Source organism: Nocardia puris, from assembly GCF_036051655.1.
Classification (GTDB): domain Bacteria; phylum Actinomycetota; class Actinomycetes; order Mycobacteriales; family Mycobacteriaceae; genus Nocardia; species Nocardia puris.
The window spans coordinates 7,666,634-7,897,319 of sequence record NZ_CP107943.1 but is presented as its reverse complement, the minus strand read 5'-3'; the positions used below and the strand labels follow the sequence as shown (position 1 = coordinate 7,897,319).

Below are 230,686 nucleotides of genomic sequence, written 5' to 3'. Positions count from 1 at the left end.
GTGAACGCGCAGACCGCCGCGCTGGACGATCTCGACGTCACCGCGACCACCCTGCGCGGCATGGTGCACGCGGCGTTCGAGCACCTGCTCGCCGCGACCGTCACCGAACCGGGCCGCCAGGCCGTCCTCTACGAACTCATGCTGCTCGACCTGCGCGCCGAGGACGATCCGGGCGCGCTGGGCCGCTGGCAGTACCGCCTCTACACCGAACGCGCGACCGCCCTGCTGGGCGCGCTGACCAGGCGTTTCGGCGTGCGCTGGCGCGTGCCCGTCCCGGCCTTGGCTCGCATGGTCGCCACCTCCATCGACGGGGCGGTGTTGGCGTGGCTCGCGGATCGTGACACGGAGACGGCTGGTGAATCGCTGCGTGCGCTGGCCGAAGCGGTAATCGGGTTGGCGGAGGGTTCGTCCGATGGTCGGGAGTGAGGACCGCCTACTCCGTATCCAGCCGATCCAGTAGTTCGACCGCCGCGCGCGCGTACTCACCGATCCAGCGGTCGTAGATGCGTTTGATCGGCAGCGGGGCCAGGGAGAGGTGGCGCTCGCGGCCGATCTTGCGCCCCGTGACGAGTTCGGCGGATTCGAGCACGCGCAGGTGCTGCAACACGGTGGTGCGGTCGAGGTCGGGGAAGCGCGCGCACAGTTCACCGGTGGTCAGCGGCGATTCCTTCAGTGCGTCGAGCATCCCGCGCCGCGTTGCGGAAGCGAGTGCCTTGAACACCGCGTCATCGTCGGAGGTCTTGTCCGCGCGCTCTGACATGTTGTAAATTTACAACATGACAGCTACCGACGCACTCACCGAGATCTCCTTCACCGTTTCGGGGCGGATCGCGCGCCCCTGCGCCGAGGTGTACGAAGCCGTCGCCGACCCGGCCCAGCTCTCCAAGTACTTCACCACCGGCGGCGCGCGGGGCCGCCTTGAACCCGGCGCCGACATCACCTGGGACTTCCACGATTTCCCCGGCGCGTTTCCCGTCGAAGTGGTGGAGGCGATTCCCCCGCGACGCATCGTGATCCGCTGGGAGGGTGAACACACCGCGGGCGAATCCGGCAAGACCACAACCACTTTCGAATTCGAGCCGCTCGACGGCGACACCCGCACCCTGGTCACCATCACCGAATCCTCCTGGCGCCCCACCCCCGAGGGCGTGAAGAGCGCGACCGGCAACTGCGAAGGCTGGACCGGCATGCTCGCCGCCATGAAGGTCTGGCTCGAGCACGGCATCGTCCTGCGCGAAGGCTTCTACGCCTGACGGGTGGCCGCGCGATTCGCGGAGGTGGCCGATCGCGCGTCGGCACGCCTCGGTGTGCCAGGCGAATCCTCGTGGTGGCCGGCCGGTTCCGGCTAGGAGCTCCCCGCGAGCACCTCGCGCAGCTTGGCGGCGAAAGCTTCCGGCTGGCCCGCGTAGCCGAATTCGCCGTCCATGAAGCCGCCGTGGTGGCTGGGGAAGACCACGGCCTCGGTGCCGAGGAATGCGGCGGTCGCGAGCGCCGTGCGGCCGGTCTCCACGTCGAGGGATTCCTCGCCGACGGCGATCACCAGGCGGGTGGGGGCGGATTTCAGGGCGTCGACGTCGGGGCGGTAGTCGCTGACGGCCCAGGCGAGGTCGGAGAGCAGGGGATTGTCCCGGGTGCCGTCGTCCTCGGTGGGCATGCCGAGCTGGGCGGGATCCGGTGGGGGAGTGGCGAAGTAGTCGTCGGTATAGGGGCCCGGCCACGAGGTCATGGCGATGAAGGCAGCCATGCCGGCCCCGAAACCCTTCGCCCGGTAGGCCTCGGTGACGGCCGCGCGGGCGCGCGCCGCGGGCTCGGCGTCGGGGAGCAAGGTGATCAGCGGCGGCTCGTGCGCGACGAGGGTGAGCACGTCGCCGAAATGGGCCGCGACCAGCGCGAGGCCGACGATCGCGCCGCCGCTGCTGCCGAACAATTCGACCGGCCCCGCGCCGAGCGCCTCGATCAGCGCGTGCACATCGCCCGCCTGCACAGTGGGCGAGTGTGTTTCGACCCCGTCGGACCGCACACTGCGACCGAGTCCGCGCGGGTCGTAGGTCACGACCGTGCGCTCCGGGAACCGGGCCACCAGCGCGCGGAAGCCGCTCGCGTCCATCGGCTGGGCGATCAGCACCAAGGGTGGCCGCCCGTCGGCGGTGGGCAGCGGACCGTGCACGTCATAGGTCAGGTCGACCCCGTCGAGCTCGAGTACGTGAGTCGTCATACGGGTGTAGACGACGCCCGGAACGAAAACTCATCGGTGCGAATTCGCAGGCCGGTCGGACGACCTGACTGCGAGCGGGGGACGGTCGCGACGTGCGGCGTCCTCGCCCGGGAATTTGTGCCACTACTCTCCGGCGGCACAGGCTGGTTCGAGTAGGCGGCCCGGCGACAGTTCGCGCTCCGCGACCGCCGGCTCGGAATCCGTGGCCGGTTCACGTTGAAGTTCGGACGCTACCGATCTCGGGCGGTGCGAAGCCCGGCTTCCATCTCGTCCAGCTCCGCGAGAACCCGCGCCAGACGCTCGCGATCGGTGTCCTCCAGACGCACCGCGCGGGCGCGCGCCAACGCATGCTCGGCGGCCTCGAAATCCTCCGCGCGCAGCGCGAGTTCGGCTCGGTAGGTGAAGGATTCGACGAGTTCGGCCGGGGTGGCGGTGTCTTTGTCGCGCTCCAATGCGGCGTCCAGGATCTCCGCCGCGCGGACGTGTTTGCCGTGGGAGTCACCCATGACGATCGCGCGGCGCAGGGATGTGGTGAGTTTGGTCGCGGCCGGGTCGGCGGGGGTGGGGGACGGGTCGTCGGTCATGAAGCGGACCCAGTTGCCGCCGGGGTCGATGACGGTGAAACCGGTGCGGTTGCCGTCGTTCTTGCGGATGCGGGGACGGGTCATGCGGGGGATGCCGGAGACCAGGAGTTTGCCGTGGACGCGGCGCATGCCCGCCGCGAACGAGTCGAACAGCGCGCCCGTGTCGGACACCAGGACTCCGCAGGTGCCGTAGGAATCCTCGGGGTCGAAACCGGGGATGCCGAAGAAATCGAGCCGGATGTCCTCGCGGCGCAACGACACGTACGGGTTCGGGACCTTCTGGTAGTAGGCGCGAGAGAAGCCGAGCATGGTGTAGAACTCGACGATCTCGTCGATGGAGGGGCAGGGGAGCATCGGCACCATGGTCTCGTTCGCCACGATGTCCTCCTCACTTCGGTGATCGGGTTGCCTTGGGTGCGAAGGTCATTCGCGCTCGCCGGCCATGGTGAACGCGCCGTCCTCCAGGCGGCGGATGAGCCGGCGCGTCCATTCCGCGCCGTTGTCGGCGGTGCGCAGCCACAGCGAGATCACCTCGCCGACCGGCCCCCACGCGTCGAGGTCGGCTTCGCCGGGCAGGTGGGCGGTGATGCTCGCGCGCCACTCGTCCATCGCGCGGGCGCGGGCGCGCAGCATCTCCAGCGCCTGATCGCGGGGGAGGTCTTCGATCAGGCCGACGGCCGCGCCGAGCACGTCGAGACCCGGCGCGTGATCGGTGAGCGCGCGGCCCAGCAACGCGAGGTATTCGCGCTCGCCCGCCTCGGTGAGCTCGTACTCGATCCGCGGCGGCCCGCCCGCCTCCGAGGGCGCCGTCTCGTGCGCGATCAACAGTCCCTGTCGCGTCATGCTCTTGAGCGCGTGATACACCGAACCCGAAGTGGCCGTGGACCATTCGTGCGCGCCCCACGACTCCAGATCCGCGCGGATCTGATACCCGTGCGCCCGCCCCCGCCTGCGCAACGCGCCTGAGACCAACAGCCGTACCGAGTTCACAACCTTCCTTCCGAGCGGTTAGCCAAATTTGGCTAATCGCGAGGCTACACCGGACCGCGCAAGATCACTAGCCTCGGAGGTACGCGCCCGTTGCTCTCGATCGCCGTCGACGCCGCTCTCGCACTCGCCGCGTGCTCCGCCGATTCCGAGCGCGGCGTCCGTGGCGGCCCAGGTGGACGTACCCGGCGCCGCCGCGGTTCAGCCGATTCGCTCGCCCGTCTCCGGGTCGAACAGGTGGACCGTCGCGTCGGACCGCTTGCGCAGCCGGACCGCGTCGGCGAGCTTGGCCGGGATGCGCGGCAGCGACCGGGCGACCAGCTGGGTGCCGGGGGCCGGGTGGCCGTAGATGTAGGCCTCGCTGCCCAGATCCTCGATGAGGTCGATGACGATCTCGATGCCCTCGCCCTCGGACAGCTCCAGCTGTTCGGGGCGGATGCCGACGGTGACCTCGCTCAGCCCGGCCTCGTGCAGCAGGGTCAGCTGGTCGCGCTCGAGTTCCAGCGTGGCCTTCTCGCCGATGCGCACGCCCTCGGCGGTGATCGGCGCGGTCATCAGGTTCATCGCGGGCGAGCCGATGAACCCGGCGACGAACGCGTTGGCCGGACGGTCGTAGAGCTCGGTGGGCGAGGCGAACTGCTGGAGCCTGCCGTCGCGCAGCACCGCCACGCGGTCGCCCATCGTCATCGCCTCGACCTGGTCGTGCGTGACGTAGACGGTGGTGGTGCCGAGCCTGCGCTGCAACGCCGCGATCTGGGTCCTGGTCTGCACGCGCAGCTTCGCGTCCAGGTTGGACAGCGGCTCGTCCATGCAGAACACCTTCGGCTCGCGCACGATCGCGCGGCCCATCGCCACCCGCTGGCGCTGCCCGCCGGACAGCTTGGCGGGCTTGCGATCCAGGTACTGGGTGAGGTCGAGCAGGCGCGCGGCCTCCTCGACCTTGGCCCGGCGCTCGGCCGTGGGAACGCCGCGCAACTTCAGCGCGAAGCCCATGTTCTCGGCGACCGTCTTGTTCGGGTACAGCGCGTAGTTCTGGAACACCATCGCGATGTCGCGGTCCTTCGGCGCGACGCCGACCATGTCCTTGCCGCCGATCTCGATGGTGCCGTCGTCGATGTCCTCGAGCCCGGCCAGCATGCGCAGCGCGGTGCTCTTGCCCGAACCGGAGGGCCCGACCAGCACGACGAATTCGCCGTCGGCGATGTCGAGATCCAGCGAATCCACCGCGAGTCGATCCGAACCCTCGTAGATGCACGAGGCGTTGCGGTAGGTGATCGTTGCCATGAGTGAAATGCCTTCCGGGAACGGGGATTACTTGATTGCGCCGAAGGACAGGCCGCGGACCAGCTTGTTCTGCGCCAGCCAGCCGCACAGCACCACCGGCAGCGCGGCCAGGGTCGCCGCGGCGCACAGCTTGGCCCAGTACAGGCCCTCACCGGCGATGAAACCGACCATGAACACGGGCATGGTCTGGGCGCGCACCGCGGTGAGGCTGACGGCGAAGAAGAATTCGTTCCACGAGAAGATCACGCAGATCAGCGCCGTCGCCGCGATGCCGGGGGAGACCAGCGGCAGGATCACCTCGCGCACCGAGCGCCACAGGCTCGCGCCGTCCAGGCTCGCCGCCTCCAGCAGTTCGCTGGGCACCTCGAGGAAGAACGAGCGCATCATCCAGATCGCGATCGGCAGGTTCATCGCCGTGTAGAGCACGACCAGGGCCCAGATGTTGTCCAGCAGGCCGATATTCGACACGATCACATACAGCGGCACGATCGCCGCGACGATCGGCAGCATCTTGGTGCTGATGAAGAAGAACAGCGCGTCCTGGGTCTTGGCCACCGGCCGCAGCGAGAGCGCGAACGCCGCGGGCACGCCGAGCAGCAGCACCAGCGCCGTCGAAATGCCGGTCGCGAACAGGGAATTCAGGAATCCGGTGCCGACGCCCTGGTCGAAGACCGCGCGGAAACCGTCCAGCGTGGGGCTGAACACCACCTTGGGGGTGGTGGTGTAGGCGTCGACCTCCTGTTTGAAAGCGGTGAGCACCATCCAGAACACCGGGAAGAAGAAGCCCAGCCCGGCGATCCAGGCGATCACGCCCCAGGGTTCGAACTTGCGGCGCTTGACCTTGTTCGCGCGCCCCGCCGTGGTGGTTGCGGTACTCATCACGCTGCCTCTTCCTTGCCGGTGAATGTCTTGAAGATCAACCGCAGTGCGAAGTTGGCGATCACCAGGGTGAAGATCACGACGATCACGCCCATCGCCGCGGCCTGGCCGATGTCGAAGCCCAGGAAGGCGCGCTGGTAGATGTAGAACGGCAGGTTGGAACTGGCCGTGCCCGGCCCGCCCTGGGTGATCATGTAGATCGCGTCGAAGGTGTTGACCAGGTAGATCGCGCCCAGCACGGTGCCGAGTTCGATGAACCGGCGCAGGTGCGGCAGGGTGAGTTCGCGGAACAGCTGGAACGCGCCGCCGCCGTCCACGCGGCCCGCCTCGAGCACGTCGCGCGGCATCGATTGCAGGCCGGCCAGGATCAGCAGCATCATGAACGGCGTCCACTGCCACACCAGGTTGATCATCACCGCGGCGAGCGGGAAGCGGCTCACCCAGTCGACCTCACCCACCCCGAACGGGGAGAGCACGAAGTTGACGATGCCGAACACCGGGTCGAGCATGGCGGTCTTCCACAGCAGCGCGCCCGCCACCGGAGTCACCAGGAACGGTGTGATGAGCAGTGTGCGAACGATGCCGCGGCCCAGGAAGACCCGGTCCAGCAGCAGCGCCAGCAGCAGGCCGAGCACCACCGAGATGAGCACCGTCCCCACGATGAGGATCACGGTGTTGAACGCGACCTGCCAGAACGTGCTGTCGACCACCACGTCGAGGTAGTTGCGCAGCCCCACGAAGTGACGCGAGCCCGGCCGCACCAGATTCCACGACAGCGTGGAGTAGTAGAGGGTGAACAGGAACGGGATCTGGGTCACCACGATCATGAAGATCAGGGCGGGCAGCAGCGGTCCGCGCCTGCGCCACCCTTCGGCGCGAGAGATGGTGGTGTTCTTCGACTTCCGGATCGCGGCGACGCGGTCGGCCTGGGTGCGCGGACTGTGTTCCTGCGGGGTCTCCGGGGCGATGGCGGTCATGACGTCTCCTGATAGGTGCGGCCGACGGACTGCGCGTAGTCCTGGGCTTGCTCGAGCGCGGCGGAGACCGATTTCTGGCCGGCGATCGCGGCGCTGATCTGCTGGCTCACCCGGGTGCCCAGGTCCTGGAACTCCGGGATGGCCACGAATTGGATTCCGGTGTAGGGCACCGGATCCAGCGTCGGCTGGTTCGGGGTGGCGTTGCCCAGGGAGTCGAGGGTCAGCTGACCGTAGGCGGCCGAGGCCTCCTTGTACTCCGGGATCTCGTAGGTGGAGAGCCTGCTGCCCGGCGGTACCCGCTCCCAGCCGAGTTCGGTGCCGACCAGCTGGATGTAGTCCTTGTCGGTCATCCAGGAGATGAATTTCCATGCCGCGTCGGGCTTGTCGCTGCTCACCGGGATGCCCAGCGACCAGGTGTAGAGCCAGCCGGGGCTGGCCTTGTCGACCTTCGGGGCCATCGCGTAGCCGATCTTGCCCGCCACCGTGGAGGAGTTCGGATCCTCCAGCACCGACACCGCCGAGGTGGCGTCGTACCACATCGCGGTGCGGCCCTGGCCGAATTGCGTGGCGCACTCGTTGAATCCGCTCGTCGCGGCGCCGGACTGGCCGTAGTCGCGCAGCAGGTCCACGTAGAACTGCACGGCGCTCTCGGTTTCCGGGCTGGTGAGCTGGGCGTTCCAGTCGTTGTCGAACCAGCGGCCGCCGAAGGTGTTGATCACCGTGTTCACCGGCGCCAGCACCTCACCCCAGCCGGGCTTGCCGCGCAGGCAGATTCCCGACATGTCGGGCGAATCCAGTTGGCGCGCCGCGTCGGCGACCTGCTGCCACGTGGGTTCGCGCGGCATGGTGATGCCCGCCTGGTCGAACAGGTCCTGCCGGTACATCAGGAACGAGGACTCGCCGTAGAACGGCACCGAGTACATATCGCCCTCGTAGGACAGGGATTCGCGTAGCGAGGGGATGAAATCGTCGGCGTCGTAACCGGGCGTCTGGTCGATGTAGTCGGAAAGATTGACCAGCCAACCGTTTTCGGCCCACTGCGGGGTCTCGTAGTTGCTGATCATCACCACGTCGAACTCGCCGCCGCCCATCGCGGTGGAGGCGGTGATCTTGGCCCGCGCCTGATTCTCCGACAGCGTGACGAAACGCAGGTCCACACCGGGGTTCTCGGCTTCGAAGCGGTCCGAGAGCGCGCGGGCGTCGGTCATCTGGGAGTTGGACACCATGGCGATGGTGACGGTCTGATCGGTCGTGCCGAGCGTTCCCGCACCGGCGCAACCCGCCGATGCCAGCAGCGCGACGGCCGCGAGGCAGCCCGCGGTGCGGCGCCGGACACGTCGTTGTGTTTTCACGGTCAACTCATCCTCACTGATCCAACAGATAACGGGCACAGTCGATATCGCAGACGAGCAGCTTGGCCAGGCCGCCGCGCACCGCGCCGAGGACGGCGCGGTGGCGGCCCGCGCCGCCGGCGATCAGGATCGTCTTGGGACAGGCCCGGATGTCCTCCAGCGGCACCGAGAGGGTGCGCTCCTGCAAATCGCTGTCCACCGGTGTGCCCTCGGCGTCGAAGAACCGGCCGCCGATCTCGCCCACGGCGCCGAGATCGAGGAGTTCGTCGAGGGTTTCGGCGTTCAGGAAGCTGCCTTCGAACAGCGTGGTCGCGGTGGAGGCGGGGCCGACGCCGAAGAGCATCGCGTCGGCGGTGCGACCGGCCTCCAGCGTCTGCGAGAGCATCGAATCCGCGCGCAGCGAGGCCACGGTGGCCGCGTCGGCGTAGAGCGGGGCGGGCAGGCGGACGATGTCGGCCTGCAACATCTGGGCGCAGCGGCCCAGGATGAACTCGGTGCCGGTCTGGTAGTCGGCGGTGGTGATCGCGCCGTCGAGCTGCACCACGGCGCGGCAGGTGGCCAGCCCCGAGGTGAGCGCCATCGCGACGGCCGCCTGCTCCGGGCCCCAGGTGATGCCGAGGACATCGTCGGGCGCGAGGCGCCGCAGCAGCAGCGCGGCGGCGGCCCGTCCGATGCCGGTGTAGAGCGACGGGTCGCCGGGCGGCCCGGGGTCGAAGCGCGGCGCGGCGACCACCACGGCCTCGGTGAGGCCGAAGCGGCGTTCCAGCTCGCGTTCCTCGTCGGCGTGCAGGTCGTCGCGCAGGCCGGGCGGGATGACCACCTCGATGCGGACCAGTCCGTTGGCCTTGGCGCGCGCCACCAACCGGCCCGCGGTAGGGCGGGAGACGCCGAGGCGCTTGGCGATCTCGGCCTGGGTGAGGCCGTCGAGGTAGTACATGGTCGCGGCGCGCAGGGCCAGGCGCAGCTCGTCGGGTGCGTTCGCGCCCTGGCCGCCCTCGGCCGCCGGAACCGCCACCTCTGTCACCGTCGACCTCCGGATGCTCCGCGCCTCAGGCCGATTCTCGGTGAGCATGTGCTCAGTAGCCTGAGTAGATGCTCAATACGCTAACATGTGGACTGTGACGTACACAACACCTTCGCCGGGCGCGCGGATGCGGGCGGCGGTCCTGGTCGCGCCGGGACGCATCGAGATCGAGAAGCGGCCGGTGCCCGCGCCCGCGCCGGGTGACGTGCTGGTCCAGGTGACGGCGGTGGGGGTGTGCGGGTCCGACACGCACTACTTCCGGCACGGGCGCGTCGGCGATTTCGTCGTCGCGCAACCGCTGGTGCTCGGGCACGAGGCGGCGGGCCGGATCGTCGGGGTGGGTGCCGGCGTCGACGCGAGCCGGATCGGGCAGCGGGTCTCGATCGAGCCGCAGCGGCCCGACCCGAGCAGCGCCGAGACCCGTCGCGGTGACTATCACCTGTGCCCGCACATGCGGTTCTTCGGGACGCCGCCCGTCGACGGTGCGTTCTGCGATTACGTGACCATCGGCGCCGACTTCGCGCACCCGGTGCCCGACAGCCTGTCCGACGAGGCGGCGGCGCTGTGCGAGCCCCTGTCGGTGGCGCTCGCGGCCGTGCGAAAAGCGTTGATATCCGGTGGTTCTCGCGTGCTGATCACCGGTGCGGGGCCCATCGGCCTGCTCACCGCGCAGGTGGCGCGCGCCTGCGGGGCGGTGGAGATCGTGGTGAGCGATCCGGACGCCGCGCGACGGGAGCGGGCCGTGGCCTCTGGAGCGACCACGGTGTGCGAGCCGGGCGACGACCTCTCCGGCCTGCGGGCGGATGCGTTCATCGACGCCTCCGGTGCCGCCTCGGCCGTCGTGGCGGGCATGGGGGCGGTGCGCCCGGCGGGCACGGTGGTGCTGGTCGGGTCCGGTGCGAGCAGTATGGAACTGCCGACCCAGCTGATCCAGAACCGGGAGCTGACGGTCACCGGCGTGTTCCGCTACGCCCACACCTGGCCCGCGGCGATCGCGCTCACGGTGACGGGCAGGATCGACCTGGACGGGTTGGTGACCGCGCGGTTCCCGCTCGAACGGGTCGCCGAAGCGCTGGACGCCGATCGCGTGCCCGGCAACGTCAAGACGGTGGTGGAGGTGTCATGAGGCTCGACGCGAAAACCTTGCCGGAGATCGGCATTCCCGCACCCGAGTACGACCGCGCCGGAATCGGCGTCGGCATCGTGCATTTCGGTGTCGGCGGCTTCCATCGCGCCCACCAAGCCGTCTATCTGGACCGGTTGATGAACGCGGGAGAGGCGCGGGAGTGGGGCATCTGCGGGGTCGGGGTGCTGCCCGGCGACCGGCGGATGGCCGACGCGCTCACCGTGCAGGACGGGCTGTACACGCTGCTCGTCGAACATCCCGACGGCACCCGGTCGGCCCGCGTGATCGGGTCGCTGGTCGACTACCGGTACGCGCCCGACGATCCCGAGTCGGTCGTCGAACTGCTGGCCGCGCCGTCCACCCGGATCGTGTCGCTCACCATCACCGAGGGCGGGTACGACATCGACGCGGCGGCGGATGCCGAGGTCTCCGTATTCGGTTTGCTCACAGCGGGATTGGCGCGTCGGCGGGAGCGCGGGGTGCCCGCGCCGACCATCGTGTCGTGCGACAACATCGAGGGCAACGGCGTGGTCGCGCGCCGGGCGCTCACCGGGTACGCCGAACGGATCGATCCGGGCCTGGCCGCGTGGATCGCCGCCGAGGTGCGGTTCCCGAGTTCGATGGTCGACCGCATCACCCCCGCCACCACCGAGTCCGTGATCGACGCCGTGGCAACGGAATTCGGCGTGGAAGACCGGTGGCCGGTGGTGGCCGAACCGTACTCGGCATGGGTGCTCGAGGACGACTTCGCCGACGGCAGGCCGCCGCTGGCGGACGCGGGCGTGCTGCTGGTGGACGATGTGACGCCCTACGAATTGATGAAGCTGCGGCTGCTCAACGCCGGGCACCAAAGTCTGTGCTACTTCGCCTATCTTGCTGGATACCGGCTCGTCCACGAGGCGGCGGCCGACCCGCTGTTCGCCGAATTCGTCGGCGCCTACATGGAATACGAGGCCACACCCACTCTGCTGCCGGTGCCCGGAATCGACCTCGCCGACTACCGGCGCACGATCCTGCGCCGCTTCGCCAACCCCGGCATCGCCGACACCGTCGAGCGGCTGTGCGCGTGGTCGTCGGACCGCATACCGCAGTGGTTGCTGCCGGTCGTCCGCGCCAACCTGGCGTCCCGGGGCTCGGTGCGCCTGGCGGCCGCCACGGTCGCGTCGTGGGCGCGGTATGCCGAGGGGGTGGACGAGCACGGCGAGCCGATCCACGTGGTGGACCAGCTGGCCGACCGGCTGGTTCCGCTGGCGCGGTCGCAGCGGGACGATCCGATCGCCTTCCTCACCGACACCGCCGTCTTCGGCGATCTGGCCGAGCAGCCGCGCTTCGTGGACGCGTATGTGCGCGCGCTGGACTCCCTGCACCGTCATGGTGCTCGGGAGACGTTGGCGCACTTGATCTCCGAGGTGACGGTATGAACGGCGCGCTCGTCGTGGGCGAGGCGCTGATCGACGTCGTCGTGCGCGACGGGCGGATTCGCGACGAACACGTCGGCGGCAGCCCGCTCAACGTCGCGGTCGGACTCGCGCGGCTCGGCAGGCCCGTCGACTTCCGCACCCACCTCGGACCGGATCTGCACGGCGACGACGTGGTCGAGTACATCACCGCCTCCGGAGTCCGGCTGCCGCCCGGACGCTCCGCCGCGCGCACCTCCACCGCGATCGCCACCCTGGACGAAAACGGCTCGGCCGACTACGAATTCGACCTCGACTGGGACCTGCCGGTGCCCTCGGACCTCGGCGATCCACGGGTGATCCACACCGGTTCCATCGCCTCGGTCCTCGAACCCGGGTGCCATGCCGTGGCCGAAATGCTGCGCGCAGGAAGGACATCGGCGACGATCACCTACGACCCGAACGTCCGGCCGTCGATCATCGCCGACGAGGACGCGGCCCGCGCGCGCATCGCCGACCTCGTCGCGTTGAGTGATGTGGTCAAGGTCAGCGACGAGGACCTGCACTGGTTCGATCCGGACCGGACCCCGGAGGAGGTCGCCCGCGACTGGTTCGCCTCCGGCCCGGCGCTCGTCGTCGTCACCATGGGCGGCCGCGGCGCCTTCGCGGTGAGCGGTACGGGCCTGGTGACAGTGCCCGCCTACCCGGTCGACGTGATCGACACCGTCGGCGCGGGAGACGCCGCCACTGCGGGCCTGCTCGACGCCCTCTGGTCCGCCGACCTCCTCGGCGCCCACCGCCGCCCCGCCCTGGCGGACATCGACACGACCACCGTCGCCCGCATCCTCCGCACCGCCACCCTCAACTCCGCTCTCACGGTCGCCCGCGCCGGCGCCGACCTCCCCGACCGCGCCACCCATGACGAGGCAGCGGCCCGCTACGCGGGGTCGTCAGGGTGACAACTCCGACAGAATCACGGCCGCGACGCCTTAGTCGAGTGGTCGCTCATGCAAAATATGTTGTCGCAGAATGTAATTCAGGCTTCGGTGCGCCGCGTACCGACCGTACCCTCGAGCCCGCACATCGTTCGGCGGGACGGCGGCGGGTGTGCTCACCGTGGTGGGCCCGGCCGTGCTGGTGTACCGGCGGCGCATCAGGCCTGCGGTCTTCCGCGCCTCCACCGCCGATGTCAGTAGGTCCAGTTGGTGCCGGTGCCCCGGTACTGCTCGACGGAGATGGGTTCGACGCCGGGCTTCATGCGGTCGAGGTAGAGCTGTCCGTGGAGGTGGTCGACTTCGTGAGCGACGAGGCGCGCGAGACCTCGATCGAATTCGGTGATCCGGGTGTTTCCGTCGATGTCGGTGTGTTCGACGTGGATCGTCAGTGGTCGCGGTACCCGGCCGCGTAGGTCGAAGAAGCTCAAGCAGCCTTCGTACTGTTCGTCTTCACCGCTGGTTTCGACGATGCGTGGGTTGAACAGGGTGATGGTGTCCCCGGTTGGGGTGCGCACGATCGCTGCGGCACGGCTGATCCCGATCTGGGGCGCGGCGATCCCCATTCCTTTGCCGAACACGTGGGCCTGGGCTACTCGTTCGGCGGCCGCGGTCAGTTCGGTGACGACACGGCGGGCGTCTTCGGCTTCGGCAGGTAGGTCGAACGGGCGGGCGATCCGGCGCAGGATGTCGTCGCCTTCTTGAGCGATGCCGAGGCCGGCCATGACCTTGCTCGGTGGGGTGTATTCGTAGTCGTTGCGTCCGCGGAAACTCCATTCGAGGCGGTAGCGCGCGTGCAGGGGCGGGTGCTCGGTGGACCAGGCGTAGGTGTGACGTTCCTGGTCGGTCCGGTGGTTGATGGGTGTGCGGAACGGCTGGCCCTCGGCGGCCATCGAGGTTTGCAGGCCCCAGACCGAGGGCTGCAGCGCGGCGGGGAAGTCCAACCGTACCGACAGGCGGTTGGTGGGCAGGCGGACCGCGCGCTGAAACCAGTTGCCCCAGTGGATCGCCGAGACGGTGTACTCGTATTCGATCCAGCAGGCGTGGCTCGGGTAGAGCGGGAAATGGCGGCCGCCGCCGAATTCGCTGAACTCGAGCCACACTTCTTTGAACGCATCGCGGTCGTGGTGGACGGTCCACGCCATGGGCTCCGCGCGGTGGTCGCCGTGCCAGGCGTGCAGCCCGATCTCGTCCCAGGTCAGTGGATGTTCCTGGTAGAGCTGGTTGGATCGTTCGGGGTCGCCGGGGTAGCGGTCGACCGAGATCCTGATCAGGTAGCGGGTGATCGGTTCGGCGCCGCCGTTGATCAGGCGGCGCCGTTGACGGAGCCGGTAGGTGTGGCCGTCGAAGGACAGGCTCGCGTCGTCATGGTCGACCACCAGCGATCCGATCGTGTCGGCGGTGTCGGTGACGGGGATTGCGCGGGCCGTGGTGGAACGTCCGGCGCTGAACTCGGCGAACGCCGCGCGTAGCGCCCCGCCGGCTTGCAGGGTCGACTCGGCGCAGGCGGCGAAGTCCCTCGACGGTCGCTCGGTGCCGGATTCGATCTTGGACACGTAGGGGCGGCTGTAGCCCAGTTTGGCAGCCAGCGCGCGGCGCGACAGGCCGCGCACGTCTCGCCAGCGGCGTAGCTCGAGTGCGAAGACGTTGACCTGCGTCGCGGGATCGTCGGCGGGCGATGTGTCGGCCGGGGTCACTGTCGCGGTGCTCCTGTTCGCCGGGTGTGCGTGTGCGTGAGTATCCCGTGAGTATGCGCCCACACTGTCGAAACATCCTGCATCCGTGGGGAAATGGGACACCAACGGCCCGGAATCCACACTCTGACCTTTGCGGGAGAGCCCGGTGGGCCGACCGAGTTCGGGGAGGTACGTATGAGCAGAGTCCTGGTGACGGGAGGCGCGGGTTTCATCGGCTCGCACTACGTCCGGCATCTACTGGACCACGACGACGTCGAGAAGATCACCGTGCTCGACGCGCTCACTTACGCCGGGCACGCGGGAAACCTCGGCGCCGCGATGCTCTCACCGCGGCTTCGCCTGGTTCCCGGCGATATCGGTGACACCGCCCTGGTAGACGAGTTGGTCGCAGATCACGACGAAATTGTCCACCTGGCCGCGGAATCGCACGTCGATCACTCCTTCACCCAAGCAGCCCGCTTCATCTCCACGAACGTGGCGGGCACGCAGACGGTTCTCGAGGCCGCGCGCCGGCACGGGATTGCCAAGGTGGTGCACGTGTCCACCGACGAGGTGTACGGGCCGGTGCTCGACGGCGCCGCCAGCGAGGACGCGCCGCTGGCGCCGACGGTGCCGTACGCGGCGAGTAAGGCCGCCGGCGACCTGATCGCGTTGTCCTACTTCAGCACTCACGGCGTGCCGGTGTGCGTAACTCGCTCGTCGAACAACTACGGGCCGCATCAGCACCCGGAAAAGATCATCCCCGCCCACATCACCGCGCTGTTGCACGGCGCCGAGATCGTGCTGCACGGCGACGGTCAGCACGTGCGGAACTGGCTGCACGTCGCCGACAACTGTGCGGCCCTGGAACTGGTGCGCCGCCACGGCGTTCCCGGTCAGGTCTACAACGTCGGTGGCGGAGTGGATCTGACCAACGAAGCGCTCACCGGACTGATCCTGGATGAGATGGGTGCGGGCTGGGATCGTGTGATCCGGGTGCCCGATCGCTGCTGCAACGACCGCCGATACGCGATGACGTGGGACAAGATCGCCCGGCTCGGATATCGGCCGCAGCGCGGCATCGCCGACGGGCTGGCCGAGACCATCGCCTGGTACCGCACCAACGCCGACAGGTGGGCACCGATGCTGGCCGCCCGTACCGGCTTCGGAGTCCACCGGTGACCGGGCCACGAGTGTTGGTCACAGGTATCGGTGGCCAGCCCGGATTCGATATCGCCCGGCGTCTGGAGCAACTCGGCGTCACGGTGATCGGCGCCGACGCCGACCCACTGGCCAACGGGCTGCTGCTCGACGGGATCGAACCACGGTTGTGCCCGCACGTCACCGATCCCCGCTACGGGGAAGCCCTGGTGAATCTGTGCGACACCGAGACCGTCGACGCGGTGGCCCCGACCGTGGAATCCGAGTTGCCTACTCTGATCCGTTTGGCAGGTGAGTTGGCCGCGGTGGGCGCACGGACCTGGCTACCGACCCGCCGGGCGGCCGATGCCTGTCGAGACAAGGCAGTATTCGCCCAGACGCTCGTCAGAGCCGCCGTCGCGCACCCGCCGACCTGGCTGCCCGAGCAACTCGACGACGCGCCCGCCGACGGACAGTTCGTCGTCAAACCTCGCACGGGTCAGGGCTCGCGTGGAGTCCTGCAATGCCGAGGCCGGGACCGCGCCCGCGCAGCGTGCTTGCTGATCGAGGACTCGATCGTGCAAGTCCAGCTCACCGGAACTGAATTCACCGCGGACTGCCTCGTCGGCGACGACGGCCGTGCCGGTGTTGTGCTGCGGTGGCGGCTGCTGACCAAAGGGGGGTTGTCGATCGTGACCCGTACTTTCACCGACCCCGAGATCGACGCGCTGGTGCGCGACGCCCTGGCCGCCGTCGGCATCAAGGGGTGGTGTTGCGTACAGGGATTCGCCACCGACACCGGGCCGCAGGTCACCGAGATCAACGCGCGCCCGGCCGGTGCGTTCTTGGCCGCCGAATCTGCGGGCGCCGACCTGACCGGCCAATACCTCGCTGCGCTGCTCGGCGGGCCGATCGACCACGACCGGCTCGCTTACCAATCCGAGGTCACCCTCACCAAATACGTCGCCACCCTCGCCGTCACCACAGGAGACCGAGATGCCCACGCACACTGACACCCCGGCCATCGCTCGCAACGCCGCTCCGTACCTGCACGGTCCCGAAACCGCCGCGCTCACCGACGCGTTGATCGCAGGGCAGTACGGGCACAACACCGAAACCGAGGCATTCGAGCGGGAACTTGCCGACCATCTCGGCGTCGTCGAGGTCGTGACCACCCACCGCGGCACAGCAGCTCTGCACATGGCGTTGATGGCGGCCGGGATCGGGCGCGGCGACGAAGTCGTAGTCCCCTCTCAAACATTCTGTGCCACCATCCACGCCATTCGCGCCGCCGGCGGCGTGCCACGTTTCGCCGATATCGACCCCACCACTCAGTGCGTCACCCCCGACACCGTCGACGCCGCGATCACCGTTCACACCCGCGCGGTGCTGCCGGTCTTCTACGGCGGCCGCGCGGTCGACCTGACCGAACTCCGACTGGCCGACCGGGAGATCGCCATCGTCGAAGACGCCGCCCACGCCTTCGGCTCCCGCCACAGCGACGGCTGCCGCGTCGGCGCGACTGGTCAGCTCACCTGCTTCTCATTCGGCCCGATCAAGAACATCACCTGTCTCGAGGGTGGAGCGATCGTGGCCCGCAACCGCCGCGAAGTCGAACGACTACGCGCCTTGCGCACGTTGGGGATCCGTGCCAACCAGCTGACCCGCATCCGCACCACCGACTATCGCGTCGACGGGCACGGACTGCCCTACCACCTGTCCGCCGTTCACGCCGCCGTCGGCCGCGTGCAGCTGGCCCACTTCGACAAAGTCGCGACACTGCGAACCGCACTGTGGCGCAGCTATGCCGGTGCGCTCGCCGCCCTCGACGGCGTGGAACTTGTCGACGTCGATATAGACAACACGGTGCCGTTCAACCTGGTCGTGCTCGTCGACAATCGCGACGAGGTGTTCGCGCGGATGCGGGCCGCGGGCATCGGCGTCGGAGTTCACTACCCGCCCAACCACACTCAGCCCGCCTTCGAACGTTGGTACCGTCGCCTGCCCGCTACCGAACACAGTGCGCCGCAGTTGTTGTCGCTGCCGTTCCATCCCGCCATGACCGAGGTCGACGTCACCACAGTCGTCGATGCGCTGGCGGCCGCGCTCACCCGGTGCGGCTGACTGACGGTTCGCCCGCGGCGACGGTGCGCACCAGCTCGGCGAGCCGCGCTCCGGCATCGGGGCGCCCCAGCTCGCGGGCGGCCTTGCCCAGCCGGGCGCGAGCGTCCGGATCGGCCAGCAGTCTGCTGACTGCCGCGCTGACGGTCTGCCCGGTCACCGTGCCCGACACCGTGATCGCGGCACCGGCCCGCTCCAACAACCGCGCCGCTCGCGCCTGCTCACCACCGGCCGAGGACGCCAGCGGGATCAGCACCGCGGCCTTACCCAGCGCGGTCAGCTCAGCGATCGTGCCCGCACCGGCCCGGCACACCACGACATCGGCCGACGCCAGCGCATCGGCCATCCCCGCGCCGTCGATGAAGTCGACCACGACGTAGCGCCCGGACACCTCGCCGGGCAACGCCGCTGCCGTCTCCTGCAACGCCGACAGATCCGCAGCACCGGCCTGGTGGATCACGTTGGCCTGGGCCAACAGTGACTCGAGCGTCTCGGCCAGGGCAGTGTTGATCTGGTGGGCGCCCTGGGCGCCGCCGGTGACCAGCACGGTCGGCAAGCCGGGGTCGAACCCGCCGCCGAACCGCTCCAGCGCGGCCGCGGCGCTGCCGGTGAGCACCGACTCGCGAACCGGGTTACCGGTGACCACCGCACGCGCGGCGGCACGCGGCGGCAGCACCGCGACGCTCGCCTCCGACGTCACCGCCACGGCGGTCGCGATCCGCGCCAACACCTTGTTGGCCAAGCCGAGCCCGACAGTCTGCTCGTGAACGACCAGCGGAACACGCACCACACCGGCGGCCACGCCGACGGGTACAGCCACGTATCCACCGGTGGTCAACACGACGTCGGGGGCGAATGCGCGCAGCCGCCGCACGGCTTGGGCCACACCGATCGGCACCCGTGCCATGTCGGTCACATTGGCGCGGTTGAGCATTCGCAATGGGTTCCGGTCCCGGCGCAGTTTCCCGACGGCCACGGTCGCGAACTCGATGCCGTCGGCAGCTGCGGTCTGCTGCTCGAGCGAGTCCGCCTGCCCGAGCCACAGCACTCGCGTCGAGTTGTCTCGAGCGCGCAGTTCCCGCGCTACCGCGAGCGCGGGGAACACATGCCCACCGGTACCGCCTCCGGCGATCGCTATCCGCACGACACTGCCTTTCGTGGTCGACAACGAGCTCGAGTCTGCCAGCCGGATGACTCTTCGGCGCCGACCAGCACGCCGTGGAACTCTACGGCTGCCCCCGCCCCGGGCATCGGGGTATCGAGCATGACCTCGCACCTGTGGAGGTGCGCGTGCTCGGGGTGTGGTTCGGCGGATTGATGAGAAGTGCCCGCTCGGCCGGTGGGCCGGATTCATCGAAAACCCTTGCAAGACAGATCGCTTGCCCACCTCCGACATCGAGGCGGAGTGCCGCGGGGGTGCCGGGCCGACGGGCGCCGAGAGCGCCCCAGGTTGAACCACTGAAACTCTCTGACTAAAGTCAAAGAAATGGGCGACGAGCTGATCGGGCGGGTGCGGCGGTTCAACCGGACGGTCACCGAACGTGTGGGGGTGCTGCATGATCACTACCTCGGTCGTGATCGGCCGATCGGTGAGGCCCGATTGCTGTGGGAGGTGGGGGAGGGCGGGTGTGACGTGCGGTGGTTGCGGCAGCGGCTCGGCTTGGACTCGGGTTATGTCAGCCGGTTGCTGCGCTCCCTCGAGGCCGACGGCTTGGTGACGGTGGCGCCGCACCCCGGCGATCGGCGGTTGCGCACCGTCCACCTCACCGACGCGGGCCGCGCCGAGCGGGCCGAACTCGACCGTCGCAGTGACGAACTGGCGGCCTCGTTGCTCGGCCCGCTCAACGGGGCTCAGCGCGAGCGGTTGGTGGCGGCGATGGCCGAGGTCGACCGGCTGCTCACCGCGTCCACCGTCACCGTCGACGTCGTCGCGCCCGATCACCCCGACGCCGCACACTGCCTGCGGTCCTACTACGCCGAACTCCACGAGAACTTCGACACCGGATTCGACCCCGGCCGGAGCCTGCTGCCCGACGCCGGGGAGCTGAGCCCGCCGCGCGGCCTGCTGCTGGTCGCCCGCCTCTACGGCGAACCGGTCGGCTGCGCGGGGTTGAAACTGCCCGTGCACGGCGTCGCCGAGATCAAGCGGATGTGGGTCTCCCCGGACGTGCGCGGCCTCGGCCTCGCCCGCAGGCTGCTCACCGAACTGGAAGCACACGCCGCCCGACACGGCCACGACCGCGTCCGCCTCGACACCAACAAGACGCTCACCGCCGCGATCGCCCTCTACCGCGCGCACGGCTTCGAGGAGATCGCGCCGTTCAACGACGAGCCCTACGCCGACCACTGGTTCGAGAAGCGGATCGGCTCGTAGCGGAGCTTTTTGGGAGCGATCACAGCGAAACCGGCCTGATCCTCGTCACGGTGGACAGGATCCGGCGCACCCGGAGCAACCCGGCCCCGAACCGCGACCTGTGCCGTAAGTTCGCGCGTACCGCTTCGTCTCGGAGGGATGTGAGGCATGGTCGCCGGTCGGTTGCCCAAGGGACGGCTCGCGCGCAGCGGCCGGATCGGACGTCTGGCCGCCGGGCAGGCGGTGCGCGGCGTCGGGACGCGGTTGTCGATGATCGGCAAACCCGAGCAGGCCAGGCAGTTGCTGGCCGAGCGGTCCGCGTTGCAGGCCGCCCAGCAGGTCGTCACCGTGCTCGGCGGCATGAAGGGCGCGTCGATGAAGCTCGGGCAGATGCTGTCGGTCCTCGACATCGACCTGGTGCCCGAATCGCATCGGGAACTGTTCCGCACCAAGCTGTCCGAGCTCACCGACCGCGCGCCGACGGTGCCGTTCGACACCATGCGCGCGGTGATCGAACAGGATCTCGGACCGCTGGCGCGGGCATTCGCCGACTTCGACGAGACGCCGGTCGCCGCCGCTTCGATCGGCCAGGTGTACCGGGCCAGGACCCACGACGGTCGCGACGTCGCGGTCAAGGTGAAGTACCCGGGCGTCGACGAAGCCGTCGAGTCGGACATGCGCAACCTCGACCTGTTCAGCAAGCTGTGGAAGTCGATGTTGCCCAGCGCGGCCGACGCCGGTGTGCTGGACGAGATCAGCCGCAATATCGCCGGTGAGCTGGACTATCCGCGCGAGGCGCTGGCCCAGCACCGGGTGTCGGAGCGCTACCGCGGGCACCCGTACATCACCGTTCCCGACACCGTGCCCGAGCTCTGTTCGCACCACGTGCTCGTCAGCGAATTCGTGGCCGGGCATCCGTTCCAGCGCCTGCAGGAACTGCCCGACGCGGCGCGCGACGAGTTCGGCGAGCTGATCTACCGCTTCTACATCAGCGCGATGTTCGCCGACCACGAGTTCTGCGGTGACCCGCATCCCGGCAATATCCTGCTGGCCGCCGACGGGCGCCTGGCCTTCGTGGATTTCGGGCTCTACAACCGGATGGACCCCGCGCACCTGGACTTCGAGCGCATGGTGCTGCGCGCGGCGGGCGAATTCCGTCCGAAGGATATCTACACGACGTGGGTGGCGCGCGGCATCGTCGACCCGGAGTCGGCCGTCACGCCGGAGGAGTGCCTGGAGTACGTGTGGGCGGCGGCGGGGTGGCACCTGCTGGACGAGGAGATCACGGTGACCCCCGAGGTCGCCACCAGCGCGATCCTGCTGGCCGTGGACCCGAGGGCCGCCGAGTTCCGCAATATGCGCCACCAGTTGCTGCCGCCCGAGCACGTCTTCTCGCGCCGGGTGGACCTGTGGACCTTCGCCGCGCTCGGGCAGCTCGGCACCACCAACAACTGGCATCGCCTGGCGCGCGAATGGCTCTACGACGAACCGCCCGCCACCGAGATCGGCCGGGCCGTGGCGCGGTGGCGCGCGGACGCCGTTGGGTAGCGGCACAAACATTCGCGCTCCCCGCTGGGACCTGTCGGAATCTCCGCAGACGGACGTCTGACCAGGTTCGGGTGTCGGGCATCCTCGGAGCGGGTCGGTACCGGCCGACCCGGAGGAGAGGTGGGCGATGCGGGAATTCCAGGCCGGAGGCCACAGCCGCGGGGCGCGGATCGTCCGGCTGCTGTGCCGGATCTTCGTGCGGCCGACCCTGACGATCTGGCCGGTGCGCGGCCCGCTGGCGCCGTTCATGGGACTGGTGGATCTGGTGCACCGGCCCGTGCCGCGCCTGGCCGAAACGGAGTTGCGCACTGTGCGGGGCGGGCGGTGGCGCGCCGAGCTGGTCACGCCGGAGCGGCGGCCGGCGCGGCCGGGGGCGATCATCTACTTCCACGGTGGCGCGTTTGTGTTCTGCGGTGTGGCGACCCACCGCCGCATCGTGGAGCGCTTGGCGTTGCGCACCGGGATGCCGGTGCTGTCAGTGGACTACCGGCAGCATCCCGTCGGTCGGCTCGCCGACGCGCTGGACGACGCCGCCGACGCGGCCCGCTGGCTCGGCGACTACACCGGCGGCGAACCCCTGGTGTTCGTGGGCGATTCGGCGGGCGGCTTCCTCGCGTTCCAGCTGGCCTTGCAGGCGGCGGCGCGCGGCGTGGCGAAACCCGTTGGGGTGGTTGGCTTGTCGCCGTGGCTGGACATGGACCCGGCCGCGAAGCAGGCCCATCCCAACGCCCGCACCGATGTGTTCCTGCCCGCCCGCCGTTTCCCGGAGATCGCGCGGCTGATGGCCGGTGACGACGAGGGCGTGGTCGACCCGGCGCTGTCGCCGGTGAACGGGCCGCTGTCGTCGCTGCCGCCGGTGCTGTTGCACTGCGCCGCCGAGGAAGTCATGCGCGTGGACGCCGAACTGATGGCCGACCGGCTCCAGGCGCGCGGCGTGCCGCACCGGCTGAAGGTGTGGGAGGGGCAGGTGCACTGCTTCCCCGTGCTGGGCAACATCCTGCCGGAAAGCCGGGCCGCGCTCGCCGAGATCGCGGACTTCGTCCTGGACGTCGTCGACGGAGCGCAGGCCCAGGCGGGCTGACCGCTCAGATCCCCAGCCCCTCGGCCAGCACCGGCCACGACTTCTTCAGCGCGTCCTGCCAGTACCCCCACGAGTGGCTGCCCGTCGGCTGGAAGTCGAACGTCGCCGGAATGCCCAACTCGCCCAACCGGTTCCGCATGTTGTGCGTGCACCAGTTCACCGCGGCCTCGATGGCGCCGCCCAGGACGAGCTGGTTGAGGAACCCGCGCGGCCCCGGCTGCATGTGGGTGCCGCCGTACACGTCGTACATGCCGGGCACGCCGGTGCCGGTGGACAGGAAAAGCTTTGTGCCGCGCAGTTTCTCGGCGTGGATGTAGGGGTCGTTGGCGGCCCACATCGGATCGTCGGGCGGGCCGTACATGTTGTCGGCGTCGCCGCCGCCCCAGTTCTCCACCGCCAGCCGGATGAAGCGCTGGCCGATCGGGTCGCTGGTCTGCGCGCACCCGCTGTAGGCCGCCACCGCGCGGAACAGTCCGGGCGAGGCGATCGCCAGTTGCAGCACCGAGGTGCCCGAGGTGGACAGTCCCGCAATGGCATTCACGCCGTTCGCGCCGACCTCGGCGTCGACGAGCGGCGGCAGTTCCTCGGTGAGGAAGGTGCGCCACTTGTACCGGCCGAGCCGGGGATCGTCGTCGCGCCAGTCGGTGTAGTAGCTCCATCGGCCGCCGACCGGCTGCACCACGTTGACGTGCTTGTCGGCGAGGAACTCCAGCACGTCGGTGTTGCCCTGCCAGGTGGCGCTGTCCTGGCCGCCGCCCCCGCCGTTGAGCAGGTACAGCGTCGGGGCGGGCGTGGAGCGATCGGTGGGGCGCTGCACCTTCACCATGATGTCGGTCCCCATCGCCGCGGAATGGACGCGCAGTTGCAGCGTGCGGTCGTTCTCCACCCACGAGCCGGTCACGGCGGCCCGGTCGGGCTCGGCGCGCGAGACCGGTGTGGCGGACAACCCCGCCGCGAGGGCGAGGGCGGTGCAGGCGACCAGAAGAATCCGGGCCGGGTGGCGGGATCGGGTGGGCGCACTCATGGCTGTCTTCCTCGTGAAGTAGGCGGATCTCGTTCGCGGCGCGCGGATTTCGGTTCCGAGGCGCCGGGAGGCCCACCGAGCGGCCGTGTCGGGATGCGCTCGGTGGGCCGTTTTCACCGGATGGCGGACCGGCAGGTTCCCGTCAGAGGGAACCACCGCCTCCGATGAGCCACGGGTTGAAGGTGCAGTTCAGGTTCGGGAACCGGACCGGGTCGAGCGCCCGCAGCGCGATGGACAGGGCGCGCGGCGAGTACAGGATGGTCAGGTGATCCGACAGGTCCTGCTCGCAGCCTTCCTGAAGGGTGATGTTGTCCACCTTCACGCCCGGCCCGGCCTGCAGGAAGGTCGAGTCGTACGGCGTGGTGATCTCGTCGTAGCGGGTGCCGACGACGGTGTAGTCCACCCCGGGGATGGTGTCGCCGTTGGCATTGAGCTTCTGCACGAACTCCGAGCCCACGGTCTGCTGGATACCGGCGTGGCCGACGAAGATCTCGATGAATCCGAGGATATCGATACCGAGATTGTTGATCGCCCGCCCCAGCGCGCCGATGCCGATCAGCGTGGTGCCGTGGTGCGTGGCGCCATAGGTGATCAGGTTCTTCACCTTGTCGGCGCCGCCCTCGAACTTGGTGTACCAGTTGGCCATCGAGCCGCCCTGCGAGTGGGCGATGATGTCCACTTCGGAGGCGCCGGTGGCGGCCAGCACCCGGTCCACGAACGTGGCCAGCTGCTTGGCCGAATCCCAGATGTATCCGGTGCCCATCACGCCGGGCAGCACCGACCCGAGCCCACCACCCTCGAGCAGGTTCGAGCGGCCGTAGTTGAACGTGAAGGTGCAGAACCCGGCGTCCTTGATGGGCTGGCCCATGAACGCGTAGCCGTTGTAGGCGTTCATCCAGGTGCCGTGCAGCATCACCACGGGACGCGGGTTCTCGGCGGTCGGCTTGCAGTTCCAGTCGTTGGCGCCGGGGGGCGCCGCGTCCGGATTGGCCAGGCCGTAGCCGAACGCCGCCAGCCACGAGGTCATCTGCGGCCCGTGGCCGATGGTGTCGCTGGCGTACCCGCCGGAGGAGCCGGAGCTGGAACCGGAACCCGCGTAGCAGTCGCCGGACCCGTTGCCGGAACCGGTGCCGCTGCCGGAGTCGCACGAGGAGCCGGCGCCGCTGCCGGAATCGGCCACCGGCCCGGCCTTGCGGCCCTCGGCGATGTACTGCGCGAGATCCTGCTCGGTGGGCGCTTCGGGGGAAGCGTTGGCGGTCACTCCCGTGAGGCTCACGGCGAGCACGGCGACACCCGCCATCACCGCGGCACTGAACAGACCCGCCCACGGGCGGCGGCTGATACTTCGTTTCATTCGGATGCCTTCCTGAAGAACGACGTCGTCCTACTCGGTTTCGGGCGACTGCCGGTAGGCCGCCGGAAACTCGGGCAAACGCTATTCCTTCGAAAGGTGTTGAATCGCACCGTGAGGCGGTCGTCTGGACATTTCACCGACGAATCCCGGACGTGGTGGTCAGGCATAAAAAGGCCGAACAGGCCAGGGTTTCCGAGGAACTCACAAAACTGGGCCGCCAGGGTGTGGACGGCATCCCAAAGCCGATCCGCGGGCGCGGCGATCAGCGTGGCGAAGCCGAATATGCCGCCGATCGCGGCGAATTCACAACGATCGGCCGCCACCGTCTAGGCCCGATCATAAGACCGTCTGTGCGGCAGCCAATTACAGAGTAGCGCGTGCGGTGAGTTGTCCTCGACTCGTGCCGGTGCGGTCCGCAACGGTCGATTCCGAGAAACCATGGAAGGGAATTCCCCACGCCTTCGCCCGCCCGGTGCGGATATCGACGGCCTTTCCCCGGAGTAGTCCCATGCTCGTTTCGATCTCGAAGACGCGATCCCGATTCGGCGCCGTGGTGGCGCTGGCCGGTGTGGTGGCGATCGCGTCCACGCTCCTCGGTGCTTCCTTCGCCGTCGCCGACAGCGGCGGCCCGCCGCCGGCTCCGTCGGTGGCGCCCGCCGCGGGATTGGCGTTCCGCGGCCCGGCCACCGCCATCGTGATCCTCGGGCACGGACTGCTGCCCGACGGCGGGATGCGCGACGAGCTCTACGCGCGGCTGCGCGCCGGCTACGCGCAGGCGTTGCTGGCGCCCGCCTCACCGGTCATCGTGACCGGCGGCAACCCGCGCAACGGGCGCACCGAGGCGCAGGCCATGGCGAATTGGCTGATCGGGCACGGACTCCCGGCGCACCGGGTGGTGGTGGAGGACCGGGCCACCTCCACCGCGGAGAACGCCTTCTACTCGGCGCGGATGCTGCGCGAGGTGGGGGCGGCCGACGCGGTGCTCGTCACGTCGGCCGACCACATCGCGCGGGCCACGCGCCTGTTCCAGCACGCGGGTGTCGCCGTGATCGCCGAGGTGACCCCGGATCAGGTGCCGAACCTGCCCGCCGCGTTCGGTCCCCGGCCGTGACCGTGCCGACCCGGATCCGCCGAATCAGAACGGAATTCGCCTCATGACCGAACAGCAGCCGTCCGTCTCCACCCACCACGCCGATCGCCTCCTCGACAGCGGCACGTCGGTGACCTGGTCGGTCCGGATGGAAGCGATCAAGAAGTTCGCGGCCGCCACCAAGAATCACCACGCCGCGCACTGGGACCCCGACGCCGCGCAGGAACTGGGCTTCGGCGGTGTCGTGGCGCCGCCGGCGTTCTCGCTGGTCCACCTGGACCGCCTGCGCCGCGACGCGGTGGCGCTGCACACCCGCGATGTGCCCGACCTGCGCATCCTGCACACCGATCAGACCGTCGATTTCTACGAACCGCTGATGGCGGGGGACCGGCTGCTGTGCCGGGTGCACGCCGAATCGTTCCGGTATTTCGCCGACTACCGGGTGCTGTGCCTGCGGACCGCGCTCATCGACGAATGGGGCCGCACGCTGCAATGCGATCGCACGACGATGCTGGCCCGCGCCTCGGGTGGACCGGCGGCCGGGTCGCAGCAGTTCCCGGAATCGTCGGGGGCGCAACGCACTCCGACGCGGCCTGCGATTCCCCGGCGTTATCCGAACACGAGCCTCGATTTCGAGAGCCTCGCCGTGGACGCCGAATTGCCCGTGCGCACTTACGATGTCGCCGGAACCTATCCGCTGGTGACCGACCCGGTCGACGCCGCCGCGTTCCGCGCGCTGGATCTCGGCTACCTGACCGGCTACCTCACCGACTGGATCGGTGACCCCGGCGCGCTCACCCGGCTGCGCGTGCAGCGGGCGCCGGGCATCCACCACCCGGGCTGCGCGGCGCGCCGGAACCTGCGGCTCGCGATTCGCGGCCGGATCACGGCGCTGGACACCGAGCGCCGGCGGGCGACGGTGACGATCGATATGCGTGCCGAGGGTCGGCGCGTGTTCGGATATGCCGCCGCCGATATCGATTTCACGGTCTGAGGTCGGCAGGGGACCATTCGCCGGATCGCGGCGGCGAACGCCGCCGCGACATCCGATCGGCTCGGGTCGCCGGACAGTGCGTGCGGTGGCCGCCCGAGGCGTCGGCGGACCGGCGGGGTGCGCCGCTCACCGTAGTCCGGATCGCGGCGGGCGTTCGAGGGGCCGGCCCGGAACCGTGGTCGACGGTTTCCTAGGCGTGCCGGACGACGCGGTCCAGGGCGCGCGGATCGGATTCGTGCCGGCCGGCCTCGTCCTACGGGATGCGATGCGCGCCGGGTGCCGCGCCCACGAGCGATTCGGACCTGGCGTTGTGGAACCGGTAGCGGTGCGCGGTGGGGCGCGGCTCGGCGGGCGGCCGTGACGCCGTATCGCCGGACGATTCCCCGTGTGCCGCCGCGCGATTGGCGCGGGCGATCAACGCCGAGCGCAGGTACCACAATCCGTCGGCCTCGGCCGGGTCCAGACCGGTGAGGGCGCCGACGCGGCGCAGGCGGTAGTCGACGGTGTTCGGGTGCACGTTCAGCAGTCGGGCCGTGCGCCGTCTGCTCAGGTCGTTGTCGATGTAGGTCGCCAAGGTGCGCAACAGATCCGGGTGCCCGTCCAGCGGCGCGAGCCGCGCGTCGAGCAGGTCGCGGCCCATCCCGGGGCGGGTGAGCTGGAAGTGCAGCGCCAGGTCGGCGAACCGGTACAGGCCCGGGGCGCGGCCGAGCTGGTCGACGGTGTCGAGGAGTTCGTGCGCGTCGCGGGCCGCCGTCGAGATCCGGTCGGCCGGTGCGCGAACGACCGTGGCGCGCAACGGCACCCGCGCGGCGGAGCCGAGCCGGCCAACCAGATCCGCCAGACCGGATTCGGCGCACGCGGTGGTGGGCACCAGGATCGTGCCGCCGTCCACCGAGAGCAGCGAGAGCACCTGCTCGCCGAACTGCGTCGCGAGGGCGGCCTGCACGCGGCGCAGCTTGCGGCGCGCGACGACCTGGCGGTCCAGCTCCGCGTTGTGCTCGTCGGGGTGGGTGGGCAACTCGACGGCCAGCACGAAATACTCCGCGGCGATGGCGATTCCGCATTCGCGCGCCATCGCGGAGTCGGCGTGCCCGGCAAGCAACGCCGAGGTGAGGGTGTGGGCGGCGGTGTGGTGCTGGCCCGCGATGGCCTTGTGCTCGCGGACGTAGGACTTGCTGACGGTGGCGGTGACCAGGTTCAGCAATTCCAGCATGGCCGCCGTGCCCGCCACGATGTCGAACTCGGCGGCGGGCCCGACGCGGCCGGGCAGCAGGTCGAGCCCGGCCTTGAACCCCTCGTGCACCGCGTGCATGACCACCTCGATGGGGATGCCCTCGCACGCCCAGTTCGCGGCCGCGGCCTCCAGCCGCTCGGTCCGCGCGGGCAGCGGACCGCCGCGCAGGCGGTCGATCAACCAGCCGAGACAGACGCGCACCACGCCGGTGACGCCGGGGCCGAGCCCGTCGCCCGGCAGGGTCCGGCACGTCGCGACGGACTCCTCCAGGTGGGCGACCACCTCGCGCGCCAGCGCGTGCAGGTCGTGCGGTGCGGGCGACACTGCCCGTCCCGCGGGGTGGGTGGTGGGGCGGGCGATGCTCTCGATCGTCACGGTGACCTCCTTGTCACGTACTGCCGTACGCGCCGCGGCCCGGGGACCGCGAGCGCCGAGCGATCACCGATCGAACACTGTTGCTGTTACCGGCCGTTCGCTCTATAGGAACGGTAATCTGAGCTGGCGCTCACCTTCTACTCCGTTTCATTTCCGTTTCGTACGACGGAAAAGTGGGCGTCTACCAGGGGCGATGGCTGGCTCGGACAGGCCGGATGTGCGTGCGACTCACCAACTGTTCAGGTGAGTGCTCATCTTTTCGGCGCGCGTCCGGGTCACTCGGCCGTGCGCTGCTCAGCGATCGATGACGGTGTGCTCCACCTCGCCGATGCCGTCGAGGGTCAGGGTGAGCGTGTCGCCGGCCCGCAACCAGTGGCCGGTCTCCATGCCGCTCCCGCCGGGCAGGGTGCCGGTGCCGAACAGCTCGCCGGGCAGGAGTCGTTCCGAGCGCGAGGCGTGGGCGAGGACTTCGCCGATGCTCCACCGCATTCCGGCGCTGCTCACCGTGCTCACGGTGCTGCCGTTGATCGCCACCGTCCCGGTGAGCGCCGCGACGCGGGGCGCGATCTCGTCGGCGGTGACCGCGGTGGCCGACATCGAGTTGGCGAAGTGCTTGGACTTCTGCGGCCCGAACCCGCTGGCCATCTCCGCGCGCTGCACGTCGCGGGCGCTGAAATCGTTGAGCAGCACGAACGCGCCGACGGCGGCCAGCGCCTCCTCCGGCGTCGCGTCGAGCAGCGGGGCCGCGAGCACGAAACCGATCTCGAGTTCGTAGTCCAGCGCCGTCGTGTAGGCGGGCGGGCGGATCGGCGTGCCGGTCGGCACGAACGTGAGGTGGTTGGACATGTAGTACATCGGCTGGCGGTGGAACAGCGCGTTGGGCTTGAACAGCGGGAACGGCCGGCCCGTCACCGACTCGTAGGCGCTGGTCACCCGGTGCTGGCCGGGGTGGAACCGCCGCACCAGCCCGCGGCTGGCGTCGACGGTGTGCTTCTCGTAGAGCATGAAGTCCCGGAACGACAGCGGCTGGAACGGCAGCAGGTGGTCCGAATCCGCCAGGTGGCGTTGGGCATTGGCCCACTCCCACTCGGGCGCGAAGGTGCCGCCGCCGAGCGCCGTGCTGTCGGAGGCGCGCCATTCGCCGTCGTCGGTCCTGGCCTGGAGTTCCAGATGGTCGTCGACGCGCACTCGCCGCAACGTGGTCATGGTGTCCTCACCTTGTTTCGGAACGGTTGATCCGACCGTAGCGCGCGGGACGGCTCACCGGCACGGAGCCGGGTCTTGCCCGGTCGTCAGTTCTGGTAGAGGATGCTGCCAGATACGGGGCGCGGGTCGCTCGTGTGCGGCGGACGTGTGCCCCTCCGTTCGACCCTGGCACGCGGACCCGCTGCCGAGTGAGGAACCCATGACCGACGCACTGGTGGCGCGCGAGGACCGCGACGGCGTCACCACGCTGACGCTCAACCGTCCCGACAAGCTCAATGCCCTGCACGAGGGTGTGTTCGCCGATCTGCGCGCGCATCTGGAGGATCTGGCGAAGTCGGTGCCGCGATGCCTGGTGCTCACCGGGGCGGGGCGCTCGTTCTGCGCGGGCCACGATCTGACCGCGCTGGCCTCGGGCGACGCCGAGGGCTCCCGTCATTTCGAGGCGGAGACCGTCGACCTGCTCGAGTCGTTCCCGTGCCCCACCATCGCCAAGATCCGTGGGCACTGCCTGACGGGCGGGCTGGAGCTGGCGCTGGGCTGCGACCTGTTGGTGGCCACGGAATCCGCGAGTCTCGGTGACACCCACGGGAAGTGGGGCCTGGTCCCGGTGTGGGGGATGTCGGTGCGGCTGCCGGAACGGGTCGGAATGTCGCGCGCCAAGGAACTGAGCTGGACCAGCAGGCGTATCGACGGACCCACCGCGCTGCGGTACGGACTGGTGGACCACTGCGTGCCCGACGACGGACTCGACGCCGCGGTCGAGGCGCTGGCGGCGGAGATCGTCGCGAATTCGCCCGGCACCAACGCGATCTACAAGAAGCTCTACGCCGACACCGCCACGTCGGGCCGGCGCGCGGCGCTGGCGGCGGAACGCGAACTGCCGCACGGGCTTCCGGACGACATCGCCGAACGACTCGGCCGGTCGGGCGGGTAAACCCCGGCGGCTCAGTGCTTTTCGCCGGGCAGTTCGCTCGCCTGGCGAATCCACGCTACGAGCTGGGCGTCGTCCACGGCGTCGTCTTCGTGGATGTTGAAGTGCCGCTGCTCGGGGTGTTTCGACGCCTCGGGCGGCATGGGGTTCAGGGACGTGCCGAACTCGGAAAGACGCAGTTCGGGCCGCGAACTAGACTGCCGACGGTGGGCTTGGTGTTCGAGACGCGGGCGTCGGATTCGCCGTGGATCTCCTCGGTGTGGACGTGCCGTAGCGAGCGGATCGCGGAGATGACCTCCGTGGCGACCGAGACCTGGGGGCTGGTGTTCTGGGAGCAGGAGGGCGCCGCGCACGCGGGCGTCACCGGGCCCGAGAGCCGCACCGGCACCGCGCCGGTTCCGGAGGGCGCGGATTTCGTCGGCGTGCAATTCGCGGTCGGGACGTCGCTGCGCGCGGTGGCCGCACCGTCGCTGGTGGACAGCGGGATCATGCTGCCCGACGTGACCGACCGCGGGTTCTGGCTCGATGGCTCCCGCTGGGAGACACCGCGCCCCGACGATGTCGAAGCGCTGGTCGAGCGGTTCGTACGCGGCGGCGTCGTCGCGCGAGACCCGCTGGTCGCCGAGACGTTGCACGGCGCGCCGCCGACGGTCACCGAGCGAACGCTGGAACGCCGCTTCCGCGCGGCGACCGGCCTCACCCGCGGTGCGGTGCGCCAGATCGAGCGGGCCCGCACCGCCGCGATCCTGCTCGCCTCGGGCGAGACGCCCGGCGACGTGGTGAGCAAACTCGACTACTACGACGAGCCGCACCTCGCCCGCGCGCTGCGCCGATTCGTCGGGCGCACGGCGCGCGAACTGCGCGAGGGCGTGGGCGGCGCGATCGCCCTGGACCCGGCTCAGCGCACGACGGCGTAGATCAGTTTCGTGATGCCGTTGGGGTAGGACTCCGATTCCCGCAAGCGCAGCGACTGCTTGTCGCGGTCCTCTCGGCTGAACAAGTGTTTGCCCGCGCCCAGCAGCACCGGAAACACCAGCAGGTTGTACCGGTCGATCAGGTCGGCCTCGCCGAGCCGCCGGGCCAGTTCCGCGCTGCCGTGGATGAAGATGCCCCCGCCCTCGGTCTCCTTGAGCTTCACCACCTCCTCGGTGGATCGCAGGATGGTGGTCGGGCCCCATCCGTCGACCAGGGCGTCGGCGGAAAGGCTCGTGGAGACAACGTATTTGGGCAGCTCCTTGTACGCGGCGTGGTCTTCCGAATCCCGCCAGACCGGGGCGAAGGCCTCATAGCTGCGCCGCCCGAACAGCAACGCCGTGGTGTCCGCCAGCTCCTCGCCCTTGAGCGCGAAGGCCTCCGGCAGGAACTCGGTGTCCAGCACCCACCCGCCGCTGCGGTGCCCCTCCACCGTCCCGCCGGGCGAGTCGACCACCCCGTCGACCGACATGAAACCCGTGTAGACCAATTCGCGTGTCAACGAACCCTCCTGAGACCGAATGTTGTGGCCGAACCCGGCCACTCGCGCCCCCACTCGGCGCGCTGTCGTCCCCCAGCGTAGGGGCGGACGATCCGGCCGTCTTGGACGAAACCGACACCGATAACCTCCCTGCATGGCCGGACCGAGGGACGCACTGAACGAGAGCGCCGAGTCCGCGTTGCGCCGATGTGGGAGCGATCCGGTCGCGCTGGCCGGCGATGCCGCGTTCGCGACGGCGTGGCGGCGGGCGGATCCGTCGATGCGTGCGGCGGTGCTGGTCGACCTGGCCTGGCGCCACCGGCACCGGCACGTTCCCGAGGTCACCGCCGCCGGGGAGATCGGCGGCGTCGACGCGCCGACGTACGCGCGGCTCCTCCGGCTGCACGCGGCCGAGTTCTACGGCTCGGACCGGCCGGACGAGCTATCGCACGGCATGGTCGGCGGATTGGCGCGGATGCTCACGTGGCATCCGGACGATCTCGAGCTGAGTCCGGCGACGGTGCTGCTGGTGCTGAGCGCCCGGCCGGCAGCGGTCGCGTAGGAGCGAGACGCCCGAGCCGGTGAGGTCGTCGCGGTAATCCGCACGCCACGCCATGGTCAAGGCAGTGGTCTTGCCGCGCACCGGATCTCCGGTGCGGGTGGTGAACGGGCCGTCGGCGGCTTCCGGGTGCGGGCCTTCGACAGCCCTGCGGCCGGCGACCGCGAAATCGCGCGTCGGGAGTGTTCTTTCTCCGCGAGGTAGGACTCGGGCGGCGCACCCGGGCTCTTACGGCTCGGTCAGTCCGGTGCCCGGCCCAGGATCGCGTCGAGATCGTGCCCCCGCGCCGTCTCGGTGAGGGCGCGGGCGAGCACCGAGCCGGGCTCGCTCGCCGGGGTGAACAGTGCGACGTCGGCGGAGATCGACGGGTCGTCCAGGTGCAGGACGCGGGTGCCGGGTGGGCGGCGCAGGGCGTGTAGCCAGGTGTCGGGGACGATGGTGCGGATCGCCTCCGACAGCGCGGGCTGGGAGACGTAGCAGGCGGCCGCGGCGCGCGCGAAGTGCCGTTCACGGGCGAGTGCCACGAAGTACCCGAGCTGACGAAACAACATGCTCCACTCCGATCTCGGTACGGACCCCTCGACATCACACACCTCGCGGGCGATCGGTGCCATGCTGGTGGGCATGAGTGACGACGAGACCGCCTGGTACTACAACCTCGAGACGCACCGCGCCGAGCAGGGCAAGCTCGGGTGGGTCGGCAACCGGATGGGGCCCTACCCGGACCGCGCCACCGCCGAGCGGGCGCTCGAGATCGCCCGTGAGCGCAACGCGGCCGCCGACGCCGACGACGAGGACTGAGCGCCCGCGACGGTCGCCTCAGCCACGACCACTCCGCGCCTCGACCCCCGGGGTCGGGGCGCTGACGTCGTCATCCGTGCGCGAAGTGCGGGACCGGCGCACCAGCACCGCCACCGCGATCCCCGCGCTCACGCCGATCAATGTGTCGACGCCGCGTTCGGTCAGCATGGTCATCGGCTCGGCGGGTGCGGCCAGATCGGTCATCAGCATGATCAGCGGGGTGAAGAACCCCAGCGAGAGCGCGTAATTGCGGGTCATGAACAGTTCGGTGGGGGACAGCAGCACCATCACCAGCACCGCGAGCGTGCCCGGCGACGGATTCGGCAGCAGGAGCGCCGCCGTCACCAGCAGTCCGGCGAAAGTGCCCAGGATCCGGTGGATTCCACGGGTGATCCGACCAGCGCACCTTGGCCAGCACCGGATACATCATGATCAGCAGCCCGATCGCGATGGGCAGCGAGATGCCGTCGATCTCCGCCGCGCCCAGCGCCTCGCCGAGGCCGGGGATCAGTCGTCCGAGCAGCAGGCCCGCCACCATCGCGGCTCCGATCCACACCGGCAGGTAGCGGTCGAGCGTCGAGAGTTTGCCGGCCACGGCCGGTGGCGCGGTGTCCACCGTCATGCGCCGGCCACCGTCAGGCGATCGGAGTCACCGGCGAGGACGCCGGAAATCCGTTGCAGCACTTCGTGAACCACGCGGTAATACACCCAGGATGCGCGGCGTTCACTGGTCAGCAGGCCTGTCTCGCGCAGCCTTAGACATACATCGATATTGACAGTTATCGATATCAATGCCAAGCGAACGGCCGGTGAACGTGACCCCGATCGGACTCAGCGCACCGGACTGCGGCGTTCGAGGAAGACCGCGTCCCGCCACGCGTCGCCCACTCGCACCACGCGCTCGCGCACGCCGACTGTGCGGTATCCGGCACTGTGGTGCAGGGCCAGGGCGGCGCGGTTCTCCGGGGAGAGCGAGGTCTGCACGGTCCACAGCCCGGCCTCGTCGGCCGCGACGACCTGCGTGAACAGCAGTGACTTCCCGATACCCCGGCCACGGGCCCGCTCGGTCACATAGATCTCGCTCTCGGCGACGCCGCGATAGGCGGGGCGGTCGGAGACCGGGCTCAACGCCGTCCAGCCGACCACCCGGCCCGCGACCTCGGCGACCCACCGATGGTCCGGAAGCCAGTGCGCGGTCGGGTCGGCGGGGGATACCGCGTCGAATTCGGCTGCCTCGGAACAGATCTCGCGGATCGCCCCGGCGTCGGCGTCGGTGGCGGCGCGCACGCTCACATCGGGCGGCAGCTCGCTCGGACAGCACGGCCGCGGCGCGAGGACGCCCATCACGGCATCGGCGGCGTGCGGCAGGCCGGTGCAGCAGGCCGGGTTGATCGCGACCACTGTCGACGTGCCGTTCTTGTGCAGCGTGACGAAGCCCGTTTCGGCGAGTTTGCGCAGGTGGTGCGACACCGTGGGTTGGCCGATGCCCAGCGCCTCGGCCAACTCGCCCACCGTGATCCCGCCCGCGCGGGTCGCGACCTGGTGCAACAGGCGCACCCGCGTGGGATCGGCCAGCGTCGCGAACCAGCCCGCGTACCTGGTCGCCTCGGCCACCGGCAGCGCGTCGTCCCGGGCCGAGCCGCCGGTGCGGACGGTCGGCATGTCGAGCGCAGTCATGCGCCCAGTATATCGACGAACGTCGATGGTTGCCTTCATCGACGTGTGTCGGCAGAGTCTCGGGAACATTGATCGATGAACATCGATTAAAGAGGTGTGTGATGGCTTCGGAGCTTCCTGTCGTCGTGATCGGCGCCGGTCCGGTCGGGCTGGCCGCCGCGGCGGAACTGCGCGAGCGCGGGGTGCAGGCGGTGGTGCTGGAACGCGGCCCCGGCGCGGGTGCGGCCGTGGCCGAGTGGCATCACGTGGCTGTGCTCCCGGTGGGCCGAGCTCGTCGCCCCGGCCGCCCGCCGGCTGCTCGACGGGGCTGCGTGGACCGCGCCGGACGCCGACGCGTAGCCGACCGGGCGGGAGTGGGTGCGCGACCATCTCGTCCCGCTGGCATCGGCGCTGGGGCCGCGGATCGACCCCAACGTCCACTCCTGTGGCACCGTCTACCCGCACGGCGTGCACGAATTGACCCATCCGGAACCGGGCTTCTACCTGGCCGGCATGAACAGCTACGGCCGCGCCCCCACGTTCCTGGCGATGACCGGTTACGAACAGGTCCGCTCGCTCGCGGCCGCCCTGGCCGGCGACCACGAGTCGGCCGAGCGGGTCGAGCTGGTACTCCCCGAAACCGGAGTATGCGGCGGCGCAGGCGTTTTCGACGACCCGGACGCCTCCGCCGAGAGTTCCTGCTGCCGGCCCGCACCGGCCGCCGAGCTGATCAGCCTGACGCCGCCGGACTCGCGGCCGTCATGATCCGGAGGTTGTTCACCCTTCGAGCGCTGAACCGCCGCCCGCGCGGAACAATCCCGGGTAGTCCACGACGAATCCGTTGGGGTCGACCGTGATTCGGCGGGTGAAGTCGCGGTCGAGGGATTCGTAGAGGTAGGTGTCGGGGGCGAGGCGGGTGTAGCGCTGGGGGTCGGGGAGTACGCGCAGGGAGGGGGATTCGACGTAGGCGGTGACGATTTCGGCGGACGAGCGGGGCGGCAGGTTCAGTCGCCGGATCGGCAGCGTGTTGGTGAACGGGCTGAACGACAGATCGATGTCCACGGCGCCCGCGAGGTCGGGCCGGGGTTCGTCGTCGGCGAACCACGCGCCGTCGGTGTCCCGGCGCAGGAGCAGTCCCCGTCCGTCCCGCGTCCGGATGGTCAGGGCTCGGAACACCCACTCCGAGTCGAGTTCCACCGCGTAGTCGTAGCGCTGGTCGCCGACCTCGACGGTCGACCGGACGTCGATCCGGTCGGCGGCGGTGAGGCGCAGACGTTCGGTGCTCGGCGTCTCGACCCCGTGCCAGATGTAGGACGCGTCCTGTGCCATGGGCTCCCTTTTGTGCGAGATTCACGACCGCCTCAGTACAGCACCCGCCGCGGCGTGGATCGAGCCCGCGCCGGTGCCGACGCGGGTTCGAGGGGCCGAACTCAGCCGGGAAACACCTGCCACGCCGTGAGGAGCAGCAGCACGCCCAGCCCGAAGTCGAGCACGACGCAGAACTCGGTGAGCGACCGGCTGACCACCTTCTCGCGGACGAAATGGATCACGTCCCAGAGCGCGTGGCCGAGCGCCGCGACCGCGGCGAGGTGCGCGGCGATCAGCGGCCCCGACATCATCGCGGTGAGCGCGATCGCGCTGAATCCCGCGAATCCCAGTGTCTGGACGCCCAATTCGCGGCGGTCGATGCGGTCGCCCCGGAGGAATCCGAACACGGCGAACCCGACGCCCATGGCGAGCAACGCCGCGGTCGGGTCCACGCCGACGAGCGGGGCCGGGAACACGACACCGCCGGCGACACCGACCATCACCCAACCGCTGCGGCGCGAGCCGATCGCGGCGGCGGCCAGGTAGCACATCGCGGCTCGCGGCCACCACCGCCATCCACGGGTACGTCAGAATGATTGTGCGCCAGGCCTTCCCGGACGACGACGAGGAGGCCATGGCCACGGCCATGTGGTCGATGGTGCACGGCCTGGCGTTCCTGTTCCTGCACGGCAAGTTCGACGCCACCGCACCGGGCGCGCCCGCCGACACGGTGCGCGCGCCATGCTCGAGGCACGCGCCCGACGGCGGTGACTCGTGGCGTTCGGAGCTGCTGTGTGGGAAGCGGTTTCACCGATCGTGGTGTCGGCATCGGCCGGTGAAGACGGTCGCGATCACCGGCCGCAGCGACGTGTCGACGAGTGTCTCGGCCGCGCCGCCGGGTTCGAGGGCGAGCGAATCCGCGATACCGCGAGCCGTCGCGAGGATCATGGTCGCGGCGGTGTCGCCGGCCACCTCGCCGCGGACCTCGCCGCACTCTTTTCCGTTCTCGACGGCGGTGGCGACGCGGCGGTGGGTGTCGGCGTTCGCGCGCCGGGCGAGTTCGGCGAGGGAGTCGTCATGGAACGCCGAGGTCCACAGGGTGCGTTCGACGCGGAACTCGATGGCCCGTTCGGCGTCGAGCGGTAGCAGCTCGCGCAGGCAGTCCAGCAACATGACCGAGATCGGCTGCTGCGCGGCTTCGCCCGAGGTGATCCGGGCGGCGATGCGTTCGTCGATGCGGTGCAGGCATTCTTCGTACGAAAACCGCAGCAGCGCATCCTTGTTCGCGAAGTAGTGCTGAATGAGTCCCACCGAGATGCCCGCTTCGGCGGCGACGCGGGCGAAGGTCACCCGCGCCGGTCCCTCGGTGGCGAGCAGGCACTGGAAGGCGCGCGCGATCGACTCGCGGCGTTGGTCATGGTCGGCGACGCGGGGCACGTGACAAACAATATACCCATATGGTTATGTGTTCCAATATGGCCGTATTGTTACGTCGTCTGGTGTGGCTCCTGCCGGTGCTGACGCTTCTGGTCGGGTGCGCTGCCGAAAGGCACACCGTGCAATTCGATTCCGCGACAGGCGAATACGCCGAGCTGGACCGCTATGCGCTGTCCCGCATGCAGGCTGTGCGCATTCCCGGAATCGCCTATGCGGTCGTAGAACCGACGGGTGTGGCGCACACCGGCGTCTTCGGTGTCGACGGCGACGGTGACGCGGTGACGGCATCGACACCCTTCCTGTGGGGCTCGGTCGCCAAGCCGGTGGCGGCCACGGTGGTGACGAGCATGGCCGAGCGCGGCGAGGTGCGGCTCGACGCGCCCGTCATCACCTACCTGCCGTCTTTCCGGCTGCGCGACGCCGCCCGCTCGGAGCGGATCACCCTGCGCCACTTGCTCGCTCAGACCAGCGGGTTGCCCACCTCCACCCGGTACACCGACCGCCCCGATGCCGGACGCACGCCGACGAGCGCCGTCGCGGAACTGACGGAGGAGGACCTGGTCAGCGAACCCGGGGCCGAACACCACTACTCGAGTACGAACTATCTGGTGCTCGCGGCGGTCGTCGAAGCGGTCACCGGGAGGTCGTTCATCGACGTGCTCACCGAACGGTTGCTCGTGCCTCTCGGCATGGATTCCGCCGTCATCGACGCGAACCGGGCGAGTGAGGTGCCGAAGGGCCACCGCTTCGTCTTCGGCCGGCCCGTGCCGTTCGACGCGCCTTTCGATCCGGCCGGCGTGGCCTACGGCTATCTCGGCGGAACCCTGCGCGACGCAGCCGCTTTCGCGTCCGGGGCACTGGGTGGCAGCACGGGTGTGATCAGTGACGACCAGCGCGCGAGCATGTTTCGCGGTGAGACCTCGACCGGCACGGGCCGGGAATACGGCCTCGGCTGGCGGCTGTGGTCGCTGCCCGGCACCGAGACGCCGATCGTCTGGCACGGTGGCGCGGCGCCCGGATACTTCGCGCAGGTCATTTTGCTGCCCGAGCAAAAGCGTGCCGTGGTGCTGCTGGCCAATTCCTACAGTCCACTGCACGAATCCCGTTACCTCCACACGGGTTTCGGCCTGGCCCGGCTGCTGGCCACCGGCACGCCCGCTCCTGACGACAGCGCCGGCCGCGTCTACCCGGCGGCCCTGACCGCGCTCGCGCTCTGCCTGGCACTCCTGCTCGCGCTGAACGTCCGTACGCTCCGATTGATCACCCGGCGCCCAGCCGACGGACCGCTGTGGCGGCCGATCGCACTCGGTCTGGCCCGGGTCCTCGTCGCCGCCGGTGTGCTGTACGGCCTCGGCTCCATGCTGCCCGCTTCCCAGGGAACCACGCTGCCTCAGATGGTCCTGTGGACCCCCGATCTCGCCTGGCTGGTCTACGGCATCCTCCTCCTGACCGCCACCCTGCTGCTGGCCCGCACCGTGCTCGCGGTGCGCACGGTGCGCGGCCGGACATCCCTCAGGACGGCAACGCGGGTTTGACTCTGCCCCTGAGTCCCCGCGGCCTGTCCGCCCATCGCGAGGTCGCCGTCCACGTGAGCCCGCCGGCCCGGGCCCCGGGCGTTCACGATGGCTTGGGATCCCGACGTTACCCTGGTCCCGCTCGAGGACGGCGCGGCAGTCGGCCGCCCGATCGCCGACTTCCCGTCGGCAACGAGCGTCGAGCGTCCACCCCGGCGCGATGGCCGGAGCCGCCGAATCGACGTAGTCTCGGCAATGTCGAGTCACGACGTTGATTCCGTCGGCAGGGGAAGTTCATGGCGATCGCACGGCTGGGCGCGGTATCACTCGACAGTGACGACCCGAGCACGCTGGGTCGGTTCTATCGCGAACTGCTCGATCTGAGACTGGTTTACGAGTCGGCGGAGTTGGTGGTGCTCCGCGGCGGCGACGTCACGATCACCGTCGAAAAGGTTGCCGACTACAAGGCTCCGGATTGGCCGGACGACCGGATCCCCAAGCAGATGCATCTCGATCTCTTCGTCTCGGACCTGGACGAATCCGAATCCGCCGCGCTGTCGATCGGCGCGACGAAACCGGACACCCAGCCCGCGCCGGACAAGTGGCGGGTGCTGCTCGATCCCTCGGGCCACCCCTTCTGTCTCACGTTGCCGCCCAACGGATTCACTCTCTGAGAAAGCGCAGCAGTTCCGCCGTGACGAACTCGGGGTTCTCCTCGGCGAGCCAATGGCCCGCGCGCGGCACGTCGACCGCGCGCACGATCGTGGTCATACGCGGGGCGACGGTGGCGCGGATGGCGTCCACTTGGCCTTGGGCCGCCATGAGCAGGGTGGGCACAGTAACCGGCGCCGCTGCCACGGTGTCGCGCACGTCGTCGTCGAGCGCCCGGTAGAGCTCGAAACCGCCGGACAAGACCTCGGGCCGACTGTATGTGCGGGTGTACTCATCGATTTCGGCATCGGTGAAGGGGGAGTGGTCCGAGGTGCCACCGAAAGCTGTTCCGCCGAAAGAGACTTGCGGATAGAACAGCGCCAGGTAGTCGCGCACGTCGTCGCTCATGACCGTCTCGGGGACCTCTCGCTGAGTATGAAACGCGATGTGCCAGCTCAACGTTCGGTACGTGGACGCGTCGATCGCGGGTCCCGGAAGCGGCAGGTCCAGGTAGCCGAGCTTGGCGGTGTCGCCGGGGAACTGGGCGGCGTACTGGAACGCCACCGCCGCGCCGAAGTCGTGTCCGATGATCGCGGCGTCCCGGATCTGGAGCCGATCGGCGATCAGCGTGTGCACGTACCGCGCCAGCGTGGCCTTGTCGTAGCCGGTCGGCGTGCCGGTGCTGTCGCCCAGTCCGGGCAGGTCGACGGCGTAGACGGTGTGGTGTTCGGCGAGGGCGGGCATGATCGACCACCAGCCGTACCACGTCTGCGGCCAGCCGTGCAGCAGCACCACCGGCGACCCGCTGCCACCGGCGACGTAGTGCATCCGGACGCCGTCCACGTCGGCGAACTCGTGCCGGAACGTGCCCTGGAACGCCGGGTCGTCCCGCGTGGCGGAGGTGTGTGCGGCGGTGTCGGCCGCCGGAGTGGCGCAGGCGGCCGTGCCGATCGCGAGCAGCAGGGCGAGCACGAGACTCGCCACCGGTCGCGAGGTTCGGCGTATCGATGACGGGGGCATGGGGTCCTTTCCCGGCAGGGGGAGTCGGCGTGCGTCGACATCGCGGTGGATGTCGGCCGCCGGTCGGGCGGGTGACGTCCGGCCCAGTTTCAGCGCCCCGCAACATTTCTGGCGCGAAAATTTGCCGACTCGGCAATTCGCCGGTGCGGGCCGCCCGCCGCGCACCGGCAGCCCCTCATCCACTGCACACCCTCGGGGGTGCCCTTCGTGTCGGTCGAATCGAAGGCCGCGCCGTCGACCGACGCCGGCCTGTTCCGGGATCGCTTGTCGTAGCGGCTATCTCGGAACAGGGCGGCATCGGCCACGGAACTCGTCGAGCGACCGGGTGCGGAACGGCCGCGCTCTACCGGTCGGCGGTAGCGGGCGTCAGCGCGGCCTGCATCGCGACCCCGTCGACGTAGGAGTGCTTCTCCTTGATCGCGCCGTTCTCGACCAGGACGAAGTCCGCGAGATCCATCCGCAGGGGATTGCCGACGGCGGTCGTGCCGGTGAGTTCGAACTGCGCGACCCAGAAGTCGTCGCCGACGCGCAGCGCGATCTGGTGGAACGTCAGGTCGGGGACGAGAGTCAGGAATCCGGCCGCCGCCTCGCGGATGGCCGCGCGACCGTGCGCGGGCTCCTGGCTCGCGTGCAGGTGGAACAGGGAGTCGGGGGTGTGGAGTTCGGCGATCCGGTCGGGCGCGCGATCCTGCCAGCACGCGTGGTAGCGCTCGAACAGTTCGCGGGTGGCGGTGCTCATGGCGGTGTTCCTATCTCTGTGATCCCGGCGGACAGCCGGGCGTTCGACGGGCTTCGTCACCCGCGCAACGCGGAGCCGAAGAGCTCGGCAGCCGCGGCCAACTCGCCGCCACGTTCGTCAACGCCGCGTACGGGCCGGACAGCCCATTCCTCGCCGTCCCACGATCCGGTCGGCCTGCGCTCGGCGGCGACGGCAGCCCACTCTTCGGCATGCGCGCGGATCGAGGCCTGCGTGCTCGCCGGCAGGTCGGCGCGCTCGGCGATCCCGAGTCGAGACCACCGCTCGGCGCCGGGCCGCCGCTCGGCGACGGCGCGATCCAGTGCGGCGGTCTCGGCATCGCCCAGGATCTCGGGATCGGTCGGGTACGAGGGTTTCGTCAACGGTGTCTCCCTCGGTGCGGATCGGGGAATTCCAGTGTGGCCGGGGACCTTCGGCCCGGGCGACGGGCGCGCGCCGCCACTTCCGCCGCCGCCGTTGTGCCGTCGCACAACGGCGGGCTATCGTCGGAACTGTGACGCAGCACACCCAGATCGCCTCGGTGCACCTGCTGCACGCGCTGCGCAGCGATCTGGACGCGATCTCCGAGCACGTGACCACCCGGATCGAACACGACGGGCAGGACTACGGCGACGCCGTACTCGGCCACGACGAACTGCGCACCCTCGTCACCGACAACACCGCCGCGCTGCTGGACGCGATGGCGGGCACCCCCTACTCGCTCGAACCGGCCCGCCGCACCGGGCGCCTCAAGGCCGAGCGCGGAGTTCCGCTCGACAGCGTGCTGCACGCCTTCCGGGTCGCCGGCTTGGCCATCTGGGAGGTCGCCGTCGCCCGCGCCGGTGGCGAGGATCGCCCGGGACTCCCGCAGCTGTCGACGCTGGTGTGGGCGACCGTCGACAAGTTCTCCCTCGCCGCCGCCGAAGCACACCGGCGCGCCGCCGGAACCGAGGATCGGCGACCGAAGCAACTGCTGTTGCGGGTGCTGCTCGATCCCGATCTGCCCGCCGCTCAACGCGAGGGTCTGCCCGAGAAGATGGGGATGGCGCCCGGCGCGACCTTCGCCCTCCTGGTCGGCGATGTCCGCGTTGCCGCGACGGGGGTCACGACCGTCCGTACGCTGATCGGCGACGACCGCGTGACGCTGGTGGCCGCGGCTTCCTCGGGCCTGCTCGACCACGCCCTGAGCGCGATCACCGCCCGATCCGGTGCCAGCCGTCCCTTCACCGATCTGCGCTGCGCGCCCGTCGCTCTCGACCAGGCCCGCCTCGCCCTCCGGTGCTCGGCGCCGTCGGAGAACCGTGTACACGCCTACGCGTCGTCGCCGGTGCGGGCGCTGCTCGCGGCCCATCCGGACCTCACATCCGACGTGCTCGCCGATCCGCTCGCCGCACTCGCGACCCTCCCGGCGGCCGACGCCGACGCCCTGGTGGAGACGGCCTTGGCCTGGTACGAGCTCGGCGGTTCCACCACGGCGGTCGGCAAGCACCTGCACCTGCACCGCAACACCGTGCTGCACCGCCTCAACCGGATCGAGCGCCTGACCGGGAAGGCGTTCGCCGTCCCGGCCGAGGCCGCCCTGCTGTATCTCGCCTTGCAGGCCCGGCTGTTGTCGGCTCGGAAGGTGGGCGATCCGGATACCTGACCAGTCGGGCGGGTATCCGCACGTCAGCACGCCCCGCCCAATCGGCGAACCGGGGTGGGACCGCGGCTCTGAGCAGGCGGGCGGTTCGTCGAGACGCTTCGTTGTCTCCGGCCCCGCGCACCCCAGCCGGATACATTGCGGTCCGCACACGTCAATGGCCGGCTCTCCCATTCCGTGGACCGGCCACCGGGCACCGTCAACGGGTTCGAGCCGCTCGGCCATGGCTCAACTGTGTGGGATGTCGGCAGCGGTTGATCTACCTGCACACCGCCCGATCCGCCAGGGGGTGAGGACGGCCGTGATTGATGTCAGGGATCCCGGTAGATGGCGTTCTCACACACCGTCCCGCGAAGGGTGAAGCCGACGGTTCAGCTACCGGACATGCCGTGGCGTATCCGACCTGACCGCGTCACCCGCCGGTACCATCGCTGCGTTGATCGTCCAATCTGTACCCCTGGCTCGGTCCATGCCCCGGTAGCGAAGGAGCAGGACTGTCCAAACCTCGTCGATGGTGCATGATGCTCATCGGTGCGGCTCTGGCCGGCGCCAAGGCGTGGGGCGCCGACTCCTCCGAGCCCAGCAAGGCCACCACTGCCCGCAGCGCTACCAGGGGCGAGCGCCCCGGATCGGAGTATCCGTTGAACCAGCCGCTCGTGGTTACCCCGCTGAACTTCGTACGCGCCGAGACCGACCGGCAGTTCGCTGTATTCGTCGACGACCGGGGAGCGTTCGGCAAGCTCTATCACGCGCGGGAAGTCGCTCCGATCGACCGGCAGCCCGTGGTCCGGATGAACCGCGACACGATCTACTCGACCGGGGTGTTCGACCTGGATGCGGGCCCGGTCACGGTCACCCTGCCTGATCCGAGTACCCGGTTCATGTCCATGCAGATCATCAATCAAGACGAGTACGCTCCTGACGCCCTCTATGGCGCGGGCAGCCACACCCTCGACCGCGACACCGTCGGTACTCGATACGCCGCGATCGTCATCCGTACCTTCGTCGATCCCGGCAATCCCGCCGATATGGCCGCCGCGCACGCTCTGCAAGACGCGATCAAGGTCGAACAACCCGGCGGCCCAGGAAAATTCGAGATCCCGCAGTGGGACAAGACCAGCCAGGACAAGGTCCGCGGCGCGCTGCTCACGCTGGCCTCCACCATGTCGAACTTCACCTCCGCGTTCGGCGAGCAGGACGCCGTCGACCCCGTCGCGCATGTGATCGGCGCCGCGGCCGGCTGGGGTGGCAACCCAGCGCGCGACGCGGTGTACGAGTCGATCACCCCGACCGAGAACGACGGCCGGACCACCTACCGTCTGCATGTCGAAGATGTTCCGGTGGACGGATTCTGGTCGATCACCGTCTACAACACCGAGGGCTACATGCAGCCCAACCCGCAGAATGCCTACTCGGTCAACAACGTCACCGCCGCGACCAACCCGGACGGCTCGGTCGATATCCAGTTCGGCGGCTGCGATGAGTCGACACCCAACTGCCTGCCCACCGCACCCGGCTGGAACTACACCGTGCGCCTCTACCGCCCGCACCAGGAAATCATCGACAGCACCTGGACCTTCCCGAACGCGGAACCCCTCCGGTAGCGACCCTCCGGGCAGGTTCGGCTGCTGGTCCCGGTCGCGGCAAGATCGAAGAGCTCGCCTCGCCGAGTACACCAAGGCTTTGACGTCCAGGACGCCGATGCGGCAGAGGGTGCGCGGGGCCTCCTCGCTCGCCTGCCGATCGCGAAGACGATCACCTGGATCTGCCTCATCAGATCATCGCGGTCCCGCATGGACTGCTATCGGCCGCATTCTGACGGCGACCCGACTACCTGCACGTCCCGCTCCACGGAGGGCGCCTCGCCACGTGCTCCGAGCCGCTGAGCGGTCCTGGCTCGTGTGTATCGGCCGGCGGCAATGTAGTCGCCGATGGTTCCGGCTAGGTATCCCTCGGAGGAGACACCGACGATCCAGCCGAGGTCTTCCAGTCCTGATTCTCGCGGTGCACTGCCGACCAGTACGCCGAGTAGCCCGACGAAAAATGAGAGTGGTTCGGGTGGCGACGCCCGCGGCAGGGGGAGTCGGCGTCCGCACAGCCGGAACGAGGCGCCTCCTCCAGGCACATCCTGGCAACACTCGGGTTCACCTCGCGCGCGCAGATCGCGGCCTGGATCGGGGGTTGGCACGGGCGCCTGATCAATCCTGACTGCTCCCGCCCCGCGACATCCTGTCCGGAAAGGACATCGGGTTGTCCGCAGCGGCCATGGCCGATCGCCTGTCGTGCACCCAGGATCGCCGAGGTGACCGAAATCAACTTTGTCCGTGCCGGCCAGGGTGCGACGCTTTCGATTTCAGGATTCCGCTCGGCTGCACACGCTTCCCGTCACCATCGCTTGGGGCACACGTGACCGGTTGCTGGTGTACCGGACGCAGAGTCGCGAGGCGCGAACCCGGTTGCCGCACAGCCGGCACATCGCGATGCCGGTGTGCGGCCACATCCCCTTCTACGACGATCCCCAGCGCTGCGCCGACGCGATCCTCGAGCAGCTCAGAGAATCCGGCGTGTCACCATGCCGGTCATGACCGGCCCGACCCGCACGTCGTCGCCGGTGGTCGGTGCGTGCACCATGGTGCCGTCGCCTAGGGAAGTCGCGACATGACCGGGTCCGTCCGGCCCCAGTTCCCGAAGAGGAGATCGCCGGGTGGTGGAATCCGGACGCCCGAGCCGTCGGGAGCCGTGGGTGGTGTGGACGCGTCGGCGCCGAGGCGGGTCGCCGCCGCGTCGAGCGCGGTATCCACCTCGTTCTGGATCGGCTCGGGCAGGCTCGCCACAGCCTGGTCGACCATCGGTGTGATGACCGGCACGAACATCTGGACGGCGTCGCCGACCGCGGGTGACGGCCGGGCGGAGCCGATCAGGTGTTCGGTTGTCGTTCGCGGCGTCGGAGGTCGCGATCGCGATGACCGCGATGATGGCAGCCGGGTCCGTCATCGGGCACCGGCCTGTCCGGTGGAAGACGAGTGTGGATGCTGTGTGTGGTCGCGGTGAACCGCGCTGTGACCATGGATGACTCGAGACATGACATCTTCGCTCGATCGTGGTTACGGCAGTAGCGTCCAGCGTGGGACCTCCACGCCGTCGCCCACCACGGCCGAACGACCGGGGACATACCTGTTTCCGCCGCGTCACGTCCCCGTGGCCCACCCTCACCGGGTGTCGCGACTGATCCGGTCGTGGTAGCCGCGGCGTTCTTCGTGGTCGGTGTTCAGGGCGTTCTTCCCGCCCATCCGGAGATTGAGCGATTCCGCGGCGCGGCGTGGCAGCAGCCGCTGTCCGGCCAGCAGGACCCCCGCCAGCCGGGGCACGTACACCCGTGCTCGCGCGACATCGCGGGTGACCGTGTCCACCACGGCACGGGCCACCTCCGTCGCCTCGACCGGCTTGACCAGGGGAATACGGAGACTGGTTCCCGGCACCGGGAGGGAGACGGTCCCGTCCAGGCCCGCGACCAGCTCGGTGTTGACCGCGCCCGGAAGGACGGTCGAGATCCGCACTCCGCTGTCCCGGTATTCCAGGCGGGCAGCGTCGCTGAAGGTGATGGCGGCCGCTTTGCTCGCGTTGTAGGTGGCCATGCCGGGCAGCGCGACCTCGCCCATCGTGGAGCAGATGTTCACGATGTGCCCGCGGCCGCGCGGAATCATCAGCTCGAGTGCCTGCTTGGTCCCGACCATCATCCCGAAGGCGTCGATCTCCACGGCGCGCTTGGTCATCGCGTCGTCCTCGTCCAGCAGCGATCCGACAGGCATGATGCCCGCGTTGTTGACCAGCACATCCACCGGTCCCAGTTCGCGTGTGACCCGCGCGAGGAACGCGCGGAACGATTCCGGATCGGAAACATTCACCGAGCAGTAGCACGACAAGCCCAGTTCTCCTGCGGCAGTGTGCAACCGGTCCTCGCGCACGGCGCCGATGGCGACGTGCGCGCCACGCTGGACGAACGCCCTGGCAATGGCGAATCCGATCCCTCGTGAACCTCCGGTGACAGCGACGACGCGCCCGGTCACTGGTGACGACATGAACAACCCCTTTGCCGGGCGGCACGACCTGCCACCCACCCGTTGAATCGGCCTCCGCAATCGTCACAGTGCGACGCCGGCGCCCGAACCCGGGAACCGGTGACTGTCCGCTTATGGCTATTTGTTGCCCGGGCAGGACATGTCCTGCCCGGGCGTCCTGCGGATAACTTCTGGACCATGCGAGCAACGAGGCTCTCGATAGCGATCATCGGCTGCGGATTCGGCGGCCTTGGCGCGGCAATCGAGCTGGAACGTAACGGTATTCGGGACTATGTCGTCTTCGAACGCGGCGACGGCGTCGGTGGCGTCTGGCGCGCGAACACCTATCCCGGTGCGGCGTGTGATGTTCCGTCCCCCACCTACTCCTACTCCTTCGAACTCGAATCGGAATGGTCACAGCGATTCGGGACGCAGGCGGAAATCAAGGCTTACTTGGAGCGGTGCGCCGAGAAGTACGGCGTACTCGGCAACATCCGGTTCAACACCGAGGTGGCCGCGGCAACCTTCGACGAGCGGTCCGGCAGTTGGCTGGTGGAGCTCGCCGATGGGGAGAAACAGTGGTTCGATGTCGTGATCATGGCCCCGGGACAGCTGTCCCGGCCGCAGATTCCGCGTGTCGAGGGCATCGAATCGTTCACCGGTCCGCAATTCCATTCGGCGCAATGGGACCACGGTGTGGATCTCGTCGGCAAGACCGTCGCGGTGATCGGCAGTGGTGCCAGCGCCGTGCAATTGGTTCCCGCGATCGTCGATGGAGTCGCCCGGCTGCACGTGATCCAGCGCTCTCCGAACTGGGTGGGCAACAAGTGGAATCATCGCACGAACGCACGGATGAAATGGCTGTTGCGTACCGTTCCGGGGCTGGCGCGAGCGCAGCACAATATCGAATGGCTGTGGTACGAATCCCGAGTTCCGATAATCTCCCGGGCCTTGACCCCGGAATCTGGACACGGGGTTTGTGTTTACGCGGCGTGAGCCATGCTATCGAGTGCGTGGGCGGTTTCGTAGTCGACGGGGCTGAGGTAGCCGCAGTAGGAATGCCTTCGCAGGGTGTTGTAGCGGGTGATTCACCGGAACACCGCCAACCGCGCCGCTCGCGGTGATTCCCACCGGGCCGCGCCTTGCAGCGTCTCGCGTTTCAGGGTCGCGTTGAACGATTCCGCGAGGGCATTATCCGCGCTTGTGCCCACCGAGCCTGTCGATTGGGTGACACCCAGTTTCGTGCAGAGTGTCGCGAAAGCCTTTGCGGTGTACTGACTTCCGTGATCGGCATGAAAGACGGCTCCAGCGAGACTGCCGCGGGTCGCGGCTGCGGCGGTGAGGGCGTTTTCGACCAGTTCGGTGCGCATGTGCTCAGCGATCGACCAGCCGACCACGCGGCGGGAGAAGCAGTCGATCACCGTGGCCAAGTTGCAAGAACTCGCCGTCTCCGCAGGGCAGGTAGGTGATGTCGCCGACGTATTTGGTGTTCGGTGCCGACGCGGTGAAATCGCGGCGGACCAGGTCTTGGGCTGGGGTATCGGCAGGGTCGGGCAGGGTCGTTCGGTGCCGGCGGCGAAGCCGTAAGCCCTCGATGTTGTTCTCGCGCATGATCCTTGCGATGCGTTTGTGGTTGATCCGTGCTCCGGCAGGTACATCGTGGTTGAGCTCGGCGGTGATCCGGGGCCGCCCGCAGGTGTTGTCGGCGTCGTGGACCGCGCGGATCCGGGTGGCGAGGTCGGCATCGGCAGCAGCGCGGGTTGCTCGTTGGTCGGCGGCACTGATCCAGGCGTAGTACGACGATCGGGCCAGGCCGATGACCTGGCATAACCGCTTCACCTCGAAGGTGTGGCAGTGGTCGGCGACGAACTGGAAGCGGGTCACCAGCGCGTCTCCCCGGCGAAATATTTGGCCGCCGATCGCAGGATGTCACGCTCGGTCTCGAGCTTGGCCTTCTCGGCTTTGACCTGGGCGAGCTCTGCCCGCAGGCGGGCGGCTTCTTGCTCGGGAGTCTCCTGCCTGGTGGGCCCGGGCACCGGATTTGTTCGGGGTTTCCGGATCGGGACACCCGGCTTTCTTGAGCCACGCGGTCAGTGAGCCGTGGGATATGCCGAGGTCGGTGGCGATCCCGGCGATGGTCGCGCCGTCGGTGTCGCGGTAGAGCGCGACCGCGTCGCGGCGGAACTCCTCGGTGTAGTTCTTGTTGGACATCGGGTAGATCTTCTCGCTTTCCCTGGTCTGAGACCAAGCTCAAGCGTGTCCATCACCCGGGGGCAAGGCCCAAGCACTCGTTGCGGCTAACTAACAACCACCGAGCACGAAGTGCCCCAACATGACTGGACCTGGTACTTCTGCCGGTCGACCCGCCGTCAGCCTTGGCGTGAAGGTGCCGTTTGCGCCGAAAGCACCACGTAAGGCAATTGCCCATGGTTGAGCGCTGACGAGATTGTCGGTGGTCGTCTCTATGGTGCCCGGTATGTCTTCGACCGTGACCGAGGTTGATCGCCGCCGCCGCGATCAGGCGATCACTGCCTGCTGCCTGGCTGCCGCTGCCCTTGGAGATCCTGATCTGGCGCCCCGCAGGCAGGGGCGTGCGTTGATGAGTTGCCTGGGGGTTCTGGCCTCGATATATCCGGTGGGGCAAGCTCCGACCATGGCGCAGTTCCGCAGCGGCCTCTCTCGCCCGTTGCGGCAGTTGCTACCCAATGGGGTCGACTCGGGGGGAGTCGGTGATCTGGTGCTGCTCGACGGGATGGGGCAGTTCAGTGACGAGGCCCGCGACCTGTGTGTCGAGCATCTAGTTCCGTCAGCGGCGTTGGACGAGCACTGGCCATGGGCAAAGGTCGCCACGGAACAGGAGGAGCGGCGCATCTACGAGGTGCTGCGACGGTTGCCCGCGAAGGACTACACCCGAGCCCGCGAGCTGCTTGTCGATGAGCCTTCCGGAGACCTGCGCGATTTGCGCCGTACCTGGGACGCGATGTGGGGACGGTTCGAGCACTACGAGCACATCGTGGAATGGGCATGGTGCCAGATTCGCGGATGGTGGTTCGCGTGTCCGACTTGCCGTTGGCCGATGCGCGTGGTCGGCGCAGGTGCGGTTGTGGAGGTGCGTTGTGAGGCACACGCGCGCAACGGCATCACCTACACCTGCCACACCGACGGACCTACCGACCGCGCTCCCGTCCTTCAACCCGCAGGCCCACACGCGAGTGAGGTCAAGGCTCGACCGGCTACCCCAGAGTCGCGCGCGGTGTCACGGGTGATCTGGCGTTATGTGACCCTGCCGGGGATCTTGGAGTGCGACCTGCGTGACCACGCCCGTGCGGCTGGCGCGAAAGTTGATATGTGGCCTCACAAAGATCGCTACGATCTGCGAATCACACTGAAGGGGAAGGTGTGGAGGGTTGATGCCAAGGCGTGGGCGTCCCCAGTCGCACTCGGCGAGGCGCTACGCGAGACGGAACCGGCCGAGCCCGGATTGATCATCGTGATTCCGGACCACCAACGCAGTAGCCGCGACCTCCTGGCCGCCATGTTGCGCGGTACCGGCTACCGGGTCATGACGGCGACCGACCTGAAGAACGATGTCGACAGGTCCGCGGGGGTGCAGCGGTGACCAGTCTGCGCCAGTTGGCCACGCAGATCGCATGTGCGTTCTCTGAGGAGTTCTTCGGGTTCCCTGGCGCCGACGGCCGCACCGTCGTCCCACTGGACCAGGCGGGTCTGATCGCCTCGGGCAGGATGGATCTGTGGTCGGACTGGCCCGACCAGCCCGAGGACACCCAGCGGCTGGTGGGACAGTTCCTGCGACTCCGCCACAACGAGCTCGGCTCGCCCCGGCGGTTCCTCGAAGCAGCCCGCAAGCTGCGCCACGATCAGAACAGCCCTTACCAGGTGCCCGACGAGATTCCCGACAACGCGGTCACCTACGTGATCGCCCGGCACGGCCAACGCCCACTCGAACTCGCGCAGCGTCTGCTCGAGGAGGCCGAAACCAAGTATCTACAGGGCCGGCGTCCGCTACCGGTGGCCGGACCCGGCAAGTACCGCTTCGGCTGGCACGGCGAGTCCACAGTCAAGCTGCCGATCACCGTGCACGGGGCCACGGTCGCCCCCGTTGTGCTGGACACAGCCGGGAAGGTGGATGACGTCAAAGTCAGCCCGGCCGAGCTCAAGGCACTGGCAAACCATCTGGCTCAGGTTTCGGGATCCTCACACTGGCAGAGCGGCATTATCGAGGAGCTGTTCGACAAGCTGCGCGACGTCGATGACTTGCCTGTGACCGAGTTGCTGCTGCGAGCTGGGGGCATCCGGTTGCTCAACGCGCCGACCGGAGTCGGTAAGAGCGTGCTGACCCGGTTGCTGGCAGTCCATTTGGCACGGCAGGGCGTTCCCGTGGCGATCGTGGTGGGCACTATCCACGACGCCCTTAGCACCGCCGAGCAGATCGCTGACGAGGAGAACACCGCGCGGCGCCTGACCACGAGTATCGAGCACGACCTCGCCGTCCTGGGCACCCCCGCTCGGTGTGTAGCTCTCGTGTCTCCGCGGCGGCTGGAGGAAAAGGCCACTCAGGCGGCCGAACGCGGTGAGTGGGATCGCTTCGACCAGCTGGGTTATGGCTGCGTTCTGCCCGCCCTCACCGTCGACGGCCCGCCGCCTGCCGCACCGGACGAGCCTTGCACCTCCCTGCGTGCTCTGCCTGAGCCCGACCAGGAAGAGACCAGCTCTGACAAGAAGGGTAGGCAGGCCAAGTCTGATGCAGACCAGCGGTACGCCTGTCCCATGCTGAGCGCGTGCGGGCGACATCGAGGGTTCCACAATGCCGCCGCGGCCGACATCATCGTTACCAACCACCACAACCTGATCCACGGCACGGTGCCGATACCTGTACGAGTCGACGGCATCGACCACAGCCGTATGCCGGTGCTGGAGTTCTTGATGCGTCGCTGTCCGGTGCTGATCATCGACGAGATCGACCTGTTGCAGAGCAACATGTTCGACGCCGGTGCCCGGCAACTGGTGCTCGCCGCCAGCGGTGGGCGACAAGAGCTGCCCCTGGCCCAGCTCGACACCCAACGCACGATGCTGATGCCCGCTGAGGACCGTGAAGTTTTTCCAGCCCTGTCTCGCACCCGATTCCTGGCTGACCAGTTCCTCAACTACATACTGGAACAGGACCTTTGGTTGGAGGCAGACCTGGACCGCCCAGGCTCCGGCTGGCATGTTCCCGGCGCCAACGACCGCATGCTGCTCCAAGCCCTGTTCGGTGTCGAGGACGATATCGACGGGATCGCACCGGAAATCTACGAGCAGTTCAATGCCTTGTTCCCAGATACTCGCGAGGTCAACGGCGGAACGCCGCCGCGCAAGATGCGCAAGGTCGCCACTCTGCTGCGCTCGGTCGTCAGCAACGACACCGGCCAGGACCGGATTCGTGAGGTCACGCACAGCCTGCACCGCACGCTGGCCCGACGAGTGCGGGATAAGGACCTGCGCCGCGCCGTGGTCAATGCCCTGCTCGTGCGGACATGGCTTGGCGCGCTGCACCAATCGCTGACTCGGCTGACCTTTGCGGTCAGCTCACCAGGCACTGAGCTTCCCGCGGCACGCGTGCTCGCAGACAAGCTCGGCAACTTCGTCCAGCACGCCACGATCCCCTACGGCCCGCTCGGGTACCTGCTGTTCGGATTCCGCGTGGACAAGGTGTCCGACCCCTACCCGCAGGGCAAGCTGTCGGTGCAGGCCATCGCCGGTGACCCGCACACCACCATTGCGCAGCTGGGCGGCACTGTGGCCCTGGCCACCGCGGGTGTGCAACGGATCGTCTTGGGCTTGTCGGCCACGGCGTTTTTCCCCGGCGCCGCCCGTGAGCACATCAAGGCCGAGGTCACCTACGCCATGACCGACGCAGCGCCCGGGGCGTTCACCACCCGAGCGGGCAAGGCGCTCGACGAGGAGTTTCAGGCCATCCACATCGGTGGCCGCTCCGAGTCCCACAAGCCTGACGCGATCCGGGAACTCGGCAAGACCCTGTGGGACCAGCACCTGGACAGGCACCTACGCAAGCTTGCCGAGACCGCGCCCGATCGGGAACTGTGCATGCTGGTCGGCAACTCCTACAAACATGCCGCGCTGCTCGGTGCCGGGATCGCCTCACACATCGGCGACCCGAGCTGGGTTGCCGTTGTCGTGCCGAAAGACCATCGCTCGTCTGCCGTGGCGTTGCCGTCCGGGGTAGTGCGTGTGACGGTGGAGGATCTGGAGGCACTGCCGCGCGAATATCCGAATGTCAAGGTCTGCATCGCGCCGTTGAGTTTGGTGGCGCGTGGTCTCAACATCCTGGTACCCGGTGACCAGCGCTCCGCGCTGGCATCGGTCTGGGTGTGCGTGCGTCCACCGACTCAACTGACCGACTCGGCCGAGATGTTCGCCAGCGTCAACTCCCATGCGCTCGACATCGGCATCCCTGGTCCGGGCCCCGCAGCCGTACTGAACAAGCAACGTCAGGCCGCGTTCTCACGGCTCTACCACATCCTGGCCAGCGATCCCAGATTCAGCAGGCTCAGCCGCGTGCTCAAAGCCGAAGCCGTAGCGGGGATGCTTGTCGACCTAATCCAGCTCGCCGGACGCGCTCGCCGCGGCGGCACTCCGGTCGAGCTCTACCTTGTCGACGGTGCTTTCCACGACGCCAAGTTCGGCAGCGACCTGCCGGGCCTGCTGCGCTTCTACTACGACAACCTCACCCCAGCCAGCCAGCGTGCACTGAGCCGCATCTACGGCTCCACACTGGTGTCCTGGCTCGACTTCGCCGGGATCGACCACACTTCCGAGGACGACAACCGATGACCATGGGCGATGACAAGCTGCACTTGCTGGCCTACCCGCTGACCGCAGAACTGCACGGGGTGGTGCGTGTCTACCGCTTCCCAGAACGAGCCCGCGACGTGTGGAGCGACTTGCTCGATCGCTACCGCGACATCACCGGCTCCCACGGAAACTTGCCCTACGCCGGCCTGGCCACCGCGCTACGCGCCATCGGCCGCACCAGCGTCAACCTGTTTCCGACCAGCCGCAACAATCCACCCCGGCAAATGATCAGTCGCCGCAGCCTGGACAGCCGCGACATCCACGACGCCGTGGTCCTGTGGGAACAGGCTCTGCTCAAGGTGCCCGAGGACGAGATGAGTTTTTCCTACGCCAGCGAACTGGCGGAACTCCTCGCCAGCATCGAGCCCGATGAGGTCATGTTGGGCAACGAGATCAAGCGGGTGGGTGACCAGCCCGATGCGGCCTATTGGGTGTACGACGCGGCCACCTGGGAAGTGGCCCAACAACTGGCCGACCGTACGTGGAAGATCGACGACCGTGAAATCGCCCTGCGGGCCGACACCCAGGGAAACCTGCTGGTCTGGGACAAGGACCTGCTGTGGACCGGCCAGTGGGAGAACGACGAGAACAACCCGTCCTATGCCGCGCTTCGCGTGCAACTAACGATGAAGACGTTGCCCTGGATGCGCGACCCGGTCGTTGTCGTCGACCCCTCGGTGTCCAGGCTCAGTCGCTGGCTCAACTCATCCCGCACTGCCTGGCTGGCCCAGCGCTCGACACAGGATCCACTGCTCACGCTCGCCGTCGAAGGCCGCGGCCGAGCGACCCGGATCGAACGCACCAGCGACATCGCCCTCACAGTGTGGGCACGCCTGGGTGGCGAGACCCTGATCCGGCCAGAAGATCGCGACATGACCGGCGAACCCGGCAGACTGCGTGCGCTGGTCCCGAAGTCCGTACGCTTCCCGATCGGCCGCGGCGTCGGCATGCACACCATCCGTGAACTCAGCAGTCACCTGTCCACGGTCCTGGATACCCCCAACATCATCGCCCGCAACGTAGCTGGCCACAGGTTCCCCAAGGGCACGCGCCGACAAGTGACAGCGGGCCGGGACACCGACCTGCTCGACGAATCCGCCCTGCCCACAATCATCGAAGCATCAGGCTGCCGACGCCTACGGATCCTTGTCCTCTACCGCCACCAGCACACCCGGACCCGGCTCCAGCGCCTGCTGGCCTACCACTTCAACCGCCCCGACCTCGCCGACATCGGCATGCCAGAGGACGAACCGACACTGATCGGCGACCACGTCGAAATCATCTTCCACCGGGCCGCCGCATTGCTGGCCCACGGCGACCACTCCGGCCGAGCTGAGCTCTTGGCTGCGGTGCCTCACCTCGACGTACCCGACGACACACGGATCGTGGCGCTGTGCGAGACCGAGTACGACGCGCGCGCATGGGCCGCGCAACGCAAGCAGTCCCGTCGACCCGACAGTACGGTGGACGACCCTGATCTGACCGACGCCAAGCACCCCCTCAACCGAATGCTTGCCCAGCACCACGTACTTGCCCAGTTCATCACCACCAAGCCCTCGCCCAAATCAGACACCGAACCGGCGACGAAGACGAGCAACGGGAACGCCACCGACGGTACCGAGTCCGGCAACAACGAGACCGCTCCCAGTGAGGAGAATGACCCGCTGACCAAGCTGGGACTCAGCCTGAAGAAAGATCATCCGGGTCACAACGCAGTCGCCGACATGCTCCGAGCCGCTGGTCTGATCCATCCTCGACTCAGCCGAGCGCTGGCCTACGGCCGCTACGGTTTGAAGGAACCCGTCGCGTTCGTCGGCCTTCACATCCGCGAACAGCGCGGGGCGCGTTGGACTTCGGCGGGACCGCGCCTGAGCTGGTCGCTGGTGGCGCTCATCCCCGAGGGCGACCACTGGCACACCAAGGCATATCAACCCAAACGACACCCGCGCGGGGGAACAACTGGGTGGCAGGACTACTTCGCCGCCAACACTGCCTTTCGCTCGCACTCGCTGCCCGAAGGTAAACGCCAAGACCTCTCGCTCGTCGACAGCATTGACACCGCACTCGGCCAACTCCAAGACCACCTCGATACCGCCACCGGCTACGTCCTGCTGGTTTCTGGAGACAGCTCCCGCGCGCTGTGGCCGCTCCTCGCCAACAAGAACCTTGACCTGCGTCCGGACTCAGCAGGCCGGATCAACGACCGGCCTGCGCTCCCAGGGTGCAGCCCCTCCAGTGGTCATCGCCCGCGGGCCATCGTTCGCGTGACCTCCGGCTCCCGTGACCTCCCCCGGCCGGTCGAGTTGCACGTTGGCGTAGACGAGAGACAGACGGAAGGAACCGTCCAGAAGGAGCCTCACATCAAGAAGACCACCGAGGGTCTCTACCAGCTCGACGGAGCCCAGAACACATGGATCCTGTCCAACATCCCGCGCCAGTTCACAGGCGGGCGCCGGTACAGCCGGGCGGGAGAGCACGGCACCCGTTGGACCGCCGACAACGAAGCTGGCCAACACACCTGGTATGCCCACACAACCACCGAGATCGTCGTCGTCGGCGCAGACACAGACCCGATCCGCTACGCCATCGCCGCCGCACGGCTCTGCGACCACGCCGTCTCATGGGATGGCCGCACCAGCTACCCGGCGCCCATCCACCTCGCGGCCAAAATGGATAAAGACCACCCCGACTATCGCCGCACCATCGACCTCGACGACGAGGTAGACCTCGACGAACTCAAAGACGGCGTCGTCTGATCCGACGACGGGTGGCTGGTCCGTCGCCAGCTGACTCGCGTCGCGGAATGTCAGGCGGATTCGACTGCGGGACGGCTCACAATTGGTGGGCGGTCAGAGGGGGCCGGGCTTGCTTGCCCGTCCTTGGCGTGCCTCCGGGAGGTGTCACCCGCCCGGCGTGCAACGCCGCAAACTAGGCCGTGGCTTGGCCAGACGCGGAAGAAACTAGCCATGCGGTACCCCGTTTCGCGTCCCCATTGGCAGCGGGGCGCTGCGGCGTGCCAGGAGTCCATACAGGGTCGCCGCTGACGTGTACGGCTTGGCGGATGAGACGCGATGCATGCCGCGCAAGAACGACACCATGACATTCGACGCATACGTCTCAGCTGGTCACGGACAGAGGGATGAGGCGCCGAGCGAGTCGCGGGAATACCGATTAGTGATACTCGTGTTGAGAATCCTGGGTAAATCGTAGAAAGCAGGGGTGGACCCGAAAAATGACCAGGTCAGCGGTGGTATAGGCTTTGTCGGTCATGAAGTCGGCTTTTTCGGGTCCGGTCACCGGTGCTGCGCCCAGGACGGTCTACCTCGATCACGCGGCCACCACACCGATGCTGCCCGCCGCTGTCGAGGCGATGACGGCTGCCATGACGCGGCCGGGCAACGCGTCGTCGGTGCACGGGTCGGGGCGCGCGGCGCGGCGGTTGCTGGAAGAGGCGCGCGAGTCGATCGCCGAGAGCCTGGGGGCGCGGCCGTCGGAGGTGATCTTCACCTCGGGCGGCACCGAGAGCGACAACCTGGCCGTCAAGGGCATCTACTGGGCGCGCCGCGACGCCGATCCGCGCCGCACCCGCATCATCGCCAGCTCGGTCGAGCACCACGCGGTGATCGACGCCATCGAGTGGCTCGAGCGGCACGAGGGCGCGCGCGCGACCTGGCTGCCGGTCGACGCCGAGGGCATGGTTTCGCCCGCCACCCTGCGCGAGGCGCTGGCCGCGCACTCCGACGAGGTCGCGCTGGTCACCATCATGTGGGCCAATAACGAGGTCGGCGCGATCCAGCCGATCCGCGAACTCGCCACGGTCGCCCAGGAATTCGGCGTGCCGATGCACAGCGACGCGATCCAGGCGGCCGCGCAGCTGCCCATCGACTTCGCCGCCAGCGGCCTGTCGGCGGCGAGCTTCGCCGGGCACAAGGTCGGCGGCCCGCACGGCGCCGGCGTGCTACTGCTCGGCAGGCAGGTCGAGGTGGTGCCGCTGCTGCACGGCGGCGGTCACGAGCGCGACCTGCGGTCGGGCACCTCCGACACGCCCGCCGCGGTCGGCCTGGCCACCGCGCTGCGGATCACGGCGGCCGAGCTGCCGATCCGCACCCCCGAACTCGCCGCGCTGCGCGACGCGCTCGTGGACGGCGTGCTCGCCACGATCCCCGACGCCGTGTTCAACGGCCCGGTCGACGAGCGCCGCCTGCCCGGCAACGCGCATTTCACGTTCCCGGGCTGCGAGGGCGACTCGCTGCTCATGCTGCTGGACGCCGCCGGCATCGAATGCTCCACCGGCTCGGCCTGCAACGCGGGCGTGGCGAGCCCGAGCCACGTGCTGATCGCGATGGGCGTCGAGCCCCGCGTCGCGCGCGGCTCCCTGCGTTTCTCCCTCGGGCACACGTCGACCCGCGCCGACGTGGACGCCCTCCTCGATGTCTTGCCCCAGGTGGTGGAGCGGGCCCGCGTGGCGGGTCTCGCCGGTGCGAAAGGTGGTGTGTGATGCGGGTTCTCGCGGCGATGAGCGGTGGTGTGGACTCGGCCGTTGCGGCGGCGCGCGCCGTCGACGCCGGACACGACGTGGTGGGGGTGCACCTGGCGCTGTCGGCCACACCCGGCACACTGCGCACCGGCTCGCGCGGCTGCTGCTCCAAGGAGGACGCGGGCGACGCGCGCCGCGCCGCCGACGTGCTCGGCATCCCGTTCTACGTCTGGGATTTCGCGGACCGGTTCAAGGAGGACGTGATCGACGATTTCGTCGCCTCCTACGCCGCCGGTGAGACGCCGAATCCGTGCCTGCGCTGCAACGAGAAGATCAAGTTCTCCGCCCTCGCCGACCGGGCGGTGGCGCTGGGCTTCGACGCCGTCGTCACCGGGCACTACGCGCGGCTCGACGGCGGCGTGCTGCGCCGCGCGGTCGACGCCGACAAGGACCAGTCCTACGTGCTCGCCGTGCTCACCGCCGACCAGCTCTCCCGCGCGATGTTCCCGGTGGGGGACACGCCGAAGCCCGACATCCGGGCCGAGGCGGCCGAGCGCGGACTGGCCGTGGCGAACAAGCCCGACAGTCACGACATCTGCTTCATCCCCTCCGGCGACACCCGCGCCTTCCTCGGCGCGAAGATCGGCGTGCGGCCGGGCGCGGTGGTGGACGCCGACGGCCGTGAGCTGGGCAAGCACGACGGCGTGCACGGGTTCACCATCGGACAGCGCAAGGGTCTGGGCCTGCCGGGCCCGGCCGCCGACGGCAAGCCGCGGTACGTCACCGGGATCGATCCCGAGTCCGGGACCGTGCGCGTGGGTTCGGTGGAGGATCTGCACGTGTGGACCGTGCTCGCCGACCGGGCGATCTGGACCTCGGGTGAGGTGCCGGACGGGCCCGTCGAGTGCGTGGCGCAGGTGCGCGCGCACGGCGGCACGGCGCCCGCCGTCGCAGAGCCCTCCGGCGCGGGGCTCGTGGTGCGGTTGCGCGAGCCGTTGACCGGTGTGGCGAAGGGGCAGGCCGTGGTGCTGTACCGGCCCGATCCGGCGGGCGACGAGGTCCTCGGCAGTGGGACGATCTCCGGTACGTCGCGGGAGCTGGCGCCGGTTTCCTGAGCGGTGTGGCTGGTCGATGTCTTTCCGTCAGCAGGCGGGACGGCCCGGGTGTAGCGGAGTGGAATGGGCGACGTGAGCGAAACCGTAACGGAGAGCACGATTTCCGAGGTACTGCGGGGCGGTGTCGCGACCGGTGTCGGGTCCTGGCCCGGCACCGACGCGCGCGAGGCGGCCGCGACCGTCGTCGGTGAGCTCACCGACTTGGCGCATCTGGCGGAACTGCCCGCGCGCGGGGTCGGCGCCGATATGATAGGCCGCTCCTCGGCGCTGCTCGTGGACCTGCGGTTCGATACCAGCACACGCGGTTACCGGCTCGCGGCCCGTCCGGGAGCGGTGTCGCGGCGCGCGCACGACCTGCTGCGCGGTGATCTCGACGCCCTCGAAGAGGTGTGGGAGACAACGGGTTCCGCGGGGACCGGCCGCGTGATCAAACTCCAGGCCACCGGCCCGCTCACCCTCGCCGCCGAAGCGGAGCTGCCCGTCGGGCACCGCGTGCTCACCGATTCCGGTGCGGTGCGCGATCTTTCGGAATCCCTGGCCGAAGGACTGAACCAGCACGTCGCCGAAGTCGCCAAGCGCTTGAACGCGCGGGTGGTGCTGCAACTCGACGAACCCTCGCTCGGCGACGTACTCGAAGGATCATTGCGCGGCGTGAGCGTGCTCGACACCGTGCGCGCCGTACCCGCGCCGGAAGCGCTGGCGATTCTCGATTCGGTGATCGAAGCGCAATCCGTTCCGGTGCTGGTGCACACCTGCGCCGCTCGGCCGCCCGTGCACTTCCTGCGCGGAAGTCAGGCCGCCGCAATAGGTTTCGACCTCTCCACCATCGCCACCCGCGATCTGGACGCCCTCGGCGAATCCCTCGACGCGGGCAAACGCCTCGTCCTCGGACTCGTCCCCACCACCGCCCCCACCACCTCACCCACCTGGCGCGACCTCGCCGAACCCGGCGTCCGCCTGATCGACCGCCTCGGCTTCCCCCGTTCCGCGCTGCGCGACGTACTCGTTTCGCCGGCTTGCGGGTTGGGGGGTGCGCCCCTGGGGTGGGCGCGAAAAGCATTGGAGCTGGCGACCGAGGTCTCCCGCGCCTTCGCCGAGGACCCGGAGTCGTTGGACTTCTGATCACCGTCGCAGGTGCGGGCGACAACCGCTGCCTGTTGGTTCACGGAGGGAGGCTCACGCCGGTATCGTCCGCCCACGGCCGAACCGTCGCCGACGCGGTCAGTAATGGTAGCGAGCTTGGGCGATGAGGATGTTGTCCCCCGAGATGGCGTAGACCAGGCGATGTTCGTCGTTGATGCGGCGTGACCAGTACCCGGACTTGTCACCTTTCAACGGCTCGGGCTTCCCGAGCCCGGTGAACGGATCGCGTTCTATGTCGTTGATCAAGCGGAGGATCCGGAGCGCCAGTTTGCGGTCGGTGGAGATCCGGTGAGCGAGGTCTTCGAATGCGACCTTCGCGAACGTGACCTTCACCCGAGTTCCTGCGCGAGGCGATCCAGGTCGACTTCGACAGTATCGCCGGCTTCCAGTTGCGCGACCCCCTGGGCAAGCCGGGCGGCGTTGGCCGGAGAACGCATCAGGTAGAGGGTTTCGCACAAGGAGTTGTACTCGTCCTCGGAGATGAGGACGGCGTTTCCTTTGCGGCTGGTGATGTGGATGGCGATGGCATCGTCATTGACTCGTTCGATGAGTGGGTAAAGGCTGGCTCGTGCTTCGCTGGCAGACATGCTGGTCATCGCTGTACCTCTCCGGCTACACGGTCGACGGTACCGGAATGTGGTACGAGTTGCCGAGGGTTGGTCGCCGCGATCCGAGCCCTCGGGACCCCCGGCAGAGGCTTCCCGAACCCGCTTCCACCACCCCGCCGACGTGCCGGAATATGTCGGTGGCCTGCGCTAATGTGCTGTTCGTGAGTGAGAGCGAGAGTGTGGCGGTTCCGGCGACGGCGGAGCAGCGGGTGGCGTGGCAGCGGTTGGCGGACGAGGTGCGCGAGCACCAGTTCCGCTACTACGTGCGCGACGCGCCGGTCATCTCCGACGGCGAGTTCGACGAGCTGCTGCGGCGGTTGCAGGCGATGGAGGAGGAGCATCCCGATCTGCTGACGCCCGATTCGCCGACCCAGCTGGTCGGCGGCGGTTTCGCGACCGATTTCTCGCCTGTCGACCACCTCGAGCGGATGCTCTCGCTCGACAACGTCTTCAACTACGACGAGCTGAGCGCCTGGGCGGCGCGTGTGGAGGCCGAGACCGGTTCCGATCTGCACTACCTGTGCGAGGTGAAGATCGACGGTGTCGCGCTGAACCTGGTGTACGAACGCGGCAAGCTGGTGCGCGCCGCCACGCGCGGCGACGGCCGCACGGGTGAGGACGTCACGCTCAACGCCCGCACCGTCGAGGACGTGCCCACCGAGCTCACCGGCACCGACGAGTTCCCGGTGCCCGAGCTGCTCGAGGTGCGCGGTGAGGTCTATATGCGGCTGGAGGATTTCGAAACCCTCAACGCGTCCATCGTCGCGGAAGGCAAACCGCCGTACGCGAATCCGCGCAACACCGCCGCCGGCTCGCTGCGGCAGAAGGACCCGGCGGTCACCGCGCGGCGCAGGCTGCGCATGATCTGTCACGGCGTCGGCCGCACCGAGGGCTACACGCCGTCGTCGCTGCACGAGGCGTACTCGGCGTTGGCGGCGTGGGGGTTGCCGGTGTCGGCGCACACAAAGCGGGTGCAGGGCATCGACGCGGTGATCGAGCGGGTCGAGTACTGGGGTGAGCACCGGCACGACATCGAACACGAGATCGACGGCCAGGTGATCAAGGTCGACGAGGTCGCGCTGCAACGCCGCCTGGGCGCCACCTCCCGCGCACCGCGCTGGGCGATCGCCTACAAGTACCCGCCGGAGGAGGCCACCACCACGCTGCTCGACATCCAGGTCAATGTCGGCCGCACCGGGCGGGTCACGCCGTTCGCGGTGATGGAGCCGGTGTCGATCGCGGGATCGACGGTCGCGATGGCCACACTGCACAACGCCTCCGAGGTCAAGCGCAAGGGTGTGCTGATCGGCGACACCGTCACCATCCGCAAGGCGGGCGACGTGATTCCCGAGGTGCTGGGTCCGGTGGTGGACGCGCGCACCGGGGCGGAACGCGAATTCGTCATGCCCACACACTGTCCCGAGTGCGGCACCGAACTCGCGCCCGAGAAGGAGGGCGACGCCGATATCCGCTGCCCGAATCAGCGGGCGTGCCCGGCGCAATTGCGCGAGCGCGTATTCCACGTCGCCAGCCGCAACGCCTTCGATATCGAAGCGCTCGGCTACGAGGCCGCGATCGACCTGCTGAAGTCCGGCGCGATCGCCGACGAGGGCGACCTGTTCGACCTCGACGAGCCGCGCCTGCTCACCACCACGCTGTTCGTGAACAAGGACGGCAGCCTCTCCGCGAACGGCAAACGCCTGCTGGAGAACCTGAATTCGGCCAAGGACCGCCCGCTGTGGCGGGTGCTTGTCGGCCTGTCGATCCGGCACGTCGGCCCCACCGCGGCGCGTGCGCTGGCCGCCGAGTTCGGGGAGATGGCGCGCATCGAGTCCGCCACCGCCGAGGAACTCGCCGCCACCGACGGCGTCGGCCCCACCATCGCCGCGGCCGTGGTCGAGTGGTTCACCGTCGACTGGCATCGCGCCATCGTGGAGAAGTGGCGTGCCGCCGGTGTGCGGATGCGCGACGAGCGCGACGAGTCCATCGCACGCACCCTCGAAGGGTTGTCCATCGTCGTAACCGGCTCCCTGCAAGGCTTTTCACGCGACGGCGCCAAAGAGGCGATCCTGATGCGCGGCGGGAAGGCGGCGGGTTCGGTGTCGAAGAAGACCGCGTTCGTCGTGATCGGTGACGCGCCCGGTTCGAAGGCGGCGAAGGCCGAAGAACTCGGTGTCCCGATTTTGGATGAGGAAGGGTTCGTGCGGTTGCTGGCGCAAGGACCGGAGGCGGTCACGCCCGCGCCCGCCGACGAAGAGTCCGAGGGCTGAGCGGTAGGGTCCAAGGGCGAAAGTCCGCCCAGGGCTGTGCCCCACGATGCGTCCCAATGCGCCGAAAGCTGAGCGGCTGTGCCCGAAAACCCGGACGCCGGTCCGTGGGAGTGGACCTGGAGCGCCTTGACGTCCGCCGAGAATGAGCAGAACGGGGCGCGCCGGATTCGGGCAGGATGGCGCAGGTGTCGACAGTACGTCCCGTAGAGGACTTGATTCATGTAGACGATCCGGCGTGGCCGGGGCTGCGCAGCGAGATCGCTTCCGCCGCAATCCCGATCACGGTGCTCCCGATCGAGCCGGCGCAGGGCCAGTCGGTGTTGTTCCGGCTCCAGGTGACGGCGTGGTCGACCCTCGGCGCCCTGGCGCTGCACACCGGTGGGATCGTCGCCGAGCACGGGTGGTTGCGCATCCTCGGCGGCGGCTACGACGGGCTGCCGGATCTGGCGACCGCGAACGGGATGGGGGAGCCCGGTGGCGGTGCGCCGGGTGCGCTGACCGTCGCGGTCGACGCACTGGGCGGGCGCTTCGCCGTCAACGGGGGCGCGTTGCCGGGTGAGCCCGGCGAGATCTGCTATTTCGGGCCGGAGACCTTGCGGTGGGAGCCGATCGGCGGCGGCCATTCGGCGTTCCTCTCCTGGGTGCTCTCCGGTGGACATGCTGATTTCTACGAGGGCATGCGGTGGCCGGGGTGGGCCGGGGAGGTGGGCCGGCTGCGGCTCGATCAGGGGTTGTCGGTGGTGCCGCCGCTGTGGAGCGCCGAAGGGCGGGCCGGTATCGCGGCGGCCGATCGCCGCCCGGTGCCGATCGGCGAACTGCTGGCGCTGCACACCGACATCGCCGCGCAACTGGGCTGAGCACACACCCTTGACCTCAACCTACCTTCAGGTATGAAGATCGGTGTCGTACCTGGATGTGAGGAGAGTGTCATGGGATTTCATCGGACAGCGCTGGTCACGGGTGTGTCGGCGGGGCTGGGGGCGGCGTTGGCGCGTGGGTTGGTCGAGCGAGGGTGGCGGGTGGTCGGGACCGGGCGGCGCGCCGAACCGCTGGAGCGGATGCGGGAGGAGTTGGGGGAAGCGTTCGTGCCGGTCGTCGGCGATGTGACCGATGCCGCGCACCGGGCGCGGGTGGCCGAGGTGGCCGGTGGGGCGGGGGATCTGCTGTTGGTGGTGAACAACGCGGGGTGGTTGGGGCCGAGTCCGTTGCCGCGCTTGGCCGCGTTTCCGCTCGACGCGCTCGAGGCGCTGTTCCGGACGAATGTCGTCGCGCCGCTGGGGATCATCCAGATGGTGTTGCCCGTCCTCGCGCCCGGTGCCGCGGTGGTGAGTATCAGTTCGGACGCGAGCGTCGAACCGTATCCCGAGTGGGGCGGGTACGGCGCGACGAAGGCGGCGTTGGATCAGCTCAGCGCGGTGCTGGCCGCCGAGCATCCCGACCTCGACGTCTACACCTTCGACCCCGGCGACATGCGCACCGCCATGCATCAGGACGCGTTCCCGGGTGAGGACATCTCCGACCGTCCCACACCGGAATCCGTGGTGCCCGCACTCCTGCGGCTGGTCGACGAACGACCCAAGAGCGCGCGGTACGCGGTGTCCGACTTCGCGGCGGCGCGATGAAGGTGGAGGGCAGGAGATTTCGCGAGAGTGGACGCGCCGGGAGTCCGGACCGGCACGTCGACAGCGGTCGAATCGGGGGTGCGCGCGAGGGAGGCCCCGGTCGTGTATACCGGCCTTTCGACGCGAATTTCGTCCTGCCGGAGCGGCTCAACGCGACAGCCCCGCCCGAGGCGCGGGGATTGTCGCGCGACGATGTGCGCCTGCTCGTCGCCGACGGCGGCTTGACGCACACTCGATTCCACCGGCTGCCCGAACATCTCGCGCCCGGCGACGTCCTCGTGGTGAACAACTCCGCGATGGTGACGGCCGCCGTCGAGGGCGAGGTCGCCGGCGCGCCGGTGGTCGTGCACTTCTCGACCTGGCTGGACGACGGGACGTGGGTGATCGAGCTGCGCACGAAAGACCGCCTGCCGCTGGCCGATCGGAGCTTCGAGCCGGGCGATGCCGTCGACCTTCCCGGCGATGCCCGGATGACGCTGCGCGCCCCGTGGCTACCGGGCGGGCGGCGACTCTGGATCGCCGAGGTGTCCACGGATGTGCGAGCCCTGCTGTGGCAGTACGGGAATCCGATCACCTACGCGTACGTGCCGGAACGCTGGCTACCCACGTACTACTCCACCGTGTTCGGACGCGAGCGGGGAAGCGCTGAAATGCCCAGCGCCGCAAGACCGTTCACGCACGAACTGGTGCTCGATCTGGTCGCCTCCGGCGTGTGGCTGGCACCGATCACCTTGCACACCGGCGTCTCCTCACCGGAGGCGGGCGAACCGCCGAGCCCCGAGCGATTCGACGTCCCCGCCGCCACCGCGCACCTGGTGAACGACGCGCGGGCGGCGGGCGGCCGGATCGTCGCCGTCGGCACCACCGTCACCAGGGCGCTCGAATCGGCCACGGCCCCCGACGGTTTCGTGCGCGCCGCGTCGGGATGGACCGATCTCGTGCTCGGCCCCGCGCGCCCCGCCCGCGTGGTGGACGGCCTGATCACCGGATGGCACGCGCCCGGGGCCTCGCATCTGGACCTGCTGGTCGCGGTGGCGGGGGAGGACACGGTGCGCCGCGCCTACGCCGAAGCGCTCGACGCCGGCTACCTGTGGCACGAATTCGGCGACAGCGCGCTGCTGTTCGCGCCGGACCGGACGCTCAGGTCGCGCTGACGGCGACGGTCGCGCTCTCCTGACCGCGCGGTTCGAACGCCGCGCAATGGCCGGGGCCGAGTTCGACGGTGCGGTTATTGATCCGCCGCTCGCCCTTGGTCTCGATGACGACCTTGGTGCGGCTCATCGAGCAGACCTTCACCACGGTGGGGTTGGTGTAGGTCTGCGTGCCGCCCTGGCAGTGGTTCGTCGAGGCGTAGAGGAACACCCGCGCCGTCCCGTTCGGACACTTCGCGTCGGCCATCGCCACCTGCGGCACGGCCACCACCGCGCCCGCCGCCAGCGCGCCGATCACCGCGGCCCGAACCGTCAGCCGCGTCAGTTTCGTCGGCACCATCGTCCACCTCATCTTCTTCAGCGTCATCCATCAGGCACGACCCACCTTGCCCCGACCGGCCGCGATTGCCCAGCATGCTAACGCCGATCCCCGCCCCCGTCCGCCCGAGCCGCCCCGCACCCGCTCCGACCGGGGGCGCTCGGTCCTCGGCCCGCGAGACACACGCCGGAAACCCTCCCACCGACGCGCCCACCCGGCGAGCACGTCGGCGGGGTGGGTGTCGCGGCCCCGCGCCCGAACCGGAAGGATTGCGGCATGCTGCGGAGTTTTCAGGTGACCAACCACAGAGCGCTGGCCGACCGGCAGGAGTTGCGGCTCACGAAGGGGAGCGGGCCGGTGGCGGTGCCGGTGACCGCGATCCACGGCGGCACCGCGGCGGGCAAGACGAGCCTGATCGACGCGCTCGGGCGGATGCGCGAGGCCGTGCTGGAGTCGGTCACCGGGTGGGACCCGTACGCGGGCCCGGTGCGCAGTCCGCACCTGGGCGCGCCCGACCAGCCCACCGAGTTCGTGGCGTCGTTCGTCGCGGAGGGCTGCCCCTACACCTACGGATTCCGCATCGACAACGCCGAGGTGGTCGCCGAGTGGTTGCACAGCCATCCGCGCTCGCGCAAGCGCATCGTGTTCGAGCGCACCGGTGAGCAGATCAAGATCGGCCCGATGTTCGAGGCGGCGCTCTACGGCATCGCGGCGCTGGTGCCGCTGGTGCGCCCGAACGCGCTGCTGCTGAGCCTGGCCGGGCAGATGTACGCCGAGGCGTTGGTGCCCGCCTTCCGCTGGTTCTCGGCCATGCTCGAGGTGCAGCGCGGGGAGGCCGAGCCCGACGCGATCGCGCACCGGCTGGGCGCGCACCTGTCGCGCTCCGGGGAGAACGCCGCCCGCCTGCTGCTGCTCCTGCGCGCCGCCGAACTGGGCATCACCGATCTGCTGATCGCCGAGCACGACCCGCTGTACGCCGACTACCTGCGCGAACTCGACGGCGATATCGAGGCGGGCGCCAAACAGCTGGAACTGTGCGCCACCTCGCCCGGCCACGCCGACCAGCTGCTGGAACAGAGCGGACTCACCCCCTTGCTGCTCGAGCGCGAACTCTCCAATCTGCGCGCCGCCCGCGACGCGCTCTACGCCAGGATGGTGGCGCGCCGCGGCGTCGGGCTGAAACTGGTGCACCGGGGCATCGACGCGCCGTTCGACATCGCCGACGAGTCCACCTCGACGCTGGCGCTGCTGCGGCTGCTGCCCACCATGCTGGACGCGCTCGACAACGGACGGGTGCTCGCTGTCGACGACATCGACGCACGCCTGTCGGGCGAGCAGGCCGACCGGCTGATCCAGCTGTTCCAGAACCCGGAGACCAACGCCAACGGCGCGCAACTGGTGTTCACCACCGGCGACCGCAAGCTCATCGACCGCGGCAACGGGCGCTCGCAGCGCACCCGCACCGCGGTGTGGCAGGTGCGGCGGGGCGAGAACGGAGCCGCCGAACTCGCGGCCCTGTGACCACACGGCCCTAGGATCGAGACATGCTCGAATTCGCCATGCTCATCATCATGGTCGCCGTGCTCGTGGCGTTGCTGGTGTCCTTCCGGCGCGGGCGGGGCGGCGGCAGCCCGCTGGCGCAGGCCGAGGCGGGGTCGCTGTACGTGACCGGGGTGAGCCCGCGCCCGGACGCCGAGGGCGAGCAGTACGTGACGATCACCGGCAACCTCACCGGACCGTCGGTCGCGGGCAAGGTGGTGTACGGGCGGTTCGCGTGGGACGTGAACCAGTGGCCGTCGATCGGCGACTACATCGACGTCGTGTACCCGCCCAAGAACCCGGACCGCTGGCGCATCGCGCACCCCGGCGCCCGGCCCGGACTCGGCTCCTGAACCTGTGACCAGGACTATCGCGGCGATGTCGCCGACGATGGCAGGATGCCGGGCATGGGTGCTGATGACGTGATCGTCCGTGCCGCCACGCCGCGCGACTTCGACGCGGTCGGGGCGCTGACGGTGGAGGTGTACGTGGGCGAGGGGTTCGTCCGCGCCGAGAGCCCGTACGCCGCGGAGCTGGCCGACACCGCGCGCCGGGCGGCGGACGCCGATGTGCTCGTCGCCGAACACGAGGGCGTCGTGATCGGATCGCTTACTGTCGCGGCGCCCGGCACGCCCTTCGCGGACGTGGCCCGCCCCGGCGAACTCGAGTTCCGCATGCTGGCCGTCGCCAAGCGGGCGCGCGGCCTCGGCGCGGGAACGGCGTTGGTGCGCACCGTGATCGACCGCGCGGCCGCCGAGGGATACGACGCTGTCGTGCTGACGACCATGCTGCCCATGGTCGACGCGCTGCGCATCTATGAACGACTCGGTTTCGTCGCTGTGCCCGAACGGGATTGGGCGACGCCGATGGGTGCTCCGCTACGGGTGTACCGGCTCGCTCTCGGGGCGTAGTCGTCGGAAATTCGTCGCGAGCAGTGGGTCGGGGCCTACACGCCGCGCAGTGCGACGACTGGCACGCGACGCGCCGCGCGCGCATTCGACACGACGAACACCCGTGGCGAACTCGTCGGAAGGTGCGGGTGGACCGGACTCTCGCGAGAAAGCTTGTGCGGCAGTCGATTCAGCCGAGGACGGTGGCGACGATGCCGGCGAGGTAGCCGAGGCGGGCGACTTCCGAGGGGCGGAAGTCGGGTCCGCCGGGGCGGCCGAGCAGCAGCACCTTGCCGGTGTTGCCCAGGGGCGCGGCGGCGAGCTTGGTGTCCATATCGCGCCAGATCTGCGGCACCCACTCGGCCTCGGGGTCGAGGGTGGAGGGCTTCTCCAGCGGCATCCACGGCGCCGAACCGGCCTGCGTCTGTGGGGCGCTCTGGCTGCCCACCACCCGGTAGGCGCCTTGCGGGCCCATATCGATGATGGTGCTCCAGCCGACTCGCAGCACCCGCGGCACACCGTCCACCAGCACCTGGAGGCGATCGTCGCGGGCACTGGCCACCTGGTCGATCAACTCGAGTTCGCGGTGGGTGTCCAGGACGCCGGAGTACGGGCGGATCGAGTCGACGTGCACGTCGCCGATCGACTCCGCCGCCGTGATGAGCGTGTCGGGCAGTGCGTTGGGTGGAACCTCCACGACGAGATCGTCCACCGCGAAGCCCGCGCCGCGTTCGACCACATCCAGCGAGAGGATGTCGGCGCCCACGGAGCCGAGTGCGACCGCGAGTGCGCCGAGGCTTCCCGGGCGATCCGGAAGTTGCACGCGGAGCAGGTATGACACGCGCGTTCCTTTCCTCTGGCCGGCCGAGCCTGGTGGTCGGATACCCGGGTCTGGCAATACTTACACCCCCCGGCCGCGCTTATCGAGTCGAACTGCGGCCGGTGAGGAATGCCACGCCGGTTTTTCGTCACGATACGGCGTGTCGCGCTAGTTGTGGGGGTGTGTCGTCGGGATGTAACCCGCGCGAGTACGGGTTACCGGGGCGCTCGTAGACTGTCTGCTCGGGTGACATGTGACAACACCGCACCTGTGACAGATCGGCGGTTGTGACGGAACGGCACAGTGCGATTCCGGCGCGGCGCCGATGCGGTCACGCGATTCGGCCGGGAGGCCGCGCATCTCACCCCGGTGCGATCGGACCGAGACCGATCACGTCCGACCACACACCAACGCCGAAAGGGGTCCGCGGTGCCCGCCATCTCCCGCGACGAGGTCGCACACCTCGCCCGGTTGTCCCGGCTCGCGCTGTCCGAGGCCGAACTGGACCAGTTCGCCGGTCAGCTGGATTCGATCCTGAGCCACGTGCGCACCATCTCCGAGGTCGCCGCCGCGGACGTGTCCGCCACCGCTTCGCCGAACCCCGCGGTCAACGTGACCCGGCCCGACGTGATCACCCCGGGGCTCACTCCCGAGCAGGCGCTGGCCGCCGCGCCCGCGGTGGAAGAACAGCGGTTCATGGTTCCGCAGATCCTGGGGGAGGGCGAATGAGTGAGTTGACGAAGGCCACGGCCGCGGAGCTCGCCGCGAAGATCCACGCCCGCGAGGTCTCCTCCGAGGAGGTGACCCGCGCGCACCTGGACCGCATCGCCGAGGTGGACGGCGAGTACAACGCCTTCCTGCACGTCGCCTCCGACGCCGCGCTCACCGCCGCGCGCGCGGTCGACAAGCAGCTCGCCGACGGCACCGTCGCCTCGCCGCTGGCCGGAGTTCCGTTGGCGCTCAAGGACGTGTTCACCACCACGGACATGCCCACCACCTGCGCGTCGAAGATCCTCGAGGGCTGGATCTCGCCCTACGACGCCACGCTCACCACCAAGCTGCGCGAGGCGGGCATCCCGATCCTCGGCAAGACCAATATGGACGAGTTCGCGATGGGCTCCTCCACCGAGAACTCCGCCTACGGCCCTACCCGCAACCCGTGGGACACCACCCGCATCCCGGGTGGGTCCGGCGGCGGTTCGGCGGCGGCGCTGGCCTCGAACCAGGCGCCGCTGGCGATCGGCACCGACACCGGCGGTTCCATCCGCCAGCCCGCCGCCGTCACGGCCACCGTCGGCACCAAGCCGACCTACGGCACGGTGTCGCGGTTCGGTCTGGTGGCGTGCGCGTCGTCGCTGGATCAGGGCGGCCCGTGCGGGCGCACCGTGCTCGACACCGCGCTGCTGCACGAGGTGATCGCGGGCTACGACCCGAAGGACTCCACCTCCCGCGACGTGCCGGTGCCGCCGGTGGTCGCCGCCGCCCGCGAGGGCGCGTCGGGCGATCTGCGCGGCGTGAAGGTCGGCGTGGTGAAGGAACTGCACTCCGACAGCTATCAGTCCGGCGTGCTGGCCTCCTTCGACGCGGCCGTCGCGGTGCTGAAGGAACTGGGCGCGGAGGTGGTCGAGGTGTCGTGCCCGCACTTCGAGTACGGCCTGCCCTCCTACTACCTGGTGATGCCCTCGGAGGTGTCGTCGAACCTGGCGCGCTTCGACGCCATGCGCTACGGCCTGCGCGTCGGCGACGACGGCGGCCACAGCGCCGAGCAGGTCATGGCGCTCACCCGCGCGGCCGGGTTCGGCCCGGAAGTCAAGCGCCGCATCATGATCGGCACCTACGCGCTCTCGGCCGGCTACTACGACGCCTACTACGGCCAGGCGCTCAAGGTCCGCACCCTCATCGCCCGCGACTTCGACGCCGCCTACGAGAAGGTCGACGTGCTGGTCTCGCCGACCAGCCCGTTCACCCCGTGGAAGCTGGGCGAGAAGGTCGACGACCCGCTGGCCATGTACCTGTCCGACCTGTGCACCCTGCCCACCAACCTGGCCGGCCATCCGGCCATGTCGGTGCCGTCGGGGCTCAGCGAGGACGACGGCCTGCCCGTCGGCTTGCAGATCATGGCCCCGGCCCTGGCCGACGACCGCCTGTACCGAGTCGGCGCGGCCTACGAAGCCGCCCGCGGCCCCATCGCCTGAGACGCGCGAAAGCCGGGCCGGGAGTGATCCCGGCCGGCCTCGTCGGGAAAGTCAGGCGGTGCGAAGGGATTCCGCGCGGCGCTGGATGCCCTCGGTCATACCCTCGAACCCTTTGCGCAGGTGCTTGCCCAGCAGCCCCGCGACGACCGGGTGGAACCAGCCGTTGAGCTCGAAATGCGATTCGTACCTGGTGCGTTCGGGACTGACGGCGGTAACGGTGTGGGAGCGCAGGGAATTCAGCGCGCCGAGCGGGACCGGCTTCATCGAGTAGCTGAGTTCGCGGCCCGGGGTGTGGGTGCGGATCCACTCGCGCTGGCGGCGCGGGCGGGGGCCGAGGCGCACCAGCATGTCGATGGGCTCGCCGGGTTCCAGCGTGCTGGTGCACTCGGGGACGAAGGGGTTCCACTCGCCGTAGCGGGGGAGGTCCGTGATCACCTGCCACACCAGCTCGGCCGGTGCGTCGATGTACACGGCCGAGTCGATGACAAAGCCCATGCCAGCAAGTTAGAACAAGTTCTAGTGTGGCGTCAATCCGGTCAGCAGTCGCCGAGCGCGGTGCCCTGGTCGGTGCCGTAGCGGTGGCCGTGGCCGGGCGGCGCGTCCAGCGCGGCGAGCAGGTCGGCGGTGGTCTGCACGAAGCTCACCCCGGGGAGCCACGGCGGCAGCGGGGCGTCGCGCCGCACGCCGGTGAGGTCGGGCGCCCGCCACAGCAGCGCGGGCGACCAGTGCACCACCGGGTCGGAGCTGTTGGACAGGATCGTGGCGCCGGCGCGCGGCGCGTCGTTGGCGGGCGGGCCCGCCCACAGCGCGGCGCAGGTGCGGCGGTCCTGGTCGGCGGCGTCGGCGAACACCGCGCCCCCGCCCGACGCACCGAGGCTCTGCCCGTAGACGAACAGCTTCGGCGGGGCGTCCATGCTCGCGACGCGGCGTTCCACCGCCGTGAACAGGGCCCGCGCGGCCTCGACCGCCTCGTCGCGGCCGAACGCGAAACCCACCCAGCTCGGCGCGTAGGAGTACTGCATGCCGACGACGGCCACGTCACCGGCGAAGCGTTCGGCGAACCCGGTGACGGCGTTCGCGTCGATCCAGCCGGAACCAGTGGGAATCGCGACCACGATGTTAGACCGGGTCAGCCCGCCGGAGCGCTCCAATTCCCGGACCACCAGCGCGACACGGGAATCCAGATCGGGCGCGGAATCCATCCCGACGTAGACCCGCACGGGTCCCTCCGGCCCGCCCGTCACGAAACGCCGCCCTTGTACACCGAGGGAATCCCAGCTCACCTCCGACTCGGCGCTCCCCGACTTCGTGAACGAAACGGGTTGCGCCACACCGTCGTCGAACAGGGCGTTGGACGCCGCGTAGGACTGCTGCCGCCACCCGGCGAGCGCGGGCGCGAGCACGAAGGCCGACATGGCCGCCACCAGCAGTGCCGCCACCACCGACCGCAGCAGGCCCAGTCGGCGTGCTCCCGCGCGCACGGCCGCCGAGAGCCCGACCAGCAGTCCGGCGACGACGGACGCGACGAGCGCGCCGATCAGCCAGTAGTTCGCCGCGATCGGGGCGGCTCCCATGGCGGCACGTAGTTCGTTCTGCCACATGCCCGCCCGCCACGCGGCCGTGAGCACCACGACCGCCGCGGCGAGGGCGAGCGGTTTGCGCCAGTGCCGCACGCGCTGTCCGAGTGCGACGCCGCGCCTGCCGAGCGCTATGCGCACCACCCCGACGACACCGAGCGCGAGCGCCACCAGCAGACCGGCCAGCACGCCCTGCGCGGAGGGGGTGCGGGGCAGCAGTCCGGGTGCCAGCGAAATCAGCACGCCGGCACCGGCTCCCAGGGTGGTGCCGACTCGTGGATAGGTCAGCTTGGACAGCAGGCGTTCGGGGAGCGAGATCCTCGGGGCCGGTTCGCGTTCCGGTTCGGCCGCTCCGGAGTGGGGCCGGGTGAGCGTCGTTGTCATGACGAAACCTCCACGGGATCAGCGGTGTTCACCTTCCGGCGGGTGCGGCCGAGGACCAGCACGAACAGCGAGCCGAGGCCGAGCAGGCCGACCCCGGCGCTGCCCAGCACCCATCCGCTCGCGTCGCGCAGCGATTCGGTGACCGGTGCGCCGTAGTCCTGGCGGCGGGAGTTGAGATCGACCACGGTGTCGGCGATTCCGGCCATGGCGTGGCAGCGTGCGCGGCTGACCGGTTCGGCGCGGGTGTCGCAGGCTTCGCGCATCCGGCGGTCGAGGGTGGCGTCCAGCGCCTGGCGCGCCCAGGGGCCGAGCGGTTCGCCGCGCAGGTCGGCGTAGCGGAGCAGGTCGTAGCCGAGATCGTGGGCCTTGCAGGCGGTGTCGAACTCGGCGGGCAGCGGGACGGGGGACGAGCAGTCGCCGCCGGGATTGGCCAGCAGGCCGTCCACGGCCTCGGGGAGGTAGCCGAAGAGCTCGGCGAAATCGTCCGGAATCCCCGCGGCCGAGACGGATTCGGCGTCGGTCAGGTGGCCGACGGCGAACGCGGCCGCCCGGTTCTCCGTGACGGGCAGCGCGGGCTCGGCGGCGCCGGCGGTGGGCGTGAGGACGACGGCGGCCGCGCAGGCCGCGGCCGTCAACGCCGCCGCCCGGCGTCCCCGCGTGGAGGCGCCCCGGCGGCCGGTAGTGGTCGTGGTGCTCATGCCTGCACCTCGCTGGCGCTCGGCTCCGGCATGCGCACGGCGCGCTGGCACACGATTCGCTCACTGCGTTCGCTCATGATCTTCGACGCTAGAAATCCGGCACCCTCTCGCGCGTCCCGCCGCGGAGCGTTTCCCGGGCACTACCTGCGGCGGATCGCGGCGCCCTCCTCACCCTCAGGTACTGGACGCGAGTTCCCCCGTGGGTATGACGCCGCGCGGGCCGGGGGTTCCTAGTGTCGTGGGTATGAAGGAGAAGAGCCGAGCTCTGACCAAGCGGATGAGCGCGCGGCACTGGTTCGACGCGGGCACGGTGTTCGTGGCGCTGGTGTTCTACGCGGTCGCCTGGCCCACCCTGCACCTCACGCACGAGGTGTCGCCGGCCGTGCAGCCGTTCGTCGCGGCGTTCGCGGCGTTCCCGATCCTGCTGGTGCGTTTCAACCCGCAGCTGGGCTGGGCGATCGCGGCCGGATCGGCGCTGCTCATCGCGCTGGCCATCCCGCACCAGCCGGGCAACGAGATGCCGTTCCAGGTGGTGCACCTGCTGACGCTGCTGGTGCTGCTGTTCGCGGTGGCGCTGCGCGCGCCGATGCAGATCGTCGCGGTGGCGTGGATCGCGAGCTCACTGCTGTTCGGCACCACCATGCCCGGGTCGGCGAACGCCGCGTGGGGCTGGCCGATCGGGTTGGCCGCCGTGGTGCTGTTCGGGCTGATGGTGCGCTGGCTGGTGCTCTCCCGCCGCGAACTGGTGCGCCAGGAGGAGGTGACCGAGCTCGAGCGGGCCCGGCGCGCCATCCTCGAGGAGAAGGCGCGCATCGCCCGCGACCTGCACGACGTGGTGGCCCACCACATGTCCCTGGTGGTGGTGCAGGCGCAGACCGCGCCGTACCGGGTGACGGACGTGAGTCCGGCCGCGCGGGAGGAGTTCGAGTCGATCGGCGCGACCGCGCGCGAGGCGCTCAACGAGATCCGCGGCATGCTCGGCGTGCTGCGCAGCGACGGCCAGCTCCCCGAACACGCCCCGCAGCCCAAGGCCGCCGACGTGCTCGCCCTGTTCGACGGCGCCCGCCGGGCCGGGGTGAGCATCGACTGGACCGTGGCGGGTGATCTCGCGTGGGTCGGAGAGACGACCGGTCTCGCGCTCTACCGCATCGCGCAGGAGTCGCTGTCGAACGCCTCTCGCCACGCTCCCGGCGCGCCCGTGCGGGTCACGGTGACCGTGGGCCCCGAGGTGACCCTCGTGGTGGGCAACGATCCCGGCGTCACCCCGGCCCGCCCGGTCGGCAACGGGGGCCACGGCATCGCGGGCATGTCGGCCCGCGCGCTGGCGGTCGGCGGCGAGGTGACGGCCGGGCCGCGTGCCGACGGCGGCTTCGAGGTGACCGCCCGGCTCCCGCTGAACCAGCCGACCGTCGCACCGGATCCGGCGCAGCTCGCCGAGCACTGAGCATGGAGGGGAGGTGGTGGAGTCCGTGTTCCGGAACGGGTGGCGCCGTGCGCGCGGCGGGCGAACTAGGGTGGGCGCGTGGCTATAACGGTTCTGATCGCCGACGACCAGGCGATGGTGCGCCAAGGGTTCGGCGCACTGCTCGCCGCGCAGGCCGACATCAGCGTGGTCGGCGACGCGCCCGACGGCAAGGTCGCGGTGGCCGAGGCCAAGCGGTTGCGGCCCGACGTGGTGCTGATGGACGTGCGCATGCCCGAGATGAACGGGCTCGACGCGGCGCGCGCCATCCTCTCGGCCGGCTTCGATCCGCCGGTGCGGGTGCTGATGCTCACCACCTTCGATATCGACGACTACGTGTACGAGGCGCTGAGCATCGGCGCGAGCGGCTTCCTGCTCAAGGACGCGCCCGCCGAGGAACTGGTGCGCGCGGTGCGGGTGGTCGCCGACGGACAGGCGCTGCTGGCGCCGACCGTCACGCGCAGGCTCATCGCCGACGTGACCAGCCGCCGCGCCGCCGCGCGCCCCAAACCCGCGCCGCAGCTGTCCACGCTCACGCCGCGCGAGCGCGAGGTGCTCGAGCTGATCGCCAAGGGGATGTCCAACACCGAGATCGCGGAGTCGCTGTTCGTCGCCGAGCAGACCGTCAAAACCCATGTGTCCAAGGTCTTCTCGAAGCTGAACCTGCGCGACCGCGCGCAGGCCGTGGTGCTCGCCTACGAGACCGGCTTGGTGACCCCCGGCTGAGTCAGCAAGTGCCGCCGGGCAATTCGTCCAGGTGGCGGTGGATCAGGGCGGCGAGGTCGTCGAGCAGGGCGACCGCGTCCTCGAAGCCGCCCGAGTCGGCCTCGGCCGCGAAGGCGACGGCGAGCCGGCCGCCCGGCGCGGGCACCACACCGAACTGGCGCACCAGGTACACGCCGGTGCCGTCGTCGGGGCCCCACCCGCCCTTGAACCGCGCGTCCGCGAAAGCGCCCAGGCCCCAGGTGTGTTCGGCGGTGATCTCGCCCATCATGCGCACCACCGGCTCCGCGCCGGGCAGGCACGGCAGGCGCGAGGCGAACCGGATCTGATCGGTCAGCGACCATTCGGTGGCGCCGAACGCGTGATAGTCCAGCTCGGTGCGCGGGCCGGCCACGCCGGTCGTGGGGTTGCCCGCCTCGGCGAGCACGTCTTCGACGGCGCGCGCGGCCGCGAGACCGCCGCCCAGCGAGTTCCACAGCGCGTCGGCGGCGTCGTTGTCCGACACCGTGATCGAGGCTTCCGCGGTGTCGAGCGCGCCCTCCGGATCGGCGCGCAGCGCGGCGAGCGCCAAGGGCACCTTGATCGTCGACCACGCCGCCCCCGAGGACCAGTCGCCGAAGACCGTGATCCTGTTGCCGCCCAACGGCATCACCGCCAGGCCCACCTGACCCGGCGCCGAGGACTGCCAGCGGGTGAAATCCGCCGCCAGCGAGTTCGGCAGGCGCACCGCCGCGTGCGGGGTCCAGCCGCCCGCGGTGCGGACGAGATCGCCCTCCGATTCGGTGAGCCCGCACCCCGCCGTGACCAGTGACGCCGCGACCAGCGCGCCGGCCACCACCCGGCGACAGGCGGCGGCTCGTGACGACCTCACCACGGTGACCCTCCCCGCGCCGCGCTCGCGGCGCCCTTCGAGCTCTGCCCGGCCGCGAACCGCCGGCCGGGACGCACCACCGTCCTCGCTTGGCAATCGGGAGCGGGGATGATGTGCTGTGGACAGTTTCGCCGATCATCCGGCGGATGGGAAACCGGGGACCGGAGGTCGCCGGTAGGCTGTGAGACCTGTGGAAGGGGGTCGCCTTGCTCAGCAGCGGTGAGGTGTTCGCGGGATTCACCGTGGAACGCCTGCTCGGGCAGGGCGGGATGGGGTCGGTGTACCTGGCCCGCCACCCCAGGATGGCGCGGCTCACGGCGCTGAAACTGCTCAACCGGGACCTGTTCCTCGATACCGAGGTGCGCGCGCGCTTCGAGCGGGAAGCCGACCTCGCGGCCCAGCTCGACCATCCCGGGATCGTCACCGTGTACGACCGCGGGTCCGAGGACGGGCAGCTGTGGATCTCGATGCAGTACGTGGACGGTGTCGACGCCGCCGCGGTGAACCCGATGACACTGCCGCCCGAGCGGGCGGTACAGATCATCGAGGGCGTGGCCGACGCGCTGGACTACGCGCACGGCAAAGGTGTGCTGCACCGCGATGTGAAACCGGCCAACATCATGCTGGCCCGGTCGCGCGCGGGGAAGGGGGAGCGGGTCTTCCTCACCGATTTCGGCATCGCCCGCCTGCGGGAGGACTCCACCCACCTCACCCAGACCGGCATGTTCACCGCGACGCTGGCCTACGCGTCGCCGGAACAGATGACCGGCGCGCCGCTGGGCAACCGCTCCGACCAGTACTCGCTCGCGTGCGCGCTGTACTGGCTGCTCGCCGGCATCGGACCGTTCGACGCCGACAACCCCGCCGACATCATCCACGGCCACCTCCAGCTGGCGCCGCCCTCGGTGCGGTTGCGCAGGCCGAAGCTGAATCCGGCGCTGGACCTGGTGATCGCCGCAGGCATGGCGAAGCGGCCGGAGTACCGGTACGCGACGTGCACGGAGTTCGCCGCCGCCGCGCGCAAGGCGTTGACGGCGGTGGGGCCGCCCCCGCTGCCGCCGCCTCCGCCCGTCGTGTACGCGCCGCCGGTATATCCGGGGCCGCCGGGTTACGCGCAACCCGTTCCGCCGCAGCAGGTTCCGAGGCATCCGTCGCAGTTGCCGCCGGGGGGTGGGATGCCGGTGCCGCCGGGGGGCGCGGTGCCGCCGAGTGTGGTGCCCGGTGTGGTGCCACCCGGTGGGGGTGTGGTGCCGCCTGGAGGTGCGGGAGTGCCGCATGCGGTTGCGCCCCACGCCGGGGCGCCTGCACCGCACCCAGGTGCTGTGGTGCCGAGTTCCGGTGCGCCGCAACCCGGTTCGGCTGCGCCGCCGGGGGCCGTTGCACCGCCCGCCGGTTCTCAGGCGCCTTCCGCTGGTGTTCCCCATGCTGGGCCGGGTGGTGTGGTGCCGCACGCGGGTGCGGTCGCGCGGCAGGGAATGCCCGCACCACCGCCCGCGCCGCCCTATGGCGCGGCTGTGCCTGATGCGGTTGCGCCACAATATGATCCGTCTGCACCGCCTGGTCCGCCCGGTGCGCCGTACGCTGATGCTCAGCAACGGGCTGAGGCGCGTGGGGCGCCCGGTGGGTCCGTGCTCCCGGCCGGTGCGCAGGGGTCGCCCGCTGGGCCGGGAGAGCAGGTAACCCGGCGGATCGGGGTTGTCGGTGCGGGCCCGGGCGGTGGCGCCGCGGTAGGCGAGTCCGCTGCTGTCGGCGATCCGTCGTGGCGGGCCGGTGCGGGGGACGAGGCTGCCGGGGGACCCCCTGAGCACGGTGCCTCGACGGGTTCCGATGTACCGCAGCAGGGTCCGGGGCGGATGGACTCGGCCCAGAATGGCGTGGGGGATACCGCAGGGGAGGGGCCGCCGGGTGCCCCTGTGTCGGGGCGAGATTCGCAGCGGCCGGGCGCGGGGTCGCCGGAGGGGGTCGCGTCGCCGGGATCTGCTGTATCGCAGCAGGACGTCAGGGACGGGGACGGCGTGCGTGCTGTCGAGGTGAGCGGGCGAGGTGCTGCCGTTGCGGGGAAGGATTCCGGGCGGCTCGGTGACGCCGATGGGGTGAGCTCGGCGGAGCGGAGCGAATCGCGGGATTCCGCTGTGCCGCAGCGGGGTTCGGCGGAATCCGGCTGGGGCGGACACGGTTCCACGCAGGCGACGGCCGCCGATGATGCGAGCGATGGTACCGCCGACGATGCGAGTGGGGGTGGCGCCGCGAGCGAGCAGGCGACCCGTCGGATCGAGGTTGTCGGTGGGCATGGCGCCGCGGCGCACGACGCGTGGCAGGGTGACGCCGAACCTCACCTCGCCACCGTCGGGGATGCTGCACAGGGTGAGGCCGGACGGGTCAGTCTCGTGAAGGGGCGCGGGGCGGCCGGCTCCAGTGGGCCGGAGGCGCATGCGCCGGATGTGGAGGCGTCGGGACGGGGCTCGGCTCCGCCTGTCGCGCAACCGGTTCCGGGTGCGGGGGCCGCGATCCCGCCGGGTTATCCGCCGTACGGGAATCAGCAGGTGGCGCACCGGTTCCCACGAAAGCCCAGGGGGTCCTGGGTCGTGGTCGTGCTGGCGCTGGCGGCCGTGGGCATCCTGGTGGTGGCGGTCGGGGTGGCCGCCGTGGTGCTGCTCGGGTCGGACTCGGAGGAGCAAGCGGCCGTGAGTGTTCCGACCACCACCGGTGCGCCCGCTCCCGCCGCGCCGGACCCGTTCGAGGCGAGCCGGGATGCGTTCCCGTCGCTCTTGCCGCGGGAATCCGGCGACATCGGTGAGGGGTACGAGGGCGCCACCTGTTACGCGGAGCGGCCCGGTGACCGGCTGCGGGTCGAGGTGGACGCGCTCACCGGCAGCGACTGGGTGCTGGCGTGGGAGTGTCGCCGCGACGTCGACGACTCGCTCAGCATGAACTACACCGTCTTCGAGTACGAAACCCCGACCGCCGCGAGGGCGGTACTGGCCGCGCTACCCATCACCGACGCCACTCCCGGCCGCAAACAGGACGTCCCGTACACGGCTTACACCTGGACCCGCGAGGACCCGCAGGGCCCCGTGCCGTCCTACTTCGCCACCGCCCACCTGATCATCGGATTCCCCACCGACCCCGACCGCTCCACCTACCTGATCCACGTCAGCCACCGAGGCGCCTCCACCCATCCCCTCGCTCCCCGCCCCACCGCCGCCTCCGAACTCGACCGCTGGTGGGCCGAAGCCCCGCTGTGAACGGGTCGGTCCGCACGGAGTCCCGGTCACGCATCCGTGTGAGTCTCCTTGGCGTGGAGACGTTGACGACCCCCCCTCACTCCACCGCCAGCGCCGCGACGATCGGCATGCGGGCCGCGCGGAGGGCGGGTGGGATGGAGCCGAGGAGGGCGAGGCAGAGGGCGGCGAGGCCGTAGACGATCAGCATGGGGCTGGCCTCGTAGACGATGTCGATGGTCATGGCCTGGCCGATGGCGACCGTGGCCAGGTACTGGACGGCCGCGCCGACAGCCAGGCCGATCGCGGCGCCGATGAGGCCGATGCCCGCCGCCTCCGCCAGCACGGACCGGAGCAGGAAGCGGCGGCTGGTGCCCATGGCGCGCAGCACGCCCAGCTCGCGGCGGCGTTCCAGCACCGAGAGCATCAGTGTGTTCAGCAGCGCGACCGTCGCCACCAGGACCACGATCCACAGGATCGCCCGGCTCATCGACGAGCCCTGCCGCACGCTCCCGGACACCGCGGTCAGCGCCTCGTCACCGGAGGAGACCGTCAATTCGGCGGGCACGACCTCCCGGACGGCGGCGCGCACCGCCACGGGGTCGGCGCCCGGTTCGATGTCGATCGCGATGACGGTCTCGCCCGGGCGCTGATACCACTGGCGCAGGAACTCCACGTCCATCATGACCACGCCGGATATTGCCGACATGTACGGAATCACTTGCAGCACAAGCACGGTGTGCGGGCCGGTCGGCGTCTGCAAGGTCAGCTCGGACCCGGTCGACACGCCGAGTGAGCGCGCCACGTCGCGCGACACCACCACGCCCTCACCGGATGCCATGCGCGGCAACAGGTCCCGGTCCACCGAGCCCTCCCGGATATCGCCGCCGGAGGCCGGGAACCCCTGCAACATCACCCGACCGCCACCGAGCGTCGCGAACGCCATCTGCGCGGGTTCGGCGAACTCGACTCCCGGCACGGCGGCCAGCTTTTCCGGCAACCCGGCGGGCAGCAGCGGCCCGGTGGGGAACTGCTCCATGGGCGCCGGGCTGACGTAGAGATCGGTGCGTGCCATATCCGAGAACGAATCCGTGGCCGAATCAACGAGATTGGCCGACGCCCCGCCCATCGCGACCGTCGCCGACACCCCGATCATCACCGTCATCGCGGTCGCCCACACGCGGCGCGGCGCCCGCTCCAGCGTGGTGGCCCCGAGCGCGCCGGGCGGCCCGAACAGCCGCGCGATGGCGGCCGCGCCCCGCACGATCGGCCCGGTCGCCGCGAACGCCAGCAAGAGCGCGGCGGTGAACGCCGTCGTGATCGACGCCAGCGACAACCTGCCGAGATCCGCCCGGGCGATCAGCACGGCGGCGACCGCCAGCCCCACGCCGAGCGCCACCGCCGTCCAGCGCAGCAGCGGTCGCGTGGTGTCGGCCTGCCCCACCCCGACCGGTGCCAGCGCCTCGATCGGCTGCACCTTGTACACCTGCCGCGCGGCGATCCCGGCCGCGATCACACTCGCCAGCACGCACGCGACGATCGCCGCCGGGATCGCGTACACCGGCACCATGTACTCGGTGCGCGCCTCCACCGACTGCACCATCGCCGCCGGAATCCGGTCCAGCGCGGTCGATCCCATCGCCATGCCGAGTAGAGCGCCGAGTCCGCCGCCGAGGAGTCCGAGCAGCGCGGCTTCCACCAGCAGGTCGCGCACGATCGGCCCGCGCCGCCCGCCGATGGCCCGCAGCAGCGAGAGCGCGGGCCTGCGCTGCGCCACCGCCATGCTCATCGCGTTGTAGATCAGGAAGGCCGAGACGATCAGCGCCGCGAACGACGACATCAGCGTCGAGTACCGCATGATCTGGATCGCGCCACTGGCCTGCATCGTCCGCAGATCCGGGTCGGCGACCACGGCTCGCCCGCCCACGGCGTCGGTGAGCGCGGCGCGCAGCGCGCCCACGTCGGCGCCGTCCTCGGCGACGATCTGCACCGAATCCAGCATCCCCGTGCGCCCGGTGAGCAACTGCGCCAACGGAAGTGGCGCGGCGATGAGGTGCCCGCCGTTGAGCCTGCGGGAGACCTCCTCGTCGAGAACCCCGGCGACCGTGACTGTTCCGCTGCCCAGCGGGAAGGTTTCACCTTTCGCGTAGCCCATGGCCGCGCCCACCAGCACCCCGCGCGGCGTGCTGATCAGCGCGGCGGACTGCTCGCCCATCGGACCGGCTAGATCGCTGCCGAGCGCGCCGACGTTCGCGTCCGCGCCGATCAGCAACGCCCGCTCGTCGCCGGCGCCGATCGGGGCCCGCAGCATCGGAACCGCCGTCGCCACACCGGGTGTCGCGGCGATGGGCCCGAGCAGCGACTGCTCGAAACCGCCGTCGGTGATTCCGGTGACCTCCAGGACGGCCGTGCCGCCCAGCGATTCGGTGAGCCGGTCCACCGACCCGGTGACCGAGCCGGTGATGCTGAGCACCGCCACCAGTAGCGCGCCCGACACCGCCATCACCGCCAGCGACATCAGCGTGCGGCCGCGGTGGGTGAGCAGCTCACCGATATTGAACAGCCGCAGGCGATCCCACGCCGCGCGCATCATGCGTGCACCGCGTCACCGTCGAGGTCGGCGCGGCGCACCACGTCGGTGGAGCCGATCCGCCCGTCCCGCAACGTGATCACGCGGTCGCAGTATTCGATCGCGCCCATGTCGTGGGTGACCATGACGACGGAGCTGCCGCCGCCTGCGATCTCGCCGAGCAACGCCAGAATCGCCGCGCCCGTCTTGGAATCCAGGTTGCCGGTGGGCTCGTCGGCCAGGATCAGCGGCGGGTCCATGATCAGCGCGCGCGCCACCGCCACCCGCTGCATCTGCCCGCCGGACAGCTCGGCGGGACGGTGCTCGGCGCGGTCACCGAGGCCCACCCGCTCCAGCAGCTCCAGCGCCCGGGGCTTGGCCTTGCGTAAGCCGGTGCCGTCCAGCAACTTCGGCACCGCGACGTTCTCCCACGCCGAGAGGGTGGGCAGCAGGTTGAAGAACTGGAACACGAAACCGACGCGGTGGCGGCGGAATTCGGACTGCTGCTCGTCGGTGAGCGCGCCGATCTCCTCGCCCTGGAAGCGGATCGAGCCCGCGTCGGGGGAGTCCAGCGCGCCCAGCAGGTGCAGCAACGTGCTCTTCCCGGAACCGGAAGGGCCGATGATCGAGGTGAATTCACCCGCCTCGACCCGCACGCTGACTCCGTCCAGCGCGCGCACCGTCTGCTCTCCGATCCGGTACTGCTTGACGACATCCGACAGTTCCAGCATGGCCGGCTCCGGCATGGTCCGGTCCCCCTCTTCTTTCGTTCGTCTTTTCAGCGCGCCAGCGCGGGCGTGGCGCTGCGCACGCCCCACCGATCGAGCACGGCGCGCAGGGCGGGTTGTTCCGCCGTGAGTTGCAGGTAGACCTCGACCTCGGACATGCCGAGCAGGAGGCCGAGTTCCGAGCGCGCGGCGAGGTGGTTGTGCCACCGGTACTCCAGCGCGAGCAGCAGCCCCTCGGGTCCGCCGAACAGGCGCTCGAGTCCGGGCAGGTCGTCGAACAGATCGGGACGGTCCGGGTCGACCGCCGCCCGGTCCAGCACGGTGTGCACGATCGCGGTCCTAGCGTGTACGTCGTCCCAGGACATGACATCGGCCTTTCGTGATGTGTCCGCCGGCTGCCGATCGGGCGGTCCGGCGAGGGTGCGGTCCACGCTACGGAGCGCCGCGCACCCTGTCCTCGTGCCGCGGCAGCGAATCCTTCTCCTACCGGGGTAGGAGAGCCGGACCGTTTCCGGGACGATGCGGCCACCGGCGTGACGGGGCTAGCCTGACACAATGGGTGTGATGCAGGCCATCCCTTCCGAGGCGGGTGCGCGGCCGGTGCCCTTCCGCGAACGGGGCACCGTCGGCTACCGGCTGCGCGAGTTCGCCCGCGACCCGCTCGGCGTCTTCCTCCGCAATATCGCGGAGTTGCCGTTCGACTATCCGCCGCGGGTGATCCTGTTCGCCGACGTCGCGATCTTCGCGATCGCCCTCGCGGCCACCGCCCAGCGCCACGAGTATTTCCCCACCGCGCTGCCGTTCCTGGCGATCATGCTGCTGCTGGTCTCGATTCCGCTGTTCTGCCTGGTCGGCGTAGTGCCGAACCCGGCGACGCTGGGTTTGTGCGGCATGGTGGCGACCGCGTTGTTCCTGGTGCAACCGGTGGACAACGACATCGCGCCGTTCGTGCTGGTCCTGGTGGTGGGCGAGGTGTCGGCCATCGCTTCGGCGCGGGTCGGCGTCGCCATCGCGGCCGGAGCGATCGGCCAGCTGGTGCTGTTCGACGTGTTCGCGCCCTCGATCGGCGCCCCCGCCGGGCAACTCGACGCCGTGTCCATGTACGCGATCGGCGTCCTGCTGGGCCTCATGTGCGGGCTGATGCTGCAATACCAGCGACGTTTCCTCTACCAGGAGCGCGACTACCAGGAGATCCGCGCGGCCCGCGCCGCCGAGGAGGAGCGCAGGCGCATCGCGCGCGAGGTGCACGACGTGATAGCGCATTCGCTCAGCGTCACCCTGCTGCACCTCACCGCGGCCCGGCGTGCACTGCAGACCGACCGCGATGTGGACGAGGCCGTCGACGCGCTGGTCGACGCCGAACGGCTCGGCCGCCAGGCCATGGCCGATATCCGCCGCACCGTCGGGCTGCTGGATCAGCGGCCCGCCACCACGGCGCCCGAACCCGGCATCGGCGATATCGAGGACCTGGTCGGCGATTTCGTGCGCGCCGGACTCGACGTGCGCTACCGGCCCGACCCGGATGTGAGCCCGGTGTCGGCGGCGGTCGGTCTCGCGCTCTACCGCATCGGGCAGGAATCGCTGGCCAACGTCGTGAAGCACGCGCCGGGCGCCTCGGCCACCGTGCGGCTCTCGGTCGGCACGACCTCGGCGGCCCTCACCGTGGGCAACACGCTGCCCGAGGGGCCACCCGCGCACCCGGGCCACGGCATGGGATTGACCGGTATGCGCCAGCGCGTCGAGCTGCTGGGCGGGCGGTTCAGCGCGGGGCCGCACGACGACGGGTGGCAGGTGCGCGCCGAGTTCCCGCTGTACGCGGCCAAGTCGTGGCCGGCGTGCCCGATCACCGAGAGCGCCCTTCTTCGGCCACGCAACGCGATGCCCGGATTGGAGAGTGCGTGACAGCGATAGCGCCGAACGGCGGCGAGGCGCTGGTCCACGTTCTCGTCGTCGACGATCAGGAACTGGTGCGCGGGGGAGTGCGGCGCATTCTGCGCAGGCGGGACGGCTTCGTGGTGTCGGAGTGCTCCGACGGTGACGAGGTGGTGGCCGCCGTGCGCGCCGACCGTCCCGACGTCGTGCTGATGGACCTGCGCATGAAGCGCGTCGGTGGCATCGACGCCACCCGCATGCTGCGCGGCCTCGACGGCGCGCCCCCCGTGCTGGTGCTCACCACGTTCGACGATGACCAGCTGCTGTCCGGAGCGCTGCGCGCGGGCGCGGCGGGCTTCATCCTCAAGGACTCGCCCGCCGAGGACCTGATCCGCGCCGTGCGCACCGTCGCCTCGGGCGGCGCGTGGCTGGACCCCTCGGTCACCGACCGGGTGCTGTCCACCTACCGCAGCGTGCGGCCGGTGTCCACACGCGCCGACAGCAGGCTGGCCGAGCTCACCGCCCGCGAGTACGAGGTGCTCGAACTCATCGGCCGCGGCCGCGTCAACGCGGAAATCGCCAGGGAACTGGGCATCTCCGAGGTCACCGTGAAAAGTCACGTCGGCCACATTTTCGGCAAACTGGATCTGAGGGATCGCTCGGCGGCGATCGTCTTTGCGTTTGACCACGGAGTGGTCTCCCCCGGAGAATCCACTCCTTGACGGTAGCCCGGCGATCCGGGTCACCACCGGATGTGGAGGTTGCACGGGGTGGACGGACCTGGATGGCGGGTCGGTAGTCGGTTCGGGCCGTACGAGCTGCGCGCGCTGCTGGGCAAAGGCGGCATGGGCGAGGTCTACGAGGCCTACGACACCGTGAAGGACCGCGTGGTGGCGGTCAAACTCCTCTCCGAGGAACTCGCGAAGGACCCGGTGTATCAGGTGCGGTTCCGGCGGGAATCGCAGGCCGCGGCCCGGCTCGCCGAACCGCACGTCATCCCGATCCACGACTGGGGCGTCATCGACGGCGTGCTGTTCATCGACATGCGCCTGGTGCGCGGTCTGGACCTGCGCACCCTGTTGCGCGCCACCGGTCCGCTGGACCCGGAACGCGCTGTCGGCCTCGTCGAGCAGATCGCCGCGGCCCTGGACGCCGCGCACGCGGGCGGGTTGGTGCACCGCGACGTCAAGCCCGCCAACATCCTCGTCACCGACGCCGACTTCGCCTACCTGGTGGACTTCGGCATCGCGCACACCGAGGGCGATTCGGCCGTCACCCAGGTCGGGATGGCGGTCGGTTCCTACATCTATATGGCGCCGGAGCGGTTCGACGTGGGGCCGGTGACGGGTCGCGCCGATATCTACTCGCTGGCCTGCGTGCTGCACGAATGCCTCACGGGGGCTTCGCCGTTCCCGGCGGCCAGCATGAGCGTGCTGATCAAATCGCATCTGGCGGAGCCGCCGCCGCGTGCGAGCGAGCAGGTGCCCGGCATCCCGCCCGCGCTGGACGACGTGATCGCGCGCGGCATGGCGAAGGATCCGGGCGAGCGGTTCGCCACGGCGATGGAACTCGTGCGCGCGGCGCGGGCGGCGTTGTCGGGTGCGGTGCGGCCGAATCCGGGCGCGGGCGGATATGCGCGCGGTGCGCATCCGGTCCCACCGGGCGCCGCCGCGGGTCGGGGTGGACACACGACGGGCGCGCAAGCGGTCCCACCTGGCACCGCGTCGCGTTCGGGTGGGCACGCGACGGGCGCGCATCCGATCCCGCCGGGCGCCGCCGCGCGTTCGGGTGGGCACGCGACTGCTGCGCGAGCGGTCCCGCCGAGTGCTGGTTCGCGTCCGACCGGACACACGACGGGTGCGCAGCCGCTCGCGCCCGGTGCCGCGGTGCGACCACCCGTGGTCCCGGGCCAGACCACCGGCGCGCAGCCGGATCCGGCCGTGTCCGCGCCGACGTTCGTGGTGCGCGTGCCCGCGCGTTTCGCCGATCCCGACGGGACCGGGGCGAATCCCGTGGTGCCGCCGGAGTCGACGGGGGAGATGTCCATCCCGGCCGTCATCCGCCCGTCGGACCCCACCGCCGTGCACCCCACCGAGATCGAGTTCACCCCGCTGCCCACGCAGGAACAGCCCGCGGTGACCCCGCCGCCGCCCTCGGCGACCGGGCCGATCCCGCAGGTGCGTCCGTTCCCCGACGCCCACCTGTACCCGGAGGAACAGCGGTACGCGGATCCCGCCGAGCCCTACGAAGCTCCCGAGACCCGCGTGTATCCGTCGGTGGCGCAACCTGCTCCGGAGACCCGGGCGTACGGCGCGGCGGAAGGTTATGGGAATCCGGACGCCGGGTACGGCGCTCCGGACAGCGGATACGGAAGTCCCGAAGGCGCTTACGGAGCTGCGCAGGGTACCTATGCGAATCCCGATGCGGCGTACGGGAGTTCCGAGGGCGCCTCCGGAAACCAGGGCGCGTTCGGAGCTCCCGACAGCGGATACGGCGGCCCCGGTGTGGATCCGGACGGGCAACTCGCTCCGGAGACCAGGCGTTATCCCGAACCGCCGTTCCCGCCGCCGGCTCAGCCGAGGCACACGGCCGAACCCGCGCCCCGGCCCACGTATCCCGATTACGGCGCTCCCGCGCAGGCGTACAGCGCCGTGAACTACGACGACAGCCCGCAGGGTGGTTACGACTCGCCACGCGGGTATGGAGCTCCGGGCGGTTACGACGGGCCGGGCGGTGGCGACGCGCAGGGCGGTTACGGCGCCGCGGGTGGGTACGGCGCTCAGGGCGGTTACGACCAGCAGAGCGGTTATGACCAGCACGGCTACGACCAACAGAGCGGCTACGACCCGCAATCCGGCTACGGCGCGCCCGACCCGAACCGGCGCGGCTACGACCACGACCGGTCCGACGAGCGCCGCTCGGTCGTGATGCCTGTCCTGGTCTCGCTGCTCGCGATCGTCGCCATCGCGGTGGTCGGCGTGGTCGGCTGGCAGGTGCTGCGCGGCGGCGGCGACGAACCCGCCGCGGCGGGCACCACCGCCGCACCCCGCACGACGCCCCCCGCGGCCGGTCCCGCGACCTCGGACGCGCCCACCACCGCACCCACCACGACCTCGGCCACCCCGGTCCGGCTCCCGGCGGGCGCGACGGCCTGCGGCGCGGATTCGGCACCCGCCGGCCAGTTCTCGCGGGCGGCCATCGGCAACTCGGTGACGAGCTGCCCGTTCGCCGAGGAGGTCCGCCGCGCGTACGCCGCGTCCGAGTCCGCCACGGTGGTGGCGACCAGCCCGGTCACCGGCCGCACCTACACCATGACGTGCACGCCGCAGGGCCAGCTGGTGGCCTGCTCGGGCGGTGAGAACGCCCTGGTGTACGTGTACTGACGACGATCACCCGGTCACGTTAGGTTTTGCTAACCTAACGACATGGCCAAGCGCGTGAAGTACGTCAAGCCCGCGGAGCGGCGGATCCGTTCCGCGCAGACCCTGGCGAACAAGCGGATCAGTCCCAACTTCGTCCGGGTCACCGTGGGCGGCCCGGACCTGCACGATTTCGACGCCATGGGGTTCGACCAGTGGTTCCGGCTGTTCCTGCGCCGCGACGGTCAGACCGACCTGCGCCTGCCCACCGTCGCCAATGACCTCTGGTACGCCCAGTACCTGCTGATGAGCAAGGATTCGCGCCCGCTGGTGCGCAACTACACCGTGCGCGCGTATCGTCCGGCCGGCGAAGGGCAATACGGCGAGCACCCCGAGATCGACATCGATTTCGTCGCGCACGGCGACGACAGCCCCGCCTCGCGCTGGGCGAACAACGTACAGCCCGGCACGCCGATCGGCCTGTTCGACGAGGGCCTGATGTACCAACTGCCCGAGCACGCGACCTGGTCGCTGATCGTCGGCGACGAGAGCGCGTTGCCCGCCGTCGCGGGCATCCTGCGCGACGCGCCCCGCGACCTGCGCGGCGCCGCCTATATCGAGATCCCGCATCCCGACGACGTCCAGGAGCTGGAGGCGCCCGAGGGCGTGCGGGTGCACTGGCTGCCGCGCGCGGACCCGCACGACGAGGTCGGCAAGCTGGCGCTGGACACCGTGCGCGCCGCCGAGGTGCCGTCCTCCGGCGTCTACGCCTTCGTCGCCGGGGAACAGAAGCTCGCTTCCGGCGTGCGCCGCTTCCTCGCCAACGACCGCGGCGTCCCCAAGGCGGACATCACTTTCACCGGCTACTGGCGCTTCGGCAAGGCCTCGCCGAGCTAGGCCGCGACCGCGCTGCCGGCGCGAAATAGGCCGGGAGCTGCGAAGTTACGGTGGTGTAGGTCTGCGGGCGGCCGTGATCGGCGGCGGCCGCTACTATGCCTGCATGGATGCGCGCGGACTCTTGGGGGGCGTGCTGACTTGTAGTCCGGTGAGTACGCAGGGATTCTGATTCGCGATATGGCTAGTGATGAACCGGGGCGTCTGGCGAAGGCGCTGGGGGCGAGTGCGCTCGCCGTGCTGTTGCTGACATCCTGTGGCACGGAGTCCGAGGGGGCGGCGGCACAGGAGACGACCACCACCACCCGCGCCGCGTCGGACACGGGGCAGCAACGCCTCCAGATCACGGTTCCCGGCACGCTGGCCCACGGATTCCAGGAATTGACCGCGCAATTGAGCGGCACCTTCGGGATGGCCGTGATGCCGGTCGGCGGCGAGCGCATGGTCACCTTCGGCGACTGGACCACCGGCCCCGCCTGGTCGACCATGAAGGTGCCGCTGGTGATCGCCGCCCAGCGCGATAACGCGGGCGCGTCCACCTGGTCGATGTCGGCGGCGATCACGTCGTCCGACAACGCCGCCGCCGATGCGCTGTGGCAGGGCCTCGGCACCGGGCAGCAGGCCGCGCAGGCGGTCGAGGCCGTGCTGCGCGAGGGCGGCGATCAAACCACCGTGGTGCCCGCGACCCGCAGCCGCGCCGAGCATTCGGCGTTCGGGCAGGCGGAATGGTCGCTGTCCGAACAGGTCCGGTTCGCCTCGCGGTTGCCCTGCCTGCCGCAGTCGGACACCGCGCTGAACCTCATGGGCCAGATCATCCCCAACCACCGGTGGGGCCTCGGCCAGCTCAGCGCCGCGGAGTTCAAGGGCGGTTGGGGGCCCGACGCCTCGGGCGCGTACCTGGTGCGCCAGTTCGGCGTGATCGACATCCCCACCGGCCGCCTCGCGGTGGCCTTTGCCGCGCAACCCGATTCGGGCGCGTTCGCCGACGGGATGAACGCGCTCAACCGGATGGCGACGCTGCTGTCCCAGCACCTCGGCGAGCTCACCGGAGGCTCCTGCCCGCCCTGAGTCCCGCCGTTACCCAGGGTTCACGGGGGCGGGGATGCCGCGCGCGCCGGGGAGGGGCAAGATAGCGGCCATGCGCATCGGAGTCTTGACCGGAGGCGGGGACTGTCCAGGGCTGAACGCGGTCATCCGTGCCGTCGTTCGCACCGCGAACGGACGCTACGGCGACGCGATCGTCGGTTTCCAGGACGGGTGGCGCGGCCTCTTGGAGGACCGCAAGATCCACATCCACAACGACGACCGCACCGACCGGCTGCTCACCAAGGGCGGCACCATGCTGGGCACCGCCCGCACCAACCCCGACGTGCTACGCGACGGCCTCGGCAAGATCAAACAGACCCTGGACGACAACGGCATCGAAGCGCTCATCCCGATCGGCGGCGAGGGCACCCTCACCGCCGCCAGCTGGCTGTCCGACGAGGGCGTGCCCGTGGTCGGCGTGCCCAAGACCATCGACAACGACATCGACTGCACGGACGTCACTTTCGGCCACGACACCGCGCTCTCCATCGCGACCGAGGCCATCGACCGCCTGCACACCACCGCCGAATCGCACCAGCGCGTGATGCTGGTGGAGGTGATGGGCAGGCACGCGGGCTGGATCGCGATCAACTCGGGCATGGCCGCGGGCGCGCACCTCACGCTGGTGCCGGAGGTCCCGTTCGACGTGGCCGAGGTGTGCTCGATGATCAAGAAGCGATTCCAGCGCGGCGACAAGCACTTCATCTGCGTGGTGGCCGAGGGTTCGCACCCCGCGCCGGACTCCGGGTTCGCGCTGCGCGAGGGCGGGATCGACGAGTTCGGGCACGAGCGGTTCACCGGCGTCGCCCAGCAGCTGGGCGCGGAGATCGAACGCCGCATCGGCAAGGAAGTGCGCACCACCGTGCTCGGCCACGTGCAGCGCGGCGGCAGCCCCACCCCGTACGACCGGGTGCTGGCCACCCGCTTCGGCCTGCACGCCGCCGAGGCCGTGCACGCCGGGCACTTCGGCCAGATGGTGGCGCTGCACGGCACCCAGATCGGCCTGGTGCCGCTGTCGGAGGCCACCAAGCAGCTCAAGCGGGTGCCGCCGGAGCGCTACCGCGAGGCCGAGGCGTTCTTCGGCTGACGCGGTGGCCGGGGCGCGGCCGGCGAACTACGCTGGCCGCCATGGGTCTTGCCATCGAGGATCTGCCCGCCGCCACCGCCACCGTGCTGCGCCGCCGCGCGCGGGCCGCCGGGCTGCCGATCACCGCGTACGTGCGCGCCGAACTGGTCGCGCGGGCGTCGGGGCGCACGCCGGAGGACACGATCGTGGACTTCCTGCGGTCGGCGGGGCGTGACCTCAACCCGGAGATCGACGCCGACGCGTCGGCGCTGGTCACCCTCTACGACCTGCCGTCCGACGCGCTGGCGGTGTTCGGCGCGCGGGCGCGCGCGGCGGGCCTGCCGCTGGGCGAGTTCGCGCGCAAGGAACTGATCGGCTCGGCCCGCCGGGCCACCGTGGCGGACTCGCTGGAGGAGTTCCGCGAGGTGATGGGGGAGGACGCCGACCTGTCGGAGGTGGCTGCGGCCATCGCCTACGCGCGCGGAGCCTGACCACTGCTCGACGCCGAACGCGGAGGCCGGCGAGTCCGCGTCGTCATCGACGGGATCACCGGGACAGCTCAGGTGAAGATCATCCGCCAGAGGTATGGGCCGTAGCCTCTCGGTGGACGCCGAACCAGGTGTGTTTGAGTAGGTTCGTGCCATGCGAAAAGGTCGGTTGATTGCGTTGGCCCTGTTCGTCGTCACCGCGATGGTGGCAGGGTGTGGATCCGACGCGGACCCGCCCGACCCCACCAAGGGCGACTGGCACGGCGCGATCGAGATCCCCGGCCAGGCGGTGAACGTCGGCGTCACCTTCGGCGACGACGGCACCGCGACCATCGACATCCCCGACCAGGGCGCCGAGGATCTGCCCCTGAAGGATGTGCGCTCCGATCGCGAGGCGGTCGAATTCGCCATTCCCGACATCCCGGGCGATCCGGTCTTCAAGGGCAGGTACGACTCCGAAACCGGCAAGATCACCGGCGATTTCACCCAGTCGGGCCAGTCGTTCCCGCTGACGCTCGAGCGCGGCGCGCTGGCACCGCCGGCCCGCCCGCAGGAGCCGAAGCCGCCGTTCCCGTACGAGTCCGAGGACGTGACGTTCACCAGCGGTGACATCACCGTCGGCGGCACCCTCACCACACCGGAAGGCGACGGCCCGTTCCCGGCCGTCGTGCTGATCACGGGCAGCGGACCGCAGGATCGCAACGAAACGCTGTACGCGCACAAGCCTTTCCTGCTCGTCGCCGACACGCTCACCCGCGCGGGGTACGCCGTGCTGCGCACCGACGACCGCGGCGTCGGCGACACCGGCGGCGATCTGAACCAGGCGACCTACGACGATTTGGCGAACGACGTCACCGCGGGGATCGACTTCCTGCGCGCTCGCTCCGAGATCGACCCCACCCGGATCGGACTGTTCGGCCACAGCGAGGGCGGCTACCTCGCACCGATGGTTGCCGCGCGGCCCGACAGCGGGGTCGCGTTCGTCGTCCTCATGGCCGGGCCCGCGGTGTCCGGTGGTGACGTGCTCATCGAACAGTCCGGGGTGATCATGCGGACCGAGGGCGCACCCCCCGAGGTGATCGACCGGCAGATCGCCGACACCACCGAGATGGTGGCGCTGATCCGGGCGGGCGATATCGAGGGCGCCAAGCGAGCGGTCGAGCGCAGCAACGCCGCGCTGCCCGAGGAACTGCGCCTGCCGGAAGACGACGCGAGTGCTCAGATCACCCCGTACTTCGCCGCGCTGATCAACTACGACCCGGCCCCGGCGCTGTCGGCGCTGCGCATTCCGGTGCTCGCCTTCTACGGTGACCGGGACCTGCAAGTGCTGTCGTCCCAGAACGAAGGCCCGGCGCGCGCGGCGCTCGCGCAGAACCCGGACGCCACCGTGCACGTCTTCGGCGGCCTGAATCACCTCATGCAGCCCGCCGAGACCGGCGCGCCGAGCGAGTACCCCACGATCGAGACCACCATCGACCCGCAGGTGCTCACGTTCATCACCGACTGGCTCACCCAGCACGTCCCCATCTCGTAGTGGACGCGGACCGGCCGTATCCGAGTACGGCCGGTCCGCCCGCCCCGTCGCACGTCGGTGGTCACCGTCGGGCGTTCGGGGCATCGTCCGAGCTGCCCGATCCGTCCGCCATACGGTGCCTGCTGAGCGTGTGCCGCATCGCCGAACGGGATCCGCGATTGCGGGTAGAGCGAATGGGCGATCAAGCCCGACCTCGGCTGCCGTCCGGGGCTTCGCGCGTGGTGGTCGCGTCGTGCGGCCTTCCCCACGCCTCGACCGTAGCGCTGGTGCGTGACGGCGACTGCGGGTCCGAGGTGTTCCTGCGGCGACGGGTCGGCCGACGAGTCATCGCGGCCGAGGGGCGCGGCCGAGGGGATCGCGGGCCCCGAAGCCGGTGATCCCCCGCCAGGTCTGGTTCCCGCGCACCAGATCCGGGCGCGGAAGCCGAGGGCGAAGTACATACACTTGTCGCCATGAGTGCACCCACGGTCGAGCTGATGGACTATGCCGATGTCGTCGCCCGCTACGAGCCGGTGCTCGGCATGGAGGTCCACGTCGAGCTGTCCACCGCGACCAAGATGTTCTGCGGCTGCCCCACCGAATTCGGCGCGGAGCCCAACACGCAGGTGTGCCCGGTGTGCCTCGGACTGCCCGGCTCGCTGCCGGTGGTGAACCAGCAGGCGGTGGCCTCGGCCATCCGCATCGGCCTGGCGCTGAACTGTTCGATCACGCCGTGGGGCCGGTTCGCGCGCAAGAACTACTTCTACCCGGACCAGCCGAAGAACTACCAGATCAGCCAGTACGACGAGCCGATCGCCACCGACGGCTACCTCGACGTGGTGCTCGACGACGGCAGCACCTTCCGCGTGGACATCGAACGCGCCCACATGGAGGAGGACACCGGCAAGTCGGTGCACGTCGGCGGCGCGACGGGCCGCATCCACGGCGCCAGCCACTCGCTGCTGGACTACAACCGCGCGGGTGTGCCGCTCATCGAGATCGTCACCAAGCCCATCACCGGCGCGGGCGAGCGCGCCCCCGAGGTGGCCCGCGCTTACGTCACCGCGCTGCGCGATCTGCTCAAGGCGCTCGAGGTGTCCGATGTGCGCATGGAGCAGGGCTCGCTGCGCTGCGACGCGAACGTCTCGCTGATGCCGGTCGGCGCGAGCGAGTTCGGCACCCGCACCGAGACCAAGAACGTCAACTCGCTGCGCAGCGTCGAGACCGCCGTGCGCTACGAGATGCGCCGCCAGGCCGCGGTGCTCACCGGCGGCGGCACCGTCGTGCAGGAGACCAGGCACTTCCACGAGGCCGACGGCTCCACCTCGCCCGGGCGTCGCAAGGAGACCGCCGAGGACTACCGCTACTTCCCCGAGCCCGATCTCGAGCCGGTCGCGCCCGACGCGGCGTGGGTCGAGGAGCTGCGCGCCACCATCCCCGAGTACCCGTGGCTGCGCCGCGCCCGCATCCAGGCCGACTGGGGCTGGTCCGACGAGGTCATGCGCGACGTGGTGAACGCGGGCGCGCTGGACGCCATCATCGCCACCGTCGAAGCCGGCGCCCCCGCCAACGAGGCGCGCTCCTGGTGGGTCAACTACCTCACCGAGAAGGCGAAGGAGCGCGAGGTCGCCCTCGAGGACCTGCCGATCACGCCCGCCCAGGTCGCCGAGGTGGCGGCGCTGGTCGAGGCCAAGGCGGTGAACAGCAAGGTCGCCAAGCAGGTCGTCGATTTCGTGCTCGCCGGCGAAGGTGAGCCCGCCGCCATCGTGGAGGCCAAGGGCCTGGGCATGGTCAGCGACGACAGCGCGTTGCAGGCCGAGGTGGAGAAGGCGCTGGCCGCCAACCCCGATATCGCCGACAAGATCCGCTCCGGCAAGGTGCAGGCCGCGGGCAAGATCGTGGGCGACGTCATGAAGGCCACCAAGGGCCAGGCCGACGCCGCCCGCGTCCGTGAACTCGTGCTGGCCGCCTGCTCCTGAGCATCGGAACCGCCCGCGACCGAATCCGGTCGCGGGCGAGCTTCTTCTAGTCCGGTCCGGTGCCGCCCGCGGAATCCGGCGGGATGCGGACGACGCGGTCGTCGTTGGGGCCGGGCTGTCCGTCGGACTTGTTGACGGTGCCGACCCACACGTTGCCGTCGGGGCCGATGGTGGCGCCGCTGAGGCGGCCGTAGCGGTCCTGGGCGAGCATGCTCGGGGCGGTGGTGATGGTGCGGGTGCCGGGGTCGGCGGTCGCGATGGCGAGCGCGTTGGCGAAGGTCAGCGCGACCGCGACGGTGTCGCCACCCGCCGCGCAGCCCGCGACGCCGGGGCGGTCGGGCCAGGTCCACCCGGTGATCACCGTGCCGTCGTTGCCGAGGCGCTGCAACCGGTCGACGGCCGGGGTGCGGTCGGTGATCCACACGCCGCTGTCGCCGTCGCGGCACAGATCGCCCGCCACGCCGATGCCCGACACCGCGATCTCCGGCGATGCCGAACCGGGCGCGGGGGAGTTCAGCCGCAGCACCTTGCCCGCCAGCGACGACGGCGAGGTGGCCAGGCCGGGATTGCCCGCGTCACCGGTGAGCACCAGCAGCTGGCCGGGGTTGGCCCATTCGATCGCGCCACGATTGCCGGTGGCGCCCTTCGGGATTCCCGTCAGGATGGGCTTCGGCTCGCCCTCCTCCGCGATGCGCACCACCCGGTTGTCCGAGGCGGTGGTGATGTAGGCGAAGAGCAGGCCGTCCTCGCGGTAGCTCGGTGAGAGCGCGATATCGGTGAGGCCGCCGTCGCCGGAGCCGTCCACCTCGACCCGCGCCACCTCGACCGGCGGGGTGTCGGGGTCGACGACCTTCAGGATGCGCCCGGTGCGCCGCTCGGCGACCAGCGCGCCCTCCCCGATGCCGACCAGGCCGCCGGTGGTGTCGAGGCAGGTGGCGACCACGGCCGGGTCCTGATCGATGCACGGACCGCTGGGGCGGGTGGTGGACGGTCCGCTGTCCTCCGGCGGCCTCGGGTTGGCCGGGTTGAACGTGGGCTCGGGCGTGAACGGGCTCGACGCGGAGTCATCGAACCGGGCGCACCCGGACAGCGCGGCGACCCCGAGTGCCACGCTCATGACGAGACGTCCCACGACAACCAATCTCATGCCCCTGACGTTACGGAAATACCCGCAGGCGCGCCGCTCCCGGGTGCGTGTTGACACGCCGTCACCGCCGGACTCCCGCGCACGCCCGCCGCGACATAGGGTGTACACCCATGACCGAGCGTGAGCGATCCATCGGCGCGGGGGAGCCGGAAACCAGTGAGGCGCGCCTGTGACCGACAAGCCGAACGACACCGCGACGGGTGAGCAGCCCTCGGCGACCACCACCGGCCGCGGCGTCACCAGCCCGTTCGATTCGCCGACCGAACAGTTCCCGCAACCGGACCTGACCAAACCGGCGCCGGGCGAACTACCGCGCACCGACGACGAACTCGGCCTGGACCCCGACGTGCCGGGCACGGGCAAGAATCCGGGGGCCGCCGACTTCCCCGCCGACGATTCGCCGACCTACTCCTACGCCAGCATCCCGCCCGCCGCCAACGCGCCGGGCGAGCCGAGCAAGGCGGCGCGGCGGCGCGAGGCCGAGAACCGGCGCGGCACACTGGATCTGGGCCTGCTCCTGCTGCGGGTGGTGGTCGGCGCGACCTTCCTCTACCACGGTTTGCAGAAGCTGACCGGCTGGTTCCACGGCCCCGGCCTGGACGGCACCCGCGACATGATGGCCGAAGGCGGCTGGGACCACCCGACGGTGTCCACCGTGCTGGTCACCGTCGGCGAGGTGGGCGGCGGCATCCTGCTGATCCTCGGCCTGGCCACCCCGCTCGCCGCGGGCTCGGTGCTCGCGGTGATCCTGAACGCGTGGGCCTGGAAGCAGGGCATGATCCCCGGCTTCCAGTACAACAGCGGCACCCCGACCGGCGTGGAACTCGACAGCATCCTGGCCGGCGCGGCCGCCGTCCTCATCCTCACCGGCCCCGGCCGGCTCTCCCTGGACCGCAACCGCGGCTGGGCCACCCGCCCCGCCTGGGGGTCGTTCGCCGTCCTGCTGCTGGCGATCGCCGCCGCCGCGCTCACCTACTGGTACCTGCACGGCGGCAACCCCTTGACGGGGATCGGGCCCTTCGACTGACCAGCGCGCCCGGCACAACCGCGCGAGGCAGCCGTCGCGAGACGGTCTCGGGTTGTGCCGGGGCGTATCCCCGCTGACGACGTGGGGCCGCAGTACTGGCGCGATGTGAGCGGCGATCCTCGCTCGCACGGCAGATACGTCCCGAGAATGCCGAACGGCCCCCGAAACATCGGGGGCCGTTCGGTTTTCGCGGATCAGGGGACGCGGCGGACAGCGCCCTTGTCGGCCGAAGTGGCCAGCGCCGCGTAGGCGCGCAGGGCCGTGGTGACCGGGCGGTCGCGGTGCAGCGGCTGCCAGGGCCGTTCGCGGGCCTCCATCTTGGCGCGGCGCTCGGCCAGCGTGGCGTCGTCGACCAGCACCTCGAGCGTGCGGGTGGCGACGTCGATGCGGATCTGATCACCGTTCTCGACCAGGCCGATCACACCGCCGCTGGCGGCCTCGGGGGAGATGTGGCCGATGGACAGGCCCGACGTGCCGCCGGAGAAGCGGCCGTCGGTGATGAGCGCGCACTGCTTGCCCAGGCCCGCGCCCTTCAGGAACGCGGTGGGGTGCAACATCTCCTGCATACCCGGCCCGCCGGAGGGACCCTCGTAGCGCACGACGACCACGTCGCCGGGCTTGATCTTTTTGCCGAGGATGACCGACACGGCCTCCTCCTGCGACTCCACGACCACCGCCGGGCCCTGGAACGAGAACAGATCCTCGTCGATGCCCGCGGTCTTCAGGATCGCGCCGTCGGGCGCGATATTGCCGCGCAGCACCACCAGTCCGCCCTCGACGGTGTAGGCGTGCTCCTTGTCGCGGATGCAGCCGCCCGCCGCGTCGGTGTCCAGCGAGGACCAGCGGTTCTCGGTGGAGAACGGCTGCGTGGTGCGCACGCCGCCCGGCGCGGCGTGGAACAGCTCGATCGCCTCGTCGGACGCCTTGCCGGATCGGATGTCCCAGGTGTCGAGCCATTCGTCGAAGCTCGCGGTGTGCACGGTGGTCACGTCGGGGTCGAGCAGTCCGGCGCGGCGCAGCTCGCCCAGGATGGCGGGGATGCCGCCGGCGCGGTGCACGTCCTCCATGTGGTAGTCCGAGTTCGGCGACACCTTCGACAGGCACGGCACCCGGCGGCTGATCTCGTCGATGGTCTGCAGATCGAAGTCGATCTCACCCTCCTGCGCGGCGGCCAGGGTGTGCAGCACCGTGTTGGTGGAACCGCCCATCGCCACGTCCAGGGCCATCGCGTTGCGGAAGGCCTTGGCGTTGGCCACGTTTCGCGGCAGCACCGAGGCGTCGTCGTCGCGGTACCAGCGGTTGGCGATGTCGACGATCACCCGGCCCGCCCGCTCGAACAGGGCACGGCGCGCGGCGTGCGTGGCCAGCGTGGAGCCGTTACCCGGCAGCGCCAGACCCAGCGCCTCGGTGAGGCAGTTCATCGAGTTCGCGGTGAACATGCCCGAACAGGAACCGCAGGTGGGGCAGGCGCTGCGCTCGACCTCGCTCAGGCCCTCCTCGGACACCGCGTTATTGGCGCTGGCCGAGATCGCGGTGATCAGGTCGGTGGGCGCCTGCGCGACACCGCCGACCACCACCGCCTTGCCCGCTTCCATGGGGCCGCCGGAGACGAACACGGCCGGGATGTTGAGCCGCATGGCGGCGTTCAGCATGCCGGGGGTGATCTTGTCGCAGTTGGAGATGCACACCAGCGCGTCGGCGGTGTGCGCGTTGGCCATGTACTCGACGGAGTCGGCGATGATCTCGCGCGAGGGCAGCGAGTAGAGCATGCCGCCGTGACCCATGGCGATGCCGTCGTCCACGGCGATGGTGTGGAACTCGCGGGGCACGCCGCCCGCGGCCCGGACCGCTTCGGCCACGATCTCGCCGACGTCCTTCAGGTGCACGTGGCCGGGCACGAACTGGGTGTAGGAGTTCGCGATCGCGACGATCGGCTTGCCGAAATCGGAATCGGTGAGGCCGGTGGCGCGCCACAGCGCGCGAGCGCCTGCGGCATTGCGTCCGGCGGTGGTGGTGCGTGAGCGAAGGGGTGGCATTTGGGGGGTCCTCGGGTGGTCGCGGGGGCTGTGGTGCGACGGCGCCGAACGATTTCGGCGGCCTGTCTACGTTACTCCCCGACTCGGCGCGTCCGGAGCGCCCGTGCGGGCTATCGAGTACGCGTAGCCGGAGATGTCGCCGAGGAGTGGTCCCTCCGCATTCGCTCCGGGCTGCGCATCGGCGGTCCTTCCGCGTTCGCTCCGGGTCCCGCTTCGCGAACTGTGGGTGTCCCGCTTGGCTGGGGAGCTTGTTGCGTGTTGGGCTACCCGGTTGGTTGGGGGTTGGCCTTGCGCTGGTTGCCGGCGAACCCACTTGGTGGCAGGTCAGCCGCGCGTACCTGGGCGCAACCCGCTTGGTCGGGAGATTATTCCGTGAACACCGAAGGTGTGATCCGTTCGTGGTGCCCGCGGAAGGTCGTCGCCGAGTGTCTAGTCCGAGCCGCCGCTCGCGGAGCCGCTGTCGCCCGAGCCGCCACCGGTCGCGCCGCTGTTGTCCGACGAATCGCTGTCCGCGGACCCGCCCGCCGACTCGGCCCGCTTCTGCGCCTCGCGTTCGGCGCGCGCGGCCTCGGCGGCCGCCGCGAACAGGTCCGGGATGCGTCCCTTCGACGCCTCGATGAACTTGCGCAGCTGGTCGTAGCTGACCGCGGGCAGCTTCACCTCGGTGTCGTCGGTGAGGTGCGCGCGCACCCAGCCGCGCGGCGGGATGCTCACGCCGCGGATCCGGTCCCAGTCCAGGTGCCGCGAGCTCGTCACCGTGCGCAGATCCAGCCCCCGGTCGGACACGACGGTGCGGGTGCGCTCGATCCAGTAGATCGCGAACAGCGGCAGGATCGCCGTCCAGCCGAGCAGGGCGGGCCAGCCGACGATGAAGATGAACACGCCGAGGGCGAGCACGACCACGCCCAGGTAGTTGAGCCGGGTGACTCGGATGACCTTCACGTCGCCGCGACCCGTATCCGATCCCGCCGCGGCGGTGTGGGACGATTCAGTAGGTGGCACGGACTGATGCGGTGATGACACACCACCATCCTCGCATCCTGGTAATCGGACACAAGCAACCACTGGCGTCCCACATAATGGGACATACCGGGTCAACTGTTTGACTCTTCGGTTCACGCCCGCTTAACGTCGTGCGCGTGAATCGAAACGAGTTGCTCGTAATCGGCCGGCGCGTCCAGCGTTGAGCCTGACTACCTGAGTCGAATACGTCAGCTCGCGTTGCGACGCGCCACCCTCGAACAGCCTTGTGCTGATCGAGGGCTTTTTTGTGTTCGGGCAGTGCCCGGCGCGGCGGGTCGCCCGACCGGTCGTGTCAGGCACAGCAGTGTTGTCCGGAGTCGAGAACGACAAAAGTAAGGAACGAAGACGGTGAGCGCACCAACCGCACGGCCCGGGCCCTCGGCCCGCAGGTCAGCGCCTTCGGCGAACCAGCAGGCGACGCCTGCTGCCCCGACGACCACGGCGAACCGCCGCCAGGTCCCGCCCGAGCGGGTCACCGGCGCGCAGTCCGTCGTGCGGTCGCTCGAGGAGCTCGGCGTCGACACCGTGTTCGGCATTCCGGGCGGCGCGATCCTCCCGGTCTACGACCCGCTCTTCGACTCCACCAAGGTGCGCCACGTGCTGGTGCGTCACGAGCAGGGCGCGGGTCACGCGGCCACCGGATACGCGCAGGCCACCGGCAAGGTCGGTGTGTGTATGGCCACCTCCGGCCCCGGCGCGACCAACCTGGTGACCCCGATCGCCGACGCGCAGATGGACTCGGTTCCGATCGTCGCCATCACCGGCCAGGTCGGTCGCGGCCTGATCGGCACCGACGCGTTCCAGGAAGCCGACATCTCCGGCATCACCATGCCGATCACCAAGCACAACTTCCTGATCACCGACGGTCACGACATCCCGCGCATCCTCGCCGAGGCGTTCTACCTGGCCGCCTCCGGCCGCCCCGGCGCGGTGCTCGTCGACATCCCCAAGGACGTGCTGCAAGCGCAGACCACGTTCTCCTGGCCGCCGGAGATGCGCCTGCCCGGCTATCGCCCGGTCACCAAGCCGCACGGCAAGCAGGTGCGCGAGGCCGCCAGGATGATCCTGGAGTCCAAGGCCCCCGTGCTCTATGTCGGCGGTGGCGTGATCAAGGCCGAGGCGTCGGCCGAGCTGCTGGAACTGGCCGAGCTGACCGGCATCCCGGTGGTCACCACCCTGATGGCGCGCGGCGCGTTCCCCGACAGCCACACCCTGAACATGGGCATGCCCGGCATGCACGGCACGGTCGGCGCGGTGGCCGCGTTGCAGCGCTCCGACCTGCTGATCACCCTCGGCGCGCGCTTCGACGACCGCGTCACCGGCCAGCTGGACTCGTTCGCGCCCGACGCCTTGGTGATCCACGCCGATATCGACCCGGCCGAGATCGGCAAGAACCGCCACGCCGACGTGCCGATCGTCGGCGACTGCCGCGAGGTCATCGCCGAACTCATCGAGACGCTGAAGTCCGACCCCGCGGTGGGCGACGGGCCGCTGCTGAACCTCACCGAGTGGTGGACCTACCTGTCCGGTGTGCGCGACCAGTACCCGCTGGGCTGGACCGCGCCGTCGGACGGGTCGCTCTCGCCCGAGTACGTCATCGACGCGCTGGGCCGCCTGGCCGGTCCCGACGCCATCTACTGCGCGGGCGTGGGCCAGCACCAGATGTGGGCCGCCCAGTTCATCAAGTACGAGAAGCCGCGCACCTGGCTGAACTCCGGCGGTCTCGGCACCATGGGCTACGCCGTCCCGGCCGCCATGGGCGCCAAGATGGGCGCGCCCGACAAGGAAGTGTGGGCGGTCGACGGTGACGGCTGCTTCCAGATGACCAACCAGGAGCTGGCCACCTGCGCCGTCGAGGGCGTGCCGATCAAGGTCGCGCTGATCAATAACGGCAACCTCGGCATGGTCCGCCAGTGGCAGACCCTGTTCTACGAGGAGCGCTACTCCAACACCGACCTGGGCACGCACACGCTGCGCATCCCCGACTTCGTCAAGCTGGCCGAGGCGCTGGGCTGCCACGGCATCCGCGTGGAGAAGGAGGAGGAGGTCGAGGCCGCCATCCGCGAGGCGCAGTCGATCAACGACCGCCCGGTGGTGATCGATTTCATCGTCGGCAAGGACGCCCAGGTGTGGCCGATGGTCGCCGCGGGCACCAGCAACGACGAGATCATGGCCGCGCGCGGCATCCGCCCGCTGTTCGACGAGGACGAGCAGGCCGCCGAGCCCGCCGTCATCCACGAGGCGATGACGCACGGCAAGACCGAGGGGACCGAAGCAGAATGAGCAGCACCCACACCCTCAGCGTCCTGGTCGAGGACAAGCCAGGCGTGCTCGCGCGCGTCGCCAGCCTGTTCTCCCGCCGCGGATTCAATATCGAATCGCTCGCGGTCGGCGGCACCGAGGTCAAGGACATCTCCCGGATGACCATCGTGGTCACCGTGGAGGACCTGCCGCTCGAGCAGGTCACCAAGCAGCTGAACAAGCTGGTGAACGTCATCAAGATCGTCGAACAGGACGCCGACGCCTCGGTGGCCCGCGAGCTGATCCTGGTGAAGGTCCGCGCCGACGCCAGCGTGCGGACCCAGGTGATCGAGGCGGTCAACCTGTTCCGCGCGAAGGTCATCGACGTCTCGCCGGACGCGCTCACCGTCGAGGCCACCGGGACCCGGTCCAAGCTCGACGCGCTGCTGCGCATGCTGGAGCCGTACGGCATCCGCGAGATCGTGCAGTCCGGTGTGGTGGCGGTGGGCCGCGGTCCGAAGTCCATCACCGCGACGCGCTGACCGACCGACAGATTTTCATAGTCGCCCCTGGTTCTCGTGTGCCCCGCGCACGCGGGGCACACGATGCGAGAACGCTGGGCAAAGTTCCTCACACACGTGAGGAGAAGGGACAACCACTGTGGCAGTCGAGATGTTCTACGACGACGACGCCGACCTGTCGATCATCCAGGGCCGCAAGGTCGCTGTCATCGGCTACGGCAGCCAGGGCCACGCGCACTCGCTGAGCCTGCGCGACTCCGGCGTCGACGTGCGCGTCGGTCTCGCCGAGGGCTCGAAGTCGCGGCCGAAGGCCGAGGAGGCCGGCCTGACCGTCGGCACCCCCGCCGAGGTCTCGGAGTGGGCCGACGTGATCATGGTGCTCGCGCCCGACACCGCGCAGGCCTCGATCTTCACCAACGACATCGAGCCCAACCTGAAGGACGGCGACGCGCTGTTCTTCGGCCACGGCCTCAACATCCACTTCGGCCTGATCAAGGCGCCCGCCAACGTCACCGTCGCGATGGTGGCGCCGAAGGGCCCCGGCCACCTGGTGCGCCGTCAGTTCGTCGACGGCAAGGGCGTTCCGGCGCTCATCGCCGTCGATCAGGACCCCAAGGGCGAGGGCCAGGCGCTGGCGCTGTCCTACGCGGCCGCCATCGGTGGCGCCCGCGCGGGTGTCATCAAGACCACCTTCAAGGAAGAGACCGAGACCGACCTGTTCGGTGAGCAGGCCGTGCTCTGCGGTGGCACCGAGGAACTGGTCAAGACCGGTTTCGAGGTCATGGTCGAGGCCGGCTACGCGCCGGAGATGGCCTACTTCGAGGTGCTGCACGAGCTGAAGCTGATCGTCGACCTCATGTACGAGGGCGGCATCGCGCGCATGAACTACTCGGTGTCCGACACCGCCGAGTTCGGCGGCTACCTGTCCGGTCCGCGCGTCATCGACGCCGACACCAAGGAGCGCATGAAGGCGATCCTGAAGGACATCCAGGACGGCACCTTCGTCAAGCGCCTCGTCGCCAACGTCGAGGGCGGCAACAAGGAGCTCGAGGCCCTGCGCAAGCAGAACGCCGAGCACCCCATCGAGGTCACCGGCGCCAAGCTCCGCGGCCTGATGAGCTGGGTCGACCGCCCCATCACCGAAACCGCCTGAGTTTCGCAGTTCGACCGAGGGGCCTGCTCACCGCGTGTGAGCAGGCCCCTCGGTGTCTGTTGGGTAACCTCGAGGAGTGACGGAAGGAACACCAGCTCAGCGGCTCCGGCTCGCGCTGCAGATGTCGGAGTTCGGCGTGCAGATGTACCGAACTCGCATGCGGCGCATCTTTCCGGCCGCATCGACGGAGGAGATCGAGTCCAAGGTGCACGCCTGGCTGCTGTCCCGTCCGGGCGCGCCTGCCGGCGATGCCACCGGTCGTCCGTCCACCAGATTCGCGTGAACCCGCTCGAAGCGGCGCTGCGTCGTTCGGCCGCCGATATCGACAGACTCGGCTATCGCTGGGCGCTCGTCGGTGGGTTCGCGGTGTCCGCTCGTTCGATCCCCCGGTTCACCCAGGACATCGACCTGGCCGTCGCGGTAGCCGATGACGGCGCCGCGGAAGCCTTGGTACGCAGCATGTTCGACGCGGGATACGTCATGTACGCGTCCGTCGAGCACGACAACGGCCGACTCGCAACGATCCGTTTGCGTCGAGCCTTCGGCGGTGTCCCGGTTCTTGTGGACCTTCTCTTCGCGAGCTCTGGAATCGAGCCGGAGATCGTCGATGCCGCGGAGGAGTTGGCAATCGTGCCCGAATTCACGCTCCCGGTCGCGACAACCGGGCACCTCATCGCGCTGAAGATACTGTCGCGAGACGATTCCGCCAGACCCCAGGACTTGGCGGACCTGCGTGAATTACTCGCCGTGGCGACCGATGACGATGTCCGAAGCGCACGAACGGCGGTCCGCCTGATCACGGAACGAGGATTTCATCGCGATCGCGACCTCGAGGCGAGCCTCGATTCCCTCATCTCGAAACCGACTGGCACATAGGTATTTGCAAAGGCGGCCCGCTCCCTTTCGGGGAGCGGGCCACCATCGTGTCCGGGCTCAGGGGTAGAGGTAGAGGGGGTTGGCGGGGTTGACCGGGTTCATGGGGTTCATGGGGCTGATCGGGTTGTTGGGATCGGCCATGCTCGGCAGTTCGTAGTCGGAGACGTGGCCGCACGCGGCGGTGCCGTGGTGGGCACAGGGTGGGCCGGCGTGGGCCGCGGCCGGGAGGGCGAGTGCGGTCAGGGGTGCGGCGGCGAGCGCGGCCGCCACGGTGAGGCGGGCGAGCAGGCGGCGCTGGGGTGTCATGTGAGTCCTGTCGTGACCGTGAGGGAGGGCACGGGCCGACCCGCGGGCGCGTTTCATCGCCCGATCGGCCCGAGGCCGTCGGCGGGGAAGGTGCTGGGGCTAGCTGCTGCCGAAGGAGCCGGAGGGGAACGGACGCCAGAAGGGCGGGCCCCACGGGTTGTGGCCGGGCCAGCGATCGCACTTGTTCCACGGATCCCAGCTGTTGTGCCAGCCCCACGGGCCGCAATCGCGCCTGTCCCACTTGTCGCGGTCGTGCTTGTCCCACTTGTCGTGGCGGACCTCGGTGACCGACGGCGACGCCGGTTCGGCCGAGGCGGGTGCGGCGGCGAGGGTGAAGGGGATCGCGGCGACGACGCTCGCCATGGCGATGCGGGCCACGGTGCGTTGTGCCGAGGTCTTCGTCGACATCATGAATCCTTTCGATGGACCTGCCACCTGGGCTGGGCGGAAGGTCGGAATGGTGGCTGGTCACCTGCGCTGCCCGACCCGACTCGGCGCGACGACCGCACAACCCCACTGTTGCGCACTCGCTGCGAAAGGTCAGCAAGTCGGACCGGATTCGAGAAGAATTTCAGTCCTTCGGAGGACACGGTGGAAGGGAGGCCCCTCGGGTGTCCTAGGGGATCACCCTGAGAAGCGGCGATTTCCGTTGTCGCCCAGCGGGATCGGGTGCCGCGCGCGGGTAGGTGCGGGTCGCCGAATCCGGTGGTGAGCAGTGGCGAATTCAGGGCAACATTAGTTCTTCCGCGCGCCTCGTCCTCCCGCCGACGTGGCGCCGGCCGCGGCGCGGTGGTGCTTGCTCCCGCCCACCGACCGGATCAGACTGGGATGATGGCGAACCCGACCGTCATCCACGCCGACCGCACGGCCCTCGCAACAGGTCGCGCCATCCGCAAGCAAGTACCCAGATCCTCCCTCGGCTCGTGGCGGCCGGGAACCCACCGCACCGATCCAGTTACCATCCTGGAGCGCCAGGCCGCGACCCGTCTGCCGGACCTGGTCCCCATCCGTTACTCCCGGATGGCCGCCGCGCCGTTCCCCTTCCTGCGCGGAGCGCCGGCCATCATGGCCGGCGACCTGGCGGCTTCCCCCGGCACCGGGCTGTGCGTGCAACTCTGTGGCGACGCGCACCTGTCGAACTTCGGCGTGTTCGCCTCCCCGGAGCGCGCCCTGGTGTTCGACCTCAACGATTTCGACGAGACGCTGCCCGGCCCGTTCGAATGGGACGTCAAACGGCTCGTGGCGAGTTGCGCCGTAGCGGCGAGGGACAACGGGTTCGACGACGAGTCGGCCGCACGCGCCGCGCGGGCCGCCGCGTGCGGGTACCGCGAGTCGATGGCGCGGCTGGCCGCCCTCGACAGCCTGACCGTCTGGTACGAGCGCATCGACGCCGAGGAGGCCGCCGCGCTGGTGCGCAAGCCGCGGCAACGCGATCGCGTGGCGAAACGCCTCGACGCCGCGCGCAACCGCACCAGCTTGCAGGCGCTGACGAAATTGACCGAACCCGGCCCCGACGGTGTGCCGCGCATCAAACACCGGCCACCGCTGCTGGTGCCGGTGGCGGAGTTCGACGAGCGCGCGGTCGCGGACGTGTTCGCCGAATTCCGCGACAGCCTGCCGGAGGAGCGGCGCGTGCTGCTGGACCGGTATCGCTTCCTGGAGACCGCCCGCAAAGTGGTCGGCGTCGGCAGCGTCGGCACCCGCTGCTTCATCGCCTTGCTCGCCGACCGCGATTCCGGCGCGCCGCTGTTCTTGCAGGTCAAACAGGCGGAAACCTCGGTGCTGGCACCACATCTGGCGCCGAGCCGGTTCCGGCACCAAGGGCATCGGGTGGTGCACGGTCAGCGTGTGATGCAGGCCGCCGGCGACATCTTCCTCGGCTGGGCCACCGGGCCCGAAGGCCGGTTCTTCTACTGGCGGCAGCTGCGCGATATGAAGGGGTCGGCGGAGGTGGGGGACATGTCGGCCGGGACGCTGACGCGCTACGCGGAGTTGTGCGGTCGCGTGCTGGCGCGGGCGCACGCGCGGTCCGGGGATCGGGTGGCGATCGCGGCGTATCTGGGGAGCGGGGAAGCGTTCGATCGCGCGATGGAGGAGTTCGCGCTCGCGTACGCCGAGCAGACGGTGGTGGATCGGGCGGCGTTGGTGGAGGCGATCGAGTCGGGGCGGGTGCAGGCGGCCGAGGCTGGGGTGTGAGGTGGTATGAGCCCTCCCGCGTGCTGGGCGGGTGTTGGTGGCTGCGGCTCGAGGGGTACGTGTCTTCCCGCGTGCTGGGGCGGGTGTTGGTGGCTGGGCCGGGGGTTCGGGAGGCGTGTGTCCTTGCGTGCTGGGGCGGGTGCAGGTGGCTGAGGCCGGGGCTCGAGGCGCACGTGTCCTCTCGGGTGCCGGTGGCTGAGGCTGGGGCTCGAGGGGGCATGAGTCCTCCCGCGTGCTGGGCGGGTGTTGGTGGCCTGAGCCGTGGGCTCGAGGGCGCGTGTCCTCCCGGCGTGCTGGGTCGGCGTCGGGCGTGCGGGGACAGTCGGCCGTGGGCACCGGTTGGTGGAGGCCACCCTGTAGCCGGCTCGGGTTGGCGCTTGGGCGCGTGGAGTCCAGCCGGTGCTGCGCTCCCTCTCCACCGCCCTGCCTACACTGGCTACCGATGAGTAAGTTCTTCGATTCGGTGGACGCGGTGACCGAGCGGCTCACCGCGGCGGGCTACCTGCCCTCGCTCGACATCGCGACCGCCGTGTTCCTCGCCGACCACCTCGGCAAACCGCTGCTCATCGAGGGCCCCGCGGGCGTCGGCAAGACCGAGCTGGCCAAGGCGATCGCCACCTGCGCCGACGCCGAGCTGATTCGGTTGCAGTGCTACGAGGGCATCGACGAGGCGCGCGCCCTCTACGAGTGGAACCACGCCAAACAGCTGCTGCGCATCACCGCCACCGACGAGCGTGACTGGGACCGCACCCGCGACCACGTCTTCACCGAGGAGTTCCTGCTCGACCGCCCGCTGCTGGCGGCGCTGCGCAACACGGGCCGCACCGTGCTGCTCATCGACGAACTCGACAAGGCCGAGGTGGAGCTCGAGGGCCTGCTGCTCGAGGTGCTCGGCGACTATCAGGTGAGCATCCCCGAACTCGGCACCGTCACCGCGGTCCGCAAGCCGTTCGTCGTCGTCACCTCCAACGCCGACCGCGATCTGTCCGAAGCGCTCAAACGCCGCTGCCTGTACCTCCACATCGACTATCCGACAGCAGATCTCGAACGCGCGATCGTCCGCGCGAAGGTCCCCGAACTCGACGCCGCACTCGGCGAACCCGTCGTCCGCACGGTGGGCGCACTGCGGGCCCTGCCGCTGCGCAAATCACCGTCGGTGGCCGAAACCGTGGACTGGGCAAGGACTCTCGTCGCGCTCGGCACCCGGACATTGACCGGAACGGTGGTCCGCTCGACACTCGGGGTGTTGTTGAAGCACCAGTCCGATCATCGCGTCGCGATCGAGAAACTCGGTCTGGGGCAGGACGATTCGCGATGAGCGGTAAGCACGCGGCGCAGCGCTCGTCCGAACGGCCTCCGACGCCCACCGATCGTCTCGTGGACTTCGTCGGACTCCTGCGCGAGTACGGCATCAACGCGGGGCCGAGCGAAACCCTCGACGCGGCAGCGGCCATGCTCGCACTCGGCACCGCGGACCCGGCCCGGCTGCGCTCCGGGTTGGCCGCGTGCTTGCTGCGGCGCGGTGGGCAGCGGGCGGTGTTCGACCAGCTCTTCGACCTGTACTTCCTGACCGCCGAGCTCCCGGTCCCCGCCGGCGCCGCCGAAACCGTCGACGATCTGCGTGAACGCCTCACCGCGGCGCTGGTGGCCGACGATCAGAGCGCTCTAACCGAACTCGCCCGCACCACCCTCACCGAACTCGGCGGCTACGGCGGCGTCCAAGCGGCCGGCCAGAGTTCCCGCCCGCTGACCACCGCCTCCGGGGCGGGATGGTCCTCCTACCAGACGATGAAAGCCCTTCGGCCGGAGGAACTTACCGAACGCGTCGTCGCGGGCATGGCGGGAGCAGGCGAACTCGACACCGCCGTGCATTCGATCGAAGCCCGCCGCCGCGTGGAAGCGTTCCGCACCTCCGTGCAGAACGAGGCCCGCCTGCGGTCGGCCCAACTGCGCGGCACCGACTACATAGCCCGCCGCGGCGTCGAATCCGCCGTCGACCGCGTCGACTTCCTAGGCGCACGCGAACGCGACCTCGCCGAGATGCGCCGCCTAGTGAATCCGTTGGCGCGCAAGCTCGCCACGCGCCTCGCGGCCCGCCGCAAGAAGGCCGTGCGCGGGCAGATCGACATGCGCCGCACCCTGCGCCGCTCGATGGCGACCGGCGGCGTCCCCGTCGACCCGGTGCTGCGCGCCCGCAAACACGGCCGCCCCGACCTGGTGGTGCTCGCCGACCTCTCCGGCTCCGTCACCGGATTCGCCGAATTCACCCTGCACCTCGTCCAAGCCCTGCAAGACCAGTTCAGCAAGGTCCGCAGCTTCGGCTTCGTCGACACCTGCGACGAGATCACCGCCTTCTTCGCCCCCGGCGAACCTCCCGAACCCGGCCTCTCCGCCCGAATCATCCGCGAGGCCACCGTCTCCCGCTTCGGCAGCAGCAACTACGGCGAAGCCTTCCGCACCTTCGCCGACCACCACCTCGACGCCCTCGGCCCCCGCACCTCCCTGCTCATCCTCGGCGACGCCCGCACCAACCGCACCGACCCCGGCCTCCCCCACCTCACCCCCATGCTCGCCCGAGCCCGCCACGCCCACTGGCTCAACCCCGAACCCGCCCGCTCCTGGACCACGGGCGACTCGGCGGCCTCTGCGTACGCCGACCTGGTCTCCATGCACGAATGCCGCAACATCCACCAACTGACCACGGTAATCACCCGTTTGCTGCCGGTGTAGGGAGCGGGCGCTACGCCGGTCGGATCGTCACCTCGACATCTCAGATCGAGTTCTGGGCGGCGAGAACAGCAGGCAAGGCCTCGAAGGCCGCGGTCGACAAGTCACCAACGCAGTGTCGTGAGATCGCGAAGAGAGTTCGAGCCGTTTGGCCGTCTGGCGCTCGCACCGTCCAGCGATGACGTCGCTATCCCGTTGTCGGCGAAGGGATATGCTGCCGACGAGAAGCTCCCACGGGCTCCCGGACACGCGGGAGACCTCGGGGAGGACTTCGACGGAAGCGACAGCCCGGTTGGTGGCCTCGACCTCCTACCCAGTCGTAAACTTCCGATACATACGGTATTCCGCCAGCCGGACGGCAACCGCTCGGTGCCAACAGCCGGGACCTTCGACGGGACGTTGCTGAGCGATGATCGACCTTGCGGGAGTGCGTGGGCGCTGCGGTGTGACTCAAGGAGTAACAATCGTTCCCGGGAGGGATATAGAGTTTGCGCCAAGCTGGCGAACCACGTTGCTGGCACACCGTCGGCAGGGGTGCCGACACGCAGGGGTTAGTGCAAGTCCAGGTCTGGCAGCTGTATTGCTGAGTCAGAGTCAGGGGAGGTACCGAAATGACAGCGAGCCAGTGGATGCCGGATCGCGCCCTTGTGGGCGAGCTCGAAGGGCTCTTCGCCCGGGCCATCGAATCGTACAGAGCGAATCCGAACCTGGTGATGGAGCACGCCAACCACGAGGAGTCGATCAGGGTCGGTGGGTACTCGAACCGTACGCTGCTCGAGCTTGTGCAGAATGCGGCCGACGCCATGACCGGTACGCCCAGTACCAGCACCGACGGTCGTGTCGAGATCGTCCTTGACCTGTCAGCCGGCACGCTGTATTGCGCCAACGCGGGGCGCCCGTTCTCCAGCAGTGGCTTGACAGCCCTCGCACACGCTCACCTCAGCGGGAAGCGGGGTGACGAGATCGGACGTTTCGGCCTCGGGTTCAAGTCAGTCCTCTCGGTGACCGACAAGCCACAGGTGTTCAGTCGTTCCGTGTCTTTCGAGTACAACTCCGTTGAGGCGAACCGTGCGCTTCGCGAAGTCGGTGCGCAGGCGCGAAGGTTTCCTGTCCTCCGCACTGCGACACGGATCCGGAACATCGAGAGCGAATTTGCGAACGATCCGATTCTCAATGAGCTCTCGCAATGGGCTGCAACGATCGTCAAACTGCCGGCCCTGCGCAAGATTGCGAATCTGCAGAAAGAGATAAAAGGGTTTCGATCGGAGTTACTGCTGTTCGTCGAGGCTGTCCGCGAGGTGCATCTGCGTGTCGTCGGAGTAGGTGATGAGTTCGCAACCAGCCATATCTCGCATGCGCTCGGTCATGGAAAATTCGAGATCGAACGTCCGGACGGAAAGAACAGTATCTGGTATGTCGAAACGTCCATGCACTCACCGAGTTCCGAGGCGCGTCGAGAGGTAGGTGAGGCGGTCTCGCGCGAGCGGGTCAAGGTGACGGTCGCCATGCCGGAACGATTTTCCGGCCTTCAGACCGGTAGGTTCTGGTCGTACTTCCCACTGCAGGATGAGACGACGGCCTCGGCGCTATTCAACGCACCGTGGAGCGTGAATGATGATCGCACGACATTGCTGCACAACAAGTACAACAGAGAGATTGTGCAGACTTTGTCGTCGATGTTCGTAGACCTTTTACCTCGCGTTGTTCAGGCAGACGACCCCGCGGCACATCTAGACTACATGCCTGCGCGTGGGCGTGAGAGCCTCTCATTCGGTGACGACTTGCTTTCCGCTTACGTGCCGCGGTTGGCTGCCCAGTCTCCGCTTGTCCCGGATGGTCAAGGGAGACTGTGCCTTCCGGAAGAACTGACGCCGTTGAGCTTCTTCGTGCCGGATGCCACCAGTCGCGATCACGAGGCGTGGATCAAGGCGCCGAATACCGGCGATGACGTCCCTCATTGGCGGTGCTACTCGACACCTCGTCGTATCGCACGGCTTCGCCAGATGTATGTCTTCAGTGGGGACGCTGAACAGGTTGATCTGCGGACCCGTGATGAGATAAAGGCGCTTGAGCATGTGCGTACTCGGGGTATTCTGTCGTGGCTCCGAGAGTGGGCCACCGGAGATACGTCGTCGGCTGCGGCTGCGCTATCCTTTGTGCTCCTCCATCCCAAGATAGAAGGGATTCGAGGGGCAAAGGTAATCCCGACTACCGCTGGCCTCAAGTCGCTGAATGACCGACCGCAGGTATTCCTTAAGCGGGTGGATGAGATCGAGCTCGACGGATCAAGCTTCGTGGTTCCCGAGTTCCTCATGATCGGTGGGGTGGAGAAGAATCTCAGGGAACAGGGGTTTCGCGATCTCGACCCTGAATCGATCCTGCGAGCTCGAATCGCCACACTTTCGCAAGCGTCCGGAATTCACGACCAGGAGAAGTTCTGGGATGCGGTTCTGGATATCCGCCCGGACCAAGCCGCGCGTATCGTGCAGGACAAGAATAAGGGCCATCTCATGGTGCCGACCGTCGATGGCGGATGGGCCACGCCAAGAAGCGTACTTGATATCGACGGTCTTGGCGGTGGCTTGGACGGCCGCCGTCTTGACCGCAACAGATGTGTGCCAGAGGTGGCCTGGGCTGCTGGTGTAGTTCACGAGCCGATCGCCAACTATCCTTTTGAGGACGAGCTCTGCGCGGACCGGTACTACGACTTCGTGCTTGCAGAACTGAACGGTCGGCTGGGCCCAGGCGACCGCGGCATCGAGAACGTCGAGTTCGACCAATACTCCGGTGCGGGGCCGTTCTCCGCGTTGCTACTGATGGCAGAATCGGGTGCGTCAGAGGCGACCCGTGCCGACTGGACGCGTAGGCTTCTCGAAATGGATGAGAATCCTCGCTGGACTTGTGAGGATGTTGATACTCAACAGACATGGCAAGTGCTCTCCCCGGTACGGTGGGCGGTCAACACGCAAGGGCTCGTCTCGTCATCCGGAGGATATCGGCCTCCGTCGCAAGTGGTTTCGGCATCGATGCTGGAGTTCCAGGATTTTCTTCCGCTTTACCGCGGGCCTCGAGCGCTCGAGGACGAACTTGCCCTTCCACGGAACCTTGGCGATGTGCCTGCCGACGTTCTTCGGGAAGCGCTCGGCCAGGGCAGCTTCAAATCGCGTATCGGCGATGGGGCTCTCGCTACCTTTGTGCTACAGGCAAGCAAGATTGCCTATGCCGACAGCAATCCGCCGCAAATTCCTGCCAAAGTCGGTCATGCAATCGAGGGGCGCAGGCCGGGTTTAGTTTATCTCGCGAGCAACGACGAACAACAGATGCTGCTCAGTCAGAAGCAGAAGCCTCATCTTCGGGTACCAGAGGCGGAAGTCGATGAGTTCGTGTCTCGTGTCGGATGCAGGCGATTCGAGGACAGTTTTTCTTTTTCAACGATCGTCGAAGGTCGGCAGGAGCCGGATCCTGTCGTGGACCTGTACCCCGGGCTTCAGGAGTCGTGGCTGTTCGACGCCGACAAGCTCTCCCACGCGAAAGTCGCTCGAGCTTTACACATCGCCAAGCGCGTGACAACAGAGGACGGCGTGGAGGATCAGGCGCTGCCATGGTATCTGGATGGGTTGACGCTCGTTGTGCCCAATGATCTAAGCGAGCGCCAGATCCTCGAGATTGTCAACGACGCTTTTGGGCTGCGAATGTCTAATGCTGACCTCGACAACGTCGAAAAGATGGCACTGAATCAGCAGCTGGAAGGATGGCGTCAGCAGGCGCGTGCGGCAAAGAACGATGCGGAGCGGTTGAGCGTATTCTTCGGCGATGACACATTGAGGGAGAATCTGCCCCGCGGCCTATGGCAGGCGCTTGAGGCGCAGGGTTTGGTCGATAGTTCATCTTCGGTTGCCGGACTTTTTCTAACCGTGTATGGAAGTGACTCCGTAAAGCAGCTCGCCGATCAATTCCGTCTCGAGGGCTACACAGACGTGCCCACTGGATGGTCGGGGGGCGGTAAGACTATTGACTGGCTGCGCAAAATGGGATTCGGCACAAAGTACGCCGGCCGACGGGCAGAGCCACAGGCTAATGAGTTCATTGTGCCGGGTGCTGTCAATCTGAATGGTCTGCACACGTACCAGAAGAAGATCAGCGAGAAGCTTCGAACCGTTCTAACCCAGCCCTCGGACAAGGGTCCGGCGCAGAAGTGCATGGTTGAGCTTCCAACCGGTGCTGGAAAGACACGAGTCGCCACGGAGACCGTGTTGAAGCTCTTCAAAGACGATGTCATGAACGGAACGGTTCTGTGGATCGCGCAGTCCACCGAGTTGTGTGAACAGGCCGTGCAAACCTTCGATATAGTCTGGCGACATCTTGCCGATGAGAGGCCGCTGTCGATTGGGCGCCTTTGGGAGAACAACACCGTCCACGAGCCTGACACAGAGTTCAGTGTCGTTGTAGCGACAGATGCCAAGCTGGAAGCAATCCTAGAACAATCACAATATCAATGGCTCCGTCACGCGGCAGCAGTGTTTGTCGACGAGGCGCACCGGGCTGGAAATTCGAAGCGTTATACTCAGATCTTCCGATGGCTGGGTGTAGACGGTCACAATTGGGAGCGCCCGCTCGTCGGGCTGTCGGCGACGCCGTTCAAGGGACGTGCCGAGGACGGCCGACAGACCAGGGAGCTGGCCGCCCGGTTCGGTAACAACAAGCTGGCCGCCTTCGAATCAGATGCCTATCGCCAGCTGCAGAAACTCGAGGTTCTTGCCAAGGTCAAGCACGAGGTTCTTCCTGGTGTGGATGTGGACTTGAGCGATGATGAACTCCGTAGTATCCAGGACAACCGCAAAGTCGACCGCCCCCTGCTGGAGCGTCTCGGCAAGGACCAGGCGCGAATGAAGGTATTGGTCAATCACATTTTATCCCAAAATCCCGATTGGCCGATCTTGGTGTTCACGCCGAGTGTTCTCTCCGCTCAGGTGCTCGCAGCTACCCTGCGATATCGAGGTAGTGAATCCGCGGCAATAAGTGGTCAGACGGGTCGGCAAGAACGCCGTGATGTAATCAAGAAATTCCATGACGGAGAAATTAGGATCCTGGCCAACTGTGACCTCCTCGTCCAGGGATTCGATGCTCCGGGCGTCCGTGCCCTCTACATTGCGCGTCCAACCTTCAGCCCCAGCTCGTACATTCAGATGGCTGGACGTGGCCTGCGAGGCCCTGCGAACGGAGGAAAAGAAGAGTGCCTGATCGTGGACGTTGCAGATAACTTCGGTGCAGTGAACGATTTTCTCGGCTACCGCGAGTATGAGGATCTGTGGAAGGAACAGCACGCATGATCCTGGTTCCGAGCCTTCGGGATATAGAGATATCAACTACGAGCTCCGCGGAAACCCGCGTTGCGCGGCTTCTGCAACAGGTCGACGGGCCGCGGGACGCAGTGGCTTTTCACTCCGTGAAGCTTCGCAGTCACTCTGTGAAGCAGCACGCAGAAGCTGACTTTGTCCTGTTGTGGAATGGCGTAGTAATCGTGATCGAGGTCAAGGGTGGTGGAGTGCGCAAGCACGAAGGCACCTGGTACAGCGTCGACCGTCGAGGCGACTGGCACAAGCTGAGGGAGTCCCCGATGGAGCAGGCGCAGAGCGCGATATATGCTCTGCGAGACATCCTCGATGAGGAAAAGGCCGGTTGGTTTGCGCATGAAGCAGTCGTAATCACTCCGGATATTGAGGCGCCTCCGTCGTCGATGGAATGGAAGAGCAGCCATTGGTGGGCAAAGGAGACGATGAACGTCGCCGACCTGACCGAGGCGCTCAGTGCGGTTGTGAAAGGATCGCGCAAGGCGCCCCCGCGACAGAAGCTGGCGAGTGCGGACCTATTGCGCACTCGTCTCTTTGGGGAGTTCACCAGACTCCCTGCCGTCGACGCTCAGCGTGGCGCTGTGATCGAAGAACAGAACCGTGCGACGGCTGGGCAGGCTGAAGTACTTGCAGCACTTGCGATGAACCCACGCATGTTGGTTTTCGGAGGTGCGGGTACCGGGAAATCTCTCATTCTTGCGGAGGCTGCGAAGCAGGAGGTTGGCGAGGGAAGAGCTGTCCTCATCACATACCGATCGCCCGCGCTTACTCGCTTCTTCGGTCCTCTGGTTGAAGACTGGGACATCGATCTGATGCCTTTCGGTGACCTCGCAGAAGGCAGGCAGTACGACGCCGTCTTCGTGGACGAGGCGCAGGATCTCATGAACGCGGACGGTATGGATGCCCTGGACCAGGTGATTCGCGGGGGTCGAGCTGGCGGACGTTGGAGGATGTTCCTCGACCCGAACAACCAGGCGCACGTTGACGGGGAGTTCGACGGCGAGGTTTGTGATCTGGTGAAGACCGAGGCAACCCAGCTCGAACTACGAAAGAATGTACGAAATACTCGCGCAATTGTCCACGTGGTGCAGGAGTACCTGCGGGCTGACGTTGGAGATCCGGGCATCGTCAACGGCGACAAGGTGTACTGGCACAACGCTGCCGACGAGGCCGGCGTATCGACGGCAGAACGCGTTGCACGCAAGCTGGTCCGAGATGGAGCGCGGCGGGATGAAATCTGGATCATCGACACCTCGTCGACTGCGGCGCCGCAGATTGGCGACGCGAAGTTCGTGGTCACCAGCCCGCGGTACGCGAAGGGGCTCGAAGCCGAGCACGTTGTGGTGTGCGGTTTGCCAGAAAAGCTCGACGACAGCGGTATCGCAGCGTTCTATGTGGCGGTCACTCGGGCCCGCGTCACACTGCACATTGTTGTTACCGCAGGTGACAGGAAGCGGCTACAAGACCTTCTTCGGAAGGTTCGTCAGTGAATCTCACGGTAGCGCAGCAACAAGCCCTCGGCCATCTCCGAGCGTCGTTGGTTGGGCCGGAAGGAGGCCCTACTGAGACCGTTGGTAATCCTCCTTACAGGCAGTATGCAGTTGGCATGCTTTTTCCTCTGGAAGGTGGCGGCGTGAGGCCGGGCGAGGGGAGGGGACCGGAAATCGAGGACGTCGATGCAGATGTCGTCGACGGCGATGTCGAAGAGTCGGGTGCAGCTGTTCCTCTCGCCGAGGACTGGCGGCCGTCTTCGGTGGCGGTATCGTTTGTAACCGGTGCCGAAACGGTGCACGTCGACTTCGCCTGTGGCACATATACACAAGTCGAAGGCGATGGCCCTCCAAGGTGGCAGCGGACCCCGCACTCTTTCACCGATCTCGCCCTCTCAAAAGGGACTGGCCCTCGCCGGCTCATGGCCGATCGCGTACCTCTAGAGATCGGTGCGCGATGGCGAGACTACAAGGGTGCTCAGCTCGTGACCGTGCATGTCCGTGTACAGACACGGTCAACCGGTGACGAGAGGCACGATGTGCCGCTTATGCTCTTTCAGGCAGATCTGGGCGTCCGACCGGTCAACGGACACGTTCTCGAGTACGACATGACTCGGGCGTTCGATGCTGACCCCGAGGCTGCGGAGCTCCGGGTTCGGTACCGGAACCGCAAGGTGTTCGCAGTCGGACATGGTATGGCTGCTGATTGGGAACTCGGTGAGAACGGTTGCTCACGAGTGTTTCTCAGCCCAGTGCCCGCTTTCGTCGTTCCAGCGGTTGAGACAACCGGTTTCGCTGAAGGTTCCGCGGAAGCCCAGGCGTTGGATTTGAAGTACCTCACCACGATTAGTGAGAGTCCTGACACCGTGCTCGCCTCGCTGCAAGCATTTGTCGAAGCTTTCGTGCGTTGGACGATTCAGCAGAGTGCGCGGGTGGACGAATTCGGGAAAGATAGTTCGGTTGCACGCCGGATCGTCAGCCGATCTGAACGAGCGGCGGATCGCATGGTCCAAGGCCTGGACGTACTGCGCGATCCTCATAGAGATCAGCTGCGCATAGCCTTTGGGTTGGGTATGGAAGCCATGAGGCTTCAGATGCTTCAAAGCCAGAAGGTCGACGGGAAGGTGCTACGCGAGCCTAGGTGGCGGCCGTTCCAGCTCGGGTTCTTGCTTATCGCGCTGGCCTCTACCGTCGATCCGGAGCACGACGACAGAGAACTCGTCGACCTGATCTGGTTCCCGACCGGTGGCGGCAAGACCGAGGCGTATCTAGGTCTCGCTGCGATCGAGATATTTCGCAGAAGACTTGCCTACGGTTTGGCAGGAGGAGGAACTGCAGTACTGACGCGGTACACACTTCGGCTGTTGACGTCGCAACAGTTCCAACGTGCAGCAGCACTTATTTGTGCCATGGAACTTATGCGTGTGAAGCACCCGTCCGTCGATGGTATGCCGCCCTTCTCGATCGGGCTGTGGGTGGGAAACGAAGTCACGCCCGGAACTCAGACCGAAGCACTCGAGGCCCGCGACCGACTGATCAAGGCGGCGCGGCCCGAAGAGGCCAATGGTTTCCAAGTCGAAAGCTGTCCGTGGTGTCAGACAGCTCTGGTGCCGGAGAGTAGAAGTAGCAACGCGTCGGACTACGGCGTGCGCCAGGAAGGCAGCGCCACGGTGCTGTACTGCGTCAACACAGCGTGCGAGTTCCATGACCGACTCCCCCTCGAAGTGGTCGACCAGGCCATCTACGAGGAGCCGCCGACAATTCTTCTCGCGACCGTCGACAAGTTCGCTCGTCTCCAGTTCAAGCCCGAGGCGGGACGCTTGCTAGGTATCGGGACGACGTTCAAGCAGCCATCGATGATCATCCAAGATGAGCTGCATCTGTTATCAGGCCCTCTGGGGACGACGGTGGCTGTCTTCGATGCGGTGACCCAAGTGCTCCTGAGTCGTTCAGGCACCACACCGAAGATCGTCGCCTCAACAGCCACAATCAGGGCCTCTGACGATCAGGTCAAAGGACTGTACGGACGGGAGGTCGCTCTCTATCCGCCCTCCGGACTCGATGATGATCGGACGTTCTTCTCCCGCCCTGTCGAGAGTGGAGAGGGGCGCCTGTACGTCGGACTGATGCCCCAGTCAGTGTCGCAGCCATCCGCCGTGATCTCCGCCGTCACCCCGCTCGTCGAATTGCCGGGTGCCCTCTCGCTCAACGGCGTTGATGGTCCGCCCAGAGATGCCTATTGGACCGTGGTCCTATACCACAACAGCCTTCGGGAACTGGGGCGGACCAGTACTCTTGTCGTCGACGATGTCAACGGTCGCCTCGAACCGAGAGCTGAGCGGCTCGGAATTCCGCTCCGACAGATCAGGGCGGGGAAGGTTCTCGAACTTACCAGTAGGCGCGGCGCAGAAGAGTTGCCCAATGACCTTCGGGCGTTGCGAACGCGCGCGGACGCGTCCGATGAGGCAGTGGACGTCGTGCTCTCGTCGAATATGCTGTCCGTCGGAATCGATATTCCGCGGCTCGCGGTGATGCTCATGGTCGGGCAGCCCAAGACCACCGCGGAGTACATCCAAGCCACCAGTCGTGTTGGACGAGGCGATATTCGGGGTGTGGTGGTCACACTGTTCCGCTCCAGCAGAGCGCGGGACCGCTCTCACTTCGAGTCCTTCCGCGGGTACCACGAGGCGCTATACCGCAGCGTAGAACCGACGAGCGTAACTCCGTGGTCATTGGCCTCGCGTGATCGATCGCTCGCCGGGGCCGTCGTAGCTTTGCTACGGCAGTCGATCTCGCCTTTGGCTGCCAACGACGGAGCCATTCGTTTCGACCTCCAGGACGACCGCTTCAGCCATGTTGTAGAGCGGCTGGTGAAGAAGTTTCTCTCCTATGTCGACAAGTCCGAGCCGATCGAGCTTCGCGAGACCGAGGAAGCAGTGTGGAGGTTGCTACGCGATTGGGATCGACGGGCTTCTCAGGCACGGGAAGATAAGAAGGGTTTCGGATATGAGCGTCGTTCCAAGTCCGAGTCCGGCGCATTGCTCAAGAGGTTCGGACAACCGGGCGAGGGTTGGCTCGTGGGTGACTCCATGAGGTCTGTCGAGCCGAACGTGGCCGTCGAAGTCCAGGAACCGCAGGAGGAGGTGCTCCGTGGAAAAGATCAAGCATGATCTCCGACTTTCGGAGACGATCACACCGTTCGGCGTAGGCGCGATCACCGATATCCGCGGGGAGTCACTCATGGCGCCAGACACATCGTGGTGGGACACCAAGACTGCGTCGGAAGTCGTGTGCGAGCGGCTTATGGCCAGACTTGGAGCGGGCGTCCTCAGGCAGCCTCCTACGCACGCTGGTCGCACTGGCAAGACCACGGCATCGCTGCTGTATTGGAGGTTTCCAGCGTGGCGGTTCTGTGAGCGATGTGGGAAGCTCTCAAAGCTCACGGGGCGCAAGAAGGGAAAATGGGACAACCACTGTGAATGCGGTGGATTGCTGGTCCCTATGAGGTTCGTTGCAGTCTGCGAGAAGGGCAGTCACATACAGGACATTCCTTGGTTTCAGTGGGCACACCGCGGACGCGAAGCGGAGCTGAATGAGGCGGTACGCGTATGCCGAGCTTACAAGGAGTTGCGATTTCGCAAGGTTGCTTCACGAGGGGAAGGACTCGGATCACTCGTTGTCACTTGCTATGGGTGCGGAAACTCGCGTTCCTTCGCAGAGCTCGTCGGCAGAGGATCGCTTGGCCGTGACGGTATTCGGTGTGGGAGCCGACAGCCTTGGGAGCATGAGGACACGATCGGCAGGGAGCCGTGTTCCCATCCGCTCGTAGCGGTGCAGCGAGGCGCTACCGGCAACTACATCGCGGAGCGGATCTCCGCACTCGACATCCCGGAGGAGCGCCCGCAATCAGCTCGAGTCGCCGACAAGATTCGAGGACACGTCTACTTTGACAGGCTCGTTGCCGACAACGGTGGACCCCAAGCCGAGATGGTCGCAGGCTGGATCGCCGAGGAGTTCGGCGTAACCGCCGATGCGGTTCTCGCCGTTGCCGCAGGGAAGGACGCTACTGCCGATGAAATGCTGCTCGACCTCAAAGATGGTGAATGGGCGGCATTCGTAGAGAAGCTTTCCTCCCGGCGAGACACCAGTGGAGGAGAGTTCGTGGTCGATGGCCGTTCGCTTCGTGAGGTGGACGGGCCGAAGAGCCTGCTCGAAGTTGTCAACGGGGTCGGGCAGGTCCGCCGAGTCCGAGAGGTTCGAGCGCTGCGAGGTTTTCGCCGTTATGACGCCGACGCTGCGCTGGTTCCGGCGGATATCGGTCCGAATAGGTACCGATACCCGACCTACCCGGCCGTCGAGATGTTCGGAGAGGGGGTATTCCTTCGGTTCGATGAGCAGGTTCTGTCCGAATGGGAGTCTTTGCCGGAGGTTCAAGCCCGTGCGAGTATCCTGGCGCAGCGTCGTGCGGGCGTCGAGTGGGCAAAGAAGCGCATGGATGCCGCCGAACCGCGCTATATCGCGCTGCACACCTTCGCTCATCTTCTCATCCGCAGGCTGGCTTTCGAAAGCGGCTACGCATCTGCCGCGCTCCAGGAACGTATCTATGCGAATTCGGACCGTTCGGACAAGACTGCCGGAATCTTGATATACACCGCGGCAGGCGACGCGCAGGGAACACTCGGTGGCCTCGTCAGACTTGGCGAGCCAAAGAAGCTGGTTTCACTGCTGGTGTCAGCGCTCGAGGATGCCGATTTCTGTTCGAACGACCCGGTTTGTATTGAGAGCGACAGCCAGGGTGCATCGCAACTGAATCTTTCAGCGTGCCACGGGTGCTCGCTTGTCAGCGAGACCTCGTGTGAGACGGCGAACCGCCTACTCGACCGCCAGCTTGTATTGGGGGGAAGCGACGTTCGTGGGCTCCTGGACGGGGTGCTGGACGAAACCAGGCAGGCAACGTCCAGCTATTGAGACGGGCGCCGTTCTGACCGTTCGGCGCGACCTGACTCGGCGGGGCGACTTGGTGCGAATAGCATGCACTCGACCGAATGCGTCCATATGGGGCTGGTTTCAGCTTTGGGCGAGGTCCGGCAACCGTCCAGCGAGTAGAGCCGGCTCGCCCGCAAGTGTGCGCCGCTGTACTTCAGCCCAAGGGACCTCGAGAACCCGCCTAACGTCTTCGCCGTCAATCTGTTTACCTAAGGCAGCCGAGAGGACATGTAGTGCGAAGACTGGAGGTACGGCGTTACCGATTTGTTGTGCGACCGCACCACCTGACCACGGATAGTCCAGCGGGAAGCTCTGTAGACGACCGGCCTCTTCCAGCTTGAACCGGCTCTCTTGGCCACTGGCGATCACGCGATTACGCGAGATCTTCCCCGTCACGGTTGCGGCGGGCTGATATGACGTTCGTCTGCCTCGGAGCTTGGGGTCACCGCCTGTGCCGTAGTTGGACACGACCTCGAACGGGATACGCCTGTGCGGCAGTGCGTCTCCCATCGTCTCCCATGGTTGCCGAGTTGCATCACCTGCTGAGCGATCGCGCCCCTTTCGGTAGCGTCGATGCGTCGGTTTCGGCAGTTTGCGTTCTCCATCAAGGGAAGCTATCAAAACCGCACGTCGGCGTGTCTGAGGTACTCCGAACTCCTCCGTATGGAGCACACCGAAATCAGCCTGGTAACCGATCCGCTCCAGAACTTCTGCCATAGCCTCCCACACCGGTAGTACAGCTGGAACCTGCTCCAGCACGATGGTGCTATAGGCAGAGCCGCTCTGATGCGCTTCGAGTCCCCATCGCAACGGCTCGAGTACCAGTCCGGTCCGTTCGTCGTCGAACTCTGCGATCTCGGGACGGACATCGTCGCCCGCGCCCATGCGCGCGATCAGGGCAAGTACACGATCCAACGCCTTCCGGCCAGCGCCAGTGCCCGCGACAGTGAACGTCTGGCATGGAGGCCCGCCGGTAAGGATGGTTGCTGAACTTACCGACGTGGGGCCGAACGCCCGCACATCGTGCAGTTCGTGGTTGAAGCCCGCCTTGTGGCGTGTCGCACAAGCGTCAGCATCCCACTCGAAGCCGTACACATTCAAACCTAACCAGCGCGCGGCGACATCGAACCCACCTGGCCCGGCAAACAAGTCGACCATGTCCACCTGATCGAGATCCACAGAAGCCACGGGCATAGCACTGGATCGTAGTCGGTCTGAGGGGCCGTTCACACTAGTGCTTGAGCGCGGACATCAGCGCCTGCCCGATCGCTCGAGCGACCGGTGGTGGTGTCGCGTTCCCGACCTGCCGATACTGTGCGGTCTTTCTTCCGCACAGTTGCCAGTAGACCGGGAATCCTTGCAGAATCGCAACCTGGTCGACGGTGAGTCGGACTCGGCCGTTGGCAACATCCGGCTGGAATCTGAAGTCGCAGCTGGGTGGTTCGTCCCACAGCGACTTACCCTCGATACCGAGCCGTGCCCACGCACGTTGGGATCCGCTCGGGCCGAGATCTGCACCGCCTCGGTCCCACGATCCGCCGACTATCGTGGGTGCGAGATCGTCGGCATACGTTGCCCAAACATCTGCTTCTGCCCAGCCACGCGACCCCATTGATGCTCTGAGCACGGAGCCGACGGTGAGATTGGACGACGGCGGCGCCGTCGGGAGATTAATTTCGAACACCTCCATTCCGCGATCACGAAAAGCAACTAGCAGTCCAAGTAGACGGTGTTGCGGTACACCGAAGTTGGAGGCATCGATCACCAGCCATCGGTAGTCATATCCGGCGCGGATCAGGTATTTCTCGACGTAGGAACGACTTTCGGCGTAGTCCGACTTGAGCACAAGGTCCGGGACGTTCTCTACCAGCAAGGCGCGTGGAAGTAGTTCACTCACAAGGCGACCGGTGGTTTCCAACAAGGCCAACTCGGATCCGTCTCCACGTGGGCGTGAGACTGTTGCCGCCGACCGCACTCTTGGCAAACCTGCAGCCAGCAGGTCCACTCCGTCACCGGCATCGAGATGGGTACGAAGATCTAATGTAAGCAAATCAGCCTGCAACACCGACCATTTCGGGCGATTTGTGCGGAGCGTCGTACAGGCGATACCCAGGTTCTCGATCAGGACCAGCGGATCGAACCCTGCCTGCTCGAGGCCGAGCGCCATGCCTCCAGCGCCAGCACAAAGCTCGATCGACTTGAATCGACGCCCGACCCTTGTAGACCGCAGGCTAACACCCCGCTTGTCGCCCATCGACGCCCCTCTTCCAGCGTCCTACGATCGTCACCTAGTCCAGGATAGCCCGGGAGCGCGATTCGAGGCGTTCATACGCAGCAGCGTTCTGCGTCGGGCCTTGACCCCGGAGATTGGACACGGGGTGTGTGATTACGCGGCGTGAGCCACGCCATCGAGTGTGTGGGCGATCTCGTAGTCGACGGGGCTGAGGTAGCCGCAGTAGGAATGCCTTCGCAGGGTGTTGTAGCGGGTGATTCACCGGAACACCGCCAACCGCGCCGCTCGCGGTGATTCCCACCGGGCCGCGCCTTGCAGTGACTCGCGTTTCAGGGTTGCGTTGAACGATTCCGCGAGGGCATTGTCCGCGCTCGTGCCTACTGCGCCTGTCGATTGGGTAACGCCCAGCCTCGTGCACAGGTCGGCGAACGCCTTTGCGGTGTACTGACTTCCGCGATCGGCATGAAAGACGGCTCCAGCGAGACTGCCGCGGGTCGCGGCTGCGGCGGTGAGGGCGTTTTCGACCAGTTCGGTGCGCATGTGCTCAGCGATCGACCAGCCGACCACGCGGCGGGAGAAGCAGTCGATCACCGTGGCCAAGTTGCAAGAACTCGCCGTCTCCGCAGGGCAGGTAGGTGATGTCGCCGACGTATTTGGTGTTCGGTGCCGACGCGGTGAAATCGCGGCGGACCAGGTCTTGGGCTGGGGTATCGGCAGGGTCGGGCAGGGTCGTTCGGTGCCGGCGGCGAAGCCGTAAGCCCTCGATGTTGTTCTCGCGCATGATCCTTGCGATGCGTTTGTGGTTGATCCGTGCTCCGGCAGGTACATCGTGGTTGAGCTCGGCGGTGATCCGGGGCCGCCCGCAGGTGTTGTCGGCGTCGTGGACCGCGCGGATCCGGGTGGCGAGGTCGGCATCGGCAGCAGCGCGGGTTGCTCGTTGGTCGGCGGCACTGATCCAGGCGTAGTACGACGATCGGGCCAGGCCGATGACCTGGCATAACCGCTTCACCTCGAAGGTGTGGCAGTGGTCGGCGACGAACTGGAAGCGGGTCACCAGCGCGTCTCCCCGGCGAAATATTTGGCCGCCGATCGCAGGATGTCACGCTCGGTCTCGAGCTTGGCCTTCTCGGCTTTGACCTGGGCGAGCTCTGCCCGCAGGCGGGCGGCTTCTTGCTCGGGAGTCTCCTGCCTGGTGGGCCCGGGCACCGGATTTGTTCGGGGTTTCCGGATCGGGACACCCGGCTTTCTTGAGCCACGCGGTCAGCGAGCCGTGGGAAATGCCGAGGTCAGCAGCGATCCCGACCACGGTCGCGTCTGCGGTGTCGCGGTAGAGCGCGACCGCGTCGCGGCGGAACTCGTCGGTGTAGTGCTTCTTGGACATCGGGTGAATCTTCTCGCTTTCCCTGGTCTGAGACCAAGCTCAAGCGTGTCCATCACCCGGGGGCAAGGCCCGTCACCCTTTGAGCCCACTCTCGTCGCTCGACATCTGCCGTGTAGTCACTGTGCTGGTGTCGGAATAGCGGATGTTGTGCCAGGAACCAGCACGTACCAACCGGCGAGGCCGCTGGCGGATCGCCCGCGGTGGGTGGCGGGGCGTGCCGGGTTCGGTGAACAGGATGGCGGAGCTGACCGATGGCAAGCTGGCCGCCTCGCTGAGCAAGGGCGGGCGGCTGGAGCAGGGGCGGCGACGTGGGGATGGAAGTCAGCGGCGGACTTCGGTCAGTGGCACCGGCCGCCGCTCCCGGCGCGACACCTCACAAGCCTCCGCAACATAAAATGCTTCCAGCGCATCCGCTGGGGTGCAGGGACTTTCGAGGCTTCCCGCGACCACTGAGAGGAAGGTTTGGAGTTCGGTGGTGTAGGCCTCGCGGAAGCGGTCCATGAAGTTGGGGTATGGGGGGTGGGGGGAGGGGGTGGCTCCGGGTTCGGCGGAGTGGAGGGGGGAGCGGGGGTCGAGGCCGACGATGGTGTTGGTGGTGGAGCCCAGCACTTCGAGGCGGACGTCGTAGCCGGCGCCGTTGTAGCGGGTGAGGGAGACGGTGGCGAGGGTGTCGTCGTCGAGGCGCAGGAGGACGGCGGCGGTGTCGACATCGCCCGCGGCGGTGAAGAATTGGTCACCGCGGTTGGCGCCGGTGGCGTAGACCTCGACGATGTCGCGGCCGGTGACCCAGCGGATGATGTCGAAATCGTGGACGCCGCAGTCGCGGAAGAGGCCGCCGGAGCGGGGGATGTATTCGGCCGGGGGCGGGGCGGGGTCGAGGGTGGTGGCGCGCACCGTGTGGAGGCGGCCGAGTTCGCCTGTGGCGACGGCGTTTCGGGCGGCGCGGTAGCCGGCGTCGAAGCGGCGTTGGAATCCGATCTGGACCGGGACGGTCGAGTCGGCGACGTGCTCGAGGACGGCGAGGGTGCCGTCGATGTCGGCGGCGACCGGCTTCTCGCAGAACACGGGGATGCCGCGGTCGACGGCGGCGGTGATCAGCTCCGGGTGGGAATCGGTCGCTGTGGTGATGACCAGGCCGTCGATCCCGGAGCCGAGCAGGGTCTCGATATCGGCAGCGAAGCGCAGGCCGAGTTTGTCGGCGGCGCCGCGGGCGCGATCGGGGTCGGCGTCGGCGACCACGACGGTGTCGACTTCCTCGAAAGCGGCGAGGGTTTCGGCGTGCGCCACGCCGATGCGGCCGGTGCCGGCGAGGCCGATGAGGCGAGGGGTGACGAGCTCGGACACGATTGTCTCCGTTCGGATTCGGGGGTCAGCGCGGCGGCACGGCGGTCGTCGCGCGGACCACGAGAGTGGGCTCGAGGCGCAGCCGGACCGGGGTGGTCCGCCCGTCGCGGAGCCGTTCGGCCAGCGCCACCACGGCGAGCCGGCCGATCTTGGTGCGGGGCTGGTCGACGGTGGTGAGCGACACGTGCCGCAGCGCGGCCAGTGAGCTGTTGTCGTAGCCGACGATCGAGACATCCTGCGGCACACGCAGTCCCGCTTCTTCCAGCGCCGACATGGCGCCCACGGCGTTGAAGTCGTTGCCGCACACCAGTGCCGTGGGAAAGGCGTTGCGGGAGAAGAGTTTCAGGATCTTGCCGACGGCGGCGATGCCCGCGTCGTCGGTGTGCTCGCTGGGGATGACGAGGGGTTCGAGCCCGTGCCGCTCCATGGCGGCCACGTAGCCGCGGCGGCGGGGCGCTGCGGTGAAGGCCGACCCGCCGTCGAAGTGCACGATGCGGCGGTGGCCGAGCCCGGCCAGGTGGTCGACGGCCAGCGCCGCACCGGCCTCGCCGTCGTCGTTGACCGTGTCGACGGCGGCGATGGACGAATTGCGCGACACCAGCACGATCGGGCACTGCCGGGCCGCCTCGCGGATCGCGGCGGCGGGCAGCACGGGAGAGAGCAGCACGATCCCGCCCGGCCGGAACGACAGTAGCGTTTCGAGCGCCGTGCGTTCGCGGGTGGCGCTGCGCCTGCCGGTGTTGAGGATCAGTTCCAGCCCGGCGTCCTGCGCCGCCGCGTCCATGCCCTCGACCACATCTCCGAAATAGGCGTTGCGCAGGTCGGACACCATGACGCCCACCATGTTCGAGGTGCGGCTGGCCAGCGACCTGGCCAGCATGTGCGGTTGATAGCCGAGGTCCTGCGCGGCGGCCAGGACGGCCCGGCGACGGTGCTCGCTCACCTTGGGCGACCCGCGCATGACCAGGGAGACCAGCGCGCGGGAGACGCCGGCGCGGGCGGCGACGTCCTCCATCGTGGGTCGGGTCACGGGAGCCTCCGAGGGGAGCGGCGAGTGGGGATGTGAGGCACGGTACTGGGTCGGCGCGCCCCGGGCAATAGAGCGCTCCAATACCTCCCCGCCAACCCGCGAGCTACCCGCCGGTAAACAAGTACCGCGAGGTAGATGACGAAAACAGCCTCGTGCGTACCTCTTGACACACTATGACGCAGGTTACATAGTTGGAGCGCTCTAACGATTTCCACGAGCGCCCCCGTGACCGATCATCGACAGGCCGGAGTAGTCCTGATGACCGATTCGACACACCCCCTGCGCCTGGCCGCCGCGCCGATCTCCTGGGGCGTCTGCGAAGTGCCCGGCTGGGGCCACGTGCTGGACGCGCGCACCGTGCTCGCGGAGATGGCCGGGCTCGGGATCACCGCCGCCGAACTCGGTCCGCCGGGCTACCTCCCCACGGAACCGGCCAACCTGCGCGTCCTGTTGGACGAGTACGGCATCGGCGTGGTCGGCGGTTTCTTGGCGGTGCCGTTGCACCGGGAGACCGGCGCCGCGCTCACCGCCGCGCGCGACACTGCTCGCCTGCTCGCCGCCGCGGGCGCCGAAGTGCTGGTGCTGGCCGCCGCCACCGGCGAATCCGGATACGACAGCAGGCCGGTGCTCACCACCCACGAGTGGCGCACCTTGATCGACACCGCCGCCACCATTCGCGACATCGCCGCCGAGCACGAGGTGCGCACGGTCCTGCACCCGCATGTCGGTACCTGTGTGGAGCGCGACAACGAGGTCGAACGGTTCCTCGCCGACTCCGACCTCGACCTGTGCCTGGACACCGGCCACCTGCTGATCGGCGGCACCGATCCGGTCACGCTCGCCGCGCGTCACCCGGACCGGATCGGCCACGTCCACCTCAAGGACGTGCGCGCGGCACTGGCCGAGGAGGTACGCGCCGGCCGTGCGGAATACAGCGCCGCGGTGCGCGACGGCCTCTACGTCCCGCTCGGCGACGGTGACGTGGACATCGCCGCACTCATCCGCCACGTACACGACGCGGGATACCGCGGATGGTATGTGCTGGAACAGGATACGGCCCTCGACCCCTCCGGCACGGCGGCCGGACCGACACACGACACCCGTCGCAGCCTGCGGTACCTGGCGGGCCTCGGCATCGAAACCGCCTGTGCCGGAATCTGATCGGAACGAGCAAGTGAGGACAACGATGTCTGGATCACTTCGACGGCGCCGGTGGCGTGCGCTGCCCTGGCTGGCCGCGGGCGCGGTGCTCGCGGCGTGCAGCGGGCCGGGCGCCGACACCGCGGGCACCACCCAGACCCCGGTCGCGGCGGGCACTCTCGAATCGGTCGCGGTGGTGACCCACGGCACCGCGGGCGACGCGTTCTGGAACGTGGTGAAGAACGGCGCGGAGGCGGCCGGGGAGCGGCTGGGCGTGCGAGTGGACTACACCTCCGACGGTGATCCCGGCGGGCAGTCGAAGCTCATCGACAACGCGATCGCCCAGGGCGTCGACGGCCTGGTGGTGTCGATGGCGAACCCGGAAGCGCTGCGGCCCTCGGTCGAACGGGCGATCGCCTCGGGCATCCCGGTGGTGACGATCAACTCCGGCGAGGCCGACTCGGCGCGGTTCGGCGCGATCGGCCACGTCGGGCAGAGCGAGCGCCTGGCCGGTGAATCGGCCGGACGGCGGCTGGCGGAGGCGGGAAAGACCAAGCTGCTGTGCGTGATCCACGAGGCGGGCAATATCGGCGCCAACGAGCGCTGCGGCGGCGCGACCAACGGATTCGGTGGCAACGCCACCACCTTGCAGGTCGACATCAACAATCCGACCGACGCGCAGGCCAGGATCAAGGGCGCGCTGGAGGCCGACCGGTCGATCGACGCGGTCCTCACGCTGAACTCCCAGATCGCCGCCCGCGCGGTGGACGCGGTCTCGGAGTCCTCCTCGCAGGCGGCGGTGGCGACATTCGATCTGAATACCGATGTGGTGGAGGCGATCCGGTCGGGGCGGCTGCTGTTCGCCGTGGACCAGCAGCAGTACGAACAGGGCTACCTGCCGATCGTGATGCTCCAGCTGTACCGGACGAACCTGAACTCGGTCGGCGGCGGCCTGCCGGTGCAGACGGGGCCGGCGTTCGTCGACGACGGCAACGTCGACGCCATCGCCCCGCTGGTCGGCCAGGGCACCCGGTGACACCCCAGGAGTGATGAAATGACTGTTGCCACAAAGACATCCTCCGCACCGGGGAACCTGCCCGACGCGGGCCCGTCCCTGCTGAACCGGCTGATCGTGCGGCCCGAGCTCGGCGCCGCGCTCGGCGCGGCCGTGGTGTTCGTGTTCTTCTCGGTGATCACCGATCGGTTCCTGAGCCCGCTCGGTGTCGCGACCTGGCTGGACGACGCCTCGACGCTCGGCATCATGGCGGTCGCGGTGGCGCTGCTGATGATCGGCGGCGAATTCGACCTCTCTGCCGGGGTGATGACCGCGTCCACGGCGCTGATCACGGCGATGCTGGCGGTGCACGCCGGCTGGAACGTGTGGTTCGCACTGCTGGTCTCGCTGGCGTTCGCGCTCACGGTGGGCGCGCTCAACGGGTGGGTCGTGATGCGCACCGGCCTACCGAGTTTCATCGTCACGCTGGGCACTTTCCTTGCCCTGCAAGGGCTCAACCTGGGTGTGACGCGGCTGGTCACCGGCACCGTGCAGGTCTCGGGGATCCGCTCGGCCGACGGATACGACTCGGCCGGTTGGGTTTTCGCGGCCACCACCAATATCGGTGACGCCCGCATCCAGGCGTCGGTGGTGTGGTGGATCGTGCTCACCGCGATCGCCGCGCTGGTGCTGGTGCGCACGCGGTTCGGCAACTGGATCTTCGCGGTGGGCGGTTCGCTGGTCAGCGCGCGGGCCGTCGGCGTGCCCGCGGTGCGCACCAAGATCCTGCTGTTCATGACCACGGCGTTCGCGGGCTGGGTCGTCGGCTCCTGCAATATCATGCGATTCGCGAGCGTGCAGGCGAATCAGGGTGTGGGACTGGAGTTCCAGTACATCATCGCCGCGGTGGTCGGCGGTTGCCTGCTCACCGGCGGCTTCGGCTCGGTGATCGGGGCCGCGATCGGCGCGCTCATCTTCGGTATGGCGCGCCAGGGCATCGTGTTCGCCCGCTGGGACAGCGACTGGTTCATGTTGTTCCTCGGCATCCTGCTGCTTTCGGCGGTGCTGGTGAACAACGCCTTCAAGAAGCGCGCGGAAAGGGTGCGACGATGACCGCTCTGATCGAGACCGAGGGGATCGGTAAGCGCTACGGCGGGGTGGTCGCCCTGCGCGATGTGTCCACCGTGGTGAACGCGGGGGAGGTCACGTGCGTGCTCGGCGACAACGGCGCGGGCAAGTCCACGCTCATCAAGATTCTCGCCGGGGTGCATCAGCACGACGCCGGTGAACTGCGGATCGACGGCGCGCCGGTGCGGCTCGCCTCGCCGCGCGAAGCGCTCGATCGCGGGATCGCCACCGTCTACCAGGATTTGGCGGTGGTGCCGCTGATGAGCGTGTGGCGCAACTTCGTACTCGGTTCCGAACCCACCTACGGCTGGGGTCCGATTCGCCTGCTGGACCGCCGCAAAGGACAGGAGATCGCGCGAAACGCCCTGGCTGACATGGGCATCGACATCCGCGACTTGGAGCAGCCGGTCGGCACGCTCTCGGGCGGGCAGCGCCAGTGCATCGCCATCGCGCGCGCCGTACATTACGGCGCGAAGGTCCTGATCCTGGACGAACCCACGGCGGCGCTGGGTGTGAAGCAGGCCGGTGTGGTGCTGCGGTACGTCGTGCAGGCGCGCGATCGCGGCCTCGGCGTCATCCTCATCACGCACAACCCGCACCACGCCTACCCGGTCGGCGACCGGTTCCTGCTGCTCAAGCGCGGCACCATGCTCGGCTCCTACGAGAAGTCCGAGATCGACCTGCCCGAGCTCACCCGGCAGATGGCCGGTGGCGCCGAACTCGATGCGCTCCAGCACGAATTGGAGCGGGTGGTCTCGCCGTGAGCGCGCTCCAACTGCTCACCGTGGGACGCGTCGGCGTGGATCTGTATCCGTTGCAGAGCGATGTCCCGCTGGCCAGGGTCGAGACGTTCGGCAAGTTCCTGGGCGGCACGGCCACCAATGTGGCGGTCGCGGCGGCTCGGCTCGGCAGGCGCTCGGCGGTGCTCACCAAAGTGGGGCCCGACGGGTTCGGCGATTTCGTGCGCGAGGCCCTGACCGGGTTCGGGGTGTCGCCCGCCCATGTGGGCACCGCCGCGAATCTCCAGACGCCCGTGGTGTTCTGCGCACTCGACCCGCCCGCCGACCCGCCGCTGCTGTTCTATCGGGCGCCGATCGCGCCCGATCTCACGCTCACCGAGGACGACGTGCCCTGGGATGTCGTGGAATCCGTTCCGGTGCTGTGGGTTACCGGCACCGGGGTGTCGGCGGAGCCCGCGCGTGGCACCCAGCGCGCGATCCTGATCCGGCGGGCCCGGCGCGGGCACACCGTGCTGGACCTCGACTACCGGCCGATGTTCTGGCCGGATCCGGAGGTGGCGAGCGCCGAAATCGGTTGGATGCTCGACCATGTCGACGTGGTCGTCGGCAACCGCGCCGAAGTGGAGGTGGCCGTCGGCACCGCCGACCCCGATGCCGCCGCCGATCGCCTGCTCGCGCGCGGAGTGCGGCTCGCGGTGGTGAAACGCGGCGCGGAGGGCGTACTGGTGGCGACCGCCGAGGACCGCTGGACGGTGCCGCCGTGCCCCGTCGAGGTGGTCTGCGGACTAGGGGCCGGTGACGGATTCGGCGGCGCGCTGGTGCACGGACTGCTCGCGGGCTGGCCACCGCAGCGGATCGCCGCCTACGCCAACGCCGCCGGTGCGCTGGTCGCCTCGCGCCTGGCCTGCGCCGACGCCATGCCCACCGCGGCGGAGATCGAGGAGATGCTGTGTTCCTGACCGATGGAACCCGCACCCTGTCCGACGAACGCTGGCGCGAACTGCTGCGCGTGCGCGGCACCGATCCGGGCGCCGTGCACCAGGCCTACGCGGGCCGCCGCCGGCGCCCGAACCTGTTGTCCGAGCGGGGAACCCTGTTCCTGGTCGCCGCCGACCACCCCGCGCGGGGCGCGCTCGGCGTCGGGCCGGACCGCACCGCGATGGCCGACCGGCGCACGCTGCTGGAGCGCTTGCTCATCGCGCTGGACAACCCGGCTGTGGACGGCGTGCTCGGTTCGCCCGACATCGTGGAGGAGCTGCTGCTGCTCGGCGCGCTGGACGACAAGGTCGTCATCGGGTCCATGAACCGGGGCGGGCTGGCCGGCGCGGACTGGGAGATCGACGACCGGTTCACCGGCTACGACGCCGAATCGCTGGTGCGCTGCCGCCTCGACGGCGGGAAAATGCTGCTGCGCCTGGTGGATTCCGATCCCGGCACGGCGCCGACCCTGCACGCGTGCGCGCGGGCGGTGACCCAGCTGGCCGAACACGGGTTGATGGCGATGGTGGAACCGCTGCCGTACCGGCGTGACGAGAACGGCGCGCTGGTGATGCAGAAGGACGCACCGGATCTACAACGCGCCATCACGGTCGCGGCTGGTCTGGGCGTCACCTCCGCGCGCACGTGGCTGAAGATCCCCGCGCCCGAAGATCTTTCGGTGCTGGACGCCACGACGCTGCCAGTGCTGGTGCTCGGCGGCGTGCCGTCGGGCAATCCGGCGACCGACCTCGCGTCGTGGGGCGGGGCGCTGCGGCACGACGTGGTGCGCGGATTGGTGGTCGGGCGCACGCTGTTGTATCCGCCCGACGGTGACGTCGCGGGCGCGGTGGCCGCGGCGGCGCGACTGCTGGAGGCGCGGTCATGACGGCATTGCACCGCCCGGCCGGAACCCTGTGCGACGGTGACGATCCGGTCCTGCTCCGCCCCGCCGACGCGGGCTGGACTTACGCGGGATTGCGCGTCCTCCACCTGTCCGCCGGGGTGCCCCGCACCGTCCACACCGGCGAGTTCGAGGCCTTCGTGCTGCCGCTCTCGGGTGGCTGCGCGGTGCGCGTGGACGGACGCGAGTTCACCCTCACCGGAAGGGATTCGGTGTTCACCAGGGTGACCGACTTCGCCTACGTGCCGCGCGACGCCGAGGTGGAGCTGATCGCCGAGCGTGACGCCGAGATCGCCCTGCCCATGGCGAGATGTGATCGGCGGCTGACGGCGGAATACGGCCCCGCCGAAGGGGTTCCGGTCGAGGTACGCGGCGCGGGCCGAGCCACCAGGCAGGTCAACAACTTCGGTACCCCGGGCGTCTGGGAGCATGCCGACAAACTCAACGCGTGCGAGCTGATCACCCCCGACGGCAACTGGTCGTCGTACCCGCCGCACAAGCACGACGAAGCCTCCGAATGCGAGGTGATCAACGAGGAGATCTACTACTTCCGCATCGCCGGGCGCGACGAGATCACGCCGGGGCCAGAGGGATTCGGCCTGCACCGCACCTACACCGCCGACGGTGAGCTGGACGAGAACGTCGCCGTGCGCGACGGTGACGTATTCCTGATCCCGCGCGGCTACCACGGCCCGTGCGTGGCCGCGCCCGGCTACCCCATGTACTACCTCAACGTACTGGCGGGGCCCGCGCCGCAGCGCTCGATGGCGTTCTGCGACGATCCCGCGCACAGCTGGGTCCGCGCGCACTGGGAGGGCGAGACGGCCGATCCGCGCTGTCCGGTCACGACGCACGAAGGACGGGTTCGATGAAACTGACGACGGCCCAGGCCCTGGTGGCATGGCTGATCGCGCAGCGGTCGCAGACGCTGGACGGCCGCGAAGTCCCGTTGTTCCCCGCCGTTTTCGCGATCTTCGGCCACGGCAACGTGCTCGGGCTCGGGACGGCACTGGCCGAGCGCCGCGACGAGGTCCCCGTGTGGCGCGGACATACCGAGGAGGGCATGGCGCTGGCCGCGGTGGGTCTCGCCAAGACGACGCACCGGCGACAGGTCGGCGTGGCCACGTCCTCGATCGGTCCCGGCGCGCTGAACATGGTGACGGCCGCCGGGGTGGCGCACGCGAACCGGCTGCCGCTGTTGCTGCTCCCCGGTGACACCTTCGTCAGCCGCGCGCCCGACCCGGTGCTGCAACAGGTGGAGCACTTCGACGACCCGACCGCCACCGTCAACGACGCGTTCCGCGCGGTCAGCCGGTACTTCGACCGCTTGACCCGGCCCGAACAGCTGATCTCGACACTGCCGCAGATCGCCCGGGTGCTCACGGATCCGGCCGACGCGGGACCGGTGACGCTCGCGCTACCGCAGGACGTCCAAGCCGAGACCTTCGACTTCCCCGATGCGCTGTTCGAGCCTGTGCTGCACCGGATTCCACGTCCGCGCCCCGACATCGACGCTCTCGCCACGGCCGCCACGGCAGTTCGCGCGGCCCGGCGGCCGCTGCTGGTGCTCGGCGGTGGCGTGCGCTATTCGGGTGCCGGGGAGCGGGCGCGGAAACTGGCTGAGCGGCACGGGATTCCGATCGCCGAGACCACGGCCGGGCGAACCCTGGTGCCCCACGATCATCCGCTCTACGCCGGTCCGCTGGGCATCACCGGCTCGGCGTCGGCGAACTCCCTTGCCGCCGAGGCGGATCTGGTGCTGGCTGTCGGCACGCGGCTCCAGGACTTCACCACCGCCTCCTGGACCGTGTTCGACGCGTCCGCGCGATTCGTCACGGTGAACACCGCGCGCTTCGACGCCGTGAAGCACGGCGCGCTGGCGGTGGTGGGTGACGCCGGGGCGACGCTCGCCGAACTCGGCCCGCTCCTGGACACCTGGCGAGCCGACGAGGACTGGTCGGCCCGAGCGGCCGCGGTGCGCGGGGAATGGGACGCCCATATCGACAAGCTGCGCGCCCCCGGGTCGGGTGTGCCCAGCTACGCGCAGGTGGTCGGCATCGTCAACGAGCTGTCCGGGCCGCGTGACTATGTGCTGACCGCGTCGGGCGGCCTGCCCGGCGAGCTGGTCGGCGGCTGGCGGGCGAGCGGCGGCGCGCCGACGATGGACGTCGAGTACGGCTTCTCCTGCATGGGCTACGAGATCGCCGGCGCGTGGGGCGCGGCCATGGCCCACGCCGAGGGGCTGGTGACCACCCTGCTCGGCGACGGCTCGTATCTGATGCTGAACTCCGAGCTGTTCTCCGCCGCGTTCGCCGGGCACCCGTTCGTCGCGGTGGTGTGCGACAACGACGGCTACGCCGTCATCGCCCGGCTGCAAGAGGGCCAGGGCGGCGCGCCCTTCAACAATTTCTACGCCGACTGCCGGACGACCCACGCCGAGCCGCCACGCGTGGATTTCGCCGCCCACGCCCGATCGCTGGGGTGCGCGGTGTTCCCGGCGAATGATGCGGCCGGGTTCGCGGCGGCCTATCGGGACGCGCGCGCGGTCGCGGTCGCGGAGTCGCGCCCGGCGGTGGTGGTGGTCCGCACGCAGCCGTCGTCGTGGACGGAGGCGGGCGCCTGGTGGGAGGTCGGTGTGCCCGAACACCTGTCCGGACGTTCCTCCTACGAATCCGCGAAAGCGGATCAGCTCCGGTATCTCGCGCCGGGCAAAGAGAAACGGAGTTGACCCGAACTCGGCGCTCGGAAGGTGAGGTTTGCCTGACATTTGCGGTCACAGGTACGGCTGATTTCCGCGATGACGGTACGCGGCAGTACCCGCGGGTTCCGGTCCGCGGCCGTTCGGGCGGAATGGCTCCAGCGGCGTGACCGCGCGGCGGATCGATGTCGGTTGACTATGGTAAATCGTTGCGCTGCAACGTCTTACGAAGGAGGTGTGGTGGGGGGCGGGGCGGGCCGGATGAGCCGGGCCCTGGCGGCCCGTGAGCGGGGGAAGTGGGTGGTGCTGCCGGGTGGAAATACCGCCCGGTAGCCGTCGGTGTTCGCTGCCCGGCGTTGTCGCGCCGCACGACACGTGGGGGTCCCGACGTTGAATAGCTCACAGTGCTCGCGCCGAAAAGTGGAATAAATCGTCGGATGATGGCATTGTAGATCTACGAGACCGGGGCATAACGCTAGCGCCCGGCTCGTCAACAAGAAAGTATGAAATGGCTCAAGGCATTGTGAAGTGGTTCAACAGCGAGAAGGGCTTCGGCTTCATCGCTCAGGACGGCGGAGGCCCCGACGTCTTCGTGCACTACTCGGCGGTCAGTGGCGCCGGGTTCCGCTCCCTGGATGAGGGACAGCGCGTGGAGTTCGAGATCGGCCAGGGTCAGAAGGGCCCGCAGGCCCAGGACGTCCGCGTCGTCGCCTGATTCGACGTGACTTTGCGAGGTCCCGCACCGGCAACGGTGCGGGGCCTTTCGCTATGTCCGGGCACGTCGTGACCGGCGGGCCCGTGGACCGGATGGCGCCCGCCGTAGTACCCTTCCCCGGTTCTGCGCGTTCGGAGAAGGTGCGGCGTATGGCTCAGGGCACAGTGATGTGGTTCGACAGTGAAAAGGGTTTCGGGTTCATCGCCCAGGACGGCGGCGGCTCCGACGTGTTCGTGGACTACCTCGAACTCGAGGGTTCCGGCTTCCGGTCCCTCGCCGAGGGGCAGCGGGTGCAGTTCGAGCTGCGCCACAGCAAGTCCGGGCCGGAAGCCGTCGGCGTGCGCGTCATCGGCTGACGGCCAGCGCCTGCGCGCGGAAGAACTCCGCCGTGAGCTCCCGCGCCCGCGACCGGTCCCCTCCCGACGAGGACGGGAATTCCATTGCCGCGCGGTCGAACTCACCCTCGAGGAAGGCCACGATCGGCGCGGGCACCGCACCGTCGCCCATCTCCCTGGTCCGCGACTCGAGCTCGGTGAGCTCGGCGATCGCCGCGACCAGCTCGACGGGCAGCTCGCATTCGGCCAGCAGCGTGGGCAGGTGCATCGGCGCGACCGCCGCGTCGGGATGCTCTCGCAACCAGCGCAGCGCCATCGCCGGGCGCAGCGAGTAGAACACCTTCTTCAGCGAACCGTTGCGGTGGTGCAGCGCCCACTGCTTGCCGCCGAGGTGCAGGTAGTGGCGGGCCACGCGGTCGCGGTCGGTCACCCGCGCGGCGAGTTCCCGTAGCTCCGTGCGGAATTCGGCGTCGCCCCGGTACACGATCGGCGACATCAGCCACTCGATGAGCACGGCGTTGCCCGCCACCAGCAGGCGCAGCGCCTTGGTCAGATCCCAGCCGTTCACGTCCAGCAGACCCACCAGCGGCGTCTCGATCACGTCGCGCGAGGTCCACGGCGACAGGTAGGTATCCAGGTGCGCGACGTAGACGAAACGGCAGTCGTAGTCGGAGTCCGGCGACGGGAAACCCCAAGCGCGGCTGCCGCTTTCGACCGCCAGCCGCACGTTCACGCGATGCTCGCGCGCCACCCGATCCAGCTCGGCGTCGATGGACCCGACCACGGTCGGGTCCATCGAATCGGGCACAGCGCGCAAAGACATGCGCTCGATGCTAAAGGCGCGGCGCGGCCGACTTCATCTCCTTTTCGGCGGGACCCACGACCACGGCGACCACCGCGGCGAGCGCGAGACCCGCGCCCAGCGCCATCGCCGCCGTGCTGCCGAACCCGTCCGCCGTGAACCCGCCCACCAGGGCGCCGCAGCCGATGGCGGCGTTGAACACCGACACGTAGACGGCCGAGACGCTCTCCCGCGCGTCCGGCGCGGCGGTGAGCACCCAGGTCTGGGTGCCGACCGACACGCCGCCGTAGGCCAGCCCCCACACGGCGAGCAGCATGCCGGCCGACAGCGCCGACGTGCCGAGCACGGGCAGGAGCGCGACGCTCACCGCGATCGTCGCACCGAGGACCAGCATCAGGGCTCGCGGCCGGACCGCCGCCACCGATCCGGACACGAAATTGCCCGCCACGCCAACGATTCCGTAGATCAGCAACAGCAGGCCCAGCTGCGCCGCGCCGACGCCCGCGACCTGTTCCAGCACCGGCCGCACGTAGGTGTAGGCGGCGAAGTGACCGGTCACCAGCAGCGCCACGACGATCAGTCCGACCCGCACGCGCGGATCGATGGCCCGGCGCAGCGCGCCGCGCACCGAGACGGCGCCCTCGGCGGGCAGCCGCGGCAGGGTGAGCGCCAGCGCGAGCAACACCGCGACCGACAGCCCCGCGACGGCCACATACGCCGCGCGCCACCCCGCGACCGACCCCAGCACCGTCCCGGCGGGCACGCCGAGCACCGAGGCCACAGCCACGCCACTGAACACCACCGACAGCGCCCGCGCCATCGACCGCGCAGGCGCCAGGCGCACGGTCACGCTCGCCGCCAGCGCCCACACCCCGCCCATGCCGGCGCCGACCAGCACGCGACCCGCCATGAGCATCGCGTAGCCGGGCGCGCAGGCGGCGGCCAGATTGCCCACCGCCACCACCGCGAGCAGGACGCACAACAGGGTGCGGCGGTCGAACCGGCCCAGCCAGGCGGTGAGCGGCGCGGCGGACACCGCGGCCATCAGGCCGGTCACGGTGAGCGCGAAGCCGGCCGCGCCCTCGCTCACGCCGAGGCTCGCGCCCATGGGGGTGAGCAGTCCGACCGGCAGCATCTCGGAGGTGACCACGGTGAACGTGGCGCCGCCGAGCGCGGTGACGCCGAGCCAGGCGCGGCGCGGCGAAAGGTGCTGGGCGGGAGGGTTTTCGAGGCACGGGGTCGTCACGGTCATGTCATCCAGCCAAGAGCGCGACCGGGCCGGAAACAACGGCGAAGGTCTCATCGTTGCATGAGCCGGACTCATGGATCGACGGCGGAGGTGCGGATGAGCGGTGTGGAGCTGCGCGAAGTCGAGGCGTTTCTCGCCCTGGCCGAGGAACTGCACTTCGGGCGCGCCGCCGAACGGCTGTACGTGTCGCAGAGTCGGGTGAGCCAGCTGCTGCGGGCGCTGGAGCGGCGGGTGGGTGCGCGGCTGTTCGACCGGAGCAGTCGCCGGGTGCGGCTCACCCCGCTCGGCGCGGACTTCCTCGAGCGGGTGCGCCCCGCGTACGCGGCGTTGCACGCGTCGGTGGACGCGGCCCGCGCCGCCGCCCGCGACGTGTCGGGCCGGTTGCGCGTCGGATTTCAGGGCGCGATCAACGCCCACATCATGGCGGCGGTCGGCGTGTTCGAGGAGCGGCATCCGGACTGCGCCGTGGATCTGGTCGAGATCCCGCTGGCGGACCCGTTCGGCCCGGTGCGGCGCGGCGACGCCGACGTGGCGGCGGTGTTGTTGCCGATGGCGGAGGACGATCTGGTGCTCGGGCCGTCGTTCTCCGAGCAGCCGATGATGGTGGCCGTGGCCGCCGGGCACCCATTCGCCGGGCGGGCGGCGGTGTCGGCGGAGGAACTGGCGGAGTGCTCGTTGATCGGGATGCGCGGGCCCGCCCCCGACTACTGGCGGCGCGCGCAGGCGCTCGACGTGACGCCGGGCGGGTGCGCGATCCCCGTCGGCCCCGAGGTGGGCACGCTGGAGGAGGGGCTGGCGGTGGTGGCGACCGGGCGCGGCGCGTTACTGCTGTGCCGGCCGACGGCGTCTTATCACGAGCGACCTCCGGTCGTGTTCGTACCCGTGACGGGGCTGCCGGATTCGCGGCTCGGGGTGGTGTGGCGGCGGGGCGCGGAGGACGCGCGGGTGCGGGCGTTCGCGCGCGCGGTGGTCGCCGCGAGGGAGAGTCTCGACGCGGCGTCGGAGGTGGACGTGGAGGCGGCGGTGCGGGTCGGTTGAGGGCGTCTCCCGGATGTTTGCCGGGGGTGGGTGCGCGGCCGTGATCGCGCGGGGTGAGTCCGGGCGTTCACGCAGTCGCCGGGCGCTTTCGATCGTGTTGCCATGTATTCGCTGTCGACAATTCCCTGGGAATTCCCCCAATGGCTCCCGCCCCTGTTACTCGGGGCACGCGCGATGCTGCCGCAGCTGATTTTGAAGTGTCATTCTCGTAGATTTCCACGCGGGATTCTCATGGATTCTCAGCACGTTTCTCAGAGTTCTCACAGAAAAGCGAGGATCATTCGCGCGCGTACGCACTGGACGTGCGACCAGGTTTGGGAGGCTATGAAATCCCAGGTGAGACCCCATTTTCCAGGGCGAGATCGGCGTGTGCGGTGTCGACTGGATCACTCCGAATCGAAAAATGTTGTCTGCGTCACAATCCTGGAGAATTTCGTAACCGAGTCCGCTCGGCCGCCGATGTGCCGTGTGTCAGCCAGCTCGTCTGGATGAATTCGACGAAAGAGGAATTAATTATGATCCCCGTTATCATCGACACCGGTAGTGCTGCCATCGACGGCCTGTTCAACACTCTCGGTGCCGCGCTGCACGGTGTGCTGAACACCCTGTGGACGGGATCGTTCGGCGGCCGCTGATCAGACGTCGCGATCGAGGTTGTCGATCGCCCCGCGTGCGCCGGGACCGGCACGCTGACGAGGCCCCGCACCCCCTCGGTGCGGGGCCTCTGTCGTGCGCGGGGCCGGGGTCGTCCGTGGTGCCCCGGGCTGAGCGCCGCCGCTCGTCACCGGAGCTGTTCGCGGATCGCACCGCCCGCTGCCCACCGCGCCGCAGCAAGCACGCGGCCGAGCCGGAGCGCGGCCGCGCCGGGTCCGCCGTGCCGAGCGCGAGCAGTGTTCGGGCGCTTGCGCCGGGGCGTGGACCGGTGTCCCCAGGTGTAGGGCTGTCGCAGACGGCTGTTCATGCCCCGTCGCTGACCGCTGCCGGGGCTGTTGCGGACCACGTCGGAGCGCCGCGCGGTATGAGAACGCCACTGGACGCGATCGCCATGCGCCCGAACGCGGCTCCAGCGGGCGGTCCGCCCTCTGCCCCGCGCAGCCGGGTTGCGGCAGAACGGCATTCGTTCGGGAGCGCCCGCCGCGACCGGTGTATCGGACGGCCGCGGCCACCCGAACCGTCCGCCCGCCCGACCGGGTGGTACCCGTTCTCGAAACGCCGCCCATTAAGCTGATCGGCGGTAAATGCCGACCCTTTCCTCCAGGAGTACCCCACAGTGAGCCAAGCAGGCCGTCCTGTTGTTCTGATCGCCGACAAGCTCGCCCAGTCGACCGTCGACGCGCTCGGTGACGGCGTCGAGGTTCGCTGGGTCGACGGCCCCGACCGCCCGGCCCTGCTCGCCGCGGTCCCCGAGGCCGACGCGCTGCTCGTGCGCTCGGCCACCACCGTTGACGCCGAGGTGCTCGAGGCGGGCAAGAACCTCAAGATCGTCGCCCGCGCCGGCGTCGGCCTCGACAACGTCGACGTGCCCGCGGCCACCGAGCGCGGCGTCATGGTGGTCAACGCGCCCACCTCCAATATCCACACCGCCGCCGAGCACGCCGTCACGCTGCTGCTCAGCGCGGCCCGCCAGATCCCCGCCGCCGACGCCACCCTGCGCGAGCGCACCTGGCAGCGCAGCAAGTTCAACGGTGTCGAGATCTTCGGCAAGACCGTCGGCGTCGTCGGCCTCGGCCGCATCGGCCAGCTGTTCGCCGCCCGCCTGGCCGCCTTCGAGACCAAGGTCATCGCCTACGACCCCTACGTCTCCCCGGCCCGCGCCGCCCAGCTCGGCATCGAACTGGTCACCCTGGACGAGCTGCTGCAGCGCGCCGACCTGATCTCGGTGCACCTGCCCAAGACCCCCGAGACCAAGGGCCTGCTCAGCAAGGAGAAGCTGGCGCTGACCAAGCCGGGCGTCGTGATCGTCAACGCCGCGCGCGGCGGTCTCATCGACGAGCACGCCCTCGCCGATGCCATCAAGTCCGGCCACGTGCGCGCCGCCGGCCTCGACGTGTTCGAGACCGAGCCCTGCACCGACAGCCCGCTGTTCGACCTGCCGCAGGTCGTGGTCACCCCGCACCTGGGCGCCTCCACCTCCGAGGCGCAGGACCGCGCGGGCACCGACGTCGCCAAGTCGGTGCTGCTGGCCCTGGCCGGCGAGTTCGTGCCCGGCGCGGTGAACGTGACCGGCGGCACGGTCGGCGAAGAGGTCGCTCCGTGGCTCGAGATCGTGCGCAAGCAGGGCGCCCTGGTCGGTGCGCTGTCCGACGAGCTGCCGGTGAGCGTCGAGGTGCAGGTGCGCGGCGAGCTGGCGTCCGAGGACGTGGCCGTGCTCGAACTCGCGGCCCTGCGCGGCATCTTCTCCGCGCTGGTCGAGGCGGGCGCAAACGGGCAGAGCCCGGCGGTCACCTTCGTCAACGCCCCCGCGCTGGCCAAGGACCGCGGCATCACCGCCCAGGTCACCACCGCTTCGGAGAGCCCCAGCCACCGCAGCGTCGTCGACCTGCGCGCCGTGTTCGGCGACGGCCGCACCCTGAACGTGGCGGGCACCCTGACCGAGCCGCAGCAGGTGCAGAAGATCGTCAATATCAACGGCCGCAACTACGACATGCGCGCCGAGGGCCTGAACCTGGCCGTCCTCAACTACGACGACCGTCCTGGCGCGCTCGGCAAGATCGGCACCAAGCTGGGCGAGGCCGAGGTGGACATCCTGGCCGCGCAGCTGAGCCAGGACATCGACAAGGACGGCGCCACCGTCGTCCTGCGCGTGAACAAGGAGGTGCCCGCCGACGTGCAGTCCGCCATCGCCGAAGCGGTCGGCGCCGCCAAGATCGCGCTGGTCGACCTGTCCTGAGGGCTGTTCCCGCACGCACGAGTCGCGCGCCGTCACCGGAAAGGTGGCGGCGCGCGCCGCGTCTCGGGCGGACCGGCGATCCCGCATGGTGGTCACCGGGTCCTACCGGATGGACACGAATGGCCGCCGACCTAGTACCGTGACGGGTGCTCGGCGCTCGCCCGGATCCGCACCGGGGCGGGCCGCCCGGGACGTACCTCGTCCCGCCCGCACGCGCACCATCGCCGGTCACCCGCCGCGCGTCACGGCGATAACGAAACGGAGTTGTCATGAAGCTTGCTGTCATCCCCGGCGACGGGATCGGTCCCGAGGTCATCGCCGAGGCGCTCAAGGTGCTCGACGTGGTGGTCCCCGGCGTCGAGAAGACCCACTACGACCTGGGCGCCAAGCGCTACCACGCGACCGGCGAGATCCTGCCCGACTCGGTGCTGCCGGAGCTGAAGCAGCACGACGCCATCCTGCTCGGCGCGATCGGCGACCCGTCGGTGCCCAGCGGGGTGCTCGAGCGCGGCCTGCTGCTGCGCACCCGCTTCGCGCTGGACCACCACGTGAATCTGCGCCCCTCCAAGCTGTACCCGGGCGTCACCAGCCCGCTCGCGGGCACCCCCGACATCGACTTCGTGGTGGTGCGCGAAGGCACCGAGGGCCCCTACACCGGCACCGGCGGCGCGATCCGCGTCGAGACCCCGCACGAGGTCGCCACCGAGGTCAGCACCAACACCCGCTTCGGCATCGAGCGCGTGGTGCGCTACGCCTTCGCCGCCGCCCAGGCCCGTCGCAAGCACCTGACCCTGGTGCACAAGAACAATGTGCTCACCTTCGCCGGCTCGCTGTGGCAGCGCACCGTCGACGAGGTCGCCACCGAGTTCCCCGACGTCACCACCGCCTACCAGCACATCGACGCGGCGACCATCCACATGGTCAACGATCCGGGCCGCTTCGACGTGATCGTCACCGACAACCTGTTCGGCGACATCATCACCGACCTCGCCGCGGCAGTGAGCGGCGGCATCGGCCTGGCGGCCAGCGGCAATATCGATGCCTCGGGCACCAACCCCAGCATGTTCGAGCCGGTGCACGGCAGCGCGCCCGATATCGCCGGTCAGTCGAAGGCCGACCCGACAGCCGCGATCCTCTCGGTGTCGCTGCTGCTCAACCACCTCGGCGATGCCGAGAACGCCGCCCGCATCGAGGCGGCCGTGGCCAAGGATCTAGCCTCGCGCGGTGGCCCGGCCTCCACCGTGGAGATCGGCGATCGCATCGCCACCTCGGTCTGACCTCGTCGTAAGCGGCCCCGCATCCGCCGGTGCGGGGCCGTTTTTGCGGGTATGCCACTAGCATCGGTGGTTCCACACGCGCGACCGGATGAGAGGGGAGGCGGGTGCGAACAACGAAACGCGGATGCGGGCCGTACACGGTCCGGGACCTGCACACCCTCCCCGAGGACGGGAAGAGCTACGAACTCGAGGACGGCTGGCTCGTCGAACTGGTGCGCGGCGCCCGGCACAATCACGTGACGCAGCGGCTCGCGCGCTTCCTCGACGTGGGCGCCGACCACGCGGTGCACGTGTGCGTGGGCGGCGGCTGGGCGATCACCACGCCCGGCGGTGTGCGCAGACCCGACATCGTGGTGGTGCCGCGCGATGTGGTGCGCGCCGCCGTCGTCGCCGGGCCGCCCCGCGTCATCCCGGGCGAGGCCGTGCACCTGGCCGTCGAGGTGATCGCGCCGGGCACCGGCAGCGAACGCACCGACCGCGTGCGCAAGGTGCGCGAGTACGCCGCGGTCGGCATCCAGCACTACTGGATCGTCGAGCACCACCCCGACGTCCGCATCCACCCGTTCGTGCTCGACGGGGAGATGTACCGGTCCGCGCCCTCCGTCGGCGCCGGCGCCACCCTGGACACGAAAATCGGGCGGGACAACCACTTTCGGGTCACCGTGCACCCGGCCGCGCTGCTCGAGGTGTGAGTGTTCCACCAACGTGGTTCTGTCGCAGCGGGTCTCGTCACGCATCGGGCCGCCCAGCTCGTCGGCGCCACGCTCCGCACCTCTACGCCGTCGCGTCACCGACCGCTGCTTTCCTGGCGACCGCTCGGTCGCTTCAGCGAGGTCGTCCCCTCCGGCAGCGTTGCGAACGTCCGAGCTCGGCTCGGCCTGGGCGGCGAGCGGTCGACGGTTGCGACGCCGGGTTTCGGCCGCGAAGCTGCTGCGGCGAGCGCAGGTTCGGTGCTGTGCGTGATCGGAGGCACCTGATACGGGCGCGGGACTCGCGTTCCTCGGCGGCTTTTCCGCCGCCGCCGGGCGTCACGCACGCGGAGTCGGTCGCCGTCTGCCGGGGAAACCGGCGGGTCACCGAGAACGGCGCTCGGTCGGCACGAGCGGGATCGCCGCCGTCGCGCACAGCGCGGCGGCCAGGTAGGCGGCCTCGAAGCCGGTGACGGTGATCAGTGCGCCGAAAACCGGTGGGATGGCGGCGATCGCGAGGTTCTGGCCGGTGTTCTGAATGCCCAGGCCCCGCCCGCTCCAGTGCGGTCCGGCGTGCTCGGCGACGGCGGTGAACGCCAAACCGTTGTCGGAGACCGTGATCACCGACGCCGCGACCAGCAGGGGGATCGCCGCCCACCACCAGTGCGTCCACGCCGCGAAAGCCAGGGCGCCCGTGGAGATCACGGCCGCCACGGCCACCGTGCGCAGCGGGCCGAGCCTGCTGCCCACGCGGTCCGACCACGCGCCCGCGCCGATCCGGCCGAACGCGCCCAGCACCTGCGTCACCACCACCAGCGCGCTCGCGGCCGGGATCGACCAGCCGGCGTCCAGGTGCAGCCACAGCAGCGCGAACGTCCACAGCGTGCCCTGCGGGATGCACAGCAGGATCGACACCGCGTGAATGCGCCAGAGTGTCGCGTCACCGCGATACGGATTGGCACGGTCGGCGGCGGTGCCTTTCGGACGCGGCGGATCGATGATGCCGAGGAAGCAGGCGCCCGCCGCCACCCCGGCCATCACGGCCGGTACCAGCAGTGCGGCCGAAACCCCGTGCGCCCCAGCGACGGCGGGGATCGCCAGCGCGCCCAGCCCGACGCCGAGCGGTTGCGCGCTCTGGCGGATACCCATCGCCAGACCGCGCCGGTGCGGCGGGAACCAGCCCACGATCACGCGGCCGCTCGCGCCGTTCGTGCTGGCCGCGCCGATGCCGCCGAGGAACAGCAGTGCGCCCAAGGCGATTTCGTTCGTCACTGTCGCGGCCGCGCATCCTGCGACGAACATCACCAAAGGCCCGCCCACCAACACCTTTCGCTCGCCTATGCGATCCACCACATAGCCCCAGGCGATGAGCGTGCACACCAGTCCGACGGTCGGCATGGCTACCAGCAACCCTGCGGCGGGCAGCGACATCCCGCCCGACGTGAGCGCGGGCAGCAGGAACGGAGTGCCGTGGACGAACATCGCGCTGGCCGCCTGCGCGAACACGCCGAGGCCGAGCATGGACCACATCCGGGAGTCGCGGATCTCGGTCACGGTAGCCATCGGCTTCACCTCAATCTCAAATATTGGGACTCTATTCCCATAAGATGAACGCAGGGCTCACGCTACACCCGCGCGGACACCGCTGTCGCGCCGGATGGCGCGCGTGCCGCCTGCCTGGGGTATCCGACCGCGCGGTCGGGCGCGTTCGGGCAGGTCGATAGACTTCCGGCCATGCGTCTAGGTCGAGTTGCCAGTCCCGATGGGGTCGCGTTCGTCAGCATCGAGGGGGAGGGGGGCGGCGGCGCGGGCGGTTCCGCCGTCGCCAAGGAGATCGCCGAACACCCGTTCGGTACGCCGACCTTCACCGGGCGCACCTGGCCGTTGGCCGACGTGCGCCTGCTCGCTCCCATCCTGGCAAGCAAGGTGATCTGCGTCGGCAAGAACTACGCCGCCCACGCCGCCGAAATGGGCGGCCCCGCCCCGGAAACGCCCGTCATCTTCATGAAGCCGAGCACCGCCATCGTCGGCCCGAACGCGCCGATCATCCTGCCGCCCAGCTCGTCTCAGGTCGACTACGAGGGCGAGCTCGCCGTCGTCATCGGCCGCCCGTGCAAGGACGTGCCCGCCGCGCGCGCCAAGGACGTGATCCTCGGCTACACCGTGGCGAACGACGTCACCGCCCGCGACCAGCAGCGCCAGGACGGTCAGTGGACCCGCGCCAAGGGGTACGACACGTTCTGCCCGCTCGGGCCCTGGATCGAGACCGACCTCGATCCGGCCGATCTCGAGATCGTCACCGAGCTCGACGGCGAGGTCCGCCAGCGCAGCCGCACTTCGCTTCTGCTGCACGATATTCCGGCCCTGGTCGAATGGGTGAGCGCGGTCATGACCCTGCTGCCCGGCGACGTGATCCTCACCGGCACACCGGAAGGCGTGGGCCCGATGGTGCACGGGCAACAGGTGTCGGTCACCGTCTCGGGCCTGGGCACGCTCACCAATCCCGTTGCCGCCAAACGCTGAATCGAAAGAGAGCCATGACACAAGTACGGGTCCGATTCTGCCCGTCGCCGACCGGAACGCCGCACGTCGGCCTGATCCGCACGGCGCTGTTCAACTGGGCGTACGCGCGCCACACCGGCGGCACGTTCGTCTTCCGCATCGAGGACACCGACGCGGCACGCGATTCCGAGGAGTCCTACCAGTCGCTGCTCGACGCGCTGCGCTGGCTCGGGCTCACCTGGGACGAAGGCCCCGAGGTCGGCGGCCCCTACGGCCCCTACCGTCAGTCCCAGCGGCGCGACCTCCACCTGGATGTGGTGCGCAAGTTGCTCGAAGCGGGCGAAGCGTACGAATCCTTCTCCACCCCCGAGGAAGTCGAGGCGCGCCACCGGGCCGCGGGCCGCGATCCGAAGCTCGGCTACGACAACTACGACCGCGACCTCACCCTCGAGGCGATCGAGGCGTACCGCGACGCCGGACGGCCCGCCGTCATCCGGTTGCGGATGCCCGACGAAGATCTCACCTGGAACGATCTGGTGCGCGGCGAGACCACCTTCAAGGCGGGCACCGTGCCCGACTTCGCGCTCACCCGCGGCAACGGCGACCCGCTCTACACGCTGGTCAATCCCGTCGACGACGCGCTCATGCGGATCACCCACGTGTTGCGCGGCGAAGACCTGCTCTCCTCGACGCCCCGCCAGCTCGCGCTGTACGCGGCGCTGCGGCGCATCGGGGTCGCCGAGTTCACGCCCGAGTTCGGTCACCTGCCGTTCGTGATGGGCCAGGGCAACAAGAAGTTGTCCAAGCGTGATCCGGAGTCCAATCTGTTCGCGCACCGCGACCGCGGATTCATCCCCGAGGGTTTGCTGAATTACCTCGCGCTACTCGGTTGGAGCATCGCCGACGACCACGACGTGTTCTCCATGGCGGAGATGGTCGAGGCCTTCGACATATCGAAAGTGAATTCGAATCCGGCCCGATTCGACCAGAAGAAGGCCGACGCGCTCAACGCCGAACACATTCGGTTGCTGGAGCCCGGCGATTTCACCCGCAGGCTGCGCGAGTTCCTCACCGCACAGGGCCACATCGGGGCCGAAGTGGACGACAAGGTGTTCGCCGCGGCGGCCGAATTGGTGCAGACCAGGATCGTCGTCCTGGGCGACGCCTGGGGGCTGCTGCGTTTCCTGTTCGTGCCCGAGGACGAGTTCACCGTCGACGAGGCCGCGGCCGCCAAGAATCTCGGCGCCGACGCCACCCCGGTATTGGACGCCGCGATCGCCGCGCTGGAGCCGGTGGCCGAGTGGACCACCCCGGCCCTCGAAGAGGCGCTGAAAACCGCTCTCATCGACGATCTGGGGCTCAAACCGCGCAAGGCGTTCGCACCGGTGCGGGTCGGGGTGACCGGGTCGCACATCAGCCCGCCACTGTACGAATCGCTCGAACTGCTCGGCCGCGACACCACCCTCGCGCGGTTGCGCTCCGCGCGGGAGTGGTCGGCGCAGAGCGCCTGACGGGCCGAACGTCGCGGGGCCTTCGTCCGCCCCGTGTGCCGGCCGGGATCGCCACCCGGTCGGCACACGGCCGCCCGAGCGCTCGAAAAGGTGGGTTTGACCAGGCGATTTGTAGTTTACCGGCAGAGGTTTGGTAGTCTCTTTCTCGGCCGGAACGAGGCCCCGAAGCCAGCCAGGTAGCGGGGTCGAAGAGCCTGGTCATTGGGGTATGGTGTAATTGGCAACACAGCTGATTCTGGTTCAGCCATTCTAGGTTCGAGTCCTGGTACCCCAGCGGAGAATGTTGCATCGCTCTCGGTTCGCGGCCGAAAGTTGTTCAGCATCCGGCGATTTGGTCGCCGAGCTTCGGTGCGCTAAGCTAACCGAGCTTCCACCGGATCGAAAGATCCACACCGGAGGATCACCGAGAAATCGGATGATTCAGTCCTGGCCCCGTCGTCTAGCGGCCTAGGACGCCGCCCTCTCAAGGCGGTAGCGCGGGTTCGAATCCCGTCGGGGCTACGCAAATCGGCGGCCCATGCTCATGGAGAGCATGGGCCGTTTTTGCTACGCAATGCTTTTGCGGGGGCGCAGCCCCCGCGGCCCCGCCCGGCGGGGCGTTGCCCCCCGGACCCCCCTTGTCGTGGTGGGTGCGTTGGGTGGGGTGGCTGCGGGGGTGGGGTGGTTCCGTTGGTGGGGAATCGGTGGGGGCGTCGTTGGTCGTCTTTGGGGACGGTGTTCGCGGGCTTCGCCGCGTCTTGGTGGTGCGTTGGGTGGATGTCGGCGGGTTTGTTGGTGGTTGTCTCGCGTGGACGGTGTTCGCGGGCTTCGCCGCGTGGTGGGCGAGGGTTGGGGGAGTTGTGGGGCGGTCGCTGGGTGTCGGTGGTTGCGTTCGCTGATCTGCCGGTGGGATTCGCGGGCTTCGCCGCGTGGTGGTGGGTGCGCTCGGTGGAGTGCGGCTTTGTGCGTGGTCTTCGGGTGGCCGGCCGGGGTGTGATGCTGCGGGCTGACGGCCGTTGACGCGGAACGGCCCGCCGCTTGCCGGAAGGGCTGGCGGCGGGCCGTTGCGGTGGGGCGGGTTCTATCCGCTCTTGCGGCGGAACTCGCGCTTGTGGCTGGCGGCGTTGTGAGGGCCGTTGGCCTTCGAGTGGCCGTCCAGGTGGGCGCCTCCCGACTGGGCGTGATGGGCGTTCTTGCGTTCCAGTGCCTCGCGGAACTTGCGCTTCACCTCGTCGGCATTGCCGTGTGAATTACCCGATTCCGTCATGGCTGCTGCTCCTGTCGTCGCGGCCGCGCGCCGCTAACGGGCGGCGCTGCCCAGCCGAATCGTGTCGAACGCTCACGACGCTAGTCCGCCCGGCCGACCGTGTCAGCCCAATTTCCCCCGGCACGCGGGCTCGCCCTGTGGGCGTCGCGTTCGGTAGTGGTGGTTGCGTGTGCGTGGGTGTCGTCGGGTCGACGAGTGCGTGGGCGTCGCATTCGGCCGCGGCTGGTGGGCCCACTGTGCTTGGTCGCGGCCGGCAGGGGAGGCCGGCATCGCGCACGAGCGGTGGTCGCTCTGTGTGGCACTCGGCGCGTTCGATGCCGGACCGGAGCTCAGGGCGGCAAGTGCGAAGGTGCGCGGCGATGCCACCTGCGACGTCGGGGCGAGGAGGCGTCACCACCCGGAGGGATCGTGCGCACCGTCGCCGACTCGACCCGCGCTGGTGATGGCGGTGCGGGTGCGGGCCTCGAGCGGTGCTCTCGAACCGACGCCGATCGCACCGCGCTCGGATCGAAAGGTGGGTCGCCCCGCCGTCAGTCCAGCGCCCCCGCCGTCGTGCCGCCGAGCGGCAGTTCGGGCAAACCCAGTTTGCGGTGGTCCCAGCTGCGGACGCGGGTGGGGATCACGCGGACGGCGACGCGCTTGTGGAGCATGTTCTCGACCAGCGGGCGCACCTCCTCGGAGTAGGGGCCCGTGTAGCGCTCCCAGACGCTCACGCCGACGGCGAACAGGCGGTCGGGGTCGTCGACGATCTCGGCGCGGCCCTCGAGGGCGACGCCGCGCAGCTGGTCGTAGGTCTGGCCCGCCTCGACCATGCAGGTGACGCGCGGGTCGCGGCGCAGGTTCACCGCCTTCTGCGATTTGGCCTTGGTCTCGAACCAGATCTCACCGTCGATGAGCGCGTACCACATCGCGGTCAGGTGCGGCGTGCCCTGCGGGCCGAGGGTGGCCAGCGTCGCGATGCGGCTGCGCGCCAAGAAATCCGCCACCTCGGCCTCGGACATCACGATCTGCGCCCGTTGATTGACTCCCATGAGCCAACTCTAGAGAACGAATCTGAAACCTGTTACAGGCGCTTGTGCAATGCGTCGGCCGCGGCCACCAGATCCGCTGCCCACCGCGCCCCCGGCCTGCGGCCCATCCGGTCGATCGGCCCCGACACCGACACCGCCGCCACCACATTGCCCGCCGTATCGCGCACCGGGGCCGAGACGCTCGCCACCCCCGCCGCGCGCTCGGCCGCGCTCTGCGCCCACCCGCGCTTGCGCACTTCGGCCAGCGCCCGCTCACCGAACACGGCGTCCGACAGCACGGTGCGCTGCACCTCGGCGTCGGCCCACGCGACCAACACCTTCGCCGCCGACCCCGCGGTGAGCGGTAGCCGCGCCCCGATCGGTACGGTGTCGCGCAACCCGGAGGGCGGTTCCATCGCGGCCACGCAGACGCGCGCGTTGCCGTCGCGCAGGTACAACTGGACGCTCTCGCCGGTGATCTCGCGCAGGCGGGGCAGAATGAGCGAGGCCGCCTCCTGCAACGGATCGCTCGCGCCCGTCGCCAGCTCCGCCAGCGCGGGGCCGGGCCGCCAGGTCCCGCTGTTGTCGCGGGCCAGCAACCGGTGCACCTCCAGCCCCACGGCCAGCCGGTGCGCGGTGGCGCGGGGCAGGCCGGTGCGCGTGCACAGCTCGTTGAGACCGCAGGGATGCTCCGCGACGGCGTACAGGACCGCCACTGCTTTGTCGAGAACGCCGATGCCGCTATGCTGTCTCATAGAACGATATTAGCGTCTCGGATATTGAGATAGTCAACTCTGTCCGGCATGTCGCCGCAGCCCGGCGGCGCCGGTGGTCGAGGTATCCGCCGACGCGACCACAACGTTGTGCAGCGGGAGCGGCGCGCCCAGCCCGGATCGCGAACCCCCCGCTGCTCGTCCGAAAGGTGATCCGAGAATGGCCGACCGCCCACGCACCCTGGCCGAGAAGGTGTGGGAAGAGCATGTCGTCGTCCGCGGCGAGGGAGAGGGCGCCGCGCGCGAGCCCGATCTGATCTACATCGATCTGCACCTCGTGCACGAGGTCACCAGCCCCCAGGCGTTCGACGGCCTGCGCGCCGCCGGGCGTCCGGTGCGCCGCCTCGACCTCACCATCGCCACCGAGGACCACAACGTCCCCACCATCGATATCGATAAGCCCATCGCCGATCCCGTCTCGCGGACCCAGGTCGAGACGCTGCGCCGCAATTGTGAGGAATTCGGTGTCCGCCTGCACCCCATGGGTGATCTGGATCAGGGCATCGTGCACGTGGTCGGCCCGCAGCTCGGCCTGACCCAGCCCGGGATGACCGTGGTGTGCGGCGACAGCCACACCTCCACGCACGGCGCGTTCGGCGCGCTGGCGATGGGCATCGGCACCAGCGAGGTCGAGCACGTGCTCGCCACCCAGACGCTGTCGCTGCGCCCGTTCAAGACGATGGCCGTCAATATCGACGGCACGCTGGCCGAGGGCGTCACGTCCAAAGACGTGATCCTGGCGGTGATCGCGAAGATCGGGACCGGCGGCGGCCAGGGCTACGTGCTGGAGTACCGCGGCGAGGCCGTGCGCGCCATGTCGATGGAGGCGCGGATGACGATGTGCAACATGTCCATCGAGGCGGGCGCCCGCGCCGGCATGGTGGCCCCCGACGAGATCACCTACGAGTTCCTGAAGGGCCGCCCGCACGCGCCGCAGGGCGCGGACTGGGACGCGGCGGTCGCGGCGTGGGAGGCGCTGAAGACCGACGAGGGCGCGGTTTTCGACGCCGAGGTGCACATCGACGGCAGCGCGCTGACGCCGTTCGTCACCTGGGGCACCAACCCGGGCCAGGGCCTGCCGCTGGGCGAGGCCGTCCCCGATCCGGCCGCCATTGCCGACGAGAACGAGCGCCAGGCCGCGGAGAAAGCGCTGCGGTACATGGATTTGGAGCCGGGAACTCCGCTTCGGCAGATCCCGATCGACACCGTATTCGTCGGATCGTGCACCAACGGGCGCATCGAGGATTTGCGCGCGGTGGCCGGGATTTTGAAGGGACGCCGCGTCGCCGAGGGTGTGCGAATGCTGGTTGTACCGGGCTCGATGCGGGTGCGGGCGCAGGCGGAAAAAGAAGGATTGGGCGAGATTTTCACCGCCGCGGGCGCCGAATGGCGGCAGGCGGGTTGCTCGATGTGCCTGGGAATGAACCCCGATCAGCTTTCCCCGGGCCAGCGCTGCGCCTCCACCTCCAACCGCAACTTCGAGGGCAGGCAGGGCAAAGGTGGCCGCACCCACCTGGTTTCCCCGCTGGTGGCGGCCGCGACAGCCGTGCGGGGCACGCTGTCCGCGCCCGCGGATCTGAACTGACCCGGCCCCCGACGCCTCACTCACCCAGGAGATTCCGATGCAACCGTTCACCGTGCACAAGGGGATCGGCGTGCCGCTGCGCCGCTCCAACGTCGACACCGACCAGATCATCCCCGCCGTCTATCTGAAGCGCGTCACCCGAACCGGATTCGAGGACGGCCTCTTCGCGGGCTGGCGGTCGGACCCGGGCTTCATTTTGAACACCGGGCCCTACGACCGGGGTAGTGTGCTGGTTGCGGGTCCGGATTTCGGTACCGGTTCCTCACGCGAGCATGCCGTTTGGGCGCTGTCCGACTACGGCTTTCGAGTCGTGATCTCGTCCCGGTTCGCCGACATCTTCCGTGGCAATGCGGGCAAGGGGGGCCTGCTGGCGGCCCAGATGTCACAGAACGATGTCGAAATGCTCTGGAAGATGATCGAGGAACAGCCCGGTCTCGAATTGGTTGTAGACCTGCGCGAGCGCACCGTCACGGCGGGAACCGTCGTGTTGCCGTTCGATATTGATGACTACACGCGCTGGCGTCTGTTGGAGGGTTTGGACGACATCGGCTTGACGCTGCGCCGTAGCGACGTCATCGCGGACTACGAAAAGGCAAGGCCGGCTTGGAAGCCCACGACCCTGCCCGCGCGCATTTCACAGGCCTAATCGTTCCCGAGCGATAGCTGGACGCCATGGCGGTCGGTAGCTAGACGTGTGCTAAACCACGATGAATTTTGGCGTGGCACATAGACTCTTGCTCAATGTGGGTTTACCGTGGTACCTAGTCGGTCCGACGACGGGCCATTAGTCTGCGGAGGATTCAATGAACAAGGCGGAACTGATCGACGTTCTGACCGAAAAGTTGGGTACGGACAGGCGCACGGCTACCGCGGCAGTCGAGCATGTTGTGGACACGATCGTGCGCGCGGTGCACAAGGGGCAGAGCGTCACGATCACCGGATTCGGTGTGTTCGAACAGCGTAAGCGTGCCGCCCGTGTTGCCAGGAACCCGCGCACCGGTGAAACCGTCAAGGTGAAGCCGACTTCGGTGCCCGCGTTCCGTCCCGGCGCCCAGTTCAAGGCCGTCATCGCGGGTAAGCAGAAGCTCGCCGCGAGCGGTCCTGCGGTCAAGCGGGGCGCGAATGCCCCTGTGGCGGCGAAGAAGGCGGCCGCGAAGAAGACGGCGGCCAAGAAGACCGCCGCCAAGAAGGCGACCGCCACCAAGGCTCCCGCCAAGACCACGGCGCGCAAGGCGGCGGCCAAGGCTCCCGCCAAGACCACCGCGCGCAAGACGGCGGCCAAGAAGACCACGACCGCCGCCAAGAAGACGACGGCCGCGGCCAAGAAGACCACGGCGGCGAAGAAGACCACCGCCGCCAAGGCCACCGCCGCCAAGAAGACGACGGCCGCCAAGAAGGCGCCCGCCAAGAAGACCGCGGCGAAGAAGGCTCCCGCCCGCCGCGCTCGCTGAGTTCGCGCCGGCGGCCCGGCCGGCACGGACACGTCATACGGACCGGAAACGGCCCCGGGGTTCGCCCCGGGGCCGTTTCGGCTGTGCGCGTCCGGTTTTCACCGACCGGATACCCGCACGATCCCCTAATCGCCCCCTAATCGGCCTTCACGACGCCGGTCGACAGCGACCGGTCCAGGTGGTCGGCGGCCACCATCGCGCCCTGGTGGAACGAGAGCACCCAGACGCTGCCCTTGCGGTTGCGCGCGGGCGGCAGGGTGACGCCGTCGCGCTCGGCCCACCACCGCATCAGATCGGGAATCACCTTGCCCTGGCTGCACACCACCCGCACGGTGCCGTCGGGGATCAGCTCCAGCGCCCGCTCGCGCGCCTTCTTCGGCGCTGCGGCGTAACCGGTTTCGGACAGCAGCGGCTCGCGGTGGATCTCGGCGCCGAGCTTGTCGGCCAGCGGCTCCACCGTCTGCACGCAGCGCAGCGGATCGGCCGAATACACCTCGGCCGCACCGAAAGCGAGCAGATTCGGCACCAGCCCGCGGGCCTGCTCGCGCCCGGCGGGTTCGAGCGGGCGCTGATCGTCGGGGCCGTCGAACCGTTCCCGGCGACCGGCTTTCGCGTGCCGGACCAGCAGCAGGGTGTCGGTGGCCGCGGGCAGCCTGCTGAACGCGCGCACCACCTGGCGGTCCATCGGATAGGACAGTTCGTCCATCACCCGGTCCAGCGGATACCAGCGCAGCAGGTCCACCTCCGAGTTGGCGGCGAACTCGCCCGCGGTGGCCTGCGCCGCCCAGTAGTCCACCCGTTTCAGTTTGCGGTGCCCGGGGATCGGGTATGTGACGTGGCCGAGGTAGCGGCCCAGCCGCGAGTCGATGCCCGTCTCCTCTCGCACCTCGCGCACGGCGGCAAGCACGGGCGTCTCACCGGGGTCCAGCTTGCCTTTCGGCAGTGACCAGTCCTGGTACTTGGGCCGGTGCACGACGGCGATCTCCACGCCGCCGCGCTTCTTCGCCCCGCGCCGCCACAGCAGCGCACCCGCCGCGTGGATGTTGGCTCGTACTCGGGGATCCCAGATCGGTGCGCCGTCCATCGCGTATCCGGTTGTCGCGTTCACTGCTGTCCGGGCCGCCGCAATCGCATCAGGAACTCTTGGTGGTCGCGGACCCGTTCACCGTCGGCGCCGCCCGGTTCCGGTGCGGCGTGCCAACTGCCGTCGGCCTGCAGCACCCAGCACCGGGTGGTCGGATAGAGCGCCGAATCGAAGACACCCCCCAGCTGCTCGGCCAGCTTCGGGTCCTTCACCTGTGCCATCACCTCCACCCGGCGGTCGAGGTTGCGGTGCATCATGTCGGCGCTGCCGATCCAGTACTCGTCCTGCGCCTGGAAGTGCAGCACCCGCGAATGCTCGAGGAAGCGGCCGAGGATCGAGCGCACCTCGATGTTGTCGCTCATGCCGGGAACACCCGGGCGCAGCCCGCAGATGCCGCGCACCACGATCTGCACGGGCACGCCCGCCTGCGAGGCGCGGTAGAGCGCGTCGATCACCTGCTCGTCGACGATCGCGTTGGCCTTCAAGCGGATTCGCGCGTCGTGGCCCTGGGCGGCGAGTTCGATCTCCCGCTGGATGCGTTCGATGATGCCCGCGCGCACACCCTGCGGCGCCACGAGAAGGTTGCGGTAGTTGGCTTTTCGCGAGTATCCGGTGAGTGAGTTGAACAGGTCGGTCAGGTCGGCGCCGATTTCCGGTGCGGCCGTGAGCAATCCGACGTCCTCGTAGAGGCGTGCGGTCTTCGGGTTGTAGTTGCCGGTGCCGATGTGGCAGTAGCGGCGGATGGTGGAGCCCTCACGGCGCACCACCAGGCAGGTCTTGCAGTGCGTCTTGAGGCCGATCAATCCGTACACCACGTGCACGCCGGCCTGTTCGAGCTGGCGCGCCCACTTGATGTTCGCCTGTTCGTCGAAGCGCGCCTTGATCTCGACCAGCGCGACGACCTGCTTGCCCGCCTCGGCGGCGTCGATGAGCGCGTTGACGATCGGCGAATCACCGGAGGTGCGGTACAGCGTCTGCTTGATCGCCAGCACCTGCGGGTCGGCCGCGGCCTGCTCGATGAAGCGCTGCACGCTGGTGGAGAACGAGTCGTAGGGGTGGTGCACCAGCACGTCGCCCTCGCGCAGCGCCTGGAAGACGTTGCGCGGCGTCTCGCGCTCGCCGAACGCGGGCGGGGTGGCCGGAACGTACGGCGCGTCCTTGAGATTGGGCCGGTCCACCCCGTACACCTGCCACAGGCAGGACAGGTCGAGCAGGCCGGGCACCTGCACCACGTCGGCGGGGTCCACGTCGAGTTCGCGCAGCAGCAGATCGAGCATGTGCTCGGTCATGTCATCGGAGACCTCGAGCCGCACCGGCGAACCGAAACGGCGGCGCGCCAGTTCGCGTTCCAGCGCTTGCAGCAAGTCCTCGTCGCGGTCCTCGTCGACCTCGAAGTCGGCGTTGCGGGTGATCCGGAAGGAGTGGTGCTCCACCACTTCCATCCCGGGGAACAGCAGATCCAGGTGCGCGGCGATGAGCTCTTCCATCGGCAGGAAGGCGGCCACCGGCGAGCCGGACGCGGTGCGGCGCACGCGCACGAACCGGTCGACATTGTCGGGCACCTTCACCCTGGCGAAGTGCTCGCCGCCGGTGACCGAATCCTTGACCGTCACCGCGAGGTTGAGACTCAGGCCGCTGATGTAGGGGAAGGGGTGCGCCGGGTCGACGGCCAGCGGCGTCAGGACCGGGAACACCTGATCCTGGAAGTAGGCCGAGAGGCGGGTGCGCTCCTCGTCGTCCAGATGCGCCCAGTCGATGATGGCGATGCCCTCGGCGGTGAGTGCGGGCAGCACCGAGTCCAGGAACACCCCGGCGTGCCGGACGGCGATCTCCTGGCTGCGCGCGGTGATCAACTCCAGTTGTTCGCTGGGCGAACGCCCGTCGGCCGAGCGCACCGACAGACCGGTCTCCGCGCGGCGTTTGAGCCCGGCCACGCGCACCATGTAGAACTCGTCCAGGTTCGAGGCGAAGATCGCCAGGAATTTGGCGCGTTCGAGCAACGGCAGCGACTCGTCCTCGGCGAGGGCGAGCACGCGCGCGTTGAAGTCGAGCCAACTCAGCTCGCGGTTGAGGTAGCGATCACGTGGCAACTGCTGTGTGGCCGTCTCGGCCTCCAGTGGTGTCGCGGCGGGGGGCGGTGTGGGCAGCAGCTGTTGCTTGACGGTTTCCGTATCGCTCACGTCAACGATCATCCCCTACGAGTGGCCGCGTGTGCAGGCCGACACCGGGATTCGCGAGCGGATCACACCGGGTGCGGCGATCCGCTAGCACACGCGGCGAACCGGCGCGTGAACGCGATCGGACCAGCCGATGTCGAGGAGGGCGGCGCGGGTGGCCGGACCGGTGCCGAGTGCGGCCGCGGCGGCGAGATCCTCGGCGGTGTCGACGTCGAGCCGCAGGCCCGGCCAGGCGCCCGCCAGCGCGACGGCGCCGGCCGCGACGTGCCTGCGCGCCGAGCCCGCGCCGAAGCGCGGATCCAGTGGCGCCTGCGGATCGCGGACCAGCAGTGCGGCGGTGCCGGTGCCCGCGTGGTCGATCACGACCGACCGGTGGCCGGGGGGCGCGGTGGCGATCATGTCGGAGAGTTCGGCGGGGCGCAGCGCGGGCAGATCCGCTTGCAGCGCGAGCAGTTCGACCGGTCCGTGGCGCTCGCGCAGCGCGGCGGCGGCGTCGGACAGCGCGGTGTTGAGCCCGTCGGAATCGGCGATGCGCGGTTCGGGGTGCACTTGCGCCCCGAGGTCGCGCGCCAGCTCGGCGACCGCCGGGTCGGGGGTGACCACCGTGACCGACCGGACCTGCGGTGTGGCCGAGGCGGCGGTGACGGTGTCGCCGAGCATGGCCAGCACCAGCCGCGCCCGGTGCTCCGGGCGCAGCCGGTCGGACAGTCGGCTCTTGGCCAGATCGAGGCTCTTGACCGCGATCACGGCGTGCACGGCGTGCGAACGCATGGGTCCAATCCTTCCACGGCGCCGCATATCGCTCGTGGCATAGTGGGCTGATGACGAGGGCTGCGGTACTTGGTGCGGGATCGTGGGGGACGGCGTTCGCGAAGGTGTTGGCCGACGCGGGTACCGACGTGACCATCTGGGCGCGCCGCGCCGAGGTGGCCGAGGCGCTCGCCACCGAGCACCGCAACCCGTTGTATCTGCCCGATGTGCAGCTGCCTCCGGTCGCGGCCACCGACGACCACGAGCGCGCGCTCGAGGGCGCCGAGATCGTGGTGCTCGCCGTGCCGTCCCAGTCTTTGCGCGCGAATCTCGAGGTGTGGAAACCCGCGCTGCGCAACACGATCGAGCGCAATGACGCCACGCTGCTGAGCCTGGCCAAGGGCATCGAGACCGGCACGCTGCTGCGCATGAGCCAGGTGATCGCGGAGGTCACCGGTGCCGAGGAGAGCCGTGTGGCGGTGCTCTCGGGGCCGAACCTGGCCAAGGAGATCGCGGCCGGGCAGCCCGCGGCCACGGTGGTGGCCTGTTCCGACGCCGACCGCGCGGTGGCGGTGCAGCGGGCCAGCTACACCGGGTACTTCCGGCCCTACACCAACACCGATGTGGTGGGCTGCGAGATCGGCGGCGCGTGCAAGAACGTGATCGCGCTGGCGTGCGGCATCGCCTCCGGAATGGGGCTGGGCGACAACTCGATCGCCAGCCTCATCACCCGCGGGCTCGCCGAGATCATCCGCCTAGGGGTGGCGCTCGGCGCGAATCCGGTGACGCTGGCCGGCCTGGCCGGGGTGGGCGATCTGGTCGCCACCTGCACCTCGCCCCTGTCGCGCAACCGGTCGTTCGGGCACGTGCTCGGCGCGGGCGGGTCGATGGAGGCGGCGCAGGAGGCCACCCATGGACAGGTGGCCGAGGGTGTGAAGTCCTGCACATCGGTGCGCGCGCTGGCGGCGGCCAATGACGTCGAGATGCCGCTGACCAACGCCGTGCACCAGGTCTGTCACGAGGGCCTCTCGGTGGCCGACGCGGTGGGCAGCCTGCTCGGCAGGCGCATCAAACCGGAGTGAGCCCTCACGGGGGTGGACGGCACCGCGCGCCCGTGCGGGTACGGTTCGGTGCATGACGAACCGGATCAGGGTCGCCGTGGTGTTCGGTGGGCGCAGCAACGAGCACGCCGTGTCGTGTCTGTCGGCCGGTAGCGTGCTCGCCCACCTGGATCGGGACAAGTACGAGCCGGTGCCGATCGGCATCACCACCGGCGGCGCGTGGGTGCTGGGCAGCACCGACCCGTCCGCGCTGCGCCGCACCGGCGATGAGCTGCCGTCGGTGGACGCCTCCGGCACCGCGCTCACACTCACCACCGATCCGCAGCGCGCGGGCTCGCTGGTGCCGCTGGACGATCCCGCCGCCGCGCTCGGTTCCGTGGACGTGGTGTTCCCGATCCTGCACGGCCCGTTCGGCGAGGACGGCACCCTGCAAGGGATGCTCGAGCTCGCGGGCGTGCCCTATGTCGGGCCGGGCGTGCTCGCCAGCGCGGCGGGCATGGACAAGGAGTTCACGAAGAAGCTGCTCGCCGCCGACGGGCTGCCGGTGGGCACCCAGGTGGTGCTGCGCCCGGGCGTCGCGACGCTGACCGAGGACGAGCGCGACCTGCTCGGGCTGCCGGTATTCGTCAAGCCCGCGCGGGCCGGATCCTCGATCGGCATCACCAAAGTGGACGACTGGACGGCGCTCGACGCCGCGATCGCCGTGGCGCGCGCGCACGATCCGAAGGTGATCGTGGAGGCGGGCATCGTCGGCCGCGAAGTGGAGTGCGGGGTGCTGGAGTTCCCGGACGGCCGGGTGGCGGCCAGCGTGGTCGCCGAGATCCGGATGCCCGACGACGACGCCCCCGAGTTCTACGACTTCGAGACCAAGTACCTCGACGACGTCTGCGAATTCGACGTGCCCGCCAAGCTCGACGACGACGTGTCCGAGCAGATCCGCGAACTCGCCGTGCGCGCCTTCCGCGCCCTGGACTGCCAGGGGCTGGCCCGCGTCGACTTCTTCGTCACCGACCGGGGTCCGATCATCAACGAGATCAACACCATGCCCGGCTTCACGTCGATCTCGCTGTACCCGCGCATGTGGGAGGCCAGCGGGGTCGACTACGCGACGCTGGTGTCGACGCTGGTGGAGACGGCGGTCGCGCGGGGGACCGGGTTGCGCTGAGGGTCGCTTCGCGGCGTGTACGCTCGAATCATGGTGATCGCGGCCACGATTCCGGGGTTGGCGCTGCTGCTCATCGCGCTGTCGTTCGCGGAGGTGATGTGGCGCAGGGCGACCGGCCGTGCCCTGGTGCCGTGGATGCGGGGCGACGGCCGCCCGGTCTCGGCCGTCGGCTTCGAACAGTTCGACGCCGTCTTCAACAGCGCCCGCCACCTGGAACTCGACCAGCGCCGCACCACCTCGCTCCTGCGCGAGGACGAGAGCGCGGGTGCGCCGGGACCGGTTCGGGTGGACCTGGGCTCGGGAAAGGTGACGATCGCCCCGGCTGAAGTTCGCGACTGACAGCCGCTCTGCGGGTCAGTTGGGGAGGGGGCCCGGGTCGATGTCCTTGGCGGGGAGGGTGGCGGCGATGGTGTCGGAGACGACCTGGAGGGGGGTGGGGCCGTAGGCGTCGGGGACGGTGAGGGCGATGTAGGTTTCGCGGTCGACGGCGAACCAGGTGCCGGTGGCGGCGACGTCGTCGCGGACCTGGAACCACTGGACGCCGTTCACGATCTGTAGCGGCGAGGCGCGGTTGAACTCCAGGGGGCGGTCCAGGCCGCAGCGCAGCACGATCGGGTCGCCGCCCTCCTCCGGCTGCCACGCGCGGGTGGCCTGCGGGGCCGGTTCCACCAGGGTCGCTTTGGTGTACTCGCCGAGTTCGGCGGGCAGCGCGGGCAGCAGAGCCAGGCAGGTCTCGCTCTCGGCGGCGGGTGCGGGCACGGGGCCGAGGGCGAGCGGCTCGCGTTCGACCGGCATGTTGCGGGCCAGCACGGCGGCCACCAGGATGCCGACGATCAGCACGACCGGCAGGGCGACGGCGGTCGCGATCAGCGCGGGTGGGTAGGAGGGGGATGCCTTGTCGTCGGACCCGGTGTCCTCGGCGGACGCGGCGCCCTCGGCGGGTCCGCCGCCCTCGCCTTTGCTCATGGAAACCGCTGGGGTGGCGGAGGAATCGTCGGAGGCCCTCAGGGATTCCGATCCCCTGTCCTCTGCCGATCCGCTCTCGGATTCGGCGTGCTCGGACTTCGCGCCGGAGCCCGCGTCGCCCGCCGAATCGGCGGTTCCGGTCTCGGCGTCCTGGCCGCCCGCGCCCACCGCGTCACTCTCCCCGGCGGTGCGCGGCGTCTGCGCGTCCTTCGCGTCACCATCCGTCGGGTCCGACGCCATCGCTGTGCGGTCCTTCCTGTTCACGCCCACCGGGCCGGTGGTTTCGATCGCCCAGCACAGGGTACCGTCGAGCCGATTCCAGGCGGCATCACCTCGGGAAGGGACGGGTCATCGGCGAGAGCGCGGCGCGGCGGACGGTACGCGAGCTGGGGGAGTTCGCGCTGATCGACCGCATCAACGCACACCGGGTGCAAGCGCCGGGCGTGCTGCTCGGCCCCGGCGACGACGCGGCGCTGATCGCGGCGCCGGACGGCCGGTTCGTCGTCACCACCGACATGCTGGTGGAGGGCCGGCACTTCCGCCGCGACTGGTCCGGCCCCCGCGATATCGGGCGGAAGGCGATCGCGCAGAACGCCGCCGATGTGGTGGCGATGGGCGCGGCGCCCTCGGCGTTCGTGGTGGCGCTCGGCTGCCCCGCCGATACCCCCGTCGACGTGATCGACGCCCTCGCCGACGGCATGTGGGCCGAGGCCGGGCGCGCGGGCGCGTCCATCGCGGGCGGTGATCTGGTGCGCAGCCCCGAGCTGGTGATCTCGGTGACGGCGTTCGGCGATCCGCGCGGCCGCGAGCCGGTGCTGCGCTCGGGCGCGCGCCCCGGCGATCGGGTCGCCGTCGCGGGACGCCTCGGCTGGTCGGCGGCCGGACTCGCCGCACTGCGACAGGACCGCACCGGCGACGAATTCGCCGAAATCCTTGCCGCCCATCGTGTTCCGCAGCCCCCCTACGACGCGGTGCTGGGGGAGGGGTGGCGCGGCTGCCGATCCCTCACCGACGTCTCCGACGGCCTGCTCGCCGACCTCGGCCACATCGCCGCCGCGTCCGGTGTCGCGATCGACCTGTCCGCCGGTGCGTTACGCGACCCGGAACTCGAGCGCTTCGCACGCGCCCTGGATGACGATGCGGCGCAATGGATTCTGACCGGCGGCGAGGACCATGCTTTCGCGGGCACCTGGCCCGGTGACGCGGACCTGCCCCCCGGTTGGCGCGCGATCGGCGTCGTCACGGCAGGTGAGGGCGTCACCGTCGACGGGACGCGCAGGCCCGGCGCGGGCGGCTGGGAATCCTTCGGTGGGGTGGACTCGGCATCCGGACCCCGATCACGCTAAGTTGTGCGGTCATGGGCGCGAAACCACTGTCGGAGATCATGGACCCGGGCTGGGCGCAGGCGCTGGAACCGGTCGCGGACCGCATCAGGGAGATGGGCGAGTTCCTGCGCGCGGAGAACGCCGCGGGCCGCGGCTACCTACCCGCCGGTGAGAACGTGCTGCGCGCCTTCCAGCGCCCCTTCGACAAGGTCCGCGTGCTCATCGTCGGCCAGGACCCGTACCCGACGCCCGGCCACGCGATGGGGCTGAGTTTCTCTGTCGCGCCGGATGTTTCGCCGGTGCCGCGCAGTCTCGCCAACATTTTCACCGAGCTGCACAAGGACCTCGGCCACCCCACCCCGTCCTGCGGCGACTTGAGCCCGTGGTCCGACCAGGGTGTGCTGCTGCTGAACAGGGTGCTCACCGTCTCGCCCGGCCAGCCCGCCTCGCATCGCGGCAAGGGCTGGGAGGCGGTCACCGAGCAGGCCATCCGCGCGCTGGTCGCGCGCGACGAGCCGCTGGTCGCGATCCTGTGGGGCCGCGACGCCTCCACCCTCAAGCCACTGCTGAGCGAGGCCGAGGTGCCCTACATCGAGTCGGCCCACCCCTCGCCGCTGTCCGCCTCGCGCGGGTTCTTCGGTTCGCGCCCGTTCTCGCGCGTGAACGAACTGCTCGACGAGCTGGGCTCCGAACCCGTCGACTGGCGCCTGCCCTGACTTCTCCGCCCGATATCCGCACCACCGAGTTACCCCAGATGAGGAGCAATTCCATGCAGCACAACACCGTTCGCGGCGTCACCGCCACCCTGGCCGTCACGGCCGCGCTGGCCGGTGGCATGGCGTCGGCGAGCGCGGCGCCGCTGCCGCTCGAGCCTTACACCGAGCCGGTCGCGAACACGCAGGTAGCCGAGGAGTTCACCTCGTTCGGGTCCTCCACCATCTCCGCGTCGGTGAACGCGAAGGTCGCGTGCCTGTTCCAGCGCACCTTCAGCGCCATGGTGCTGGACTGCTGATTCCGGCGCATCTCCCGTAGACCCGAGCGAGCGCTTGTGCGATGCTCGGATCGTGAGTAAAGCGAACTATCTGCTCGAACCGACCCGCCTCACCCTGCGCGGTTCGGGCGGGCTGGAGCTGGCCGCCGACCGGTTCGGACCGGTTGACGGCCAGCTCGTCGTCTTTCTGCACGGTGGTGGCCAGACCAGGCACTCGTGGAAGGCGACCGGCGCGAAGCTGGCCGCCTCCGGGTTGCAGGTCGTCACCGTCGACGCCCGCGGCCACGGCGACAGCCAGTGGGCGCCCGACCGCGACTACTCCCGCGCCAGGATGGTCGCCGACCTGGGCCTCATCCTCGAACAACTGGGCGCGACGCCGGAGAACGGCGCGGTGGTGGTCGGCGCGAGTATGGGCGGTGTGACCAGCCTGCTCGCCACGCGGTCGCCGGCCGGGCCGCTCATCCGCGCGCTGGTGCTGGTGGACATCGTCACCCGGCCCGAGCGCACGGGCGTGGAGCGCGTCATCGACTTCCTCGGCAAGCACCGCGACGGGTTCGACACCCTCGAGCAGGCCGCCGACGCCGTCGCCGAGTACCTTCCGCACCGCCCGCGCCCGAAGAACACTGACGGCCTGCGCCGCAATCTGCGCGAGCGCGACGGCCGCTGGTACTGGCACTGGGACCCGGACATGCTCCGCGACCGCGTGGAGGACCCCTCCGCGATGATCGAGTCGATGGAGGCCGCCGCGCGCTCCCTCACCATCCCGGTCCTGCTGGTCCGCGGCGTCCAGTCCGATGTGGTGAGCGAGGAGGGCGCGGCCGCCTTCCTGGCACTGGTCCCGCACGCCCGGCTCGCCGAGATCGGCGGCGCCGCCCACACCGCCGCGGGCGACGACAACGACGCCTTCACCGACGCGGTCGCCGAGTTCGTGGTGGAGGCGGTAGCGGACTGACAGATGTTCGTGCGAACGGAGGCTAGGCGTCGGCTCGACCCGGCGGGCCTCTGCTACGTCTCAAGCATCGACATGACGTGTCGACGGTGCTGAATTCGCCTCGACCACACGCACTTCCACCACCAACCCGACCTTGGTCGCGAGATTCACGAGCACATCGATCGAGAACCGGCTCAGTTTGCCGTTCTTCAGTTCCGAGATCCGTGGTTGCGTCACGCCGAGGTTGTCCGCCGCGACCTGCTGCGACCAGCCGAACTCATCGATTCGATCGCGGATCGCGCGCATCAACTGAGACCTGACCTCGAGGTTTTCCGCCTCGGCAGGGGTGTCTGCCAAGGCATCGAAGACCGATGCGTACTCCTGCTGAGTGTTCTCCTGCTGCCTGGTCATGAGATTGCCTCTTGTTCCGGACCGTCCACTATGCGCTGGGGAGCGAGAGATGGTCACGCCGTATAGCTCTTTGTCGTGCCGTTCATCTCGCACGGACCTGGCGGCCGTGCGAGCCCGGTTCCTGTCTTCGTTGCTGGGACTCTTCCACAGCTTGCCGGTACCGCCTGGCACCGACATCAATGGCTGACTTCGGAGTCTGGTTGGACTTCTTCTGGAAGCCGTGAAGGATGCATACTTTCCCGCCGATATCGGCGACGTAGAACACGCGGAACCAGCCGTCGTCTTCAGCTATACAGATCTCCACGCGCCCTTGCCGACACGTGGCATCGGTTTCGCTCCTCTCGGCGTCTCTCCGAGTTTCCTCCTTCACGCTGACTGGTATACACAATTATGTATATCAGCTGGTAATTGGGGGTGATCAGTCATTAACAAAGGGTGTGCGTGCCTGCTCGGGGGCGGGCACGCGGGAGGTTCAGGTGAGGGCGGTGTAGTCGGGCTTGCGCTTGGCGACGAAGGCGTCGACGCCTTCGCGGCCGGTGGGACTGGCGGCGGACGCGGCGATGAAGTCGCGCTCGCGGTCGAGCTGCTCGTCGAGGGTGTTCGTGACCGACTGGGCGAGAAGGGATTTCATCGCCGCGTAGGTGGAACGCGGGCCGCGGGCGAGAGTCGTTGCCAGGGCGAGGGTTTCGGCGCGGACGTCGGCGTCGTCCACCAGGCGGCTGAGGATGCCGAGCCGCACGGCTTCCTCGCCGTCGAGAATCGCGTCGGTGAGCAGGATTTCGCGCGCGCGGCCCGCGCCGACCACACGCGGCAGGGTCCACGACATGCCGCCGTCGGGGCTGAACCCGATGCCGGGGTAGGCGGGGCGCAGCTTGGTGGAGGGTCCGCCGAGGGCGATGTCGGCGGCGAGCACCAGGCTCATACCCGCGCCCGCGGCCCAGCCGTGCACGGCGGCGAGCACCGGGACGCGAGTGGCGTCGAGGGCGCGCACGAAATCGTGCAGTTCGGTGGCGAGCTGGTGCAGGCGGCCCGCGCGGTCCTCGGCGGCGGCGAAATCGCGCACGTTGCCGCCCGCGCAGAAGTTCGCGCCCGCGCCGGTCAGCACGACCGCGCCGATCTCCGGTCCGAGGTCGGCCAGCGCGGCGGTGCCCGCGTTGATCCCGGCGAAGTCCATCGAGGTGCCGTTGGCGGCGGTGGCGATGGTGATCTGGAGGACGCCGTCGGTGGCGGTGATGTACTCGGTCTGCTCGGTGGAGGTCATGGACCGCACCCTATCGTTTGCTCGGTCGGCCTTCGACGGGTCCCGGGGGCCGTACCATCCGCAGCTGCTGGGCGACGGTGAACGCCTCGGTCCGCCGCCCGCCGTCGAGCTCGAAGCCGTACTTGCGATAGAACCGCCGGGCGCGCGGGTTCGCCTCGAAAACCCAGAGGTAGTGGGACTTTTCGGGGACGAGTACGGCACGCATCAGGTCGTGCGCCACACCTTTCCGTACCAGGCGGCCCGCACGTACAGCGCGTACAGGATGCGCTCGGCGGCGGCATCGTCCTCGCCGACCGCGGCCCTCGCGAACCCGATGACCTCGTCCCCGTGCAGGGCGACCACCGTGTCGTGGGGGTGCGCCACCCGGAACCGCTCCAATTGCTCCGCTCGCCGCTCCACATCGAACGCGTCGAGCACGTGGTCGGGCACGATCCCCCGATACGCCTCCCGCCAGCAGGCGATATGGCACTCGGCCAGCCCCCGCACGTGCCGGGCCTCCAACTCCTCGATCCGCCACTCGCTCACGCCGAGGCGCCGTTCGCGGGCGGGGAATCCTCTTGTGCCGGACGGCAACTGGGGTCGTGGGCGAGGAAGAGGCGTTCGAGCGCGGCGTGGAACGACCCGCGCTCGTCCGCGCTGAGCGGCGCGAGGAATTCGTCCTGGGCGGCGGCGAGCAGGGCCAGGGCCTCGCCGAGCGACCGCTGCCCGGACTCGGTGACGGTGACGAGGAAGCGCCTGCGGTCGGTCGCGTCGCGCTCCCGGCGCGCGTAGCCGAGGGATTCCAGCTTGTCGACCACGCCGACCATCGTCGTGCGATCCAGCCCTGCCACCTCGGCCAGTTCCCGCTGCGAGAGCGGCCGCGCGGCGGCGAATCCGAGCACGCGCACGTCCCGGGCGATCAGCTGCCACCGGGTCAGCAGTGATTCGGTGCGTTCCCGCATGACCTCGCCGAGCCGCATCACGAGATACCCGGTCGAGGACGTGACGAGTTCCGGCTGCACCGGGGGAAGGCGACCCATGTGTTCACCCTACCGATCATTGTCAACACCTGTGATGGTCATATAGCCTGATAATCAGTGCTACTGATGAATTGGAGATTCGACATGACCACAGGACGTGGTGAGCGAACGGTTCGAGTGCTGCTGGTGACGACGGGGGTGGTCACCGCGACGCCGGCTTTGGCCCTGCTCGACCCGTACGCGCTGGAATGGACCTACGGCGTGACGAATCCCGACGCGATGACCCTCGCGCTGCTGCAACATCGCGGCATGCTGCAATTCGTGCTGGGCGCGGCTCTGGTGTGGGCGGCGTGGTTCCGGCCCGCCCGCCCGGCCGCGGCGCTGGGGGCGGTCGCGACGAAAACGGTGTTCCTCGCATTGATTCTGCCGAACGCCGCGATCCGCGGTGATCTGGCGCTGTTCAGCGTTATCTTCGACCTGTTCTGCGTCGTGGTGCTGACGGCGATCGCGGTCCGGCAGCTGTACCCTCAATTCGCCGCACGCGCGCTGCCGGCGTAGAACGCAAACGCGGACAACGCTTTCCGGTCATGTGTGGCGAACCTCGCCACCGTGCCGCCGCCGAGCGGGGGCGCCGAAGCGCGAGGGCCGCGCGGTCAGTCCTGGTCGCCCTCGCACCAGTCGTCGAAGGCGTCGAACGCCTGCTGGGCGGGCTCGGGGATAGAGTCCTCGATCGCGTCTTCGATGGGGTCCCACGCGGCGGCGCAGCCCTCGGGGGCGGGCGGCCACGTCTCGATCCACTGGGCGAGCGGGCAGGTCGGCCGCTCCTCGGGCTCCTGCGGTTGGGCGTTCGCGACGCCCGCGACGGCCAGCGTCAAGCCCGCCGCGACACTGGTGGTGGCGATGATCCGGTGCACGATTCCCACGACATCCTCCCGTCCACGCTGACATGAATGCCTGCGATCGTACGCCCGCGGGAACGAGCCCCCGGTCAGCGTGCGCGAGCGCTCCAGCGGCCGTCGTAGCGCACCTCGATCGGGTGCTCGAACGCCGTCGAGACGTGCTCGGTGGTGATCACCTCGGTCGCGGTGCCGGAGGCGACCGTCCGGCCGCCTGCGATGAGCAGCGCGTGCGTGGTGCTGCTCGGCAACTCCTCGAGATGGTGGGTGACCAGCACCGATGCCACGCCGGGGTGGCTGCGGTCGAGGTCGTCGATGGTGGTGAGGAGCTGTTCGCGGGCGGCCAGGTCGAGACCCGTGGCGGGTTCGTCGAGCAGCAGCACGTCGGGGTCGTCGATCAGGGCGCGGGCGCGGACATCGGCGAACCTCTCTACTTGTCTGAGGAGTTCAGTGTAGTTGTGCTGGCCGCGGCGGACATTCAGTTCGCCCCCGGGGAAACATCCTCTGTGACAACGGGAATCAGCGTCTCGAGAGCCGGGTGCAGCTCGGCGAGTTCGGTGAGTGCCTTCGCCCACTCCGGGCGGCGGTGCGGGGACAGGGCGAGGGCTTGGCGCAAGCTGGTGGCGGCGTTGGGGTTTTCGTCGATCGCGGCCGAACAGGCGTCGTAGAAGCCGATGACGGCGAGGGCGTCGTGGTCGCGGGCGGTGGTGAGGGCGACCTCGACCAGCAGTTGGAGAGCCGGGGCGCGGTGGAGGTCGCGAATGGTGGCGTCGAGCAGGGGCGGGAAGCGGGTGGGGTTCTCGACGGCCGCGAAGACCTCGTCCAGCAAGTCCTGATCGCGCTCCTCGACGGCGAGGGCGACCAGGCCCGCGGCGCGCCGGAGCCGGACGTCGGCGGGATCGGCCCGGACCTGCTCCATGATGGCGGCCAAGGTGCCCTCCTCGGCGAGGTCACCGAGATCGCCGCGCAGGGTCTCGCGCTGCGTCGCGGCGGGAGCGGACAGGAAGTCCCTCCACGCGCCCAGGCGCAGGAGGGGTTCGTAGGCGTCCTCGACACCGTGGTCCTTGGCGTGGTCGCGGGTCGCGGCGAGCCGGGCGGCGTGGAACTCGTCGACGATCAGAAACGCTTCCGCCACAGCGACATCCGCGTGCGGTCGCAGCAGTTCGGGATGGTCGAGCAGGACGTCGCGTTCCTGGTCGAAGGTCTCGCACTCCACCCATCGCATGGCCGTCTCGACCAGCCGTGCGTCGACCGTCATCCACGGCGCGGGTTGCGTGCCGGTGCGCTCGGCCCACCACGCGTCCCAGGTGAGCGGATCGTTGCGGCGGTGCCAGCGCACCGCGTGATGGAGAATCGCCAGCAGTCCGCGGTCGGTCACCTCGGACTGCAATTGCGCCAGCCATTCCAGGGCGCGCCTGCTGCCCGGGTGTTTCCCGCGCGCGCGGGCCAGTCGCAGGAACTGCGACGGTTCGGTGTCCAGGTGCGCGATGGCGCGCTGCCACGCGTCCTCGGCCTCGTCGCGCCTGCCCACCTGGGCGAGGGCGAGTTCCAGCGCGTGCAGGGCCTGCGCGAGGCCGGTGACGCAGGACCGGTCCGTAGGGGAGAGGTGGCGGTAGATGTCCACCATCTCCTCGTAGGCGGTGACGGTGTCGTCGAACCGTTCCCCAAGGTCGTAGAGATCGGCCAGCGTGCCGAGTGTGGCGAGCAGATCGGGGAGGTGGTCCGGATCGTCGCCGGCCAGGTGCCGGTAGAGACCGCGTGCCTCCTCGACGGCGGTGATCGCGCCGTCGGTGCGGCCGGCCTGCCCGAGTGCGGCGCCGAGGCTCGTCAACGCCTCCGCCAAGGCGTCCGGGTCGGCGGCGAGCGACCGCTGCCGGGCGACGGCCCGTTCGGCGGCGGTCACTGCGGGGTCGCGCCCGTTCTCGCGGTCGTGGGCGCCGAGCGGATCGAAGGTCAAGGCGAACTCCGAAGGGTAGGCGGTGGTCGGGGTGAAACGGCTCCGGTTTGGTCGAACGTCCGGGATTTCGGCCTGTCAGAGCCGTTCCGGACGCGCCGACACCACCACACCACACCGCCCGCCGATTGCCGAGCGCCGGACGGGCAAGTCGGGGGAAACGCCGGGTGAAAACCCGGGGCGATCAGCCTTTGGCGAGCAGCGCGCCACCGAGTCCGACCAGCGCCACCCCCGACAGCGCGGAGATGCGGCGGCGAACGGTGTTGCGACGCAACAGCTCCTCTGCCTTCCCGAGCAGGGCGACCACCGCGCAGTACCAGGCCAGGGCGAGGACCCGGAAGGTGGCGGCCAGCACCGCGTGCTGGGCCAGCCCGGTGAGCGGGTGCAGATCGAACTGGGGGAACAAGGAGAGGTAGAAGGCGGCGACCTTCGGGTTCAACAGGTTGCTGAACAGTCCCTGCCGGAAGCCCGCCGCGCGGGTGGCGGTGCGGCGCGGCGCCGGTTCCGCCGTCACCGGTTCCCGCCCGCGACGGGACAGCGCGCAGCGCGCCGATCCCCAGGTAGAGCAGGTAGGCCGCGCCCGCCACCCGCAGGGCCAGGTACACCGGTTCGGATGCGGCGAGGATCGCGGTCAGGCCCACCGCCAGCACCGCGTTGCCGGTCATGATCCCCGCCGCGGTCGCCGCCGCGCCGGGCCGCCCGCCGTAGGCCGCGTTGCGCAGCAGGAGCGTGAGGTCGGGCCCCGGCACCACGATGATGATCAGCGAGACGGCGACGAAGCCGAGTAGCTGGGAGAGCGCGGCACCTCCTCCGCGAACGCGGTCAGCGCGCGAACATCACTGTCATCGATACCGAAGCACGCCCGTACGTACGGGCGCAACGGCGCGCGGTCGTGGAACGCGTCACCGGGAATGGTGGCCAGCCCGTAGTCGCTCAGCAGCACCTCCGCGGCGTCCCAGCCGGTGGCCACGCCCATCTCGGTGCAGTCGACGAGCAGGTAGTACGCGCCGTCGGGCGAGTTCGGGCGCAGGCCGAGCGCGGTGAACGCGGCGGCCACCACGTCCTTGCGGCGGCGCAGATCTGCGCGCATCGACTCGTAATAGCCGGAGGGCAGGCGCAGCGCGGCCACCGCCACTTCTTGCAGCGGTGTCGGCGCGCAAACGGTGAGCAGGTCGGCCGCCTTGCCGAGCCCCGCCGCGAGCGGACCGGGGGCCGCGGCGTAGCCGAGTCGCCAGCCGGGCACGCCGTAGGTCTTCGACAGACCCGAGATGGTGACCGTGCGGGCGCGCACCTCCGGAGCCAGCGCGGCCGGCGACAGGTGCGGCGCGGCGTCGAAATAGATGTACTCGTAGATCTCGTCGGACAGGATCAGCAAGTCGTACTGTTCGGCGACCGCCGCCACCGCCTCCAGTTCCGCGCGCGTCAGCCGGTGCCCGGACGGATTCGACGGCGTGCACACCACCACGGCCCGGGTGTCCCGTGAGACGGCGGCGCGGAGCATGCCCTCGGTGAGCCGGTCGGTGAACGGGTCCAGCGGCACGGTCGCGACCTGTAATCCGTGCGCGCGGGCCAGATCTCGGTGATAGCTGTAGAACGGTTCGATGAGCAGCACCTCCGATCCGGGGTCCAGCAGGGCGAGCAGGGCCGCGCTGTAGGCCCCGGTCGCCCCGATGGTCACCACCACCTCGTGTTCGGGGTCGTACTCGATACCGTTGTAGGTCAAGAATTTTCGTGATATCTCACGACGCAACGCCGGCTCGCCCCGCGCGGGGCCGTAGGACTGGTTCGCGCCCGCGGCCCGGTGCGCGAGGGCATCCAGCAGCGCGGGCGGCGGCGGTGTGCGCGACAAGCCCTGGCCGAGGTTGATCGCGCCGCGCGCGATACTGCGCGCGGTGGTGTCGCGGATCACCGAATCGGTCACCGACGAAAGTCGTTGGGAAACCATCGATTTGCCTCCCTGTTCAGTAGCGCTCAGGCGGCGGTCCAGCCGCCGTCGACTTCGACCGTCGCGCCGGTCACGTACCCGGCCACATCGGACAGCAGGAACGCGCTCACGCCGACCAACTCCTCCGGGCGGCCCCATCGCCCCGGCGGAATCCTGGCCAGCAGCGCCGCCGACCGGTCGGGGTCGGCGCGCAGCGCGCCGGTGAGATCGGTGGCGAAGTACCCCGCCGTGATCGCGTTGACCCGCACCCCGGCGCTCGACCACTCGACCGCCAGCGCTCGAGTCAGTTGTGCCACACCGCCTTTGGAGGCGGCGTAGGCGACGACATGGCGTCCCCCGGACTGCTGCAGCACCGACGAGAGATTCACGACACTGCCGCGTCCGGCCGCCAGCATATGCCCTCCGACCGCCCTCGTCACAGCGAAGATTCCCGTGAGATTCGTCGCCAGCGCCGCCTCGAACCGCTCCACCGGAACTTCGGTCGCGGGGGCACGCGAGATGATGCCCGCGCTGTTGACCAGACCGTGCGGCACGCCGTGCGCGGCAACCAGGTCATCGATCGCCGCGGTGATCCGCGCTTCGGGCGCGGTGACGTCCAGCGCGATGCTGGAGGCTTTCGAACCCGAATCACGCAGTGACGCGGCGATATTCGCGGCCGTGCCGGCGTCGCGGCCGCCGATCACGACATGTGCGCCGAGCCGGGCGCGGCCGGTCGCGATCGCCCGCCCCAACCCCCGGGTGGCGCCCGTCACGAGCACCACCCGGTCGGTCAGGTCGAACAACGCGCCGGCCCCGCTCGCCCGCGCGTTCCCGACTCACGAAGCGACCGCCGCCAGTTCGCGGTCGATGGTCGTGCTGTGGTACCAGGGATTGCCCGCCGCCTCGGAGATCAGATTGCGCGAGTCGACCTCGCGATACCTGCCCGATTCCAGCGTGGCGCGCTGGATCACCTCCAGTGCGTGGAAGTACTTGTGCAAGAAGGTGTCTCCGCGCAAGGTCGGCCGGGTGAACCTGATCTCGGCGTTCTCCGGCCGCGGCGCGGTGAGTAGCGATTCCAGGTTCGCCGCCTTGCGGCGGGTGTACTCGTCGTCGTCGGGATCGTCGATGAGCAGCACGCTGTGCCTGCGCTCGGGGTCGGAGAGCGTGGCGACCTCGCTGTGGCAGAACTCGTGGAAGTAGGTGCGGGTGGCGGGCACCATCGCCATCTCGTTCAGGTGCATCTTGGCCAGCTTCAGCAGGCTCTCATGCCATTTGGGCGTGGCGATCATGATGTTGGCGTCGATGCTGCGCTCCGCGAACGCCCGTGCCACCTGGGCGGACGGCACGTCGTACAGGCCGTCGAGATCGGCGGCCAGCGTGGCGAGCTTGTCGTGATGGTCGTCCTCGATCACCCCGAGCCGGGCGAACAGCCGATGAAGCGGGAATAGCGATTCAAACGAGTTTCCACCGAAACCCCCTCGTGGGTATGCCGAACCTGAGAACATGGAATGTCAATCAGTGGAGCGCGCCCGATTCGAGGGTAGGTGCGCGCGTTTCGGCGGGGACACACATTCGATCCCGGGGATCGGAAGTGTTGCCGTCCGTGGTGAGAGGCGCTCCGGTGCAAGGGATTCGCCGATTCGTCCGATCTGCCGCTATTTCGCCGAGGAATGGCGAGGGTGAAATTCTATGGCACGCCATCGAATGGTGCGAGAGTGAATTCTCGCGCCGTTGCGGTGGGAGTCAGCCGGTTTCGCGGGGTTTGTCGGGAATGCCGAGGCGCAGATGCTCGCTGTGGTAGATCGCCTCGTCGAGAAGTTGGGCGACGTGGGTGTCGTAGAGGGTGTACACGATGCTGCGGCCGGTGCGGGTGCCGACGACCAGGCCGAGATTGCGCAGCAGGCGCAGCTGATGGGAGACGGCGGACTGCTCCATGCCGATGGCCTCGGCCAGCTCGGTCACGGCGAGGGGGCCGTGGCGTAGCTGGGTGAGGATCATCAGGCGGCTCGGGGTGGCCAGCGCCTGGAGCGTGGTGGCGACGTGGGCGGCCGCTTCGGCGTCCAGACGCGCGGCGGGGCGGTCCCTGCCTTCGACGCCGTGTCCCATGGGGGCAGGGTACCTCGAGCAGAACATATGAAGACATGTTCAAGTATTCTGATATGGTCGGGTCGTTCCGTTCGTCGTCCTGGAGGTGGCCTGTGGTCGCGCCGACCGTTCCGTCGACCCGTCCCGCGCGGCGCGTGCCAGTGCGTCGGACCAGGTTGTTCGAGCTCGCTGAGATGCGCTGGGCCGCAGCATCTCTGGTGCTGTTCCTGGCGGGATTGGCCGCGCAGCTCGCCGGTGCTCCGGAGTGGTCGTGGTGGGGCTTGTATCTCGCCTGCTATGCGGCGGGCGGCTGGGAGCCGGGACTGTCGGGATTGCGGGCGCTGCGGGAGAGGACGCTCGACGTCGATCTGCTGATGGTGGTCGCCGCGATCGGCGCGGCCGCGATCGGTCAGATCACGGACGGTGCGCTGCTCATCGTCATCTTCGCGACGTCCGGGGCGTTGGAGGCGCTGGCGACCGCCCGGACGGAGGACTCGGTGCGGGGGCTGCTCGACCTCGCGCCCGACACCGCCACCCGGGTGCGTGCCGACGGTGCGGAGGACGTGGTGGAGGCGGCGCGGCTGGCGGTCGGCGACGTGCTGGTCGTGCGCCCCGGAGAACGAATCGCCGCCGACGCCACGGTGATCGACGGGGCGAGCGAAGTCGACCAGGCCACCATTACCGGCGAACCGCTACCGGTCGACAAGGGCGCGGGCGACGACGTGTTCGCCGGAACCCTCAACGGCACAGGCGCTTTGCGGCTGCGCGTCGACCGGCGGGCCGAGGATTCCGTCGTCGCGCGGATCGCGGGGTTGGTCGATCAGGCCGGTCGCACCAAGGCGCGGACCCAGCTGTTCATCGAGAAGGTCGAGCAGCGGTATTCGATCGGGATGGTGATCGCGACGCTGGCGGTGTTCACGGTGCCGTTGCTGGTGGGCGAGGATCTGGAGCGAGCCCTGTTGCGCGCCATGACCTTCATGATCGTGGCGTCGCCGTGCGCGATCGTGCTGGCGACGATGCCGCCGCTGCTGGCCGCCATCGCCAACGCGGGGCGCCACGGTGTGCTGGTGAAGTCGGCGGTGGTGATGGAACAACTCGGGCAGTCGAGTGTGATCGCGTTCGACAAGACCGGCACCCTCACGCGCGGTACGCCGCGACTGGTCGAGATCCGCGTGCTGACAACGGAGTTCGGCGAGCGCGAACTATTGCGGCTGGCGGCATCGGTGGAGCACTTCAGTGAACATCCGCTGGCGGTCGCGGTGGTGCGGGCAGCGCGTGGGCGCGGGATCGAGCCTGCGGCGGTGACCGATTTCGTGGCGTCGCCGGGGCGCGGTGTATCCGGCGTCGTCGGTGGACGGCTCATCGCTGCCGGATCACCCGCGGCGGTGTTGGGTGAATCACTCGGTGAAACAGTGGCTTTCACCGTCGAGGAGTTCCAGTACCGGGGCTGGACGGCCGTCGTCGTGACTTGCGATGGAGAGCCCGTCGGGGTGCTCGCGCTCGCTGACGAGTTGCGACCCGACGCGGTGGACGCGGTCGGCGCGGCGCGCGCCGTCACCGGTGCCGCGCCGATTCTGCTGACCGGTGACAACGCCGCGACCGCGAGCCGGTTGGCCGCGGAGATCGGCATCGCCGACGTTCGCGCGGATCTGCTACCGCACGAGAAGGTAGCTGCGGTGGAGGAATTGCGCTCGGCGGGGCATCAGGTGACCGTCGTCGGCGACGGCATCAACGACGCCCCGGCGCTGGCCGCCGCGCACACGGGCATCGCCATGGGCGGCGCGGGCGCCGACCTCACCTTGCAGACCGCCGACGCCGTCGTCGTCCGCGACGACCTCACCGCCATCCCCGCCGTCATCGCCCTCTCCCGCCGCGCCCGCCGCATCGTCATCGCCAACCTGACCCTCGCCGCCACCGCCATCGCCGTCCTGGTGATCTGGGACCTCGCCGGCCACCTCCCCCTCCCACTCGGCGTGGCGGGCCACGAAGGGTCCACAATCCTGGTGGCCCTCAACGGTTTACGAATGCTCCGCTCGTCGGCGTGGAAGCAGCCGTCTCCGGTGGACTGAGTTGCCGGTAGCGCCATCGGCTGCGGGCGACCCCGTGCCTCCGCACGACCGACGTCGCGAAGCCCCGTGCGGCTACCGGCAGGGTCCGCCGCCGACCAGGGCACGGGACGGCGACCTCATACGTCGCGGCGAGCGAGGGCACTAAGCACTTCATCGCAGGACAGCGAGCATCAGGTGGGGGATTCCTGGTGGGTGTGCGAGCTGGAAGTGGGGGTTTCGCGGGCGGGTACATTCGGGCGGGGGTCGGTCCGCGCTGGAGGGAGGGTGAGGGATTGTTCGAAGTGGAGGGGGTGACGAAGCGGCTCGGGGAGACGGTCGCGAACGACGGGGTGTGTCTGACGGTGGGGGAGGGGGAGTTCTTCGGGTTGCTCGGGAGCAATGGGGCGGGGAAGAGCACGCTGGTGAAGCTGATGCTCGGATTGCTCGAACCGGACGCGGGGTGCGTGCGGTACCGGGGAGTGGACGTGCTGGAGCGGCGGGCGCGGGTGGTGGAGTCGGTGGGGTACATGCCGCAGTCGGCGTTCGCGTTGAACAGCCTCACCGTCGCCGAAGCGCTGCTGTACACGGCGAAGATCAAGGGCCTCGGCCGGGCCGCGGCGCGCGCCGACCGGGACCGGATCGTGGACACCCTCGATCTGGGCGCGCTGACCGGCCGTTCGGCGCAACGACTTTCGGGCGGCCAGCGGCGGCTGTTACAGCTGGGTGTGGCGTTGACAGCCGATCCGCCGGTGCTGGTGCTGGACGAGCCGACCAACGAGATGGACCCGATCCGACGCCGCGAGGTGTGGGAGTTGCTGTGGCGGCTCAACCGCACGGAAGGCAAGACGATCATCATGGTCACGCACAGTCCGGCCGAGGCGGAGCGCGTGCTGAACAAGGTCGCGATCTTCGACTCCGGCCGGCTGGTGCGGCTGGGCAGTCCGGCGGGATTGCGGGCCGAGACCGGCAGTCGGCTGCGGCTGCGGGTCGGAACCGACGAGTTGGCGACCGGTGTCGAGAGCCTGCGGAACGCGGTGGAGCCATGGTGCACCGACCTCACGCTCACCTACGACGCGCTGCTCGCGCACACCGAGCCGGGCGCGGTGGAGGCCGTGGCGCGCGTGCTGGACGAACTGGGCGTCCACGACTACACGATCGGGCCGGTGGGCCTGGAGGACATTTACATCACGGCGCTGTCCGGTGACGGGGAGGGGCGGCGGTGAGGGATGTCGGGCATGTCCTGGACGTGGTGCGCATCCAGCTCACGAACTGGCGCTGGTCGTGGCCCTCGATGGTGCTGACCGGCATGATCACGCCGATCGTCTCGCTGCTCGCGCTGGGCGCCATGTCGTCGGAGACCGCTGCCAAGCCCCACATCTTCGCGGGCGCGCTGACCATCGCCCTGCTGTTCGAGATGCAGAACAAGATCGCCGCGAACTTCTCGCACATGACCGACACCGGCGCATTCGAGTTCTTCGCCTCGCTCCCGCTGCGCCGCGAGTCGCTGATCGCCGGCACCCTGGCCGCGTTTCTGCTGCTCGCATTGCCCGCGCTGGTGGTGACGACGGTGGTCGGCTGGGCGGTCCTGGATCTGCGTTTCACCCCGAACGTGCTCGCCGTGCCGCCGGTGGTGTGCGCGGTGGCGGCCTTCGCCGGGATCGGCGCGATCATCGGTGCGGGCTCGTCCTCCCCGAACCAGGCGTCGGGCCTGAGCCTGGCGGTGACCGTGCTGCTGTCCGGCGCGGGCCCGGTGGTGATCCCGCCGGACCGCCTCCCGTCCTGGCTGCGCGCCGTGGGCCCCTACAACCCGGCCGCCCTCGCCTCGGACTCGCTCCGCGCCCTGTCCACCGGCGCCTCCACCTACGGCCTCCTCTGGAACCTGACCGGCCTGACCCTCTTCGCAGCCCTGGTCCTCCTCCTGGTCCGCCGCGTAATACCCTGGCGCGGCCGCGAACGTCCGTGCCGACCCCTGGTCATCTCCCGACGTGCGCCGCGGCCCCGGCAACTCGGGCGTCGAACAATGTGACGGCCGGTTCGTCGCGATCTGCCTCAGGGCTCATACCCACGACTCCCACAGTGCGACAACTCTCGATCCGTCGTTCGCCAGTGCGGCACCACGCCTACCCGCCGACGAATTGCGCCAGGTGATCCCCGTGCAGCGCATCCGGCGAAGCGCGGTCGGGACACGAGCGGACACGATATGCCGCGGCCCGAGGCCGCGCGGCACCGCAGCGGCGCGATGACCGTCGCGGGACGAGTACCGCGAATAGCCAAGACCGGCAACGAGATCGGCGAACCTCGGCCTCCGGCGCGACCGACGCCGCCCGGACCGCCGCAGTGCGATCCGACCGCTCGAGCACCGCCCACGACGATGCCGCCGAATCGGTTGGCGAGCCGGCGGGCAGACCGTCGCCTGAACGGCCGCTTCCCGGAACCTGAGGTCCGCGTGAATTCGGCGGTGTTTCCGCAGCTCCGCGCAGCGAGTGATTGCGAGTTGTCGGGGTGCGGTGGTAAGGGAAGACTAGGGTGATGGATCATCTGGGTTACGCGGAGTTCCTGTCCTCGAAGTACCGGACCGGCATCGCCATCGAGCCACGTTCCAGCTGGTGGGAGTGGCGCGGGCGCGATGTTCACCTGCTTCGCGCGGTCGTCGATGACGCACCGGTCCGGATGGTGGTCATCCACGGCGCGGGTGGACACGCCGCGATGCTGTGGCCGTTCGCAGCCGCGGTCGCCAGCGAAGGCGTCGACGTCACGGCCCTCGACCTGCCCCTGTACGGGCGGACGGTGGAGCCGAACCCCGCGACGGTCCGCTACGCGGACTGGGTCGACCTGCTGTGTGACTTCGTCCATACGCAGACCGCGATCGACGATCGTCCGCTCGTGCTCTTCGGCGCGAGTATGGGCGGACTGCTGGCCTACGAGGTCGCCGCCCGCACCGACGCGGTGGCCTACGTGGTGGTGACATGCCTGCTGGACCCGGCCGATCCGCAGGCCCGCGCCGCCGCGATGCGCTGCGCCGCCGCCGGGCGTTACGCCCCCCAACTGCTCGGGGTGACCGACACGCTGTTCGGACGCGTACGGGTGCCGATCCGATGGCTGGTGAAGATGGACAAGATGAGCCGGGATCCGAAGCTGTCCAAGCGCTGTGCCGAGGACCCGGTCGGCGGCGGGGTTTCGGTTCCGCTCGGATTCTTGGCGAGTTTCGTCGCCTACCCCACGACGCCTCCGGAGGAATTCGCCACACCGATCACCTTGGTCCACCCAGCCGCGGACGAGTGGACACCACCCGTTCTGAGCGAGCGGTTCCTCGCGCGCATCCCCGGCCGAACCGAGATGATCCTGCTGGAAGGTTGCGGACACTTCCCTGTCGAGGAGCCCGGGGTCGGGCAACTGGCGGACGCACTGCGTGCCGTGCGCGCGCGGGTGATCGAGTCAATCCAGTGACGGCATCCTGCTGTTCTCAGGGGCCAGTCGGCACACCAGTTCCAGCAGGCTGTCGGTCGTGACCGGATGCCAGAGCCGCACACGATGCACTTGGGCGTCGACACCGTGGATGACCGCACGCGCGGTCATCATCGAATCGTCGCCGCCGCGGCCACATCGTTCGAGATGAAAGGCGACCTCCGTGGCCAGGTACTCCTCGAAGGCCTGGACGGCCTCCAGCTCTTCGATGTGCCGGAGCACCAGGCGATGCATCAGAGCGTGCACCGCGGGCGGACTGCTGTGCAGATCCATGACGACGTCCAGGATCGTGCGCATCGTGACCTCGAACGGCGGCAGCGTCCGGCGCAGATCGGACAGGACCGCACCCAGCCGACGGCCGCTCTCGATCAGGTGACGCTCGGCCAGACTGTAGAGCATCGCCTGCTTGTTCGGAAAGTACTGGTAGAGGGTCCCGACCGACATCCCGGCGCGTTCGGCGATGCGATCGGTTGTTGTGGATAGGCCCTCTTTCGAAAACATCTGGGCGGCCGCCTCCAGCAGGACGTCCACCGTATTTCGAGATCGATCCTGGCGCGGTCGTTTTCGCGGTTTGTCGAGCATCGACTAGCCAGAGTACCGGAGCGACCGGCCCGCGACCCGGCCTTCGATGGTCCCGGCCTGGATTCACGCGGCAGAGGACAGGGCTCGCATTCCGCCGCGTGGTGTAGATGTTGATCTTGGGTCACGGTAATCTCCCATCCGTCTGCATGCCCGATTCATGCGGTTCTCTGGGAGGTCTTGCAGCGGCGGCAATGTGGCCCTCGGCGCGGGACCTGTGTGGTGATATGGGGTGGTGCTGTGCAGTTTTCGGTCCTCGGTCCAATCCGCGCTCATAGCGAAGACGGCAGCGATTGCTCGCCACGGACATTGAAGCTCCGGATACTCCTCGCCCTGCTGGTGGAGGGCGCCAATGGGGTTGTCTCGGTCGATGAACTGGTCACCGGATTGTGGGACAAGCCGCCGAAGACCGCCGTGTGCGCGGTACAGGTCTACGTGTCGCAACTGCGAAAGCACTTTGCGTCACTACCCACGCTCATCGAAACCCGCGACCCCGGCTACGTGTTGCACTCGACTGCCCAGCAAAGCGATCTGCACCGCGCGGAACTCCTGCGCGCACAGGTCAATGCCGCCGAATGCCGCGGCAACCGGTCGGAGGCCTCGGCGTTGTTGTCCCAGTACCTGGCCCTCTGGTCCGGACCCGCGTTCGCCGACGTTCGGCGAACGGCCCACATGACCCAATTGGCCGCCTACTTCGACGAGCAGCGAGCCCGCGCTCTGCAACGCAGGATATCGCTGGATCTCGTGCTCGGACGCCACGAGGCACTCGTCCCCGAACTGGTCGATCTCGTTGCGCGTCATACGCATTGGGAAAAGATCGGGGCCTACCTCATGCTGGCTCTCTTCCGGTCCGGGCGCGCGGCCGACGCATTGGCGGTGTTCACCAGGATCAGGAATTCACTGGTGACCTCACACGGCATCGGGCCGAGCCATGAACTGAGAATCCTCCAGCAGATGATCCTGCGCGGCGATCCGGACCTGGCCGACCCCGCACTGCTCGCCGAACCGATCGGCACGGGCGATGGCGTGCTCCGCGCCCGCGCCCGCGTGGTCCTCCCGCACCGGCCGATTTCCAGGCACCACTCCTGACGCCGGCGGCACGGGCGGAGGTTCGTGACCTTGCCGCCGTGCCGTGCCGCCACGGAGTTCGGTCATGCCCGGCCCCGCCACGGTCGCGCCGAGCGACCGGTCGCCGATCCTGGCGCCGGTGGCGTCCTCGGAGATCTGCGCTCGAGCCGGCGGGCCTGCGTTCGCGGACCGGCGTCCGGCTACCGACGCAAGCGCAACCTGCTGAAACATAATATCTCCGAGAATGACCCATAAATGGCGCTTAAGCCTCACTTAAACCTCGCCGATAAGACGCTGAATCGACATGCCTGAAATCGCTTTCCGGCCTTGATTTACCCGCACCGGCGCGTCACTCTGAAGTGACCGGGAAATACTCGTCGCACATTTCGATCCGATCGGAGCGCTGCATGCATACCGAATCCGCAGGCTGGAAGGTGTCGAACAATTCTGCCGGACCGGACCATGGGCGCAATACGACCGACTACGATCCGAATCGATACGATTCCATCCTCACCGCTGTCGGACGCAGCTGGATGAGCGGCAAGCAGCCACACATCCGGCCCGGTCGCACGACGACGCTGGCCATCGAAACGACGTTGCCGCACGATCCGCGCACGGTATTCGATTTCTGCCTCAACGGAATCAACTTCGCTGCGACCATGCCGGATCCGCTCGAGTATTTCTGGGCATCGAAATTGCAGGGCGAACTGGGCGGGCTGTACGTATTCGATTGGTGGTACAAACGCGTCTTCCCGATTCGCTGGGCGGCGCTCGTAGACTATTACGACGACGGCCGCGAATTCTCCGACATCCAAGTGCGCGGAATGTTTCGCTATTTCCATCACACCCACACCTGCCAGCCCACAGACGATGGCGGCACACACTACCGCGACACGATCGTCTTCCGTACCGCGCTGGGGCCGTGGATGGATCGGATCGTGGTCGCACACGAGATGGAACGAGTATTCCGAGTCCGGCACGAACGCATGTCACGCATGCTGCGAGCCGGCGTCTGAGATGTCGAGGACGAGAGGAGCCGGCGATGGAAGTCAAAGCAGTGGGCACCGATCGCAAGCGCGCCCGCGAATGGGTGGATGTGCCGTTCCGACTCTATCGCAACGAGCCGAACTGGGTACCGCAACTGCGCAAGGACTCCTTTCGATACCTGGATCCCGCGCGTAGTCCGTTGCGGGGAGAGGCGATCACCGAGCACTTCGTGCTCTACGACGGCGGCGAGCCCATCGGACGCGTCGCCACGACGATCCAGCAGGCCTACATCGACAAACACCGAGAACAGGTGGGCTTCTTCGGGTTTCTGGACGCGCCCGCGGACCGCGCCGCACTCGGGGCGCTGACCACCGCGGCCGAGCAGTGGATACGCGGGCACGGGCTGCGAACCATGGCCGGTCCGTACAACTATTGGAGCGGCCAGGAAATGGGCCTGCTGGTACACGGTTTCGACGAACCACCGCAGGTGTTCCAGACCTGGAACCCCCGGGGCACGCTGGAGTTGCTGCAAGAACTCGGATTCACGATCCGCGTCGAACTCGCCGGATACCGCTTCACCGTGGCGGACATCACCCGTTTCCGGGACCGGCTGGCCCGCTACGACCGTCGCTTCGCCGACAATGCCGCGTTGACCTGCCGGAGCATGACCAGGCGCACCATGAAGCGCGATCTGGAGTTGGTACGCACCCTGTTCAACCGGTCGTTCGCCGACAACTCCGAAGTGATCGCCTACAGCCGAGAGGTTTTCGAGCGGACGGTGCTGCCGATCCGCGGCTTCCTCGATCCCTCGATGGTGGTGTTCGTGGAGCACGAGGGCAGGCCGGTGGGATTCATGTTCATCGCGCCCGACCTGAACCGGATTCTGCACGCGCTCGGCGGCCGGGCACGGCTGCGCGACTACCCTCGGGTCCGTCGGCTCAGCCGGTCCATCGACTCGGCGATGGTGCTCATCATGGGTGTGGTACCCGACGCTCCAGTCGGCGCGACGAGCAAACTCCTCGTGCACAGCCTCGACGCGCTCCGCGGCAGCCGCTACCGCTCGGTGCAGACCACGTGGGTGCACGAGAGCAACCTGTCGTTCGGCCGGGTGATCGCGCACTATCTCCGCAGTGGCGCCCACAAGAAGTGGGTGCTCGTAGAGAAAGCCGTCGCGACGTGACGGGCCCGGTCTCGGCGGGAAATCCCGTTCCCGAGCGATCGGTTCCGGCGTCGATCGTGGGAATCGGCTGCCGCTTGCCCGGTATCGGTGGCGTGGACCAGTTCTGGCGGGTACTCGTCGACGGGCGCGATTGCACATCGCCGCCGCCGCCCGCGCGGCACATCGGCGAATACCACGGCGGCTACCTGTCCGAGGTGACCGGTTTCGACAACGCGTGGTTCGGTATCTCGGAGCGTGAGGCCGCGGCGATGGACCCGCAGCAGCGCCTTTGTCTCGAGGTCGCCGTCGAGGCGCTCGATGACGCCGCGCTCTCCTTCGATGTTCGCGGCAGCGGCGCAGCGGTACTGGTCGGCGCGTCGTCGTTCGACCACGGCGCCGCCGTGCTCAGCCGTCCCGATCACGTCGGTCCCTACGCCGTGACGGGCTCGGCGCTGAGCATCATCGCCAACCGGATTTCCTACGTCCTGGATCTGCACGGGCCCAGTCTGGTGCTCGACAGCGCTTGTTCGTCCTCGCTGGCCGCCGTCGATCTGGCCTGCCGGTTGCTCGAGTCCGGCGAGGTCCCCTTGGTGTTGGTGGGCGGCGTCAACCTCCAGCTGCTGCCGTTCGTCAGCGCCTCCTTCGCCGCCGGGGGCTTCCTGGCCGCCGACGGACGGTGCAAGACTTTCGACGCCGCCGCCGACGGGTACACGCGTGCCGAAGGGTGCGTGGTGCTGGTCCTGCGGCGCACCGCCGACGCCCGTCGCGACGGTGACCGGGTCTACGCCGAGATTCTCGGGACCGCGGTCAATTCCGACGGCCGGTCCAACGGCATCTACGCCCCCAACGGACGTGCCCAGCAGGCGGTGGTCCGGCGCGCCTGGGCGCGATCGGGCCGGGCGCCTGCGGCGGCGGACTACATCGAATGTCACGGCACCGGCACCGCGCTGGGTGATGCCGTCGAGGTCGCGGCACTCGCGGAAGTGCTCGGCACGTCCGAGCGCGCCGCAGGCCGTCCGTTGCGCCTGGGGTCGGTGAAGTCGAACGTCGGCCATCTCGAAGCCGGCGCGGGACTGGTGGGGCTGGCGAAGGCGGCGTTGTCGATCCATCGCGGGATCATTCCGCCCAACGCGACCTTCGTCACCGAGAATCCGCTGCTGAAGCTGGCGGAGCGAGGCATGGCTGTGGCCGTGACACCCTACCGATGGGACCGGGACCCCGCGGACCGCCTGGCCGGCGTCAGCTCGTTCGGGTTCGGCGGCACGAACGCGCACGCGGTCGTGGGCGGAGTGGAACCCGACGGCGCCACGGTCGCCGACGCACCTGTCCTGATCGGCCTGTCGGAGACCGACTCCGATCGCTTGCGGGCGTCGGCGCGCCGGATCGCCGACTGGGCTGCCGAGGGACCGCAGGAAGTGCATGCGGCGGATATCGCGGCCACTTGCGCCCGGCCGCGCCCCCACCGCGCGCGGCTGGCGGTGATCGCCGACTCGCTGCCCGGGCTGGCGCAGTCGCTGGACCGGGCCGGGCACGGATCGGCCGATCCGGACAGCGTGGCGGGCGACGGGGCGGCGCCGCGCGGCCCGGTGCTGTTGTTTCCCGGTCAGGGCGGACAGCACTCGGCCATGGGCCGTGCGCTGTGCCGACGCTATGGCGCCTTCCGGACAGCCCTCCGGGAGGCCGTCGATGCCATCACCGAGGTGGGCGGTCCCCTGGTCCGAGCCGACGAGGAAAGTTTCGTCAGCGGGGGGACCACCGTCATCCAGTGTTCGCTGTTCGCCTATCAAGTCGCGCTCGCGGCGCTGCTGCGGCAGTGGGGAGTCGAGCCGTCCGGGGTGATCGGGCACAGTCTCGGCGAGATCGCGGCCGCCCACGTCTGCGGCGCGCTCGGACTCGAGGACGCGGCGCGGGTGGTCGTGTCGCGCAGCCGGGCACTCGCGACGTTGGACGGACACGGCGCCATGCTGGTCGCCGAACTCACCGCGCAAGATGCGGCACGGGCGATCGCGGGGCACGCCGAACAGGCCGGCGTCGCCGCGATCAACGGTCCGCGCTCGGTAGTCCTGTCCGGGACGGTGCGGGCGATCGACGCGGTGCGCGCGGAACTCTCGGCGTCCGGCGTCTTCGTGCGGCCGGTCGCGGTCGGCTTCGCCGCGCACAGTCCGCAGGTCGATCCGCTGCGCGACGCTCTCGTTCGCGAGGTCGCCGGAATCCGCCCGCTCGCGCCCGCGGTTCCGCTGTACTCGACCACGCGCCCCGGCCTGCCGGTCACCGCCGAGAACTTCGGCCCGGCGTATTGGGCGGAGAACATGCGCTCGACCGTGCGGTTGCACGACGCGGTGCGCCTCGCCGTCGCCGAAGGACACCGGACGTTCGTAGAGGTGTCCCCGCACCCGGTGTTGTTCCGGTCGATCGCGGAGTCCGGTGACACCGAGGTGTCGGTGCTCCCTGCCGCCGATCGCACCGACGAGACCCGGGCGCTGCTGCGCTGCCTGGCCGAACTGTTCTGCCGCGGAGTCGATCTGAGCTGGGACCAGCAGCCGGGTCGGCTCGTGTCGCTGCCTGCGCGCTCCTGGCGGCACCGTACCTTTCCCCTGCGCACAGACGGGCTCGCGCATCCCACGCCGCCACCGTTCTTCCCGGACGATTTCGACGACCACGTCGTCGGCGACCAGCCGATCGTGCCCGGGGCGGGATGGGTGATCGCCCTCGCCGCGGCGGCGCGGTCCGCGACGGGCGTCCTCAGCGAGGTGCGGCTGCACGAGAGGATCGAGGTCGCGGTCGCACGGGCCGGCGAGTACATCGTGAGCAGACGCACGGTGCCGGCGGGTGTACACCTCGCGGTGCACGCGGCCGACGAGCCGGACCGGGTGATCGCCGCCGCGGTCGCGCCGGAGAGGGACACGGACGTCGAGTGGGCGCGGCGCGTCGAACGAGACATCCGAGATGCCGCCTCGCACGAGATATTCGAGCCTGTTCCCGCGCGGGACCTCTACCGCCGCCTCGCCGCGGCCGGTCTCGCCTATGGCGAGCGGTTCCGGATTCTGGTCGACCCACGGGGCGCCCCCGGCATGGCGACCAGCTCACTGCGCGCCGGAGTCCCCGACGCGGTCGCCGTCGATGGATGCCTGCAAACGATAGCGATTGCCGCCAGTGCCGCTCTCGGTCCCGGGCTGACGCCCCTGCCGGTCCGAATCGACCGGATGTGGCGGTCTCCCGCCGCTACCCCCCTCGTGCGGTGCTTGGCACGCGTCACCCACACCGAACCCGATCTGCTCGTCGCCGACGTCGTGGGCATCGCCGCCGACGGATCCGCCGGCATCGTGCTCGCGGGGGTACACCTGGGCCTGGTCCCCGCGCTCGGGGCACCCGAGGTCCTGCTGCGGGAACACTGGGAGGCGATATCGGAGCCACCGCGCGACCCGGCGACCTCGCGACCGGTGCTGGTCGTCGGCGCCACTTCCGTCGCGCACCAGCTCGCCGACGCACTCGCCGGTCGTGCGCGACATACGGTGACCGGGCTCGCCGACGGGAACGAGGGTGACATCGAGGCGGCCCTCGGCGCCGCCGCCGAGGTGGTCGTCTGCTGTGCGAGCGGTCCGTCGGACCCGGACGAGGTCATCGAGCATTCCGCGGCGGCGCTCGCGCTGCTCCAACGACTCGTCGCACACCCGTCGACCCGGTCGCTGACCGTCATTCTGGAATCGGCGGGCGATGAGGTCGACGACCCGTGCCTGGGCGCGGTCGCCGGGCTCGTCCGAACGCTGATGTTCGAGAGCGGACGTGAGATCGTGCTGGCCCGGATGCCAGGAACCCCGACCGCCGCGGACTTCGCTCGCCTCACCCACGCGCTCGGCGCCGCGACCCTGCCCAGCGAGTGCCTGATCCGGCAGGGCCGGGTATTCACGCGCAAACTGGCCAGGACCGAGCGCGGGGGCCTCACGCACCCGGCCATCTCGGACGGTACGTATCTGGTCACCGGTGGACTGGGCGCGATCGGCGCGGCGATCTGCGCTCACCTGCTCGCCTCCGGTGCGGGTGAGATCGTGATCGGCACCCGGCGCCACCGCGAGCTGCCGCCCGAACTGCGCGCCCATCGTCACCGCGTCACCGTGGTGGAGGCGGACGTGGCGGTCGACGCGGATGTCCGCTCGCTGGTGGACATCGCGAGATCGCGGCCACGGCCCCTGCGCGGTGTCGTCCACGCCGCCGGTCTGCTCGAGGACGCCGAGTTCGCGGCGGTGACGCCGGCCCAACTGGGTCGTATGCACCGACCGAAACTCGTTGCGGCGCACAATCTTCTGGCGCACGCCCCGGAGCTGGACTTCGTCGTGCTGTGCTCCTCGATGGCGGGGACGGTCGGTTCGCCCGGGCAGGCGGCGTACGCTTCGGCGAACGCCGCGCTCGACGCCCTCGCGGCACGGCACCGCCGGGCCGGACAGCGCGTGGTATCGATCGCCTGGGGGCCGTGGGCCGGTCGTGGGCTCGCCGAGGGCGGCGCCGCTCACCTGCCCGGCGCCGGCGTGGGCCCTCTGCGCGCCGAACAGGCACTCGTGCTGCTCGACATCGCGCTGAGCGTCGATCTAGCCCACGTGGCGGCGCTGCGCTACGCGCCCACACGAGCGGCCGACACGCTGAGCAGACGCCTGCGTGAGATGGTCGGACCGGCGGGGGACCACCGGCCCGCGCCCGCGTCCGCGTCCGCCACCCCCATCCGCGAGACGAGATCGCGCCCGCCCGCCGTGCCGGAGCGGATTCGCGCCATCATCGCCACCGCCCTGCACATCGACCCGCACCGCGTACCCCTCGACGCGCCGTTCTCCGAACTCGGCATCGATTCCCTGCTCGCCCTCGAGGTGCGACGGACCGTGGAAGCCGCGTTCGGCGTGCGGGTATCCACCGCCGACGTCTTCGGCCATCCCACCGTGACCGCGCTCGCCGCCTTGGTGGACAGCCGGCTCTCGGCTGCCGACGATCACGACGAGGTCGAGGGTCGCCGCGCCGTGGCCGTGGACGAGGCCGCCGAATCCCCGGCCGGACTCACCGACGAACAGCTCGCCACGCGGTTGTCCGCTGTCCTGCGCGCGGTGGGGCAGGACACGGGCGACCGTTCTCAACAGCCGATTCATCCACAGCCGAACTCAGAAAGCGGGGTCCCACGGTGAGCAAGATCGTCGTCGCCGGAGCGAACGGATACACCGGCAGGCTCGTCGCCGCCGAACTCAGGACCCGCGGCGTGTCCGTGCAACTGGCCGTCCGTCGGCCCGAAGCGGGGCAGTCGCTGCTCACCGATCTCGGGCATCCGCCGATGTTCACCACCACGACATTCGAAGCGCACCGCGGCAGCTCGCCGGTACCGGGGCTCGCGGCGGGCGATGTGGTGATCAACTGCATCGGGCCCTACGCGCTCACCGGACCGGGCATCATCGACAGCGCGATCCGAGGCAAGGCGCACTACCTCGACGCCGCGGGAGAATCGGGATTCCTCCGCGAGGTCTTCGCCGGGAGCCACGCAGCCGCCCGTGCCGCGGGCACGGTGGTCGCGCCGGGATTCGGATTCGAGTCGGTACCAGGCCACCTCGCCGCGGCGCGCGCCGTGCAGGCGGCGGGAGACAGCGCCACAGGCGTGGAGATCTTCTACTCCTGCGATCCACGAGCGGCCAGTCACGGCACCGTCAACTCCGCGGTCCGGGCCACTCAGGAACCCGCGCACCGGCTGACCGGCGGCGTCCTCTTGCCGGAAGAACTCGGTGCGCGCCGACGCGTCTGGCCGATCGCGGGCAGGCGTTATCACGGCGTGTCGATCGGCACCACCGAAGCGCTGGCGCTGCCCCGGGCGTTCCCGCGGCTGCGCGAGGTGAGCTCGTACCTCGGCGCGCCCGGCGGACTCGGGCGCGTCTTCTCCGCCACCGCGCGAGCCGGTGTGTCCGCCGCACGCAACGAGCTGGGGCGGCGACTGATCGACACGCTCGAGGAGCGCACCCGGCACCGCCCGGCCAGTAGGTCGACCCGGCCGGCGCGCACTGTGGTCGCGGCGCGGGCCTCGAACTCCGAAGGCAGGCCGCTCCAAGAGGTCCGTTTCGCCGGCGCCGACCCCTACGCCCTGACCGCGCACCTGCTGGCCTGCGCCGGTGTCGCGCTGCTGAGCAGGCCGCAACTGCCTTCGGGAGTGTTGGGTCCGCTCGAAGTGTTCGACGCCAACGAACTCGAGGGCCTGCTGGCGCAGCGGCGGATGTGCCGCTTGCCGTGCAGCGTCGACGATCTGGCCGAGCCCGTCCTGACCCACGCCAGCAGACTGTGAGGGAGTCGCGATGATCTTGATCACCGGGGCGACGGGCTGCGTCGGACGGCACGTGGCCGACGCGCTGATCCGAACCGGGGAACCGGTCCGCGTGCTCGCCGAGTCGGCCGAGGACTGGCGCCGCAACAACGACGCGCTCGAGGTCGCGCCCGATCAGGTGCACATCGGCGACATCCGGGACCGAGCGGCCGTGGACCGTGCCGTCGCGGGCTGTCGCGCCGTGGTCAACATCGCGGGCGTCGCGGGCATCTCGACCAGACGGCGGGGCCTGATGCACGCGGTCAACACCGCGGGAGCCAGGAACGTCGCCGACGCCGCGCTGGGCCATCGCACGCGGCTCGTGCACACCTCCTCCGCCTCTACCGTGTGGCTTTCCGAAGCCTGCGACGGCCCGGACCGCGTCACCCCGACGAGTACGGCGCCTTCGCGCCATCCGTATCCGTCCACCAAGAGGATGGGGGAGCTGATCGTGCTGCGCCGCGTCGATCGCGGGTTGGACGCGGTCATCCTCAATCCGGGCGCGGTTCTCGCGTCGGGGGGCGATCCTCGCACCACCTGGTCCGGGCTCGTCCCGCAGATCGCGCGCCACCGCGTGATCCCCGTCCCGCCCGGTGGTTTCGGCTTCGTGGGGCGCGACCAAGTCGTGGCCGCGCATCTGGCGGCGCTGTCGCGCGGCGAGGCGGGAATCCGCTATCTGGTCGTCGGCGAGAACCTCACCTACCGCGCCTTGTTCGCCAAAGTCGCGCACGCCCTCGGGGTACGCAGGCACTGGCTCCCGGTGAGCCGACCGGCGCTGCGTATCGCCGCGGCGGCGCTCGGGCCGGCACGGGCGGTGACACCCGCGCGCTGGGACCCACTCGTGGTGCGGGAGAACCTTCCGCTGCTGGTCGAGTTCCCCCGATTCCGAGGTGATCGGACCGCGCTCGACCTCGGGGTACCCAGCCGCCGCGTCGACCCCGCCATCGCCGACATGGTCGCCGCACACCGGGCTCGGCCGGCCGCCGGGGCGCCTTGGCCACCGCATCGAAAGGGGACGCGCAGTGCGTGAGGATGCAGTCACCACCGAACTCGTCGGCCATTTGGCGGGCGTCGTCGCCGACCTGCTCGGCGTCGACGTAGACACGGTGTCGACCACCGCCAGTTTCGCGGACCTGGGCCTGGCGTCCGCGGAGTGCGTGCGGCTGACCGCCCACCTGGAGGACCGCACCGGCACGGCCGTCGCGCCCACCGCCGTTTTCGACCACCCCAGCATCGAGGCGATCGTACGGTTCGTCCTCGGCGCGGACGCGAATCACGCCGCAGCGACGGCGCATTCGGGATCGGAGCCGTGGTGACCACGTCGACGACAGCACAGCGGGCGCTGCTCGAACAAGCCCTGCGCGCGCTCGAGGATCTGCGGGGAGCCCGCAGCGAACGAATCGCCGTCCTCGGCGCCGGAGTGCGCCTGCCACCGGCGATCGACAGGATCGAAGCGGTGGCCGAGTTCGTCGACGCCGGCGGCGATGCCATCGGGCAGGTGCGGCGCCGCGCGCACGTCCGCGAACCCGCCCCCCGCGCCGACGGTGAACCGTCGGGCCTGCTGCTGGACGTGGACGGCTTCGACGCGGACTTCTTCGGGCTCTCCGGCGAGGAGGTCCGGTCGTTGGATCCCCAGCACCGCCTGCTGCTGGAAACGACATGGGACGCTCTGGCGGACGCGGGAATTCCGCCCGCGCGCCTGCGCGGCAGCAGGACCGGGGTGTACGTCGGCACCTACGCCGCCGACTGGCTGCTGCTGCGCGCCGCCGAACCGGATGGTATCGATGCCTACACCGGACCGGGTACCTCGCACGCGATGGCGGCGAACCGCCTGTCGTACCTGCTGGACGTCGACGGGCCGAGTCTGGCGGTGGACACCGCGTGTTCGTCCTCGCTCACCGCGTTGCATCTGGCGGTGCGGGCGCTGCGCGGCGGCGACTGCGAGACCGCGATCGTGGCGGGGGTCCATGTGCTGCTCTCGCCGCATTCCGACACCATCACGTCCCGGACGCTGCCGCTCTCGCCCACCGGTCGCTGCCGATCCTTCGACGCGGCCGCCGACGGCATCGTCCGGGGGGAGGGCTGCGTGGTCCTGGTGCTGCGCGGGCAGCGCGCGCTCGACGGCGGAATCACCCCGAGGGGGTGGGTGCTCGGCACCGCCGTCAACCACGGAGGACGAGCCAACGGGTTGACCGCGCCCAATCCGAAACGCCAGGAGGCGGTGCTGCGACGCGCGCTGTCCGACGCGGGCGTCGAGCCGGACACGGTCGGCTATATCGAGGCGCACGGCACCGGAACCCGGCTCGGCGACCCGATCGAAATGGCCGCTCTGGCCGCGGTATACGGCGTCGGGACGGCGCCGTGCGCGGTCGGGTCGGTGAAGGCCGCGCTGGGGCATCTCGAAGCCACCGCCGGACTGGCCGGAGTCGCGCACGCGCTCGGCGTGCTCAGGCGTGGTCGCGCGCCGGGCCTGCCGCATCTGCGACACCTCAACCCCGAGATCGAGATCGACGGCACCCGGCTGCGCGTCTGCGCCGATCCCGTGCCGCTCGCCGACGGCGCGCGGCACGCCGCGGTGAGTTCCTTCGGATTCGGCGGAGCCAACGCCCACGTCGTGCTCGCCGGGCCTGCGAGCACGGCCGTGCCCGCGACCGACCGCGTTGACGAGCCCCTGGTGCTGCCCGTGGCGGCGTCCTCGGCCGCCGGCGTGGAACGTCTACGGCGGGCGCTGGCCGGCGCGCTGACCACCGATCCGCTGCTCGACGCTCGTGAGCTCGCGCGCGGCGTCGCCGCCCGCGACCTCGGCCTGCCGTACCGCGCGGCGTGGATCGGTGACGATCGCGACGCACTGCTGGCCGATCTCGGCGCGCCGGTGAGCGCGCCGGCCAGCCCCGGCCAGCCACCCGCGATCTTCGTCTTCTCCGGTCACGGCGCCGAGTGGCCGGGCATGGGGCGCGAGCTGACCGGCAGCGACCGCCTCCGTGACCTCTTCGACGAGCTGGAGCGTGAGGTCGCGGACGTGTTCGGGTGGTCGCTGCGGGCCGCGCTGTGTTCCGACCGGCCCGATGCCTACGCCGACACCCAACGGGCCCAGGTAGGCAATTTCGCCATGCACCTGGCCATCGCCTCGCTGCTCGATCAGTGGGGTCTCGAACCCCGCGCGGTGGTCGGGCACAGCATGGGTGAAGTGTCGGCCGCGGTCGCGGCGCGGGTTCTCGACCTTCGCTCGGCGCTGACTGTGCTGGCCGAACGGGCCGCTCTGCTCAATCGCGTCGCCGCGGGAGGCGCGATGGTCGCGGCCCGTCTTTCGCTGGCCGCGGCACTCGATCTGATCGCGGAACGCACCGACGTCACGGTGGCCGCCGAGAACGCCCCGGAGTCCGTGGTGTTCTCCGGTGCCGCACCCCGCATCGCCGCGATGTGCGCCGAATTGGAAGATCGTGGTATCCGGCATCGCCGGTTACCCGTGGCGTACGCCTTTCACGGTCCGCGGCTCGCGGCGGACGCCACCGAGTTCGCCGACCGCCTCGACAGCCGCGTACGCCCCCGGCCCGCCGCCGTCGCGCTCTACTCCTCGGTGACCGGAGCGCGGTTCGACGATCCGATGGACGCACGACACTGGGCGGCCAATGTCTGCGAGCGGGTGCGGTTCCGCGACGCGGTCACCGCGGCGCTGCCCACGCACACGTCGTCGGTGGTCGTCGAGATCGGCGCGCATCCCGTGCTGACGCCCGCGCTTGTGGAAATCGCCTCCGGTGCGGGGCGTCGCGCGGCAGTGGTGGCAGCCATGTCGCGCGGACACGGTGGCGGCCCGCTCGCCGCGTTACCGGCGGCACTGCATCGGGCGGGGTGCGATCTGGACTGGCAAGCGGTGCTCGGCCGACCCACCCGGCGCGTGGGGTTCCCGTTGATTCCATGGCATCACACGGCCACCGAGTCCGGCCGTTTCGGCGCCGGCGAAGACGCGGCGCCACGTCCGCGCGTCGCGTCGCGGGAGCGCATCCTGGAAGCGCTCTGCCGTGAGCTCACCGTGGCCGTCCCGGCGATCGCGGGCGAGACGCATCCGTCCGGCGTGGCGCTCCGGGAGCGCGCCGTCGAATCGCTGCAGCTGGTTCAGGTGCGCAACCGAATGGAACAGGCCCTCGGCATCCCGATTCCACTGTCGGTGCTGCTCAGTGGCGACAGTCCCGAGCAGATGGCCACTGCGCTCGCCGGCGACGAGACGTCGTCGCGCATCGAGGAGATGTCCATCGAGGAACTGGAACAGGCGTTGAGCGCGCTCGACGCCGCCGAGGAGGTCACCGGTGACCAGTGAGACCCACGCCCCGTCCGATCGCCGGGCCCGACTGCAGAGCGAGCTGCGCCGCAGGCTCGCGGCCGCCCATCGCGCGCAGACAACGGGTGCCGGCGACGCCTACCTGCGGCATGTCAATCCGCACCTCGCCCGGCTCCTGGCCGCCCTGGACCTCGACAAACACTACGTGCGCGGGACCGGGACCGAGTTGTACGACGCGGCCGGGACCCGGTACCTCGATTTCGCCGGCGCCTACGGCGCCTTGCCGTTCGGACACGATCCCGGTCCCGTCTGGGCCGCGATCGAGCGGGCGCGGGCGACCGGCCTGCCCGTCTTCGTCCAGCCCTCGATCCTCGACGCCGCCGGCGATCTCGCCGCGCGGCTGGCGGCCGTGGCGCCGGGGCAGCTGTCGCGGGTGACCTTCGTCAACAGCGGCGCCGAGGCCACCGAGATCGCGATCAAGATCGCGCGTGCGGCCACCGGACGGCTGGGCGTGCTGAGCACTCACGACGCTTTTCACGGCAAGACGCTCGGGGCGCTGTCGGCCACCGGACGGCTCGACTACCAGCGAGCGTTCGGCGTGCCGGTGCCCCATTTCGACCGCATCCCGTTCGGCAGCGCCACCGAACTCGAGCGCGCGCTCGGCGAGCGGCCGGGCCACTACGCGATGTTCCTGGTCGAGCCGATCCAGGGTGAGGGCGGGGTCCGCGTCCCTCACGACGGCTACCTCGGCGACATCCGCCGGATCTGTGACCGGCACGGCGTCCTGCTCGCGTTCGACGAGGTACAGACCGGACTCGGCCGCACGGGCCGGATGTTCGCCGCCGAGCACGACGGCGCCGCGCCCGACATCCTCACCGTGGCCAAGGCGCTCGGCGGCGGCGTGCTGCCGATGGGCGCGGTGTTGTGCCGCCCGGAGATGGCCACCGAGGATTTCGCCCTGCGGCACACCTCGACGTTCGCCGGGAACGCGCTCGGCGCGCGCGTCGGCGTTGCGGTCCTGGATGAACTGCTGCGCGATGAGCGAGCGGTCATCCGGTCCGCCGAGCGCGCGGGCCAACTGCTGCTGGACGGTCTGCGCGCGATCGCGGTGCGTCACCCCGGCGTCATCACCGACGTCCGCGGGCGTGGTCTGCTGATCGGAGTCGAGCTGAGCGGCGACATCGGGCTCGGCGGCAGGCAAGGCTTGATCGGGTCCATAGCCGACCAGGCGAATCTCGCCATGGTCTTGACCTCCTATCTGCTCAACGTACAGCGGATCCGGCTCGCCCCCACGCTTTTCGGCACTCGTGTACTTCGGGTGGAGCCGCCCCTGACGGTCGAGGCACAGGAGTGCGAGACTTTCCTGGCGGCGATGGAATCGGCGATCGCCACGGTAGCCGCAGGCGACACCGCGCGACTCGTCGGCCACCTCGTGGGGCGCCCACCCGAATCCGATCCTCCCGCGCGGCGCCCGGTGGCGGCCTCCGCGCGCAATCCACGGCCGCGCGGCGGAGATCGCCGGTTCGGGTTCATCGCCCACCCACTGGATCTGGACAGTCTCCTCGATTTCGATCCGGCGCTGGAGGTCTTCGATCACGGTGAACGGGCCGCGCTGCTCACCCGGATGGCCCAGGCCGCCTCGGTGCTCAACCCCGCGCCCTTCCTCATCGGTACCGGCCGCATCGACAGCGTCGGCGACTGCGCCTACGGCGAGATCTTCGGGCTGCCCTACACCGCCGAGGGTCTCCTGCGGCTGCCGGGCCCCGAGGCGGTGCGACTGGTGCGCGAGGCGGTGGACCTCGCTCTTCACCGGGGCGCCGACATCGTGGGGCTCGGCGCCTACTCCTCCATCGTCACCGCCAACGGCATGGCACTCGGGGGTTACGCCGACCGGATCACCACCGGCAACTCGTTCACCGCGGCGGCCTCCCTGGACGCGATCCGCCGGGTGTGTGAAGAACGCGGGGTGGCTCGCCACGATCTGACCGCGGCGGTGCTGGGCGGCGGCGGCGCCATCGGCAGGACCATCGCCAGGGCGCTGGCCCGTGAGGTCCGGGTGCTGCGGATGGTTGGTCGCGCGGGTGCTACGGATGCCGTGTCGCGGTTGCGGGAGGCGGCTGTCGCGGTCTGCGAGCGGGCGGCCGCCTCCGGCGAAGGGCCGCTCGCGCTCGCGGCGCGGCACAGCGGTCGCACCGGCACGGCATTGGTCGACTTCCTCCTCGAGCACGGCCACCTTTCGCTGGACACCGACCCCGTCGGCGCGGCGCGCGACGCCGAGGTGGTCGTCGCCGCGACATCGGCGCCTCGCACCTTGCTCGCCGCCGCGGATTTCGCGCGGGACGCGGTGGTCTGTGATGTCGCACAGCCACCGAACATCCCCGCCGACATCGCCCGCGCGCGCCCGGACCTGACGGTCTTCGACGGTGGGATCGTCGAACTGCCCGCGGGACACGACTTCGGGGTGCGCTACGGGCTCCCGCCGGGACTGACCTACGCCTGCATGGCGGAAACCATGGTGACCGCCCTGTCAGGTGAGCGTGAATTGTCCAGTCTCGGTACGGATCTCGACGATGCGGCGATCAGCCGCCTGGCCACGCTCGCGGATCGTCACGGCTTCCGGCTCGCGCGGGCCACCACCTGGCGTCCCGATCACCGAACCGACCGGAAGGAACCGCGATGAGTACCGTCGCCGAACGAGACCGGGCCGCGCACGTCTTCGCGACGGGCGCCGCGGCGGCCCTGGTGCACGACCTGATGAAACCGCACCTCCCCCGTTACTACCTCGACTTGACAATCGCGGCCGTCGTCGGGTGGGCCGCCTTCGCCGCGTTCGCCGCGGGTGTGCCGAATGGCTGGTGGCTGGTGGTCTGGTACGTCGTCGCGGTCTTGGCGCTGTACCGGGCGGCGGTGTTCATCCATGAGATCGCCCACTTCGGACACCGGAATGCGTTCCGCCCCTTCACCAGGGTCTGGAACCTGGTGGTGGGGATACCTTTGCTCATCCCGTCTTTCATGTACGAACGCCATTGCGAGCACCACAGCAGGCGCTCGTACGGCACCGAACACGATGCCGAGTACGTGCGCTTCGCGACCATGCCCCGCGGGCATATCGCCGCTGTGCTCGCGGGCTCGGCGCTGGCGCCGTTATTCGGGCCGTGGCGATTCGGTGTGCTCGCGCCGGTCTCGTGGCTCATTCCCCGGACCCGGCCGTTCATCTACGCGCAGATGTCGACGCTCAAGATCGACCTGGACTACCGCGGCGAACCACCGCAGCCCGGGGAGCAGCGGCGCTCCTGGCTGGTACAGGAGGCCACGGCGTGCGCGCTGGTGCTCGTCGTCGCTGTCGCGGTGCTGACCGGGCACCTGAGTTGGCGGGTACCCGTGACCTGGGCCGCCGTACTGGCGGGGATCGCGGTGCTGAATTCGGTCCGGCTGCTCGGCGCGCACCGGTACCTCGGCGATCACGATCGCATGTCGGTGACCGAGCAGATGATGGACACGTTCACCTATGCGCGTCACCCGTTGCTCGGTGAGTTGTGGGGACCACTCGGATTGCGTTTGCACGCACTGCATCACCTACTGCCCGGCCTGCCCTATCACGCATTGCCCGAAGCGCACCGGCGCATGGTCGCGGCACCGGCACTCAACGCCGCCTACCGGCTCACCGAAAGCAACGGGCTGATCCCGTCGATCGCCGAACTCTGGCGCCGGGCTGGTCACGCGCGAGCCGACGATTCACTGCGAAGGGACCCGCGATGAACTCACATACCTCGACCGGCGGACTGCGCGCACGCCCGGCCCGAGCCCGGCGCCCGGTGGCGGACGCGCTGGCGTTCAAACGAGATCCGCTCGGATTCATGTGCAGGCTCGAACGCGACCACGGCCCGGTGGCGCCCTTCGGATTGGCCGGGCGCCGCGCGGTGATGGTCAGCGGCCCGGCGGAGATCAAGGAAGTACTCGTCACCCGCGAGAACGACTTCGACAAGGGCGAACTCCAGCGCAAGGCCCTGGTACCGGCGCTCGGCAAGGGCCTGCTCATCTCCGAGGGGGCGCTGCACGCGCGGCAGCGCCGGATGATCGCCCCCATGTTCGCCGCCCGGCAGCTCGGTCCGTACATCGATCCCATCGCCCGCACGATGCACCGCCACATTCGGCAGTGGCCGGTGGACAGCCCGTTCACAGTGCTGGATCGGCTGAAGGTCATGATGCACGACGTCGTCGGGGAGCTGATGACTCAGCGGCCACTGGGGCACGATGAGCGGCTCATCGCCGGAGTCACGAGGCTTTTCGAATGGGAGATGAAGCAACTGCTCGACCCGCTCGCCGCACCCCTGTGGCTGCCGACCAGAGCCAACCGTCAGATGCGCAGCGACCTCGCCGAGGTGCGCGAGGAGTTCACCAAGGTCATCGGTGAGCGCCGCCTGGACCGGGCGGACGCCGCGTACGACGATCGTGATGTCCTGGACCACCTACTCTCCGCCCGGGATCCCGACGGTGCCGCGATGTCCGACGAGCAACTGATCGACGAGCTCATCAACATCTGGGGCGCGGCGCACGAGACCTCCGCGGATGCCCAGTTCTGGACCGCGTATCTGCTGGCCACCCATCCCGAGATCCGGGACGAGGCTCGCGCCGAGGCCGAGACCGTCCTCGGGGGCCGGCTGCCCTCGGTCGAGGATCTGCCACGATTGCAGTACTGCGGCCAAGTGTTCAAGGAGGCGATGCGGCTGTTCCCGCCCGCGCCGTGCTTCCTGCGGGAGTCCGTGCGAGACACCAGAATCGGCGAGGTGGACGTGGCGGCGGGGACGTTGGTCTTCCTGTCGACCTTCGCCATGCACCGCTCGCCTGCGCACTACCCCGACCCGATGACCTTCGATCCCCGACGCTTCACCCCCCGAGCCGAACGCGCCCGGGACCGCGCCACCTATCTCCCGTTCGGGATCGGGCCTCGGGTCTGCATCGGCGGCACGCTCGCTGTCTACGAGGGACAGATCTTCACCGCGGTCCTGCTCACCAGTGGCGAACTGTCTTTCGCCACAACCCCCGTCGAGCCGACCCTGCTGATCAATCTCCGTCCCCGGGGCGACGTGCCCGCCGAATTCCGCCCGATCGAGGAACGGAGCCGTCAATGAGCGCCGAGCATCCCCTGCCCGCCGCACCGCCGGAGGATCACCCACACGATCTCGTCGCGGCCGTCCGCCACTGGTCACGGCACCGGCCACAGGCGCCGGCGCTGACCCACCTGACCCACCGGGGGCGGTCTCGCGACGACACCGTGGTCACCTACCAAGAGCTCGATCGGGACGCCGCGGCGGTGGCCGATTGGATCACGCGACACACCCGGCAGGACGACCGCGTCGCCATCATGTGCCCGCACGGGCCTGACTATGTCCGCGCGTTTCTCGGCTGCCTGTACGCGGGCAGGATCGCGGTGCCGCTGCACGCGCCGGGTGAGGCTCGCGACCGTCACCGTGTCACCGCGGTGCTGGAGGACTGCGCTCCGGCCCTGATCTTCGCGGCCGCGCCCGAGCCGGTGGCCGCGTTCGGCGCGGGCCCGGTCGCGGTGGTCGAGTCAATCCTGACGACTGCCCCGACGACCGCCGTGCCACCGGACGATGACAACCCCGACCGGATCGCCTACTTGCAGTACACGTCCGGCTCGACCCGCGCACCGGCCGGAGTCGTGGTGACCCGGGCGAACCTGGCGGCCAATCTCCGGCAACTGCGCGATGCCCTGCCCGTCGTCCGCTCCCGGCCGGTCGTGACCTGGCTGCCGATGTTCCACGACATGGGATTGGTCTTCGCGGTCGCGCTCCCGCTCAGCGCGGGCGGTCACTCGGTGTTCATGGCTCCTGGCGAGTTCGTCCAACGACCGGCGCGCTGGCTGCGCGCGATCTCCGATTTCGGCGGCGGCGTCAGCGCCAGCCCGGATTTCGGCCTGGCGACCGCGGCTGCCGACATCTCCGCCGTCGAGCGTGAGGACTTGGACCTGTCCACCCTGACGGCGCTCGTCAACGGCGCCGAACCGATCCGCGCCGGCACGCTCGCCGCGTTCACGCGGGCCTACGCGCCGCACGGCTTCCGGCCCGAGTCGCATAGCCCGGGATACGGATTGGCCGAAGCGACACTGGGCGTATCCCTCACCCCGCAGGGGCGCGGCCCGGTCGTCGGCCACTTCGACCGCCGGGCGCTGGAAGCCGGCCGGGCGGTGCCGGGTCCCGCCCGCGACGACCGTACCGCACCCGTGGTCGGATGCGGCGTCGCGCTCGACCAAGACGTCGCGGTGGTCGACCCGCTCACCCGGAATGCCATGGCGCCGGACACGGTGGGTGAGGTCTGGGTACGCGGACCCAATGTCGGACGCGGCTATTTCGGTCGCGCGGACGACACCGCCGATGTGTTCGGCGCGCGGGTCGAACCGGGCGACGGCACCGGCGGCTGGCTCCGCACCGGCGACCTCGGATTTCTCAGCGGCGGAGAGCTTTACCTCGTCGGGCGGCTCAAAGACCTCATCATCGCCCGCGGACGCAACCACTACCCGGCCGACATCGAATCGACCGCGGCCGCGGCGGCGCCCGAGATCCGCCCGGGGCACGTCGCCGCCTTCTCGATAGCCCACGAGGACGGGGAACGGCTGATCGTGGTCGCCGAAGTGGATCGCAGATACGCTCACTCCGCCTTCGACGCCGCGGAAGCGGCACGACGGATTCGCGGGGCCGTGGCGAAAGTCCACGATGTGGTGCCCCATGAGGTCATGCTGGTACAGGCCGGGCAGCTTCCCAAGACCACCAGCGGAAAGTTGCAACGCAAGGCCACGCGGGTGAAGTACGCCAACCATCGGCTGGCCGAATTCGGCTGCGGCACCGAGACGACGAGCCCGCGACCCGCTCTCGGCGCCGCCACGGAAGGAGCACCGTGACCACCGTTGTCGAGATCGAACGACTGAGAAAGTCCTACGGCGCGACGCGTGCCCTCGACGGGCTCGACCTCTCGGTCCGCGCGGGCGAGGTGCACGGGTTCCTCGGGCCCAACGGCGCGGGCAAGACCACGACGATCCGGATCCTGCTCGGGCTGATTCGCGCGGATGGCGGGACCGCCCGGCTGTTCGGGCGCGACCCGTGGCGCGACGCCGTCGATCTGCACGCTCGGGTGGGCTACGTACCCGGCGACGTGGATCTGTGGCCGTCGCTGACCGGCGGCGAGGTCATCGACATCCTGTCACGCCTGCAAGGCGAGGCCGCCCCGGCCACCATCGCCGATCTGGTCGACCGCTTCGAACTCGACCCGTCCAAGAAGTGCTCGAGCTATTCCAAAGGCAACCGGCAAAAGGTCGCCCTGATAGCGGCTTTCGCCTCCGACCCCGAGCTGCTGATCCTCGACGAGCCGACTTCGGGCCTGGACCCGCTGATGGAGAACGTCTTCACCGAGTGCGTGCGCGAGGCGACCCGGCGGGGACGGACAGTGCTGCTGTCCAGTCACATCCTCAGTGAGGTCGAGAAGTTGTGTCACACCGTGACGATCGTGCGGGCGGGCACGACGGTGACCTCCGGTTCACTGTCGGACCTGCGCCGCGCGACCCGTACACACTTCCGCGTCGAGATGGACGAGCCCGCGGCGTTCGACCTGCGCTGCGCCGAGAACATCCGGCGCAGCGCACACGAGGTCCGATTCGACATCGAACCCGCGCGGCTGAACGAGACCCTGGCCTACCTCGCGGCAAGCGACGTCCGCTCGGTGACCAGCGCCCCGCCCTCCCTCGAGGACCTGTTCCTCCACCACTACGAGCAGGCTGGTGAACTGCGATGACGATCGACCACCTTTCCACCTCTCCCGCCGTCACCGAGCCCGCGCGCACGCCGCCCGCCGAACTCCGCGCGGACGTGTGTGTCGTCGGCGCGGGCATCGTCGGACTGTTCAACGCACTGCAATACGCCAAGCGCGACTTGTCGGTGGTGCTCGTCGACGAGATCACACCCGCGCGGGCGAGCAGCTACAAGGTCGGGGAATCACTGCTGGTCTTCTCCAACGCGCTGCTGCGCTCGATCGCCGAACTCGACGAAGCTCTGTCGGCGTCGTTGCCCAAATCCGGTATCTGGATGACCTACGGTCTGGAAGGCAACCCCCGATTCGACCGTGGCATGTCGGAGTGGGCCTTTCAGTCCGACCTACCCGAGCGCTACGCCGCCGCCATCCGCAGCCCGAAGTTCCGTCGCACGATGTTCGCCGACTGCCAGATCGTCCGGCCCGAGATCGAGGAGCAGCTACGCGAGCGCGTCAGGGCCACCGCGGGCATCACCTTCGTCGAATGCGGCCGGGCCAGGCAGTTCGAGTTGTCCGACGAGGGCGACCACACACTCACGTGGCGATCGCAGCGCAAGGACGGCCCGTCCGGGACGGTGCGCGCCCGCTGGATCATCGACTGCTCGGGCCGATCGCGGCTGCTGGCGAAAACGCTCGGCCACGACATCGATCTGTCCGACGGCTTCGAGACGGCGTCGGTGTGGGCGCAGTTCTCCGGGTGCACCGACGCCGACTTCGGCCCGGCGTGGCAGTTCCACGGCCCCGGACCGGAGGTCATGCAGCGGGATCGTGACACCGTCCACCTGTGGGGTGACGGGTACTGGATCTGGCTCATCCGCCTGGTGGGCGACCGCATCAGCGTGGGCGTCAGCTTCGACAAGAGCCGAGTCGAGGTGGGCACCAAGCTGAAGGAGTACTTCTGGGACGTGCTGGAGCGGTATCCGTTGCTCGACTTCCTCGACCGCGACAACGTGCTCGAGTATCAGATGTACCGCAACGTCCAGCTGATGACCGACACCCATGTTTCCCCGCGCCGGTACGCGATGGCGGGTGACGCCGCCTCCATCATCGACGCCTATTACAGCCAGGGCATCTCCCTGGCACTGCTCGGGTCGTGGCACACCGCCAATATCGTCGACGACGACATCAATCACGGCAGGCTCGACACCGACGAGATCGCCCACGTCGACAACGCGCTGCGCGCCGACTGGCGGATCATGCGCGCGATGATCCGGCACAAGTACCAGGGCAGCCTCGCCGACGGCCGGTTCTTCCTGCTCGAGCATCTGCTGGACTACTCGATCTTCGGCTCGGCACTGCTGGGCAGATTCCAGCTCGCCCGGTGGCTGCACGAGACCGGTGGCCGTACCGCGCACGAATCGGCGGTGTGGCGCAGGCGCAGGCAACGTCTGCAGCGGCAGGTATTCCTGTCCCAGTCACTGCCGTGGCGGTTGTTCGAACCGGACAAGGTGGCGAGCGCGGTCGAGCGGATGCACGAGCGGATGGCCGCACGCGCCGAACGGCGCCTGCGCTACGGTACGCCGCAGCCCCCGGTGCAGGCGATCATGCGGGTGCATTCGCCGGTCCCCGCCCTGTGGCGGCTGTTCGCCGGACGTCGCGCGGCCCCCCGTGACCTGACCATGGGCGAAGTGCGCGAACCGGCGTTCCTCCGGATGAAAGGCACCGAATTCAGCCCGCTCGTCCTGCGCGGCTCCGGAACCGCGATCACCGCGGTATTTCTCGTCGGCTACGTCACCGACGCCGTCGGCACCTGGATCTCCACCCGCGTGCCGCGGCGGCGCGCGGCGCCATCTCGAGCCCGCTCGGATCGGTCCGGGCCGCGACCGGCAGCGGGGCGCGCGTGCTGAGAGGGGTGCGCGATCCCACACGGGTTCGCCCACAAGGCGGCGGCGCCCAGAGCCTGCGTGGCATCTGGACCGCCGCGGCGCTGATCGTTCGGCAGACGCGGGTCCTCCTGCTGCTCTGGTGCGTGGGCGTGCCCGCCATCGCGACGGCGGCCGCGGTGAGCGTCGGCGGGCTCTACCCGCCGGGGCCGCAGCGACAGGCCTACGCCCAGGTGACGGAGGGCCTGCCCGCCGCGCACGCCCTCAACGGCCCCGCGCGCGGACTCGACAGCCACGGAGGCATCTTCGTGTTCGAAGCGGGCTGGTACCTGGCACTGGCGGTCGCCGTCATGGCGATCACCACGATGGGGTACAGCACGCGGGGGCAGGAGCAGTCTGGTCGTCTGGAACTGTTGCGGGCCAGGCGTTTCGGACGCCACGCTGATCTCGGCGCGGCCGTGCTGGTGACCGCCGCGGTCGCCGTCGTGATCGCCGTCGCCGCCGCCGTCGGGGTCGGGCTCGCGGCGGGTGACCTCCGGGGCGGCATGGCCTACGGAGCGGCGCTGCTCGGCACCGGTTTGTTCTTCGCGGCCCTCACCGCGGTCGCCGCCCAGCTCACCGAGCACGCGCGGGGCACCTATACCATCGCCGGTTTCGCCCTCGCGGCGTCGTTCGCGCTGCGGGCGATCGGCGACGGCACGGCCACCGGGGCGATCTCGTGGCTCTCACCGCTGGGTTGGTCGCAAGGCATCCACCCGTTCGCCGAGAACCGGCCGTGGCCGCTGCTGCTGTCGCTGTCGGCGGCCGCGGTCCTGCTCGCCGTCGCCGTGGCCGTGGAGGAGCGCCGCGATCTCGGCTCGGGCGTGTTCGGCGCGCGCGCGGGCCGGACGGGAGCGGTGCCGGGTGCGCAGCGACCGTGGCGACTCGCCGTGCGGCTCGCCCGTGGCACCACCTTGGGCTGGGGGGCGACCGCGGCGGGCTTGGGTGTGGCGTTCGGCGCCGTCACCGTCGAGATGGGTCAGGTGGCGCAGAGCTCGCGGGCGGTCCTGGACCTGATCGGCGGTTTCGGCGGCGCCGACGTCCTGTCGTCCTTTCTTGCCATGGCGGCCCTGATCAGCGCGTTGCTCGCCGCGGGCGCGACCCTCGCGGTCGCTCTCGCCCCCGCCCGTGATGAACAGGCCGGTCGGGCCGATCTGATCCTGGCCCGACGGATGGGGCGCTCGCGGTGGCTGGCCGGGCACGCGGGCGCGGCGGCGACGACGGGGCTACTCGTGCTGGTCGCGGGCGGTACCGGGATCGGCGCCGCCCATGCGTTCCGGACAGGCGACGCGGGCCAGCTGTGGCGTTGCGCGGTCGCGACGATCGCACACCTGCCGGCGCTGCTGACGTTCCTGGGTGTGGCGCTCCTGCTGTACGGCTGGTTTCCCCGCCGGACGACGTGGGTGTGGCTCGGATACGCCGTGACAGCGGTGATCGCACTGCTCGGCCGCACGCTGCGGCTCCCCGGCGCGGCCCTCGACCTCTCGCCGTTCGAGCACTCCCCACGATTGTTCGAGACGGATCCCTCCGCATGGGGAGCCGTGTTCTGTGTGGTCGTCGCGATCGCCGCCGCGATGTCCGGGTTCCTCGGCTTCCGACGACGCGACCTCGTCTGAGCAGGTCGTCTCATCCATCTTCAGTGCTACAGGGAGGACCGCCGTGCCGACGCTCTTGGAGATCTCGACGAAACTGTTCCTGCAGATCGCGGTGATCCTCGCGGCCTACCGGTTGCTCTGGCCGCTGCTGCGGCGCCTGGCACAGGTTCAGGTCATGGCGATCATGGTCGCCGGGTTCCTGCTGGGGCCGTCGGCGCTGGGGTGGATCTGGCCGGGGGCCCAGCAATGGCTCTTCCCGCAGACGCTGGAGATCTCCGGTACGGCGGTTCAGCATCCGAACCTGACCGTCCTGTACATGGTCGGGCAGATCGGGCTGGTGCTGTTCATGTTCATGGTCGGCGCGTCGTTCGACCTCACGATTCTCGGCGCCCACCTGCGCAAGGCCTCCATCACGTCGGCCACCGGCATAGTGGTGCCACTGCTGCTGGGCGGGGCGGCCGGGTGGTGGATGGCAGGATCCCAGCGATGGTTCACCGACGCTGTCGCACCGTGGCAAGCGGCGCTGTTCCTGGCCGCCGCGGTGGCGGTGACCGCCTTCCCCGTACTGGCGTGGATCATCCGGGACGCGGGCCTGGTGCGCACCCGGCTCGGCACCCTGTCGCTGGCCTCGGCCGCGCTGGACGACGCCGTGGCCTGGCTCCTGCTCGCGGTGGTGGTCGCCACCGCGCAGGCGAGTCCCGGCGGCGCGGTGCTCGCCTGCGCGGGTGGCGTCTGCTTCGTCCTGATCATGGCGTTCCTAGCCCGGCCCCTCCTGGCGCGGTTGCGTGACGCGGGGCCCGCGCAGGGTGAACGCACCGGCGGGCTGCCTGTCGGTCCCCTGGTGGTGATTCTGATCGTGGTCCTGCTCTCGGCGAGCTTCACCGATTTCGTCGGCATCCACTCCGTTCTCGGAGCGTTCGTCGCCGGACTGGTCATGCCGCGCGGCACGCTGATCGACCGGATCCGGGATCGCGTCGATCCACTGGTGAGTTATCTGCTGTTGCCGGCGTTCTTCATCTACACCGGCCTCAACACCGAACTCGCCTTGATCTTCGAACCCGTGGTACTCGCGATGGCGCTGCTGGTCCTGCTGCTGTCGTTCGCGGGCAAGTTCGGCGCAATCGGGCTCGCCGCCCGCTGGCAAGGGATGAGCTGGCGCGAAGCGGGCACCATGGGGGCGCTGGCCAACGCCCGCGGCTTGATGGAACTGGTGCTGATCAATATCGGACTGGCCGCGGGCCTGATCACCCCGGAGCTGTTCACCGTCCTGGCCTTGATGACTTTCGTGACCACCGCCGCCGCGACGCCACTGCAACGTCTCTTCGAGCGCAGCGCCTGGAAGCAGGGGCGGGTGTTCGGGCCGGACGGTGAACAGCCCAAGCCAGTGCCGAGACCGCACGAGGTAGGCAGCGAACGCGACCCGACCGACCATGGCCGGGCGCGATCCTGATCCGGATCGGCGGGCCGCGTTCCACAGAAATGCCGGTACTACGAGACAAGTGAAGGGTGGCGCGCCCGTAGGGGCGCGCCACCCTTCACAACTGCCTGCCGACTATGACGGCCAGTGACTGCCCGGTGCGGCACCACCCGCACCGGCGGAACGTGCATAGGACGCACAGCAAAACCCCGATGCCCAAAGGACATCGGGGTAAGCCGACTTCAATTCACTCCACGCACCAACTGATCTCGCAAGAACATGGGTAACTCGCCGGGAACGCCCAGAACGAAACCCACATCCTCACCGCCGGCCCGGCAACAAGACCAACCCGTTACCCACGACCGGCGAAAAACGCGGAGAGGCGGAACAGCGCTAGCCTCGGACGACCTTGCCGGCCTTCAGGCAGGAGGTGCACACGTTCATCCGGCGGGTGTTGCCCGGGGCGACCTGGGCGCGCACGGTCTGGATGTTCGGGTTCCAGCGACGGTTGGTGCGCCGGTGCGAGTGCGAGACCGACTTCCCGAAGCCGGGGCCCTTGGCGCAGACGTCGCAGACGGCAGCCATAGTCGCGAACTCCTTCATGTCATGTGGGGACCGCCGCCTTCGTGTGCGGCATGTCCGGAAACGATGTCGTGATGTGCCCCGCCGACGGGCGGCGGATAGCGACGGCCAGGGCCGGCCGCGTGAGGCAACCCTGCAAGGGTAGCCAACGGGCTGTCGATCCACCAAACCGGGACTCCGGTGGGGCGGGCCGAGGGGCCGCCGGGCACCGCGACAGCATACCGGTCCCATGCCCGGCGGCCGCAGGCGGTGCTGCGGGATAACCTGGCGTTCGTCGGGTGTGGTCCGGGCGAGTGCGGGAGGTGACGGGTGTTCGGGCGGCGGGATGCGATCGACGGCGCGGCGCTGAGGCACTGGGGCCGGCTCTGCCTGGACGGTTTGGCGCAGCGCCGCGCCGAGATCAACGCGCTGAATGTCTTTCCGGTCGCGGATTCGGATACGGGGACGAATCTGCTGGCCACGATGCGCGCGGCCGTGGTGGCCGCCGAACCGCTGCCGGGTGGCGCGGGGGCGGACGAGGTGGCGGCGGCGTTGGCGCGGGGCGCGACGCTGGGGGCGCGGGGGAATTCGGGGATCATCCTGTCGCAGGTGTTGCGCGGGGTGGCGGAGGCGACGGTGCGGGGGCCGTTGACGGGGGATTCGTTGCGGGTGGCGTTGCGCCGGGCGGCGGCGCTGGTGCGGGAGTCCTTGAGCGTGCCGGTGGAGGGCACGATTCTGACGGTGCTGGAGTGCGCGGCCGACTGCGCGGCGGCGTGCGAGCAGGATGCGCTGGCGGAGGTCGCGGTCGCGGCCGCCGACGGTGCGGCGAAGGCGCTGGGCGACACCCCGACGCAGCTGGGTGTGCTGCGGGCGGCCGGTGTGGTGGACGCGGGGGCGCGCGGCTTGGTGGTGCTGCTGGACGCGCTCGTGGCGGTGACTTTGGGAGAGACTCCGGCCCGGCCGGAGTATGTGCGGGGGCAGTGCGGCGGTGTGAGCGAGTCGGCGGGATCTCGCGGGACCACAGGGGCCACCGGCGACAATCGGGCAGGTGGAACCCCCGGCGTTCGGACCGCTCGGGCGGAGGGTGCTGGAGGGGCGGCGGATGTGCGCAATACGGCGGCCGACGATCTCGGTTCCGTTCTCTCTCCCGGTGACGAGTACAGGGCGGGTGCGCACACCGTCCCTGCGCACCAAGACGGGGTACCGTTGGACGTCGCCGCGCCCGAGAAGGGTATGGCCGCATGCGCGGACGCGTTCGACCATGCCCACGCCGCCGCCCCGCATTTCGAAGTCATGTACGTCCTGGACGCCACCGACACCGCGAAGGTCGAGCGCCTACGCACCCGGTTGGACGAGCTGGGCGATTCGGTCGTCATAGTCGGCGACGGCGCGGGCAGCTGGTCCGCGCACGTGCACTGCGCCGACGCGGGGGCGGCCGTGGAAGCCGGGATGGCGGCGGGCACGGTGAGCCGCATCCGGATCGAGAGCTTCGCGGTGACCGCGCCCGTGCTCGAGCCAGTGCGACGGGTAGTCGTCGCGCCCGAGCGAGGGCCCGCCGACCGCGCGGTGCTGGCCGTGGCGACCGGTGCGGGCGCGGCCGCGTTGTTCGAGGCGGCGGGCGCGGTGGTGCTGAACAAGCATCCCGTGACCTCGGCGGGGTTGCTCACCGCGATCCGCAGGCTTCCCCATCGCGAGGTGCTGGTGCTGCCGAACGGCGCGCTGCCCGCCCACGAACTGGTCGCCGTCGGTGTGGCCGCGCGTGACGAGCACCGCGACGTGCTGTTGCTGCCCAGCGGTTGCATGGTGCAGGGCTTGGCGGCGCTGGCCGTGCACGACCGCGGCCGGATCGCCGTCGACGACGCGTTCGCCATGTCGGAAGCGGCGGCGGCGATGCGGTGGGGCTCGGTCCGCGCCGCCACCCAGCGCGCCCTGACGATGGTCGGCACCTGCGAACCCGGCGACGGACTCGGTCTGGTCGGGCACGACGTGGTGGTGATCGACCGCGATGTGCCGGGCGCGGGCCGCACCCTGCTGCACCGGATGCTCGGGCTCGGCGGGGAACTGGTCACGTTGCTGATCGGCGCGGGCGCCCCCGCCGGTCTGGCCGAGGAGCTGTCCGCGTACATCGAGGGCGGTTTCCCCGGCGTGGAGGTCACCGTGTATTCCGGTGGGCAGCACGGGGATCTGGTGCAGATCGGGGTGGAATGATGCGCGGGGCGAGCGGTATGGGAATCGGGGTGCAGGAGCGGCTATGGCGACACTGAGCGATCGGCTCGACCACGTTCTCGGGAAGAAGGCCGCCGACTCACTGGTCGACGCGTTCGATATGCACACCGTGGAGGACCTGCTCCGGCACTACCCGCTGCGCTACGCCACGCAGGGGCAGCCGCTCACCGAGGAGGCGCCGGAGGAGGGCGCGCATATCACGGTCATCGGGCGGATCACCAAGGCCGAGCTCAAGCCGATGCGCAACCGGCGCGGCTCGTTGCTGAAAGTGTTGCTGGACACCGGTTCCGGGCGTCCGGTCGACGTGACCTTCTTCAACGGCGACAAGGTGAAGTACGTCGTCAAGGAAGGCCTGCGGGCGATGATGTCGGGCACCGTGAGCTATTGGCGGCCCGGCACCTGGAATCTCAGCCACCCCGGCTACCTCATCCTGCCCGAGACCGAGGACGAAACCGTCGGGTCGTTCACCAAGGTCCGTGGCGGCGGCGCTCTGCGCGGACTGGCCGAGAGCGCGAAAGGCGCAGGGGGCGTGGACGTCTCGTTCATGGAGCGCGAGTTCATCCCGGTGTATCCGGCCACCGCGAAGGTGCAGAGCTGGGATCTGCTGGCCTGCGTGCGACAGGTGCTCGAGCAACTCGATCCGATCGACGATCCGCTGCCGGAAGACGTGCGCGCGGATCGCGAGCTCATGCCCGTCTCCGACGCGCTGCGCCTGATCCACCTGCCGGAGCGCAGATCCGATATCGACCGCGCCAAGGAGCGGTTGAAGTTCGACGAGGCGCTGGCGCTACAACTGGTGCTGGCCGACCGCCGCCACGAGATCGCGGGCCGCACCGCGCGTCCGTGCCCACCGCGCACGGACGGGATCGCGGCGGAGTTCGACAAGCGGTTGCCCTTCGAGCTGACCGAGGGCCAGCGCACGGTGGTGAATGAGATCTCCGCCGACCTCTCGCTGGCCCACCCCATGCACCGGCTGCTGCAAGGCGAGGTGGGGTCGGGCAAGACGATCGTCGCGCTGCACGCCATGCTCCAGGTGGTGGATGCCGGGCAGCAGTGCGCGCTGCTCGCCCCGACGGAAGTGCTTGCCGCCCAGCACTATCGGTCGCTGCGCGCGATGCTGGGCGACTTGGCGACGGCCGGTGAACTGGGTGCGGCCGACAAGGCCACCCGGGTGAGCCTGGTGACCGGGTCGATGTCGGCCTCGGCGAAGAAGGCCGCGCTGCTGGATGCCGTGACGGGGGAGGCGGGCATCGTCATCGGCACGCACGCGCTGATCCAGGACAACGTCGAGTTCTTCGATCTCGGCATGGTGGTTGTGGACGAACAGCACCGCTTCGGCGTGGAGCAGCGAGATGCGTTGCGCGCCAAGGCGAAAGACGGCGCCAGCCCGCACCTGCTGGTCATGACCGCCACCCCGATCCCGCGCACCATCGCCATGACCACGCTCGGTGACCTGGAGACCTCCACGCTCACCGAACTGCCGCGTGGGCGTTCGCCGATCACGTCGAGAGTCGTCCCGCGCAAACTGCATCCGAACTGGGTGGACCGCGCCTGGGAACGCATCCTCGAAGAGGTGCAGGAGGGGCGGCAGGCCTACGTGGTGTGCTCGCGCATCGGCGACGACGAGGACGCCGCACCCGCGAAAGGCAAAGGCCGGGGCAAGGCGCCGGAGGAGAAGGAGGCGCCGCCCACGCAGGCCGTGGTGGACATGTTCGAGACGCTGCGCTCCGGCCCGCTCGCCGAAGTGCGGGTCGGGCTACTGCACGGCCGGCTGCACGCCGACGAAAAGGACCGTGTGATGCGGGCTTTCAACGACGGCGACGTGGACGTGCTGGTGTGCACGACGGTGGTCGAGGTCGGCGTCGACGTGCCGAACGCGACCGTGATGGTGATCGTGGACGCCGACCGCTTCGGCGTGAGCCAGCTGCATCAGCTGCGCGGCCGCATCGGCCGCGGCAAGCATCCCGGTCTGTGCCTGCTCGTCACCGACGCCGCGCCGGGCGGTTCGGCGATGAGCAGGCTCGAGGCCGTGGCGGCCACCACCGACGGTTTCGAACTCGCGGTTCTCGACCTGCGCCAGCGCCGCGAGGGCGACGTCCTCGGCTCGGCGCAGTCCGGCACCGCGACCTCGCTGCGCCTGCTCTCCCTCATCGATGACCTCGAAGTCATCACCACCGCACAGGATCTCGCCCGCCGCCTGGTCGAAGACGACCCCGGCTTGCGCAACCACCCCGGCCTGGCCGCCCTCATGCGCGCGGCCGTGGACTCCGAGCGCCTGGAGTACCTGGCCAAGTCGTAGGTCAGCGCACCATCTTCGGGTACGGCAGGTCGATGCTGGTGTGCTCGGCCACCGCCAGCGGCGTCCCGATCTGCGGGAACGCGCGCTGCGGGCAGGCGGGCCGCTCGCACACCTTGCAGCCCGCGCCGATCGGCACCGCCGCGGCCGGGTCGTCGAGTTGCAGGCCCGCAGAATACACCAGGCGGTCGGCGTATTCGATATCGCAGCCGAGGCCGATCGCGAAGTTCTTGGTGGCCGTGCCGAATCCCTGCGGCGCCGTCATGGTGGTGCGGGCGATCCACAGGTAGCGCCGTCCGTCGGGCATGGACGCGATCTGGCGCAGGATCAACCCGGGGCGGGCGAACGCCTCGTGCACCACCCACAGCGGGCAGCTGCCGCCCACCCGGGAGAAGTGGAAGGCGGTGGCGGACTGGCGTTTCGAGATATTGCCCGCGCGGTCGGTGCGCACCAGGAAGAACGGCACGCCGCGCTGGCCCTGCCGCTGCAAGGTGCTCAGGCGGTGGCAGATCGTCTCGAACCCCACCTCGAAACGCAGGCCGAGCAGGTCGATGTCGTAGCGCAGTTCCTCCGCCGATCGCAGGAAGCGCCCGTAGGGCAGGATCAGCGCGCCGGCGAAGTAGTTGGCCAGCCCGATCCGCGCCAGCGACCTGGATTCGCCGGTGAGCGAAGGCGCTTCGGCGAGCACGGCGTCGAGTTCCTTGCCGTACAACAGGAATCCGAGCGTGGTCGCGATCTGGAAGGCGCGCTGCCCCGGGCGCAGCCGGCGCGCCAGCGTGAGCGTGCGGCTGTCCGGATCGTAGTGGCGCTTGGGGATGTTCGGGTCGGCGCCGTCGCCGCGCACCAGCACTGTGACGCCCGCGCGTTCCTCGGCGACCCGCGCCAACTGCCGGTCCAGTGAGCCGATGGTGAGCCCGCTCTCCTCGAACAACCGCTCGGCGGCGTGATCCAGCGACGGGATGTGGTTGTGGTGGTCGTAGAAGAAGTCGCGCACGTCCTCGTAGGGCATCGGCACCCCGGGCGCGCCGGTGGGCGCGGCCACCCGCGAGGACAGCAGGTCCAGCTGATCGGTGGCGGCGCGCAGCCGCCGGTGCATGGCGACCAGGATGCGCGCCACCTCGGGCTGGCGGGTGGCCAGTTCCTCGACCTCGGTGAGCGGCGCGGAGTCCCCGCCCGCGGCGTCGACCAGCACGTCGTGCAGGTCCGAGACCAGCCGCGCGTCGGAGTCGGCGGCGAAGAACTGCACATCCAGGTCGAAGGTCGAATTGAGCTTCAACAGCACCGGGATGGTCAGCGGTCGCTGATCGCGTTCGAGCTGGTTGAGATAGCTGGGCGAGAGGTCGAGCGATTTGGCCAGGGCGGCCTGGGTCATCCGCCGCTCCTCACGCAATCGCCGCAACCGGGCGCCCGCGTACATCTTGCGCACGCCAGCATGCTAGCCCAAGATCTTCGCAATCATCGCAACTTCGAGGATTCTTCCCCGCAGAAATCGGCATCTGCGAGGGCTTTTACCGAAATGCACCCGTGCGTAGTGTGCGAAGAGAACCGGCTGGAAATCCTCGAGCCGTCCGAACCGGAGGATGCATGAAGACCCACATCGTACGCGCCCGCGCCGCCGACGAAGCGTTTCCGCGCGAGGAGCACCTCGCGACGAAGATCGCCGAGGTGGCCGTCGACCCGGTGGAGGTGACCGCCGAGGTGCGCGAGATGATCGTGAACCGGATCATCGACAACGCCGCCGTCGCCGCCGCGTCCGTGGTCCGCAAGCCGGTCTCCAGCGCCCGCGCCCAGGCCGCCGCGCAGCCGTACACCCCGCGCGCAGGCCGCTCGGGCGCCACGGTGTTCGGCCTCCCGGCCGCCGCCAAGGTCTCGCCGGAGTGGGCCGCGTGGGCCAACGGTGTCGCCGTGCGCGAACTCGACTTCCACGACACCTTCCTGGCCGCCGAGTACTCACACCCCGGCGACAACATTCCGCCGATCCTGGCCGTCGCCCAGCACACCGGCCGCTCCGGCGCGGACCTGATCCGCGGCCTGGCCACCGGGTACGAGATCCAGATCGACCTGGTGCGCGGCATCTGCCTGCACGAGCACAAGATCGATCACGTCGCCCATCTCGGCCCGTCGGCCGCCGCGGGCATCGGCACGCTGCTCGGCCTGGACGCCGAGACGATCTACCAGGCCGTCGGCCAGGCGCTGCACACCACCACCGCGACCCGCCAGTCGCGCAAGGGCGAGATCTCCAGCTGGAAGGCGCACGCCCCGGCGTTCGCGGGCAAGATGGCCGTGGAGGCCGTGGACCGCGCGCTGCGCGGCGAGGGCGCGCCCGCCCCGATCTGGGAGGGCGCCGATGGCGTCATCGCGTGGCTGCTCGGGGGCACGGGCGTGGAGTACCAGGTACCGCTGCCCGCGCCGGGCGAGGCCAAGCGCGCCATCCTGGACAGCTACACCAAGGAGCATTCGGCCGAATATCAGAGCCAGGCTCCGATCGACCTGGCGCGCCGGATGCGCGAGCGCATCGGCGATCTCGACCAGATCGCCTCGATCGTGCTGCACACCAGCCACCACACGCACGTGGTGATCGGCACCGGCTCGGGCGACCCGCAGAAGTTCGACCCGCACGCCAGCCGCGAGACCCTCGACCACTCCGTGCCGTACATCTTCGCGGTCGCGTTGCAGGACGGCGGCTGGCACCACGAGCGGTCCTACGCGCCCGAACGCGCGCAGCGCCCGGACACCGTGGAGCTGTGGCACAAGATCTCGACGGTCGAGGACCCGGAGTGGACCCGCCGCTACCACTCGACCGATCCGAACGAAAAGGCGTTCGGCGCTAGGGCCGTGGTGACGCTGAAGAGCGGCGAGACCATCGTCGACGAGCTGGCCGTCGCCGACGCGCACCCGCTGGGCGCGCGGCCCTTCGCCCGCGAGCAGTACATCGAGAAGTTCCGCACCCTGGCCGAGGGCATCGTCGAGCCCGCCGAGCAGGACCGGTTCCTCACCGCGGCGCAGCGCACGCCCGAGTTGGCGGCCGGTGAACTCGATCAGCTCACCTTCACCGTGTCCGATGAGGTACTGGGCCGCGCGCCGCGGATTCCCGAGGGGATCTTCTGATGACCGGGCTGATGGCCGCCGCCACCTCCGCCGCCGACAAGCGCGTCGCGCTGCGGAACGGGTTGGCGTCGGGGAAGATTCAGCGTCTACCGGGAGCGTTCAACCCGCTGGTGGCCACGCTGGTCCAGCAGCTGGGGTTCGAGGGTGTGTACGTCTCCGGCGCGGTGGTCTCGGCCGAATTGTCGCTGCCCGACATCGGTCTGACCACGCTGACGGAGGTGACCGAGCGCGGCCGCCAGATCGCGCGGGTCACCGACCTGCCGGTGCTGATCGACGCCGACACCGGCTTCGGCGAGCCGATGAGCGCCGCGCGCACCCTCACCTTCCTCGAGGACGCCGGCCTGGCCGGTTGCCATATCGAGGATCAGGTGAACCCCAAGCGCTGCGGCCATCTCGACGGCAAGGCGGTCGTGCCCGCCGACGACATGGTGCGGCGGCTGCGGGCGGCGGTGTCGGCGCGGCGCGACGAGAACTTCGTGATCTGCGCGCGCACCGACGCGCGCGGCATCGAGGGCTTGGACGCGGCGGTCGACCGGGCCAAGGCCTACGCCGACGCCGGCGCGGACATGATCTTCACCGAGGCGCTGGCCGATGCCTCGGAGTTCGCGAAATTCCGTGCCGCCGTGGACATTCCACTGCTCGCCAATATGACCGAGTTCGGCAAGTCGGAGCTGATCTCGGCCGGGGAGCTGGAGAACCTGGGCTTCAACGCGGTGATCTACCCGGTCACCACGCTGCGGTTGGCGATGTTCGCGGTGGAGCAGGGCCTGGCCGAGATCGCCGCCACCGGAACGCAATCCGGCCTGCTGGACCGGATGCAGCACCGCAAGCGACTGTACGAACTGCTGGATTACCAGCGCTACAACGACTTCGACTCCGGAATATTCAACTTCACGCTGAGCGAGTGAATCATGACCGAGATCAAGAAGGGCCTGGCCGGCGTGGTGGTGGACACCACCGCCGTCTCCAAGGTGGTGCCCGAGACCAATTCGCTGACCTATCGCGGCTACGCGGTGCAGGATCTGGCGCGGCACTGCAGCTTCGAGGAGGTCGCCTACCTGCTCTGGTACGGCGAACTGCCCGATGTGGCGCAGCTGGAACTGTTCTGCCGGCGTGAGCGCGCGCAGCGGCGCATCGACCGCTCGGTGCTCTCGCTGATCGAGAAGATGCCCGACACCTGCCACCCGATGGACGTGGTGCGCACGGTGGTGAGCTACCTCGGCGCGGAGGATCCGGTGCCGGATACCGACGGCGTCGCCGCGCCGAAAGACCTGCTGGCCAAGGCACTTCGGCTGCTCGCGGTGCTGCCGACGGTGGTGGCGGCCGATATGCGGCGCCGCCGCGGGCTCGACCCGATCGCCCCGCACTCGCACCTCGGCTTCGCCGAGAACTTCCTGAACATGTGCTTCGGGGAGGTGCCCGACCAGCGCCTGGTGAAGGCGTTCGAGACGTCGCTGGTGCTCTACGCCGAGCACAGCTTCAACGCCTCGACCTTCGCGGCGCGCGTGGTGACCTCGACGCGCTCGGACCTCTACAGCGCGATCACCGCCGCCATCGGCGCGCTCAAGGGCCCGCTGCACGGCGGCGCGAACGAGGCCGTCATGCACATGATGCTCGAGATCGGCGACCCCGATCTGGCGGCGCAATGGCTGAAGGACAAGCTCGCCGCCAAGCAGAAGGTGATGGGCTTCGGCCACCGCGTGTACAAGAAGGGCGACTCGCGGGTGCCGACCATGAAAGCCGCACTCGACGACGTGGCCGAGGTCACCGGCGGGCAGCGGTGGCTGACGATGTACGACGAGCTGGCCGCGACCATGGAAGCCGCCACCGGGATCCTGCCGAACCTGGACTTCCCGGCGGGCCCGGCGTACTACCTGATGGGCTTCGACATCCCGATGTTCACGCCCATCTTCGTGATCAGCCGCATCACCGGCTGGACGGCGCACATCGCCGAGCAGTCGGCCGACAACGCGCTGATCCGGCCGCTGTCGGAGTACTCGGGCGCACCGCAGCGGGAACTGCTCGTGGCGGGCGGCGCGGCGCTGCGCTGAGCGACTGGGCCGCCCGGCGGACCGAAACCTTGTTCAACCAAGCAATTGTTTGGTTGAATCGGGCGGTCCGCAACCCCGGCCCCGAGGGAGTGACCCATGTCCGGTCCCGACGCACTCGTGCGCGCCATGTGCCGCAGCTGGTCCGACCCCGATCCCGACCGGATCGCCGCGTTCTTCGCCGAAGACGCCGTCTACCACAACATTCCGATGGAGCCGATCGCCGGACGCGCCGCGATCCGCGATTTCATCGCCGGCTTCCTCACCACCTTCGACGCCATCGACTTCGAGATCCACCACCAGGTGGTGGCGGGCGAGATCGTCATGAACGAGCGCACCGACACGCTGCGCGGCAACGGCCGCGACACCCCGCTGCCCGTGATGGGCGTGTTCGAGGTGCGCGACGGCGAGATCGCGGCCTGGCGTGACTACTTCGACATGGCGGCGATCAACCGCGCGTTCGGCCTGTCCGGCTGAGTCCGAGGCGGGCGGATCACGCCTCCCCGTGAAATCCGTTGTGTTCCTGGGGAACTCAGGGGCACTCCCGCACGTCCGAATAGACGAGCGGTGTTCACGGAGGAACGAGGAAAGGTGCCCGATGGACAGGCCGAACTGCTGGGCGGCGTACCGGCGGGGTGTCCGCCCACGCCGGACGCGCGTGCCCGGCCCGCGCCCGGTGTGCGAGAGCTACCCGCGGCGCAAGTGGCACGAACGCCCGGAGTGGCACCGGTGAACCGGGCCGCACGGATGTGTCCGTGCGGCCCGTCACCGGACAGCGGACGACCGGCGCGACCGGCCTACGGGCGCGCCGCCCGCGCCGCCTCGACCAGGTTCGCCAGCGAGGCCTCCACCTCGGCCTGCCCGCGAGTCTTCAGCCCGCAGTCCGGGTTCACCCAGAGCCGTTCGGCGGGAACGGCTTTCAGCGCGGCCCGCAGCGACACGGTGATCTCCTCGACGCTGGGCACGCGCGGGGAGTGGATGTCGTAGACACCCGGGCCCACGCCCAGATCGAAGCCCGCGGCGTTCAGGTCGTCGAGCACCTCCATGTGCGAGCGGGCCGCCTCGATGGAGGTGACGTCGGCGTCCAGGCCCGCGATCGCGTCGATGACCTCGCCGAACTCCGAGTAGCACAGGTGGGTGTGGATCTGGGTGGCATCGGACACGCCCGAAGTGGCCAGGCGGAACGACTCCACCGACCAGTCCAGGTACGCGGGCTGATCCGCCGCGCGCAGCGGCAGCAGCTCGCGCAGGGCGGGCTCGTCCACCTGGATGATCCGGATGCCCGCCGACTGCAGGTCCACCGTCTCGTCCCGGATGGCCAGCGCCACCTGACGCGCCGACTCGCCCAGCGGCTGGTCGTCGCGCACGAACGACCACGCCAGGATGGTGACCGGACCGGTCAGCATGCCCTTGACCGGCTTGTCGGTGAGCGACTGGGCGTAGGTGATCCAGTCCACCGTCATCGGCGCGCGGCGCGCGACGTCGCCGAACAGGATCGGCGGGCGCACGCAGCGGGTGCCGTAGGACTGCACCCAGCCGTTCTCGGTGGCCGCGAAGCCGTCGAGCTGCTCGGCGAAGTACTGCACCATGTCGTTGCGCTCCGGCTCGCCGTGCACCAGCACGTCCAGGCCCAGCTTCTCCTGCAGCGCCACCACGTCGGCGATCTCCGAGCGCATCCTCGCGGTGTACTCGGCCTCGTCGATCTCGCCCTTGCGCAGCGCGGCGCGAGCCAGGCGGATCGCCGAGGTCTGCGGGTAGGAGCCGATGGTGGTGGTCGGCAGCGGCGGCAGGTTCAGGCGGGCCTGCTGCACCGCGCGCCGCTCGTCGGCCGGGGCGCGACGCGCGGCGTCGGGGCCGAGCGCGGCCAGGCGGGCGCGAACCTGCGCGTCCGCCAGGCGCGGGTCCTCGGTGCGCGAGGTCGCCGCCGCACGGGCCGCGGCCAGCTCGTCGGCGATCGCCTCGGTGCCCTGGTGCAGACCGGTGGCCAGCACTCGCACCTCGGCGACCTTCTCCGCGCCGAACGCCAGCCAGGCCCGCAGCCGCGCGTCCAGGCCGGTCTCCGGCTCCAGCGAATAGGGCACGTGCAGCAGCGAGCAGGAGCTCGACACCGCGACGCCGCCCGCGCTGCCCAGCAGGGTGCCCAGCGTGGTGAGCGCGTCGTCGAGGTTCGCCCGCCACACGTTGCGGCCGTCCACCACGCCCGCGACCAGCAACTTGCCCGCCAGCGCGGGCAGCGAGGCCACCGCGGACAGCTCGATCGGCGCGGTGAAGTCGAGCGCGATGCCCTCCACATCGGTGCCGGCCAGCGCGGCCAGGGCCGGGCCGGGGTCGCCGAAGTAGGTGGCGACCAGCACGGCCGGGCGGTCCTCGCCCGCCGTCAGCTCGGTGTAAGTGGAGCGCACCAGGGCGATCTCATCGTCGGTGAGGTCGGTGACCAGCGACGGCTCATCGATCTGCACCCACTCCGCACCGGCGGCCGCCAGCTTGCGCAGCAGCTCGCGATAGAGCGGGACCAGCTCGCCGAGTCGATCCAGTGCCGCGCCTTCGGTGGCCTTGGCCAGCTTCAGGAAGGTGATCGGGCCCACCACCACGGGCCGCGCGGGCACGCCGAACCCCCGCGCCTCGGCCAGCTCGTCGATCAGCTTCTCCGGGTGCAGCGAGAACACGGTGTCGGGACCGATCTCGGGCACCAGGTAGTGGTAGTTGGTGTCGAACCACTTGGTCATCTCCAGCGGTTCCACCGAATCGTTGCCGCGCGCGGCCGCGAAGTAGCGGTCCAGCGGATCGGCGATGCCCGCCACCCGCTCGGGCAGCGCGCCCAGCAGCACGGCGGTGTCGAGCACCTGGTCGTAGTAGGAGAAGGTGCCCACCGGGATCGAGTCGAGCCCGGCCGCGGTGAGCTCGGCGTACTGCGCCTCGCGCAGATCGGCCGCCACCCGGTGCAGCGCCACGGCGTCGATGCGCCCGGCCCAGTAGGACTCGGTGGCGCGCTTCAGCTCGCGCCGCGGCCCCACCCGGGGCAGGCCGAGAACCGTTGCGGTGAAAGGAGTCTGGGAAACAGTCACGGTTGTGCTCCAGTGCCTAGGTCGTGAGCCATCGCCATGCGGGCGGCGTCGACCAGCGGACCTCGCGGGCAGCCGTGTGCAACGGAGCCCGGATGTCGTCACTGGTGGTCCGCGCGCCCAATCCACGAGGCGGTGGCCGCCGGATACGGCGTATCCGGCACAACTGGCAGGTCTTCGGACTCGCGGGCACCGGCGCGGGGGCTCCCGGCCGACCTACTGACCGTCGCTTCCCGGACTCGCGCCCAGTGCTCGATGACGGTGTTCGTTCCTGCATACCGCTGCGGGACAGTCCCGGATTCCCACCGGGTTCCCTCTCACTCGCGCCCGGCTGGCCGGGGCGGGCTTCGACTCCGGCGCGCGACGTAGGGGCTCCATCTCGTCGGCGCACTGGAGAACCAGCTGCGTCGTCCAGCATAAAAGACGCCGCGGTTATTCCGTGCGGGTACCCGTCGCGGGCGCGCACCGCGGTCGCGGGCGGGCGGTGAGATGTGACGGCCGGATGAACGCAACTTCGCACCGTTGCTATGTCTGGTTGTGAAGATCGCTGCGAAGGGTAGTTCCATGTAGGAGCCGATTCCGGGGGCAGGTACGTTGGACCGATGTTCTCGAAAGTCTTGGTTGCCAATCGTGGCGAGATCGCCATCCGCGCCTTCCGCGCGGCCTACGAACTCGGCATCGGGACGGTCGCCGTCTTCCCGTACGAGGACCGCAACTCGGTCCACCGGCTGAAGGCCGCGGAGTCCTACCAGATCGGCGAGGTCGGCCACCCCGTCCGCGCCTATCTCTCCATCGAGGCGATCATCGACGCGGCCAAGACCGCGGGCGCCGACGCCGTCTACCCCGGTTACGGATTCCTTTCCGAGAACCCCGATCTGGCGGCCGCCTGCGCGCGCGCCGGCATCACCTTCATCGGCCCCTCGGCGGAGGTCCTCGAACTCGCGGGCAACAAGGCGCGCGCCATCGAGGCCGCCCGCGCGGCCGGTCTGCCCGTGCTGAAGTCCAGTGCGCCCTCGGCCGACGTGGACGAACTGCTCGCCGCCGCAGCCGAACTCGACTACCCGATCTTCGTCAAGGCGGTCGCGGGCGGCGGCGGGCGCGGCATGCGCCGGGTGGCCGCGCCCGAGCAGTTGCGCGAATCCATCGAGGCCGCCTCGCGCGAGGCCGAGTCCGCGTTCGGCGACCCGACCGTGTTCCTCGAACAGGCCGTGGTGAATCCGCGCCACATCGAGGTGCAGATCCTGGCCGACCAGCACGGCAACGTGATGCACCTGTTCGAGCGGGACTGTTCGGTGCAGCGCCGCCACCAGAAGGTGATCGAGCTGGCGCCCGCGCCGAACCTGGATCCCGCGCTGCGCGAACGTATCTGCGCCGACGCGGTGGCCTTCGCCCGCCAGATCGGCTACAGCTGCGCGGGCACCGTGGAGTTCCTGCTCGACGAGCGCGGCAACCACGTCTTCATCGAGATGAACCCCCGCATCCAGGTCGAGCACACGGTCACCGAGGAGATCACCGACGTCGACCTGGTGCAGTCGCAGCTGCGCATCGCGGCGGGGGAGACCCTGGCCGACCTCGGCCTGAGCCAGGACAGCGTGTCGATCCGCGGCGCGGCCCTGCAATGCCGCATCACCACCGAGGACCCGGCCAACGGGTTCCGCCCCGACACCGGCCGCATCACCGCCTACCGCACGCCGGGCGGCGCGGGCATCCGCCTGGACGGCGGCGCGAACCTGGGCGCCGAGATCGGGGCCTACTTCGACTCCATGCTGGTCAAGCTCACCTGCCGCGGCCGCGATCTGCCCGCGGCGGCGGCGCGCGCGGCGCGGGCGCTGGCCGAGTTCCGCATCCGCGGCGTCACCACGAACATCGGCTTCCTCCAAGCGGTGCTCGAGGATCCCGATTTCAAGGCCGGCCGGGTCACCACCTCGTTCATCGACGAGCGCCCGCAGCTGCTCACCCTGCGCGGCTCCGCCGACCGCGGCACCAAGATCCTGACCTACCTGGCCGACGTCACCGTCAACAAGCCGCACGGCGAGCGGCCCACCACCGTCTACCCGCACGACAAGCTGCCCGCCATCGACCTGAGCGCCCCGCCGCCCGACGGCTCCCGCCAGCGCCTGCTGCGCCTGGGGCCGGAGGGCTTCGCGAAGGCGCTGCGCGAGCAGAAGGCGGTGGGCGTCACCGACACCACCTTCCGCGACGCGCACCAGTCGCTGCTGGCCACCCGCGTGCGCACCACGGGCCTGCTCGGCGTCGCCGGGCACGTCGCGCGGCTCACCCCGGAGCTGCTGTCGATCGAGGCGTGGGGCGGCGCGACTTACGATGTGGCGCTGCGCTTCCTGCACGAGGACCCGTGGGAGCGGCTGGCCGCGCTGCGTGAGGCGATCCCCAACATCTGCCTCCAGATGCTGTTGCGCGGGCGCAACACCGTCGGCTACACGCCCTACCCGGAGGCGGTGACCCGCGCGTTCGTGTCCGAGGCGACGGCCACCGGCATCGACATCTTCCGCATCTTCGACGCGCTCAACAACGTCGACCAGATGCGCCCGGCCATCGACGCCGTGCGCGAAACCGGCACGGCCGTGGCCGAAGTCGCGATGAGCTACACCGGCGACCTGTCGAACCCGAACGAGACGCTCTACACGCTCGACTACTACCTGAAGCTGGCCGAGCAGATCGTCGACGCGGGCGCCCACGTGCTCGCCATCAAGGACATGGCGGGCCTGCTGCGCGCGCCCGCCGCGGCCACCCTGGTCACCGCGCTGCGCAGCAACTTCGACCTGCCGGTGCACGTGCACACCCACGACACCCCGGGCGGTCAGCTGGCCACTTACCTCGCCGCCTGGCAGGCCGGCGCCGACGCGGTGGACGGCGCCAGCGCCGCGATGGCGGGCACCACGAGTCAGCCCGCGCTCTCGGCGATCGTGGCGGCGGCCGCGCACAGCGAGTACGACACGGGGCTGAACCTCCAGAACGTGTGCGACCTCGAGCCGTACTGGGAAGCGCTGCGAAAGGTGTACGCGCCCTTCGAATCCGGGCTGCCCGCCCCCACCGGGCGCGTGTACACCCACGAGATCCCCGGCGGTCAGCTGTCGAATCTGCGCCAGCAGGCCATCGCGCTGGGCCTCGGCGACCGCTTCGAGGAGGTCGAGGCGAAGTACGCCGCCGCCGACCGCCTGCTCGGCCGCCTGGTGAAGGTGACGCCGTCGTCGAAGGTCGTCGGCGATCTGGCCCTGGCGCTGGTCGGCACCGGCGTCGACATCGAGGACTTCGCCGCCGATCCGGGCCGCTACGACATCCCGGACTCGGTGATCGGCTTCCTGCGCGGCGAACTCGGCACCCCGGCCGGCGGCTGGCCCGAACCGTTCCGCAGCAAGGCCCTCGAGGGTCGCGGCGCGGCCAAGCCCGAAACCCCGCTCACGCCCGAGGACGAGGCCGGGCTCGCGGGCGATTCCGCGCTGCGCCGCGCCACCCTGAACCGCCTGCTGTTCCCCGGCCCCACCGCCGAACTCCTCGCGCATCGCGAAAAGTACGGCGACACTTCGGGTCTGAGCGCCAACCAGTTCTTCTACGGGCTGCGCTACGGCGAGGAACACCGCGTGCAGCTGGAGAAGGGCGTCACCCTGCTCATCGGCCTGGAGGCGATCTCCGAACCCGACGAGCGCGGCATGCGCACCGTGATGTGCATCCTCAACGGGCAGCTGCGCCCCGTCGCGGTGCGCGACCGGTCCATCGCCAGCGAGGTCCCGGTGGCGGAGAAGGCCGACAAGACCAACCCCGGCCACCTGGCCGCCCCGTTCGCGGGCGTGGTGACCCTCGCCGTGTCCGAGGGCGACACCGTCGAATCGGGCGACACCATCGGCACCATCGAGGCCATGAAGATGGAGGCCGCCATCACCGCGCCGCGCGGCGGCACCGTCGCGCGGGTGGCGATCGGCAAGGTGCAGCAGGTCGAAGGCGGTGACCTGCTGGTCGAACTGGCCGCGCCGGACTCCTCGGCGCAATGACGCGGATCGTGGCCGGGACGGCCGGCGGGCGGCGGCTGCGGGTGCCGCCCGCCGGCACCCGGCCGACCTCCGACCGTGTCCGCGAGGCGCTGTTCAGCGCGCTCGACGCGCGCCTGGACTTCGACGGCGCGCGGGTGCTCGACCTGTACGCCGGATCGGGCGCGCTGGGACTGGAGGCGCTGTCGCGGGGGGCGGCGTCGGCGTTGCTGGTGGAGTCGGACCGCAAGGCGGCGGCGGTGGTGCGCGGGAATATCGCCGACCTCGCGTTGCCCGGAGCGGAGCTGCGCGTCGGCGCGGTCGCCGCCGTGCTGGCACGGGGTGGAGCGGGGGAGTTCGACCTCGTATTCTCCGATCCGCCTTACGATCTCGCCACCGACGCGGTCACCGCCGACGTGCGCGCGCTGGCCGAGCACGGGTGGTTGCGGCCAGGGGCGGTGGTGGTGGTCGAGCGGTCAGCGCGGTCGGCGGAGATCGACTGGCCCGCGGGTTTCGTCCCCGCCAAGGCCCGCCGCTACGGCGAGACGCGGCTGGAGCTGGCGGAGCACGAGCCGCAGGACTGAGCGCTCTCCGGGCCCGATCAGGTCGCGAGCCCGGCCTGTCAGTCGGGCCGCCCGGCCGAAGGCTCGCGGAGAATGGCGTGCGGCGAAACAGCGCTCGTCGGAACCCGGCGCTCGCGGCATCGTTCGGCCGCACGCCGCCGGTCGAATCCCGGGTATCGACCTGATAGTTTCGGCTCATGGCTGGAGCTATGTGCCCCGGGTCGTTCGACCCGGTGACCAACGGACATCTCGACGTCTTCGCCAGGGCGGCAGCGCAATTCGACGAGGTCGTGGTGACCGTCGTGGTGAACCCCAACAAGCAGGGCATGTTCACCGTGGAGGAGCGCATGGAGCTGATCCGCGAGGTCACGGCCGATCTGCCCAATGTTCGGGTGGCGTCGTGGCGCGGCCTGCTGGTGGACTTCGCCAAGCAGGAAGGACTCACCGCGATGGTCAAGGGGCTGCGCGACTCCACCGACTTCGCCTACGAGATCCAGATGGCGCACATGAACAAGAAGCTCAGCGGCGTGGACACCTTCTTCGTCGCGTCGAACCCGGAGTTCAGCTTCGTGTCCAGCTCCCTGGTCAAGGAGGTCGCGAAGTACGGCGGCGACGTGAGCGATCTGCTGCCCGGCATCGTGCACAAGCGCCTGCTCGACCGCCTCGCCGAGAACAAGTAACCCGAACGCGAAACCGGCGCCCACCACATGGTGGGCGCCGGTTTTCGTGTGTCTACGGGACTCAGAAGACCAGGCCGCGCAGGGCCAGGAAGCGCAGGCCGCCGACCGCGGCGGTGATGGCCAGCACCGCGCCGGCTTGCGCGACGCCGCCGAGTCCGGGCGCCCAGACCTCGAGCCCGGCCAGCGCGGCCGTGGTGATGCCCAGGCCCAGCAGCGCCAGGCCGCCGCCCTCCCACTGCGCCGTGAACCAGCCGACGCGCCCCGCCGCGTGGAAGGTGAGCTGGCGGTGCAGTTCGTTCGCGATGATCGTGCTCACCACCGAGCCGGCGATATTGGCCGCGATCGGGCCGATGCCGTGCATGGCGAAGAACAGCAGCACGTAGGCCACATTGCTGGAACCGCCGACGAGGGCGAAACGGATGAGCTGGGCGAAGGCGCGGTCACCGCGCAGATAGCCGAGCGGGCCGGACCACAGGGCCGGTGCGGTGCGCGCGGTGGGATCAGCGACGACCACCCACGGGGTGTACAGCCCCGCGGGCACCACCGCCGATCGCGGCGCTTCCAGAACCGTCATCGTTCTTTCCGATCGAAACCGTGAGCCCTCGGTAAAGGACAACCGCGGCGGGGGCCGCATCCTTCCCGTCGGACTCGGGAGTGGTTCCACACTCACGGTGTGGCCCTGTGACCGGCTTGCGAAATCCTTGTCGGGGTCCCGCGCGCCGATCTCTCCATAGAAATTTAGCATCAAGTGGAGGGTCAGTCTCCACTTGATTGTGTGGTCTGGCAGACACTGTCACGACACACCGGGCCGGGACTCGGCAGATGCCGTGATCAGGGGCACACTGGGCACCGGCGGAGAGTTTCGCCGGAGATCGGCAGGAAAGCGGGGTAAACGAGCATGTATCGCGTATTCGAGGCACTCGACGAGCTGGTGGCGATCGTCGAGGAGGCGCGCGGCATCCCGCCCACCCGCAGCTGCATCGTGCCCCGCGGCGATGTGCTGGACCTGCTCGACGACGTGCGCGACGCGCTGCCGGGCGAACTCGACGACGCCCAGGACGTCCTGGACCACCGCGACAAGATCGTCACCGACGCCCGCACCGGCGCCGAAGCCACCGTGACCTCGGCCAACGAGCAGGCGGCCCAGACCATCGAGTCCGCGCGCGAGGAGGCCGACCGCATCCTCGCCGACGCCAAGGCCCACGCCGACCGCATGGTCGCCGAGGCGAGCGCGCACGCCGATCACCTGGTCGCCACCGCGCAGGCCGAGGCCGACCGCGTGGTCGCCGACGGCAACGCCGAGTACGAGGCCGTCACCGGCCGGGCGCGCGCGGAATCGGAGCGGATGATCGAGGCGGGCAAGGCGTCCTACGAGCGGTCGGTGGCCGAGGGCCGGGCCGAACAGGAGCGCCTGGTGTCGCAGACCGAGGTGGTGCGCGCCGCGCACGCCGAGTCCGCGCGCCTGGTCGACGCCGCGACCGAGGAGGCCGACCGCACCCGCGACGAGTGCGACCACTACGTGGACTCCACGCTCGCGCAGTTCGAGGAGACGCTGAACAGCACGCTGCGCACCGTGCGCGGTGGTCGGCACCAGCTGCGCACGGGGGCGGGT

Annotated in this window: 195 protein-coding genes, 2 tRNA genes, 8 pseudogenes and 1 riboswitch (2 of these 206 cut by a window edge); of the genes and pseudogenes, 123 read left to right on the top strand and 82 right to left on the bottom strand. The window is 69.3% G+C overall.

Translation table 11 applies throughout. The features are described from left to right. Positions 1 to 426: the 3' portion of a TetR/AcrR family transcriptional regulator gene (locus OHB21_RS36595; protein ID WP_147265737.1), read on the top strand. Its footprint begins 189 nt before the window's first position; only the last 426 of its 615 coding nucleotides appear in the window; the start codon falls outside the window, past its left edge; the stop codon is at positions 424 to 426. Between the two features lie 7 nt (positions 427 to 433). On the opposite strand, the gene OHB21_RS36590 is transcribed toward OHB21_RS36595, so the two are convergent. Further along, complete coding sequence (locus OHB21_RS36590) at positions 434 to 760, bottom strand: ArsR/SmtB family transcription factor (RefSeq protein ID WP_067510335.1); 327 nt, start codon at positions 758 to 760, stop codon at positions 434 to 436. Positions 761 to 776: 16 nt separating this feature from the next. On the opposite strand from OHB21_RS36590, the gene OHB21_RS36585 reads away from it, so the two are divergent. Then, positions 777 to 1,253: an SRPBCC family protein gene (locus tag OHB21_RS36585; RefSeq protein WP_067510338.1), complete on the top strand. Its 477-nt coding sequence runs from the start codon at positions 777 to 779 to the stop codon at positions 1,251 to 1,253. Between the two features lie 92 nt (positions 1,254 to 1,345). Here the strand turns inward: OHB21_RS36585 and OHB21_RS36580 are convergent, their stop codons facing one another. The 8 genes from OHB21_RS36580 to OHB21_RS36545 form a co-directional block, all read right to left on the bottom strand. Next, complete coding sequence (locus OHB21_RS36580) at positions 1,346 to 2,215, bottom strand: alpha/beta fold hydrolase (protein WP_195125930.1); 870 nt, start codon at positions 2,213 to 2,215, stop codon at positions 1,346 to 1,348. Positions 2,216 to 2,445: 230 nt separating this feature from the next. Beyond that, positions 2,446 to 3,177, bottom strand: coding sequence for a hypothetical protein (locus OHB21_RS36575; RefSeq protein WP_067510342.1), 732 nt, complete (start codon positions 3,175 to 3,177; stop codon positions 2,446 to 2,448). 45 nt (positions 3,178 to 3,222) lie between these two features. Then, on the bottom strand, positions 3,223 to 3,789 hold the full coding sequence (locus OHB21_RS36570; protein WP_067510344.1) for a PadR family transcriptional regulator: 567 nt from the start codon (positions 3,787 to 3,789) through the stop codon (positions 3,223 to 3,225). Positions 3,790 to 3,987: 198 nt separating this feature from the next. Next, entirely contained in the window at positions 3,988 to 5,070 is a 1,083-nt protein-coding gene (locus OHB21_RS36565) for an ABC transporter ATP-binding protein (RefSeq protein WP_067510348.1), read from the bottom strand. A gap of 27 nt (positions 5,071 to 5,097) precedes the next feature. Continuing rightward, positions 5,098 to 5,949 carry a carbohydrate ABC transporter permease gene (locus OHB21_RS36560; protein WP_195125929.1) on the bottom strand — a complete coding sequence of 284 codons (852 nt, stop codon included), beginning with the start codon at positions 5,947 to 5,949 and terminating at the stop codon, positions 5,098 to 5,100. After that, a complete protein-coding gene (locus tag OHB21_RS36555; RefSeq protein ID WP_067510350.1) occupies positions 5,949 to 6,926 on the bottom strand; it encodes a carbohydrate ABC transporter permease in 978 nt (325 codons plus the stop codon). Before OHB21_RS36555 ends, OHB21_RS36560 begins: the two co-directional genes overlap by 1 nt. Then, on the bottom strand, positions 6,923 to 8,221 hold the full coding sequence (locus OHB21_RS36550; protein ID WP_439955904.1) for an extracellular solute-binding protein: 1,299 nt from the start codon (positions 8,219 to 8,221) through the stop codon (positions 6,923 to 6,925). Before OHB21_RS36550 ends, OHB21_RS36555 begins: the two co-directional genes overlap by 4 nt. 70 nt (positions 8,222 to 8,291) lie before the next feature. Further along, complete coding sequence (locus tag OHB21_RS36545) at positions 8,292 to 9,293, bottom strand: sugar-binding transcriptional regulator (protein ID WP_407675268.1); 1,002 nt, start codon at positions 9,291 to 9,293, stop codon at positions 8,292 to 8,294. 136 nt (positions 9,294 to 9,429) lie between these two features. Between OHB21_RS36545 and OHB21_RS36540 the strand changes: the two genes are divergently transcribed. From OHB21_RS36540 to OHB21_RS36530, 3 genes are read left to right on the top strand one after another with little or no spacing between them, the layout of a single operon-like run. After that, positions 9,430 to 10,428, top strand: coding sequence for an NAD(P)-dependent alcohol dehydrogenase (locus tag OHB21_RS36540; RefSeq protein WP_195125997.1), 999 nt, complete (start codon positions 9,430 to 9,432; stop codon positions 10,426 to 10,428). Continuing rightward, on the top strand, positions 10,425 to 11,849 hold the full coding sequence (locus OHB21_RS36535; RefSeq protein WP_195125927.1) for a mannitol dehydrogenase family protein: 1,425 nt from the start codon (positions 10,425 to 10,427) through the stop codon (positions 11,847 to 11,849). The genes OHB21_RS36540 and OHB21_RS36535 overlap by 4 nt, the downstream gene beginning before the upstream one ends. Beyond that, entirely contained in the window at positions 11,846 to 12,784 is a 939-nt protein-coding gene (locus OHB21_RS36530) for a carbohydrate kinase family protein (protein ID WP_195125926.1), read from the top strand. Before OHB21_RS36535 ends, OHB21_RS36530 begins: the two co-directional genes overlap by 4 nt. Positions 12,785 to 13,014: 230 nt before the next feature. Here OHB21_RS36530 and OHB21_RS36525 read toward each other — a convergent pair whose 3' ends face one another. Further along, positions 13,015 to 14,514, bottom strand: coding sequence for a peptide deformylase (locus OHB21_RS36525; protein WP_324192236.1), 1,500 nt, complete (start codon positions 14,512 to 14,514; stop codon positions 13,015 to 13,017). A 174-nt stretch (positions 14,515 to 14,688) separates the two neighbouring features. Here OHB21_RS36525 and OHB21_RS36520 point away from each other — a divergent pair, with 174 nt between their 5' ends. Genes OHB21_RS36520 through OHB21_RS36510 form a run of 3 tightly spaced genes read left to right on the top strand, consistent with a single transcriptional unit; the run spans position 14,689 to position 17,757 of the window. After that, positions 14,689 to 15,675: a dTDP-glucose 4,6-dehydratase gene (locus tag OHB21_RS36520; protein ID WP_195125924.1), complete on the top strand. Its 987-nt coding sequence runs from the start codon at positions 14,689 to 14,691 to the stop codon at positions 15,673 to 15,675. Further along, on the top strand, positions 15,672 to 16,646 hold the full coding sequence (locus tag OHB21_RS36515) for an ATP-grasp domain-containing protein (RefSeq protein WP_324192237.1): 975 nt from the start codon (positions 15,672 to 15,674) through the stop codon (positions 16,644 to 16,646). The genes OHB21_RS36520 and OHB21_RS36515 overlap by 4 nt, the downstream gene beginning before the upstream one ends. Further along, positions 16,630 to 17,757: a DegT/DnrJ/EryC1/StrS family aminotransferase gene (locus tag OHB21_RS36510; protein WP_195125922.1), complete on the top strand. Its 1,128-nt coding sequence runs from the start codon at positions 16,630 to 16,632 to the stop codon at positions 17,755 to 17,757. The genes OHB21_RS36515 and OHB21_RS36510 overlap by 17 nt, the downstream gene beginning before the upstream one ends. Here OHB21_RS36510 and murG read toward each other — a convergent pair. Continuing rightward, positions 17,741 to 18,898, bottom strand: a complete 1,158-nt coding sequence (gene murG, locus OHB21_RS36505) for an undecaprenyldiphospho-muramoylpentapeptide beta-N-acetylglucosaminyltransferase (RefSeq protein WP_195125921.1) — start codon at positions 18,896 to 18,898, stop codon at positions 17,741 to 17,743. The genes OHB21_RS36510 and murG overlap by 17 nt on opposite strands. Positions 18,899 to 19,240: 342 nt before the next feature. On the opposite strand from murG, the gene OHB21_RS36500 reads away from it, so the two are divergent. The 3 genes from OHB21_RS36500 to OHB21_RS36490 all read left to right on the top strand — a co-directional run bounded on the left by OHB21_RS36500 (position 19,241) and on the right by OHB21_RS36490 (position 22,736). Then, entirely contained in the window at positions 19,241 to 20,128 is an 888-nt protein-coding gene (locus tag OHB21_RS36500; RefSeq protein WP_067510356.1) for a bifunctional helix-turn-helix transcriptional regulator/GNAT family N-acetyltransferase, read from the top strand. Between the two features lie 147 nt (positions 20,129 to 20,275). Next, entirely contained in the window at positions 20,276 to 21,655 is a 1,380-nt protein-coding gene (locus OHB21_RS36495; protein ID WP_195125920.1) for an ABC1 kinase family protein, read from the top strand. A gap of 127 nt (positions 21,656 to 21,782) precedes the next feature. Further along, positions 21,783 to 22,736 (top strand): alpha/beta hydrolase, encoded by a 954-nt coding sequence (locus tag OHB21_RS36490; protein WP_067510360.1) that lies wholly within the window; start codon positions 21,783 to 21,785, stop codon positions 22,734 to 22,736. A 4-nt stretch (positions 22,737 to 22,740) separates the two neighbouring features. Here the strand turns inward: OHB21_RS36490 and OHB21_RS36485 are convergent, their stop codons facing one another. The 3 genes from OHB21_RS36485 to OHB21_RS36475 all read right to left on the bottom strand — a co-directional run bounded on the left by OHB21_RS36485 (position 22,741) and on the right by OHB21_RS36475 (position 25,437). Continuing rightward, complete coding sequence (locus tag OHB21_RS36485; RefSeq protein ID WP_195125919.1) at positions 22,741 to 23,760, bottom strand: alpha/beta hydrolase; 1,020 nt, start codon at positions 23,758 to 23,760, stop codon at positions 22,741 to 22,743. Between the two features lie 142 nt (positions 23,761 to 23,902). Then, positions 23,903 to 25,114, bottom strand: a complete 1,212-nt coding sequence (locus OHB21_RS36480) for an esterase/lipase family protein (protein WP_084537778.1) — start codon at positions 25,112 to 25,114, stop codon at positions 23,903 to 23,905. Beyond that, entirely contained in the window at positions 25,111 to 25,437 is a 327-nt protein-coding gene (locus tag OHB21_RS36475) for a hypothetical protein (protein ID WP_228791536.1), read from the bottom strand. The genes OHB21_RS36480 and OHB21_RS36475 overlap by 4 nt, the downstream gene beginning before the upstream one ends. A 185-nt stretch (positions 25,438 to 25,622) precedes the next feature. Between OHB21_RS36475 and OHB21_RS36470 the strand changes: the two genes are divergently transcribed. After that, positions 25,623 to 26,225 (top strand): YdcF family protein, encoded by a 603-nt coding sequence (locus OHB21_RS36470; protein WP_067510362.1) that lies wholly within the window; start codon positions 25,623 to 25,625, stop codon positions 26,223 to 26,225. A 43-nt stretch (positions 26,226 to 26,268) separates the two neighbouring features. Then, on the top strand, positions 26,269 to 27,198 hold the full coding sequence (locus OHB21_RS36465) for an FAS1-like dehydratase domain-containing protein (RefSeq protein WP_195125917.1): 930 nt from the start codon (positions 26,269 to 26,271) through the stop codon (positions 27,196 to 27,198). A gap of 253 nt (positions 27,199 to 27,451) precedes the next feature. Here OHB21_RS36465 and OHB21_RS36460 read toward each other — a convergent pair whose 3' ends face one another. Both OHB21_RS36460 and OHB21_RS36455 read right to left on the bottom strand, forming a co-directional pair. Next, complete coding sequence (locus tag OHB21_RS36460) at positions 27,452 to 28,807, bottom strand: PucR family transcriptional regulator (RefSeq protein WP_067510366.1); 1,356 nt, start codon at positions 28,805 to 28,807, stop codon at positions 27,452 to 27,454. Positions 28,808 to 29,101: 294 nt separating this feature from the next. Next, positions 29,102 to 30,013 (bottom strand): fumarylacetoacetate hydrolase family protein, encoded by a 912-nt coding sequence (locus tag OHB21_RS36455; RefSeq protein ID WP_067510368.1) that lies wholly within the window; start codon positions 30,011 to 30,013, stop codon positions 29,102 to 29,104. A gap of 199 nt (positions 30,014 to 30,212) precedes the next feature. Between OHB21_RS36455 and OHB21_RS36450 the strand changes: the two genes are divergently transcribed. Continuing rightward, positions 30,213 to 30,947, top strand: coding sequence for an enoyl-CoA hydratase/isomerase family protein (locus OHB21_RS36450; protein WP_067510372.1), 735 nt, complete (start codon positions 30,213 to 30,215; stop codon positions 30,945 to 30,947). An 11-nt stretch (positions 30,948 to 30,958) separates the two neighbouring features. Here OHB21_RS36450 and OHB21_RS36445 read toward each other — a convergent pair whose 3' ends face one another. Further along, the gene (locus OHB21_RS36445; protein ID WP_267465306.1) at positions 30,959 to 31,087 is read right to left on the bottom strand and encodes a hypothetical protein; all 129 of its coding nucleotides are present in this window, start codon (positions 31,085 to 31,087) and stop codon (positions 30,959 to 30,961) included. Positions 31,088 to 31,150: 63 nt separating this feature from the next. Between OHB21_RS36445 and OHB21_RS36440 the strand changes: the two genes are divergently transcribed. Next, a complete protein-coding gene (locus OHB21_RS36440) occupies positions 31,151 to 31,861 on the top strand; it encodes a helix-turn-helix domain-containing protein (protein ID WP_195125916.1) in 711 nt (236 codons plus the stop codon). Here OHB21_RS36440 and OHB21_RS36435 read toward each other — a convergent pair. Then, entirely contained in the window at positions 31,843 to 32,418 is a 576-nt protein-coding gene (locus OHB21_RS36435; protein ID WP_084537779.1) for a dihydrofolate reductase family protein, read from the bottom strand. The two genes, OHB21_RS36440 and OHB21_RS36435, sit on opposite strands and share 19 nt — an antisense overlap. 133 nt (positions 32,419 to 32,551) lie before the next feature. Here OHB21_RS36435 and OHB21_RS36430 point away from each other — a divergent pair, with 133 nt between their 5' ends. Next, positions 32,552 to 32,959, top strand: coding sequence for a hypothetical protein (locus tag OHB21_RS36430; protein WP_067510376.1), 408 nt, complete (start codon positions 32,552 to 32,554; stop codon positions 32,957 to 32,959). A 440-nt stretch (positions 32,960 to 33,399) separates the two neighbouring features. Here OHB21_RS36430 and OHB21_RS36425 read toward each other — a convergent pair. Beyond that, positions 33,400 to 33,507, bottom strand: a pseudogene (locus OHB21_RS36425) (LysR family transcriptional regulator); the annotation flags it as partial. A 73-nt stretch (positions 33,508 to 33,580) separates the two neighbouring features. Here OHB21_RS36425 and OHB21_RS36420 point away from each other — a divergent pair. Then, positions 33,581 to 33,757, top strand: a complete 177-nt coding sequence (locus OHB21_RS36420) for a hypothetical protein (RefSeq protein ID WP_170160699.1) — start codon at positions 33,581 to 33,583, stop codon at positions 33,755 to 33,757. A gap of 18 nt (positions 33,758 to 33,775) precedes the next feature. On the opposite strand, the gene OHB21_RS36415 is transcribed toward OHB21_RS36420, so the two are convergent. From OHB21_RS36415 to OHB21_RS36405, 3 genes and pseudogenes are all read right to left on the bottom strand, one after another. Next, entirely contained in the window at positions 33,776 to 34,105 is a 330-nt protein-coding gene (locus OHB21_RS36415) for an FUSC family protein (protein ID WP_324195188.1), read from the bottom strand. A 49-nt stretch (positions 34,106 to 34,154) separates the two neighbouring features. Further along, positions 34,155 to 34,379: pseudogene (locus tag OHB21_RS36410) on the bottom strand (arsenic resistance protein); the annotation flags it as partial. Positions 34,380 to 34,588: 209 nt separating this feature from the next. Next, a complete protein-coding gene (locus tag OHB21_RS36405) occupies positions 34,589 to 35,434 on the bottom strand; it encodes a helix-turn-helix domain-containing GNAT family N-acetyltransferase (RefSeq protein WP_067510384.1) in 846 nt (281 codons plus the stop codon). Between the two features lie 101 nt (positions 35,435 to 35,535). Between OHB21_RS36405 and OHB21_RS37715 the strand changes: the two are divergent. Continuing rightward, positions 35,536 to 35,622, top strand: a pseudogene (locus tag OHB21_RS37715) (FAD-dependent monooxygenase); the annotation flags it as partial. Positions 35,623 to 35,824: 202 nt separating this feature from the next. Next, a pseudogene (locus OHB21_RS37710) lies at positions 35,825 to 36,178 on the top strand (flavoprotein); the annotation flags it as partial. Positions 36,179 to 36,190: 12 nt separating this feature from the next. Here OHB21_RS37710 and OHB21_RS36395 read toward each other — a convergent pair. The 3 genes from OHB21_RS36395 to OHB21_RS36385 all read right to left on the bottom strand — a co-directional run bounded on the left by OHB21_RS36395 (position 36,191) and on the right by OHB21_RS36385 (position 38,158). After that, the gene (locus OHB21_RS36395; protein WP_195125913.1) at positions 36,191 to 36,742 is read right to left on the bottom strand and encodes a putative glycolipid-binding domain-containing protein; all 552 of its coding nucleotides are present in this window, start codon (positions 36,740 to 36,742) and stop codon (positions 36,191 to 36,193) included. 101 nt (positions 36,743 to 36,843) lie between these two features. Next, positions 36,844 to 37,272 (bottom strand): hypothetical protein, encoded by a 429-nt coding sequence (locus tag OHB21_RS36390; protein ID WP_195125912.1) that lies wholly within the window; start codon positions 37,270 to 37,272, stop codon positions 36,844 to 36,846. A 256-nt stretch (positions 37,273 to 37,528) separates the two neighbouring features. Next, entirely contained in the window at positions 37,529 to 38,158 is a 630-nt protein-coding gene (locus tag OHB21_RS36385; protein WP_195125911.1) for a TetR/AcrR family transcriptional regulator, read from the bottom strand. Positions 38,159 to 38,277: 119 nt separating this feature from the next. Here OHB21_RS36385 and OHB21_RS36380 point away from each other — a divergent pair, with 119 nt between their 5' ends. Beyond that, the gene (locus tag OHB21_RS36380) at positions 38,278 to 39,693 is read left to right on the top strand and encodes a serine hydrolase domain-containing protein (RefSeq protein WP_195125910.1); all 1,416 of its coding nucleotides are present in this window, start codon (positions 38,278 to 38,280) and stop codon (positions 39,691 to 39,693) included. 275 nt (positions 39,694 to 39,968) lie between these two features. Further along, positions 39,969 to 40,346, top strand: a complete 378-nt coding sequence (locus tag OHB21_RS36375) for a VOC family protein (RefSeq protein ID WP_067510395.1) — start codon at positions 39,969 to 39,971, stop codon at positions 40,344 to 40,346. Here the strand turns inward: OHB21_RS36375 and OHB21_RS36370 are convergent. The 3 genes from OHB21_RS36370 to OHB21_RS36360 all read right to left on the bottom strand — a co-directional run bounded on the left by OHB21_RS36370 (position 40,336) and on the right by OHB21_RS36360 (position 42,462). Beyond that, the gene (locus OHB21_RS36370) at positions 40,336 to 41,307 is read right to left on the bottom strand and encodes an alpha/beta fold hydrolase (protein ID WP_324192239.1); all 972 of its coding nucleotides are present in this window, start codon (positions 41,305 to 41,307) and stop codon (positions 40,336 to 40,338) included. The genes OHB21_RS36375 and OHB21_RS36370 overlap by 11 nt on opposite strands. 379 nt (positions 41,308 to 41,686) lie before the next feature. Then, positions 41,687 to 42,082, bottom strand: a complete 396-nt coding sequence (locus OHB21_RS36365) for a nuclear transport factor 2 family protein (protein WP_067510398.1) — start codon at positions 42,080 to 42,082, stop codon at positions 41,687 to 41,689. 56 nt (positions 42,083 to 42,138) lie between these two features. Further along, entirely contained in the window at positions 42,139 to 42,462 is a 324-nt protein-coding gene (locus tag OHB21_RS36360; protein WP_195125908.1) for a hypothetical protein, read from the bottom strand. 131 nt (positions 42,463 to 42,593) lie between these two features. Here OHB21_RS36360 and OHB21_RS36355 point away from each other — a divergent pair, with 131 nt between their 5' ends. Further along, a complete protein-coding gene (locus OHB21_RS36355; RefSeq protein ID WP_195142344.1) occupies positions 42,594 to 43,724 on the top strand; it encodes a helix-turn-helix domain-containing protein in 1,131 nt (376 codons plus the stop codon). 515 nt (positions 43,725 to 44,239) lie between these two features. After that, a complete protein-coding gene (locus OHB21_RS36350) occupies positions 44,240 to 45,325 on the top strand; it encodes a DUF1214 domain-containing protein (protein ID WP_228791535.1) in 1,086 nt (361 codons plus the stop codon). A gap of 1,038 nt (positions 45,326 to 46,363) precedes the next feature. Here the strand turns inward: OHB21_RS36350 and OHB21_RS37705 are convergent. Then, positions 46,364 to 46,594: a hypothetical protein gene (locus OHB21_RS37705; protein WP_407675097.1), complete on the bottom strand. Its 231-nt coding sequence runs from the start codon at positions 46,592 to 46,594 to the stop codon at positions 46,364 to 46,366. Between the two features lie 336 nt (positions 46,595 to 46,930). After that, on the bottom strand, positions 46,931 to 47,800 hold the full coding sequence (locus tag OHB21_RS36340) for an SDR family oxidoreductase (RefSeq protein WP_067510407.1): 870 nt from the start codon (positions 47,798 to 47,800) through the stop codon (positions 46,931 to 46,933). Positions 47,801 to 47,977: 177 nt separating this feature from the next. On the opposite strand from OHB21_RS36340, the gene OHB21_RS36335 reads away from it, so the two are divergent. Further along, positions 47,978 to 48,775, top strand: a complete 798-nt coding sequence (locus OHB21_RS36335; RefSeq protein WP_067510409.1) for a flavin-containing monooxygenase — start codon at positions 47,978 to 47,980, stop codon at positions 48,773 to 48,775. Here OHB21_RS36335 and OHB21_RS36330 read toward each other — a convergent pair. Further along, a pseudogene (locus tag OHB21_RS36330) lies at positions 48,763 to 49,990 on the bottom strand (IS3 family transposase). The gene OHB21_RS36335 and the pseudogene OHB21_RS36330 overlap by 13 nt on opposite strands. A gap of 265 nt (positions 49,991 to 50,255) precedes the next feature. Here OHB21_RS36330 and OHB21_RS36325 point away from each other — a divergent pair. The 6 genes from OHB21_RS36325 to OHB21_RS36300 all read left to right on the top strand — a co-directional run bounded on the left by OHB21_RS36325 (position 50,256) and on the right by OHB21_RS36300 (position 61,366). Then, positions 50,256 to 51,398: a restriction endonuclease-related protein gene (locus tag OHB21_RS36325; protein ID WP_198161760.1), complete on the top strand. Its 1,143-nt coding sequence runs from the start codon at positions 50,256 to 50,258 to the stop codon at positions 51,396 to 51,398. After that, complete coding sequence (locus OHB21_RS36320; RefSeq protein WP_228801678.1) at positions 51,395 to 54,631, top strand: ATP-dependent DNA helicase; 3,237 nt, start codon at positions 51,395 to 51,397, stop codon at positions 54,629 to 54,631. The genes OHB21_RS36325 and OHB21_RS36320 overlap by 4 nt, the downstream gene beginning before the upstream one ends. Further along, a complete protein-coding gene (locus OHB21_RS36315; RefSeq protein ID WP_195126340.1) occupies positions 54,628 to 57,408 on the top strand; it encodes an RNaseH domain-containing protein in 2,781 nt (926 codons plus the stop codon). The genes OHB21_RS36320 and OHB21_RS36315 overlap by 4 nt, the downstream gene beginning before the upstream one ends. Positions 57,409 to 57,920: 512 nt before the next feature. Further along, the gene (locus OHB21_RS36310) at positions 57,921 to 59,150 is read left to right on the top strand and encodes a cysteine desulfurase family protein (RefSeq protein WP_067510415.1); all 1,230 of its coding nucleotides are present in this window, start codon (positions 57,921 to 57,923) and stop codon (positions 59,148 to 59,150) included. Next, positions 59,150 to 60,244 carry a tRNA 2-thiouridine(34) synthase MnmA gene (mnmA, locus tag OHB21_RS36305; RefSeq protein ID WP_067510417.1) on the top strand — a complete coding sequence of 365 codons (1,095 nt, stop codon included), beginning with the start codon at positions 59,150 to 59,152 and terminating at the stop codon, positions 60,242 to 60,244. Before OHB21_RS36310 ends, mnmA begins: the two co-directional genes overlap by 1 nt. Before the next feature lie 63 nt (positions 60,245 to 60,307). Beyond that, on the top strand, positions 60,308 to 61,366 hold the full coding sequence (locus tag OHB21_RS36300; protein WP_067510419.1) for a methionine synthase: 1,059 nt from the start codon (positions 60,308 to 60,310) through the stop codon (positions 61,364 to 61,366). Between the two features lie 99 nt (positions 61,367 to 61,465). On the opposite strand, the gene OHB21_RS36295 is transcribed toward OHB21_RS36300, so the two are convergent. After that, the gene (locus OHB21_RS36295) at positions 61,466 to 61,720 is read right to left on the bottom strand and encodes a Txe/YoeB family addiction module toxin (protein ID WP_067510421.1); all 255 of its coding nucleotides are present in this window, start codon (positions 61,718 to 61,720) and stop codon (positions 61,466 to 61,468) included. Next, positions 61,717 to 61,983 (bottom strand): type II toxin-antitoxin system Phd/YefM family antitoxin, encoded by a 267-nt coding sequence (locus tag OHB21_RS36290; protein ID WP_067510423.1) that lies wholly within the window; start codon positions 61,981 to 61,983, stop codon positions 61,717 to 61,719. Before OHB21_RS36290 ends, OHB21_RS36295 begins: the two co-directional genes overlap by 4 nt. A gap of 173 nt (positions 61,984 to 62,156) precedes the next feature. Between OHB21_RS36290 and ligA the strand changes: the two genes are divergently transcribed. From ligA to OHB21_RS36270, 4 genes are all read left to right on the top strand, one after another. Continuing rightward, positions 62,157 to 64,265 (top strand): NAD-dependent DNA ligase LigA, encoded by a 2,109-nt coding sequence (ligA, locus tag OHB21_RS36285; RefSeq protein WP_407675096.1) that lies wholly within the window; start codon positions 62,157 to 62,159, stop codon positions 64,263 to 64,265. Positions 64,266 to 64,450: 185 nt separating this feature from the next. After that, entirely contained in the window at positions 64,451 to 65,122 is a 672-nt protein-coding gene (locus OHB21_RS36280) for a DUF2625 family protein (protein ID WP_198161762.1), read from the top strand. Positions 65,123 to 65,194: 72 nt separating this feature from the next. Continuing rightward, entirely contained in the window at positions 65,195 to 65,887 is a 693-nt protein-coding gene (locus OHB21_RS36275; protein WP_195126339.1) for an SDR family NAD(P)-dependent oxidoreductase, read from the top strand. Positions 65,888 to 66,021: 134 nt separating this feature from the next. Then, positions 66,022 to 67,041 (top strand): S-adenosylmethionine:tRNA ribosyltransferase-isomerase, encoded by a 1,020-nt coding sequence (locus tag OHB21_RS36270; protein WP_267465334.1) that lies wholly within the window; start codon positions 66,022 to 66,024, stop codon positions 67,039 to 67,041. On the opposite strand, the gene OHB21_RS36265 is transcribed toward OHB21_RS36270, so the two are convergent. Continuing rightward, a complete protein-coding gene (locus OHB21_RS36265) occupies positions 67,028 to 67,390 on the bottom strand; it encodes a hypothetical protein (protein ID WP_195126337.1) in 363 nt (120 codons plus the stop codon). The genes OHB21_RS36270 and OHB21_RS36265 overlap by 14 nt on opposite strands. A 243-nt stretch (positions 67,391 to 67,633) precedes the next feature. Here OHB21_RS36265 and OHB21_RS36260 point away from each other — a divergent pair, with 243 nt between their 5' ends. Genes OHB21_RS36260 through OHB21_RS36250 form a run of 3 tightly spaced genes read left to right on the top strand, consistent with a single transcriptional unit; the run spans position 67,634 to position 69,807 of the window. Beyond that, entirely contained in the window at positions 67,634 to 68,878 is a 1,245-nt protein-coding gene (locus OHB21_RS36260; RefSeq protein ID WP_195126336.1) for an AAA family ATPase, read from the top strand. Positions 68,879 to 68,901: 23 nt separating this feature from the next. Beyond that, a complete protein-coding gene (locus tag OHB21_RS36255) occupies positions 68,902 to 69,249 on the top strand; it encodes a hypothetical protein (RefSeq protein WP_067510431.1) in 348 nt (115 codons plus the stop codon). 54 nt (positions 69,250 to 69,303) lie between these two features. Further along, positions 69,304 to 69,807: a GNAT family N-acetyltransferase gene (locus OHB21_RS36250; RefSeq protein WP_195126335.1), complete on the top strand. Its 504-nt coding sequence runs from the start codon at positions 69,304 to 69,306 to the stop codon at positions 69,805 to 69,807. 169 nt (positions 69,808 to 69,976) lie between these two features. Here the strand turns inward: OHB21_RS36250 and OHB21_RS36245 are convergent, their stop codons facing one another. Then, on the bottom strand, positions 69,977 to 70,627 hold the full coding sequence (locus OHB21_RS36245) for an ACT domain-containing protein (protein WP_195126334.1): 651 nt from the start codon (positions 70,625 to 70,627) through the stop codon (positions 69,977 to 69,979). 408 nt (positions 70,628 to 71,035) lie between these two features. On the opposite strand from OHB21_RS36245, the gene gatC reads away from it, so the two are divergent. Next, on the top strand, positions 71,036 to 71,335 hold the full coding sequence (gene gatC / locus OHB21_RS36240) for an Asp-tRNA(Asn)/Glu-tRNA(Gln) amidotransferase subunit GatC (RefSeq protein ID WP_195126333.1): 300 nt from the start codon (positions 71,036 to 71,038) through the stop codon (positions 71,333 to 71,335). Then, positions 71,332 to 72,801 (top strand): Asp-tRNA(Asn)/Glu-tRNA(Gln) amidotransferase subunit GatA, encoded by a 1,470-nt coding sequence (gene gatA / locus OHB21_RS36235; protein WP_067510440.1) that lies wholly within the window; start codon positions 71,332 to 71,334, stop codon positions 72,799 to 72,801. The genes gatC and gatA overlap by 4 nt, the downstream gene beginning before the upstream one ends. Positions 72,802 to 72,852: 51 nt before the next feature. Here the strand turns inward: gatA and OHB21_RS36230 are convergent, their stop codons facing one another. The 3 genes from OHB21_RS36230 to OHB21_RS36220 are packed head-to-tail and all read right to left on the bottom strand — an operon-like array spanning position 72,853 to position 75,460. Next, entirely contained in the window at positions 72,853 to 73,296 is a 444-nt protein-coding gene (locus tag OHB21_RS36230) for an SRPBCC domain-containing protein (RefSeq protein ID WP_067510443.1), read from the bottom strand. Positions 73,297 to 73,337: 41 nt separating this feature from the next. Then, positions 73,338 to 74,762: an alpha/beta-hydrolase family protein gene (locus OHB21_RS36225; protein WP_195126332.1), complete on the bottom strand. Its 1,425-nt coding sequence runs from the start codon at positions 74,760 to 74,762 to the stop codon at positions 73,338 to 73,340. Further along, positions 74,759 to 75,460: a hypothetical protein gene (locus tag OHB21_RS36220; RefSeq protein WP_228791814.1), complete on the bottom strand. Its 702-nt coding sequence runs from the start codon at positions 75,458 to 75,460 to the stop codon at positions 74,759 to 74,761. The genes OHB21_RS36225 and OHB21_RS36220 overlap by 4 nt, the downstream gene beginning before the upstream one ends. Positions 75,461 to 75,704: 244 nt before the next feature. Between OHB21_RS36220 and OHB21_RS36215 the strand changes: the two genes are divergently transcribed. Both OHB21_RS36215 and OHB21_RS36210 read left to right on the top strand, forming a co-directional pair. Beyond that, entirely contained in the window at positions 75,705 to 76,904 is a 1,200-nt protein-coding gene (locus OHB21_RS36215) for a sensor histidine kinase (RefSeq protein ID WP_407675095.1), read from the top strand. 78 nt (positions 76,905 to 76,982) lie between these two features. Continuing rightward, complete coding sequence (locus OHB21_RS36210) at positions 76,983 to 77,648, top strand: response regulator (RefSeq protein WP_067508806.1); 666 nt, start codon at positions 76,983 to 76,985, stop codon at positions 77,646 to 77,648. A 1-nt stretch (position 77,649) separates the two neighbouring features. Here the strand turns inward: OHB21_RS36210 and OHB21_RS36205 are convergent, their stop codons facing one another. Then, a complete protein-coding gene (locus OHB21_RS36205; protein WP_084537571.1) occupies positions 77,650 to 78,516 on the bottom strand; it encodes a serine hydrolase in 867 nt (288 codons plus the stop codon). 206 nt (positions 78,517 to 78,722) lie between these two features. Between OHB21_RS36205 and OHB21_RS36200 the strand changes: the two genes are divergently transcribed. Next, positions 78,723 to 81,761 (top strand): serine/threonine-protein kinase, encoded by a 3,039-nt coding sequence (locus OHB21_RS36200; RefSeq protein WP_324192287.1) that lies wholly within the window; start codon positions 78,723 to 78,725, stop codon positions 81,759 to 81,761. 76 nt (positions 81,762 to 81,837) lie between these two features. On the opposite strand, the gene OHB21_RS36195 is transcribed toward OHB21_RS36200, so the two are convergent. The 3 genes from OHB21_RS36195 to OHB21_RS36185 are packed head-to-tail and all read right to left on the bottom strand — an operon-like array spanning position 81,838 to position 85,399. Continuing rightward, entirely contained in the window at positions 81,838 to 84,330 is a 2,493-nt protein-coding gene (locus OHB21_RS36195; protein WP_195126331.1) for an FtsX-like permease family protein, read from the bottom strand. Then, positions 84,327 to 85,052: an ABC transporter ATP-binding protein gene (locus OHB21_RS36190; protein WP_084537568.1), complete on the bottom strand. Its 726-nt coding sequence runs from the start codon at positions 85,050 to 85,052 to the stop codon at positions 84,327 to 84,329. Before OHB21_RS36190 ends, OHB21_RS36195 begins: the two co-directional genes overlap by 4 nt. Positions 85,053 to 85,084: 32 nt before the next feature. Beyond that, positions 85,085 to 85,399 (bottom strand): hypothetical protein, encoded by a 315-nt coding sequence (locus OHB21_RS36185; RefSeq protein WP_067508810.1) that lies wholly within the window; start codon positions 85,397 to 85,399, stop codon positions 85,085 to 85,087. A gap of 190 nt (positions 85,400 to 85,589) precedes the next feature. Between OHB21_RS36185 and OHB21_RS36180 the strand changes: the two genes are divergently transcribed. From OHB21_RS36180 to gatB, 9 genes are all read left to right on the top strand, one after another. Next, a complete protein-coding gene (locus OHB21_RS36180; RefSeq protein WP_195126330.1) occupies positions 85,590 to 86,936 on the top strand; it encodes a sensor histidine kinase in 1,347 nt (448 codons plus the stop codon). Next, positions 86,933 to 87,628 carry a response regulator transcription factor gene (locus OHB21_RS36175; protein WP_067508815.1) on the top strand — a complete coding sequence of 232 codons (696 nt, stop codon included), beginning with the start codon at positions 86,933 to 86,935 and terminating at the stop codon, positions 87,626 to 87,628. Before OHB21_RS36180 ends, OHB21_RS36175 begins: the two co-directional genes overlap by 4 nt. A 48-nt stretch (positions 87,629 to 87,676) precedes the next feature. Continuing rightward, positions 87,677 to 90,289 (top strand): serine/threonine-protein kinase, encoded by a 2,613-nt coding sequence (locus tag OHB21_RS37700; RefSeq protein WP_407675093.1) that lies wholly within the window; start codon positions 87,677 to 87,679, stop codon positions 90,287 to 90,289. Between the two features lie 42 nt (positions 90,290 to 90,331). Further along, complete coding sequence (locus tag OHB21_RS36165; protein WP_195126329.1) at positions 90,332 to 91,162, top strand: siderophore-interacting protein; 831 nt, start codon at positions 90,332 to 90,334, stop codon at positions 91,160 to 91,162. 177 nt (positions 91,163 to 91,339) lie between these two features. Next, the gene (locus OHB21_RS36160; protein ID WP_067508819.1) at positions 91,340 to 92,227 is read left to right on the top strand and encodes a serine hydrolase family protein; all 888 of its coding nucleotides are present in this window, start codon (positions 91,340 to 91,342) and stop codon (positions 92,225 to 92,227) included. Positions 92,228 to 92,297: 70 nt separating this feature from the next. Beyond that, complete coding sequence (locus OHB21_RS36155) at positions 92,298 to 93,332, top strand: ATP-dependent 6-phosphofructokinase (RefSeq protein WP_195126328.1); 1,035 nt, start codon at positions 92,298 to 92,300, stop codon at positions 93,330 to 93,332. Positions 93,333 to 93,373: 41 nt separating this feature from the next. After that, positions 93,374 to 93,802, top strand: a complete 429-nt coding sequence (locus OHB21_RS36150; RefSeq protein ID WP_195126327.1) for a hypothetical protein — start codon at positions 93,374 to 93,376, stop codon at positions 93,800 to 93,802. 151 nt (positions 93,803 to 93,953) lie between these two features. Next, positions 93,954 to 95,333: an alpha/beta hydrolase family protein gene (locus OHB21_RS36145; protein WP_195126326.1), complete on the top strand. Its 1,380-nt coding sequence runs from the start codon at positions 93,954 to 93,956 to the stop codon at positions 95,331 to 95,333. Between the two features lie 452 nt (positions 95,334 to 95,785). Beyond that, on the top strand, positions 95,786 to 97,291 hold the full coding sequence (gene gatB, locus OHB21_RS36140) for an Asp-tRNA(Asn)/Glu-tRNA(Gln) amidotransferase subunit GatB (RefSeq protein WP_067508828.1): 1,506 nt from the start codon (positions 95,786 to 95,788) through the stop codon (positions 97,289 to 97,291). Positions 97,292 to 97,337: 46 nt separating this feature from the next. On the opposite strand, the gene OHB21_RS36135 is transcribed toward gatB, so the two are convergent. Further along, positions 97,338 to 98,438: a PQQ-dependent sugar dehydrogenase gene (locus tag OHB21_RS36135; RefSeq protein ID WP_067508831.1), complete on the bottom strand. Its 1,101-nt coding sequence runs from the start codon at positions 98,436 to 98,438 to the stop codon at positions 97,338 to 97,340. A 169-nt stretch (positions 98,439 to 98,607) separates the two neighbouring features. On the opposite strand from OHB21_RS36135, the gene OHB21_RS36130 reads away from it, so the two are divergent. Beyond that, positions 98,608 to 99,465 (top strand): DoxX family protein, encoded by an 858-nt coding sequence (locus tag OHB21_RS36130; RefSeq protein WP_067508833.1) that lies wholly within the window; start codon positions 98,608 to 98,610, stop codon positions 99,463 to 99,465. Between the two features lie 194 nt (positions 99,466 to 99,659). On the opposite strand, the gene ilvD is transcribed toward OHB21_RS36130, so the two are convergent. Together ilvD and OHB21_RS36120 are read right to left on the bottom strand one after the other, a co-directional pair. Next, positions 99,660 to 101,501: a dihydroxy-acid dehydratase gene (gene ilvD / locus OHB21_RS36125; protein WP_067508835.1), complete on the bottom strand. Its 1,842-nt coding sequence runs from the start codon at positions 101,499 to 101,501 to the stop codon at positions 99,660 to 99,662. 429 nt (positions 101,502 to 101,930) lie between these two features. Next, complete coding sequence (locus OHB21_RS36120; protein WP_084537569.1) at positions 101,931 to 102,524, bottom strand: PH domain-containing protein; 594 nt, start codon at positions 102,522 to 102,524, stop codon at positions 101,931 to 101,933. Between the two features lie 348 nt (positions 102,525 to 102,872). Between OHB21_RS36120 and OHB21_RS36115 the strand changes: the two genes are divergently transcribed. The 5 genes from OHB21_RS36115 to OHB21_RS36095 all read left to right on the top strand — a co-directional run bounded on the left by OHB21_RS36115 (position 102,873) and on the right by OHB21_RS36095 (position 107,315). Then, positions 102,873 to 104,807, top strand: coding sequence for an acetolactate synthase large subunit (locus tag OHB21_RS36115; RefSeq protein ID WP_067508839.1), 1,935 nt, complete (start codon positions 102,873 to 102,875; stop codon positions 104,805 to 104,807). Beyond that, positions 104,804 to 105,307, top strand: a complete 504-nt coding sequence (ilvN, locus tag OHB21_RS36110; protein ID WP_067508841.1) for an acetolactate synthase small subunit — start codon at positions 104,804 to 104,806, stop codon at positions 105,305 to 105,307. Before OHB21_RS36115 ends, ilvN begins: the two co-directional genes overlap by 4 nt. Before the next feature lie 130 nt (positions 105,308 to 105,437). After that, positions 105,438 to 106,439: a ketol-acid reductoisomerase gene (ilvC, locus tag OHB21_RS36105; protein ID WP_195126343.1), complete on the top strand. Its 1,002-nt coding sequence runs from the start codon at positions 105,438 to 105,440 to the stop codon at positions 106,437 to 106,439. A 76-nt stretch (positions 106,440 to 106,515) separates the two neighbouring features. Next, the gene (locus OHB21_RS36100) at positions 106,516 to 106,722 is read left to right on the top strand and encodes a hypothetical protein (RefSeq protein ID WP_147265733.1); all 207 of its coding nucleotides are present in this window, start codon (positions 106,516 to 106,518) and stop codon (positions 106,720 to 106,722) included. Further along, positions 106,719 to 107,315 (top strand): nucleotidyl transferase AbiEii/AbiGii toxin family protein, encoded by a 597-nt coding sequence (locus tag OHB21_RS36095; RefSeq protein WP_067508845.1) that lies wholly within the window; start codon positions 106,719 to 106,721, stop codon positions 107,313 to 107,315. Before OHB21_RS36100 ends, OHB21_RS36095 begins: the two co-directional genes overlap by 4 nt. A 57-nt stretch (positions 107,316 to 107,372) precedes the next feature. Here OHB21_RS36095 and OHB21_RS36090 read toward each other — a convergent pair whose 3' ends face one another. After that, a complete protein-coding gene (locus OHB21_RS36090) occupies positions 107,373 to 107,621 on the bottom strand; it encodes a hypothetical protein (RefSeq protein WP_195126325.1) in 249 nt (82 codons plus the stop codon). Positions 107,622 to 107,720: 99 nt separating this feature from the next. Continuing rightward, entirely contained in the window at positions 107,721 to 108,032 is a 312-nt protein-coding gene (locus tag OHB21_RS36085) for a hypothetical protein (RefSeq protein WP_067508849.1), read from the bottom strand. Positions 108,033 to 108,452: 420 nt separating this feature from the next. Between OHB21_RS36085 and OHB21_RS36080 the strand changes: the two genes are divergently transcribed. The 7 genes from OHB21_RS36080 to drmB all read left to right on the top strand — a co-directional run bounded on the left by OHB21_RS36080 (position 108,453) and on the right by drmB (position 124,353). Continuing rightward, positions 108,453 to 109,817, top strand: a complete 1,365-nt coding sequence (locus tag OHB21_RS36080) for a DUF2252 domain-containing protein (protein WP_067508891.1) — start codon at positions 108,453 to 108,455, stop codon at positions 109,815 to 109,817. A 442-nt stretch (positions 109,818 to 110,259) separates the two neighbouring features. Continuing rightward, complete coding sequence (locus OHB21_RS36075; protein ID WP_195126324.1) at positions 110,260 to 111,135, top strand: AAA family ATPase; 876 nt, start codon at positions 110,260 to 110,262, stop codon at positions 111,133 to 111,135. After that, positions 111,132 to 112,547, top strand: coding sequence for a vWA domain-containing protein (locus OHB21_RS36070; protein ID WP_195126323.1), 1,416 nt, complete (start codon positions 111,132 to 111,134; stop codon positions 112,545 to 112,547). The genes OHB21_RS36075 and OHB21_RS36070 overlap by 4 nt, the downstream gene beginning before the upstream one ends. A 608-nt stretch (positions 112,548 to 113,155) precedes the next feature. Continuing rightward, entirely contained in the window at positions 113,156 to 117,874 is a 4,719-nt protein-coding gene (locus tag OHB21_RS36065) for a sacsin N-terminal ATP-binding-like domain-containing protein (protein ID WP_195126322.1), read from the top strand. Beyond that, complete coding sequence (locus tag OHB21_RS36060; RefSeq protein WP_195126321.1) at positions 117,871 to 119,385, top strand: nuclease-related domain-containing DEAD/DEAH box helicase; 1,515 nt, start codon at positions 117,871 to 117,873, stop codon at positions 119,383 to 119,385. The genes OHB21_RS36065 and OHB21_RS36060 overlap by 4 nt, the downstream gene beginning before the upstream one ends. 116 nt (positions 119,386 to 119,501) lie before the next feature. Further along, positions 119,502 to 122,555, top strand: coding sequence for a helicase-related protein (locus OHB21_RS36055; protein ID WP_228791813.1), 3,054 nt, complete (start codon positions 119,502 to 119,504; stop codon positions 122,553 to 122,555). Further along, the gene (drmB, locus tag OHB21_RS36050) at positions 122,536 to 124,353 is read left to right on the top strand and encodes a DrmB family protein (RefSeq protein WP_195126319.1); all 1,818 of its coding nucleotides are present in this window, start codon (positions 122,536 to 122,538) and stop codon (positions 124,351 to 124,353) included. The genes OHB21_RS36055 and drmB overlap by 20 nt, the downstream gene beginning before the upstream one ends. Before the next feature lie 99 nt (positions 124,354 to 124,452). Here drmB and OHB21_RS36045 read toward each other — a convergent pair whose 3' ends face one another. The 5 genes and pseudogenes from OHB21_RS36045 to OHB21_RS36025 form a co-directional block, all read right to left on the bottom strand. After that, the gene (locus tag OHB21_RS36045) at positions 124,453 to 125,565 is read right to left on the bottom strand and encodes a DNA cytosine methyltransferase (RefSeq protein WP_228791812.1); all 1,113 of its coding nucleotides are present in this window, start codon (positions 125,563 to 125,565) and stop codon (positions 124,453 to 124,455) included. 37 nt (positions 125,566 to 125,602) lie between these two features. Continuing rightward, the gene (locus OHB21_RS36040; RefSeq protein ID WP_195126318.1) at positions 125,603 to 126,625 is read right to left on the bottom strand and encodes a DNA cytosine methyltransferase; all 1,023 of its coding nucleotides are present in this window, start codon (positions 126,623 to 126,625) and stop codon (positions 125,603 to 125,605) included. Positions 126,626 to 126,757: 132 nt separating this feature from the next. Beyond that, a pseudogene (locus OHB21_RS36035) lies at positions 126,758 to 127,985 on the bottom strand (IS3 family transposase). A 321-nt stretch (positions 127,986 to 128,306) separates the two neighbouring features. Beyond that, a complete protein-coding gene (locus OHB21_RS36030) occupies positions 128,307 to 129,329 on the bottom strand; it encodes a Gfo/Idh/MocA family protein (protein WP_324192217.1) in 1,023 nt (340 codons plus the stop codon). A gap of 25 nt (positions 129,330 to 129,354) precedes the next feature. Continuing rightward, positions 129,355 to 130,359, bottom strand: coding sequence for a LacI family DNA-binding transcriptional regulator (locus OHB21_RS36025; RefSeq protein WP_067508857.1), 1,005 nt, complete (start codon positions 130,357 to 130,359; stop codon positions 129,355 to 129,357). Between the two features lie 258 nt (positions 130,360 to 130,617). Here OHB21_RS36025 and OHB21_RS36020 point away from each other — a divergent pair, with 258 nt between their 5' ends. The 10 genes from OHB21_RS36020 (at position 130,618) to OHB21_RS35975 (ending at position 140,009) form a co-directional block, all read left to right on the top strand. Continuing rightward, positions 130,618 to 131,520: a TIM barrel protein gene (locus OHB21_RS36020; RefSeq protein ID WP_195126073.1), complete on the top strand. Its 903-nt coding sequence runs from the start codon at positions 130,618 to 130,620 to the stop codon at positions 131,518 to 131,520. A 25-nt stretch (positions 131,521 to 131,545) separates the two neighbouring features. Beyond that, complete coding sequence (locus OHB21_RS36015; protein WP_195126074.1) at positions 131,546 to 132,535, top strand: sugar ABC transporter substrate-binding protein; 990 nt, start codon at positions 131,546 to 131,548, stop codon at positions 132,533 to 132,535. Between the two features lie 18 nt (positions 132,536 to 132,553). Then, complete coding sequence (locus OHB21_RS36010) at positions 132,554 to 133,606, top strand: ABC transporter permease (RefSeq protein WP_067508862.1); 1,053 nt, start codon at positions 132,554 to 132,556, stop codon at positions 133,604 to 133,606. Further along, complete coding sequence (locus OHB21_RS36005; protein ID WP_067508865.1) at positions 133,603 to 134,385, top strand: ATP-binding cassette domain-containing protein; 783 nt, start codon at positions 133,603 to 133,605, stop codon at positions 134,383 to 134,385. Before OHB21_RS36010 ends, OHB21_RS36005 begins: the two co-directional genes overlap by 4 nt. After that, the gene (iolC, locus tag OHB21_RS36000; RefSeq protein WP_067508867.1) at positions 134,382 to 135,320 is read left to right on the top strand and encodes a 5-dehydro-2-deoxygluconokinase; all 939 of its coding nucleotides are present in this window, start codon (positions 134,382 to 134,384) and stop codon (positions 135,318 to 135,320) included. Before OHB21_RS36005 ends, iolC begins: the two co-directional genes overlap by 4 nt. Further along, the gene (locus OHB21_RS35995; RefSeq protein WP_198161732.1) at positions 135,317 to 136,225 is read left to right on the top strand and encodes a Cgl0159 family (beta/alpha)8-fold protein; all 909 of its coding nucleotides are present in this window, start codon (positions 135,317 to 135,319) and stop codon (positions 136,223 to 136,225) included. Before iolC ends, OHB21_RS35995 begins: the two co-directional genes overlap by 4 nt. Further along, on the top strand, positions 136,222 to 137,112 hold the full coding sequence (gene iolB / locus OHB21_RS35990) for a 5-deoxy-glucuronate isomerase (RefSeq protein WP_067508869.1): 891 nt from the start codon (positions 136,222 to 136,224) through the stop codon (positions 137,110 to 137,112). The genes OHB21_RS35995 and iolB overlap by 4 nt, the downstream gene beginning before the upstream one ends. Then, the gene (gene iolD / locus OHB21_RS35985) at positions 137,109 to 138,968 is read left to right on the top strand and encodes a 3D-(3,5/4)-trihydroxycyclohexane-1,2-dione acylhydrolase (decyclizing) (RefSeq protein WP_195126075.1); all 1,860 of its coding nucleotides are present in this window, start codon (positions 137,109 to 137,111) and stop codon (positions 138,966 to 138,968) included. Before iolB ends, iolD begins: the two co-directional genes overlap by 4 nt. A gap of 478 nt (positions 138,969 to 139,446) precedes the next feature. After that, complete coding sequence (locus tag OHB21_RS35980) at positions 139,447 to 139,653, top strand: cold-shock protein (RefSeq protein ID WP_067508873.1); 207 nt, start codon at positions 139,447 to 139,449, stop codon at positions 139,651 to 139,653. 149 nt (positions 139,654 to 139,802) lie between these two features. After that, entirely contained in the window at positions 139,803 to 140,009 is a 207-nt protein-coding gene (locus tag OHB21_RS35975) for a cold-shock protein (protein ID WP_067508875.1), read from the top strand. Here the strand turns inward: OHB21_RS35975 and OHB21_RS35970 are convergent. Both OHB21_RS35970 and OHB21_RS35965 read right to left on the bottom strand, forming a co-directional pair. Next, positions 139,999 to 140,811: a nucleotidyltransferase domain-containing protein gene (locus OHB21_RS35970; protein ID WP_195126076.1), complete on the bottom strand. Its 813-nt coding sequence runs from the start codon at positions 140,809 to 140,811 to the stop codon at positions 139,999 to 140,001. The two genes, OHB21_RS35975 and OHB21_RS35970, sit on opposite strands and share 11 nt — an antisense overlap. Positions 140,812 to 140,821: 10 nt before the next feature. Further along, positions 140,822 to 142,042, bottom strand: a complete 1,221-nt coding sequence (locus OHB21_RS35965; RefSeq protein ID WP_067508879.1) for an MFS transporter — start codon at positions 142,040 to 142,042, stop codon at positions 140,822 to 140,824. A gap of 57 nt (positions 142,043 to 142,099) precedes the next feature. Here OHB21_RS35965 and OHB21_RS35960 point away from each other — a divergent pair, with 57 nt between their 5' ends. The 4 genes from OHB21_RS35960 (at position 142,100) to OHB21_RS35945 (ending at position 147,936) form a co-directional block, all read left to right on the top strand. Further along, positions 142,100 to 143,077: a LysR family transcriptional regulator gene (locus OHB21_RS35960; protein WP_228791644.1), complete on the top strand. Its 978-nt coding sequence runs from the start codon at positions 142,100 to 142,102 to the stop codon at positions 143,075 to 143,077. 1,270 nt (positions 143,078 to 144,347) lie between these two features. After that, the gene (gene serA / locus OHB21_RS35955) at positions 144,348 to 145,967 is read left to right on the top strand and encodes a phosphoglycerate dehydrogenase (RefSeq protein WP_113974944.1); all 1,620 of its coding nucleotides are present in this window, start codon (positions 144,348 to 144,350) and stop codon (positions 145,965 to 145,967) included. Positions 145,968 to 146,236: 269 nt separating this feature from the next. Next, positions 146,237 to 147,244, top strand: a complete 1,008-nt coding sequence (locus OHB21_RS35950) for a 3-isopropylmalate dehydrogenase (protein ID WP_195126077.1) — start codon at positions 146,237 to 146,239, stop codon at positions 147,242 to 147,244. A 104-nt stretch (positions 147,245 to 147,348) separates the two neighbouring features. Next, on the top strand, positions 147,349 to 147,936 hold the full coding sequence (locus OHB21_RS35945; protein ID WP_067508899.1) for a Uma2 family endonuclease: 588 nt from the start codon (positions 147,349 to 147,351) through the stop codon (positions 147,934 to 147,936). 381 nt (positions 147,937 to 148,317) lie between these two features. On the opposite strand, the gene OHB21_RS35940 is transcribed toward OHB21_RS35945, so the two are convergent. Beyond that, on the bottom strand, positions 148,318 to 149,496 hold the full coding sequence (locus tag OHB21_RS35940) for an MFS transporter (protein WP_067508901.1): 1,179 nt from the start codon (positions 149,494 to 149,496) through the stop codon (positions 148,318 to 148,320). Positions 149,497 to 149,667: 171 nt separating this feature from the next. Here OHB21_RS35940 and OHB21_RS35935 point away from each other — a divergent pair, with 171 nt between their 5' ends. The 4 genes from OHB21_RS35935 to OHB21_RS35920 all read left to right on the top strand — a co-directional run bounded on the left by OHB21_RS35935 (position 149,668) and on the right by OHB21_RS35920 (position 152,447). Beyond that, positions 149,668 to 150,456: a fumarylacetoacetate hydrolase family protein gene (locus OHB21_RS35935; RefSeq protein WP_067508904.1), complete on the top strand. Its 789-nt coding sequence runs from the start codon at positions 149,668 to 149,670 to the stop codon at positions 150,454 to 150,456. A 14-nt stretch (positions 150,457 to 150,470) separates the two neighbouring features. Further along, complete coding sequence (gene gltX / locus OHB21_RS35930; RefSeq protein ID WP_067508906.1) at positions 150,471 to 151,946, top strand: glutamate--tRNA ligase; 1,476 nt, start codon at positions 150,471 to 150,473, stop codon at positions 151,944 to 151,946. A gap of 202 nt (positions 151,947 to 152,148) precedes the next feature. Then, positions 152,149 to 152,220: transfer RNA gene (locus OHB21_RS35925), tRNA-Gln, on the top strand. 154 nt (positions 152,221 to 152,374) lie between these two features. Beyond that, positions 152,375 to 152,447: transfer RNA gene (locus tag OHB21_RS35920), tRNA-Glu, on the top strand. 559 nt (positions 152,448 to 153,006) lie between these two features. On the opposite strand, the gene OHB21_RS35915 is transcribed toward OHB21_RS35920, so the two are convergent. From OHB21_RS35915 to OHB21_RS35905, 3 genes are all read right to left on the bottom strand, one after another. Next, positions 153,007 to 153,192 (bottom strand): DUF5302 domain-containing protein, encoded by a 186-nt coding sequence (locus tag OHB21_RS35915; RefSeq protein WP_067508908.1) that lies wholly within the window; start codon positions 153,190 to 153,192, stop codon positions 153,007 to 153,009. Positions 153,193 to 153,722: 530 nt separating this feature from the next. Then, entirely contained in the window at positions 153,723 to 154,223 is a 501-nt protein-coding gene (locus OHB21_RS35910; RefSeq protein WP_067508910.1) for a pyridoxamine 5'-phosphate oxidase family protein, read from the bottom strand. A 32-nt stretch (positions 154,224 to 154,255) separates the two neighbouring features. Further along, positions 154,256 to 154,957, bottom strand: a complete 702-nt coding sequence (locus OHB21_RS35905) for an IclR family transcriptional regulator (RefSeq protein ID WP_067508912.1) — start codon at positions 154,955 to 154,957, stop codon at positions 154,256 to 154,258. Positions 154,958 to 155,135: 178 nt separating this feature from the next. On the opposite strand from OHB21_RS35905, the gene leuC reads away from it, so the two are divergent. The 3 genes from leuC (at position 155,136) to OHB21_RS35890 (ending at position 158,011) form a co-directional block, all read left to right on the top strand. Then, a complete protein-coding gene (gene leuC, locus OHB21_RS35900; protein ID WP_067508914.1) occupies positions 155,136 to 156,560 on the top strand; it encodes a 3-isopropylmalate dehydratase large subunit in 1,425 nt (474 codons plus the stop codon). A gap of 37 nt (positions 156,561 to 156,597) precedes the next feature. Next, positions 156,598 to 157,206, top strand: a complete 609-nt coding sequence (gene leuD, locus OHB21_RS35895) for a 3-isopropylmalate dehydratase small subunit (protein ID WP_067508915.1) — start codon at positions 156,598 to 156,600, stop codon at positions 157,204 to 157,206. A 157-nt stretch (positions 157,207 to 157,363) separates the two neighbouring features. Next, positions 157,364 to 158,011, top strand: a complete 648-nt coding sequence (locus OHB21_RS35890) for an HU family DNA-binding protein (protein ID WP_067508917.1) — start codon at positions 157,364 to 157,366, stop codon at positions 158,009 to 158,011. A 136-nt stretch (positions 158,012 to 158,147) separates the two neighbouring features. Here OHB21_RS35890 and OHB21_RS35885 read toward each other — a convergent pair whose 3' ends face one another. The 3 genes from OHB21_RS35885 to cofC form a co-directional block, all read right to left on the bottom strand. Then, positions 158,148 to 159,095, bottom strand: coding sequence for an NUDIX hydrolase (locus OHB21_RS35885; RefSeq protein WP_067508919.1), 948 nt, complete (start codon positions 159,093 to 159,095; stop codon positions 158,148 to 158,150). Positions 159,096 to 159,115: 20 nt separating this feature from the next. Further along, positions 159,116 to 161,287: an RNA degradosome polyphosphate kinase gene (locus OHB21_RS35880; RefSeq protein WP_195126078.1), complete on the bottom strand. Its 2,172-nt coding sequence runs from the start codon at positions 161,285 to 161,287 to the stop codon at positions 159,116 to 159,118. 72 nt (positions 161,288 to 161,359) lie between these two features. Further along, complete coding sequence (gene cofC / locus OHB21_RS35875; protein ID WP_084537573.1) at positions 161,360 to 162,043, bottom strand: 2-phospho-L-lactate guanylyltransferase; 684 nt, start codon at positions 162,041 to 162,043, stop codon at positions 161,360 to 161,362. A gap of 50 nt (positions 162,044 to 162,093) precedes the next feature. Here cofC and OHB21_RS35870 point away from each other — a divergent pair, with 50 nt between their 5' ends. The 3 genes from OHB21_RS35870 to OHB21_RS35860 are packed head-to-tail and all read left to right on the top strand — an operon-like array spanning position 162,094 to position 164,587. Then, positions 162,094 to 163,104 (top strand): NAD(P)H-dependent glycerol-3-phosphate dehydrogenase, encoded by a 1,011-nt coding sequence (locus OHB21_RS35870; protein WP_067508926.1) that lies wholly within the window; start codon positions 162,094 to 162,096, stop codon positions 163,102 to 163,104. Between the two features lie 52 nt (positions 163,105 to 163,156). Next, positions 163,157 to 164,248 carry a D-alanine--D-alanine ligase family protein gene (locus OHB21_RS35865; protein ID WP_067508928.1) on the top strand — a complete coding sequence of 364 codons (1,092 nt, stop codon included), beginning with the start codon at positions 163,157 to 163,159 and terminating at the stop codon, positions 164,246 to 164,248. A 30-nt stretch (positions 164,249 to 164,278) separates the two neighbouring features. Then, a complete protein-coding gene (locus OHB21_RS35860) occupies positions 164,279 to 164,587 on the top strand; it encodes a DUF6191 domain-containing protein (RefSeq protein WP_067508929.1) in 309 nt (102 codons plus the stop codon). A gap of 15 nt (positions 164,588 to 164,602) precedes the next feature. Here OHB21_RS35860 and OHB21_RS35855 read toward each other — a convergent pair whose 3' ends face one another. Further along, entirely contained in the window at positions 164,603 to 165,214 is a 612-nt protein-coding gene (locus tag OHB21_RS35855) for a DUF3515 domain-containing protein (protein WP_113974969.1), read from the bottom strand. Positions 165,215 to 165,564: 350 nt separating this feature from the next. Here OHB21_RS35855 and OHB21_RS35850 point away from each other — a divergent pair, with 350 nt between their 5' ends. From OHB21_RS35850 to OHB21_RS35835, 4 genes are read left to right on the top strand one after another with little or no spacing between them, the layout of a single operon-like run. After that, a complete protein-coding gene (locus OHB21_RS35850) occupies positions 165,565 to 166,560 on the top strand; it encodes a thiamine-phosphate kinase (protein WP_084537586.1) in 996 nt (331 codons plus the stop codon). Between the two features lie 11 nt (positions 166,561 to 166,571). Further along, the gene (locus OHB21_RS35845) at positions 166,572 to 167,255 is read left to right on the top strand and encodes a uracil-DNA glycosylase (protein WP_195126079.1); all 684 of its coding nucleotides are present in this window, start codon (positions 166,572 to 166,574) and stop codon (positions 167,253 to 167,255) included. A gap of 53 nt (positions 167,256 to 167,308) precedes the next feature. After that, entirely contained in the window at positions 167,309 to 167,551 is a 243-nt protein-coding gene (locus tag OHB21_RS35840) for a hypothetical protein (RefSeq protein ID WP_067508935.1), read from the top strand. Between the two features lie 52 nt (positions 167,552 to 167,603). Further along, the gene (locus tag OHB21_RS35835) at positions 167,604 to 168,482 is read left to right on the top strand and encodes an alpha/beta fold hydrolase (RefSeq protein ID WP_195126080.1); all 879 of its coding nucleotides are present in this window, start codon (positions 167,604 to 167,606) and stop codon (positions 168,480 to 168,482) included. 60 nt (positions 168,483 to 168,542) lie between these two features. Here OHB21_RS35835 and OHB21_RS35830 read toward each other — a convergent pair whose 3' ends face one another. The 6 genes from OHB21_RS35830 to OHB21_RS35805 all read right to left on the bottom strand — a co-directional run bounded on the left by OHB21_RS35830 (position 168,543) and on the right by OHB21_RS35805 (position 171,152). Next, a complete protein-coding gene (locus OHB21_RS35830; protein WP_067508939.1) occupies positions 168,543 to 168,872 on the bottom strand; it encodes a helix-turn-helix domain-containing protein in 330 nt (109 codons plus the stop codon). Between the two features lie 82 nt (positions 168,873 to 168,954). After that, on the bottom strand, positions 168,955 to 169,137 hold the full coding sequence (locus tag OHB21_RS37695; RefSeq protein ID WP_232331742.1) for a type II toxin-antitoxin system RelE/ParE family toxin: 183 nt from the start codon (positions 169,135 to 169,137) through the stop codon (positions 168,955 to 168,957). A 207-nt stretch (positions 169,138 to 169,344) separates the two neighbouring features. Further along, the gene (locus OHB21_RS35820; RefSeq protein WP_195126081.1) at positions 169,345 to 170,133 is read right to left on the bottom strand and encodes an enoyl-CoA hydratase/isomerase family protein; all 789 of its coding nucleotides are present in this window, start codon (positions 170,131 to 170,133) and stop codon (positions 169,345 to 169,347) included. A gap of 10 nt (positions 170,134 to 170,143) precedes the next feature. Beyond that, positions 170,144 to 170,338 carry an N-acetyltransferase gene (locus OHB21_RS35815; RefSeq protein ID WP_228791647.1) on the bottom strand — a complete coding sequence of 65 codons (195 nt, stop codon included), beginning with the start codon at positions 170,336 to 170,338 and terminating at the stop codon, positions 170,144 to 170,146. After that, positions 170,338 to 170,658: a hypothetical protein gene (locus tag OHB21_RS35810; protein ID WP_228791648.1), complete on the bottom strand. Its 321-nt coding sequence runs from the start codon at positions 170,656 to 170,658 to the stop codon at positions 170,338 to 170,340. Before OHB21_RS35810 ends, OHB21_RS35815 begins: the two co-directional genes overlap by 1 nt. Next, entirely contained in the window at positions 170,655 to 171,152 is a 498-nt protein-coding gene (locus OHB21_RS35805) for a MarR family winged helix-turn-helix transcriptional regulator (RefSeq protein WP_195126082.1), read from the bottom strand. Before OHB21_RS35805 ends, OHB21_RS35810 begins: the two co-directional genes overlap by 4 nt. Before the next feature lie 117 nt (positions 171,153 to 171,269). Here OHB21_RS35805 and OHB21_RS35800 point away from each other — a divergent pair, with 117 nt between their 5' ends. Beyond that, on the top strand, positions 171,270 to 171,650 hold the full coding sequence (locus OHB21_RS35800; RefSeq protein WP_232331739.1) for a hypothetical protein: 381 nt from the start codon (positions 171,270 to 171,272) through the stop codon (positions 171,648 to 171,650). Between the two features lie 95 nt (positions 171,651 to 171,745). Here the strand turns inward: OHB21_RS35800 and OHB21_RS35795 are convergent, their stop codons facing one another. The 9 genes and pseudogenes from OHB21_RS35795 to OHB21_RS35760 all read right to left on the bottom strand — a co-directional run bounded on the left by OHB21_RS35795 (position 171,746) and on the right by OHB21_RS35760 (position 177,972). Then, the gene (locus OHB21_RS35795; RefSeq protein ID WP_067508948.1) at positions 171,746 to 172,015 is read right to left on the bottom strand and encodes a hypothetical protein; all 270 of its coding nucleotides are present in this window, start codon (positions 172,013 to 172,015) and stop codon (positions 171,746 to 171,748) included. Between the two features lie 65 nt (positions 172,016 to 172,080). Then, a pseudogene (locus tag OHB21_RS35790) lies at positions 172,081 to 172,431 on the bottom strand (ABC transporter ATP-binding protein); the annotation flags it as partial. Positions 172,432 to 172,466: 35 nt separating this feature from the next. Beyond that, positions 172,467 to 173,945: a tetratricopeptide repeat protein gene (locus OHB21_RS35785; protein WP_195126083.1), complete on the bottom strand. Its 1,479-nt coding sequence runs from the start codon at positions 173,943 to 173,945 to the stop codon at positions 172,467 to 172,469. A 181-nt stretch (positions 173,946 to 174,126) separates the two neighbouring features. Next, positions 174,127 to 174,456, bottom strand: a complete 330-nt coding sequence (locus OHB21_RS35780) for a LysE family translocator (RefSeq protein ID WP_195126084.1) — start codon at positions 174,454 to 174,456, stop codon at positions 174,127 to 174,129. 79 nt (positions 174,457 to 174,535) lie between these two features. Continuing rightward, positions 174,536 to 174,691: pseudogene (locus tag OHB21_RS37690) on the bottom strand (LysE family translocator); the annotation flags it as partial. Between the two features lie 11 nt (positions 174,692 to 174,702). After that, positions 174,703 to 175,887: a pyridoxal phosphate-dependent aminotransferase gene (locus tag OHB21_RS35775; RefSeq protein ID WP_195126085.1), complete on the bottom strand. Its 1,185-nt coding sequence runs from the start codon at positions 175,885 to 175,887 to the stop codon at positions 174,703 to 174,705. A gap of 26 nt (positions 175,888 to 175,913) precedes the next feature. After that, positions 175,914 to 176,669 (bottom strand): SDR family NAD(P)-dependent oxidoreductase, encoded by a 756-nt coding sequence (locus OHB21_RS35770; RefSeq protein ID WP_195126086.1) that lies wholly within the window; start codon positions 176,667 to 176,669, stop codon positions 175,914 to 175,916. A gap of 33 nt (positions 176,670 to 176,702) precedes the next feature. After that, complete coding sequence (locus OHB21_RS35765) at positions 176,703 to 177,278, bottom strand: SIS domain-containing protein (RefSeq protein WP_067508957.1); 576 nt, start codon at positions 177,276 to 177,278, stop codon at positions 176,703 to 176,705. Positions 177,279 to 177,609: 331 nt separating this feature from the next. Beyond that, positions 177,610 to 177,972, bottom strand: coding sequence for an ArsR/SmtB family transcription factor (locus OHB21_RS35760; protein WP_067508959.1), 363 nt, complete (start codon positions 177,970 to 177,972; stop codon positions 177,610 to 177,612). A gap of 173 nt (positions 177,973 to 178,145) precedes the next feature. Here OHB21_RS35760 and OHB21_RS35755 point away from each other — a divergent pair, with 173 nt between their 5' ends. From OHB21_RS35755 to OHB21_RS35740, 4 genes are all read left to right on the top strand, one after another. Then, positions 178,146 to 180,020: a heavy metal translocating P-type ATPase gene (locus tag OHB21_RS35755; RefSeq protein WP_324192219.1), complete on the top strand. Its 1,875-nt coding sequence runs from the start codon at positions 178,146 to 178,148 to the stop codon at positions 180,018 to 180,020. 290 nt (positions 180,021 to 180,310) lie between these two features. Further along, positions 180,311 to 181,222: an ABC transporter ATP-binding protein gene (locus OHB21_RS35750; protein ID WP_195126087.1), complete on the top strand. Its 912-nt coding sequence runs from the start codon at positions 180,311 to 180,313 to the stop codon at positions 181,220 to 181,222. Continuing rightward, the gene (locus tag OHB21_RS35745) at positions 181,219 to 182,025 is read left to right on the top strand and encodes an ABC transporter permease (RefSeq protein WP_324192214.1); all 807 of its coding nucleotides are present in this window, start codon (positions 181,219 to 181,221) and stop codon (positions 182,023 to 182,025) included. The genes OHB21_RS35750 and OHB21_RS35745 overlap by 4 nt, the downstream gene beginning before the upstream one ends. Positions 182,026 to 182,528: 503 nt before the next feature. Further along, on the top strand, positions 182,529 to 183,446 hold the full coding sequence (locus OHB21_RS35740; protein ID WP_067508967.1) for an alpha/beta hydrolase: 918 nt from the start codon (positions 182,529 to 182,531) through the stop codon (positions 183,444 to 183,446). Here the strand turns inward: OHB21_RS35740 and OHB21_RS35735 are convergent. Beyond that, positions 183,435 to 184,046 (bottom strand): TetR/AcrR family transcriptional regulator, encoded by a 612-nt coding sequence (locus OHB21_RS35735; protein WP_067508970.1) that lies wholly within the window; start codon positions 184,044 to 184,046, stop codon positions 183,435 to 183,437. The two genes, OHB21_RS35740 and OHB21_RS35735, sit on opposite strands and share 12 nt — an antisense overlap. A 237-nt stretch (positions 184,047 to 184,283) precedes the next feature. Between OHB21_RS35735 and OHB21_RS35730 the strand changes: the two genes are divergently transcribed. From OHB21_RS35730 to OHB21_RS35655, 16 genes are all read left to right on the top strand, one after another. After that, complete coding sequence (locus tag OHB21_RS35730; RefSeq protein WP_147265731.1) at positions 184,284 to 185,132, top strand: AfsR/SARP family transcriptional regulator; 849 nt, start codon at positions 184,284 to 184,286, stop codon at positions 185,130 to 185,132. A 386-nt stretch (positions 185,133 to 185,518) separates the two neighbouring features. Continuing rightward, positions 185,519 to 186,127: an SRPBCC family protein gene (locus tag OHB21_RS35725; protein ID WP_067508974.1), complete on the top strand. Its 609-nt coding sequence runs from the start codon at positions 185,519 to 185,521 to the stop codon at positions 186,125 to 186,127. Between the two features lie 26 nt (positions 186,128 to 186,153). After that, the gene (locus OHB21_RS35720) at positions 186,154 to 187,278 is read left to right on the top strand and encodes a hypothetical protein (RefSeq protein WP_067508976.1); all 1,125 of its coding nucleotides are present in this window, start codon (positions 186,154 to 186,156) and stop codon (positions 187,276 to 187,278) included. Then, entirely contained in the window at positions 187,173 to 192,422 is a 5,250-nt protein-coding gene (locus OHB21_RS35715) for an SDR family NAD(P)-dependent oxidoreductase (RefSeq protein ID WP_324192212.1), read from the top strand. The genes OHB21_RS35720 and OHB21_RS35715 overlap by 106 nt, the downstream gene beginning before the upstream one ends. Beyond that, entirely contained in the window at positions 192,419 to 193,558 is a 1,140-nt protein-coding gene (locus OHB21_RS35710) for a saccharopine dehydrogenase NADP-binding domain-containing protein (RefSeq protein WP_195126089.1), read from the top strand. Before OHB21_RS35715 ends, OHB21_RS35710 begins: the two co-directional genes overlap by 4 nt. Before the next feature lie 10 nt (positions 193,559 to 193,568). After that, positions 193,569 to 194,606, top strand: coding sequence for an NAD-dependent epimerase/dehydratase family protein (locus tag OHB21_RS35705; RefSeq protein ID WP_067508982.1), 1,038 nt, complete (start codon positions 193,569 to 193,571; stop codon positions 194,604 to 194,606). Beyond that, positions 194,599 to 194,892: an acyl carrier protein gene (locus OHB21_RS35700; RefSeq protein WP_232331740.1), complete on the top strand. Its 294-nt coding sequence runs from the start codon at positions 194,599 to 194,601 to the stop codon at positions 194,890 to 194,892. Before OHB21_RS35705 ends, OHB21_RS35700 begins: the two co-directional genes overlap by 8 nt. Further along, on the top strand, positions 194,889 to 197,891 hold the full coding sequence (locus tag OHB21_RS35695) for a type I polyketide synthase (protein ID WP_195126090.1): 3,003 nt from the start codon (positions 194,889 to 194,891) through the stop codon (positions 197,889 to 197,891). The genes OHB21_RS35700 and OHB21_RS35695 overlap by 4 nt, the downstream gene beginning before the upstream one ends. Then, positions 197,881 to 200,532, top strand: a complete 2,652-nt coding sequence (locus tag OHB21_RS35690) for an aminotransferase class III-fold pyridoxal phosphate-dependent enzyme (protein ID WP_195126091.1) — start codon at positions 197,881 to 197,883, stop codon at positions 200,530 to 200,532. The genes OHB21_RS35695 and OHB21_RS35690 overlap by 11 nt, the downstream gene beginning before the upstream one ends. Next, positions 200,529 to 201,611: a fatty acid desaturase gene (locus tag OHB21_RS35685; protein WP_067508986.1), complete on the top strand. Its 1,083-nt coding sequence runs from the start codon at positions 200,529 to 200,531 to the stop codon at positions 201,609 to 201,611. The genes OHB21_RS35690 and OHB21_RS35685 overlap by 4 nt, the downstream gene beginning before the upstream one ends. Further along, entirely contained in the window at positions 201,608 to 202,984 is a 1,377-nt protein-coding gene (locus OHB21_RS35680) for a cytochrome P450 (protein WP_195126092.1), read from the top strand. The genes OHB21_RS35685 and OHB21_RS35680 overlap by 4 nt, the downstream gene beginning before the upstream one ends. Beyond that, positions 202,981 to 204,771, top strand: coding sequence for a fatty acyl-AMP ligase (locus tag OHB21_RS35675; protein WP_195126093.1), 1,791 nt, complete (start codon positions 202,981 to 202,983; stop codon positions 204,769 to 204,771). The genes OHB21_RS35680 and OHB21_RS35675 overlap by 4 nt, the downstream gene beginning before the upstream one ends. Then, complete coding sequence (locus OHB21_RS35670) at positions 204,768 to 205,658, top strand: ABC transporter ATP-binding protein (protein ID WP_067508993.1); 891 nt, start codon at positions 204,768 to 204,770, stop codon at positions 205,656 to 205,658. Before OHB21_RS35675 ends, OHB21_RS35670 begins: the two co-directional genes overlap by 4 nt. Further along, a complete protein-coding gene (locus tag OHB21_RS35665) occupies positions 205,655 to 207,520 on the top strand; it encodes an NAD(P)/FAD-dependent oxidoreductase (RefSeq protein WP_195126094.1) in 1,866 nt (621 codons plus the stop codon). Before OHB21_RS35670 ends, OHB21_RS35665 begins: the two co-directional genes overlap by 4 nt. 5 nt (positions 207,521 to 207,525) lie before the next feature. Further along, the gene (locus OHB21_RS35660; protein WP_113974940.1) at positions 207,526 to 209,151 is read left to right on the top strand and encodes an ABC transporter permease; all 1,626 of its coding nucleotides are present in this window, start codon (positions 207,526 to 207,528) and stop codon (positions 209,149 to 209,151) included. Positions 209,152 to 209,194: 43 nt separating this feature from the next. After that, positions 209,195 to 210,580, top strand: coding sequence for a cation:proton antiporter (locus OHB21_RS35655; RefSeq protein ID WP_067508999.1), 1,386 nt, complete (start codon positions 209,195 to 209,197; stop codon positions 210,578 to 210,580). A 360-nt stretch (positions 210,581 to 210,940) separates the two neighbouring features. Here OHB21_RS35655 and rpmB read toward each other — a convergent pair whose 3' ends face one another. Further along, positions 210,941 to 211,132 carry a 50S ribosomal protein L28 gene (gene rpmB / locus OHB21_RS35650; RefSeq protein ID WP_011210730.1) on the bottom strand — a complete coding sequence of 64 codons (192 nt, stop codon included), beginning with the start codon at positions 211,130 to 211,132 and terminating at the stop codon, positions 210,941 to 210,943. A gap of 306 nt (positions 211,133 to 211,438) precedes the next feature. Between rpmB and OHB21_RS35645 the strand changes: the two genes are divergently transcribed. Then, positions 211,439 to 213,316, top strand: a complete 1,878-nt coding sequence (locus OHB21_RS35645; protein ID WP_067509001.1) for a DAK2 domain-containing protein — start codon at positions 211,439 to 211,441, stop codon at positions 213,314 to 213,316. Between the two features lie 43 nt (positions 213,317 to 213,359). Continuing rightward, positions 213,360 to 215,633, top strand: coding sequence for an ATP-dependent DNA helicase RecG (recG, locus tag OHB21_RS35640; protein ID WP_067509003.1), 2,274 nt, complete (start codon positions 213,360 to 213,362; stop codon positions 215,631 to 215,633). A gap of 1 nt (position 215,634) precedes the next feature. Here the strand turns inward: recG and OHB21_RS35635 are convergent, their stop codons facing one another. Further along, positions 215,635 to 217,056, bottom strand: coding sequence for a short-chain fatty acyl-CoA regulator family protein (locus OHB21_RS35635; RefSeq protein WP_195126095.1), 1,422 nt, complete (start codon positions 217,054 to 217,056; stop codon positions 215,635 to 215,637). Between the two features lie 158 nt (positions 217,057 to 217,214). Here OHB21_RS35635 and prpD point away from each other — a divergent pair, with 158 nt between their 5' ends. From prpD to OHB21_RS35615, 4 genes are all read left to right on the top strand, one after another. Next, positions 217,215 to 218,738, top strand: coding sequence for a 2-methylcitrate dehydratase PrpD (gene prpD / locus OHB21_RS35630; protein WP_195126096.1), 1,524 nt, complete (start codon positions 217,215 to 217,217; stop codon positions 218,736 to 218,738). Then, complete coding sequence (gene prpB, locus OHB21_RS35625; RefSeq protein WP_067509006.1) at positions 218,738 to 219,646, top strand: methylisocitrate lyase; 909 nt, start codon at positions 218,738 to 218,740, stop codon at positions 219,644 to 219,646. The genes prpD and prpB overlap by 1 nt, the downstream gene beginning before the upstream one ends. Before the next feature lie 3 nt (positions 219,647 to 219,649). Continuing rightward, positions 219,650 to 220,789: a bifunctional 2-methylcitrate synthase/citrate synthase gene (locus tag OHB21_RS35620; RefSeq protein WP_067509009.1), complete on the top strand. Its 1,140-nt coding sequence runs from the start codon at positions 219,650 to 219,652 to the stop codon at positions 220,787 to 220,789. Positions 220,790 to 220,885: 96 nt separating this feature from the next. Then, positions 220,886 to 221,263 (top strand): nuclear transport factor 2 family protein, encoded by a 378-nt coding sequence (locus OHB21_RS35615; RefSeq protein ID WP_067509011.1) that lies wholly within the window; start codon positions 220,886 to 220,888, stop codon positions 221,261 to 221,263. A gap of 320 nt (positions 221,264 to 221,583) precedes the next feature. On the opposite strand, the gene metE is transcribed toward OHB21_RS35615, so the two are convergent. Next, positions 221,584 to 223,851 carry a 5-methyltetrahydropteroyltriglutamate--homocysteine S-methyltransferase gene (gene metE / locus OHB21_RS35610; RefSeq protein WP_195126097.1) on the bottom strand — a complete coding sequence of 756 codons (2,268 nt, stop codon included), beginning with the start codon at positions 223,849 to 223,851 and terminating at the stop codon, positions 221,584 to 221,586. Positions 223,852 to 224,019: 168 nt separating this feature from the next. Then, positions 224,020 to 224,164: riboswitch (cobalamin riboswitch) on the bottom strand. Positions 224,165 to 224,450: 286 nt separating this feature from the next. On the opposite strand from metE, the gene OHB21_RS35605 reads away from it, so the two are divergent. From OHB21_RS35605 to coaD, 3 genes are all read left to right on the top strand, one after another. Further along, on the top strand, positions 224,451 to 227,855 hold the full coding sequence (locus OHB21_RS35605; protein ID WP_195126098.1) for a pyruvate carboxylase: 3,405 nt from the start codon (positions 224,451 to 224,453) through the stop codon (positions 227,853 to 227,855). Further along, positions 227,852 to 228,415 (top strand): 16S rRNA (guanine(966)-N(2))-methyltransferase RsmD, encoded by a 564-nt coding sequence (gene rsmD / locus OHB21_RS35600; protein WP_195126099.1) that lies wholly within the window; start codon positions 227,852 to 227,854, stop codon positions 228,413 to 228,415. Before OHB21_RS35605 ends, rsmD begins: the two co-directional genes overlap by 4 nt. Positions 228,416 to 228,591: 176 nt before the next feature. After that, positions 228,592 to 229,074 carry a pantetheine-phosphate adenylyltransferase gene (coaD, locus tag OHB21_RS35595; RefSeq protein WP_067509029.1) on the top strand — a complete coding sequence of 161 codons (483 nt, stop codon included), beginning with the start codon at positions 228,592 to 228,594 and terminating at the stop codon, positions 229,072 to 229,074. A 61-nt stretch (positions 229,075 to 229,135) separates the two neighbouring features. Here coaD and OHB21_RS35590 read toward each other — a convergent pair whose 3' ends face one another. Next, positions 229,136 to 229,648 carry a GtrA family protein gene (locus OHB21_RS35590; RefSeq protein ID WP_067509031.1) on the bottom strand — a complete coding sequence of 171 codons (513 nt, stop codon included), beginning with the start codon at positions 229,646 to 229,648 and terminating at the stop codon, positions 229,136 to 229,138. Between the two features lie 324 nt (positions 229,649 to 229,972). On the opposite strand from OHB21_RS35590, the gene OHB21_RS35585 reads away from it, so the two are divergent. Next, on the top strand, positions 229,973 to 230,686 hold the 5' portion of the coding sequence (locus tag OHB21_RS35585; RefSeq protein ID WP_067509033.1) for a DivIVA domain-containing protein. It continues 33 nt past the right edge of the window; 714 of the gene's 747 nt are visible here — the first part of the coding sequence; it begins with the start codon at positions 229,973 to 229,975; its stop codon lies off the right edge, out of view.

What these genes read in the sequence shown, in the direction of transcription:
- OHB21_RS36590 (WP_067510335.1), bottom strand. Translation starts at nt 760, where the DNA reads ATGTCAGAGCGCGCGGACAAGACCTCCGACGATGACGCGGTGTTCAAG.
- OHB21_RS36310 (WP_067510415.1), top strand. Translation starts at nt 57,921, where the DNA reads ATGAAGTCGGCTTTTTCGGGTCCGGTCACCGGTGCTGCGCCCAGGACG.
- OHB21_RS36255 (WP_067510431.1), top strand. Translation starts at nt 68,902, where the DNA reads ATGCTCGAATTCGCCATGCTCATCATCATGGTCGCCGTGCTCGTGGCG.
- OHB21_RS36065 (WP_195126322.1), top strand. Translation starts at nt 113,156, where the DNA reads ATGACAGCGAGCCAGTGGATGCCGGATCGCGCCCTTGTGGGCGAGCTC.
- OHB21_RS36045 (WP_228791812.1), bottom strand. Translation starts at nt 125,565, where the DNA reads ATGCCCGTGGCTTCTGTGGATCTCGATCAGGTGGACATGGTCGACTTG.
- OHB21_RS35755 (WP_324192219.1), top strand. Translation starts at nt 178,146, where the DNA reads ATGCGCTGGGCCGCAGCATCTCTGGTGCTGTTCCTGGCGGGATTGGCC.
- OHB21_RS36510 (WP_195125922.1), top strand. Translation starts at nt 16,630, where the DNA reads ATGCCCACGCACACTGACACCCCGGCCATCGCTCGCAACGCCGCTCCG.
- OHB21_RS36535 (WP_195125927.1), top strand. Translation starts at nt 10,425, where the DNA reads ATGAGGCTCGACGCGAAAACCTTGCCGGAGATCGGCATTCCCGCACCC.
- OHB21_RS36315 (WP_195126340.1), top strand. Translation starts at nt 54,628, where the DNA reads ATGACCATGGGCGATGACAAGCTGCACTTGCTGGCCTACCCGCTGACC.
- OHB21_RS36020 (WP_195126073.1), top strand. Translation starts at nt 130,618, where the DNA reads ATGACCGATTCGACACACCCCCTGCGCCTGGCCGCCGCGCCGATCTCC.
- leuC (WP_067508914.1), top strand. Translation starts at nt 155,136, where the DNA reads ATGGCCGACCGCCCACGCACCCTGGCCGAGAAGGTGTGGGAAGAGCAT.
- OHB21_RS35775 (WP_195126085.1), bottom strand. Translation starts at nt 175,887, where the DNA reads ATGGTTTCCCAACGACTTTCGTCGGTGACCGATTCGGTGATCCGCGAC.
- rsmD (WP_195126099.1), top strand. Translation starts at nt 227,852, where the DNA reads ATGACGCGGATCGTGGCCGGGACGGCCGGCGGGCGGCGGCTGCGGGTG.
- ilvN (WP_067508841.1), top strand. Translation starts at nt 104,804, where the DNA reads ATGAGCAGCACCCACACCCTCAGCGTCCTGGTCGAGGACAAGCCAGGC.
- OHB21_RS36390 (WP_195125912.1), bottom strand. Translation starts at nt 37,272, where the DNA reads ATGTGCTACCTGGCCGCCGCCGCGATCGGCTCGCGCCGCAGCGGTTGG.
- OHB21_RS36060 (WP_195126321.1), top strand. Translation starts at nt 117,871, where the DNA reads ATGATCCTGGTTCCGAGCCTTCGGGATATAGAGATATCAACTACGAGC.
- leuD (WP_067508915.1), top strand. Translation starts at nt 156,598, where the DNA reads ATGCAACCGTTCACCGTGCACAAGGGGATCGGCGTGCCGCTGCGCCGC.
- gatA (WP_067510440.1), top strand. Translation starts at nt 71,332, where the DNA reads ATGAGTGAGTTGACGAAGGCCACGGCCGCGGAGCTCGCCGCGAAGATC.
- OHB21_RS35605 (WP_195126098.1), top strand. Translation starts at nt 224,451, where the DNA reads ATGTTCTCGAAAGTCTTGGTTGCCAATCGTGGCGAGATCGCCATCCGC.
- OHB21_RS36430 (WP_067510376.1), top strand. Translation starts at nt 32,552, where the DNA reads ATGGCCGGACCGAGGGACGCACTGAACGAGAGCGCCGAGTCCGCGTTG.
- OHB21_RS36585 (WP_067510338.1), top strand. Translation starts at nt 777, where the DNA reads ATGACAGCTACCGACGCACTCACCGAGATCTCCTTCACCGTTTCGGGG.
- OHB21_RS35740 (WP_067508967.1), top strand. Translation starts at nt 182,529, where the DNA reads ATGGATCATCTGGGTTACGCGGAGTTCCTGTCCTCGAAGTACCGGACC.
- OHB21_RS35935 (WP_067508904.1), top strand. Translation starts at nt 149,668, where the DNA reads ATGCGTCTAGGTCGAGTTGCCAGTCCCGATGGGGTCGCGTTCGTCAGC.
- OHB21_RS36395 (WP_195125913.1), bottom strand. Translation starts at nt 36,742, where the DNA reads ATGGCACAGGACGCGTCCTACATCTGGCACGGGGTCGAGACGCCGAGC.
- OHB21_RS36290 (WP_067510423.1), bottom strand. Translation starts at nt 61,983, where the DNA reads ATGACCAGCATGTCTGCCAGCGAAGCACGAGCCAGCCTTTACCCACTC.
- OHB21_RS36055 (WP_228791813.1), top strand. Translation starts at nt 119,502, where the DNA reads ATGCTTTTTCCTCTGGAAGGTGGCGGCGTGAGGCCGGGCGAGGGGAGG.
- OHB21_RS35725 (WP_067508974.1), top strand. Translation starts at nt 185,519, where the DNA reads ATGCATACCGAATCCGCAGGCTGGAAGGTGTCGAACAATTCTGCCGGA.
- OHB21_RS36365 (WP_067510398.1), bottom strand. Translation starts at nt 42,082, where the DNA reads ATGAGCACCGCCACCCGCGAACTGTTCGAGCGCTACCACGCGTGCTGG.
- OHB21_RS36340 (WP_067510407.1), bottom strand. Translation starts at nt 47,800, where the DNA reads ATGTCGTCACCAGTGACCGGGCGCGTCGTCGCTGTCACCGGAGGTTCA.
- OHB21_RS36405 (WP_067510384.1), bottom strand. Translation starts at nt 35,434, where the DNA reads ATGACTGCGCTCGACATGCCGACCGTCCGCACCGGCGGCTCGGCCCGG.
- OHB21_RS36540 (WP_195125997.1), top strand. Translation starts at nt 9,430, where the DNA reads ATGCGGGCGGCGGTCCTGGTCGCGCCGGGACGCATCGAGATCGAGAAG.
- OHB21_RS36080 (WP_067508891.1), top strand. Translation starts at nt 108,453, where the DNA reads ATGGCGAACCCGACCGTCATCCACGCCGACCGCACGGCCCTCGCAACA.
- OHB21_RS35885 (WP_067508919.1), bottom strand. Translation starts at nt 159,095, where the DNA reads ATGGACGGCGCACCGATCTGGGATCCCCGAGTACGAGCCAACATCCAC.
- OHB21_RS35970 (WP_195126076.1), bottom strand. Translation starts at nt 140,811, where the DNA reads ATGTCTTTGCGCGCTGTGCCCGATTCGATGGACCCGACCGTGGTCGGG.
- OHB21_RS35720 (WP_067508976.1), top strand. Translation starts at nt 186,154, where the DNA reads ATGGAAGTCAAAGCAGTGGGCACCGATCGCAAGCGCGCCCGCGAATGG.
- OHB21_RS36085 (WP_067508849.1), bottom strand. Translation starts at nt 108,032, where the DNA reads ATGATGTCGACGAAGACCTCGGCACAACGCACCGTGGCCCGCATCGCC.
- OHB21_RS36455 (WP_067510368.1), bottom strand. Translation starts at nt 30,013, where the DNA reads ATGACCACGTTGCGGCGAGTGCGCGTCGACGACCATCTGGAACTCCAG.
- OHB21_RS36180 (WP_195126330.1), top strand. Translation starts at nt 85,590, where the DNA reads ATGGGTGTGATGCAGGCCATCCCTTCCGAGGCGGGTGCGCGGCCGGTG.
- OHB21_RS35735 (WP_067508970.1), bottom strand. Translation starts at nt 184,046, where the DNA reads ATGCTCGACAAACCGCGAAAACGACCGCGCCAGGATCGATCTCGAAAT.
- OHB21_RS36485 (WP_195125919.1), bottom strand. Translation starts at nt 23,760, where the DNA reads ATGAGTGCGCCCACCCGATCCCGCCACCCGGCCCGGATTCTTCTGGTC.
- OHB21_RS36335 (WP_067510409.1), top strand. Translation starts at nt 47,978, where the DNA reads ATGCGAGCAACGAGGCTCTCGATAGCGATCATCGGCTGCGGATTCGGC.
- OHB21_RS36190 (WP_084537568.1), bottom strand. Translation starts at nt 85,052, where the DNA reads ATGCCGGAGCCGGCCATGCTGGAACTGTCGGATGTCGTCAAGCAGTAC.
- OHB21_RS35590 (WP_067509031.1), bottom strand. Translation starts at nt 229,648, where the DNA reads ATGACGGTTCTGGAAGCGCCGCGATCGGCGGTGGTGCCCGCGGGGCTG.
- OHB21_RS35705 (WP_067508982.1), top strand. Translation starts at nt 193,569, where the DNA reads ATGATCTTGATCACCGGGGCGACGGGCTGCGTCGGACGGCACGTGGCC.
- OHB21_RS36500 (WP_067510356.1), top strand. Translation starts at nt 19,241, where the DNA reads ATGGGCGACGAGCTGATCGGGCGGGTGCGGCGGTTCAACCGGACGGTC.
- OHB21_RS35675 (WP_195126093.1), top strand. Translation starts at nt 202,981, where the DNA reads ATGAGCGCCGAGCATCCCCTGCCCGCCGCACCGCCGGAGGATCACCCA.
- OHB21_RS36520 (WP_195125924.1), top strand. Translation starts at nt 14,689, where the DNA reads ATGAGCAGAGTCCTGGTGACGGGAGGCGCGGGTTTCATCGGCTCGCAC.
- OHB21_RS35980 (WP_067508873.1), top strand. Translation starts at nt 139,447, where the DNA reads ATGGCTCAAGGCATTGTGAAGTGGTTCAACAGCGAGAAGGGCTTCGGC.
- OHB21_RS36420 (WP_170160699.1), top strand. Translation starts at nt 33,581, where the DNA reads ATGAGTGACGACGAGACCGCCTGGTACTACAACCTCGAGACGCACCGC.
- OHB21_RS36010 (WP_067508862.1), top strand. Translation starts at nt 132,554, where the DNA reads ATGACTGTTGCCACAAAGACATCCTCCGCACCGGGGAACCTGCCCGAC.
- OHB21_RS35960 (WP_228791644.1), top strand. Translation starts at nt 142,100, where the DNA reads ATGAGCCGGACTCATGGATCGACGGCGGAGGTGCGGATGAGCGGTGTG.
- iolB (WP_067508869.1), top strand. Translation starts at nt 136,222, where the DNA reads ATGACGGCATTGCACCGCCCGGCCGGAACCCTGTGCGACGGTGACGAT.
- OHB21_RS36015 (WP_195126074.1), top strand. Translation starts at nt 131,546, where the DNA reads ATGTCTGGATCACTTCGACGGCGCCGGTGGCGTGCGCTGCCCTGGCTG.
- OHB21_RS35760 (WP_067508959.1), bottom strand. Translation starts at nt 177,972, where the DNA reads ATGGGACACGGCGTCGAAGGCAGGGACCGCCCCGCCGCGCGTCTGGAC.
- OHB21_RS36070 (WP_195126323.1), top strand. Translation starts at nt 111,132, where the DNA reads ATGAGCGGTAAGCACGCGGCGCAGCGCTCGTCCGAACGGCCTCCGACG.
- rpmB (WP_011210730.1), bottom strand. Translation starts at nt 211,132, where the DNA reads ATGGCTGCCGTCTGCGACGTCTGCGCCAAGGGCCCCGGCTTCGGGAAG.
- OHB21_RS36250 (WP_195126335.1), top strand. Translation starts at nt 69,304, where the DNA reads ATGGGTGCTGATGACGTGATCGTCCGTGCCGCCACGCCGCGCGACTTC.
- OHB21_RS36580 (WP_195125930.1), bottom strand. Translation starts at nt 2,215, where the DNA reads ATGACGACTCACGTACTCGAGCTCGACGGGGTCGACCTGACCTATGAC.
- OHB21_RS35860 (WP_067508929.1), top strand. Translation starts at nt 164,279, where the DNA reads ATGGTGATCGCGGCCACGATTCCGGGGTTGGCGCTGCTGCTCATCGCG.
- mnmA (WP_067510417.1), top strand. Translation starts at nt 59,150, where the DNA reads ATGCGGGTTCTCGCGGCGATGAGCGGTGGTGTGGACTCGGCCGTTGCG.
- OHB21_RS36470 (WP_067510362.1), top strand. Translation starts at nt 25,623, where the DNA reads ATGCTCGTTTCGATCTCGAAGACGCGATCCCGATTCGGCGCCGTGGTG.
- recG (WP_067509003.1), top strand. Translation starts at nt 213,360, where the DNA reads ATGGCGACACTGAGCGATCGGCTCGACCACGTTCTCGGGAAGAAGGCC.
- cofC (WP_084537573.1), bottom strand. Translation starts at nt 162,043, where the DNA reads ATGCGTTCGCACGCCGTGCACGCCGTGATCGCGGTCAAGAGCCTCGAT.
- OHB21_RS36450 (WP_067510372.1), top strand. Translation starts at nt 30,213, where the DNA reads ATGACCGACGCACTGGTGGCGCGCGAGGACCGCGACGGCGTCACCACG.
- OHB21_RS35950 (WP_195126077.1), top strand. Translation starts at nt 146,237, where the DNA reads ATGAAGCTTGCTGTCATCCCCGGCGACGGGATCGGTCCCGAGGTCATC.
- OHB21_RS35890 (WP_067508917.1), top strand. Translation starts at nt 157,364, where the DNA reads ATGAACAAGGCGGAACTGATCGACGTTCTGACCGAAAAGTTGGGTACG.
- OHB21_RS36375 (WP_067510395.1), top strand. Translation starts at nt 39,969, where the DNA reads ATGGCGATCGCACGGCTGGGCGCGGTATCACTCGACAGTGACGACCCG.
- OHB21_RS35940 (WP_067508901.1), bottom strand. Translation starts at nt 149,496, where the DNA reads ATGGCTACCGTGACCGAGATCCGCGACTCCCGGATGTGGTCCATGCTC.
- OHB21_RS36530 (WP_195125926.1), top strand. Translation starts at nt 11,846, where the DNA reads ATGAACGGCGCGCTCGTCGTGGGCGAGGCGCTGATCGACGTCGTCGTG.
- OHB21_RS35620 (WP_067509009.1), top strand. Translation starts at nt 219,650, where the DNA reads ATGACCGAGATCAAGAAGGGCCTGGCCGGCGTGGTGGTGGACACCACC.
- OHB21_RS36260 (WP_195126336.1), top strand. Translation starts at nt 67,634, where the DNA reads ATGCTGCGGAGTTTTCAGGTGACCAACCACAGAGCGCTGGCCGACCGG.
- OHB21_RS35965 (WP_067508879.1), bottom strand. Translation starts at nt 142,042, where the DNA reads ATGACCGTGACGACCCCGTGCCTCGAAAACCCTCCCGCCCAGCACCTT.
- OHB21_RS36220 (WP_228791814.1), bottom strand. Translation starts at nt 75,460, where the DNA reads ATGAGCACCACGACCACTACCGGCCGCCGGGGCGCCTCCACGCGGGGA.
- OHB21_RS36215 (WP_407675095.1), top strand. Translation starts at nt 75,705, where the DNA reads ATGAAGGAGAAGAGCCGAGCTCTGACCAAGCGGATGAGCGCGCGGCAC.
- ilvD (WP_067508835.1), bottom strand. Translation starts at nt 101,501, where the DNA reads ATGCCACCCCTTCGCTCACGCACCACCACCGCCGGACGCAATGCCGCA.
- OHB21_RS35975 (WP_067508875.1), top strand. Translation starts at nt 139,803, where the DNA reads ATGGCTCAGGGCACAGTGATGTGGTTCGACAGTGAAAAGGGTTTCGGG.
- OHB21_RS36230 (WP_067510443.1), bottom strand. Translation starts at nt 73,296, where the DNA reads ATGGGCTTTGTCATCGACTCGGCCGTGTACATCGACGCACCGGCCGAG.
- OHB21_RS36145 (WP_195126326.1), top strand. Translation starts at nt 93,954, where the DNA reads ATGCGAAAAGGTCGGTTGATTGCGTTGGCCCTGTTCGTCGTCACCGCG.
- OHB21_RS36560 (WP_195125929.1), bottom strand. Translation starts at nt 5,949, where the DNA reads ATGAGTACCGCAACCACCACGGCGGGGCGCGCGAACAAGGTCAAGCGC.
- OHB21_RS36155 (WP_195126328.1), top strand. Translation starts at nt 92,298, where the DNA reads ATGCGCATCGGAGTCTTGACCGGAGGCGGGGACTGTCCAGGGCTGAAC.
- OHB21_RS35905 (WP_067508912.1), bottom strand. Translation starts at nt 154,957, where the DNA reads ATGAGACAGCATAGCGGCATCGGCGTTCTCGACAAAGCAGTGGCGGTC.
- ilvC (WP_195126343.1), top strand. Translation starts at nt 105,438, where the DNA reads ATGTTCTACGACGACGACGCCGACCTGTCGATCATCCAGGGCCGCAAG.
- OHB21_RS36160 (WP_067508819.1), top strand. Translation starts at nt 91,340, where the DNA reads ATGGCTAGTGATGAACCGGGGCGTCTGGCGAAGGCGCTGGGGGCGAGT.
- OHB21_RS36040 (WP_195126318.1), bottom strand. Translation starts at nt 126,625, where the DNA reads ATGGGCGACAAGCGGGGTGTTAGCCTGCGGTCTACAAGGGTCGGGCGT.
- OHB21_RS35880 (WP_195126078.1), bottom strand. Translation starts at nt 161,287, where the DNA reads ATGATCGTTGACGTGAGCGATACGGAAACCGTCAAGCAACAGCTGCTG.
- OHB21_RS35685 (WP_067508986.1), top strand. Translation starts at nt 200,529, where the DNA reads ATGAGTACCGTCGCCGAACGAGACCGGGCCGCGCACGTCTTCGCGACG.
- OHB21_RS37705 (WP_407675097.1), bottom strand. Translation starts at nt 46,594, where the DNA reads ATGTTCGTGCCGGTCATCACACCGATGGTCGACCAGGCTGTGGCGAGC.
- OHB21_RS35855 (WP_113974969.1), bottom strand. Translation starts at nt 165,214, where the DNA reads ATGAGCAAAGGCGAGGGCGGCGGACCCGCCGAGGGCGCCGCGTCCGCC.
- OHB21_RS36275 (WP_195126339.1), top strand. Translation starts at nt 65,195, where the DNA reads ATGGGATTTCATCGGACAGCGCTGGTCACGGGTGTGTCGGCGGGGCTG.
- OHB21_RS36300 (WP_067510419.1), top strand. Translation starts at nt 60,308, where the DNA reads ATGGGCGACGTGAGCGAAACCGTAACGGAGAGCACGATTTCCGAGGTA.
- OHB21_RS35680 (WP_195126092.1), top strand. Translation starts at nt 201,608, where the DNA reads ATGAACTCACATACCTCGACCGGCGGACTGCGCGCACGCCCGGCCCGA.
- gatB (WP_067508828.1), top strand. Translation starts at nt 95,786, where the DNA reads ATGAGTGCACCCACGGTCGAGCTGATGGACTATGCCGATGTCGTCGCC.
- OHB21_RS35915 (WP_067508908.1), bottom strand. Translation starts at nt 153,192, where the DNA reads ATGACGGAATCGGGTAATTCACACGGCAATGCCGACGAGGTGAAGCGC.
- OHB21_RS36185 (WP_067508810.1), bottom strand. Translation starts at nt 85,399, where the DNA reads ATGTCCTGGGACGACGTACACGCTAGGACCGCGATCGTGCACACCGTG.
- OHB21_RS36490 (WP_067510360.1), top strand. Translation starts at nt 21,783, where the DNA reads ATGCGGGAATTCCAGGCCGGAGGCCACAGCCGCGGGGCGCGGATCGTC.
- OHB21_RS35830 (WP_067508939.1), bottom strand. Translation starts at nt 168,872, where the DNA reads ATGACCAGGCAGCAGGAGAACACTCAGCAGGAGTACGCATCGGTCTTC.
- OHB21_RS36075 (WP_195126324.1), top strand. Translation starts at nt 110,260, where the DNA reads ATGAGTAAGTTCTTCGATTCGGTGGACGCGGTGACCGAGCGGCTCACC.
- OHB21_RS36495 (WP_195125920.1), top strand. Translation starts at nt 20,276, where the DNA reads ATGGTCGCCGGTCGGTTGCCCAAGGGACGGCTCGCGCGCAGCGGCCGG.
- OHB21_RS35910 (WP_067508910.1), bottom strand. Translation starts at nt 154,223, where the DNA reads ATGGGAGTCAATCAACGGGCGCAGATCGTGATGTCCGAGGCCGAGGTG.
- OHB21_RS36555 (WP_067510350.1), bottom strand. Translation starts at nt 6,926, where the DNA reads ATGACCGCCATCGCCCCGGAGACCCCGCAGGAACACAGTCCGCGCACC.
- OHB21_RS36465 (WP_195125917.1), top strand. Translation starts at nt 26,269, where the DNA reads ATGACCGAACAGCAGCCGTCCGTCTCCACCCACCACGCCGATCGCCTC.
- OHB21_RS36225 (WP_195126332.1), bottom strand. Translation starts at nt 74,762, where the DNA reads ATGACAACGACGCTCACCCGGCCCCACTCCGGAGCGGCCGAACCGGAA.
- OHB21_RS35840 (WP_067508935.1), top strand. Translation starts at nt 167,309, where the DNA reads ATGCAGCACAACACCGTTCGCGGCGTCACCGCCACCCTGGCCGTCACG.
- OHB21_RS35815 (WP_228791647.1), bottom strand. Translation starts at nt 170,338, where the DNA reads ATGCGTGCCGTACTCGTCCCCGAAAAGTCCCACTACCTCTGGGTTTTC.
- prpB (WP_067509006.1), top strand. Translation starts at nt 218,738, where the DNA reads ATGACCGGGCTGATGGCCGCCGCCACCTCCGCCGCCGACAAGCGCGTC.
- prpD (WP_195126096.1), top strand. Translation starts at nt 217,215, where the DNA reads ATGAAGACCCACATCGTACGCGCCCGCGCCGCCGACGAAGCGTTTCCG.
- gltX (WP_067508906.1), top strand. Translation starts at nt 150,471, where the DNA reads ATGACACAAGTACGGGTCCGATTCTGCCCGTCGCCGACCGGAACGCCG.
- OHB21_RS36150 (WP_195126327.1), top strand. Translation starts at nt 93,374, where the DNA reads ATGGGTCTTGCCATCGAGGATCTGCCCGCCGCCACCGCCACCGTGCTG.
- OHB21_RS35845 (WP_195126079.1), top strand. Translation starts at nt 166,572, where the DNA reads ATGGGCGCGAAACCACTGTCGGAGATCATGGACCCGGGCTGGGCGCAG.
- OHB21_RS35865 (WP_067508928.1), top strand. Translation starts at nt 163,157, where the DNA reads ATGACGAACCGGATCAGGGTCGCCGTGGTGTTCGGTGGGCGCAGCAAC.
- OHB21_RS35665 (WP_195126094.1), top strand. Translation starts at nt 205,655, where the DNA reads ATGACGATCGACCACCTTTCCACCTCTCCCGCCGTCACCGAGCCCGCG.
- OHB21_RS36265 (WP_195126337.1), bottom strand. Translation starts at nt 67,390, where the DNA reads ATGAGGTGGACGATGGTGCCGACGAAACTGACGCGGCTGACGGTTCGG.
- OHB21_RS35805 (WP_195126082.1), bottom strand. Translation starts at nt 171,152, where the DNA reads ATGGGTCGCCTTCCCCCGGTGCAGCCGGAACTCGTCACGTCCTCGACC.
- OHB21_RS36480 (WP_084537778.1), bottom strand. Translation starts at nt 25,114, where the DNA reads ATGAAACGAAGTATCAGCCGCCGCCCGTGGGCGGGTCTGTTCAGTGCC.
- OHB21_RS36325 (WP_198161760.1), top strand. Translation starts at nt 50,256, where the DNA reads ATGTCTTCGACCGTGACCGAGGTTGATCGCCGCCGCCGCGATCAGGCG.
- OHB21_RS35615 (WP_067509011.1), top strand. Translation starts at nt 220,886, where the DNA reads ATGTCCGGTCCCGACGCACTCGTGCGCGCCATGTGCCGCAGCTGGTCC.
- iolD (WP_195126075.1), top strand. Translation starts at nt 137,109, where the DNA reads ATGAAACTGACGACGGCCCAGGCCCTGGTGGCATGGCTGATCGCGCAG.
- OHB21_RS36090 (WP_195126325.1), bottom strand. Translation starts at nt 107,621, where the DNA reads ATGACACCCCAGCGCCGCCTGCTCGCCCGCCTCACCGTGGCGGCCGCG.
- coaD (WP_067509029.1), top strand. Translation starts at nt 228,592, where the DNA reads ATGGCTGGAGCTATGTGCCCCGGGTCGTTCGACCCGGTGACCAACGGA.
- OHB21_RS36165 (WP_195126329.1), top strand. Translation starts at nt 90,332, where the DNA reads ATGGCCAAGCGCGTGAAGTACGTCAAGCCCGCGGAGCGGCGGATCCGT.
- OHB21_RS36445 (WP_267465306.1), bottom strand. Translation starts at nt 31,087, where the DNA reads ATGCCGCCCGAGGCGTCGAAACACCCCGAGCAGCGGCACTTCAACATC.
- OHB21_RS35820 (WP_195126081.1), bottom strand. Translation starts at nt 170,133, where the DNA reads ATGACCTCCACCGAGCAGACCGAGTACATCACCGCCACCGACGGCGTC.
- OHB21_RS36195 (WP_195126331.1), bottom strand. Translation starts at nt 84,330, where the DNA reads ATGATGCGCGCGGCGTGGGATCGCCTGCGGCTGTTCAATATCGGTGAG.
- OHB21_RS36350 (WP_228791535.1), top strand. Translation starts at nt 44,240, where the DNA reads ATGATGCTCATCGGTGCGGCTCTGGCCGGCGCCAAGGCGTGGGGCGCC.
- OHB21_RS35870 (WP_067508926.1), top strand. Translation starts at nt 162,094, where the DNA reads ATGACGAGGGCTGCGGTACTTGGTGCGGGATCGTGGGGGACGGCGTTC.
- OHB21_RS36005 (WP_067508865.1), top strand. Translation starts at nt 133,603, where the DNA reads ATGACCGCTCTGATCGAGACCGAGGGGATCGGTAAGCGCTACGGCGGG.
- OHB21_RS36565 (WP_067510348.1), bottom strand. Translation starts at nt 5,070, where the DNA reads ATGGCAACGATCACCTACCGCAACGCCTCGTGCATCTACGAGGGTTCG.
- OHB21_RS36135 (WP_067508831.1), bottom strand. Translation starts at nt 98,438, where the DNA reads ATGAGATTGGTTGTCGTGGGACGTCTCGTCATGAGCGTGGCACTCGGG.